The sequence below is a fragment of the Streptomyces sp. NPDC021012 genome, from assembly GCF_044333355.1.
Taxonomy (GTDB): domain Bacteria; phylum Actinomycetota; class Actinomycetes; order Streptomycetales; family Streptomycetaceae; genus Streptomyces.
The window spans coordinates 645,751-863,804 of record NZ_JBIRQU010000001.1 but is presented as its reverse complement, the minus strand read 5'-3'; the positions used below and the strand labels follow the sequence as shown (position 1 = coordinate 863,804).

General features: G+C 72.9%; 199 protein-coding genes and 1 riboswitch. Of the genes, 126 read left to right on the top strand and 73 right to left on the bottom strand.

All coding sequences use genetic code 11. From position 1 onward, the window contains the following. Positions 1 to 420: 420 nt before the first annotated feature. From infA to truA, 7 genes are all read left to right on the top strand, one after another. Positions 421 to 642, top strand: coding sequence for a translation initiation factor IF-1 (gene infA, locus ACH4TP_RS03945; RefSeq protein ID WP_003956442.1), 222 nt, complete (start codon positions 421 to 423; stop codon positions 640 to 642). Positions 643 to 705: 63 nt separating this feature from the next. Then, positions 706 to 819, top strand: coding sequence for a 50S ribosomal protein L36 (gene rpmJ, locus ACH4TP_RS03940; protein ID WP_003956441.1), 114 nt, complete (start codon positions 706 to 708; stop codon positions 817 to 819). Positions 820 to 1,008: 189 nt separating this feature from the next. Further along, positions 1,009 to 1,389, top strand: coding sequence for a 30S ribosomal protein S13 (gene rpsM, locus ACH4TP_RS03935; RefSeq protein WP_351192692.1), 381 nt, complete (start codon positions 1,009 to 1,011; stop codon positions 1,387 to 1,389). A gap of 66 nt (positions 1,390 to 1,455) precedes the next feature. Beyond that, positions 1,456 to 1,860, top strand: a complete 405-nt coding sequence (rpsK, locus tag ACH4TP_RS03930; protein ID WP_003956432.1) for a 30S ribosomal protein S11 — start codon at positions 1,456 to 1,458, stop codon at positions 1,858 to 1,860. 131 nt (positions 1,861 to 1,991) lie between these two features. Further along, positions 1,992 to 3,014: a DNA-directed RNA polymerase subunit alpha gene (locus ACH4TP_RS03925; protein ID WP_004946635.1), complete on the top strand. Its 1,023-nt coding sequence runs from the start codon at positions 1,992 to 1,994 to the stop codon at positions 3,012 to 3,014. Between the two features lie 163 nt (positions 3,015 to 3,177). Then, positions 3,178 to 3,648 carry a 50S ribosomal protein L17 gene (rplQ, locus tag ACH4TP_RS03920; RefSeq protein ID WP_031012120.1) on the top strand — a complete coding sequence of 157 codons (471 nt, stop codon included), beginning with the start codon at positions 3,178 to 3,180 and terminating at the stop codon, positions 3,646 to 3,648. An 82-nt stretch (positions 3,649 to 3,730) separates the two neighbouring features. After that, complete coding sequence (truA, locus tag ACH4TP_RS03915; protein WP_388844084.1) at positions 3,731 to 4,585, top strand: tRNA pseudouridine(38-40) synthase TruA; 855 nt, start codon at positions 3,731 to 3,733, stop codon at positions 4,583 to 4,585. Here truA and ACH4TP_RS03910 read toward each other — a convergent pair. Further along, entirely contained in the window at positions 4,559 to 5,548 is a 990-nt protein-coding gene (locus tag ACH4TP_RS03910) for a hypothetical protein (protein WP_398435550.1), read from the bottom strand. The genes truA and ACH4TP_RS03910 overlap by 27 nt on opposite strands. 56 nt (positions 5,549 to 5,604) lie before the next feature. Here ACH4TP_RS03910 and ACH4TP_RS03905 point away from each other — a divergent pair, with 56 nt between their 5' ends. The 4 genes from ACH4TP_RS03905 to glmM all read left to right on the top strand — a co-directional run bounded on the left by ACH4TP_RS03905 (position 5,605) and on the right by glmM (position 10,080). Beyond that, positions 5,605 to 7,227 carry an ABC-F family ATP-binding cassette domain-containing protein gene (locus ACH4TP_RS03905; protein WP_398184177.1) on the top strand — a complete coding sequence of 541 codons (1,623 nt, stop codon included), beginning with the start codon at positions 5,605 to 5,607 and terminating at the stop codon, positions 7,225 to 7,227. Between the two features lie 378 nt (positions 7,228 to 7,605). Next, positions 7,606 to 8,049 (top strand): 50S ribosomal protein L13, encoded by a 444-nt coding sequence (rplM, locus tag ACH4TP_RS03900; protein WP_041130788.1) that lies wholly within the window; start codon positions 7,606 to 7,608, stop codon positions 8,047 to 8,049. Between the two features lie 44 nt (positions 8,050 to 8,093). Continuing rightward, positions 8,094 to 8,606: a 30S ribosomal protein S9 gene (gene rpsI, locus ACH4TP_RS03895; RefSeq protein ID WP_030750225.1), complete on the top strand. Its 513-nt coding sequence runs from the start codon at positions 8,094 to 8,096 to the stop codon at positions 8,604 to 8,606. Between the two features lie 115 nt (positions 8,607 to 8,721). Then, positions 8,722 to 10,080: a phosphoglucosamine mutase gene (gene glmM / locus ACH4TP_RS03890; protein WP_398184181.1), complete on the top strand. Its 1,359-nt coding sequence runs from the start codon at positions 8,722 to 8,724 to the stop codon at positions 10,078 to 10,080. Between the two features lie 94 nt (positions 10,081 to 10,174). Here glmM and ACH4TP_RS03885 read toward each other — a convergent pair whose 3' ends face one another. Together ACH4TP_RS03885 and coaA are read right to left on the bottom strand one after the other, a co-directional pair. Then, positions 10,175 to 11,125: a DUF389 domain-containing protein gene (locus tag ACH4TP_RS03885; protein ID WP_398184184.1), complete on the bottom strand. Its 951-nt coding sequence runs from the start codon at positions 11,123 to 11,125 to the stop codon at positions 10,175 to 10,177. An 18-nt stretch (positions 11,126 to 11,143) separates the two neighbouring features. Further along, a complete protein-coding gene (gene coaA, locus ACH4TP_RS03880; protein ID WP_389220840.1) occupies positions 11,144 to 12,196 on the bottom strand; it encodes a type I pantothenate kinase in 1,053 nt (350 codons plus the stop codon). Positions 12,197 to 12,346: 150 nt separating this feature from the next. Between coaA and glmS the strand changes: the two genes are divergently transcribed. From glmS to ACH4TP_RS03840, 8 genes are all read left to right on the top strand, one after another. Beyond that, positions 12,347 to 14,194 carry a glutamine--fructose-6-phosphate transaminase (isomerizing) gene (gene glmS / locus ACH4TP_RS03875; RefSeq protein ID WP_398435547.1) on the top strand — a complete coding sequence of 616 codons (1,848 nt, stop codon included), beginning with the start codon at positions 12,347 to 12,349 and terminating at the stop codon, positions 14,192 to 14,194. Between the two features lie 7 nt (positions 14,195 to 14,201). Next, positions 14,202 to 14,570, top strand: a complete 369-nt coding sequence (locus tag ACH4TP_RS03870) for a holo-ACP synthase (RefSeq protein ID WP_389220834.1) — start codon at positions 14,202 to 14,204, stop codon at positions 14,568 to 14,570. Between the two features lie 402 nt (positions 14,571 to 14,972). Continuing rightward, positions 14,973 to 16,427 carry an NAD(P)H-hydrate dehydratase gene (locus ACH4TP_RS03865; RefSeq protein ID WP_398435545.1) on the top strand — a complete coding sequence of 485 codons (1,455 nt, stop codon included), beginning with the start codon at positions 14,973 to 14,975 and terminating at the stop codon, positions 16,425 to 16,427. Positions 16,428 to 16,518: 91 nt separating this feature from the next. Continuing rightward, the gene (locus ACH4TP_RS03860) at positions 16,519 to 17,448 is read left to right on the top strand and encodes a L,D-transpeptidase (RefSeq protein ID WP_398435543.1); all 930 of its coding nucleotides are present in this window, start codon (positions 16,519 to 16,521) and stop codon (positions 17,446 to 17,448) included. A 20-nt stretch (positions 17,449 to 17,468) separates the two neighbouring features. Next, positions 17,469 to 18,617 carry an alanine racemase gene (alr, locus tag ACH4TP_RS03855; protein ID WP_398184195.1) on the top strand — a complete coding sequence of 383 codons (1,149 nt, stop codon included), beginning with the start codon at positions 17,469 to 17,471 and terminating at the stop codon, positions 18,615 to 18,617. 6 nt (positions 18,618 to 18,623) lie between these two features. Then, positions 18,624 to 19,790 carry an alpha/beta fold hydrolase gene (locus tag ACH4TP_RS03850; protein ID WP_398435541.1) on the top strand — a complete coding sequence of 389 codons (1,167 nt, stop codon included), beginning with the start codon at positions 18,624 to 18,626 and terminating at the stop codon, positions 19,788 to 19,790. Positions 19,791 to 19,800: 10 nt separating this feature from the next. Then, entirely contained in the window at positions 19,801 to 20,301 is a 501-nt protein-coding gene (gene tsaE, locus ACH4TP_RS03845; protein WP_389220820.1) for a tRNA (adenosine(37)-N6)-threonylcarbamoyltransferase complex ATPase subunit type 1 TsaE, read from the top strand. A 110-nt stretch (positions 20,302 to 20,411) separates the two neighbouring features. Further along, positions 20,412 to 20,567 carry a hypothetical protein gene (locus ACH4TP_RS03840; protein WP_398184202.1) on the top strand — a complete coding sequence of 52 codons (156 nt, stop codon included), beginning with the start codon at positions 20,412 to 20,414 and terminating at the stop codon, positions 20,565 to 20,567. A 32-nt stretch (positions 20,568 to 20,599) separates the two neighbouring features. On the opposite strand, the gene ACH4TP_RS03835 is transcribed toward ACH4TP_RS03840, so the two are convergent. Continuing rightward, positions 20,600 to 21,142: a hypothetical protein gene (locus ACH4TP_RS03835; RefSeq protein WP_389221574.1), complete on the bottom strand. Its 543-nt coding sequence runs from the start codon at positions 21,140 to 21,142 to the stop codon at positions 20,600 to 20,602. 120 nt (positions 21,143 to 21,262) lie between these two features. On the opposite strand from ACH4TP_RS03835, the gene tsaB reads away from it, so the two are divergent. The 8 genes from tsaB (at position 21,263) to ACH4TP_RS03795 (ending at position 27,093) form a co-directional block, all read left to right on the top strand. Further along, positions 21,263 to 21,922, top strand: a complete 660-nt coding sequence (gene tsaB / locus ACH4TP_RS03830) for a tRNA (adenosine(37)-N6)-threonylcarbamoyltransferase complex dimerization subunit type 1 TsaB (protein WP_389220814.1) — start codon at positions 21,263 to 21,265, stop codon at positions 21,920 to 21,922. A gap of 20 nt (positions 21,923 to 21,942) precedes the next feature. After that, positions 21,943 to 22,407 carry a ribosomal protein S18-alanine N-acetyltransferase gene (gene rimI, locus ACH4TP_RS03825; protein ID WP_389221572.1) on the top strand — a complete coding sequence of 155 codons (465 nt, stop codon included), beginning with the start codon at positions 21,943 to 21,945 and terminating at the stop codon, positions 22,405 to 22,407. After that, positions 22,407 to 23,513 (top strand): tRNA (adenosine(37)-N6)-threonylcarbamoyltransferase complex transferase subunit TsaD, encoded by a 1,107-nt coding sequence (gene tsaD / locus ACH4TP_RS03820; protein ID WP_389220811.1) that lies wholly within the window; start codon positions 22,407 to 22,409, stop codon positions 23,511 to 23,513. Before rimI ends, tsaD begins: the two co-directional genes overlap by 1 nt. 11 nt (positions 23,514 to 23,524) lie before the next feature. Continuing rightward, complete coding sequence (locus ACH4TP_RS03815) at positions 23,525 to 23,764, top strand: hypothetical protein (protein WP_398435782.1); 240 nt, start codon at positions 23,525 to 23,527, stop codon at positions 23,762 to 23,764. A 57-nt stretch (positions 23,765 to 23,821) separates the two neighbouring features. Then, on the top strand, positions 23,822 to 24,670 hold the full coding sequence (locus tag ACH4TP_RS03810; RefSeq protein WP_398184207.1) for a polysaccharide deacetylase family protein: 849 nt from the start codon (positions 23,822 to 23,824) through the stop codon (positions 24,668 to 24,670). Between the two features lie 99 nt (positions 24,671 to 24,769). Beyond that, positions 24,770 to 25,135, top strand: coding sequence for a YciI family protein (locus ACH4TP_RS03805; protein ID WP_376591534.1), 366 nt, complete (start codon positions 24,770 to 24,772; stop codon positions 25,133 to 25,135). A gap of 67 nt (positions 25,136 to 25,202) precedes the next feature. Beyond that, on the top strand, positions 25,203 to 26,417 hold the full coding sequence (locus ACH4TP_RS03800) for an RNA polymerase sigma factor (protein ID WP_398184348.1): 1,215 nt from the start codon (positions 25,203 to 25,205) through the stop codon (positions 26,415 to 26,417). Between the two features lie 10 nt (positions 26,418 to 26,427). Then, a complete protein-coding gene (locus ACH4TP_RS03795; protein ID WP_398435538.1) occupies positions 26,428 to 27,093 on the top strand; it encodes a hypothetical protein in 666 nt (221 codons plus the stop codon). Here the strand turns inward: ACH4TP_RS03795 and ACH4TP_RS03790 are convergent. After that, positions 27,032 to 28,222: an SAM-dependent methyltransferase gene (locus ACH4TP_RS03790; protein WP_398435536.1), complete on the bottom strand. Its 1,191-nt coding sequence runs from the start codon at positions 28,220 to 28,222 to the stop codon at positions 27,032 to 27,034. The two genes, ACH4TP_RS03795 and ACH4TP_RS03790, sit on opposite strands and share 62 nt — an antisense overlap. A 100-nt stretch (positions 28,223 to 28,322) precedes the next feature. Between ACH4TP_RS03790 and ACH4TP_RS03785 the strand changes: the two genes are divergently transcribed. The 4 genes from ACH4TP_RS03785 to groL all read left to right on the top strand — a co-directional run bounded on the left by ACH4TP_RS03785 (position 28,323) and on the right by groL (position 31,776). Next, positions 28,323 to 29,267: a polysaccharide deacetylase family protein gene (locus ACH4TP_RS03785; RefSeq protein ID WP_398435535.1), complete on the top strand. Its 945-nt coding sequence runs from the start codon at positions 28,323 to 28,325 to the stop codon at positions 29,265 to 29,267. Then, positions 29,264 to 29,581 (top strand): hypothetical protein, encoded by a 318-nt coding sequence (locus ACH4TP_RS03780; RefSeq protein ID WP_389220797.1) that lies wholly within the window; start codon positions 29,264 to 29,266, stop codon positions 29,579 to 29,581. The genes ACH4TP_RS03785 and ACH4TP_RS03780 overlap by 4 nt, the downstream gene beginning before the upstream one ends. A gap of 146 nt (positions 29,582 to 29,727) precedes the next feature. After that, entirely contained in the window at positions 29,728 to 30,036 is a 309-nt protein-coding gene (gene groES / locus ACH4TP_RS03775; RefSeq protein WP_017239619.1) for a co-chaperone GroES, read from the top strand. 111 nt (positions 30,037 to 30,147) lie between these two features. Further along, complete coding sequence (gene groL / locus ACH4TP_RS03770; RefSeq protein ID WP_398435533.1) at positions 30,148 to 31,776, top strand: chaperonin GroEL; 1,629 nt, start codon at positions 30,148 to 30,150, stop codon at positions 31,774 to 31,776. 67 nt (positions 31,777 to 31,843) lie between these two features. Here groL and ACH4TP_RS03765 read toward each other — a convergent pair whose 3' ends face one another. After that, entirely contained in the window at positions 31,844 to 32,542 is a 699-nt protein-coding gene (locus tag ACH4TP_RS03765) for an ester cyclase (protein ID WP_389220791.1), read from the bottom strand. A 46-nt stretch (positions 32,543 to 32,588) separates the two neighbouring features. On the opposite strand from ACH4TP_RS03765, the gene ACH4TP_RS03760 reads away from it, so the two are divergent. Further along, positions 32,589 to 36,134, top strand: coding sequence for a hypothetical protein (locus ACH4TP_RS03760; RefSeq protein WP_398435530.1), 3,546 nt, complete (start codon positions 32,589 to 32,591; stop codon positions 36,132 to 36,134). Here ACH4TP_RS03760 and ACH4TP_RS03755 read toward each other — a convergent pair. The 5 genes from ACH4TP_RS03755 to ACH4TP_RS03735 all read right to left on the bottom strand — a co-directional run bounded on the left by ACH4TP_RS03755 (position 36,071) and on the right by ACH4TP_RS03735 (position 41,381). Beyond that, positions 36,071 to 37,090 carry a hydroxyacid dehydrogenase gene (locus ACH4TP_RS03755; RefSeq protein WP_389221564.1) on the bottom strand — a complete coding sequence of 340 codons (1,020 nt, stop codon included), beginning with the start codon at positions 37,088 to 37,090 and terminating at the stop codon, positions 36,071 to 36,073. The genes ACH4TP_RS03760 and ACH4TP_RS03755 overlap by 64 nt on opposite strands. Before the next feature lie 18 nt (positions 37,091 to 37,108). After that, the gene (locus ACH4TP_RS03750) at positions 37,109 to 37,963 is read right to left on the bottom strand and encodes a carbohydrate ABC transporter permease (protein WP_398435528.1); all 855 of its coding nucleotides are present in this window, start codon (positions 37,961 to 37,963) and stop codon (positions 37,109 to 37,111) included. Further along, complete coding sequence (locus tag ACH4TP_RS03745) at positions 37,960 to 38,868, bottom strand: carbohydrate ABC transporter permease (protein ID WP_398435526.1); 909 nt, start codon at positions 38,866 to 38,868, stop codon at positions 37,960 to 37,962. The genes ACH4TP_RS03750 and ACH4TP_RS03745 overlap by 4 nt, the downstream gene beginning before the upstream one ends. Before the next feature lie 4 nt (positions 38,869 to 38,872). Further along, positions 38,873 to 40,189: an ABC transporter substrate-binding protein gene (locus ACH4TP_RS03740; RefSeq protein WP_398435524.1), complete on the bottom strand. Its 1,317-nt coding sequence runs from the start codon at positions 40,187 to 40,189 to the stop codon at positions 38,873 to 38,875. Between the two features lie 100 nt (positions 40,190 to 40,289). Then, positions 40,290 to 41,381, bottom strand: coding sequence for a LacI family DNA-binding transcriptional regulator (locus tag ACH4TP_RS03735; protein ID WP_398435522.1), 1,092 nt, complete (start codon positions 41,379 to 41,381; stop codon positions 40,290 to 40,292). Positions 41,382 to 41,595: 214 nt separating this feature from the next. Between ACH4TP_RS03735 and ACH4TP_RS03730 the strand changes: the two genes are divergently transcribed. Beyond that, positions 41,596 to 43,410, top strand: a complete 1,815-nt coding sequence (locus tag ACH4TP_RS03730) for a DUF2264 domain-containing protein (protein ID WP_398435779.1) — start codon at positions 41,596 to 41,598, stop codon at positions 43,408 to 43,410. A gap of 49 nt (positions 43,411 to 43,459) precedes the next feature. Here the strand turns inward: ACH4TP_RS03730 and ACH4TP_RS03725 are convergent, their stop codons facing one another. Next, positions 43,460 to 44,233, bottom strand: coding sequence for an SDR family NAD(P)-dependent oxidoreductase (locus ACH4TP_RS03725; protein ID WP_389220773.1), 774 nt, complete (start codon positions 44,231 to 44,233; stop codon positions 43,460 to 43,462). Positions 44,234 to 44,318: 85 nt separating this feature from the next. Further along, complete coding sequence (locus ACH4TP_RS03720) at positions 44,319 to 44,993, bottom strand: MOSC domain-containing protein (protein ID WP_398435520.1); 675 nt, start codon at positions 44,991 to 44,993, stop codon at positions 44,319 to 44,321. A gap of 80 nt (positions 44,994 to 45,073) precedes the next feature. Between ACH4TP_RS03720 and ACH4TP_RS03715 the strand changes: the two genes are divergently transcribed. Beyond that, entirely contained in the window at positions 45,074 to 45,967 is an 894-nt protein-coding gene (locus ACH4TP_RS03715; RefSeq protein WP_389220767.1) for a LysR family transcriptional regulator, read from the top strand. Positions 45,968 to 46,111: 144 nt separating this feature from the next. Here ACH4TP_RS03715 and ACH4TP_RS03710 read toward each other — a convergent pair whose 3' ends face one another. Next, entirely contained in the window at positions 46,112 to 46,495 is a 384-nt protein-coding gene (locus ACH4TP_RS03710; RefSeq protein WP_389220764.1) for a WhiB family transcriptional regulator, read from the bottom strand. Positions 46,496 to 46,926: 431 nt separating this feature from the next. Here ACH4TP_RS03710 and ACH4TP_RS03705 point away from each other — a divergent pair, with 431 nt between their 5' ends. From ACH4TP_RS03705 to ACH4TP_RS03690, 4 genes are all read left to right on the top strand, one after another. Next, positions 46,927 to 47,538: a response regulator transcription factor gene (locus ACH4TP_RS03705; protein ID WP_003948568.1), complete on the top strand. Its 612-nt coding sequence runs from the start codon at positions 46,927 to 46,929 to the stop codon at positions 47,536 to 47,538. Positions 47,539 to 47,781: 243 nt separating this feature from the next. Further along, complete coding sequence (locus ACH4TP_RS03700) at positions 47,782 to 48,384, top strand: sigma-70 family RNA polymerase sigma factor (RefSeq protein ID WP_030211429.1); 603 nt, start codon at positions 47,782 to 47,784, stop codon at positions 48,382 to 48,384. A 140-nt stretch (positions 48,385 to 48,524) separates the two neighbouring features. Beyond that, positions 48,525 to 50,027: an IMP dehydrogenase gene (gene guaB / locus ACH4TP_RS03695; protein WP_389220761.1), complete on the top strand. Its 1,503-nt coding sequence runs from the start codon at positions 48,525 to 48,527 to the stop codon at positions 50,025 to 50,027. 105 nt (positions 50,028 to 50,132) lie between these two features. After that, on the top strand, positions 50,133 to 51,257 hold the full coding sequence (locus tag ACH4TP_RS03690; protein WP_388844152.1) for a GuaB3 family IMP dehydrogenase-related protein: 1,125 nt from the start codon (positions 50,133 to 50,135) through the stop codon (positions 51,255 to 51,257). 64 nt (positions 51,258 to 51,321) lie between these two features. On the opposite strand, the gene ACH4TP_RS03685 is transcribed toward ACH4TP_RS03690, so the two are convergent. From ACH4TP_RS03685 to ACH4TP_RS03675, 3 genes are all read right to left on the bottom strand, one after another. Then, entirely contained in the window at positions 51,322 to 51,813 is a 492-nt protein-coding gene (locus ACH4TP_RS03685) for a hypothetical protein (protein ID WP_389220759.1), read from the bottom strand. A gap of 48 nt (positions 51,814 to 51,861) precedes the next feature. Beyond that, complete coding sequence (locus ACH4TP_RS03680; RefSeq protein ID WP_398184244.1) at positions 51,862 to 52,128, bottom strand: hypothetical protein; 267 nt, start codon at positions 52,126 to 52,128, stop codon at positions 51,862 to 51,864. A gap of 108 nt (positions 52,129 to 52,236) precedes the next feature. Continuing rightward, complete coding sequence (locus ACH4TP_RS03675; protein WP_398184247.1) at positions 52,237 to 53,478, bottom strand: nucleotide sugar dehydrogenase; 1,242 nt, start codon at positions 53,476 to 53,478, stop codon at positions 52,237 to 52,239. Between the two features lie 299 nt (positions 53,479 to 53,777). On the opposite strand from ACH4TP_RS03675, the gene ACH4TP_RS03670 reads away from it, so the two are divergent. The 6 genes from ACH4TP_RS03670 to ACH4TP_RS03645 all read left to right on the top strand — a co-directional run bounded on the left by ACH4TP_RS03670 (position 53,778) and on the right by ACH4TP_RS03645 (position 66,834). Then, positions 53,778 to 55,484 carry a glycerol-3-phosphate dehydrogenase/oxidase gene (locus tag ACH4TP_RS03670; protein WP_398184250.1) on the top strand — a complete coding sequence of 569 codons (1,707 nt, stop codon included), beginning with the start codon at positions 53,778 to 53,780 and terminating at the stop codon, positions 55,482 to 55,484. A 187-nt stretch (positions 55,485 to 55,671) separates the two neighbouring features. Continuing rightward, positions 55,672 to 58,059, top strand: a complete 2,388-nt coding sequence (locus ACH4TP_RS03665; protein WP_398435517.1) for a serine/threonine-protein kinase — start codon at positions 55,672 to 55,674, stop codon at positions 58,057 to 58,059. A 108-nt stretch (positions 58,060 to 58,167) separates the two neighbouring features. Next, positions 58,168 to 61,230, top strand: coding sequence for a protein kinase (locus tag ACH4TP_RS03660; protein WP_398435515.1), 3,063 nt, complete (start codon positions 58,168 to 58,170; stop codon positions 61,228 to 61,230). A gap of 166 nt (positions 61,231 to 61,396) precedes the next feature. Continuing rightward, entirely contained in the window at positions 61,397 to 63,094 is a 1,698-nt protein-coding gene (locus tag ACH4TP_RS03655) for a serine/threonine-protein kinase (protein ID WP_398435513.1), read from the top strand. Between the two features lie 200 nt (positions 63,095 to 63,294). Further along, positions 63,295 to 64,968, top strand: a complete 1,674-nt coding sequence (locus ACH4TP_RS03650; RefSeq protein ID WP_398184262.1) for a succinic semialdehyde dehydrogenase — start codon at positions 63,295 to 63,297, stop codon at positions 64,966 to 64,968. 39 nt (positions 64,969 to 65,007) lie between these two features. Next, positions 65,008 to 66,834 (top strand): GMC oxidoreductase, encoded by a 1,827-nt coding sequence (locus ACH4TP_RS03645; RefSeq protein WP_398435512.1) that lies wholly within the window; start codon positions 65,008 to 65,010, stop codon positions 66,832 to 66,834. Between the two features lie 763 nt (positions 66,835 to 67,597). Here ACH4TP_RS03645 and ACH4TP_RS03640 read toward each other — a convergent pair. Next, entirely contained in the window at positions 67,598 to 67,888 is a 291-nt protein-coding gene (locus ACH4TP_RS03640) for a chorismate mutase (RefSeq protein ID WP_389220734.1), read from the bottom strand. A gap of 373 nt (positions 67,889 to 68,261) precedes the next feature. On the opposite strand from ACH4TP_RS03640, the gene guaA reads away from it, so the two are divergent. From guaA to ACH4TP_RS03620, 4 genes are all read left to right on the top strand, one after another. Continuing rightward, positions 68,262 to 69,854: a glutamine-hydrolyzing GMP synthase gene (gene guaA, locus ACH4TP_RS03635; protein WP_041130833.1), complete on the top strand. Its 1,593-nt coding sequence runs from the start codon at positions 68,262 to 68,264 to the stop codon at positions 69,852 to 69,854. Between the two features lie 111 nt (positions 69,855 to 69,965). Continuing rightward, a complete protein-coding gene (locus ACH4TP_RS03630; RefSeq protein ID WP_389220731.1) occupies positions 69,966 to 70,754 on the top strand; it encodes a class II aldolase/adducin family protein in 789 nt (262 codons plus the stop codon). A 194-nt stretch (positions 70,755 to 70,948) separates the two neighbouring features. Continuing rightward, positions 70,949 to 72,181: a hypothetical protein gene (locus ACH4TP_RS03625; RefSeq protein ID WP_398435510.1), complete on the top strand. Its 1,233-nt coding sequence runs from the start codon at positions 70,949 to 70,951 to the stop codon at positions 72,179 to 72,181. A gap of 219 nt (positions 72,182 to 72,400) precedes the next feature. Further along, positions 72,401 to 72,979, top strand: coding sequence for a DoxX family protein (locus tag ACH4TP_RS03620; protein ID WP_398435778.1), 579 nt, complete (start codon positions 72,401 to 72,403; stop codon positions 72,977 to 72,979). Positions 72,980 to 73,135: 156 nt separating this feature from the next. Here the strand turns inward: ACH4TP_RS03620 and ACH4TP_RS03615 are convergent, their stop codons facing one another. After that, a complete protein-coding gene (locus ACH4TP_RS03615) occupies positions 73,136 to 74,476 on the bottom strand; it encodes a PspC domain-containing protein (RefSeq protein WP_398435508.1) in 1,341 nt (446 codons plus the stop codon). Positions 74,477 to 74,632: 156 nt separating this feature from the next. Between ACH4TP_RS03615 and ACH4TP_RS03610 the strand changes: the two genes are divergently transcribed. Next, positions 74,633 to 75,895, top strand: coding sequence for a PspC domain-containing protein (locus ACH4TP_RS03610; protein WP_389220722.1), 1,263 nt, complete (start codon positions 74,633 to 74,635; stop codon positions 75,893 to 75,895). Beyond that, positions 75,892 to 76,608, top strand: a complete 717-nt coding sequence (locus tag ACH4TP_RS03605) for a LuxR C-terminal-related transcriptional regulator (RefSeq protein ID WP_389220719.1) — start codon at positions 75,892 to 75,894, stop codon at positions 76,606 to 76,608. The genes ACH4TP_RS03610 and ACH4TP_RS03605 overlap by 4 nt, the downstream gene beginning before the upstream one ends. A 72-nt stretch (positions 76,609 to 76,680) precedes the next feature. Here ACH4TP_RS03605 and ACH4TP_RS03600 read toward each other — a convergent pair whose 3' ends face one another. Next, the gene (locus tag ACH4TP_RS03600; protein ID WP_389220717.1) at positions 76,681 to 77,796 is read right to left on the bottom strand and encodes an NlpC/P60 family protein; all 1,116 of its coding nucleotides are present in this window, start codon (positions 77,794 to 77,796) and stop codon (positions 76,681 to 76,683) included. A gap of 342 nt (positions 77,797 to 78,138) precedes the next feature. On the opposite strand from ACH4TP_RS03600, the gene ACH4TP_RS03595 reads away from it, so the two are divergent. Both ACH4TP_RS03595 and pcrA read left to right on the top strand, forming a co-directional pair. After that, complete coding sequence (locus tag ACH4TP_RS03595) at positions 78,139 to 78,492, top strand: hypothetical protein (protein WP_389220714.1); 354 nt, start codon at positions 78,139 to 78,141, stop codon at positions 78,490 to 78,492. Positions 78,493 to 78,560: 68 nt separating this feature from the next. Next, entirely contained in the window at positions 78,561 to 81,017 is a 2,457-nt protein-coding gene (gene pcrA / locus ACH4TP_RS03590; protein ID WP_389220711.1) for a DNA helicase PcrA, read from the top strand. Positions 81,018 to 81,105: 88 nt separating this feature from the next. Here pcrA and ACH4TP_RS03585 read toward each other — a convergent pair whose 3' ends face one another. Together ACH4TP_RS03585 and ACH4TP_RS03580 are read right to left on the bottom strand one after the other, a co-directional pair. Then, the gene (locus ACH4TP_RS03585) at positions 81,106 to 82,680 is read right to left on the bottom strand and encodes a M23 family metallopeptidase (RefSeq protein WP_398435506.1); all 1,575 of its coding nucleotides are present in this window, start codon (positions 82,678 to 82,680) and stop codon (positions 81,106 to 81,108) included. A 223-nt stretch (positions 82,681 to 82,903) separates the two neighbouring features. Then, entirely contained in the window at positions 82,904 to 83,764 is an 861-nt protein-coding gene (locus ACH4TP_RS03580) for a lipase family alpha/beta hydrolase (protein WP_398435504.1), read from the bottom strand. Between the two features lie 302 nt (positions 83,765 to 84,066). On the opposite strand from ACH4TP_RS03580, the gene ACH4TP_RS03575 reads away from it, so the two are divergent. Further along, complete coding sequence (locus ACH4TP_RS03575; protein WP_389220703.1) at positions 84,067 to 84,474, top strand: cobalamin B12-binding domain-containing protein; 408 nt, start codon at positions 84,067 to 84,069, stop codon at positions 84,472 to 84,474. A gap of 56 nt (positions 84,475 to 84,530) precedes the next feature. Here ACH4TP_RS03575 and ACH4TP_RS03570 read toward each other — a convergent pair whose 3' ends face one another. After that, the gene (locus tag ACH4TP_RS03570) at positions 84,531 to 86,282 is read right to left on the bottom strand and encodes a DUF5691 domain-containing protein (RefSeq protein ID WP_398435501.1); all 1,752 of its coding nucleotides are present in this window, start codon (positions 86,280 to 86,282) and stop codon (positions 84,531 to 84,533) included. 53 nt (positions 86,283 to 86,335) lie between these two features. Beyond that, a complete protein-coding gene (locus ACH4TP_RS03565) occupies positions 86,336 to 87,676 on the bottom strand; it encodes an SWIM zinc finger family protein (protein ID WP_398435499.1) in 1,341 nt (446 codons plus the stop codon). Between the two features lie 158 nt (positions 87,677 to 87,834). Here ACH4TP_RS03565 and ACH4TP_RS03560 point away from each other — a divergent pair, with 158 nt between their 5' ends. The 6 genes from ACH4TP_RS03560 (at position 87,835) to sucD (ending at position 95,782) form a co-directional block, all read left to right on the top strand. Beyond that, the gene (locus ACH4TP_RS03560) at positions 87,835 to 88,248 is read left to right on the top strand and encodes a hypothetical protein (protein ID WP_398184297.1); all 414 of its coding nucleotides are present in this window, start codon (positions 87,835 to 87,837) and stop codon (positions 88,246 to 88,248) included. A gap of 167 nt (positions 88,249 to 88,415) precedes the next feature. Continuing rightward, the gene (locus ACH4TP_RS03555; RefSeq protein WP_398435498.1) at positions 88,416 to 89,573 is read left to right on the top strand and encodes an AAA family ATPase; all 1,158 of its coding nucleotides are present in this window, start codon (positions 88,416 to 88,418) and stop codon (positions 89,571 to 89,573) included. Continuing rightward, positions 89,570 to 92,086, top strand: a complete 2,517-nt coding sequence (locus ACH4TP_RS03550) for a DUF5682 family protein (RefSeq protein ID WP_398435496.1) — start codon at positions 89,570 to 89,572, stop codon at positions 92,084 to 92,086. The genes ACH4TP_RS03555 and ACH4TP_RS03550 overlap by 4 nt, the downstream gene beginning before the upstream one ends. Then, entirely contained in the window at positions 92,083 to 93,297 is a 1,215-nt protein-coding gene (locus ACH4TP_RS03545; RefSeq protein ID WP_398435494.1) for a VWA domain-containing protein, read from the top strand. Before ACH4TP_RS03550 ends, ACH4TP_RS03545 begins: the two co-directional genes overlap by 4 nt. Before the next feature lie 400 nt (positions 93,298 to 93,697). Beyond that, positions 93,698 to 94,876, top strand: coding sequence for an ADP-forming succinate--CoA ligase subunit beta (sucC, locus tag ACH4TP_RS03540; protein WP_389220685.1), 1,179 nt, complete (start codon positions 93,698 to 93,700; stop codon positions 94,874 to 94,876). Between the two features lie 21 nt (positions 94,877 to 94,897). Beyond that, positions 94,898 to 95,782: a succinate--CoA ligase subunit alpha gene (gene sucD, locus ACH4TP_RS03535; RefSeq protein WP_389220682.1), complete on the top strand. Its 885-nt coding sequence runs from the start codon at positions 94,898 to 94,900 to the stop codon at positions 95,780 to 95,782. A gap of 145 nt (positions 95,783 to 95,927) precedes the next feature. Here sucD and ACH4TP_RS03530 read toward each other — a convergent pair whose 3' ends face one another. After that, entirely contained in the window at positions 95,928 to 97,445 is a 1,518-nt protein-coding gene (locus tag ACH4TP_RS03530) for a helix-turn-helix domain-containing protein (protein WP_398435492.1), read from the bottom strand. A 119-nt stretch (positions 97,446 to 97,564) separates the two neighbouring features. Between ACH4TP_RS03530 and ACH4TP_RS03525 the strand changes: the two genes are divergently transcribed. Continuing rightward, complete coding sequence (locus ACH4TP_RS03525; RefSeq protein WP_398435490.1) at positions 97,565 to 99,178, top strand: DUF6350 family protein; 1,614 nt, start codon at positions 97,565 to 97,567, stop codon at positions 99,176 to 99,178. A 10-nt stretch (positions 99,179 to 99,188) separates the two neighbouring features. Here the strand turns inward: ACH4TP_RS03525 and ACH4TP_RS03520 are convergent, their stop codons facing one another. Then, complete coding sequence (locus ACH4TP_RS03520; protein ID WP_389220674.1) at positions 99,189 to 99,932, bottom strand: hypothetical protein; 744 nt, start codon at positions 99,930 to 99,932, stop codon at positions 99,189 to 99,191. A 220-nt stretch (positions 99,933 to 100,152) separates the two neighbouring features. Between ACH4TP_RS03520 and purN the strand changes: the two genes are divergently transcribed. From purN to ACH4TP_RS03505, 3 genes are all read left to right on the top strand, one after another. After that, entirely contained in the window at positions 100,153 to 100,782 is a 630-nt protein-coding gene (gene purN / locus ACH4TP_RS03515) for a phosphoribosylglycinamide formyltransferase (protein WP_389220672.1), read from the top strand. Further along, positions 100,757 to 102,322, top strand: a complete 1,566-nt coding sequence (gene purH, locus ACH4TP_RS03510) for a bifunctional phosphoribosylaminoimidazolecarboxamide formyltransferase/IMP cyclohydrolase (RefSeq protein WP_398435488.1) — start codon at positions 100,757 to 100,759, stop codon at positions 102,320 to 102,322. Before purN ends, purH begins: the two co-directional genes overlap by 26 nt. Positions 102,323 to 102,467: 145 nt before the next feature. Further along, positions 102,468 to 103,901, top strand: coding sequence for a DUF2079 domain-containing protein (locus ACH4TP_RS03505; protein ID WP_398435486.1), 1,434 nt, complete (start codon positions 102,468 to 102,470; stop codon positions 103,899 to 103,901). A 98-nt stretch (positions 103,902 to 103,999) separates the two neighbouring features. Here ACH4TP_RS03505 and ACH4TP_RS03500 read toward each other — a convergent pair whose 3' ends face one another. Further along, on the bottom strand, positions 104,000 to 104,743 hold the full coding sequence (locus tag ACH4TP_RS03500; protein ID WP_389220663.1) for an RDD family protein: 744 nt from the start codon (positions 104,741 to 104,743) through the stop codon (positions 104,000 to 104,002). A gap of 237 nt (positions 104,744 to 104,980) precedes the next feature. On the opposite strand from ACH4TP_RS03500, the gene ACH4TP_RS03495 reads away from it, so the two are divergent. From ACH4TP_RS03495 to ACH4TP_RS03470, 6 genes are all read left to right on the top strand, one after another. Then, positions 104,981 to 105,841: a bifunctional methylenetetrahydrofolate dehydrogenase/methenyltetrahydrofolate cyclohydrolase gene (locus ACH4TP_RS03495; RefSeq protein ID WP_389220660.1), complete on the top strand. Its 861-nt coding sequence runs from the start codon at positions 104,981 to 104,983 to the stop codon at positions 105,839 to 105,841. 1 nt (position 105,842) lies between these two features. Continuing rightward, the gene (locus ACH4TP_RS03490; RefSeq protein WP_398187198.1) at positions 105,843 to 106,280 is read left to right on the top strand and encodes a DUF3017 domain-containing protein; all 438 of its coding nucleotides are present in this window, start codon (positions 105,843 to 105,845) and stop codon (positions 106,278 to 106,280) included. A gap of 340 nt (positions 106,281 to 106,620) precedes the next feature. Beyond that, entirely contained in the window at positions 106,621 to 107,610 is a 990-nt protein-coding gene (locus tag ACH4TP_RS03485) for a malate dehydrogenase (protein WP_398435482.1), read from the top strand. A gap of 170 nt (positions 107,611 to 107,780) precedes the next feature. Beyond that, entirely contained in the window at positions 107,781 to 109,613 is a 1,833-nt protein-coding gene (locus ACH4TP_RS03480) for a hypothetical protein (RefSeq protein ID WP_398187194.1), read from the top strand. Continuing rightward, a complete protein-coding gene (locus ACH4TP_RS03475) occupies positions 109,606 to 109,971 on the top strand; it encodes a hypothetical protein (RefSeq protein ID WP_389220651.1) in 366 nt (121 codons plus the stop codon). Before ACH4TP_RS03480 ends, ACH4TP_RS03475 begins: the two co-directional genes overlap by 8 nt. A gap of 214 nt (positions 109,972 to 110,185) precedes the next feature. After that, positions 110,186 to 110,935, top strand: a complete 750-nt coding sequence (locus ACH4TP_RS03470; protein ID WP_398435480.1) for a hypothetical protein — start codon at positions 110,186 to 110,188, stop codon at positions 110,933 to 110,935. Positions 110,936 to 111,464: 529 nt separating this feature from the next. Here ACH4TP_RS03470 and ACH4TP_RS03465 read toward each other — a convergent pair. Further along, positions 111,465 to 112,202, bottom strand: coding sequence for an isocitrate lyase/phosphoenolpyruvate mutase family protein (locus ACH4TP_RS03465; RefSeq protein ID WP_398435479.1), 738 nt, complete (start codon positions 112,200 to 112,202; stop codon positions 111,465 to 111,467). After that, positions 112,199 to 112,702 carry a carboxymuconolactone decarboxylase family protein gene (locus ACH4TP_RS03460; RefSeq protein ID WP_398435477.1) on the bottom strand — a complete coding sequence of 168 codons (504 nt, stop codon included), beginning with the start codon at positions 112,700 to 112,702 and terminating at the stop codon, positions 112,199 to 112,201. The genes ACH4TP_RS03465 and ACH4TP_RS03460 overlap by 4 nt, the downstream gene beginning before the upstream one ends. A gap of 46 nt (positions 112,703 to 112,748) precedes the next feature. Between ACH4TP_RS03460 and ACH4TP_RS03455 the strand changes: the two genes are divergently transcribed. Continuing rightward, complete coding sequence (locus ACH4TP_RS03455; protein WP_398435475.1) at positions 112,749 to 114,167, top strand: PLP-dependent aminotransferase family protein; 1,419 nt, start codon at positions 112,749 to 112,751, stop codon at positions 114,165 to 114,167. On the opposite strand, the gene ACH4TP_RS03450 is transcribed toward ACH4TP_RS03455, so the two are convergent. Further along, positions 114,164 to 114,997: a hypothetical protein gene (locus tag ACH4TP_RS03450; RefSeq protein ID WP_389221558.1), complete on the bottom strand. Its 834-nt coding sequence runs from the start codon at positions 114,995 to 114,997 to the stop codon at positions 114,164 to 114,166. The two genes, ACH4TP_RS03455 and ACH4TP_RS03450, sit on opposite strands and share 4 nt — an antisense overlap. Positions 114,998 to 115,087: 90 nt before the next feature. Between ACH4TP_RS03450 and ACH4TP_RS03445 the strand changes: the two genes are divergently transcribed. Together ACH4TP_RS03445 and ACH4TP_RS03440 are read left to right on the top strand one after the other, a co-directional pair. Further along, the gene (locus tag ACH4TP_RS03445) at positions 115,088 to 115,396 is read left to right on the top strand and encodes a hypothetical protein (protein WP_389220636.1); all 309 of its coding nucleotides are present in this window, start codon (positions 115,088 to 115,090) and stop codon (positions 115,394 to 115,396) included. Positions 115,397 to 115,414: 18 nt separating this feature from the next. Next, on the top strand, positions 115,415 to 116,599 hold the full coding sequence (locus ACH4TP_RS03440) for a glutathionylspermidine synthase family protein (RefSeq protein WP_398187180.1): 1,185 nt from the start codon (positions 115,415 to 115,417) through the stop codon (positions 116,597 to 116,599). A gap of 3 nt (positions 116,600 to 116,602) precedes the next feature. Here the strand turns inward: ACH4TP_RS03440 and ACH4TP_RS03435 are convergent, their stop codons facing one another. Both ACH4TP_RS03435 and rocD read right to left on the bottom strand, forming a co-directional pair. Then, positions 116,603 to 117,298 (bottom strand): polysaccharide deacetylase family protein, encoded by a 696-nt coding sequence (locus ACH4TP_RS03435; protein WP_398435472.1) that lies wholly within the window; start codon positions 117,296 to 117,298, stop codon positions 116,603 to 116,605. A 91-nt stretch (positions 117,299 to 117,389) separates the two neighbouring features. Continuing rightward, positions 117,390 to 118,595, bottom strand: coding sequence for an ornithine--oxo-acid transaminase (gene rocD, locus ACH4TP_RS03430; protein WP_398187174.1), 1,206 nt, complete (start codon positions 118,593 to 118,595; stop codon positions 117,390 to 117,392). A 115-nt stretch (positions 118,596 to 118,710) separates the two neighbouring features. After that, positions 118,711 to 118,801, top strand: a riboswitch (ZMP/ZTP riboswitch). Between the two features lie 61 nt (positions 118,802 to 118,862). Between rocD and glyA the strand changes: the two genes are divergently transcribed. The 3 genes from glyA to ACH4TP_RS03415 all read left to right on the top strand — a co-directional run bounded on the left by glyA (position 118,863) and on the right by ACH4TP_RS03415 (position 121,889). Continuing rightward, on the top strand, positions 118,863 to 120,131 hold the full coding sequence (gene glyA / locus ACH4TP_RS03425; protein WP_398435470.1) for a serine hydroxymethyltransferase: 1,269 nt from the start codon (positions 118,863 to 118,865) through the stop codon (positions 120,129 to 120,131). A 62-nt stretch (positions 120,132 to 120,193) separates the two neighbouring features. Beyond that, positions 120,194 to 121,207: a tryptophan--tRNA ligase gene (trpS, locus tag ACH4TP_RS03420; RefSeq protein WP_389220622.1), complete on the top strand. Its 1,014-nt coding sequence runs from the start codon at positions 120,194 to 120,196 to the stop codon at positions 121,205 to 121,207. Positions 121,208 to 121,298: 91 nt separating this feature from the next. Beyond that, positions 121,299 to 121,889: a 2'-5' RNA ligase family protein gene (locus ACH4TP_RS03415; protein WP_389220619.1), complete on the top strand. Its 591-nt coding sequence runs from the start codon at positions 121,299 to 121,301 to the stop codon at positions 121,887 to 121,889. Positions 121,890 to 121,903: 14 nt separating this feature from the next. On the opposite strand, the gene ACH4TP_RS03410 is transcribed toward ACH4TP_RS03415, so the two are convergent. Together ACH4TP_RS03410 and ACH4TP_RS03405 are read right to left on the bottom strand one after the other, a co-directional pair. Continuing rightward, positions 121,904 to 122,659, bottom strand: a complete 756-nt coding sequence (locus tag ACH4TP_RS03410; RefSeq protein ID WP_389220616.1) for a decaprenylphospho-beta-D-erythro-pentofuranosid-2-ulose 2-reductase — start codon at positions 122,657 to 122,659, stop codon at positions 121,904 to 121,906. A gap of 11 nt (positions 122,660 to 122,670) precedes the next feature. Beyond that, on the bottom strand, positions 122,671 to 124,047 hold the full coding sequence (locus ACH4TP_RS03405; protein ID WP_398187162.1) for an FAD-binding protein: 1,377 nt from the start codon (positions 124,045 to 124,047) through the stop codon (positions 122,671 to 122,673). Between the two features lie 169 nt (positions 124,048 to 124,216). Between ACH4TP_RS03405 and ACH4TP_RS03400 the strand changes: the two genes are divergently transcribed. The 3 genes from ACH4TP_RS03400 (at position 124,217) to ACH4TP_RS03390 (ending at position 126,666) form a co-directional block, all read left to right on the top strand. Continuing rightward, entirely contained in the window at positions 124,217 to 124,783 is a 567-nt protein-coding gene (locus ACH4TP_RS03400; protein WP_398187159.1) for a phosphatase PAP2 family protein, read from the top strand. After that, positions 124,780 to 125,727 (top strand): decaprenyl-phosphate phosphoribosyltransferase, encoded by a 948-nt coding sequence (locus tag ACH4TP_RS03395; protein WP_389220607.1) that lies wholly within the window; start codon positions 124,780 to 124,782, stop codon positions 125,725 to 125,727. The genes ACH4TP_RS03400 and ACH4TP_RS03395 overlap by 4 nt, the downstream gene beginning before the upstream one ends. A 63-nt stretch (positions 125,728 to 125,790) precedes the next feature. After that, positions 125,791 to 126,666 (top strand): YihY/virulence factor BrkB family protein, encoded by an 876-nt coding sequence (locus ACH4TP_RS03390; protein ID WP_389220603.1) that lies wholly within the window; start codon positions 125,791 to 125,793, stop codon positions 126,664 to 126,666. Here ACH4TP_RS03390 and ACH4TP_RS03385 read toward each other — a convergent pair. Beyond that, a complete protein-coding gene (locus ACH4TP_RS03385) occupies positions 126,623 to 127,936 on the bottom strand; it encodes a D-alanyl-D-alanine carboxypeptidase family protein (RefSeq protein ID WP_398435466.1) in 1,314 nt (437 codons plus the stop codon). The two genes, ACH4TP_RS03390 and ACH4TP_RS03385, sit on opposite strands and share 44 nt — an antisense overlap. Positions 127,937 to 128,038: 102 nt before the next feature. Between ACH4TP_RS03385 and ACH4TP_RS03380 the strand changes: the two genes are divergently transcribed. Further along, the gene (locus tag ACH4TP_RS03380) at positions 128,039 to 128,281 is read left to right on the top strand and encodes a hypothetical protein (RefSeq protein WP_398187150.1); all 243 of its coding nucleotides are present in this window, start codon (positions 128,039 to 128,041) and stop codon (positions 128,279 to 128,281) included. Between the two features lie 52 nt (positions 128,282 to 128,333). On the opposite strand, the gene ACH4TP_RS03375 is transcribed toward ACH4TP_RS03380, so the two are convergent. After that, positions 128,334 to 128,570 carry an SCO4848 family membrane protein gene (locus ACH4TP_RS03375; protein WP_398435463.1) on the bottom strand — a complete coding sequence of 79 codons (237 nt, stop codon included), beginning with the start codon at positions 128,568 to 128,570 and terminating at the stop codon, positions 128,334 to 128,336. Positions 128,571 to 128,680: 110 nt separating this feature from the next. Between ACH4TP_RS03375 and ACH4TP_RS03370 the strand changes: the two genes are divergently transcribed. After that, positions 128,681 to 129,901, top strand: a complete 1,221-nt coding sequence (locus ACH4TP_RS03370) for a metallophosphoesterase (RefSeq protein WP_398435461.1) — start codon at positions 128,681 to 128,683, stop codon at positions 129,899 to 129,901. A gap of 193 nt (positions 129,902 to 130,094) precedes the next feature. Next, positions 130,095 to 131,648, top strand: a complete 1,554-nt coding sequence (locus ACH4TP_RS03365; protein WP_398187141.1) for an ABC transporter substrate-binding protein — start codon at positions 130,095 to 130,097, stop codon at positions 131,646 to 131,648. An 18-nt stretch (positions 131,649 to 131,666) separates the two neighbouring features. Here ACH4TP_RS03365 and ACH4TP_RS03360 read toward each other — a convergent pair whose 3' ends face one another. Genes ACH4TP_RS03360 through ACH4TP_RS03350 form a run of 3 tightly spaced genes read right to left on the bottom strand, consistent with a single transcriptional unit; the run spans position 131,667 to position 133,295 of the window. Continuing rightward, positions 131,667 to 132,410 (bottom strand): TetR/AcrR family transcriptional regulator, encoded by a 744-nt coding sequence (locus ACH4TP_RS03360; RefSeq protein ID WP_389220588.1) that lies wholly within the window; start codon positions 132,408 to 132,410, stop codon positions 131,667 to 131,669. Positions 132,411 to 132,420: 10 nt separating this feature from the next. After that, a complete protein-coding gene (locus ACH4TP_RS03355) occupies positions 132,421 to 132,828 on the bottom strand; it encodes a thiol-disulfide oxidoreductase DCC family protein (protein ID WP_398435459.1) in 408 nt (135 codons plus the stop codon). Between the two features lie 35 nt (positions 132,829 to 132,863). Continuing rightward, the gene (locus tag ACH4TP_RS03350; protein WP_389220583.1) at positions 132,864 to 133,295 is read right to left on the bottom strand and encodes a hypothetical protein; all 432 of its coding nucleotides are present in this window, start codon (positions 133,293 to 133,295) and stop codon (positions 132,864 to 132,866) included. A gap of 135 nt (positions 133,296 to 133,430) precedes the next feature. Here ACH4TP_RS03350 and ACH4TP_RS03345 point away from each other — a divergent pair, with 135 nt between their 5' ends. Further along, entirely contained in the window at positions 133,431 to 134,228 is a 798-nt protein-coding gene (locus ACH4TP_RS03345; RefSeq protein WP_398435457.1) for an alpha/beta fold hydrolase, read from the top strand. Here ACH4TP_RS03345 and ACH4TP_RS03340 read toward each other — a convergent pair. Both ACH4TP_RS03340 and ACH4TP_RS03335 read right to left on the bottom strand, forming a co-directional pair. Further along, complete coding sequence (locus tag ACH4TP_RS03340; protein WP_398435456.1) at positions 134,203 to 136,707, bottom strand: DUF4132 domain-containing protein; 2,505 nt, start codon at positions 136,705 to 136,707, stop codon at positions 134,203 to 134,205. The two genes, ACH4TP_RS03345 and ACH4TP_RS03340, sit on opposite strands and share 26 nt — an antisense overlap. Positions 136,708 to 136,739: 32 nt before the next feature. Beyond that, positions 136,740 to 137,963 (bottom strand): MFS transporter, encoded by a 1,224-nt coding sequence (locus ACH4TP_RS03335; protein WP_398187129.1) that lies wholly within the window; start codon positions 137,961 to 137,963, stop codon positions 136,740 to 136,742. Between the two features lie 85 nt (positions 137,964 to 138,048). Here ACH4TP_RS03335 and ACH4TP_RS03330 point away from each other — a divergent pair, with 85 nt between their 5' ends. From ACH4TP_RS03330 to ACH4TP_RS03320, 3 genes are read left to right on the top strand one after another with little or no spacing between them, the layout of a single operon-like run. Continuing rightward, positions 138,049 to 138,582, top strand: coding sequence for a MarR family winged helix-turn-helix transcriptional regulator (locus ACH4TP_RS03330; RefSeq protein ID WP_389220572.1), 534 nt, complete (start codon positions 138,049 to 138,051; stop codon positions 138,580 to 138,582). Between the two features lie 48 nt (positions 138,583 to 138,630). Beyond that, positions 138,631 to 138,927, top strand: coding sequence for a hypothetical protein (locus ACH4TP_RS03325; protein WP_398187125.1), 297 nt, complete (start codon positions 138,631 to 138,633; stop codon positions 138,925 to 138,927). Between the two features lie 2 nt (positions 138,928 to 138,929). After that, positions 138,930 to 141,374, top strand: a complete 2,445-nt coding sequence (locus ACH4TP_RS03320; protein WP_398435453.1) for a DUF4132 domain-containing protein — start codon at positions 138,930 to 138,932, stop codon at positions 141,372 to 141,374. A gap of 3 nt (positions 141,375 to 141,377) precedes the next feature. Here ACH4TP_RS03320 and ACH4TP_RS03315 read toward each other — a convergent pair whose 3' ends face one another. From ACH4TP_RS03315 to ACH4TP_RS03290, 6 genes are all read right to left on the bottom strand, one after another. Then, the gene (locus tag ACH4TP_RS03315; RefSeq protein ID WP_398435451.1) at positions 141,378 to 141,845 is read right to left on the bottom strand and encodes a hypothetical protein; all 468 of its coding nucleotides are present in this window, start codon (positions 141,843 to 141,845) and stop codon (positions 141,378 to 141,380) included. An 84-nt stretch (positions 141,846 to 141,929) separates the two neighbouring features. Next, positions 141,930 to 142,688 carry a succinate dehydrogenase iron-sulfur subunit gene (locus ACH4TP_RS03310; protein ID WP_030318427.1) on the bottom strand — a complete coding sequence of 253 codons (759 nt, stop codon included), beginning with the start codon at positions 142,686 to 142,688 and terminating at the stop codon, positions 141,930 to 141,932. Beyond that, complete coding sequence (gene sdhA / locus ACH4TP_RS03305; RefSeq protein ID WP_389220560.1) at positions 142,688 to 144,442, bottom strand: succinate dehydrogenase flavoprotein subunit; 1,755 nt, start codon at positions 144,440 to 144,442, stop codon at positions 142,688 to 142,690. The genes ACH4TP_RS03310 and sdhA overlap by 1 nt, the downstream gene beginning before the upstream one ends. Positions 144,443 to 144,467: 25 nt before the next feature. Further along, positions 144,468 to 144,944: a succinate dehydrogenase hydrophobic membrane anchor subunit gene (locus ACH4TP_RS03300; RefSeq protein ID WP_086830972.1), complete on the bottom strand. Its 477-nt coding sequence runs from the start codon at positions 144,942 to 144,944 to the stop codon at positions 144,468 to 144,470. A gap of 8 nt (positions 144,945 to 144,952) precedes the next feature. Continuing rightward, entirely contained in the window at positions 144,953 to 145,333 is a 381-nt protein-coding gene (gene sdhC / locus ACH4TP_RS03295) for a succinate dehydrogenase, cytochrome b556 subunit (RefSeq protein WP_015035721.1), read from the bottom strand. 192 nt (positions 145,334 to 145,525) lie between these two features. Next, positions 145,526 to 146,119, bottom strand: a complete 594-nt coding sequence (locus ACH4TP_RS03290) for a 2-oxo-4-hydroxy-4-carboxy-5-ureidoimidazoline decarboxylase (protein WP_398435447.1) — start codon at positions 146,117 to 146,119, stop codon at positions 145,526 to 145,528. A gap of 158 nt (positions 146,120 to 146,277) precedes the next feature. Here ACH4TP_RS03290 and ACH4TP_RS03285 point away from each other — a divergent pair, with 158 nt between their 5' ends. From ACH4TP_RS03285 to ACH4TP_RS03270, 4 genes are all read left to right on the top strand, one after another. Continuing rightward, entirely contained in the window at positions 146,278 to 147,903 is a 1,626-nt protein-coding gene (locus ACH4TP_RS03285) for a glycoside hydrolase family 20 protein (RefSeq protein WP_398187108.1), read from the top strand. 46 nt (positions 147,904 to 147,949) lie between these two features. Then, positions 147,950 to 148,180: a FitA-like ribbon-helix-helix domain-containing protein gene (locus ACH4TP_RS03280; RefSeq protein WP_389220551.1), complete on the top strand. Its 231-nt coding sequence runs from the start codon at positions 147,950 to 147,952 to the stop codon at positions 148,178 to 148,180. Further along, entirely contained in the window at positions 148,177 to 148,599 is a 423-nt protein-coding gene (locus tag ACH4TP_RS03275; RefSeq protein WP_398435446.1) for a type II toxin-antitoxin system VapC family toxin, read from the top strand. Before ACH4TP_RS03280 ends, ACH4TP_RS03275 begins: the two co-directional genes overlap by 4 nt. A 128-nt stretch (positions 148,600 to 148,727) precedes the next feature. Then, positions 148,728 to 149,288, top strand: coding sequence for a hypothetical protein (locus ACH4TP_RS03270; protein ID WP_398187103.1), 561 nt, complete (start codon positions 148,728 to 148,730; stop codon positions 149,286 to 149,288). A 19-nt stretch (positions 149,289 to 149,307) separates the two neighbouring features. Here the strand turns inward: ACH4TP_RS03270 and ACH4TP_RS03265 are convergent, their stop codons facing one another. Then, positions 149,308 to 150,045, bottom strand: coding sequence for a Clp protease N-terminal domain-containing protein (locus tag ACH4TP_RS03265; protein ID WP_389220542.1), 738 nt, complete (start codon positions 150,043 to 150,045; stop codon positions 149,308 to 149,310). A gap of 450 nt (positions 150,046 to 150,495) precedes the next feature. On the opposite strand from ACH4TP_RS03265, the gene ACH4TP_RS03260 reads away from it, so the two are divergent. Further along, a complete protein-coding gene (locus ACH4TP_RS03260; RefSeq protein ID WP_398187098.1) occupies positions 150,496 to 151,173 on the top strand; it encodes an RNA polymerase sigma factor in 678 nt (225 codons plus the stop codon). After that, positions 151,173 to 152,330 carry a hypothetical protein gene (locus ACH4TP_RS03255; RefSeq protein WP_398435443.1) on the top strand — a complete coding sequence of 386 codons (1,158 nt, stop codon included), beginning with the start codon at positions 151,173 to 151,175 and terminating at the stop codon, positions 152,328 to 152,330. Before ACH4TP_RS03260 ends, ACH4TP_RS03255 begins: the two co-directional genes overlap by 1 nt. Before the next feature lie 166 nt (positions 152,331 to 152,496). Here ACH4TP_RS03255 and ACH4TP_RS03250 read toward each other — a convergent pair whose 3' ends face one another. Further along, positions 152,497 to 153,330, bottom strand: a complete 834-nt coding sequence (locus ACH4TP_RS03250; RefSeq protein WP_398435776.1) for a L,D-transpeptidase family protein — start codon at positions 153,328 to 153,330, stop codon at positions 152,497 to 152,499. A gap of 157 nt (positions 153,331 to 153,487) precedes the next feature. Between ACH4TP_RS03250 and ACH4TP_RS03245 the strand changes: the two genes are divergently transcribed. From ACH4TP_RS03245 to ACH4TP_RS03235, 3 genes are read left to right on the top strand one after another with little or no spacing between them, the layout of a single operon-like run. Beyond that, positions 153,488 to 155,068: a methylmalonyl-CoA mutase gene (locus tag ACH4TP_RS03245; protein ID WP_398435441.1), complete on the top strand. Its 1,581-nt coding sequence runs from the start codon at positions 153,488 to 153,490 to the stop codon at positions 155,066 to 155,068. Between the two features lie 60 nt (positions 155,069 to 155,128). Next, positions 155,129 to 155,782, top strand: coding sequence for a leucine efflux protein LeuE (gene leuE, locus ACH4TP_RS03240; protein ID WP_398435440.1), 654 nt, complete (start codon positions 155,129 to 155,131; stop codon positions 155,780 to 155,782). Between the two features lie 37 nt (positions 155,783 to 155,819). Continuing rightward, on the top strand, positions 155,820 to 156,641 hold the full coding sequence (locus ACH4TP_RS03235) for a MerR family transcriptional regulator (RefSeq protein ID WP_398435439.1): 822 nt from the start codon (positions 155,820 to 155,822) through the stop codon (positions 156,639 to 156,641). A 66-nt stretch (positions 156,642 to 156,707) separates the two neighbouring features. On the opposite strand, the gene ACH4TP_RS03230 is transcribed toward ACH4TP_RS03235, so the two are convergent. Next, positions 156,708 to 158,030, bottom strand: coding sequence for a polysialyltransferase family glycosyltransferase (locus ACH4TP_RS03230; RefSeq protein WP_389220521.1), 1,323 nt, complete (start codon positions 158,028 to 158,030; stop codon positions 156,708 to 156,710). Then, a complete protein-coding gene (locus ACH4TP_RS03225; RefSeq protein ID WP_389220518.1) occupies positions 158,027 to 159,046 on the bottom strand; it encodes a glycosyltransferase family 2 protein in 1,020 nt (339 codons plus the stop codon). Before ACH4TP_RS03225 ends, ACH4TP_RS03230 begins: the two co-directional genes overlap by 4 nt. A 220-nt stretch (positions 159,047 to 159,266) precedes the next feature. On the opposite strand from ACH4TP_RS03225, the gene ACH4TP_RS03220 reads away from it, so the two are divergent. The 11 genes from ACH4TP_RS03220 to ACH4TP_RS03170 all read left to right on the top strand — a co-directional run bounded on the left by ACH4TP_RS03220 (position 159,267) and on the right by ACH4TP_RS03170 (position 172,510). Beyond that, the gene (locus ACH4TP_RS03220) at positions 159,267 to 160,556 is read left to right on the top strand and encodes a DUF6716 putative glycosyltransferase (protein WP_398187081.1); all 1,290 of its coding nucleotides are present in this window, start codon (positions 159,267 to 159,269) and stop codon (positions 160,554 to 160,556) included. Then, on the top strand, positions 160,556 to 161,833 hold the full coding sequence (locus tag ACH4TP_RS03215; protein ID WP_398435436.1) for a cytidylyltransferase domain-containing protein: 1,278 nt from the start codon (positions 160,556 to 160,558) through the stop codon (positions 161,831 to 161,833). The genes ACH4TP_RS03220 and ACH4TP_RS03215 overlap by 1 nt, the downstream gene beginning before the upstream one ends. 11 nt (positions 161,834 to 161,844) lie before the next feature. Then, positions 161,845 to 162,738 (top strand): N-acetylneuraminate synthase family protein, encoded by an 894-nt coding sequence (locus ACH4TP_RS03210; RefSeq protein WP_398435434.1) that lies wholly within the window; start codon positions 161,845 to 161,847, stop codon positions 162,736 to 162,738. Further along, entirely contained in the window at positions 162,735 to 163,829 is a 1,095-nt protein-coding gene (locus tag ACH4TP_RS03205) for a hypothetical protein (RefSeq protein ID WP_398435432.1), read from the top strand. Before ACH4TP_RS03210 ends, ACH4TP_RS03205 begins: the two co-directional genes overlap by 4 nt. Positions 163,830 to 163,945: 116 nt before the next feature. Beyond that, positions 163,946 to 165,166, top strand: coding sequence for an amidohydrolase (locus tag ACH4TP_RS03200; protein ID WP_389220504.1), 1,221 nt, complete (start codon positions 163,946 to 163,948; stop codon positions 165,164 to 165,166). A gap of 336 nt (positions 165,167 to 165,502) precedes the next feature. Next, positions 165,503 to 166,561: a BMP family protein gene (locus ACH4TP_RS03195; RefSeq protein WP_398187069.1), complete on the top strand. Its 1,059-nt coding sequence runs from the start codon at positions 165,503 to 165,505 to the stop codon at positions 166,559 to 166,561. 116 nt (positions 166,562 to 166,677) lie between these two features. After that, the gene (locus ACH4TP_RS03190) at positions 166,678 to 168,387 is read left to right on the top strand and encodes an ABC transporter ATP-binding protein (RefSeq protein WP_389220498.1); all 1,710 of its coding nucleotides are present in this window, start codon (positions 166,678 to 166,680) and stop codon (positions 168,385 to 168,387) included. Beyond that, complete coding sequence (locus ACH4TP_RS03185) at positions 168,384 to 169,499, top strand: ABC transporter permease (protein ID WP_389220495.1); 1,116 nt, start codon at positions 168,384 to 168,386, stop codon at positions 169,497 to 169,499. The genes ACH4TP_RS03190 and ACH4TP_RS03185 overlap by 4 nt, the downstream gene beginning before the upstream one ends. Beyond that, entirely contained in the window at positions 169,496 to 170,758 is a 1,263-nt protein-coding gene (locus ACH4TP_RS03180; protein ID WP_389220493.1) for an ABC transporter permease, read from the top strand. The genes ACH4TP_RS03185 and ACH4TP_RS03180 overlap by 4 nt, the downstream gene beginning before the upstream one ends. Next, positions 170,755 to 171,150, top strand: a complete 396-nt coding sequence (locus tag ACH4TP_RS03175) for a cytidine deaminase (RefSeq protein WP_389220490.1) — start codon at positions 170,755 to 170,757, stop codon at positions 171,148 to 171,150. Before ACH4TP_RS03180 ends, ACH4TP_RS03175 begins: the two co-directional genes overlap by 4 nt. An 82-nt stretch (positions 171,151 to 171,232) precedes the next feature. Further along, positions 171,233 to 172,510, top strand: coding sequence for a thymidine phosphorylase (locus tag ACH4TP_RS03170; protein ID WP_389220487.1), 1,278 nt, complete (start codon positions 171,233 to 171,235; stop codon positions 172,508 to 172,510). A 30-nt stretch (positions 172,511 to 172,540) separates the two neighbouring features. Here ACH4TP_RS03170 and ACH4TP_RS03165 read toward each other — a convergent pair whose 3' ends face one another. Next, positions 172,541 to 173,188 carry an HAD family hydrolase gene (locus ACH4TP_RS03165; protein ID WP_398187062.1) on the bottom strand — a complete coding sequence of 216 codons (648 nt, stop codon included), beginning with the start codon at positions 173,186 to 173,188 and terminating at the stop codon, positions 172,541 to 172,543. A 238-nt stretch (positions 173,189 to 173,426) separates the two neighbouring features. On the opposite strand from ACH4TP_RS03165, the gene ACH4TP_RS03160 reads away from it, so the two are divergent. Further along, a complete protein-coding gene (locus ACH4TP_RS03160; protein WP_398435431.1) occupies positions 173,427 to 173,678 on the top strand; it encodes an STAS domain-containing protein in 252 nt (83 codons plus the stop codon). On the opposite strand, the gene ACH4TP_RS03155 is transcribed toward ACH4TP_RS03160, so the two are convergent. From ACH4TP_RS03155 to ACH4TP_RS03145, 3 genes are all read right to left on the bottom strand, one after another. Continuing rightward, complete coding sequence (locus ACH4TP_RS03155) at positions 173,667 to 174,638, bottom strand: sigma-70 family RNA polymerase sigma factor (protein ID WP_398187058.1); 972 nt, start codon at positions 174,636 to 174,638, stop codon at positions 173,667 to 173,669. The genes ACH4TP_RS03160 and ACH4TP_RS03155 overlap by 12 nt on opposite strands. Before the next feature lie 82 nt (positions 174,639 to 174,720). After that, positions 174,721 to 175,428: a L,D-transpeptidase family protein gene (locus ACH4TP_RS03150; protein ID WP_398435430.1), complete on the bottom strand. Its 708-nt coding sequence runs from the start codon at positions 175,426 to 175,428 to the stop codon at positions 174,721 to 174,723. Between the two features lie 82 nt (positions 175,429 to 175,510). Next, positions 175,511 to 176,770 (bottom strand): MFS transporter, encoded by a 1,260-nt coding sequence (locus ACH4TP_RS03145; protein WP_398435428.1) that lies wholly within the window; start codon positions 176,768 to 176,770, stop codon positions 175,511 to 175,513. A gap of 62 nt (positions 176,771 to 176,832) precedes the next feature. On the opposite strand from ACH4TP_RS03145, the gene ACH4TP_RS03140 reads away from it, so the two are divergent. Continuing rightward, positions 176,833 to 177,804 carry a LysR family transcriptional regulator gene (locus ACH4TP_RS03140; protein WP_389220470.1) on the top strand — a complete coding sequence of 324 codons (972 nt, stop codon included), beginning with the start codon at positions 176,833 to 176,835 and terminating at the stop codon, positions 177,802 to 177,804. Here ACH4TP_RS03140 and ACH4TP_RS03135 read toward each other — a convergent pair. Beyond that, positions 177,790 to 178,578 (bottom strand): alpha/beta hydrolase, encoded by a 789-nt coding sequence (locus tag ACH4TP_RS03135; protein WP_398187048.1) that lies wholly within the window; start codon positions 178,576 to 178,578, stop codon positions 177,790 to 177,792. The genes ACH4TP_RS03140 and ACH4TP_RS03135 overlap by 15 nt on opposite strands. Before the next feature lie 89 nt (positions 178,579 to 178,667). Further along, entirely contained in the window at positions 178,668 to 179,444 is a 777-nt protein-coding gene (locus ACH4TP_RS03130) for a GNAT family N-acetyltransferase (protein ID WP_398435426.1), read from the bottom strand. A gap of 92 nt (positions 179,445 to 179,536) precedes the next feature. On the opposite strand from ACH4TP_RS03130, the gene ACH4TP_RS03125 reads away from it, so the two are divergent. Together ACH4TP_RS03125 and ACH4TP_RS03120 are read left to right on the top strand one after the other, a co-directional pair. Beyond that, the gene (locus tag ACH4TP_RS03125; RefSeq protein WP_389220461.1) at positions 179,537 to 180,691 is read left to right on the top strand and encodes an adenosine deaminase; all 1,155 of its coding nucleotides are present in this window, start codon (positions 179,537 to 179,539) and stop codon (positions 180,689 to 180,691) included. 194 nt (positions 180,692 to 180,885) lie between these two features. Next, complete coding sequence (locus ACH4TP_RS03120; protein ID WP_389220458.1) at positions 180,886 to 181,251, top strand: hypothetical protein; 366 nt, start codon at positions 180,886 to 180,888, stop codon at positions 181,249 to 181,251. A 77-nt stretch (positions 181,252 to 181,328) separates the two neighbouring features. On the opposite strand, the gene ACH4TP_RS03115 is transcribed toward ACH4TP_RS03120, so the two are convergent. From ACH4TP_RS03115 to afsQ1, 5 genes are all read right to left on the bottom strand, one after another. Further along, positions 181,329 to 181,529, bottom strand: a complete 201-nt coding sequence (locus tag ACH4TP_RS03115; protein WP_398435425.1) for a PspC domain-containing protein — start codon at positions 181,527 to 181,529, stop codon at positions 181,329 to 181,331. A gap of 90 nt (positions 181,530 to 181,619) precedes the next feature. Continuing rightward, complete coding sequence (locus ACH4TP_RS03110) at positions 181,620 to 182,204, bottom strand: VanZ family protein (RefSeq protein WP_398435424.1); 585 nt, start codon at positions 182,202 to 182,204, stop codon at positions 181,620 to 181,622. A 410-nt stretch (positions 182,205 to 182,614) separates the two neighbouring features. After that, the gene (locus ACH4TP_RS03105) at positions 182,615 to 183,205 is read right to left on the bottom strand and encodes a hypothetical protein (RefSeq protein ID WP_398187034.1); all 591 of its coding nucleotides are present in this window, start codon (positions 183,203 to 183,205) and stop codon (positions 182,615 to 182,617) included. Continuing rightward, positions 183,202 to 184,734, bottom strand: coding sequence for an ATP-binding protein (locus ACH4TP_RS03100; protein WP_398187031.1), 1,533 nt, complete (start codon positions 184,732 to 184,734; stop codon positions 183,202 to 183,204). The genes ACH4TP_RS03105 and ACH4TP_RS03100 overlap by 4 nt, the downstream gene beginning before the upstream one ends. After that, on the bottom strand, positions 184,731 to 185,408 hold the full coding sequence (afsQ1, locus tag ACH4TP_RS03095; protein WP_017239746.1) for a two-component system response regulator AfsQ1: 678 nt from the start codon (positions 185,406 to 185,408) through the stop codon (positions 184,731 to 184,733). The genes ACH4TP_RS03100 and afsQ1 overlap by 4 nt, the downstream gene beginning before the upstream one ends. Before the next feature lie 181 nt (positions 185,409 to 185,589). Between afsQ1 and ACH4TP_RS03090 the strand changes: the two genes are divergently transcribed. Beyond that, a complete protein-coding gene (locus ACH4TP_RS03090) occupies positions 185,590 to 186,312 on the top strand; it encodes a SigE family RNA polymerase sigma factor (protein WP_398187028.1) in 723 nt (240 codons plus the stop codon). Between the two features lie 156 nt (positions 186,313 to 186,468). On the opposite strand, the gene ACH4TP_RS03085 is transcribed toward ACH4TP_RS03090, so the two are convergent. Further along, positions 186,469 to 187,158: an ATP-binding protein gene (locus ACH4TP_RS03085; RefSeq protein WP_398187025.1), complete on the bottom strand. Its 690-nt coding sequence runs from the start codon at positions 187,156 to 187,158 to the stop codon at positions 186,469 to 186,471. A 52-nt stretch (positions 187,159 to 187,210) separates the two neighbouring features. Here ACH4TP_RS03085 and ACH4TP_RS03080 point away from each other — a divergent pair, with 52 nt between their 5' ends. Then, positions 187,211 to 187,609 (top strand): hypothetical protein, encoded by a 399-nt coding sequence (locus tag ACH4TP_RS03080; protein ID WP_389220439.1) that lies wholly within the window; start codon positions 187,211 to 187,213, stop codon positions 187,607 to 187,609. Here the strand turns inward: ACH4TP_RS03080 and ACH4TP_RS03075 are convergent. Beyond that, positions 187,542 to 188,999, bottom strand: a complete 1,458-nt coding sequence (locus ACH4TP_RS03075) for an MDR family MFS transporter (protein WP_398435774.1) — start codon at positions 188,997 to 188,999, stop codon at positions 187,542 to 187,544. The genes ACH4TP_RS03080 and ACH4TP_RS03075 overlap by 68 nt on opposite strands. A gap of 234 nt (positions 189,000 to 189,233) precedes the next feature. Between ACH4TP_RS03075 and ACH4TP_RS03070 the strand changes: the two genes are divergently transcribed. After that, on the top strand, positions 189,234 to 189,965 hold the full coding sequence (locus ACH4TP_RS03070) for a TetR/AcrR family transcriptional regulator (RefSeq protein ID WP_398435423.1): 732 nt from the start codon (positions 189,234 to 189,236) through the stop codon (positions 189,963 to 189,965). 51 nt (positions 189,966 to 190,016) lie between these two features. Here the strand turns inward: ACH4TP_RS03070 and ACH4TP_RS03065 are convergent, their stop codons facing one another. The 3 genes from ACH4TP_RS03065 to deoC are packed head-to-tail and all read right to left on the bottom strand — an operon-like array spanning position 190,017 to position 193,301. Then, entirely contained in the window at positions 190,017 to 190,907 is an 891-nt protein-coding gene (locus ACH4TP_RS03065) for an aldehyde dehydrogenase family protein (protein WP_389220427.1), read from the bottom strand. Then, positions 190,900 to 192,336: an aldehyde dehydrogenase family protein gene (locus ACH4TP_RS03060; protein WP_398435422.1), complete on the bottom strand. Its 1,437-nt coding sequence runs from the start codon at positions 192,334 to 192,336 to the stop codon at positions 190,900 to 190,902. Before ACH4TP_RS03060 ends, ACH4TP_RS03065 begins: the two co-directional genes overlap by 8 nt. Before the next feature lie 5 nt (positions 192,337 to 192,341). Next, positions 192,342 to 193,301: a deoxyribose-phosphate aldolase gene (deoC, locus tag ACH4TP_RS03055; RefSeq protein ID WP_361396271.1), complete on the bottom strand. Its 960-nt coding sequence runs from the start codon at positions 193,299 to 193,301 to the stop codon at positions 192,342 to 192,344. Between the two features lie 251 nt (positions 193,302 to 193,552). On the opposite strand from deoC, the gene ACH4TP_RS03050 reads away from it, so the two are divergent. From ACH4TP_RS03050 to ACH4TP_RS02995, 12 genes are all read left to right on the top strand, one after another. Then, on the top strand, positions 193,553 to 194,815 hold the full coding sequence (locus tag ACH4TP_RS03050) for a hypothetical protein (RefSeq protein ID WP_398435420.1): 1,263 nt from the start codon (positions 193,553 to 193,555) through the stop codon (positions 194,813 to 194,815). 136 nt (positions 194,816 to 194,951) lie between these two features. Continuing rightward, on the top strand, positions 194,952 to 195,575 hold the full coding sequence (locus ACH4TP_RS03045; RefSeq protein WP_398435418.1) for a class F sortase: 624 nt from the start codon (positions 194,952 to 194,954) through the stop codon (positions 195,573 to 195,575). 34 nt (positions 195,576 to 195,609) lie between these two features. Next, on the top strand, positions 195,610 to 196,281 hold the full coding sequence (locus tag ACH4TP_RS03040; protein ID WP_389220414.1) for a PH domain-containing protein: 672 nt from the start codon (positions 195,610 to 195,612) through the stop codon (positions 196,279 to 196,281). Positions 196,282 to 196,439: 158 nt separating this feature from the next. Next, positions 196,440 to 196,811: a DUF1508 domain-containing protein gene (locus tag ACH4TP_RS03035; protein ID WP_398435416.1), complete on the top strand. Its 372-nt coding sequence runs from the start codon at positions 196,440 to 196,442 to the stop codon at positions 196,809 to 196,811. 158 nt (positions 196,812 to 196,969) lie between these two features. Further along, positions 196,970 to 197,977 (top strand): phosphate ABC transporter permease subunit PstC, encoded by a 1,008-nt coding sequence (gene pstC / locus ACH4TP_RS03030; RefSeq protein ID WP_398435414.1) that lies wholly within the window; start codon positions 196,970 to 196,972, stop codon positions 197,975 to 197,977. Between the two features lie 13 nt (positions 197,978 to 197,990). Then, positions 197,991 to 199,178: a phosphate ABC transporter permease PstA gene (gene pstA, locus ACH4TP_RS03025; protein WP_398435412.1), complete on the top strand. Its 1,188-nt coding sequence runs from the start codon at positions 197,991 to 197,993 to the stop codon at positions 199,176 to 199,178. Then, entirely contained in the window at positions 199,175 to 200,974 is a 1,800-nt protein-coding gene (gene pstS, locus ACH4TP_RS03020) for a phosphate ABC transporter substrate-binding protein PstS (protein WP_398435410.1), read from the top strand. The genes pstA and pstS overlap by 4 nt, the downstream gene beginning before the upstream one ends. Beyond that, positions 200,971 to 203,502, top strand: a complete 2,532-nt coding sequence (locus ACH4TP_RS03015; RefSeq protein ID WP_398435409.1) for a hypothetical protein — start codon at positions 200,971 to 200,973, stop codon at positions 203,500 to 203,502. The genes pstS and ACH4TP_RS03015 overlap by 4 nt, the downstream gene beginning before the upstream one ends. 131 nt (positions 203,503 to 203,633) lie before the next feature. Beyond that, on the top strand, positions 203,634 to 204,608 hold the full coding sequence (locus ACH4TP_RS03010) for a hypothetical protein (RefSeq protein ID WP_398435407.1): 975 nt from the start codon (positions 203,634 to 203,636) through the stop codon (positions 204,606 to 204,608). 130 nt (positions 204,609 to 204,738) lie between these two features. Continuing rightward, entirely contained in the window at positions 204,739 to 205,977 is a 1,239-nt protein-coding gene (locus ACH4TP_RS03005) for a hypothetical protein (protein ID WP_398435405.1), read from the top strand. Further along, positions 205,974 to 206,849 carry a sortase gene (locus ACH4TP_RS03000; protein WP_398435403.1) on the top strand — a complete coding sequence of 292 codons (876 nt, stop codon included), beginning with the start codon at positions 205,974 to 205,976 and terminating at the stop codon, positions 206,847 to 206,849. The genes ACH4TP_RS03005 and ACH4TP_RS03000 overlap by 4 nt, the downstream gene beginning before the upstream one ends. 45 nt (positions 206,850 to 206,894) lie before the next feature. Beyond that, positions 206,895 to 207,707, top strand: a complete 813-nt coding sequence (locus ACH4TP_RS02995; RefSeq protein WP_398435772.1) for a phosphate ABC transporter ATP-binding protein — start codon at positions 206,895 to 206,897, stop codon at positions 207,705 to 207,707. Positions 207,708 to 207,713: 6 nt separating this feature from the next. Here ACH4TP_RS02995 and ACH4TP_RS02990 read toward each other — a convergent pair whose 3' ends face one another. The 4 genes from ACH4TP_RS02990 to ACH4TP_RS02975 form a co-directional block, all read right to left on the bottom strand. Next, positions 207,714 to 208,865, bottom strand: a complete 1,152-nt coding sequence (locus tag ACH4TP_RS02990; RefSeq protein ID WP_398435401.1) for a mannosyltransferase family protein — start codon at positions 208,863 to 208,865, stop codon at positions 207,714 to 207,716. A 132-nt stretch (positions 208,866 to 208,997) separates the two neighbouring features. Further along, a complete protein-coding gene (locus ACH4TP_RS02985; RefSeq protein ID WP_398186999.1) occupies positions 208,998 to 210,650 on the bottom strand; it encodes a phospho-sugar mutase in 1,653 nt (550 codons plus the stop codon). Between the two features lie 425 nt (positions 210,651 to 211,075). Further along, entirely contained in the window at positions 211,076 to 211,879 is an 804-nt protein-coding gene (locus ACH4TP_RS02980) for a purine-nucleoside phosphorylase (protein ID WP_398186996.1), read from the bottom strand. A 177-nt stretch (positions 211,880 to 212,056) separates the two neighbouring features. Next, positions 212,057 to 212,494 carry a gamma-glutamylcyclotransferase gene (locus ACH4TP_RS02975; protein WP_017239758.1) on the bottom strand — a complete coding sequence of 146 codons (438 nt, stop codon included), beginning with the start codon at positions 212,492 to 212,494 and terminating at the stop codon, positions 212,057 to 212,059. Between the two features lie 217 nt (positions 212,495 to 212,711). On the opposite strand from ACH4TP_RS02975, the gene ACH4TP_RS02970 reads away from it, so the two are divergent. Continuing rightward, positions 212,712 to 214,151 (top strand): NAD(P)H-quinone dehydrogenase, encoded by a 1,440-nt coding sequence (locus tag ACH4TP_RS02970; RefSeq protein ID WP_398186992.1) that lies wholly within the window; start codon positions 212,712 to 212,714, stop codon positions 214,149 to 214,151. A 225-nt stretch (positions 214,152 to 214,376) separates the two neighbouring features. Continuing rightward, positions 214,377 to 215,303, top strand: a complete 927-nt coding sequence (locus ACH4TP_RS02965) for a DeoR/GlpR family DNA-binding transcription regulator (RefSeq protein ID WP_389220398.1) — start codon at positions 214,377 to 214,379, stop codon at positions 215,301 to 215,303. An 89-nt stretch (positions 215,304 to 215,392) separates the two neighbouring features. Here ACH4TP_RS02965 and ACH4TP_RS02960 read toward each other — a convergent pair whose 3' ends face one another. Both ACH4TP_RS02960 and ACH4TP_RS02955 read right to left on the bottom strand, forming a co-directional pair. Then, entirely contained in the window at positions 215,393 to 215,938 is a 546-nt protein-coding gene (locus ACH4TP_RS02960; RefSeq protein WP_389220395.1) for a TetR/AcrR family transcriptional regulator, read from the bottom strand. A gap of 80 nt (positions 215,939 to 216,018) precedes the next feature. Next, positions 216,019 to 217,773 carry an acetyl/propionyl/methylcrotonyl-CoA carboxylase subunit alpha gene (locus ACH4TP_RS02955; protein WP_389220392.1) on the bottom strand — a complete coding sequence of 585 codons (1,755 nt, stop codon included), beginning with the start codon at positions 217,771 to 217,773 and terminating at the stop codon, positions 216,019 to 216,021. Positions 217,774 to 218,054: the final 281 nt, after the last annotated feature.

Genomic DNA, 218,054 nt, shown 5'->3' with positions numbered 1-218,054 from the left:
AGCCCGCCGCAGCGGCCCGGAGCCTGTGAGGCGCCCGGGGCGCCGGGCCCGCGAGGGCTGTGTCGGGGAGTGGGTCGGCGGCGCCGGACCCGCTGGCGTAGTGCGGGGTCCGGGGGGTCGGCCGTGCCGGGCTCTCGTCCGGCGGTCGGAGCCCGCCGCAGCGGCCCGGAGCCTGTGAGGCGCCCGGGGCGCCGGGCCCGCGAGGGCTGTGTCGGGGAGTGGGTCGGCGGCGCCGGACCCGCTGGTGTGGGGAGTTTTCTACGGCGTGGCGGCTTGCATAAGGATCAGTTCGGGTGGGCAGACTTCCCGATTCGTCTTTTCCTGGGGCCTGACGTAGACTGATGCGTCGGCTCTCGTGTACCCGTGTGCCTGCATACGGCGGCGAGAGTCGATCAAGGTAGCCGATTCGAAAGGCGAAGCGTGGCCAAGAAGCAAGGTGCCATCGAGATCGAGGGCACCGTGATCGAGTCCCTCCCGAACGCCATGTTCAAGGTGGAGCTCCAGAACGGTCACAAGGTCCTCGCGCACATCTCCGGCAAGATGCGGATGCACTACATCCGAATCCTCCCGGACGACCGGGTCGTCGTGGAGCTCTCTCCGTACGACCTGACGCGTGGCCGGATCGTCTACCGGTACAAGTAGATCTTGCCCGCACCCCGCCTCCGCGCGCGGGTGGTGGCACTGACCCGGAGAACCTCACATCCCATGAAGGTCAAGCCGAGCGTCAAGAAGATCTGCGACAAGTGCAAGGTGATCCGCCGTCACGGCCGGGTCATGGTCATCTGCGACAACCTGCGCCACAAGCAGCGCCAGGGCTGACGCACGCCGACCGACCTGCATTTCGCAGTTCTTCGCGCGACGCATAGCAATACGTACATACGCAGAGCCCGTCCGGCCGTGTCCCACGGCTGACGGCACCTCCGGCGGGGGCCGGGGACCCGACCTGTACCTCATACGGCAGCCGGGGCCGGCTCTGCAGCAGACCCCCGAGAACACAGGAGCCATTGAATGGCACGCGTTTCCGGTGTTGACATCCCGCGTGACAAGCGTGTGGTGGTCGCACTCACCTACGTCTTCGGTATCGGGCGCACCCGGTCCGAGGAGATCCTCGCCGCCACTGGCGTGAACGAGTCCACCCGTGTCCGCGACCTTGCCGAGGAAGACCTCGTCAAGATCCGCGAGTACGTGGACGCCAACCTCCAGACCGAGGGTGACCTCCGCCGCGAGATCGCCGCCGACATCCGCCGCAAGGTCGAGATCGGCTGCTACCAGGGCCTCCGCCACCGTCGTGGCCTGCCCGTCCGCGGTCAGCGCACCAGCACGAACGCTCGTACCCGCAAGGGCCCGCGTCGCGCCATCGCCGGCAAGAAGAAGCCGGGCAAGAAGTAGTCCTCAGCGGACGCTTGACCAAGCGGTCTTCGCTGTAGGACCGACCACCTCCCGTAGGAGAACGACATGCCCCCCAAGGGTCGTCAGGGCGCTGCCAAGAAGGTGCGCCGCAAGGAAAAGAAGAACGTCGCTCACGGCCACGCGCACATCAAGAGCACGTTCAACAACACGATCGTCTCGATCACGGACCCGTCCGGCAACGTGATCTCCTGGGCCTCCGCCGGCCACGTCGGCTTCAAGGGCTCGCGCAAGTCCACCCCCTTCGCCGCGCAGATGGCCGCCGAGTCGGCCGCCCGCCGCGCGCAGGAGCACGGCATGCGCAAGGTTGACGTCTTCGTCAAGGGTCCGGGCTCCGGCCGCGAGACCGCGATCCGCTCCCTCCAGGCCACGGGCCTCGAGGTCGGTTCGATCCAGGACGTCACCCCCACGCCGCACAACGGCTGCCGTCCCCCCAAGCGCCGCCGCGTCTGACGCACAGGCTGCTTGACCTGGACTTTCGGGCGGTGCGTCCCCTTTCGGGGGCGTACCGCCCGTACCCTTGCAGTACGCAGTACCTGTCGGGCGTCAAATAGTGGGCGTCCACGACTGAAGGAATCACAGACATGCTTATCGCTCAGCGTCCGTCGCTGACCGAAGAGGTCGTCGACGAGTTCCGCTCGCGGTTCGTGATCGAGCCGCTCGAGCCGGGCTTCGGCTACACCCTCGGCAACTCCCTCCGCCGTACCCTCCTCTCCTCGATCCCGGGTGCCGCTGTCACCAGCATCCGCATCGACGGTGTCCTGCACGAGTTCACCACCGTGCCGGGCGTCAAGGAGGACGTCACCGACCTCATCCTCAACATCAAGCAGCTGGTCGTCTCCTCGGAGCACGACGAGCCGGTCGTGATGTACCTGCGCAAGCAGGGCCCGGGTCTGGTCACCGCCGCCGACATCGCGCCCCCGGCCGGTGTCGAGGTCCACAACCCCGACCTCGTTCTGGCGACCCTGAACGCCAAGGGCAAGCTGGAGATGGAGCTGACCGTCGAGCGCGGTCGCGGCTACGTCTCCGCCGTCCAGAACAAGCAGGTCGGCCAGGAGATCGGCCGCATCCCGGTCGACTCCATCTACAGCCCCGTGCTGAAGGTCACCTACAAGGTCGAGGCGACCCGAGTCGAGCAGCGCACCGACTTCGACAAGCTCATCGTCGACGTCGAGACCAAGCAGGCCATGCGTCCGCGTGACGCCATGGCTTCGGCCGGTAAGACGCTCGTCGAGCTGTTCGGTCTCGCCCGCGAGCTGAACATCGACGCCGAGGGCATCGACATGGGCCCGTCCCCGACGGACGCCGCCCTCGCCGCCGACCTCGCGCTGCCGATCGAGGAGCTCGAGCTCACCGTTCGCTCGTACAACTGCCTCAAGCGCGAGGGCATCCACTCCGTGGGTGAGCTCGTCGCCCGCTCCGAGGCCGACCTGCTCGACATCCGCAACTTCGGTGCGAAGTCGATCGACGAGGTCAAGGCGAAGCTGGCCGGCATGGGCCTCGCGCTCAAGGACAGCCCGCCCGGATTCGACCCGACCGCCGCCGCTGACGCCTTCGGCGCCGACGACGACGCGGACGCGGGCTTCGTCGAGACCGAGCAGTACTAAGAGCTCGGGACCGACGGTCCAGATTTGGCTGCGGACCGGCTTCGGCTGGTCGCGCAGTTCCCCGCGCCCCTCACGGGGCGCGGGGTCTCCGACGGGTGACCGCCCGCTCGGACACTGACATCGGTACCTCACACGGCCGGTGCAGATCACAAGGAGAAACACCATGCCGCGTCCCGCGAAGGGTGCCCGCCTCGGCGGTTCCGCCGCGCACGAGAAGCTGCTGCTCGCCAACCTGGCGAAGTCGCTGTTCGAGCACGGCCGCATCACCACGACCGAGGCCAAGGCCCGTCGCCTGCGTCCGGTCGCCGAGCGCCTGATCACCAAGGCGAAGAAGGGCGACATCCACAACCGTCGCCTGGTGCTGCAGACGATCACCGACAAGGGCATCGTCCACACCCTCTTCACCGAGATCGCCCCGCGTTACTCGGAGCGTCCGGGTGGCTACACCCGCATCACCAAGATCGGCAACCGTCGTGGCGACAACGCCCCGATGGCCGTGATCGAGCTGGTCGAGGGCGAGATCGCCAAGAAGGCGACCGTTGCCGAGGCCGAGGCCGCCACCAAGCGCGCCGTCAAGGAGGCCGACGAGGCCGCCGCCGTCGAGGCGACCGAGGACGAGGCGAAGGACGCGTAAGCGTTTTTCGTACGTTTCTCGTGAGCGGGCCCGTACCCCCTGGGGTGCGGGCCCGCTCCCGTGTCTTTGAGAGGATCTTCGCGTGAGCGATGACGTGCAGGACGGGTTCGTACGGGTACGCCTTGACCTTTCGTACGACGGCAAGGACTTCTCCGGCTGGGCCAAGCAGGCCCAGGGGCAGCGGACCGTGCAGGGCGAGATCGAGGACGCCCTGCGGACCGTGACCCGGTCGAAGGAGACGTACGAGCTGACCGTCGCCGGCCGGACCGACGCCGGGGTGCACGCGCGCGGCCAGGTCGCCCATGTCGACCTGCCCGTGGAGCTGTGGGCCGAGCACCGGGACAAGCTGCTCAGGCGGCTCGCGGGGCGGCTCTCGCACGACGTGCGGGTGTGGAAGGTGGAGGAGGCCCCCGCGGGGTTCAACGCGCGGTTCTCCGCCGTCTGGCGCCGCTACGCCTACCGCGTCACCGACAACCCCGGTGGTGTCGACCCGCTGCTGCGCGGGCACGTGCTGTGGCACGACTGGGCCCTCGACATGGACGCCATGAACGAGGCCGCCACCGCGCTCGTCGGCGAGCACGACTTCGCCGCGTACTGCAAGAAGCGCGAGGGCGCCACCACCATCCGCACGCTCCAGGTGCTGCGCTGGGAGCGGCGCGAGGACGGGATCCTGGAGGCGACCGTGAAGGCGGACGCCTTCTGCCACAACATGGTCCGCTCGCTCGTCGGCGCCCTGCTCTTCGTCGGCGACGGCCACCGGCCGGTCGACTGGCCCGGCAAGGTCCTCGCCGCCGGTGTGCGGGACTCGGCCGTGCACGTCGTGCGGCCGCACGGCCTCACCCTCGAAGAGGTCGGCTACCCGGAGGACGCGCTGCTCGCCGCCCGCAGCAAGGAGGCCCGCAACAAGCGGTCACTCCCCGGCGGCGGCTGCTGCTGAGGCCTGGGAGCGGCCCCGGGCGTAGATCTGGTTGAAGGCGAAGGTGCCGAGGTCGTCGCTGGCCTGGAAGACCGGCTTGTCGGCCTTGGTGACCTTCCTGCCGTTGGCGAAGCCGGCCTGGGTGAAGTACGCGTACCGGCCGATCGCGTTCGAGCGGCGCAGGCAGACCGTGGCGTGGCAGAAGTCGCCCACGCCCCCGCCCACCAGGGGTGCGATGCCGCCGGTGGCCTGCTCCTTCGCCTTCTGGGCGGCCGCCTCGGAGGGGAAGACGGCGACGCCGACGGTGATCGCCACGCCGTCCTTCACGTAGGTCGCGCGGAGGACCCGCTCGCAGCCGTTCCGCTTCAGGACGCCGCCGAGGCCGCCCTGGGTGACGGCCGCGCAGTTCGTCGTCGCGGAGGTCGTGCCCTTCTTGTAGGGGCGGTTGTTCATGCTCAGCTTCTTGCCCGGGAAGAGGCCCTCGGCGCTGAGCGGGGCCTTGTCCTTCTTCGGGTCCGAGATGTAGTCCCTCGGGTTCGGCGGGGGCGGCGGCGCCACCGAGGAGAAGGTCGGCTCGGGGCTCGGCGTGCCGGTGGGGGAGATCGAGTCGGTGGGGACGGGGTTCTTGTTGGCCGCCTCGTTCTTCTTGTTGGTGCTCACGACGGCGGTCGCGACGATCGCGCCCACGGCCACCGTGGCCAGGACGCCGCCGCCGATCAGCAGGAGGCGCTTGCGGCGGCCCCGGGAGGCCGAGGCGTCGGCCAGGGCGGCCCAGTCGGGGGTGTCACCGCCGCCCTGGGCGCCGGGGAAGGGGTTCGGCTGAGCCGGCTGCTGGGGCTGCGGGTAGCCGTAGCCGGGCTGCTGCCCGTACCCCTGCTGCGGCGGCGGGTACCCGTAGCCCGGCTGCTGTCCGTACCCCTGCTGACCCTGCCCCTGCCCCTGCTGCGACGGCTCCTGCGGCCACTGCGGTCCCCCAAAGCTCATGCCGCGCATCCTAAACCGGTTGGGCCGGGCCCGAGCGGGCGGTGACAATGCATCCCATGGGACATGTCGAGGCCGCGCATCTGGAGTACTACCTTCCCGACGGGAGGGTCCTCCTCGGGGACGCCTCCTTCCGGGTCGGGGAGGGGGCCGTCGTCGCCCTCGTCGGCGCCAACGGCGCCGGCAAGACCACACTGCTCCGGATGATCGCCGGAGAGCTCCAGCCGCACGGCGGCACCGTCACGGTCAGCGGCGGGCTCGGCGTGATGCCGCAGTTCGTCGGCTCCGTACGGGACGAGTCCACCGTCCGTGACCTGCTGGTCTCGGTCGCCCAGCCCCGGATCCGGGAGGCCGCCAAGGCCGTCGACGAGGCCGAGCACCTGATCATGACGGTCGACGACGAGGCCGCGCAGATGAAGTACGCGCAGGCCCTCAGCGACTGGGCCGAGGTGCAGGGGTACGAGGCCGAGACCCTCTGGGACATCTGCACGATGGCCGCGCTGGGCGTCCCGTACGACAAGGCGCAGTTCCGTCAGGTCCGGACCCTCTCCGGCGGCGAGCAGAAGCGGCTCGTCCTGGAGTCGCTGCTGCGCGGGCCCGACGAGGTGCTGCTCCTCGACGAGCCGGACAACTACCTCGACGTGCCCGGCAAGCGGTGGCTGGAGGAGCGGCTGCGGGAGACCCGCAAGACCGTGCTCTTCATCTCCCACGACCGGGAGCTGCTCTCCCGGGGCGCGCAGAAGATCATCGCGGTGGAGCCCGGCCCGGCCGGCTCGGACGTCTGGGTGCACGGCGGCGGCTTCGACACCTTCCACGAGGCGCGGCGGGAGCGGTTCGCCCGCTTCGAGGAGCTGAAGCGGCGCTGGGACGAGAAGCACGCGCAGCTGAAGAAGCTGGTGGTCAACCTGCGGCAGGCGGCCGCGGTCAGCCACGAGATGGCCTCCCGGTACGCGGCGGCGCAGACCCGGCTGAAGAAGTTCGAGGAGGCGGGGCCGCCGCCGGAGCCGCCGCGCGAGCAGGACATCCGGATGCGGCTGCGCGGCGGGCGGACCGGGGTGCGGGCCGTGACCTGCGAGAACCTTGAGCTGACCGGCCTGATGAAGCCGTTCTCCCTTGAGATCTTCTACGGGGAGCGGGTCGCCGTCCTCGGCTCGAACGGCTCCGGGAAGTCGCACTTCCTGCGGCTGCTGGCGGGGGACCCGTCCGTCGCCCACACGGGCACGTGGAAGCTGGGCGCCCGGGTCGTGCCGGGGCACTTCGCGCAGACCCACGCCCACCCCGAGCTGGCCGGGCGGCCGCTCGTCGACATCCTGTGGACCGAGCACGCCAAGGACCGGGGCGCGGCGATGTCGGTGCTGCGGCGGTACGAGCTGGAGCGGCAGGGGGACCAGCCCTTCGACAAGCTGTCGGGCGGACAGCAGGCGCGCTTCCAGATCCTGCTCCTGGAGCTGGCCGGTACCACCGCGCTGCTCCTCGACGAGCCCACGGACAACCTGGACCTGGAGTCCGCCGAGGCCCTCCAGGAGGGCCTGGAGTCGTACGAGGGGACGGTGATGGCCGTCACCCACGACCGCTGGTTCGCGAAGAGCTTCGACCGGTACCTGGTCTTCGGGTCGGACGGGGTCGTACGGGAGACGAGCGAGCCCGTGTGGGACGAGCGGAGGGTCGAGCGGGCGCGGTGACCTCGGGCGGTCGGCGGGAGATCCGGCCCCGGGCCACGACCGGCGGACGGAGTCCGGCGCGGCCGGGCGAAGCCGGGGAGGCCCCCCCGGGGCCGAGCCGTGCGAGCGCGGCGTGGGGGAGAGGTCGAGCGGAGGGTCGAGCGGGCGCGGTGACCTGGGGGGTCGGCGCGTTTTGACCCGTCCGGGGTGGCGCGGGTACTGTTGCGGTTTGTTATGCGTATTGGCTTCGTCGTTCTCACGCGAGGGAGCCTGCGCAGGTTCCCTGGAGCAGTTACCAGTGGCTCGCATACGGGCGGTGTCCCGGCAGTGCAGGCCCCAGCTGCATGATCGCTTCAGGTGTGTCTGGACTCCATCCACTGAAGAAGCGAAGGCTACGAAGTGCGTACGTACAGCCCCAAGCCCGGCGATGTCACTCGCCAGTGGCACATCATCGACGCGCAGGACATCGTCCTGGGCCGTCTGGCGACCACGGCTGCGAACCTCCTGCGAGGCAAGCACAAGCCCGTCTACGCCCCGCACATGGACATGGGCGACTTCGTCATCATCATCAACGCTGACAAGGTCCACCTGTCCGGCAACAAGAAGACCCAGAAGATGGCCTACCGCCACTCTGGCTTCCCGGGTGGTCTGCGCTCCGTCCGTTACGACGAGCTGCTCGACAAGAACCCCGAGAAGGCCGTCGAGAAGGCCATCAAGGGCATGATCCCCAAGAACTCCCTGGGCCGTCAGATGCTCTCGAAGCTGAAGGTCTACGCGGGCGAGAACCACCCGCACGCTGCCCAGCAGCCGGTTCCGTTCGAGATCACCCAGGTCGCGCAGTAATTCCGGCCACACCCCCTAAGAACGAAAGAAATCTGAGGAGCATCGTGGCCGAGACCACCCCCGAGACCCCCGTCGACGAGTTCGAGGGCGTCGAGGAGTACACCACCGAGACCGAGATCGTCGAGGGTGACTACACCTCCGAGTCCCTCGCGTCCCGCTTCGGCGACCCGCAGCCGGCCGCCGGCCTGGGCCGTCGCAAGAACGCCATCGCCCGCGTCCGGATCGTTCCGGGCACCGGCAAGTGGAAGATCAACGGTCGCACCCTTGAGGACTACTTCCCCAACAAGGTGCACCAGCAGGAAGTCAACGAGCCCTTCAAGGTGCTCGAGCTCGACAACCGCTACGACGTCATCGCCCGCATCGCGGGTGGCGGTGTCTCCGGTCAGGCCGGCGCCCTGCGCCTCGGCGTGGCCCGTGCGCTGAACGAGGCGGACGTCGAGAACAACCGCCCGGCGCTGAAGAAGGCCGGCTTCCTCTCCCGTGACGACCGTGCGGTCGAGCGGAAGAAGGCCGGTCTCAAGAAGGCCCGCAAGGCTCCGCAGTACAGCAAGCGCTAATCACGCCTGCTCGCTGCTTTCGTACGCCCCGGCGGCACTGCCCGTGCCGTCGGGGCGTACGTTTTTTCATAACCTCTTTCTCTTTCGCTTGGGCACGTATTTTCGGAGGACAACTGTGGGACGACTCTTCGGCACGGACGGCGTACGAGGCGTCGCCAACGCGGACCTGACGGCGGAGCTGGCGCTCGGCCTGTCCGTCGCGGCCGCGCACGTGCTCGCCGAGGCGGGCACCTTCGAGGGCCACCGGCCGACCGCCGTGGTCGGACGTGACCCGCGCGCCTCCGGAGAGTTCCTCGAAGCGGCCGTCGTCGCGGGCCTCGCCAGCGCCGGCGTGGACGTGCTGCGCGTCGGCGTCCTGCCCACCCCGGCCGTCGCCCACCTCACCGGCGTCCTCGGCGCCGACCTCGGCGTGATGCTCTCCGCCAGCCACAACGCCATGCCCGACAACGGCATCAAGTTCTTCGCCCGCGGCGGCCACAAGCTCGCCGACGAGCTGGAGGACAAGATCGAGGCCGTGTACGAGGAGCACCGCACCGGCGCCCCCTGGGAGCGCCCGACCGGTGCCGGCGTCGGCCGCGTCCGCGACTACGACGAGGGCTTCGAGACGTACGTCTCCCACCTCCTGTCCGTCCTCCCCAACCGTCTCGACGGGCTGAAGATCGTCCTCGACGAGGCCCACGGCGCCGCCGCCCGCGTCTCGCCCGAGGCCTTCACCCGCGCCGGCGCCCAGGTCGTCACCATCGGCGCCGAGCCCGACGGCCTCAACATCAACGACGGCTGCGGCTCCACCCACCTCGACCTGCTGAAGGCCGCCGTCGTCGAGCACGGCGCCGACCTGGGCATCGCCCACGACGGCGACGCCGACCGCTGCCTCGCCGTGGACGCCTCCGGCGCCGAGGTCGACGGCGACCAGATCCTCGCCGTGCTCGCCCTCGCCATGCGCGAGGCCGGCGCCCTGCGCGGCGACACCGTCGTCGCGACCGTCATGTCCAACCTGGGCTTCAAGCTCGCCATGGAGCGCGAGGGCCTGAACCTCGTCCAGACCGCGGTCGGCGACCGCTACGTCCTGGAGTCCATGAAGGAGAACGGCTACGCCCTCGGCGGCGAGCAGTCCGGGCACGTCATCGTGCTCGACCACGCCACCACCGGCGACGGCACCCTCACCGGCCTCATGTTGGCCGCCCGCGTCGCCGCCACCGGCAAGTCGCTCGCGGACCTCGCCGGCGTCATGGAGCGGCTGCCGCAGATCCTCATCAACGTCAAGGACGTCGACAAGTCCCGGGTCACCACCTCGGGCGAGCTCGCCGCCGCCGTCACCGAGGCCGAGCGCGAGCTCGGCTCCACCGGCCGCGTCCTGCTGCGCCCCTCCGGCACCGAGCCGCTGGTCCGCGTCATGGTCGAGGCCGCCGACATCGAGCAGGCCCGCGCGGTCGCGCAGCGCCTCGCGGACGTCGTGAAGTCCGCCCTGGGCTAGCCTTTCCGAGGCACCGTCATGCACATGCGTGAGGGCCCGCCGCACCGGAGGTCCGGTGCGGCGGGCCCTCACGCATGCGGTGTCCCGGCCCGCGTCAGCCCCTGCGCAGCCGGCGCTTGAGGCGCCCGCGCTGGGTCCGCCACAGCCGCTGCTGCAGGGCCAGGGTCGCCGTACCCGCCAGCATGATCCCCAGCAGGTTGAGCAGCAGCTGCCCGATCGACCCTCCCATCTGCCCGAACTCGCCGTAGCTGAGCGCCACCGCCGCGTTCGCCGCCGCCGGGACCGTGGTCACCGAGATCGCCACCCCGACCAGGGCGCCCGACTTGGACGACGTCAGGGAGAGCGTGCCGGCCGCGCCCGCCAGCAGCGCCACCACGAACGAGAACGGGTCCGGCTGCCAGATGAAGCTGGTCTGCGGACGTTCCGCGTCCAGCATCGAGGCGCTGAACAGGCCCAGCCGGTCCATGAGCAGGCTGAACAGGGTCGTCGCCAGGATCGCCGACAGGAAGCCGAAGAGCAGCGCCGTCAGCGAGCGGGCCGCCAGCCTCGGCGCCCGCTGCACGATCGCCGTGCACACCCCGGCGAGCGGGCCGAACTCCGGGCCGACCGCCATGGCGCCCACGATCAGGATCGTGTTGTCCAGGACGACGCCGCAGGCCGCGATCATCGTCGCGAGCCCCATGAACGAGAGATAGGTGAAGGAGAGCGTCGACTCCTCGTGGGTCGCCTCCGCCAGCTGCTCCCAGATCACGGCGTCCGCGCCCTCGCCGGGGGCCTCCTCCTCGGCCGTGTCCGCCCGCGTGGACATCGACAGGTCGATGTTCTCCACCGCGATCGACCCGTCCCGGTCGATCTCCATGTTCCGCAGCCCGTGCAGCAGTTCGTCGGCCGACTCGCGCGCCATGTCGCACAGGACCAGGTCGCCGACGGGTTCCCTGGCCACGCCGGGCAGCACCACGAGGTGCGTGGTGCCGACCGTCGACTCGATCAGTTCGACCGCGGCCGCGGTGCGGTCCGCCGGGACGATCATCCGCAAATGCAGCATGGGCCGAGCTTACGGACATCAGAGCTTGCGGAGACTCAGCCTCTGCACCTTGTGGTCGGGGCCCTTGCGGACGACGAGGGTCGCCCGGCCGCGGGTCGGGGCCACGTTCTCCAGGAGGTTCACCTTGTTGATGGTCCGCCACATCGTGCGGGCGTAGTCGAAGGCCTCCTCCTCGGAGACCTGCGTCCAGCGCCGGAAGTACGAGGACGGGTCCTGGAAGGCGGTGTCGCGCAGCTTGCGGAAGCGGTTGAGGTACCAGCGCTCGATGTCCTCGGGGCGGGCGTCCACGTACACCGAGAAGTCGAAGTAGTCGGCGAGACCGACGCGGGTGCGGCCGTCCTTGCCGGGCAGCGCCGGCTGGAGGACGTTCAGGCCCTCCACGATGAGGATGTCCGGGCGGCGGACCACGAGCCGCTCGCCGGGCACCCGGTCGTAGATCAGGTGCGAGTAGACCGGGGCCGTGACCTCGTCCTTGCCTGCCTTGACGTCCGCGACGAAGCGGGTCAGGGCCCGGCGGTCGTACGACTCGGGGAAACCCTTCCGGGACATCAGGCCGCGCGCCTTCAGCTCCTCCATCGGGTAGAGGAAGGCGTCCGTCGTCACCAGCTCCACGCGCGGGTGCTCCGGCCAGCGGGCCAGGAGGGCCTGGAGGAGACGGGAGACCGTCGACTTGCCGACGGCCACCGAACCGGCGACCCCTATGACGAAGGGGGTGCCGCGCTGCTCGGCGCTCTCGCCGAGGAAGGTGTTCAGGGCGCCGCGCAGGCCGCTGGTGGCCTGCACGTACAGGTTGAGCAGCCGGGAGAGGGGGAGGTAGATGTCCCGGACCTCGTCGAGGTCGATGACGTCCCCGAGGCCGCGGAGCCGCTCGACCTCGTCGGCGGTCAGCGGGAGCGGGGTCTTGTCGCGCAGGGCGCTCCACTCGGCCCGGGTGAGGTCGACGTACGGGGTCGCCTCGGAGGGGCGGCGGGGGCCGGTCCCGTTCCGGGGGGTGCCCTGTCCGGCGCCCTCTCCGGTTCCGGCGCCGTCGCCGGGGGGTCCGTCGGGGCTTCGTGGCGGCGAAGTGATCACCCCGCCATTGTCGGGGGTCGGCGGGCCCGGTGGACCGTGGGGTCGGTCACGCGGCGGGGCAGTTGACGTGTACGGGGCGGATCGACGCGTCCCGCGCCGGGTGCGGTCCGGGTCCGGCCGGTACGGCGGGTTCCGCCGTACTCTGCCGTCATGTGCGGAATCGTGGGATACGTCGGCGGGCAGTCGGCGCTTGATGTGGTGGTCGCGGGCCTCAAGCGGCTCGAATACCGGGGCTACGACTCGGCCGGTGTCGCGGTGCTCGCCGACGGGGGGCTCGCCGCGGCCAAGAAGGCGGGCAAGCTCGTCAACCTGGAGAAGGAGCTCGTCGACCGGCCGCTGCCCGGCGGCTCCGTCGGCATCGGGCACACCCGCTGGGCCACCCACGGCGGCCCGACCGACGCCAACGCGCACCCGCACCTGGACAACGCCGGGCGCGTCGCCGTCGTCCACAACGGCATCATCGAGAACTTCGCCGCCCTCCGGGAGGAGCTCGCCGAGCGCGGCCACACGCTGCTCTCCGAGACCGACACCGAGGTCGTCGCCCACCTCCTCGCCGAGGAGTTCTCCTCCGTCGGCGACCTCGCCGAGGCCATGCGCCTGGTGTGCGGGCGGCTCGACGGGGCGTTCACGCTCGTCGCCGTCCACGCCGACCAGCCGGACGTCGTCGTCGGCGCCCGCCGGAACTCGCCGCTCGTCGTCGGCGTGGGGGAGGGGGAGAACTTCCTCGCCTCCGACGTGTCCGCGTTCATCGCGCACACGCGGTCCGCGATCGAGCTCGGCCAGGACCAGGTCGTCGAGCTGACCCGGGACGGCGTCACCGTCACCGGCTTCGACGGGGCGCCCGCCGACGTACGGGCCTACCACGTCGACTGGGACGCCTCGGCCGCCGAGAAGGGCGGCTACGCCTCCTTCATGCTCAAGGAGATCGCCGAGCAGCCCAAGGCCGTCGCCGACACCCTCCTCGGGCGGATCGACGGGGCCGGCCGGCTCACCCTCGACGAGGTGCGCATCCCCGACGCCGTGCTCCGCGAGGCCGACAAGGTCGTCGTCGTGGCCTGCGGCACGGCCTTCCACGCCGGGCTCATCGCCAAGTACGCCATCGAGCACTGGACCCGCATCCCCTGCGAGGTCGAGCTCGCCAGCGAGTTCCGCTACCGCGACCCGATCCTGGACCGGCGCACCCTGGTCATCGCGATCTCCCAGTCCGGCGAGACCATGGACACGCTGATGGCGCTGCGGCACGCGCGGGAGCAGGGCGCGAAGGTGCTCGCGGTGTGCAACACGAACGGTTCGACGATCCCGAGGGAGTCGGACGCGGTGCTGTACACGCACGCCGGGCCCGAGGTCGCCGTCGCCTCCACGAAGGCCTTCCTCACGCAGCTCGTCGCCTGCTACCTGCTCGCCCTCTACCTCGGCCAGGTGCGCGGCACCCAGTGGGGCGACGAGGTCCACGCCGTCGTCCGCGACCTCGCCCGGATCGGCGACGACGTCGAACGGGTCCTGGAGACCATGGAGCCCGTACGGGCCCTGGCCCGCTCCCTCGCCGACAAGGACACGGTCCTCTTCCTCGGGCGGCACGTCGGCCACCCGGTGGCCCTGGAGGGCGCGCTCAAGCTCAAGGAACTCGCGTACATGCACGCCGAGGGCTTCGCGGCCGGCGAGCTCAAGCACGGGCCGATCGCGCTCGTCGAGGAGGGCCTGCCGGTCGTCGTGGTCGTGCCCTCGCCGCGCGGGCGGTCCGTCCTCCACGACAAGATCGTCTCCAACATCCAGGAGATCCGGGCGCGGGGCGCCAGGACGATCGTGATCGCCGAGGAGGGCGACGAGGCCGTCGTCCCGTACGCCGACCACCTCGTCCGCATCCCCGCGACGCCTACGCTGCTCCAGCCGCTGGTCGCCACGGTGCCGCTCCAGGTCTTCGCCTGCGAGCTCGCCACCGCGCGGGGCAACGAGGTCGACCAGCCGCGCAACCTGGCCAAATCCGTGACCGTGGAGTGAGTGGGAAATGATCATTGGGGTGGGGATCGACGTGGCCGAGATCGACCGGTTCGCCGCGTCGATCGAGCGGACACCGGGGCTGCTCCAGCGCCTCTTCGTCGAGCGCGAGCTGCTCCTCCCGAGCGGCGAGCGTCGCGGGCCCGCCTCGCTCGCCGTCCGCTTCGCCGCGAAGGAAGCCGTCGCCAAGGCCCTCGGCGCCCCCGGCGGCCTCCACTGGACCGACGCCGAGGTCTACGTCGAAGGCACCGGCCAGCCCCGCCTCCGCGTCCGCGGCACCGTGGCCTCCCGCGCCGCCGAACTGGGCGTCAAGCACTGGCACGTGTCGCTCAGCCATGACGCGGGGGTGGCGTCGGCGGTGGTGATCGCGGAGGGCTAGCGCGCCCGGCCCCACCCCGTTGTGGGCAATCGTTCCGCTGCGGGGGTCCCCCCTGGACGAAGTCCTTGGGGGAGGAACGGCTGGGCACAACGGACCCGCGCCCTGCCGGCGCCAGAGGCTTCCGAGCCTGAACCCGCACCCGCAGGTACGACGCACTCGTGGTGCGGGTTCAGGCGCGGAACGCGGAGGCGCCGCTAAGGGCGCCGTCCCGTGTGCCCACCCTCCCCCAAGCTCTCGGCTTCGCTCGAGCAGGGGGGACCCCCCTCGCCCCAGCGGGACGATTGCCCACACGGGCAGCGGGTGCGGCCCCACACGGGGCGGGGGCGGCCCCGCACGGGCGGGGCCGAAGCCCCGGGCGGGGCGCGATGGTGGGGGTGCGGTGGGCGCGGCAGACTGGCGGGCATGCGTAGCGCTTATCGGGTGGAGACCGTGCGGGCCGCTGAGGCCGCACTCCTGGGCAGGCTTCCGGAAGGGGCCCTCATGCAGAGGGCCGCCGCCGGGCTCGCGGCTGCCTGTTGTTCGCTGCTGGGGAAGGGGCGGGTGTACGGGGCCAGGGTGGTGCTGCTGGTCGGGAGCGGGGACAACGGGGGTGACGCCCTGTACGCGGGGGCGAGGCTCGCTCGGCGGGGGGCCGGGGTCACGGCGGTGCTGCTCGGGAAGAGGGCGCACGAGGGCGGGCTCGCCGCGCTGCGGGCGGCGGGGGGACGGGTGGCCGAGGAGCCGTTCGCGCCGCTCGCCGCCGCCGATCTCGTGCTCGACGGCATCACCGGGATCGGAGGGCGCGGGGGCCTGCGCCCCGACGCCGTGCCCGTCGCCCGCGCCGCGCGCGGCTCCGGGGCCGTCGTCGTCGCCGTCGACCTGCCGAGCGGCGTCGACGCCGACACCGGGGAGGTCCACGGAGAGGTGCTGCCCGCCGACGCGACGATCACCTTCGGCGCGTACAAGCCGGGGCTCCTCGTCGACCCGGCCCGTGAGTACGCCGGGGCGCTGCGGCTCGTCGACATCGGGCTCGGGCCCCTGCTCCCCGGCGTGCCGGACCTCGAGGCCCTCCAGCACGAGGACCTGGCGTGGCTGCTGCCCGTACCGGGCGCCGAGAGCGACAAGTACCGGCGCGGGGTCGTCGGCCTCGTCGCCGGGTCCGCCCGCTACCCGGGCGCCGCCGTCCTCGCCGTGGCGGGCGCGCTGCGCGGCGGCGCGGGGGCCGTGCGGTACGTCGGGCCCGCCGGGGACGCGGTGCTCGCCGCCCACCCCGAGACCCTCGTCCACTCCGGCCGGCCCGAGAAGGCCGGGCGCGTCCAGGCCTGGGTCGTCGGTCCCGGCCTCGGCGAAGGGCCGGGGGCCGGGGTCGCGGTCTCCGAGGTCCTCGCCACCGACGTCCCCGTCCTCGTCGACGCCGACGGGCTCCGGGGCCTGGACGCCTCGGCCGTACGGGGGCGCGGCGCCCCCACCCTCCTCACCCCGCATGCCGGCGAGGCGGCGGCGCTGCTCGGCGTCGCCCGGGAGGAGGTCGAGGCGGGGCGGCTCGCGGCCGTCCGCGAACTGGCGGGCCGCTTCGGGGCGACCGTGCTGCTGAAGGGCTCGACGACGCTCGTGTGCGGGGCGGGCGGGGGCGGTCCCGTACGGGTCAACCCGACCGGGACCTCCTGGCTCGCCACGGCCGGCAGCGGCGACGTCCTCTCCGGCCTCGCCGGCTCCCTCCTCGCGGCCGGCCTCCCCGCCCTCGACGCGGCCTCCTGCGCCGCCTACCTCCACGGGCTCGCCGCACGGCGGGCGTCGGAGGGCGGCGCGCCGGTGACGGCGACGGAGGTGGCGGAATCCCTGCGGGGGGCCTGGCGGGACGTGGCGGCGGGCTCGTAGCCCGCGCGCGCCCCCCACACGGGCGAACCCCGTTGGGCCGGCCGTGGGTTCCCGCGCGCCCGTGGCGCGGGGGGCGGATTGGGTGGGTGGGGTGACCAGTTGGAGAAGTCGTACCGCGCCGTTGTTGTTCGCCCTCGCCGCCTCGCTCGCGCTCGGGCCCACCGCCCTCGCCGCCGCTCCGGGCATTTCGGCCACCCCGAAGGCCCGGCCCGCCGCCGCCCCGGCCGCCCTCAAGGCACCGTCTGTCGAAGCGCCGTCCGCCGAGGACCCGCTCGTGCCCGGCGTCGACGGCGGCGACCGGGCCGAGTATCCGATGGACACGCCCGACCAGGTGCTGCCGCCCTTGCAGGAGGACGTGGGCGGGGTGCCCGTGCCCGAGCCCGAGGAGGAGGTCGACGAGCTCGTCGAGTACCTGCCGAGGAGCGCCGTCGGGGCCGCCTGCACCGCCAAGGCGAGCATCCACCAGCGGCGGGTGGAGAAGCTGCTCGGGCTGCGCGTCGACGGGAAGCAGTCCGCCGCCGACTGCCGGGCCATCCGCGCCTTCCAGGTGAAGGAGAAGATCAAGCCGGCCGTCGGCTACGCCGGACCCGTCACCTGGGCCCGCGCCGAACTGCTCGCCGCCCGGAAGAACCTGGACCCCGGCCGCCGCTGCCCCGTGAAGAAGTACGCCGTCGCCTGCGTCGACCTCGACCGCCAGCTCATGTGGGTACGGAAGGGGACGAAGGTGACGTACCAGGTCGTCAACGTGCGGACCGGGCGGCCCGGATACGCCACCCGCACCGGCTGGCACACCGTCTACTGGCGGCACAAGGACCACTGGTCGACCATCTACGACACCCCCATGCCGTACGCCCAGTTCTTCAGCGGCGGCCAGGCCTTCCACGCCGTCTACGGGCAGCTCGCCACGCCCGGCGGAAGCCGTGGCTGCGTCAATCTCAGCTACGCGGACGCGGGGAAACTCTGGAACGTCCTCCGTAAGGGTGACCGGGTCTACATCTGGGGAAAGCGGCCCGGCAGCTGACACCTGAGAGACTGGGCGCGATGACTGAGACACCTCCGCCCACCAGAGCCCGCGCCGAGATCGACCTCGGCGCGCTGCGTGCGAACGTCCGCACGCTGCGCGCCCGCGTCGCCCCCCACGTCCGGATCATGGCCGTGGTCAAGGCCGACGCGTACGGACACGGCGCCCTGCGCTGCGCCCGCGCCGCCCTGGACGCGGGCGCGGACTGGCTCGGCACGGCCACCCCGCACGAGGCGCTGGCCCTGCGCGCCGCCGGGATCACGGACGTGCCCGTCATGTGCTGGCTGTGGACCCCCGGCGACCCCTGGGACCGGGGCATCGAGGCCGGTCTCGACATGTCCGTGAGCGGGATGTGGGCCCTGGACGAGGTCGTCGAGGCCGCCAGGGCCGTCGGGAGGACCGCCCGCATCCAGCTCAAGGCCGACACCGGTCTCGGGCGCAACGGCTGCCAGCCCGCCGACTGGCCCGAGCTCGTCGGGGCCGCCCTGAAGGCGGAGGTCGACGGACTCGTCAAGGTGACCGGCCTCTGGTCGCACTTCGCCTGCGCCGACGAGCCGCACCACCCGTCCATCGCCGCCCAGCTCGACGTCTTCCGCTCGATGCTGGACCACGCCGAGCAGGCGGGCGTCCGGCCCGAGGTCCGGCACATCGCCAACTCCCCGGCCACCCTCACCCTGCCCGAGACCCACTTCGACCTGGTCCGGCCCGGCATCGCGATGTACGGCGTCTCGCCCAGCCCCGAGCTCGGCACCTCCGCCGAGCTGGGCCTGCGGCCCGTCATGTCGCTCAAGGCGCGCGTCGCGCTGGTCAAGCACGTCCCCGGCGGGCACGGGGTGAGCTACGGACACCACTACGTGACCGAGGGGGACACCACCCTCGGGCTCGTCCCGCTCGGGTACGCCGACGGCATCCCCCGGCACGCCTCCGGGCGCGGGCCCGTCCTCGTCGGCGACCGGGTCCGCACGGTCGCCGGGCGCGTCGCCATGGACCAGTTCGTGGTCGACCTCGGCGGGGACACGCCCGAGCCCGGCACCGAGGCCGTGCTCTTCGGCCCCGGCGACGGGGGCGAGCCGACCGCCGAGGACTGGGCGGTGGCCGCCGACACCATCGCGTACGAGATCGTGACCCGGATCGGGGCGCGCGTCCCGCGCGTCTACCTGGGGGAGTAGCCCGCGATGGCGGAGTCGGGTGGCAGCAGCTGGCGGCGGGCCGGGTTCGCCGGTGCCGCGATAGGCGTCCTGGCGGCCGGAGCGGCCGCCGGGGTCGCCGTCGAGCGGCTCACCGTCGGCCGTTCCGTACGGCAGAAGGCGCGGCTCGCCCTGGACGCGGCCGGTCCGTACGGCGGTCTGCGCGGCACCCCCGGACGGGTCCTCGCCGACGACGGGACCGTTCTGTACTACGAGGTGGACGAGGTCGAGGCGGACGCCTCCTCGGCCGGGCGCCGCCGTCGGCTCTTCGGGCGCAAGCAGCCCGCCCCCGTCACCGTCGTCTTCAGCCACGGCTACTGCCTCAACCAGGACTCCTGGCACTTCCAGCGGGCCGCCCTGCGCGGGCTCGTCCGCACCGTCCACTGGGACCAGCGCAGCCACGGCCGCTCCGGCGGCGGGGCCTCCCAGGGCGGGCCCGACGGCACGCCCGTCTCCATCGACCTCCTCGGCCGCGACCTCAAGGCCGTCCTCGACGCGGCCGCGCCCGAGGGGCCGCTCGTCCTCGTGGGGCACTCCATGGGCGGCATGACGGTGATGGCGCTCGCCGAGCAGTACCCGGAGCTGGTCCGCGACCGGGTCGTCGGCATCGCCCTCGTCGGCACCTCGGCGGGGAAGCTCGGGGAGGTCACGTACGGGCTGCCGCTCGCCGGCGTCAACGCCGTCCGGCGGGTCCTGCCGGGCGTCCTGCGGGCCCTCGGCTCCCAGGCGGAGCTGGTCGAGCGCGGGCGCCGGGCCACCGCCGACCTCTTCGCCGGGCTGATCAAGAAGTACTCGTTCGCCTCGAAGGACGTGGACCCGGCCGTCGCCCGCTTCGCGGAGCGGATGATCGAGTCGACCCCGATCGACGTGGTCGCCGCCTTCTACCCGGCCTTCGCCGAGCACGACAAGGAAGCCGCCCTCGCCGCCTTCCGCGAGCTCCCGGTGCTCGCGCTCGCCGGGGACAACGACCTGGTCACCCCCAGCTCGCACACCGAGGCCATCGCCGCCCTGCTGCCGGACGCGGAGCTGGTCATCGTCCCGGACGCGGGCCATCTGGTGATGCTGGAGCACCCGGAGGCGGTCACCGACCGGCTGGCCGACCTCCTGGTGCGGGCCGGTGCCGTCCCGGCCGGGGAGACCTTCCGCACGCGCTAGGTTTGCCCGTATGGAAGCAGCACATCCGCCCGTCTCCGGTGCCACCCTCTCCGTCGACTCCCCGCAGCAGATGCAGGAGCTCGGCCGCCGGCTCGCGAAGATCCTCCGTCCCGGTGACCTCGTCATGCTCACCGGCGAGCTCGGCGCCGGGAAGACGACCCTGACCCGCGGCCTCGGCGAGGGGCTCGGCGTGCGGGGGGCCGTCACCTCCCCGACCTTCGTCATCGCCCGCGTCCACCCGTCCCTGGTCGGCGGTCCGGCCCTGGTCCACGTCGACGCGTACCGCCTCGGCGGCGGGCTCGACGAGATGGAGGACCTCGACCTGGACGTCTCGCTGCCCGAGTCCGTGGTCGTCGTCGAATGGGGTGACGGCAAGGTCGAGGAGCTGACCGACGACCGGCTGCACCTGCTCATCCACCGGGTGACCGGCGACACCGACGACGACCGGCGGACGGTCGTGCTGCGCGGGATCGGCGCGCGCTGGGCCGACGAGGACCTCGCGCTGGTCTGAACGCACGTACGTTCCGACAACGTGTCGGGAAGGTGTTGCGGGGGCCGCACGAGCCGTGGTCACATGGATGCACGAGCTGGTTAGGTGCACCTAACCTACGGGAGGCAGGCATGGCGACGCCGGAACGCGCGGAACCCACCCAGGACCACGTCTCGATGAGCGAGCTGCTCGCGTCCTGCGCGGCCGCCCGCGCCCTCTCGACCCCGCCACCGACGGAGCCCGAGGAACCCGAAGCAGGGGAACCGGTGCGGGACGAAGCGGCCTAGGGCCTGTCCGACCCCGATCCGCCGGACGGGCCCTAGGGGACGACGACGACCTTCGCGCCGATCACCGCGAACGTCCACAGCGCGTCGCCGTCGGCCCGCTTCATCCGGATGCCGCCGGTCTTCCGGGCCGGGTCCGGGGACGGCGTCGAGCCGTCGACCGCCGCGCTGAAGCCGATCGCCACGTCCTGGGCCGTCGCGAAGCGGACCACGTGCTCGATCTGCACCCCGTCCGAACCGCGCACCGAGCCCGAGCGCGAGGTCACCGCGTAGGCGCCCGGCAGCGGGTCGACCGTGGACGCCCACACCTTGAACGTACGGGTCGCCTTGTTCCTGCCGTCCACGATCCACACCCGGCGGTCGCCCAGCGCGTACACCACGCGCTCGCCGGTGCCCGAGTCCGCGGGGACGGCCAGGGGATCCGCGGCCGGCTTCTTCGGGCCGCCGCTCGGCGCGGCCGAGGGGGCGGCCGTGCCCGTCGCCCGCGGCTTCACCGACAGGTCGGCGGGCGCGTTGGCCGAGGCCTGGTAGGCGAGGAAGCAGACCGCGGCGACGGCCGCCGCCGTGAGCCCGGCCACGAATCCCGAGCTGCTCCGTGCCACCGTGCCCACCTTTCGTACGAACGTATCGAAGGGTGACGGTAGCAGCCGCCCGCCCGAGGTTCGGGGCAGCGTGCCCGGGAGCCGTAGGCTGTTCGCGTGCTGTTGCTCGCCATGGATACCGCCACCCCCGCCGTCACCGTCGCCCTCCACGACGGCGAGGCCGTCGTCGCCTCGTCGAGTCAGGTCGACGCCCGCCGCCACGGGGAGCTGCTGCTGCCCGCCGTCGACCGGGTCCTCGCCGAGGCCGGACTGAAACTCGACGCGGTCACCGGGATCGTCGTCGGCGTCGGCCCCGGCCCGTACACCGGGCTCCGGGTCGGCCTCGTCACGGCCGCGGCCTTCGCGTCCGCGCTCGGCGGCGTGCCCGTGCACGGCCTGTGCACCCTCGACGGCCTCGCGTACGCCTCCGGGATCGACGGGCCCTTCGCCGTCGCCACGGACGCGCGCCGCAAGGAGGTCTACTGGGCGCGGTACGAGGACTCCCGCACCCGCGTGACCGACGCGGCCGTCGACCGGCCCGCCGACATCGCCGGGTCCCTCGCCGGCCTTCCGGTGGTCGGCGCGGGCGCGCTCCTCTACCCGGAGGCCTTCCCGGACGCCCGCGGGCCCGAGCACCAGTCGGCCGCCGCGCTCGCCGCCCTGGCCGCGGAGAAGCTCACGGCCGGCGGGGAGGGCTTCCTCGACCCGCTGCCGATGTACCTGCGCCGCCCCGACGCGCAGGTGCCGAAGAACTACAAGGTGGTCACGCCCAAGTGAGCGGCGTGGAACTGCGCGAGATGCGCTGGTGGGACATCGAGCCGGTGCTCGCACTCGAAGCCGAGCTGTTCCCCGAGGACGCCTGGTCGGCGGGGATGTTCTGGTCGGAGCTGGCGCACGCCAGGGGCCCGGAGGCCACCCGCCACTACGTCGTCGCGGAGGACCCGGCCGACGGCCGTCTCGTCGGGTACGCGGGGCTCGCCGCCGCCGGCGGACTCGGCGACGTGCAGACGATCGCCGTCTCCCGCGACCAGTGGGGCACGGGCCTCGGCGCCCGGCTCCTCACCGACCTGCTGAAGGAGGCCACCGCCTTCGAGTGCGAGGAGGTCCTCCTCGAAGTGCGCGTGGACAACACCCGGGCCCAGAAGCTCTACGAGCGCTTCGGCTTCGAGCCCATCGGGTTCCGGCGCGGCTACTACCAGCCGGGCAATGTCGACGCGCTCGTGATGCGACTGATCGTTCAAGGAACTGGGACTGAGATCTGATGGCTGCTGACGAACCGCTGGTACTCGGCATCGAGACCTCCTGCGACGAGACCGGCGTCGGCATCGTCCACGGGACCACCCTCCTCGCCGACGCCGTCGCCTCCAGCGTCGACACCCACGCCCGCTTCGGCGGCGTCGTCCCCGAGATCGCCTCCCGCGCCCACCTGGAGGCCATGGTCCCGACGATCGAGCGCGCCCTGAAGACGGCCGGCGTCTCCCCGAAGGACCTGGACGGCATCGCCGTCACCGCCGGACCCGGCCTCGCGGGCGCGCTGCTCGTCGGCGTCTCCGCCGCCAAGGCGTACGCCTACGCCCTCGGCAAGCCGCTCTACGGCGTCAACCACCTGGCCTCGCACATCTGCGTCGACCAGCTGGAGCACGGCAAGCTGCCCGAGCCGACGATGGCCCTGCTGGTCTCCGGCGGCCACTCCTCGCTGCTGCTCTCCACCGACATCACCTCCGACGTGCGGCCGATGGGCGCCACCATCGACGACGCGGCCGGCGAGGCCTTCGACAAGATCGCCCGCGTCCTCGACCTGGGCTTCCCCGGCGGACCGGTCATCGACCGGCTCGCCAAGGAGGGCGACCCGGCGGCGATCGCCTTCCCGCGCGGCCTGAGCGGCGCCAAGGACCCCGCGTACGACTTCTCCTTCTCCGGCCTCAAGACCGCCGTGGCCCGCTGGATCGAGGCCAAGCGGGCGGCCGGCGAGGACGTGCCCGTGCGGGACGTCGCCGCGTCCTTCCAGGAGGCGGTCGTCGACGTGCTCACCCGCAAGGCCGTCCGGGCCTGCAAGGACGAGGGCGTCGACCACCTGATGATCGGCGGCGGCGTCGCCGCGAACTCGCGGCTGCGGGCCCTCGCCGAGGAGCGCTGCGAGCGCGCCGGGATCCGGCTGCGGGTGCCGCGTCCGGGCCTGTGCACGGACAACGGCGCGATGGTCGCGGCCCTCGGCTCCGAGATGGTCGCCCGGGGCAGGGCGGCCTCGGACCTGGAGCTGTCGGCGGACTCCTCGCTGCCGGTGACGGACCCGCACGTGCCCGGCGCGTCGCACGCCCACGACCACGACCACGTGCACGAGGTCAGCAAGGAGAACCTGTACTCGTGAGGCTCACGCTCATGTGGGAGGCCAGGGCCGCCCGGGGCCGGGGCGCCGAGCTCGTGGAGTGGGCGCGGGCGCGGGTCCTCGCCCGCGAGCCGCTGCGCCGGGAGCTCTTCCGGGCCCCGCAGGACCGGGTCCTCGTCCTCACCTGGTGGGAGGCGGAGACCTTCGACGCCGAGCTGCCCGAGCTGCCGGAGCCGGACGCGGAGCTGATCACCCGTCCGGTCCACCGCTGGCGCTTCGAATCGGTCGAGTGAGCGATGACGCGTCAGGAATAGAGCAACCTTTCGAGCGTTTCGGGCATCCCACAGCGCGTGAAGAAGACGATCGCGCTGTGGGCGGCCCTGACCACCGTCGCCCTCCTGGTGACCGGCTGCACGGTGGACGAGCCCGCCGCCGCCCAGCCCCCCGCCCCGGCGGCTTCCCCGACCACCACGCCCACGGCCGGGGACGAGGCGCCCGAGGCCCCCGGAGCCGCCACGGCCGCCGCGTACCGGAAGTGGGGCCTCAAGCCCTTCCCCGCCCCGCCCGCCCCGCCCGCGGTCAAGCCGGTGGTCCGCCGGGCCGGCGGACCGGTGCCCGTCGTCAGCGAGATACCCACCCGCGAGAAGATCGTCTTCCTCACGATCGACGACGGCGCCGAGAAGGACCCGGAGTTCGTCCGGATGATGAAGGACCTCAAGGTCCCCTTCACGATGTTCCTCACGGACGCGGCCATCCGCGCCGACTACGCGTACTTCGAGCCCCTGATCGCCCAGGGCAACGGCCTCGCCAACCACACCCTCACCCACCCCAACCTCCGCACCCTCGGCCCGGAGGCCCAGCGCCGCGAGATATGCGGCCAGCAGACGAAGCTCAAGCAGCGGTACGGCACCACCCCGCGCCTCTTCCGCCCGCCGTACGGCAACTGGAACGAGGCCACGCGCACGGCGGTGGGGGAGTGCGGGCTCGACGCGATCGTCCTGTGGCGCGAGTCCATGCAGATCAAGAACATGCAGTACCAGCGCGGCGACCGGAAGCTGCACCCCGGCGACATCGTCCTGGCCCACTTCCGGGGCCCGTCCGAGCTCAAGGGCCGGACGATGACCGAGATGACGGCGACGATGCTGCGGAAGATCCAGGAGCAGGGCTTCACGGTGGCCCGCCTGGAGGACTACCTCTAGAAAGTCTTCGCGGCGCGGTGTCGATGCGGACGGATCCCGTTCGACGTATGTGTGGACGGCGGGGAACGGCCCCGCCCACCGCACCACCGAGGAGTCGTCATGCCCCGCTACCTGTCCCTCGTGCGCATCGAGGAGAACACCATCGACATGGAGAGCGCCGACCCCGGCTTCGAGCAGCGGATGGGCGCGCTCTTCGAGGAGATCACCAAGGCCGGCGCCATGGTGGACACGGCCGGGCTCAAGCCGACCGCCGAGGCCACCCGGATCACCTGGTCGGACGGGAAGCTGTCCTTCACCGACGGCCCGTTCACCGAGACCAAGGAGGTCGTCGGCGGCTACGCGATGCTCCAGTGCAAGGACATGGCCGAGGCCGTGGAGTGGGGGAAGCGGTTCCTGGCCGTCCACCCGCCGCACTGGAAGGTCGGCCTGGAGGTCCGCGAGGTCGAGGAGATGCCGGAGGGCTGACCCGCGCCGTGCTCTCATACGAGCTGTGACGGTGTCGGTGGAGAGCACGCTGGAGACGGTCTTCCGGATGGAGTCGGCGCGGATCATCGCCACGGTGGCGAGGATCGTCCGGGACGTCGGCATCGCGGAGGAGCTCGCCCAGGACGCGCTGGTCGCGGCCCTGGAGCAGTGGCCGCGGTCGGGCGTCCCGGAGAGCCCGGGAGCCTGGCTGACGGCCGCCGCGAAGCACCGCGCCGTCGACCTCGTACGGCGGCGCGAGACGTACGCGCGGAAGCTGGCCGAGGTCGGCAGGACGCTCTCGGAGGAGTCGTACGACCCCGAGCCCTCCGGCCCCGGCGACATCGACGACGACGTCCTCCGGCTCGTCTTCACCACCTGCCACCCCGTGCTCTCCGCCGACGCGCGCGCGGCGCTCACGCTGCGGCTCGTCGGCGGGCTGCGGACGGACGAGATCGCCCGCGCCTTCCTCGTGCCGGAGGCGACGGTCGCGGCGCGGATCACCCGGGCCAAGCGGACGCTCGCGAAGGCGGGCGTGGAGTTCGAGGTGCCGTACGGGGAGGACCGGGCCGCCCGGCTCGGCTCCGTCCTGGAGGTCGTCTACCTGATCTTCAACGAGGGGTACGCGGCCACCGCCGGCGACGACCTGCTGCGGCCCGGCCTGTGCGAGGACGCGCTGAGGCTCGCCCGGGGCCTGGCCGCCCTCATGCCGGGGGAGAGCGAGGCGCACGGCCTCGCCGCCCTGCTGGAACTCCAGGCCTCCCGCGTCCCCGTCCGCACCGGCCCCGACGGGCGGCCGGTGCTCCTCGCCGACCAGAACAGGAGCCGCTGGAACCGGCTGCTGATCCGGCGCGGCTTCGCCGCCCTGGAACGCGCCGGGGACGGCCGCTCCTACGGCCCCTACGCCCTCCAGGCCGCGATCGCCGCCTGCCACGCGCGGGCCGCCTCGTACGAGGCCACCGACTGGCCGACCATCGCCGCGTTGTACGCCCGGCTCGGCACCCTGGCCCCGTCCCCGGTGGTCGAACTGAACCGCGCGGTCGCGGTGTCGATGACCGAGGGCCCCGGGGCCGCCCTCCGCATCGTCGACGCCCTCGCCGCCGAACCGGCCCTGGCGCGCTACCACCTGCTCCCGAGCGTCCGGGGCGACCTCCTCGCCCGCCTCGGCCGACTGGCGGAGGCCCGCGCGGAGTTCGAGCGCGCGGCCGCGCTCACCCGGAACGAGAGCGAGCGGGAACTGCTGCGGGAACGGGCCAGCGAACTCGGGCCGGAGGCGGGGACTTAGGGTTTTCGGCATGTCCCCGCGCACCCCGCTCCCTCCGCCGCCCCCGCCCGCCGACCTCCGGAGCTGGCCCGACCGGGAGGCGCTGCTCGCCGACCGGGCGCTGGCGCTCGGCGAACTCGGCAGGAGGCTGCTCGGCGTCGGGCGGCTCACGCTGTTCCTGGTCTGGTTCCTCCTGCTCCAACTGGGCTGGGGGCTCATCGGCGTGCTGCTCATCGCGCTCGGCGCGCCGCTCCCCGACCCGATGACGACGATGCTCGGAATCGTCCCGGCGGCCCTCGGCATCGGGATCTTCGTCCCGGCCGTGTGGCTGACCGTCCGCAGCCTGCGGCGCGACCGGACCGTCCGCGACCGCCTCGTCCAGTGGGCGGCCCTCGACAGGCACGGCCCGACCGACGCCCGGCTGCTCGCCCCCGGCCTCAGCGTCGCCTGGCTGCTGCTGTCCTTCGCGATGTGCGCGGTCGGCCTCTGGATGGGCTTCGCGGTCCCGGCGGGCGTCAGCCGCGACGACGGTTACGGCCTGGTCGCCTACGGCATGGGCGTCGCCCTGATCCTCTGGGTCACGGGCCTCACCGGCCTGGCCAAGGCCGTCGGCCACTACCGCTTCGCGGTGCGGCTCACCGGCCCCCGCCGACCGGCCGGCCGATCAGCATCGTCGGGGCGCCCGCGACCCGAGTGAGCAGGACCGTCGCGGAGTTGGGGCCCTTCGGCTTCACCTTGCGGCGGATCTCCTCGGGTTCGACCGCCGAGCCGCGCTTCTTCACGGTGAGGACGCCGACCTCGCGCTCCCGCAGCAGGGCCTTCAACTTCTTGAGGTTGAAGGGGAGTTCGTCGGTGATCTCGTAGGCGGAGGCGTACGGGGTCTCGCGCGGCTCGTCCGCCGTGACGTACGCGATCGTCTCGTCGATCAGGCCGCCGTTCAGCTCCTCCGCGACCTCGGCGACGAGGTGCGCGCGGATGACGGCGCCGTCCGGCTCGTACAGGTAGCGGCCGACCGGGCGGACCGCCGGGTCCGGCAGCCCCCGGCCCGTCAGGGTGGTCCCGGAGGGGAGCAGGGTGGCCCGGCGGGCGCCCGGCTCCGTGCCGAACCAGAGCACGGCCTCCTTCACGTCCCCGCCGTCCGAGATCCACTCGGCCTCGGCCTCCTCGGGCACCGCCTCGTGCGGGATGCCCGGGGCGATCTTGAGCGCGGCGCGCGGGGCCTTGCGGGCCGCCTCGATCGCCCAGGACAGCGGCGGGGAGTACGCCTCGGGGTCGAAGATCCTGCCCCGGCCGCCGCGCCGCGCCGGGTCGACGAAGACCGCGTCGTACGGGCTCGTGTCGATCTCGGCGACGTCGGCGCAGCGGACCTCGATCAGGTCGGCGAGGCCGAGCGCCTCGGCGTTGGCCCGGACCGTCTCGGCGGTCAGCGGGTCGCGGTCGACGGCGAGGACGGAGATCCCGGCGCGGGCCAGCGCGATCGCGTCGCCGCCGATCCCGGAGCAGAGGTCCGCGACGCTCCGGACGCCCAGCGCCTTCATCCGGGCCGCCCGGTAGGCGCCGACCGAGGCGCGGGTCGACTGCTCGACGCCGTGGGGCGTGAAGTACATCCGGTACGCGTCCTCCGCGCCGAACTTCGCCACCGCCCGCTGCCGCAGCCGCGCCTGCCCGAGGGCCGCGCTGACGAGCTCGGCGGGATGGTCGCGGCGCAGCCGGGAGGCGACCGCCAGCTCCTGGGCGGGGTCGTAGTCGCGCAGGGCGGCGAGGAGCGTCTGCCCCTCGGGGCCGAGCAGGGCGGCGAAGGAGTCGAGGTCGTTCACCCGTCCCATTCTGGGCCCTGGAGGCCAGTGGGCCGGCCGGGGGACGGTGGGGGCGGTACGGCGGTGTCGCGGCCCGGATGGGGCTCTCGCGCTGACAGGATGCGGCGCCATGCAGCTCGTACGACAAAAGGACCAGATGATGACACAAGGCGCGCACCGCTCCCGCCGGACGCTCGGGGCGGCGCTCGCCGTCGCCGCCCTCGCCTCCGCCGCCACGGCCTGCTCCGGCAGTGCCGAACCGAAGCGCGCCGAGCCCGTCCCCGCGGCCGGCCAGCAGGCCCAGGGCGCGGCCGGCGCCCTCACCGCGTACGTCGAGAAGGTCCGCGCGCAGCGGGCCGCCCGCGTGCTCGCCGCCAAGAAGTGGGGCCTCGCCAAGCCCCCGCTCGAAGCGCCCGCCCCGCCCGCCGTCAAGCCGAAGATCACCACCCGGAAGGGCTTCGAGACGGACGGCGAGGGCCTGCCGCCCGTCTTCACCACCGTGCCGACCAAGCAGAAGGTCGTCTTCCTGACGATCGACGACGGCGCGGAGAAGGACCCCCGGCTGCTGAAGATGATGACGGAGCTGCGGATCCCGTACACCGCCTTCCTCAGCAACTACCTCGTCAAGGACGACTACGGCTACTTCGCGAGGATGCAGAAGTCCGAGGAGTCCGGCGTCGCCCTCCAGAACCACACCCTCAACCACCGCTACCTGCCCGGCCTGTCGTACGGCGAGCAGAAGCGCGAGATCTGCGGGATGCAGGACGTCATCGAGAAGCGCTTCGGCAAGCGGCCCCCGCTCTTCCGCCCGCCGTACGGCAACTACAACGAGGACACCCTGGTCGCGGCCAAGTCCTGCGGCGTCAAGGCGGTTCCGCTCTGGGCCGCCGAGGCCTTCCCCGACCACATGGAGTGGCGCGAGTGGGACCGGGACCTGCACCCCGGCGACATCGTGCTCACCCATTTCCGGGGCAAGGAGGACTGGAAGGGCACGATGCCGGACATGATCCGACGGGTGATGAACGTGATCACGTCGAAGGGGTACGCGGTGGCGAAGCTCGAGGACTACGTGTGAGGACGCGGGGGCGGCGATGGGCCGCCGTGCTCGTGGTGACCGGCGCGCTCCTCACCCTCCCCGCCTGCACCTCCTCGGTCGACCCGGCCGACCCGATCGACCCGATCGAGCGGCTCGGCCGGAAGGCGGCGGAGCGGGTGGGGCCCCGGCCCAGCCCGGCCGAGACCGTACGGACCGTCCGGGCGGCGGTGGACGCGAAGCGCTGCGAAGAGCCCCCCGTACTGCGGACGGCCACGCGTCCGGCCACGCGTACAGGCACGCGCACCGTCACGCCACGGAGCGAGGAATTGGCACTCCGCTTGACCGAGTGCTAATCGCGGTCATAGTCTCGGCTCTGGCACTCCCCACCGGAGAGTGCCAACACAGCGACGGGCAGGTCCGGCACCCGCGACGACGGATCCACCTGGTCGCCACCTCAGACAGTTAACCCCGTGAGATCTCCGAAGGGGGAGGTCGGATCGTGACGACCACCAGCTCCAAGGTTGCCATCAAGCCGCTCGAGGACCGCATCGTGGTCCAGCCGCTCGACGCCGAGCAGACCACCGCCTCTGGCCTGGTCATTCCGGACACCGCCAAGGAGAAGCCCCAGGAGGGCGTCGTCCTGGCCGTTGGCCCGGGCCGCTTCGAGAACGGCGAGCGTCTGCCGCTCGACGTCAAGACCGGCGACATCGTGCTGTACAGCAAGTACGGCGGCACCGAGGTGAAGTACAACGGCGAGGAGTACCTCGTCCTCTCGGCTCGCGACGTGCTCGCGATCGTCGAGAAGTAATTCGCCGAAGTATCTGAAGCAGATGCTTTGAGCTGCGCCCCTTGACCCCGCACCGGGCGTCCGGGGGCGCAGTTCGTTCCACCTTGAATCCGAGAGGGCTGAACCGCTCCCATGGCGAAGATCCTGAAGTTCGACGAGGACGCCCGTCGCGCCCTTGAGCGCGGCGTCAACAAGCTTGCCGACACGGTGAAGGTGACGATCGGCCCCAAGGGCCGCAACGTCGTCATCGACAAGAAGTTCGGCGCCCCCACCATCACCAACGACGGTGTCACGATCGCCCGCGAGGTCGAGATCGAGGACCCGTACGAGAACCTCGGCGCCCAGCTCGTGAAGGAGGTGGCGACCAAGACCAACGACATCGCGGGTGACGGCACCACCACCGCCACCGTGCTCGCCCAGGCCCTGGTCCGCGAGGGTCTGCGCAACGTCGCCGCCGGCGCCTCCCCGGCCGCCCTGAAGAAGGGCATCGACGCCGCCGTCAAGGCCGTCTCCGAGGAGCTCCTCGCCACCGCCCGCCCGATCGAGGACAAGTCCGACATCGCCGCCGTCGCCGCGCTCTCCGCGCAGGACCAGCAGGTCGGCGAGCTCATCGCCGAGGCGATGGACAAGGTCGGCAAGGACGGTGTCATCACCGTCGAGGAGTCCAACACCTTCGGCCTGGAGCTCGACTTCACCGAGGGCATGGCCTTCGACAAGGGCTACCTGTCCCCGTACATGGTGACCGACCAGGAGCGCATGGAGGCCGTCCTCGACGACCCGTACATCCTGATCCACCAGGGCAAGATCTCCTCGATCCAGGACCTGCTGCCCATCCTGGAGAAGGTCATCCAGGCCGGCGCCAGCAAGCCGCTCCTGATCATCGCCGAGGACGTCGAGGGCGAGGCCCTCTCCACCCTCGTCGTCAACAAGATCCGTGGCACCTTCAACGCCGTCGCCGTCAAGGCCCCCGGCTTCGGTGACCGCCGCAAGGCGATGCTCGGCGACATGGCGACGCTCACCGGCGCCACCGTCATCGCCGAGGAGGTCGGCCTCAAGCTCGACCAGGCCGGTCTGGACGTGCTCGGCACCGCCCGCCGCGTCACCATCACCAAGGACGACACCACGATCGTCGACGGTGGCGGCAACTCGGAGGACGTGCAGGGCCGCGTCAACCAGATCAAGGCCGAGATCGAGTCCACGGACTCCGACTGGGACCGCGAGAAGCTCCAGGAGCGCCTCGCGAAGCTCGCCGGCGGCGTGTGCGTCATCAAGGTCGGCGCCGCGACCGAGGTCGAGCTCAAGGAGAAGAAGCACCGTCTGGAGGACGCCATCTCCGCGACCCGCGCCGCGGTCGAGGAGGGCATCGTCTCCGGTGGTGGCTCCGCGCTCGTCCACGCCGTCAAGGTCCTCGAGGGCAACCTCGACAAGACCGGCGACGAGGCCACCGGTGTCGCGGTCGTCCGCCGCGCCGCCGTCGAGCCGCTGCGCTGGATCGCCGAGAACGCCGGCCTCGAGGGCTACGTCATCACCTCCAAGGTCGCCGAGCTCGACAAGGGCCAGGGCTTCAACGCCGCGACCGGCGAGTACGGCGACCTGGTCAAGGCCGGCGTCATCGACCCGGTGAAGGTGACGCGCTCCGCCCTGGAGAACGCCGCCTCGATCGCCTCCCTCCTCCTCACCACCGAGACCCTCGTGGTGGAGAAGAAGGAAGAGGAGCCGGCGGACCACGGCCACGGCCACGGTCACGGCCACTCCCACTGAGGCAGCTGACTGACAGCTGAGGCCCGGTGCTCCCGTCGCGGGAGCACCGGGCCTCACTGCTCCGCCCCTACTCCTCCACCGCCCCGAGCTGCTCCATCAGCCCGAGCATGTCGTACTGCCACCACCCCTCCACGGCCTTCCCGTCCTCCCGGAAGCGGTGGACGACCATCCCGGTCATGCTCACCTCCATCCCGGTCGGCTGGATCCCCATGAAGTCGCCGACCTGCGTCCCCTTCCACGTCCAGCGCGTGCAGACCCGGTCCCCGTCCGCGATCTGGTCGTCGACCGTGAACGTGAAGTCGAACGCCGCCCGCCACATCTCGGACTCGCGCCGCAGCGCGTCCATCCCGACCGTGTCCGTCGGATTGTTCGGATCGTGGTCGTGATACCCCTCGGCGAACACCTCGTCGAGCGGCGGCAGCTCCCCGGGCATCGCCACCAGCTCGAAGAACCGCCGGGAGGCCGCCTTGTACATCTGCTCGTCCCGCACCACGTCCAGATCGGTGAAGGTCGGCATCTCGTCACAGAGCGCGACCATCTCCCGGAAGATCCGGTCCGTCTCGGGAAGCTGCGAGTTCCGCATGGCCACGTCGTACGAGGGGAACTCGACGATCTCCACGACGTGCGAGGCATCCGACCGGTCCTTGCCGACGATGCTGTGCGTCGCGGTCCGCTTGCCCTTGGTCTGCTCGACCCACCGGTCCATGAGCCGGTTCAGGTCCTCGACCCGGCTCGTCTTGCAGTCGATGATTTGTACGAAGGTCATGACGCCTCCCGGCCCAGGTAGGACCTTTCCAGTCTAGGTTGAGTGCATGGAGTGGGCAGGGGAGAAGCGTCCGGTCACCGTCGACAACAGCGCGGGCACCGTTGTGATCGGAGACGGGAACCGCGTGGTGGCCGGGGCCCCGCCGGCGGTCCGCTCGGCGTACTGGGAACAGGTGCGCCGCATCGCCCCCGCCGAACTCGTCGGACGTGAGGAGGAGTTGGCCGAGCTCGCCGACTTCTGCCGCACCGGGGCCGGGTACGTGTGGTGGCGGGCGGACGCCTGGGCGGGCAAATCCGCGCTGATGGCATGGCTCGCCCTCGCCCCGCCCCCGGGCGTACGGATCGTCCCCTTCTTCATCACCGCCCGCCTCGGCGCGCAGAACGACGCCGTCGCGTACGTGGACGTCGTCCTCGAACAGCTCGCGGAGTTGGCCGGCGAGGGGCTGCCCGCCCTGCTCACCGCCGCGACCAGGGAGGCCCACCTGCTGCGCCTCTACCGCACGGCCGCCCGCGCCTGCGCCGCCCGGGGCGAACGGCTCGTGCTCCTCGTCGACGGCCTCGACGAGGACCGGGGCGTGACGACCGGGCCCGACGCCCACTCGATCGCCGCCCTCCTCCCGTACGACCTCCCGGTCATCGTCGCCGGCCGCCTCAACCCGCCCCTCCCCGCCGACGTCCCCGGGGACCACCCCCTCCGGGACCCCTCCATCGTCCGGATCCTCACCCCCTCGCCGAAGGCCCGCGCGATCCGCGTCGAGGCCGAACGCGAACTGAAGCACTTCCTGACCGGCGGCGGCCTCCCGTACGACCTCCTCGCCCTCGTCACCGCCTCGGGCGGCGGCCTGACGGCGGACGACCTCGCGGAACTCACCGGCGACGTCCCCTACCGGGTCAGGGATGTTCTCCGCACGGGGCCGGGGCGGACGTTCGCGGTACGGGGAGAGGCTTATCTGCTCGCCCACGAGGAACTGGCGTCCGGCGCACGGGAGATGCTGGGCCGCCGGGAGCTGGACCGGTGGCGGGCGGTGCTGCACTCCTGGGCGGAGGAGTGGCGCGGGCGGGGGTGGCCGGACGGCACTCCGGACTACCTGCTGCACGGTTACGTGGCGATGCTGCGGGAGGCGGGGGACGTCGAGCGGATGCTCGCCTGCGCGCTCGACGAACGGCGGCACGAGCGGCTCCTGACGGAGACGGGCGGCATCGGCGGGGCCCTGGCGGAGGTCCGTGCGGCGGGCGAGGCGGTGCTCGAAGGAGGGGAGCGGGACGGACTGGTCGCGACGATGCTGCGGCTCGGGTTCCGGCGGAGCGAACTGACGCGGCGCAACGGTGATGTCCCGGTCGAGCTCGCGGCCTCCTGGGCGGCCGCCGGGCAGGTGGACCGCGCCGTGGCCATGGTGCGGGGGGAGCACCGTACGGCCACGGTCGGCGGGCTGTGCGTGGTCGCGGAACGGCTGCTGGGCTGTGGCCGGAGGGAAGAGGCCGAGGCGCTGGTGGCCGAGGCCGAAGGGTTCGTCCTGCGCGAAGCGAGCCGGCGGGAACGTGACGACATGACCGGGTCCCTGGCACCTCTGCTCCTCGCGACCGGCGCGCTCGACCGGGCGGAACACCTCATCCGCGCCGTCGAGGACACAGACGATCGGAGCCGACTGCTGCTCGCCCTGCTCGACGCGCTCTGCGCTGCGGGGAAGTACGAGCGAGCGGTTGGGCACGCCCGAGGGGAACAGGACGACGACCTGCGGGTGCGGGCCGTGGACCGGGTGTGCCGGGCGCTGCTCGCCGCGGGCCGGGCCGACGAGGCCGAAGGCATGCTGCGGGGCGTCGCCGGGGACGACGAGGAGCTGGGCCTGGCCCTCCTCGTCGACGGCTCCCGGGCGCTCCGCGAGGCCGGTCACGAGGAGCGTGGCGTGGCGCTGCTCGACGAGGCCCTGCGGGCACTCGATGCCGCCGGGGGCCCACGGTCCGCTCCACATGAAGCGGTCCGCGCCCTGATCGCCACCGGCGAGTTCGCGTACCTGGAGCAGGGGGTGGGCGCGTTGCGCCCAGGGGTGGGGGACGAGTACTGGGCGGACGAGCTGGCCGCCGCCGGGGCCTGGGATCTAGCGCGCGCGGCCGTCGTCGACGCCTCGGAGTCGGCCCGGTCCTTCGTTCTGCTTACGGTCGTCGACGGACTGCGCGAGGCCGGACGCCTGGACGAGGCGGAGGAGGTGATGGCGGAGATCCAGCCGAACCTCGCGGAGCGGTCGCGCAAGGATCTCGCGATGGCCTTCGTGCAGGCGGGCCGCCTTGACCGGGCCTGGGCGCTGATCGACGGTTTCGACGGTGCGTGGCGGGACGAACCAGTGAGGGAGTACGCGCGGGCGCTGTGCGAGGCGGGCCGCCAGGACGGGGCGACGGTCCTGGCGGAGGGCGGCGGCCGGACGGGGGCCTTCGCCGCCCTCGGGATCGCGGACGCCCTTCTCGACGCGGGGGACCGCACGACCGCGCTCGACCTGCTCGCCTCGGCGGAGCGCGTGCTGCGGACACCGGCACCGGAGACCCTGGCCGACCCCGTCGTTGCGGTGGCACAGGCGCTGGCCGGTGTCCCAGGGCACGAGGACACGGCTCGCGCCCTGCTCGACGCGGCGGAGCGCCGTGGCGCGGACGAGGGTTCCTGGTGGTTCGTTCAAGCGCTGGTGGCGACCGGGCAGACGGAGCGCGCGGAGGGGGTGGTGTGGAGCCGGGGGCCGTTGGAGCGGCCCTACTTGCTGCGCGGAGCTCTGCAGGCCCTGCTTCGCGCGGGTGATCACGGAGCCGTGGTGGCGCTGTTCGAGCGCGCTGGGAGCGGAGACGAGTACGAAACGGCCCTTCTCCTCCCCGACGCGGTAGGCGGTCTGGCGAGTGCCGGTGCGCTGGAGCCGGCCGTGCGCCTGGTGCCCGCAGAGCCCTCGCCGGACATGAGTGAGCTGTGCGCCCTGGTGGCAGAGGGGATGGCGCGGGCGGGGCGTACGGAGGAGGCGGTCGAGTGGCTCGGCCGGGCGATGGAGGTCCGCCCGTCGTTTCCCACGAGCGGGATGCCCGCCGTCGCGCGTGCCCAGCTCGCACTGGGGCGGCGTGAGGAGGCCGTACGGCTCGTGGAGTGGGTGCGGTCTGCGGTAGACCCGCGCTATGTGGCGACCTGGGCGGACGACATCGCCCGTGCCCTCGTTCTCCTCGGCGCGTACGAGGAGGCGGTCGCCTACGCGGGCGAGGTGGCGCCTCCGAACGCGGCAGATCTACTGCTCTCCGTGGCGCGGGACCTCGTGGCGGCGGGGGAGCACGGGCGGGCCGCGACGGTCCTCGCCGGTCTGCACCCGCTCGGTCATCGGTGTGCCTTCGCCTACGCGGAGCTCGCCCGCGCCCATCCCGACCCCGGGCGGGCCCGCTGGTTCGCCGCACTCGCACTGCACCTGGGGAACTGGGCCGCCGTTCTGGACACCGCCCTGCACGCCGACCCCGGCGCCGTTCCGCTGGTCGTCGCCGAGGCGGAACGGCTGCTGGACGGCCTGGAGGATCAGGCCGACCGCGTCAGGTCCGACGCCCGTACCTCCTCCGCGAACGCCTCCCCCCTCCCGTAGCGCGCCACCTCCTCCAGTGCCTGGTCCGCCATGCGGTGGAGTTCGTTGCCGAGGGAGCCGGCGACGTGGGGGGTGAGGAGGACGTTGGGGAGGGTCCACAGGGGGGAGTCGGGGGGCGGGAGTTCGGGGTCGGTCACGTCGAGGATGGCGTGGAGGCGGCCGCTCACCAGGTGGGGGAGGAGGGCTTCCTCGTCGACGAGGGAGCCGCGCGCGGTGTTGATCAGGGTGGTGCCGTCCGGCATCGCGGCGAGCTGGGGGGCGCCGATCATGCCGTGGGTGGAGGGGAGTTGGGGGGCGTGGACGGAGATGACGCTGCTGCGGGCGCAGAGGGAGTCGAGGTCGACGAGTTCCGTGCCGGGCGGTGGGGTCGTCACGTACGGGTCGTACAGGAGGATCTCGAAGTCGAAGGGGCGGAGGAGTTCGACGACCCGGCGGCCGATGCGGGAGGCGCCGATGATGCCGATGGTGCGGCGGTAGTTGCCCCAGGGGGCGGACTCGGTGAGCCAGGCGTCGTCGGTGCGGGTGTCCGCGTAGCGCTGGGCGGAACGCAGGACCCGCTTTCCGGCGAAGAGGATCGCGGCGAGGGTGTATTCGGCGACGGGCAGCGCGTTGGCCCCGGCGGCCGAGGTGACGCGGAGGCCGCGTTGCCAGCAGGCGTCGGTGATGTGGTGTTTGACGGAGCCGGCGGCGTGGACGACGGCGCGGAGGCGGGGGGCGCGGGCCAGGACGTCGGCGGTGAGCGGGGTCGCTCCCCAGCAGGTCAGGAGGATCTCGGCCTCGGCGAGCGCGGCGGCGGTCCGGGGGTCGGGGGCCGTGAGGTCGTGGGCGACCAGGTGGGGGTCGGTGCGGGCGAGTTCGGCGAGGCGGGTGCGGTGGGCCTCCGTGAGGAGGCGGTCGGCCACCCCGGGGCCCATCGCCAGCAGGAGGTTCGGGCGGTTGTCAGTGGTCGGGTGCATCGTGGACACGGGCCTTCCTCACTTGACGCTGCCGGCCGTCAGACCGGCCTTCCAGTGGCGCTGGAGGGAGACGAAGGCGACGACGAGGGGGACGACGGCGAGCAGTGATCCGGTGACGACGAGGGGGTAGAAGTCGGGTTCGGCGTGGGCGTTGCTGTTCCACGCGTACAGGCCGAGGCTCAGCGGGTAGAGCTTCTGGTCCGAGAGCATCACCAGGGGGAGGAAGAAGTTGTTCCAGACGGCGGTGAACTGGAAGAGGAAGACGGTCACGAAGCCGGGCATGACCATGCGCAGGCCGATGGACCAGAAGACGCGCATCTCACCGGCCCCGTCGATACGGGCGGCCTCCAGGGCCTCGTCGGGGATGTAGCCGGCGCAGAAGACGCGGGAGAGGTAGACGCCGAAGGGGTTGACGAGGACGGGGACCAGGACGGCCCAGTAGGTGTTGACGATCCCGATCTCGCTGGCCAGGAGGTACATCGGCAGGGCGAGCGCGGTGGTGGGGACGAGCACGCCCAGGAGGACGAGGCCGAAGAGCTTCTCCTTGCCGCGGAAGTCGTAGACGTGGAAGGCGTATCCGGCGGCGACGCTGATGAGGGAGCAGGCGAGGGCGCCGACTCCCGCGTAGAGGAGGCTGTTGGCGTACCAGTGGAAGTAGACGCCGTCGTTGTACGCGGCGAGCCGGGAGAGGTTGCCGCCGAGGTCGAAGCCCTCGAAGGAGAAGGCGTCTCCGGCGAGGAGGCCGCCGGCGTCCTTGGTGGCGGCGGTGAGCAGCCAGACCAGGGGGAAGAGCATGTAGACGACGGCGAGGACGAGGGCGCCGTTGACGGCCGCCTTCGAGAGCCATCGGTTCGGGGTGCGGGGCCGGCTCATGCGGTCTTCTCCTTCCGTGCCTCGTCCGGCTTCCGGCGGCCCGTCAGCCTGGTCACCGCGAAGGAGAGCAGCGCCGCCGTCAGGGCGAGGAGTACGGAGGCCGCGGCGGCGAGTCCGTAGTCGTTGCGGTCGAAGGCCGCGGTGTAGGCGTACATGTTCGGCGTCCAGGTGGAGGTGACGGCGGAGCCGGTGCCCTTGTTGAGGATGAGCGGCTCGGTGAAGAGCTGGAGGGAGCCGATGACCGTGAAGAGGCCGACCATCGCGAGGGAGGCCCTGACGAGCGGGACCTTGACGGCGAAGGCGATGCGCCAGGCGCCGGCGCCGTCGACGGTGGCCGCTTCGAGGACGGAGCGGTCGATGGCCTGGAGGGCGGCGTAGAAGATGACCATGTTGTAGCCGAGCCACTCCCACAGGGCGATGTTGACGACGGACGGCAGGGTGCCCTCGGGGGAGAAGAAGTCGAAGCCGATGCCTCCGGCGTCCATGGCCCGCACGACCGGGCTGAGCTGGGGCGTGTAGAGGTAGACCCAGATCAGGGCGGCGATGATGCCGGGGACGGCGTGCGGCAGGAAGAGCGCGAGCTGGAAGAAGCGGCGGGCGCGGGCGAGCGCCGAGTCGAGCAGGAGGGCGAGGCCGAGGGCTCCGGCGAGCAGCAGCGGGATGTAGAGCAGGCAGTATCCGAGCAGGACGCCGAAGCCTTCGAGGAAGGCCCGGTCACCCAGCGCCGCGGTGTAGTTGGCGAGGCCGGTGAAGACGGTCTCGGTGCCGCCGAAGCCCAGTCCGGACTGCTTCTCGGTGAAGAGGCTGAGCCAGACCGCGTATCCGATCGGCACCACCATCACCGCGGTGAACAGGACGAGGAAGGGGGTCAGCAGGAGCGCCGCGGCGCGGGTGCGGGCCTTCATCCGGTCAGCCCTCGACCTTCAGGCCGCGCTTGGTGAGTTCGGCGACGGTGGCGTCGTGGCCGGCCTTGACGGCGTCGGCGATGGACGGGCCGCCCTGGGCGAGCTTGCCGAAGGCGTCCTTGATCGCGGTGTTGGTGGTGCCGGAGGTCGGGCCCCAGGACCAGTTGGGGTTGATGGAGGCGCCGGCGGCCTCGAAGAGGGCGTAGACGTCCTGGCCGCCGTAGAAGCTCGCGTCGAAGGCCTTCTTGGCGACGGGGCGCAGGTCGGCGTCGGCCGGGAAGGCGCTGGAGGTGCCGGAGGCGATCCGGGACTTGACGCCCTCCTCGGTGGTGGACATCCACTCGGCGAAGGAGACGGCCGCGGCCTTCTGCCTGCTGTCCTTGGTCACGGCGAAGGAGGTGCCGCCGAGCATGCCGCTGGCGGGCTTGCCGTCCCAGGTGGGGATGGGGGCGACGGCCCACTTGCCGCCCATCTCGGGGACGTTGCCCTTGAGGACGCCAGCGCCCCAGGAGGCGCCGAGGTAGCCGACGGTGGTGCCGTTCTTGAGGGAGCCGACCCACTCGGGGCTGAAGGAGGCGTCCTTGTGGACGAGGTCGGCGTCGAGGAGGCCCTGCCAGTAGGCGGTGACCCTGGTGGTGGCCGGGTCGGTGGTGTTGATCTTCCAGGTGTCGTTCTCGGCCTTGAACCACTGGGCGCCGGCCTGCCAGACCTGGGCCTCGAAGGTGGCCGGGTCGTCGGGGAAGAAGGTGGCGATGCGGGCCTTGGCGTCGGCCTTCTTGACCTGCTCGGCGGCCTTCTTGAACTCGTCCCAGGTGGCGGGGACCTGGATCTTGTACTTGGCGAAGAGGTCCTTGCGGTAGAAGAAGGCCTGCGGGGCGGCGTCGAAGGGGACGGCCCAGGACTTCCCGCCGAGGGTGGTGAGTTCGACGGACTGCGGGAGGAGCTTGGCGCGGTCGGCCTCGGTGAATTGGTCGCCGATGTCCTGGAGGGCGCCGGAGCTCACGAACTCGGGGAGCGCGGCGTACTCGATGGAGACCAGGTCGGGGGCGTTGCCCGCCTTCACGGCGTTGGAGATCTTGGCGTAGCCGCCGGCGTTGCCGGAGGGGATCTCCTCGAACTTCACCTGGATGTCCTTGTGGGAGGCGTTGAAGGCGTCCACGACGTCCTTGGAGCCCTTGGCCCAGCCCCAGAAGGTGATGGTCACGGGCCCGGACGGCTTGCTGGCGGTGTCGTCACCGCCGCCGCCGCAGGCCGTGAGGACGGCCAGGGCGGTGGCGGTGCCGGCTATGACGCGGGACGTTCTGCTCCAGGTACGGGTCACGGCACGGCTCCTGAGGGCGGGGCGGCTGGGGTTGTGGCCGTGATCCTGTGACCGTTCATGACCGAAGTCAAGAGCGAAAGATTGATTGATCGAAAAAAGATCAGATCGAAGGTGTGGGCTGGGCGCCGCACGAGTCCCGCACCCGCAGCCACGGCAGCAGGCTCAGATGGCGCCGCGCCGCCTCCTCGTCGGAGGCCTCCGCGAGCCGCTCCACCAGGAGTTCCGTGGCGTGCCGGCCCACCTGGCGCTTCGGCGGGGCGACCGCCGTCAGCGGGGTGTCGGCGAGGGCGGCGACCTCGTCGTCGTACGCGATCAGGGCCAGGTCCTGCGGCACCCGTACGCCCAGCTCGGCCAGGCGCTGCACGATCTCGATCGCGTCCACGTCGTTGTGGACCAGGGCCGCGCTCGCCAGGCCCGAGCCGACGGCCTCGTGCAGCGCCCGCACCGCCCGCTCGAAGCCCTCCGGATCCGCCTCGGCCGGTACGGAGTCGATGACCGGGCGCGGCTCCTTCAGGCCGAGCGTCCCCAGCGCCTCGGCGTAGCCCGCGCGCACCGCGAAGGCGGTCGGGGAGTCCCGGCGGGCCACGAGGAGAGGTGTCGCGTGGCCGAGCGAGAGCAGGTGGCGCAGGGCGAGCAGCACGCCGTGGGCGTGGTCGGAGGCGACCCGGTCCAGGCCGTCGAGCGGGCTGCCGGGCTCGGCGCGGCGCTCCAGGAGGACGGCCGGCACGGGCAGTTCGGCCAGCCAGTCGCCGTACGCGAGCCGGTCCTCGGGCAGTCCGCGCCAGCCGGGCGCGACGAGGACGCCCTCGGCGCCCGCCGCGAGGAGGCCCTCGACGCGGGCCCGGTCCTCCTCCGGCCGGTAGTCGGAGATCCGCAGCACGAGCCGCGCCCCGGCGCGGGCCGCCGCCTCGTGCGCCCCCCGGATGACCTCGGCGAAGTAGTACGTGGCGGAGGGCACGAGCAGGCCGAGGACCAGGCCCTCGCCGGAGCGCCCGGCGGCCCCGCGCCGGGGCCAGGAGACCTGGCCGTGCACCCGGTCGAGCAGGCCCTGGGCGGCCAGGGCCTCGACGTCCCGGCGGGCGGTGACGGGGGAGACCCCGAGGCGTTCGGCCAGTTCGGAGACGCGGGCGGTGCCGCGCTCGCGCACCAGGGCCAGCAGTCGGTCGTGTCGTTCGGCAGCACTCTCGCGCACGGCGCGGTTCCCCCTCGCGGTGGTGGTGGTCCCCTGAGCCTAGCTCCAGAGATGATCGAATGACAGAACTTTCGATCATTCGATCCGATTCTCTTGACGTCCGCTCGAAGTCTGTCCAGGATTCCCGGCGACCCGGGATTCCCGAGGACCCAGGACTCCCGGCGATCCAGGACTCCCGGCGACGCAGACGCCGTGACAGGCCCCAGGGAGCATGATGCCCACGCCGCCCGAGAACCGTGAGCTCAGCCCGTACACCGGCTGGACCCGTGCCCACTGGGAGGCCGCGGCCGACCGGCTCCTCCTGGACGTCCGCCCCTTCGCCTCACCCGGCGGCGGTCTCATCGACCTCCCCGGGCCCCGCCCCAGCTGGTCCGGCCCCCGCTCCGACGGCCTGGAGGGCTGGGCCCGCACCTTCCTCCTCGCCGCCCTCCGCGTCGCCGGCGCCCACGGCGAGGACCCGGACGGCCACCTCGACCGGTACGCCGGTGGCCTCGCGGCCGGGACGGAGAAACCGGGACGGCACGACGACCCCGACTCCTGGCCCCTGATGGCCGACACCCGCCAGGCGATCGTCGAATCCGCCTCCGTCGCCCTCGGCCTCCGCCTCACCCGCCCCTGGCTCTGGGACCGCCTCGACGACCGCACCCGGCAGCGGGCCGCCGACTGGCTCCTGCCCGCCCTCGCGCCCTCCCCGGTCGACAACAACTGGTGGCTCTTCGGCCTCACCGTCGCCGGCTTCCTCCAGGACGCCGGCATCGAGACCGACCGCGCCGCCGCCACGATCGACCGCTCCCTCGCCCGGATCGAGGACTGGTACCTCGGCGACGGCTGGTACAGCGACGGCGACAACCGGGCCTTCGACCACTACAACGCCTGGGCCCTGCACTTCTACCCCGTCCTCCACGCCCACCTCGCCGGCGACGGGGACCTCCTCGACCGGTACGGCCCCCGGCTCCGCGCCCACCTCGACGCGTACGTCCACCTCTTCGACGCGAACGGCGCCCCCGTCCCGTACGGGCGCTCCCTGACCTACCGCTTCGCCGCGGCCGCCGCCCCCTGGCTCGGCACCCTCACCGGCCACACCCCGCTCAGCCCCGGCGCCACCCGCCGCCTCGCCTCCGGGACCCTGCGGTACTTCCTCGACCGCGGCGCCACCGACGAGCGCGGGCTCCTCGGCCTCGGCTGGCACGGCCCGTACCCGCCGCTCGTCCAGGAGTACTCGGGCCCCGGCTCCCCCTACTGGGCGTCCAAGGGCTTCCTCGGCCTCCTCCTGCCCGCCGGCCACCCCGCCTGGACCGACCCCGAGGAACCCCTGCCCGCCGAACGCGCCGACACGGTCCTCCCCCTCGCCCCCGCCGGGCTGCTCGTCCAGACCACCGCCGCCGACGGGCTCGTACGCCTCCACAACCACGGCAGCAACCACGTCCACAGCGCGCCCGGCGAGGAGGACGACCCCGGCTACGCCCGCCACGCCTACTCCACCCGAACGGGACCCAGTACGGGGACGGCGGCGTCCGACAACCACTTCGCCCTGATCGTCGACGGCCGGGCGACCCCCCGGGGTCCCGCCGTCCCGGCCGGCACCGGCCCCGACCGGGCCGCCTCCGTCCACCAGCCTCTGCCCGGCGTCCGGGTCCTCTCCACGACCCTCGTCCACGGCCGCGCCGAACTCCGCGCCCACCTCGTCCTCGGCGCCCCCGAGGGGACCCCCGTACGACAGACCGGCTGGGCCGTCACCCCCGAAGGACCGCACGCCCAGCTCCACCCGGTCCACGGCTACCGCCCCGGGACCGGGGAACTCCCCACCGGGGAGACCCTTCAGGGTCCCGGCAGCCGCACCCTGGCCGTGCACGGCACCACGCACGGCCCCGCCGCGCTCTTCGTGGCCCTCGCGTCCCTCACGGCCGAGCCCGACCCCGCACCCGTCTCGACGCTCGCGCACGTCCGCGTCGACGGGCGCCTGCTGACGGTGACCTGGCGGGACGGCACCACGGCGCACCTCGACCCGAGCAGCCCCGAGGAGCCCTGAGGTCCTGAGGTCCTGAGGTCCTGAGGAGGGCTTACTCCGGGATCAGGGCCTACTCCGGCCCGTACTTGCGACCCGCCTTGGAGGAGACCCCGCCCAGCAGGCCGCGCGGCGCCAGCTTCACCACCCCCATGAGGGCCTTGTAGCGGGGGTCCGGGATCGACAGGGTCTTCCCCCGCTTGAGGTCGGTGAGCGCCGCCGTCACCAGCTTGTCCGCGTCGAGCCACATCCAGCCCGGGATGTTGTCCGTGCCCATCCCGGCCCGCTCGTGGAACTCGGTCCGCACGAAGCCGGGGCAGAGCGCCATCAGCCGCACCCCGCTGCCCGCGAGGTCCCGGGCCGCGCCCTGGGTGAACTGCACGACCCAGGCCTTCGAGGCGCCGTACGTGCCGCGGGGCACGAAGGCCGCGACCGAGGCGACGTTCACCACGGCGCCCCGGTGGCGGCCCTTCATCGCGGCGGCGGCCGCCGAGGTCAGCCGCAGCACCGCCTCGCAGTGCACCGTCAGCATCTTCAGCTCGTCGGCCATGGAGACGTCGAGGAAACGGCCCTTGTTGGCGAAGCCCGCGTTGTTCACGAGTATGTCCACCGGCCGCTTCGGGTCCGAGAGCCGGGCCTCGACGGCGGCGATGCCCTCCTCCTCGGAGAGGTCCGCCGCGAGGACCTCGGCCTCGACCCCGTGCCGGTCGTGCAGCTCGGTCGCCTGCTCCCGCAGCCGCTTCACGTCCCTGGCCACGAGCACGACGTCGTGGCCGTCCGCCGCCAGTCTCCGTGCGAAGGCGGCCCCGATGCCCGCGGTGGCGCCCGTAATCAGTGCAGTCGTCATACGGGCAACCTAGTGCCTGCCCTTCGGATCGGGCCGGGCTCGCGGGGCCCGATCCGAGAGGCAGGCCTGGTGCCCCGTCCCGTGGCTACGCCTGGGCGTACTTCTCCTTGTACCGGCGGGCGAGCGCGAGGAGTCCGGACTCCATCCACTCGGCGGCGGCCAACATGGCGGGCAGCTGGTCGCGTTCGGTGGTCGCGGCGCGGTGCAGGCGCGCCACGGTGATGTCGTGGTCCGGCCGGTGCAGCACGGTGATCGGGTCGCCGGCCCGCACCTCGCCCGGCACGATCACCCGCAGCAGCGCGCCGGGACCGGCCTCGGACTGCGTGAACCGCTTCACCCAGCCCTTCTCCTCGACGAAGCCCGCGAAGGTGCGGCACGGGATGCGGCCGCCGGTCACCTCCAGGACCACCTCCCCGCCGATCCGCCACCGCTCCCCGATCAGGGCGCCGTTCACGTCGAGGCCCAGGGTGGTGAGGTTCTCGCCGAAGGAGCCGTTGGCCAGTTCGCGGCCGAGCTCCCGCTCCCACAGGTCCATGTCCTCGCGGGCGAAGGCGTACGCCGCCCGGTCGTCGCCGCCGTGGAAGCGCAGGTCGCAGACCGTGTCCCCGGCGACCCCGCTGGCCCCGACACCGGGCGCCCCCGGCGCCTCGATCCGTACGGGCCCCTCCACCGGGCGCTTGTCGATGCCCGTCATCCCCGAGGCGGCGTCCGTGTACTCCACGGCCCTGGCTCGGCCCACATTCACGCTCAGCAAGGTCATGCGGGCACTGTACGGGCGACCATCTCAAAGGCGCTCGCGAGAATAGGCGACTTCACCCAAGAGTCGCTTATGCTGGACGCATGATCGAGGCCCGCCACCTCCGCGTCCTGCGCGCCGTCGCCGCCACCGGCTCGTTCTCGGCCGCCGCGCGCGAACTCGGCTGCACCCAGCCCGCCGTCAGCCAGCAGATGAAGGCGCTCGAAACCTCCGCCGGCACGCCGCTGCTGATCCGTACGGGACGCGAGATGCGCCTCACCCAGGCCGGCGAGGTCCTGGTGCGCCACGCCTCCGGCATCCTCGCCGGGCTCACCGCCGCCGAGGAGGAGGTCGCCGCCATCGCCGGGCTCCGGGCGGGCCGCGTCCGGCTGGTCTCCTTCCCGAGCGGCAGCTCCACGCTCGTGCCCACCGCGCTCGCCGCGCTGCGGGCCGCGCACCCCGGCACCCGCGTCTCCCTCGTCGAGGCCGAACCGCCGCGCTCGATCGAGATGCTCCGCGAGGGCGACTGCGACATCGCGCTCGCGTTCCGGTACGGGGCCGGGCAGGCCGAATGGGACGACCTGGTGGTCCGCCCGCTGCTCGCCGACCGGCTCGTCGGCCTGGTTCCCGAGGGGCACCGGCTCGCCGGGGCCGGGTCGGTCGGCATCGCGGAGCTGGCGGACGAGTCCTGGATCGCGGGCTGCCCGCGCTGCCGCCGCCAGCTCGTGGACGTCTGCGAGGAGGCGGGCTTCACGCCCCGCATCGACTTCGCCACCGACGACTACCCGGCCGTGGTGGGCCTGGTCGGCGCCGGTCTGGGCGTCGCCGTCCTGCCGGAGCTGGCGATCGAGTCCGTACGGCCCAAGGGCGCGCGGACCGTGGCCGTGGAGCCGGCCGTGGAGCGGGAGATCGTGGCCCTGACGCTGCCGGACCTCGCGCAGGTCCCGGCCGTGGCCGCCACGCTCGACGAACTGATCCGGGCCGCCGCGCGGAGCTGAACCGCACCGCCACGCGCGCGCGTAGGGGCGACGCACGGCGCGGGGCCGTACGGGTGATGTTCGGTCAGACGGCGCTCAGGAGGTGCCCAGTCGGCGCTCGCCGCACTGAGGACCGTACTGGAACCGCGCTGAAGAAACGTTCCTTCACATACGTTCCCCGATGGCTGTCATGGATGTCATCGACGTCATGGATGTCGTGGACGCGGCGGACGCGACCGGCGCGGCGGCCGGTGGCGTCGTGATCAGGCGATTGCGCGCACGTCCCATGAGCTCTTCGCGTTCGTCCTCGGTGAGGCCGCCCCAAACACCGTAGGGCTCCCGCACGGCGAGTGCGTGTGCCGCGCACTCCGCGCGCACCGGGCACCGCATGCAGACCTCTTTCGCCGAGTTCTCGCGCGCACTCCGTGCCGCGCCGCGCTCTCCCTCGGGGTGGAAGAACAGGGAGCTGTCGACTCCGCGGCAGGCCGCGAGGAGTTGCCAGTCCCACAGATCGGCGTTGGGTCCGGGAAGGCGGGAGAAATCTGCCATTGCGCTTGTCCCCTTGAAACCGTGTCGAACGGATAGGTGGGCGGGTGGATGGCTGATGGCCGGGGCTCCTCGGGCCCCGACAGGTCCGGGCGATACACCTACTGTCGAAGTAGATGTAAATATGACTCATTGCGAATCTAGCCACAGACACTGCGAAAAGGGAAGAAATCCCGCTAAATGGGGCATAGCTTTTGATGTTGGGGCGAACGACCCGCGACACTCTCCTCCGCGCACGACTCCTCACGTAGAGTGCCGAAGACGCCGTCCGACCCGTAACTCTTTCGAGTGACCGTCGTTGAGAGTGCAGAGGCGGTTGAAGGAAGAAGCGATCGGGCACATGTCCGAGAGCGTCAACCGCACAGGTGACGATACGTACAGCCCTGGAGGCTCAAGGTGACGCGCAACAGCTGCGAGAGCCGCGGAGGTCAGGCATGACATCCGTCCTCGTCTGCGACGACTCCCCGCTTGCCCGAGAGGCGCTCCGCCGCGCGGTCGCGACCGTGCCCGGCGTCGAGCGCGTGACCACCGCGGCCAACGGCGAGGAAGTCCTCCGCCGCTGGGGCGCGGACCGCTCGGACCTGATTCTGATGGACGTGCGCATGCCCGGCCTGGGCGGCGTGGAGACCGTCCGCCGGCTGCTCTCCGCGGACCCCGGCGCCCGCATCATCATGCTCACGGTCGCCGAGGACCTCGACGGCGTCGCCCTCGCGGTAGCCGCGGGCGCCCGCGGCTACCTGCACAAGGACGCCTCGCGCGCCGAGCTGCGGGCCACGGTCACGCAGGCGCTCGCCGACCCGACCTGGCGACTCGCCCCGCGCCGCCTCCGTTCGGCCGAGATGGGCGCCGCGCCCACCCTCACCGCGCGCGAGATCCAGGTCCTCGAAGGCATGAGCCACGGCCGGTCCAACGCGGAGATCGGGCGCGAGCTCTTCCTCTCCGAGGACACGGTCAAGACCCACGCCCGGCGCCTCTTCAAGAAGCTGGGCGCCTCCGACCGGGCCCACGCCGTCGCGCTCGGATTCCGCTGGGGCCTGGTCCGCTGAATCGCAGGTCACCTGCGGTCTCCCCGTCCGCGCCCGCGTCCGTCGTGGGGTGGACGGGGCGGGCTTGTGTCACTTCCCCGCGGAATGCCGCATCCTTGAGATGTGGAGTTCCTCGGGGACGAGTCGATCGAGCGGGAGGGGAGGGCGCGGGAGATGAGTACCGGCGCACCTGCTCATAACGCTTCGGTGCACAACTACGGACGCGGTGCCGCGAACCGAGAGGCGTCGGGGCACCATGGAGCGATGCGCGACGACGAGACCGTGGGTTCCCCCATGCCTGCCGGGCAGGGGGAGATCGGCGCGCTCGTGCACCGCGCGGTCGACGGCGACGCGCAGGCCACCCACGACCTGCTCGCGCGCGTCCACCCGCTCGCCCTGCGGTACTGCCGCACCCGCCTCAACCGGCTGCCCGGCGACGCCCGGCACTTCGTCGAGGACCTCGCCCAGGAGGTCTGCGTCGCCGTCCTGATGGCGCTGCCGCGCTACAAGGACACGGGCAGGCCCTTCGAGGCCTTCGTCTTCGCCATCGCCGGACACAAGGTCGCCGACCTCCAGCGGGCCGCCATGCGGCACCCGGGGTCCACCGCCGTGCCCTCCGACGAGATGCCCGAGCGGCCCGACGACTCCCTCGGCCCCGAGGAGCGGGCCCTGCTCAGCGACGACGCCGAGTGGGCCAAGAAGCTGCTCGCCAACCTCCCGGAGAACCAGCGCGAACTGCTGGTGCTGCGGGTCGCGGTCGGACTGACCGCCGAGGAGACCGGCCAGATGCTCGGCATGTCCCCGGGCGCCGTCCGGGTCGCCCAGCACCGCGCCCTCAGCCGGCTCCGCGCACTGGCCGAGCAGTAAGCCTTGCCGGGCTCGGTCATCCCTTTCGTACACGTGCGAACGTCCAAAGCTGCCCGCTGATCTTGATCGTGGAATGAGACACGGCTCAAGGCCGTTAGCATGGACATCCCGCACCGATCAAGGCCATTTGGGAAGGTGTCATGACTGCCAACGTCGACGGAGTGCCCGAAAAATTCGCGACACTCGGGCTGACCTACGACGACGTGCTGCTGCTGCCGGGCGCGTCCGACATGGCGCCCGACCAGATCGACACCGCCTCGTACATCTCGAAGAACGTGCGGGTGAACATCCCGCTGCTCTCCGCCGCGATGGACAAGGTCACCGAGTCCCGCATGGCGATCGCCATGGCGCGACAGGGTGGTGTCGGTGTGCTGCACCGCAACCTCTCGATCGCCGACCAGGCGAACCAGGTCGACCTCGTGAAGCGCTCCGAGTCCGGCATGGTCTCGGACCCGATCACGGTCCACCCGGACGCGACGCTCGCCGAGGCCGACGCGATCTGCGCCAAGTTCCGCATCAGCGGCGTCCCGGTCACCGACCCGGCCGGCAAGCTGCTCGGCATCGTCACCAACCGCGACATGGCCTTCGAGTCGGACCGCAGCCGCCAGGTGCGCGAGGTCATGACCCCGATGCCGCTCGTCACCGGCAAGGTCGGCATCTCCGGCGTGGACGCCATGGAGCTGCTGCGCCGCCACAAGATCGAGAAGCTGCCGCTGGTCGACGACGCGGGCATCCTCAAGGGCCTCATCACGGTCAAGGACTTCGTCAAGGCCGAGAAGTACCCGAACGCCGCCAAGGACAAGGAAGGCCGGCTCCTCGTCGGCGCCGCCGTCGGTGTCGCCGGTGACGCGTTCGAGCGCGCCCAGGCCCTGATCGAGGCGGGCGTCGACTTCATCGTCGTCGACACCGCGCACGGCCACTCCCGCCTGGTCGGCGACATGGTCGCCAAGATCAAGTCGAACTCCTCGGTCGACGTCATCGGCGGAAACGTCGCCACCCGCGACGGCGCCCAGGCGCTGATCGACGCCGGCGTCGACGGCATCAAGGTCGGCGTCGGCCCCGGCTCCATCTGCACCACCCGCGTGGTCGCCGGCATCGGCGTCCCGCAGGTCACCGCGATCTACGAGGCCTCCCTCGCCGCCAAGGCGGCCGGCGTCCCGGTCATCGGCGACGGCGGTCTGCAGTACTCCGGCGACATCGCGAAGGCCCTCGTCGCCGGCGCCGACACGGTGATGCTCGGCTCGCTGCTCGCGGGCTGCGAGGAGTCCCCGGGCGAGCTGCTCTTCATCAACGGCAAGCAGTTCAAGTCGTACCGCGGCATGGGCTCGCTCGGCGCCATGCAGTCCCGCGGCGAGCAGCGCTCCTTCTCCAAGGACCGCTACTTCCAGGAGGGCGTCGCCTCCGACGAGAAGCTCGTCCCCGAGGGCATCGAGGGCCAGGTGCCCTACCGCGGCCCGCTCTCGGCCGTCGTCCACCAGCTGGTGGGCGGTCTGCGCCAGTCGATGTTCTACGTCGGCGGGCGCACGGTGCCGGAGCTCCAGGCGAACGGCCGCTTCGTCCGGATCACCTCGGCGGGCCTCAAGGAGAGCCACCCGCACGACATCCAGATGACGGTCGAGGCGCCGAACTACAGCAGGAAGTAACAGCGCGCGACGGAAGGGGCGGTTCCGGCATGTGGCCGGAGCCGCCCCTTCGGCGCGTGTCGGGGATACTGGTAGGCGCAGACATAGAGGGAAAGGCCACACATCGTGACTGAGATCGAGATCGGGCGCGGCAAGCGCGGCCGCAGGGCGTACGCGTTCGACGACATCGCCGTCGTCCCGAGCCGGCGCACCCGGGACCCGAAGGAGGTCTCGATCGCCTGGCAGATCGACGCCTACCGCTTCGAGCTGCCGTTCCTGGCCGCCCCGATGGACTCGGTCGTCTCGCCGCAGACCGCCATCCGCATCGGCGAGCTGGGCGGCCTCGGCGTCCTGAACCTCGAGGGCCTCTGGACCCGGTACGAGGACCCGCAGCCGCTCCTCGACGAGATCGCCGAGCTGGACGAGGAGACCGCGACCCGCCGTCTGCAGGAGATCTACGCCGCCCCGATCAAGGAGGAGCTGATCGGGCAGCGCATCAAGGAGGTGCGCGACTCCGGTGTCGTCACCGCCGCCGCGCTCTCCCCGCAGCGCACCGCGCAGTTCTCCAAGGCCGTCGTCGACGCCGGCGTGGACATCTTCGTCATCCGCGGCACGACCGTCTCCGCCGAGCACGTCTCCGGCGCGGCCGAGCCGCTGAACCTGAAGCAGTTCATCTACGAGCTGGACGTCCCGGTCATCGTCGGCGGCTGCGCCACGTACACCGCGGCCCTGCACCTGATGCGCACCGGCGCGGCGGGCGTCCTCGTCGGCTTCGGCGGCGGCGCCGCGCACACCACCCGCAACGTCCTCGGCATCCAGGTCCCGATGGCGACCGCGGTCGCCGACGTGGCCGCGGCCCGCCGCGACTACATGGACGAGTCCGGCGGCCGGTACGTGCACGTCATCGCCGACGGCGGCGTGGGCTGGTCCGGCGACCTCCCCAAGGCCATCGCCTGCGGCGCCGACGCCGTCATGATGGGCTCCCCGCTGGCCCGCGCCACGGACGCCCCCGGCAAGGGCCACCACTGGGGCATGGAGGCCGTCCACGAGGACGTCCCGCGCGGCAAGCTGGTCGACCTGGGCATCGTCGGCACCACCGAGGAGATCCTCGCCGGCCCGTCGCACATCCCGGACGGCTCCATGAACTTCTTCGGCGCCCTGCGCCGCGCCATGGCCACCACGGGCTACAGCGAGCTCAAGGAGTTCCAGCGCGTCGAGGTCACGGTCGCGGACGCGCAGCACAAGCGCTGACCTTCCGTACGTACGCCGAGGGGCCCCGCACCGGGTGGTGCGGGGCCCCTCCGCGTACGCACTGCTACGGGGTGGCCTTCTTGGCGCCGGAGAACGCGGCGAAGGCGGCGAGGGCGAAGAACAGGAAGGTGAGCGGGTCCAGGTCTTCCTTCCACGCGGACGCGAGCACGTCGAAGTGCTGGAAGAAGAGCTCGGTGGCGGAGACGTGCAGCTCCTTGCCGCCGATGATCGCGAGGGCGATCAGCTGGCCGAGGTACACCGCGCCGAGCGAGAACACGGCGCTGACCACGGGGAGGGCCGGGTTGCGGCCGCCGGCCTTGCCGGCCGCGAAGCCGGTGAGGAAGCCGACGCCCACGGCGGCCCAGCCGATCTCCCGCTCGATGCCACCGGCGATGCCGCCGTAGGCGCCCGCGGCGACGAGAGCCGCGACCAGGGCGGCCACCAGACCGAGGGCCACGTTGTCACGGGCGGGGGCCGGTGGCGGGGCCATCGGGTACTGCTGGGGCGCGGCGCCGTCGGCGAACGGGTTGCCGGGCGGCGGAACGGACTGAGACATGTGGTGGTCCCCCCAGGGAACAGAGAAGTGCGGTCGGCGTGAACGGCGTCAGCCGAGGAGCGCCGCGATCAGCGGCGCGAGGATCATCCCGAACCCGAGCAGGGCCAGTACCCCGCCGACCACGCGGAAGCCGGTGGCGGTGAGGATCCGGCCGTGCGGGCCCAGGTGGCCTGCGGCCTGGGCGCGCAGGTCGAGGTTGCGCAGGTGCCACCGTTCCAGCCGCACGGCGGAGTCCCTCACGTTGAGCGCGACCCAGAGGCCGCAGACCCCTGAGGTCAGGAAGAACGTGAGGAGCAGGAGGATGACGGCGAACATGACGGGGCCCCCGGGACGGTGCGCGCGCGTGGAGCGGTGCGCGCTGAGGTCCCGGAGGCTAGCACCGGTACATGACAACGGCCCAGGGAATTCCGGCGGGGGCCGCCCTCAGAGGCGGTGGGCCGCTCCGGCGGGGGTCGCGCCCCGGGTGTCGAGGAGGAGCTGGGCCTTCACCGAGAGGCCCTGGAGGTCGTAGGTGCGGTGGTGCTGGAGGAGGAGCGTGAGGTCGGCGTGGGCGGCGGCCTCGTAGAGGGAGTCGGCGCGGGGGACGGGGAGGTCGCGGACGCGCCAGTCGGGGACGTGGGGGTCGTGGTAGCTGACGGCCGCGCCCAGGTCCATGAGGCGGCGGGCGATCTCGTCGGCGGGGGAGCCCTGCCGGTCGGGGAGGTCGGGCTTGTAGGTGATGCCGAGGAGGAGGATCCGGGCGCCGCGGGCCGACTTGCCGTGCTCGTTGAGGAGGGTGGCGGCGCGCTGGACGACGTACTGCGGCATCCGCTCGTTGACCTGGCCGGCGAGTTCGACGAGGCGGAGCGGCCGGTGGGCGCCGACGGTGTCGACGGGGACGCCGTGGCCGCCGACGCCGGGGCCGGGGCGGAAGGCCTGGAAGCCGAAGGGCTTGGTCTCGGCGCAGCGGATGACGTCCCACAGGTCGACGCCGAGTTCGTGGCAGAGGACCGCCATCTCGTTGACGAGGGCGATGTTGACGTGCCGGAAGTTGGTCTCCAGGAGCTTGACCGTCTCCGCCTCGCGGGGGCCACGCGCGCGTACCACCTTGTCGGTGAGCCGGCCGTAGAAGGCGGCCGCGGACTCGGTGCAGGCCGGGGTGAGGCCGCCGATGACCTTGGGGGTGCCGGTGTAGCCGTGGGTGCGGCTGCCGGGGTCGAGGCGGCCGGGGGAGTACGCGAGGTGGAAGTCGCGCCCCGCGCGCAGGCCGGAGCCCGTCTCCAGGACCTCGCGGAGGAGGCCCTCGGTGGTGCCCGGGGGGACCGGGGTCTCCAGGACGACGGTGGTGTGGGGGCGCAGCCGGGCGGCGAGCGCGCGGGCGGCGTCGGTGACGGCGGTGAGGTCGAGGGCCCGGTCGGGGCCGAGGGGGGCCGGGGCGCAGAGGACGGCGGTGCGGACCCGGCCGAGCTCGGCGGGGTTGGTGGTCGGCCGGAAGCCCCCCGCGAGCATCCGGCGGATCTCGGGGGCGGTGAGGGAGCCGTCGACGGGGGAGCGTCCGGCGGCGAGTTCGGCGACGGGGCGGGGGTCGGTGTCGTAGCCGACGGTGTCGATGCCTGCGGCGGTGGCGGCCTGGGCCAGGGGGAGTCCGTGGTGGCCGAGGCCGATGACGGCGAGATCAGCGGGCATGTGGGGGTGGGCCGTCCTTCCCGGTAGCCGAGGGGAACGCGACGCGCAAGCCCGGTGGACAGAACGGGTCGAGCGCAATGTCAGACTAGGCGTAAATATGACCGATATCCGGCATTGTGGAGCCGAAGGTCGCCGAGTGTTATCCACAGGTCGGCGGTGAGGCGGTGGCTGAACTCGCGGGGGCGGGCCAGAATCGAGCTGTGAGCCGGACCACACGGGCCCGGTTCGCGGCTCGTGTACGGACGGACCGCGTGCGTGCGCGCATGCGGTACCGACGGGGGACGACGGGAGGCAGCAGCGTGAGGACAGCGACACTGGGACCCGCCGAGCGCTCCGAGGCGCTCGCGGCCATGGCCGAACGAGAGCTGGACGTGCTGGTCGTCGGCGCCGGAGTGGTCGGCGCCGGAACCGCCCTCGACGCCGTCACGAGAGGCCTCTCCACCGGCATCGTGGAGGCCCGCGACTGGGCCTCGGGCACCTCCAGCAGGTCCAGCAAGCTCATCCACGGCGGCCTGCGCTACCTGGAGATGCTGGACTTCGCCCTCGTGCGGGAGGCGCTCAAGGAGCGCGGACTCCTCCTGGAGCGGCTCGCACCCCACCTGGTGAAGCCGGTTCCCTTCCTCTACCCCCTCCAGCACAAGGGCTGGGAGCGGTTCTACGCCGGCTCCGGGGTCGCGCTGTACGACGCGATGTCCCTCTCCTCGGGACACGGCCGCGGACTCCCCGTCCACCGGCACCTCTCCCGCAAGGGCGCCCTGCGCGTCGCGCCCTGCCTGCGGAAGGACGCCCTCGTCGGCGCCCTCCAGTACTACGACGCCCAGATGGACGACGCCCGCTTCGTCACCACCCTCGTGCGCACGGCCGCCTCCTACGGCGCCAGGGCCGCCAGCCGCGCCCGCGTCACCGGCTTCCTCCGCGAGGGCGAGCGGGTCGTCGGCGCGCGCGTCCAGGACGTCGAGGCCGGCGCCGCCTACGAGATCAGGGCCAAGCAGATCGTCAACGCCACCGGCGTGTGGACCGACGACACCCAGGCCCTCATCGGGGAGCGCGGCCAGTTCCACGTCCGCGCCTCCAAGGGCATCCACCTCGTCGTGCCCAAGGACCGCATCCACTCGACCACCGGCCTCATCCTGCGCACCGAGAAGTCCGTCCTGTTCGTCATCCCCTGGGGCCGCCACTGGATCGTCGGCACCACCGACACCGACTGGGACCTCGACAAGGCCCACCCCGCCGCCTCCAGCGCCGACATCGACTACCTCCTGGAGCACGTGAACACCGTGCTCGCCACCCCCCTCACCCGCGACGACGTCCAGGGCGTCTACGCGGGCCTGCGCCCCCTCCTCGCCGGCGAGTCGGACGCCACCAGCAAGCTCTCCCGTGAGCACACCGTCGCCCACCCGGTCCCCGGCCTCGTGGTCGTCGCCGGAGGCAAGTACACGACGTACCGCGTGATGGCGAAGGACGCCGTCGACGAGGCGGTGCACGGACTCGATCAGCGTGTCGCCCCCTGCGTCACCGAGGACACCCCGCTCCTCGGCGCCGAGGGCTACCGCGCCCTGTGGAACGCGCGGGCCAGGATCGCCGCGAGAACCGGCCTGCACGTCGTCCGGATCGAGCATCTCCTCAACCGCTACGGCTCCCTGACGGAGGAGATCCTCGACCTGATCGCGACCGACCCCGGGCTCGGCGAACCGCTCGCGGCGGCCGACGACTACCTGCGCGCCGAGATCGTCTACGCCGCCTCCCACGAGGGCGCGCGCCACCTCGACGACGTCCTCACCAGACGGACCAGGATCTCCATCGAGACCTTCGACCGGGGCACGCTCAGCGCCCGCGAGTGCGCGGAACTGATGGCGCCGGTCCTCGGCTGGGACGACCGCCAGATCGAGAAGGAGGTCGAGCACTACGAGAAGCGGGTGGAGGCGGAGCGCGAGTCGCAGCGGCAGCCCGACGACCTGACGGCGGACGCCGCGCGCCTGGGAGCGCCCGACATCGTGCCCATCTGACGGGACGTCCGGGGGCCGTGTCCGGCGGGAACCTCGGGGGCGCCCGGAGGCGTCGTATCCCGGAGTGCGGACCCGGGGGCGGCACCCGTCCCGAGGTGAGGGACAATGGCCTCTCTTCCAGGGCGGGTTACCGCATCACGCGGGAAGCGGCAGACGCGGCGAAGATCAGGGATCGCAGAGGGGACGCATGTCGGAGGCGGAGCAGTCGCGGGACAAGGCGAGGGACCCCAGGCGGGACGCCGCCGCGGGGGCCGCGACCGACGGCGACCGAGGAGCGGTTCCGGCCGCGCGTGAGGCAGCGCGAGACACCAAGGACGCGCAGGTCGACCAGGGTGCGCAGGGCCCGGAGGACGGGCGCGAGCCGGGGCGGGACGTCGAGGACGCGAAGCCCGCGGAGGCCGTGACGTCCGCGGCTGACGCCGCGGGCCCGATGGACTCTGCGGACCCGGTGGACCCGGTCGACTCGGAGGTCGCTTCGGGTGTGAAGGGCTCTCAGGACGCGGCGGCCGGACGGGCGGCGGGTCCGGGCGGGGCCGGGACCGAGGGCGGCGGAGCCGTCGTGGCCGGGCGGCTGCGCGGGACCGAGCCGTCGACCGGGCGGGCCGGTTTCGGCGCCGGGGACGGCGACGGCGAGAGCGACCGCCGGACGGGCACCGGAACCGCGCGAGGCGCCGACCGGTTCCGCAAGGAGCCGGCCGGGGAAGGACGCCTGCTCGCGGGCCGCTACCGGCTCGGCGTGGTCCTCGGGCGCGGCGGCATGGGCACCGTGTGGCGCGCCGTCGACGAGACCCTCGGCCGCACCGTCGCCGTCAAGGAGCTCCGCTTCCCCAGCAGCATCGACGAGGAAGAGAAGCGACGCCTCATCACCCGGACCCTGCGCGAGGCGAAGGCCATCGCCCGGATCCGCAACAACGGCGCCGTGACCGTCTACGACGTCGTCGACGAGGACGACCGCCCGTGGATCGTCATGGAGCTCATCGAGGGCAAGTCCCTCGCTGACGCCGTGCGCGAGGACGGCACGCTCACGCCCCGGCGCGCCGCCGAGGTCGGCCTCGCCATCCTCGACGTGCTGCGCTCGGCGCACCGCGAGGGCATCCTGCACCGCGACGTGAAGCCGTCCAACGTGCTGATCGCCGACGACGGCCGGGTCGTCCTCACCGACTTCGGCATCGCCCAGGTGGAGGGCGACCCCTCGATCACCTCCACCGGCATGCTCGTCGGCGCCCCCTCGTACATCTCCCCGGAGCGCGCCCGCGGCCACAAGCCCGGCCCGGCCGCCGACATGTGGTCGCTCGGCGGCCTCATCTACGCGGCGGTCGAGGGCAGCCCGCCGTACGACAAGGGCTCCGCCATCGCCACCCTCACGGCCGTGATGACCGAGCCGGTCGACCCGCCGAAGAACGCCGGCCCCGAGCTGGAGAAGGTCATCTACGGCCTCCTCGCCAAGGACCCGGCGCAGCGGCTCGACGACGCCGGCGCCCGGGTGCTGCTGCGGGCCGTGCTCGACGCGCCCGAGCCGGCGCCCGCCGTCTCGTCCGAGGCCACCACCGTCATACCGCTGCCGCCGCGCCCCGAGCGGACCCCCGTCACCCCCGCGGGCGACAAGGGGGCCGACGCGGCCGCCGAGCGGATGCGGGGCGCGCTGAACTCCGTACGGAACGCGGCGGCCTCGGCGGCGTCCTCCGCGAAGGCCGGGCCGACGCCGGCGCCGAGGCTGGCCACCGAGCCGCTGCGGGGCGGCGGCAAGCCGGCCCCGGCCCGCGCGCCGCTGACCGACGTCGTGCCGCGCCGCACCCTGGTGATCATCGCCGCGGTCGCCGTCCTCGCCGTGCTCGGGACGATCCTCGCGGTCTCCCTCGGCGGCGGGGGCGACGAGGGCAACCAGGGCAAGGGCGACGGGGGCACCACGGCCACGGCCGGCGCCTCGGCCGGAGGCGCGGACGGTTCCGGCGGGGCCCAGGGCCAGTCCTCGGGCGGCCCCGGCCAGCAGGGCGGCGTGCAGCCCGGCGACAGCGGCGGCACGGGGTCGGCGGGCGCCAACGGCACGACCGGGTCCACGGACGGGCAGAACGGCACCACGCCCTCCACCAAGCCCATCGGCGACGCCGGCAAGCAGCTGCCCGCCGGCTACACCGTCGTCACCAACGGCCCGCTGCACTTCTCGATGGCGATGCCCGCGTCCTTCAAGCAGCGCTCGATCCCGGGATACTCGCTCGGCGCGATCTTCAACGAGAGCGGCGGCTTCCCGCGCGTCCAGGTCGACTACAACGGCAGCCCGAAGGACGACGCGGCGAACGCCTGGGAGCTGGCCAGGTACGGCGTGGCCGCCAGCAGCCAGGACTACAAGCACATCGGCATACGGTCGGTCTCGTACAAGGGCTACCCGACCGTCGCCGACTGGGAGTTCGAGCGCACCCAGAAGGGCATCCGCGTCCACGTGCTCAACCGCGGCTTCAAGGTGGACGCCACCCACGGCTACTCCATCATGGTCAGCTGCGCGGCGGACGAGTGGAACGGCGCGGAGTGCAAGACGCTGCGGGAGACGGCGTTCGCCACGTTCAGCCCCAAGGACTGACCGGCGCCACGTATCGTGAGGACCGCGGACCGAACGCAGCCGAAAAGAACCGTCAACTGCACGGTGCCGGACCGGAACTGACGTAATCGCGTGCGCGGGGGAGGCGTCGTGGACGACTACGCGGGAAGGGTGCTCGCCGACCGCTACCGCCTGCCGCTGCCACCGGCGGACGCCGACGCGTACGAACCGGTGGAGACGCGCGCGTTCGACACGTACAGCGGGCAGGAGGTCCTGATCCGCCAGGTGCCGCTGCCGGAGTTCGTCGACGCCGAGGTGCTCGACGGGCGGGGCGGCCCCGCCGGCCCCTACGGCGGTGCGGGCCCGGCCACCCGCCGCCCGGCCGAGCCCGTCGTGCGCCGGGCGATCGAGGCGGCCCAGGCCGCCGCGCAGATCCCCGACCACCCCTTACTCGACCAGGTCTTCGACGTCTTCGCGGAGGCCGGTTCGCTGTGGATAGTGAGCGAGCGCGTGGCGGCCAGACCGCTGGCCGCGCTCCTCGCCGAGCGGCCCCTCAACCCGTACCGCGCGGCCGAGATAGGCGCCGACGTCCTCACCGCCCTGCGCGCGCTCCACGCCCACGGCTGGGTCCACCGGAACATCACCTCCCGGACCGTGCTCGTCTGCGACGACGGCCGCGTCGTCCTCACCGGCCTCGCGGCGGGCGCCGCCGAGGAGGCCCTCTGCGGCTACGCACCGATCCCGGAACCGTCCGACGAGTTCGCGCCGACGGCCGGGGAGGCGGAGGCGTACGAACCCGGGGTGTACGAGGCGGAGGCGTACGAGGGCGAGGCGTACGGATCCGGGGTGTACGCGGGCGAGGCGTACGGCGGGTCGGAGGCGCACGAGGCTGAGACGTACGAACCCGAGGTGTACGGGGCGGGGACGTACGAGACGGCGACGTACGAACCCGGGGCGTACGAACCCGGGGCGTACGAACCCGGGGCGTACGAGACCGGGGCGTACGAGGCCGAGACGCACGAGTACGGGGTCGGGGCTCATGAGGGCGGCGAGGTGTACGTGCCCGAGCCGTACGTGCCCGAGCCGTACGCTCCTGAGCCGGCGTCCGCATGGCACGCGCCGACCGAGGAGCCGGCCGAGGACGAGCCGCCCGTGGCGGAGTCCGGTGTCCTCGGCCCCTACGGCAGCGGCCCCTACGGCGGCGCCGACCCCTCTGCGCGGCCCGCGGAGACGCAGCCGCCGGCCGTGCCGCCCACCGCCGACGTGCGGGCCGCGCGGGCCGGGGCCATCGCCGCGTACCGGGCCGGTGCGCGGGCCGCCGCCCGGCTCGGCGAGACGGGGCAGCTCCCCGTCCAGCGCCCCGCGCCGCCGGAGACGCCCGGACCGCCCCCGCCCCCGCCGACGACGCCGGCGTCCGGCGCGCCCGAACCGCAGTGGTGGGCGCAGGTGGCGGACGACGAGGACGACGAGAACGACGGCGACGAGCCGTACGGCGGCGGCCCGCAGGCAGGCCCGCCGCGCGTGATGCTGGCCGGCAGCTGGAGCGACGGCCCGCACGCCTCGCGGGACGGCTCCGGGCCGATTCCGGCCGGTGGCGGTTCCGTACTGCCGGGTTCGGGCCGCCCGGCGCTGCCCGCCGGTTACACGGCGGCGACCCCCGAACCCGCGCGGCTCCCCGCGCCCTCCGGCCCCCGCGAGGAGGCGCCGGTCCCGATCCCGGCCGAGGCGTACCGCGGTCCGACCACGCGGCTGGCCGCCGAGCGGGCCCGCCAGACCCGGATCGCGGTCGTCGGCGCCGTGACCGAGCGCTGGGCGCCCGAGCAGGCCGGTCCCGTGCACGAGAACTGGCGCCTCGCCCCGCCCATCGGCCCCGCGACCGACCTGTGGGCGCTCGGCGCGCTCCTCTACCGGGCCGTCCAGGGCCATGCCCCGTACCCCGAGGACAACGCGGCCGAGCTCGTCCAGCTGGTCTGCGCCGAGCCGCCCGCCTTCGCCGAGGAGTGCGGGCCCCTGCGCCCGGTCGTGGAGTCGCTGCTGCGTCAGGACCCGACCGAGCGGCCCGACTTCGAGGAGCTGCGCGGCTGGCTGCGCTCCCTCGTCCGCTCGGCGCCGGAGCCCGAGGCCGGGCTCGGAGCCGTACCGCCGCCGCCCTTCGACGAGGCGCGGCTGCCGATCGTGCGCCGGCGCGGCGAGCTGGTGCGCCGGTGGCGCGGGCGCGCGGGCCGCCACCGCCACAAGCACGCCGAGGACGCGCGTCCGGAGGCCCTGCACGAGGACCCGCGGGGCTTCGAGCACGGACCCGAGCAGGACGTCGGCCTCGGCCACGACGACCAGTACGGCCACGCGCGCGTACAGCCCGATTACCGCGAGGAGTTCCGCGAGGAGTTCCGGGAGGCGCCGCGGGAAGAGGCCCGGGCCGGCTTCCAGGAGGCGTTCCACGAGGACTTCGACGAGGAGATCCCGCAGCGCGCCCCCCGCGCCCCCCGCTCCTCCGCCCGTACGTCGTCCTCCCTGGGCCGTACGCTCCTGGTCCTCGTCCTCCTGCTGCTCGCGGGAGCCGTCGCGTACGCCGTCCTGTTCATGCCCGGCGACGGCGAGCAGCCCCGTACGCCGACCGCGACCGGTCCGTCCACGAGCGGGAAGCCGACCACGCGGCCGCCCGCAGAACAGACCGCCCGACCGACCTCGAAGCCGACCTCGAAGCCGTCCGGGAAGCCGGCCACCACCCCGCCCCCGGCGGACCCTTCGGCCCCTGCGCTCGCCGCCGGGTACGTCCTGCGGCAGGACCCGGAGGGCTTCCGGATCGGGGTCCCGGAGGGATGGCGGCGCAGCCCGATCAACGACGCGGGCCAAGTGCGCTACACCGGCGGCGGCTTCACCGTGATCGTCGTCCCCGGCCGGGACGGCGTCCAGGAGAACGGCTCCGACCCGCTGGAGTACCAGAACACCAAGGAGCGCGAGTTGGAGCCGTACCGGTCGTCCAGCTGGTCGGTGGCGGAGAGGACGCGCCGGGTGGACATCGGCCGGACGCCGACGGCCGAGGGGTCCTACACCTGGCTGGACAGCACGGGCCGCGAGGTGTTCGTGCGCAATCTCGCGCTGATCGACGGCGGCCGGTACCACGTCGTCCAGGTCATCGGCCCGGAGAGCGAGCGGGACAAGGTGTCGGAGATCTACGAGCAGGCCACGAAGGCGTTCCGCCCGGGACGGTGAGATCCGGGACGGCGATATCCGGGACGGTGAGGGCGGTGGGATCCAGGATGCTGATACGAAGGTCCCACCGGCCCCCGGTCACAGTGCTGTTCCTATGACCGCCCCGAGGTTCCGCCCTCCGTACCCCCCTCCGTAACCTGGCATCAGAAGGAACGGGCGGGGGCAAGTGGAACATTCACAGAGCACAGGGCCGGGACTGCTGCTCGCCGGTCGCTACCGGCTGGGCGAGTCCATCGGACGCGGCGGCATGGGGAAGGTCTGGCGCGCGCACGACGAGGTGCTGCACCGCGTGGTGGCGGTGAAGGAGCTGACGGCGGGCCGGTTCGTGGCGGAGGCCGACCGTCTCGTGCTGCACGCCCGTACGCAGAAGGAGGCGCGGGCCGCCGCGCGGATCACGCACCCGGGCGTGGTGACCGTCCACGACGTCCTGGAGCACGACAACCGGCCGTGGATCGTGATGCAGTACGTCGACGGGCCCTCGCTCGCCGACGCCGCCAAGGAGGCCGGCACGATCGAGCCCCGCGAGGCGGCCAGGATCGGGCTGCACGTCGTCGGCGCGCTGCGCGCCGCGCACGCGGCCGGGGTGCTGCACCGCGACGTCAAGCCGGGCAACGTGCTGCTCGCGCGCGACGGGCGCGTCCTCATCACCGACTTCGGGATCGCGGCGATCGAGGGGGACTCGACGATCACCCGGACGGGCGAGATCGTCGGCTCCATCGACTATCTGGCGCCCGAGCGGGTACAGGGCGGCGACCCGGGGCCCGCCTCCGACCTCTGGTCCCTCGGCGCGACGCTGTACACGGCGGTGGAGGGCACCTCGCCGTTCCGCCGCACCTCCCCGATCAGCACCATGCAGGCCGTGGTGACCGAGGAGCCGCCGCACCCGGAGAAGGCGGGGCCGCTGGCCTCCGTCATCGTGGCCCTGCTGCGCAAGGACCCGGCGCAGCGGCCGCGCGCGGACGAGGCCGAGCGGATGCTGCTCGACGCGATGGAGGGGCGCACGCCGGCGGCGGCCCAGGCGTACGTGCCGACCCAGCGCGTGGCCAGGGAGGAGCTGGACGCGGCGGCCGACGAGGCCCGCGCGGCGGACGGTACGGGTACGGAGGTCCTGGCGGGCGGGCCGCCGAAGGCCACCGCGCAGTGGCCCCAGCCGGCTCAGCAGCCCCAGCCGTCCCCCGTACCCCCTCAGGCTGCCCCGTCGCACCCCACCCTCGCCCCCGCCTCCCCGCCCCCGTCCCCCCGTGGCCGCTGGCGTTCCGCCGTGCTCGCCGCGCTGCTCGCCGGGGTCGTCGCGGGCGGCGCCGTCTTCGCCGCCATGAACTACGCGGGCGGCGACCGCGACCCCCGTGGCGACGGCGGACGGACCACGGCGCCGACCGCCCCCGCCACCGAGAAGGACGCCGGGGACGGCATTCCGGCCGGCTGGCACCGGGTCCAGGACCCGAAGGGCTTCAGCCTCCTCGTACCGGACGGCTGGAAGCGGCAGACCGAGGGCGACCAGGTCGACTACACCCCGGACAACGGCCGCCACCGCATCCGGATCAGCATCGACAAGAGCCCCGACTTCGAGAACCCGTACATGCACGCCATCGACCTGGAACGCCAGCTGGGCAAGCGCATGGACTACAACCGGGTCAAGCTCGACCAGACCACCTACCGCGACCAGGTCCGCTCCTGCCTGTGGGAGTTCACCTGGACCGAGAAGAAGACCTTCCCCGGGCCGCGGCATGCGATCGACCAGATGTACTACGAGGACGACGGCACCGAGTACGCCCTCTACATGTCCTCGCCGGAGTCCAGCTGGGAGACCACCCGGGAGCAGTTCGACATCGTCCTCCAGCACTGGCGGGCGCCGGAGGCCTGAGGGGCTCGGGCGCAGCAGGTCCGAGGACCTCGGGCGCCGGAGGTACGAGGGCCGGAGAAAACTCCGCGCCTGGCCTCCGGCTACCGTAAGCCCCTGATCAGGGCTTATGTGCCAGTGATCGCTGGCGCGATGTGTGTAGAGGGTGAAAACGCGTTACCGACGGGTACCCAAAGACCGGAACGCGGCCTACGCTCGGCGTCATGACGGACTCGCAGGCCCCCGCCGCCCCCACGGTTCCCGCCGACGCCGACACCGCCGCCGAGACGGCCCGACCGGCCGCCCCCGCCGGCGCGACCAACCCGGTCGCGCCCGCGCCGGCCGGTGCGCGGACCGCCGCCGACGTCGTGACGCCCGAGCTGGTGGCCCGGCTCACGCGGGGCGTCGTCGGCTCCGGCCGTACCGCCAACCACACCCCCTTCACCGGGGAGAAGCTGGCGGACCTGCCCGAGTCCACCCCCGAGGACGTCGCCGAGGCCTTCACGCGCGCGCGTGCCGCCCAGTCCGCCTGGGCCGCCACCCCGGTCAAGGTCCGCGCCGCCGTCCTCCTGCGCTTCCACGACCTCGTCCTCCAGCGGCAGGCCGAGGTCCTCGACCTCATCCAGCTGGAGACCGGCAAGGCCCGCCTGCACGCCCACGAGGAGGTCCAGGCGGTGGCCGTCGCCGCCCGCCACTACGGCCGCAAGGCCGCCTCCTACCTGCGCGCCAAGCGCCACACCGGCGTCGTGCCGACCCTCACCAAGGTCACCGAGCTGCGCCAGCCGCGCGGCGTCATCGGCCAGATCGCGCCCTGGAACTACCCGCTGGAGCTCTCCGTCGGCGACGCGCTCCCCGCCTTCGTCTCGGGCAACGCCGTCGTCATGAAGCCCGACACGGAGACCGCGCTCACCGCGCTCTGGGCCCGTGACCTGCTCATCGAGGCCGGACTGCCCGCCGGGGTCTTCCAGGTCGTCCTCGGCGAGGGCCCGGTCGTCGGCCCCGAGGTCGTCAAGCACGGCGACTACATCTCCTTCACCGGCTCCACCAACACCGGCCGCCAGGTCGCCCGGGGCGCCGCCGACCGGCTCGTCGGCGTCACCCTCGAACTCGGCGGCAAGAACGCGATGCTCGTCCTCCGGGACGCCGACGTCGAGAAGGCCGCCGCCGGAGCCGTCCGCGCCTGCTTCTCCTCCGCCGGCCAGCTCTGCATCTCCATCGAGCGGCTGTACGTCCACGAGTCGATCGCCGACGCCTTCCTGGAGCGCTTCACCGCCCGCACCAAGGCCATGCGGCTCGGCAAGTCCCTCGCGTACGGGGCGGACATGGGCTCCCTCGTCGGCGAACGGCAGCTGGAGGCCGTCACCCGGCACGTCGAGGAGGCCGTCGCCAAGGGCGCCACGCTCCTCGCCGGCGGCGTCGCCCGCCCCGACATCGGCCCCCTCTTCTACGAGCCGACCATCCTCGACGGCGTCGAGGCCCCGATGGCCGTCTGCGCCGAGGAGACCTTCGGCCCGGTCGTCTCCGTCTACCGCTTCACGGACGAGGACGAGGTCGTCGAGCTCGCCAACGCCACCCCGTACGGCCTCAACTCCTCCGTCTGGACGAAGGACTCGCGCCGCGGCCACGCCGTCGCGGCCCGGCTGCGCACCGGCACCGTCAACATCAACGAGGGGTACGCGCCCGCGTACGGCAGCGTGCAGTCCCCGATGGGCGGCATGAAGGACTCCGGTCTCGGCCGCCGCCACGGCTCCGAGGGCATCCTCAAGTACACCGAGGCCCAGACCGTCGCCCAGCAGCGGCTGATCCCGCTCGCGCCCTCCTTCGGGATGGACGACGAGAAGTACGCCGCGTTCATGAGCGTGTCCCTGAAGGCGATGAAGGCCCTGCGCCTGCGCTGACGCTCCGCCCCACCCGCCCCTTTTCGCACGAGGAGAGCCATGACCGCGGTACCCCCTACCCAAAATCAGGAGCAGGCGGACGACGCCGCGTACGACTACGACGTCCTCGTCGTCGGTTCGGGCTTCGGCGGCTCGGTCACCGCCCTCCGCCTCACCGAGAAGGGGTACCGGGTCGGCGTCCTGGAGGCCGGGCGCCGCTTCACCCGCGCGACCCTGCCGAAGAACTCCTGGGACGTGAAGAACTTCCTGTGGGCGCCCGCCCTCGGCCTGTACGGCCTCCAGCGCATCCACCTGCTCGGCAACGTCATGGTCCTCGCGGGCGCCGGCGTGGGCGGCGGCTCCCTCAACTACGCCAACACCCTCTACGTACCGCCCAAGCCCTTCTTCGACGACCCGCAGTGGAAGGACATCACGGACTGGCAGGACGAGCTGGCGCCGTACTACGACCAGGCGAAGCGGATGCTGGGCGTCCGCCTCAACCCGACGATGACCCCCTCCGACGTGCACCTGAAGTCCGCCGCGCAGGCCATGGGCATCGGCGACACCTTCCACATGGCCCCCGTCGGCGTCTTCTTCGGGGACGGACTCGACGCCGTCGACGGGGACGGGGTCGGCACGGCGAAGGCGAAGCCCGGCGGCGAGGTCGCCGACCCGTACTTCGGCGGCGCGGGCCCGGCCCGGCGCGCCTGCACCGAGTGCGGCGAGTGCATGACCGGCTGCCGCCACGGCGCCAAGAACACCCTCAACGAGAACTACCTCTACCTCGCCGAGAAGGCGGGCGCCACCGTCCACCCCATGACCACCGTCGTCACCGTCACCGAGGACTCGCGGGGCGGCTTCGCGGTGAAGACCCTGCCCACCGACAACCGCAGGAAGGGCAAGGGCCGGACCTTCACGGCCCGCCGCGTGGTGATCGCGGCCGGCACGTACGGCACGCAGACCCTGCTGCACCGGATGAAGGACAGCGGACTGCTGCCCCGGATCTCGAACCGGCTCGGCGAACTCACCCGCACCAACTCCGAGGGCCTCGTCGGCGCCCAGACCACCGACCGCCGCTACCGCAAGCGGCACGGCAAGGAGAAGGCCGACTTCACCAGGGGCGTCGCCATCACCTCGTCCGTCCACCCGGACGAGAACACCCACATCGAGCCGGTCCGCTACGGCAAGGGCTCCAACTCGATGGGCAGCCTCACCGTCCTCCAGGTCCCCTACGGGGTCCACCGGGTGCGCAACTGGTTCCTCGGCCTGCTCAAGCACCCCGCCCTCGCCGTCCGCTCGCTCTCCAACTGGCACTGGTCCGAGCGCACCATCATCGGCCTGGTCATGCAGTCCCTCGACAACTCCCTGACGACCTACCGCAAGCCCGGCGGCCTCGGAAAGGGCCTGCTCACCGCCCGCCAGGGACACGGCGCGCCCAACCCGGTCCAGATCCCGGAGGCCACCCGGGCCGCCACCCTCCTCGCCGAGGAGATCAACGGCTTCGCGGGCTCCAACGTCGGCGAGCTCATGGGCACCCCGCTCACCGCGCACTTCCTGGGCGGCTGCCCGATCGGCACCGACGGCGAGACCGGTGTCATCGACCCGTACCACCGGCTCTTCGGCCACCCCGGGATCTCCGTCGTCGACGGCGCGGCCGTCTCCGCCAACCTCGGCGTCAACCCGTCCCTGACGATCACGGCCCAGGCGGAGCGCGCCATGTCCTTCTGGCCGAACAAGGGCGAGGAGGACCCGCGCCCGCGGCAGGGTGAGGCCTACGTACGGCTCTCGGCGATCGAGCCGAAGTCCCCCGCCGTCCCGTCCGAGGCCTTCGGCGCCCTGCGGCTGCCGTTCCTGGGGATCCCGGCGGTCCCGCCGAAGAAGGACTGATCCACCGGCCCGATTCCCGCCGGCTCAGCAGAAAGGGCGCTGCACCCCCCTCCGAGTGCAGCGCCCTTCCGGCTTTGGTGTTGCTGCATAGATGACCTCCGGTCCGCGCGATTGGTTGTAGCGGTTGCGCAGGATCTTCGTGTGACGCGCGTCACGTCCTGTGGAGGGTGTGAGAGCGCAGGGAAAAGGGCCCCGCGCTCGCGATTCCGGTCGCGGCGCGGGGCCCTCGGGGTCGGCACCGGTGTCAGGGCAGCGGCGGTGCCGAGCGGGGCGGCGCCGGGGGGTTGCGCCGCGGGGGAGGGGAGGGGATCAGGAGGACGGGAGGAAAGGGGATCGGGAGGATCGGGAGGTCGGCCGGTTGCGGCCGGCCCCGGGCGTCCCCGGGACCGACCGCCCTTTCTGGGTGACCGGACCGCTGTCCCCTGCTGTCCGGTCACACGCGCTGGTGCGAGGTCCCACGACGCACCGGAGAGGTGCGCCACACGCCCCAGCGAAGCCACGCGTGGTTTCAATCGGGCCCGCCCCTGGCTGGCACGGACACCCGGACCAACGAAGCCCGCCCGGAGCCGGTCACGCGCCGTACGGGTGAGACCACTCCCGAACTCGGGTACGGGAACACACCCGGATGCGTCCGCTGGGCGGGGCCTTCGGACGGGGGCCTCGGGCGCGGCCCTGGCGTGACGCGCGGCCGTCAGGCGTGGCCTTCGGGGGCGGCCTCCGCGCAGGGTCCTCGGGCGCGGCCCTGGCGCGTGGCGCGCCGTCGTCAGATGCGGCCCCGGCACAGCTCCAGCATCGTCATCGCGAGCGCGGTGCCCGGCTTGCCCAGCGCGTCCCGGTAGTGGCCGAGGACCTCCATCTCGCGGGTCAGGTTCACCCGGCGGCCGCCGGAGGAGATCCGGGCCTCCTGGATGACGGCCGAGACGGCCATCCGTTCCTGGATGAGACCGATGATCCGGTCGTCGAGGGCGTCGATGCGCTCACGGGCGCCGCCGATCAGCGTCGCCGCCTCGTCGGTGCGGGCGCCGGTCTGCTCGGTGATGGTCTTGGCGGTCATGTCGGGGGCTCCTTGTGGTGTCGGGTCCTGGAGCCCCGGGGCGACATCGCCCGGAGACAAGCAGAACGCCCCGGGCCTTGTCGGCCCGGGGCGCCTGGGAAGTCGCTTGTCAGTTGCTCAAGCAGCACGACCATGGCAGCCGGTGGGCCGGTTGCCATAGGTAAAGACGAAGGTCGAGTACTTGCGCATGGCGACAGTATGGACCCCTTCGCGCACCCCGGGACAACCCGGGTTCGGATGGTGAGACGAAAAGCGACAGCGCCGCGCCGGTAGAATCGACAAATAGCCCCCCTTTCGAGGGACCCCAAGGAACCCCTGAGGAGCCCCCGGGGAACCCCGAGGGAACCTCTCCTACCGCCGGAAGGCCGCCGTAGTGTCATCAGCGACTCCCGCTGCCGCGCCCGACGTCTCCAACCCGGACGTAGTCCTCGTTGTCGACTTCGGCGCCCAGTACGCCCAGCTCATCGCCCGTCGCGTCCGTGAGGCGCGGGTCTACAGCGAGATCGTCCCGTCCACCATGCCGGTGGCCGAGATGCTGGCCAAGAACCCCAAGGCGATCATCCTCTCCGGCGGCCCGTCCTCCGTGTACGCCGAGGGCGCCCCGCGCCTCGACCGCGAGATCTTCGAGGCGGGCGTCCCCGTCTTCGGCATGTGCTACGGCTTCCAGCTGATGGCGACGACCCTCGGTGGCACCGTCGACAACACGGGCGCCCGCGAGTACGGCCGGACCCCGCTGCACGTCTCCAAGGCCGGCTCCACCCTCTTCGAGGGCACCCCGGTCGAGCAGTCGGTGTGGATGTCGCACGGCGACGCCTGCTCCGCCGCCCCCGAGGGCTTCACCGTCACCGCCTCCACGGACGTCGTGCCGGTCGCCGCCTTCGAGAACGACGAGAAGAAGCTGTACGGCGTCCAGTACCACCCCGAGGTGCTGCACTCCACGCACGGCCAGCAGATCCTCGAGCACTTCCTCTACCGCGGCGCCGGCATCCAGCCGAGCTGGACCACGGGCAACGTGATCGAGGAGCAGGTCGCCGCGATCCGCGCCCAGGTCGGCGACAAGCGCGCCATCTGCGGTCTGTCCGGCGGCGTCGACTCCGCCGTGGCCGCGGCCCTCGTCCAGAAGGCCATCGGCGACCAGCTCACCTGCGTCTACGTCGACCACGGCCTGATGCGCAAGGGCGAGACCCAGCAGGTCGAGAAGGACTTCGTCGCCGCGACCGGCGCCCGCCTGGTCGTCGTCGACGCGGAGAAGCGCTTCCTCGACGCCCTCGCCGGCGTCTCCGACCCGGAGACCAAGCGCAAGATCATCGGCCGCGAGTTCATCCGCGTCTTCGAGCAGGCGCAGCTGGAGATCCTCCAGGAGGAGGGCCCCGAGGTCGCGTTCCTCGTCCAGGGCACGCTCTACCCGGACATCGTGGAGTCCGGCGGCGGCACCGGCACGGCCAACATCAAGTCCCACCACAACGTGGGCGGCCTCCCCGACGACATCGAGTTCGAGCTCGTCGAGCCGCTGCGCCAGCTGTTCAAGGACGAGGTCCGGATGGTCGGCCAGGAGCTCGGCCTGCCCGAGGAGATCGTCCAGCGCCAGCCGTTCCCCGGCCCCGGCCTCGGCATCCGCATCGTCGGCGAGGTCACCAAGGAGCGCCTGGACCTGCTGCGCGAGGCCGACGCCATCGCCCGCGAGGAGCTCACCGCGGCCGGCCTCGACCGCGAGATCTGGCAGTGCCCGGTCGTCCTGCTCGCCGACGTCCGCTCCGTGGGCGTCCAGGGCGACGGCCGCACCTACGGTCACCCGATCGTGCTGCGCCCCGTCTCCTCCGAGGACGCCATGACGGCGGACTGGTCGCGCCTGCCCTACGAGGTGCTCGCCAAGATCTCGACCCGCATCACCAACGAGGTCGCCGACGTCAACCGTGTCGTCCTCGACGTCACGAGCAAGCCGCCGGGCACCATCGAGTGGGAGTAATCGCTCCCGCATGCCGTTGAAGCCGTCGTCCCGGACCTCCGGGGCGGCGGCTTCGTCGTGTTCACGTCGGGACTCTGGTGACTTGACCGGCCGGGCGTTACCTTCCGGCGCATGAGCGTGATACCGGACCCCGTCCCCGTCGAACGGCTCCACTTCGCCATGCCGCCCGTCCACGCGACGGCCGAGGAGGAACGCGCCCACCGCAAGCAGCGGCTCGCGGGCGCGCTCCGGATCTTCGGGCGGCTCGGGTACGAGGAGGGCGTCTCGGGCCACATCACCGCCCGCGACCCGGAGCTTCCCGACTGCTTCTGGGTGAACCCCTTCGGGGCGCCGTTCGAGGAGGTCACCGCGAGCGACCTCATCCTGGTCAACGGCGAGGGACAGGTCCTCCGGGGCGGCCACCACGTCAACCAGGCGGCCTTCACCGTCCACGCCCAGGTCCACCGGGCCCGGCCCGACGCCGTCGCCGTCGCCCACACCCACTCCGTCCACGGGCGGGCCCTCGCCGCGCTCGGCGAACTCCTCGACCCGATCACCCAGGAGGCCTGCGCCTTCTACCAGGACCACGCCCTGTACGACGCCTACACCGGCGTCACCGTGGACGCCGAGGAAGGCCGCCGGATCGCCATCGCCCTCGGCACCTTCAAGGCCATCGTGCTCCGCAACCACGGGCTGCTCACCGTCGGCACCTCCGTCGACGCGGCCGCCTGGTGGTTCATCGCCCTGGAACGCTCCGCCCAGGTGCAACTGGCCGCGCGCGCCGCCGGCAAGCCCGTGCTCATCGACCACCGCGACGCGGTCGCCACCCGGGAACAGCTCGGCAGCGACCTCGTCGCCTGGATCAACTACCAGCCCCTGTGGCGCAGGATCAGCCGAACGGACCCCGAACTCCTGTCGTAACACCATCGCTTCACCCTTCTGTACGTCAATGAGATGGCTCGGCAATCACTCTCCGGCGGGGCGCACGCGGCAGGCGCGGGAGCCGCCGGTACGGCACAATTCCGTGCAATCAACGGCTTGTTGGCCCTTCGGGGCGCTCCGGTCCGCATCGACGCGGGCCGTGAAGTGAGCTCGTGAGCTCGGGAGTGGGCACCGTGGCGGTTCAAGAGGCGAGACAGTACGGCGAGCACGCGACGGCCTGCGCCGGCTGCGCCCACTGCGGGCAGGCCGGGCACCGGCGGGCCGTCGCCGCCTTCCTCGCCCGGCGCGACGAACTCGCCGCCGGGCACGGCGTCCCCGCGGCCGTCGCCCACTCGCCGGTCGCCGCCCGCCAGTGGGTCTCCGACGAGCTCGCCCAGTCCGCCCGCGCGGTGACCGCGCGCGGCCGGGAGGCCGGGCTCGCCTGGCTCGACCGGGTACGGCGCGGAGGCCTCGGCGCGGTCTGGGGTGCCGTCCTCGCCCTCCTCCTCGGCCAGGCCCTCACCGCCGTCGACGGCGGCTGGACCGGCGCCCGCACGGCCGGCCTCTGCACCGCCCTGCTCCTCGCCGTCCTGCTCAGCGCCGCCGCCCACGCCCACCGGGCCCGCGGCGGTCTCCTCGCCCCGCTGATCGGCGAGGACAACCGGCTCTCCACCACCCGCGCCGTCGCCGCCGGCTGGCTGCTGTTCCTCGGATACACCCTCCTCTTCCTGGCCTTCCGGTCGCCGGGCGCGACCGCCTTCGCCCTGTCCCGCGGCGCGGGTCTCCTCACCGTCCTCGCCCTCGTCGCCTCCGTCACCGTCACCTCCCGTCTCGTCGTCGCCCTCGGGATCGCGGCCGGCCGCCTCCAGAAGGTGCGCGCCGACCGCCCGCGCGCCGCCGACCTGGTCTGCGACGACAGCGGCCGGGCCGCCCTCGTCGACGTCCAGTACCTCCTGGTCTCCGGCGCCGTCCTGGCCCTGGCCGCCGTCGGCCTGGCCCGCGACCCCGGTCGGCTCCCCGAGGTGCCCTGGTCCCTCGTGCTGCTCGTCGGCGTCTCGGCCGCCTGGCACCTCGCCGCCAAGTGCACCGAGGGCGTCCGCCCCGCGATCCACTCCGTGGTCCGCTCCCGGGAGGCCGGCGACCTCGACGCCCCGATCCGCACGGGAGACGACATCGAGATCCGCGGCCGCGGCTTCGTCCCGCCCGGCGCGGGTGCCCCCGACCCCATGACCCGTCTGGTCGTCCGCATCGGCCCCGTCCACGCCCACGTGCCGCTGGTCCCCGTCCCGGGCGGCTTCGCCAACCCCACCGACACGGCCCTCACCGTCCCTCTCCCCGTGGACGTCGAACCGGGCCGGGTGGAGGTCTCGGTCGTCACCGCGGCCGGCGTGGAGACCAACCGCGTCGTGATCGACGTCACGGACTGAACGTCCGCCCCCCTTCCCACACCCCCGTACCGGGTGCGAGGAGAATCGTCCCCGCGAACAGTCGTACGGGGCGTGGAGAGGTGACCGACGATGACGGGACAGACGGACCGACCGCACGACACGGACGGGCCCGGCAGCCCCAGCGGCCTGCCCGGCTGGGGTGGGACCGGCGGCCCCAGCGGCCTGTCCGGCTCCGGTGGGACCGGTGACTCGGGCGGCCTGTCCGGCTTCGGAGGCCCGGGCGGCACCGGTGACCTGCGCGGTACCGGTGACCTGCGCGACACCGGCGGGACCAGCGGCTCCGGGCGTTCCGTCGGGCGGCAGGCGGCCTTCGATCGGTGGAGGGCTGCCGCCTCCCGCTACGCACTCCTTCCGCTGAGGCTCTTCCTCGGGGTCACCTTCGTCTACGCCGGACTCGACAAGCTCACCGACTCCGTCTTCCTCGCCGACACGGGCACCGGCTCGATCGGCGAGATGATGCGCGGTGTCCGCGACAGCTCCGCGATCCCCGCCCTCGTCGACCTCGCCCTCCACAACCCGACGGGCTTCGGCTACGCCATCGCCTTCGGTGAGCTCGCCGTCGGGCTCGGGACCCTCTTCGGCCTCTTCGCCCGGTCGGCGGCGCTCGGCGGCGTGCTGATCTCTCTGAGTCTCTGGCTGACCGTGAGCTGGCAGGCGCAGCCGTACTACCTCGGCAACGACCTGCCCTATCTGATGTCCTGGCTCCCGCTGCTGCTGGCCGGGGCCCCGGTGCTCTCGCTGGACCGGCTCCTCGCCGAACGGCGCCGTATTCGATAGGCGACCCAGGTCGCGAGGGCGGCGGTGCCCAGACCAGCGGAGAGCACGGGGATCGCCGCGTACCACGGGGCCGTCCAGGCCCCGGCGGCGTCGCCCGCGTAGGCGCCGGCCAGGACGAGGGCGGTCAGGCCGACGAGCAGTCGGCCGGGGCGGAACTCATGAAGCAGCACGGATGACCTCCACCTGTCCGAGTCCGACCTCCAGTGAGAGGTCCAGGGTGCCCGCCGGGGTGGTCCCGGCAGGCGGGGCGAGCGTCTGGGTCACGTCACGGTCCGGCGCGATGTCGATGTCGCCGGCGGGCGCGCCCGGCAGTTGCAGATCGCCCAGGCCCACCTGGGCGTGCAGCTTCACCACCGCGCTCTTCGGGACGATCACCTTGAGCTGCCCGGCGCCGACCCCGGCGCGCGTGGTCACCGTCGTGCCGGCCGGGAGCGGAAGCCCGGACAGGTCGAGGGTGCCGACGCCGGTGCCCAGCTCGTAGTCCGGCTGCACGGCGGCGACCGAAGCGGGCCGCCATGTCTCGCGGATCCATTCCGTACTGATCCGGTCGGGCAGTGCCGAGGACAGTGCGAGCAGGCCCGCCGTGACCACGGCCAGGAAGACCGTGCCGAACCCGGTCCGTCCGAGGAAACTGCTGACGACGAGGCCCACGCCGAACACCGCGAGTGCGGCGGCCAGCCCGATCTGCAGGCTGCTGCCCAGCGGGTGGGTGTCCCACGTCAGGCCCGTGCCGAGACCGCCCGCGAGCAGGGCGAGCAGGAACACGAGCCCGCCTATGGAGTACGGGCTCCGGCGGACGGAGGGCGTCGGCCGCCCGGGCGCCTCCGGTCCGGGACCCCACTGGCTGCCCGGCTTCGGCACCTCGCCGTTGACCTTGCCGTCCTCGTCGAGGATTCCGTGCGGCCCCCACATGTAGCCGATGGCCAGCTTGCCCGTGGAGCCGTCCTTGACGATCGGGTCCCTCCACCAGGAGGGGGACTCGAAGATCGGCGGGGCCTTGGTCTCGGGCGGTGCCTCGGCGACCGCGAGGGCCGCCGGGGTGTCCGGTCTTCCCTCGGTCTCGCCGCCGACCCGCCGCCGCTGCGACCACACGGCCGCCCCGCCCACCGCGAGCGTCAGCGTCAGCGTGAATCCGAGCAGCTGCCCGCTGTGCATCGTCGACAGGAAGATCCCGCAGCCGATCAGCGCCATCAGCAGGGCCGCCAGGGAGGCCCCGGACACCCGGCCCGTCAGCAGTCTGCGGCCCTCGCTCTCCTCCTCGCCCGCGAGCGGGATCAGCAGCCACGCGAAGCCGTAGAACAGCAGCCCCAGGCCGCCCGTCACCGCCAGCACGCCGATCACCACCCGGAATATCACCGGGTCGAGGTCGAAGTGCCGCCCGAGACCTCCGCAGACGCCACCCACGACGTTGCTTCCGCGCGAGCGCCGGAGCGGCGGGGCGGTATCGGCCTCCGCCGGCGGCGGGGCCTCGTGCTGCGAAGGCATCGAACTCGTCATGTCTCCATGGTGACGGCCCGTGACGCCCCGCGGCACCGGGGCCGACCCTGGCCCGACCCTGATATTCGCGGGGCCACCGTCCCCGAGTCCGTACCAGGGACGATCTCAGGGCCGCCCCTGATGTCCGGGGCGGGCCGGACGTGTGACGATCGGTGCATGTCCGCAACCGCTCGTGTCACCGAGACCGACGAACCACCCGTGCGCAGGCTCTACCGGAGCGCCGACGGGCGGTGGCTCGGCGGTGTGGCGCGCGGCCTCGCGGGGCATCTGGGTCTGCCGGTCGTCTGGGTGCGGGCGCTCTTCGTGGTGCTGTCGTTCTCGAACGGCCTGGGCATCGTGCTCTACGCGGTCTTCTGGATCGTCGTCCCGCTCGGTGTCGGTGGCAGGTCCGCCCCGCGCTCCCTCTTCGAGGAGACCCCGGACGGGCGGCGCAGACTGCGCAAGCCCGACAGCGGCCAGGTCGTCGCCCTGATCGCGCTCGGCATCGGCATCGCGGCCCTCGTCGGGAACATCAGCGTCGACAACGAGACCGGGCGCTACATATGGCCCCTCCTCCTGATCGCCGTCGGTGTCGTCCTCGTCTGGAGACAGGTGGACAACGCCCGCCGGGCCAGCTGGACCGACGCCGGCCGCCACAGACGGGCGCTCCAGATCGTCCGCGGTCTCGTCGGTGTCGGGCTCGTCGGCACCGGCCTCGCGGTCTTCGTGGTGGTCCGCGGCTCCGTCGCCCAGCTGGGCACGGCGCTCACCGCCGCCGTCGCGGTCCTCACCGGCATAGCCCTGCTCGCGGGTCCGTGGCTGGTCCGGATGTCGCAGGACCTCACCGAGGAGCGGACCATGCGCATCCGCGCGCAGGAGCGCGCGGAGGTCGCGGCCCACGTCCACGACTCCGTGCTGCACACCCTCACGCTGATCCAGCGCAACGCCGACGACGCCGGCGAGGTGCGCCGCCTGGCCCGCGCGCAGGAGCGCGAGCTGCGGAACTGGCTCTACAAGCCCGAGGGCACCGGCCGGGACGAGGAGCCCGAGACGCTCGCGGAGGCGGTGAAGAGGGCCGCGGCCGAGGTGGAGGACAAGCACGGTGTCCCGCTGGAGGTGGTCGTCGTCGGCGACTGCCCCCTCGACGAGAAGCTGACCGCGCAGATGCAGGCCGCGCGCGAGGCGATGGTCAACGCCGCCAAGTACGGTGGCGAGGGCGGGGCCGTGCAGGTGTACGCCGAGGTGGAGGGCCGCATGGTGTTCGTCTCGGTGCGGGACCGGGGGCCGGGCTTCGACCTGGACGCGGTGCCGGAGGACCGGATGGGCGTACGAGAATCGATCATCGGCCGTATGCAGCGGAACGGCGGTACGGCCCGGCTGCGGTCACCGCAGGGTGGGGGCACCGAAGTGGAGCTCGAGATGGAGAGGGCGGACGGATGAGCGACGAGACCGGAGCGGCGACCGGAGCCGATGCGGGGGCGCCGGGCACGGAGCGCCGGGTGCGGGTGGTGCTCGTCGACGACCACCGGATGTTCCGCACCGGGGTCCAGGCCGAGATCGGCCGGACCGAGGTCACCGGTGTCGAGGTGGTCGGCGAGGCCGCCGATGTCGACCAGGCGGTCACGGTCATCACCGCGACCCGCCCCGAGGTCGTCCTCCTCGACGTGCACCTGCCGGGCGGCGGCGGGGTCGAGGTGCTGCGGCGCTGCGCGAGCCTGATGGGCGCGTCCGAGGACCCGGTGCGTTTCCTGGCCCTGTCGGTCTCGGACGCGGCCGAGGACGTCATCGGGGTGATCCGGGGCGGAGCCCGCGGCTATGTGACCAAGACGATCACCGGCACGGACCTGGTCGACTCGATCTTCCGGGTCCAGGAGGGCGACGCCGTCTTCTCGCCGCGTCTCGCCGGTTTCGTCCTGGACGCCTTCGCCTCGACGGACGCGCCGCCGGTGGACGAGGACCTGGACCGGCTCACCCAGCGGGAGCGGGAGGTGCTGCGGCTGATCGCCCGGGGGTACGCGTACAAGGAGATCGCCAAGCAGCTCTACATCTCGGTGAAGACGGTCGAGTCGCACGTCTCGGCGGTGCTGCGGAAGCTCCAGCTCTCCAACCGCCACGAGCTGACGCGCTGGGCCACCGCCCGCCGCCTGGTCTGAGCGGAGCCGCGCGGAGCCGGGCCGAGTCGGGCCGAGCCGGGCCGGGCCGAGCCGGGCGGAGCCGAGTGGGGCTCAGTCGACTCGGGTTGCTCCGGCGAAGGGCATTTCGTCGATGGGGGCGATGCGTACCGGGGCGCCGGGGCGGGGGGCGTGGATCATCTGGCCGCCGCCGATGTAGAGCCCGACGTGGCTGATCCCGGAGTAGAAGAAGACGAGGTCGCCGGGGGCGAGCTGGGAGCGGGAGACGCGTCGGCCGGCGTTGATCTGGGTGTACGTGGTGCGGGGCAGGGAGACGCCGGCCGCGCGCCAGGCCGCCTGGGTGAGGCCGGAGCAGTCGTACGCGGAGGGGCCCGTCGCCCCCCAGACGTACGGCTTGCCGAGCTGGGCGCGGGCGAAGGCGATGGCTTCGGCGGCCCGGCCGGCCGGGACGGTGACCGGTTCGCGCTCGCCGCCCGAGGAGCGGTCGGCCCGGACGGGGGCGGAGCCTTCGGACGTGCCCGGGGCGTTCGGCGCGTCGGTCCGCGTCGAGGGGCCGGAGCCGTCCCGGGCCGCGGCGGCCGCCTCGTAGCGTGCGCGTTCCTCCGCGGTCAGCCGGGCGAGCAGCGTCCTGGCCTCCGCCAGCTTGGTGACGACGGCCGTCTTCTGCCTGCGCAGCTCGGCCTCGTGTCCGCGCAGTGCGGTGAGCGTCCCCGCCGACTCGCCGCGCAGCTGCCGGATCGCGGCGAGCTCGCGCCGTACGGCCGTGATGGCGGCGGCCTGCCGTTCCCCGGCCTTCTCGGCGAGCGCGGCCCGCTCCAGGTACTGGTCGGGGTTGGAGGTGAGGGCGAGCTGCACGGCGGGGTCGAGTCCTCCGGAGCGGTACTGGGCGGCGGCCATGGCCCCGAGGCCGTCACGGGCGGCGTTGAGCCGCTCGGTCCTGCGGGCGGCCTCGTCGCGCAGCCGGTCGAAGGCGGCGCGTGCCTCGTCGGCCTTCTCCTTCGCCCCGTTGTACCGCTCGGTCGCGACCTCGGCCTCCTCGTAGAGCCGGTCGACCTTCGCCTTGACCTGGGCGGTGGTGGGCCGGGGGTCCGCGTGTCCGGAGCCTTCGAAGAGCGTCGCCGTCGCCGCCGAGGCGAGGGCGAGGGTGGCGGCGGTGCGGACCGCGGAGGTGCCGAGGGGGGACTGTTTGGACTTCCGGTGAGCTGCCACGAGGGCGGGTCACATCCTCTTCCCTGGGGGACGGTGACCGCCGGGCCGGCGGCGGGCCGCACAGGGGAGACGGACCGCCGCCGGTTTTCTCGGCGGGGGTGACCGACGGCCGCCGGATCGCCGACGGGGGTGGGGAGCCGGTCACCTGGTGGAGGACGCTAAACCTGGGGTCACGGCCGGACGGGGAGTTGACCGCTATTGGCGACAGTTGACGTGTCGGGGATCGGAACCGTTCGCCCGGAGTGAGGGGTCGGGGACATTCCGTCGGCCGCCCGACCGAACCGCCGGAAGGAGTGGACCCGGCCGGAAAGCGGTGGTAGGGCCCCGGTTAGGCTCCGCCCCATGGACGTACTCATCAATGTCTTCGTCGCCCTGCACATCATCGGTATCGCCTCCCTCCTCGGCGGCTTCCTCACCCAGATGAAGGCGATGGGCGCCGGTACGGCCCGCTTCGTCCCCGCGATGCTGCACGGCGCGCTGACCATGCTGGTCACGGGCGTCGCGCTCGTCGGCCTCAACCAGGCCGACGACCACACCGTGAACAACCTCAAGGTCGGCATCAAGCTGGCGATCCTCGTCGTGATCCTGGGCCTCGTCTACGTCAAGCGGGACGAGGAGAAGGTCGACAAGGGCCTCTTCGGCGCCGTCGGCGGCCTGACCATGGCGAACATCTTCATCGCGACCCTCTGGGTGTGAGGGCTTCCACAGAGACCGTCCCGAAGGCGGGCCCGGATGTCGGTGGGGCGTCCTAGACTCGTGAGGCGATGAGCAGCCTCTTTGACGACAGCTTCCTGGCCGGCCTCCAGAACCACGCCGAGGAGCCCCCGCCCCCGCCCGAGGACCCCGCGGACGAGGAGTACGGCTCCCCGGCTGCGGAGGAGGTCCCGCACGACCTCTTCGGGGAGCACTTCGACGCGCCCCCGCCCGCCCGGGAGACGCACTACCGCGACGGCCACCCCCGGCCCGTCGTGGACCCCGCCGCGCTCCTGGAAGGGCTGAACGAACAGCAGCGCGCCGCCGTCGTCCACACCGGCACCCCGCTGCTCATCGTCGCCGGCGCCGGCTCCGGCAAGACCCGGGTGCTCACCCACCGCATCGCCCACCTCCTTGGCACGCGGCACGTCCACCCCGGCCAGATACTGGCGATCACCTTCACCAACAAGGCCGCCGGCGAGATGAAGGAGCGCGTCGAGCAGCTCGTCGGACCGCGCGCGAGCGCGATGTGGGTCATGACCTTCCACAGCGCGTGCGTCCGCATCCTGCGCCGCGAGTCGAAGCGCCTCGGCTTCACCTCCTCCTTCTCGATCTACGACGCCGCCGACTCCAAGCGGCTGATGTCCCTGGTCTGCCGCGACCTGGACCTCGACCCGAAGAAGTTCCCGCCGAAGGCGTTCAGCGCCAAGATCTCGAACCTCAAGAACGAGCTGATCGACGAGGAGACCTTCGCCGACCAGGCCGCCGACGGCTTCGAGAAGACGCTCGCCGAGGCGTACCGGATGTACCAGGCGCGGCTGCGCGAGGCCAACGCCCTGGACTTCGACGACATCATCATGACGACGGTCCACCTGCTCCAGGCGTTCCCGGACGTCGCCGAGCACTACCGCCGCCGCTTCCGGCACGTCCTCGTCGACGAGTACCAGGACACCAACCACGCGCAGTACACCCTCGTGCGGGAGCTCGTCGGCACCGGCTACGAGGACCTCGGCCCGGCCGAGCTGTGCGTCGTCGGCGACGCCGACCAGTCGATCTACGCCTTCCGCGGCGCCACCATCCGCAACATCCTCCAGTTCGAGGAGGACTACCCGGACGCGACGACGATCCTCCTGGAGCAGAACTACCGCTCCACCCAGACGATCCTGTCCGCCGCCAACGCCGTCATCGAGCGCAACGAGTCCCGCCGCCCCAAGAACCTGTGGACGAACGCGGGCGCGGGAGCGCAGATCACCGGCTACGTCGCCGACACCGAGCACGACGAGGCCCAGTTCGTCGCCGACGAGATCGACCGGCTCACCGACGCGGGCGACGCCAAGGCGGGGGACGTCGCCGTCTTCTACCGGACCAACGCCCAGTCCCGCGTCTTCGAAGAGGTGTTCATCCGCGTCGGACTGCCCTACAAGGTCGTCGGCGGCGTGCGCTTCTACGAGCGCAAGGAGGTCCGGGACGTCCTGGCGTACCTGCGCGTCCTCGCCAACCCCGAGGACAACGTCCCGCTGCGCCGCATCCTCAACGTCCCCAAGCGGGGCATCGGCGAGCGCGCCGAGGCGATGATCGACGCCCTCTCCCTGCGCGAGAGGATCACCTTCCCGCAGGCCCTCAAGCGGGTCGACGAGGCGTACGGCATGGCCGCGCGCTCGGCGAACGCGGTGAAGCGGTTCAACGCGCTCATGGACGAGCTGCGCACCGTCGTCGAGTCCGGCGCCGGTCCCGCCGTCGTCCTGGAAGCGGTCCTGGAGCGGACGGGCTATCTGGCCGAGCTCCAGGCCTCGACGGACCCGCAGGACGAGACCCGGATCGAGAACCTCCAGGAACTCGCCGCCGTCGCCCTGGAGTTCGAGCAGGAGCGCGGCGAGGAGCCCGCGACCCTCGCCGAGTTCCTGGAGAAGGTCGCGCTCGTCGCCGACTCCGACCAGATCCCGGACGAGGACGAGGAGGGCCGGGGCGTCATCACCCTGATGACCCTGCACACCGCCAAGGGCCTGGAGTTCCCGGTGGTGTTCCTCACCGGCATGGAGGACGGCGTCTTCCCGCACATGCGCGCCCTCGGGCAGACGAAGGAGCTGGAGGAGGAGCGGCGCCTCGCGTACGTCGGCATCACGCGCGCGCGTGAGCGGCTCTACCTCACCCGCTCGTCGATGCGCAGCGCCTGGGGCCAGCCCTCGTACAACCCGGCCTCGCGCTTCCTGGAGGAGATCCCGCCCGCGTACCTGGAGTGGAAGCGGACCGGTCCGATGGTCAAGCCCGCCGGGCCGACCTCGGGGATCACCTCCTCGCTGTCCTCCTCCCGCGCGCGCTCCGGCCCCTCCGGCTTCGCCACCCGGCGCGCCGGCGACAAGCCGGTGATCTCCCTCCAGGTCGGCGACCGGGTCACGCACGACCAGTTCGGCCTCGGTACGGTCGTGTCGGTGACCGGAGCGGGCTCGGACGCCCAGGCGACCATCGACTTCGGCGACGACAAGCCGAAGCGGCTGCTGCTGCGGTACGCGCCGGTCGAGAAGCTGTAAGCGAGACGGTTGGTACGCGAAGGGCCCCGGCAGTGGATGCCGGGGCCCTTCGCGTACGGGTACGGGCTCGTACGGGTACGGGGAAAGCTCAGCTGGTCGGGTCGAGGCCGTGGCTGCGCAGCCAGGCCAGCGGGTCGATCGCGGAGCCGGCGTTCGGCCGGACCTCGAAGTGGAGGTGCGGGCCGGTGGAGTTGCCGGAGTTGCCGGAGTAGGCGATGACGTCGCCGGCCTTGACGTGGCCCGAGCGGATCTTGGTGCTGCTCAGGTGGCAGTACCAGGTCTCGGTGCCGTTGGGGGAGGTCACGATCGCCATGTTGCCGTAGGCGCTGTTCCACTGCGTGCGGACGGTGCCGTCGGTCGCGGCCATGACGGGGGTGCCGTACTGCACGGGGAAGTCGATGCCCGTGTGCACCGACATCCAGTTGACGCCCGCCTGGCCGAAGCGCGCGCTGAGCTGGTGGAGCGTCACCGGCAGCACGTACTTGGGGCGCAGCGCCTCCTTGCGGGCCGCTTCCTCCTCGCGCTTCTTCTTGTCGGCCGCCTGGCGGGCCCGGAGGTCGATGCGCTCCTGGGTGCGGCTGGCGCGGTCGCCGAAGTCGCGGGCGTCGGCGTTGAGCGCGGCGAGCTGGGTGTCGAACGCGTGGTTGGCGGCGACCTGCTTGACCGAGGCCGGGTCGGCGGCGGCGAGCGAGGTGGTGTTGCCGTCCTTCTGCCCGCTGTCGGTGGTCCCGGTCAGTCCGCCGACGGAGGCGGCGGCGATGCCGGCGACGCCCATGACGCAGGCGGAGGGGACGGCGACGGTCAGCAGCGCGGACCGCTTGGCGGGGGTGCGGCGACGGCCGCGGCTGCCGCCGGAGGAGCGGCGCACGGGGCGGCCGGCGACGGGCGGTTCGGTGCGGAGCTCGACGGCCGGACGGTCGTACGTGCCGTCCTCGCCGTCCTCGTCGAGGGCTTCCGGAGTCCCGGCCTCCGCCAGGTCGTAGGCCTCGTCGGAGCCTTCGTAGGCGTCGTCGGAATCGTCGTAGGCCTCGTGGACCTCGTCGGAGGCGTGTCCGTCGTGTCCTTCGTGCCCCTCGTGTTCCCCGGGGACGTACTCGAAGGCGAACTCGGCGGTGTGCTCGGCCTGCGCGGCATGCGGGGTGTACTGCTGCGGGACGACCGGCTCGGGCTCCGGGGCCGCGTGGTTCCACGCGGTCGCGTCGAAGGCGCCGGTCTCGGTCGCGAAGGCGGGGGCGGCCCACTGGCCGGTGGCGTCGTAGGCCTCGTAGCCGTAGGTGCCCTGGGCGGCGTAGGCGCCGGCGTGGGCGGTCTCGTACTGGCCGGTGTGCTGGGCCTCGGTCCAGGCGGAGGCGTCCCACTGGCCGGTGGTGTCGTACTGCGCCGCGGCGGTCCCGTACGCGCCGGTGGCCTCGTAGGAGGAGGTGGCGGCGGTGTTCCACTGGCCCGTGGTGTCCCACTGGCCGGTCGTGTCGTACTGCCCGGTGGTGTCGTACTGCCCCGTCGTCGCGTACGTGCCGGTGGCGGCGTACTGGCCGAGGTCCCACTGGCCGCTGTGGTCGGCCTGGCCGCCGGCGTAGGCGCCGAACAGCGGGTCGATGGCGAAACTGCCGGTGGTGTGGGCGCCGTCTCCGACGTACCCGGCGTGGGGGTGCTGGTCGTTCACCAACGTCTCTCTCGCCTCGGCAGCAGGACCAGTCCGGGGCGGGCCCGTGAAGGGGTGTCCCGGGGGTAAGCAGTGGCGCGACTGTACCCGGCGGTACGCGGGGCGGACAATCTTCGGAGGGGTTTGGGCCCGTAGGAAAAGGGCAATCGACCGTGTTTTGCCAGGTCGGGTGGAGAGCTTTGGCCTTGTGTTCGATGAACGTTCGAAGAACGGTGTCGTGCGCTCAGGCGACGGAGGTGGCGCCGGACCCCTCGTCCCGCCTCCCGGAGACGGCCGGACCGCCGGCGTCGAGGGCCTCCCGGACCCCGGCGGCCACCGTCGGGTGCACGGGCAGCGCGAGATGGCCGATGCCGCTCACCCGCACGTTGTGCACGAGCAGGTCGGGGTGGTCGAGACGGGCGGTCTCCACCGGCACCATCACCTGGTCCAGATCGCTCCAGAAGCTCACGAACCGGGTCCGGCAGCCGGGCGCGGGCCCGGCGAGCTCCCGCAGGACCTCCGAACCCGGCCGCATCTGCCGCACCAGCGGATGCGCGTCGGCGAGCGGGGCCACCGTGGTGCCCGCGTGCGGGGTGCCCAGCGTCACGAGGGTCCGCACCCGGCTGTCGCCGCCCAGTCGCTGCACGTAGTAGCGGGCGATGAGGCCGCCCAGGCTGTGCCCGACGACGTCGACCTCGGCGTGTCCGGTGCGGGCGCGGATCTCGTCCACCCGGCGGCCGAGCAGTTCGGCGGCGGCCCGCAGGTCGCAGGTGAGCGGGGAGTAGTTGAGCGACTCGACGTGGTCACGGCCGTGCCGGACGAGGGAGCGGCGCAGCAGGACGAAGACCGAACGGTTGTCGACGAAGCCGTGCAGGAGGACGACGGGGCGGCTTCCCGCGGCGATCGTGGCGGGGGCGCCGGAGGTGTCGGGGGAGGGCTCGTCGGGTGTCGCGGTGGGCGTCGTGCCGGGCTTCTCGGTGGGCTTCGCGGTGGTGGAGAGCCGCTCGGCGACGATCCCGGACGGGTAGAGGACGAGATGGCCGGTGAGGATCGCGACTTCCAGCGCGGTGGCCTTCATCAGGGCGGTGACCTTGGCGAGCTCCATGGCCGGCCTCCCGAACGGCACGCGGGGCCGGACGGTACGCCGGTCCGCCGCGCCCCCGTGCCGCACGGACGGCGGCACGGGGGCGCGGCGGGCCTCGTCGCGGCTCCCTTCGCGACCGGCCCCGCTCGCGGCTGGTGGGCCCAGGAGGAGGGCCCGGAAGCGGGGACGGCGCAGAGCGAACATGTCCCACGTGTGATTTCCCCCTCGCTCGCCACCGCGAAACGGCCGGGTGCGGGATGCTGGAGATAACGTTCGTTCACCTCCCCGGCAATGAAGCGCGGGGGTCGCATGTGGAGGCAGTGATGGGTGTGAGCGGTCCGATCCGGGTGGTCGTCGCCAAGCCGGGTCTCGACGGTCACGATCGCGGGGCCAAGGTGATCGCGCGAGCGCTCCGCGACGCCGGCATGGAGGTCATCTACACCGGGCTCCACCAGACGCCCGAACAGATCGTCGACACCGCGATCCAGGAGGACGCCGACGCCATCGGCCTCTCGATCCTCTCGGGAGCGCACAACACGCTGTTCGCGAAGGTCCTGGAGCTCCTCAAGGACCGCGACGCGGAGGACATCAAGGTCTTCGGCGGCGGCATCATCCCCGAAGCGGACATCGCCCCGCTGAAGGAGAAGGGCGTCGCGGAGATCTTCACGCCGGGCGCGACGACCGCGTCCATCGTCGACTGGGTGAACGCGAACATCCGCGTCGCGGCGTAGTCCGCCGCGCACCTCGCTCGTCAGGGCCTTCCCGCACGGGAAGGCCCTGACGTGTCTCATGGGGCGGTCCCCCGCGGCGGTGTGAGTTCCGCGCGCATCGCCGCGCGGAGCCGGAGCGTGGAGACCAGGCGCTGGAAGGCCTCCGCCCAGTAGTCGCCCGCGCCCGGCGCGCTGTCCTCCGCCTCGTCGGGACGGGCCGTCAGGGACTCCAGCTGCCGGGCCGCCTCGGGGGCGAGGCAGCGCTCCGCCAGGCCCATCACCCCGCTGAAGCTCCACGGGTAACTGCCCGCCTCCCGCGCGATGTCGAGGGCGTCGATCACCGCCGCGCCGAGCGGCTCCGCCCACGGCACGGCGCAGACGCCGAGCAGCTGGAACGCCTCCGAGAGCCCGTGCGCCGCGACGAACGAGGCCACCCAGCGCGCCCGTTCCTCCACGGACAGCGTCGAGAGGAGCTGGGCGCGCTCGGCCAGGGACGAGGTGCCCGGGCCCGTCGCGGGCGGGACCGCCGGCGAACCGAGCAGCGCGCGCGACCAGTCCGGGTCCCGCTGGCGCACGGCGGCCCGGCACCAGGCCGCATGCAGCTCGGCCTGCCAGTCGTCGGCCACCGGCAGCGCCACGATCTCCTCCGGGGTGCGGCCCCCGAACCTCGTCGGCCAGAAGGGCAGCGGCGCCGCCTCGACGAGCTGCCCCAGCCACCAGGAACGCTCGCCCCGGCCCGCCGGGGGCGTCGCCACCAGGCCGTCCCGCTGCATCGCCGCGTCGCACTCGTGCGGGGCCTCGACGGCGATCGTCGGCGTCGGGGCCGTACGGTCCAGACCGACGCAGGTCGCGGCCCGGCCCGCCATCCGGCCCGCGAGGGCGGAGGCCGGCAGGGCGGAGAGCAGCTCGGCGGCGGTGGCCCGGACGTTCCGGCTGCGGTCGCCCAGGGCCTCTTCGAGGAACTCCTCGTCGGCGTCGGAGAGCCCGGTGCGCAGCGAGTCCAGGAACATCAGCCGGTCCTCCGCCCGCTCGGCGGACCAGGTCGACGCGAGCAGCGCGAGACCGGCGGCCGGGTCCTCGGTCCGTACGGCGGCGAGCAGGGCGACCCGCTCGGCGAACAGGCCCTCGTCCCACAGGGCGCGGACCCCCTCCGCGTCCCCCGGGGACGGGAGCCCGCCGGCCGCGCCCGTGCCCCGGAGGGCGAACTTCCACTCGGGGTTGAGCCGGGCCAGCCACAGACCGCGCGGGCCGGCCAGGCGGAGCGCCTGGGGCCGCAGGTCGGTGCGGGCCCTGGCCGCGTCGAGCAGCGCCGGCAGGGTGGCCGGCGCCGCCTTGTAGCCCTGCTGGTTGGCGAGGGCCAGCCACTGGGGGAGCAGCTCGGCCAGATCGGGGGCGGCCCCGCGCCGTCCGGCGGGCGAGGGCGCGGCCCGGTCGGCGAGCAGCTGGTCGAGGCGGAGCCGGGCGGCCTCGGGCAGCGGGGCGCGCGGGTCCTCCGGAGCGGGCTCCGGCAGGGGCGCGGCGGGCCCCGGCCGCAGCCCCGCCCTGCGTCGTACGGTGTGCAGCGCGGCGGCGTCGAGCAGCGCGCCCGGCACGTCCCGGGGCGCCACGGAGCCCGCGAGCCCGGCGGGGGGCCGCCGGTCCGTCCCGAGCAGCGCCGCACTGACGAGCTCCTCCCAGGCGCGGGCGGAACCGTCGTCGTCGAGCCCCGTCGCCGGCGGCGGGGCAGGGGCCGGGGGCGTGGCCGCAGTGGTCGCGGTTGTGGTCGTACGGCTCGCGTCGGGGTCGGTCGTGGTCTCCGCCGTCGGGGCGGACGCGGTGCTCGGGTCCATCGGGCTCCTCCGGTGGGTCGGTGCGCGGTGACCGGGCGTCATGCGCGTCTGCGTCATAGGAGGGGGACCGTCTCGCCCGGGGTCTCCGGCGACCAGGCGGCGAGCGGGCTGAACCCCCGGTGCCCGCACTCCCCGAACACGGTCACCGGGGCGCCGCCGGACACGGCGAGCAGCCGCCAGAGGCCGGACCGGGACTGGGCGGCGGGCGTCAGGGGCACCGCCTCGCGGCCGTCGGCGTCGGCGAGCTGCCAGCCGTACTCCCCGCGCGCCGGTACGACCCCGCTCAGCGTCACCGGCCAGGAGTCCAGCCACGGGTCCTCGCCCAGCGCGCGGCCGTACGCGTCGAGCGCCGCGCCGACCGGTCCGCCCGCCGGCGGGGCGACGGGGCCCGGGACCGGGACGAAGTGCTCGCCCGGCTCCGCCCGCACCTGGCCGGCGCCGGTGTGCGGGGTCAGTTCGCCGTCGAGCAGCGCGCCCACGGGCAGCGCGAGCCGGGGCGCTCTGCCCGCCGCGCCGTAGGAGAGCAGGAGCGCGGTGCGGCCGGTCGTCGTGCCGTGCAGCCAGATCCGACGGGTGGTCAGCCGGGCGTCGGGGGCGTCGTACTGGGCGAGGACCAGCCAGTGGTCGCGCACCGGGACGCCGTCGGCCGGGGCGGTGAGGCCCACCCGGGTCCGTACCGTCGTCGCGAACGGGGCGGGCAGCCGGTCCGCCGCCAGCCACGCCCGGTCCAGGAGGTGGGTCAGCGCGCACTCCTCCAGGAGCCGCACGGGCCAGCCCGGCCCCGAGCCCGGTATCGCCCCCAGCTCCCGGACCCGCCCGGCGAGCCCCGGCGCCTGGGCGTCGACCATGCGGGCCGCCGTCTCCTCCCACAGCCCGTACCCCGCCTGCCCGGCCGCCGCCAGGCCGCCGCGCAGCAGGTCCGCGAGCCGCTGCTCCAACTCCTGGGCGCCCGCGGTGATCCGGGCCGCCCTGCGCTCGGCCCTGCGGCGCGCCGCCTCGGGGTCCGCCACCGCGCCCGGGCCCCCGGTCTCCCCGCCGGTGCCCTCGGTCCGGCCGCGCCGCGCCGCGAGCCACCGCGCGGCCCAGTCGGGGGCGGGGGAGTCCTCGGCGGCGATCCCGTCCGCCGCGCGGAGCAGCAGCAGGCCCAGCGCGTGCTCGCAGGGGAGCTTCCGACCGGGGCAGCCGCAGGAGTACGCCGGGGCCGTGGTGTCGACGACCGTCCGGTACGGCGCGCTGCCGCCGCCCTTGCACAGCCCCCAGACCGCGCCGTCGCCACACCCCGTCTCCGACCACGGCCCGGCCGTGCCGAGCCCGCTCCCCGCTCTGCGCGACGCTTCGTCAGGAGCCAGTGCCAGCACCTGTTCAGCCGTCCAGCGCACCCCCATGGCATTCATGTCCTCGACGGTAGAGGCCGCCACTGACAACGCTCCTGATCTGGCGGTTCCCTGAGGAGGTGGGAGGCGGAGGCGGGTGATGAGCGATTTGACTTTACTCGTTCTTTACGATTCTCTGCGGCGACCGACGAACCGCACCACGCCGCCCAGGGGACCCCATGAAGCGCACCGTCCGCACCGCCGTCTCGGCCCTCGCCGTCACCGGCCTCGCCCTCGGCCTCGGGGCCTGCGCCGAGGCCACGGAGAAGGCCGTCGACCAGGTCGACAAGTCCGTGACCGAGACCTACGAGGTCACGTACGAGGTCAGCGGCAAGGGCGTCGAGTCGATCGACTTCCACGCCGGCGGCGGCACCGCGATGGAGCCGAAGATCGAGTCGGAGAAGAAGCCCGCCACGCCGTGGAAGAAGACGGTGACGCTGAAGGGCATCATGCCGCCGGCCGTCATGCCCGTCTCCCTCGACCCCGCCGACCTCACCTGCAAGGTCGTCTACCAGGGCAAGGTCATCAAGGAGGCCAAGGGCGAGCAGGCGATGGCGGGTGGCTGCGTCGCCGTCTCCCCTGTCGTCGGCTGACGCCCTCTCGCCGGTCGTGTGCTGACGTCCTCTCGCCGGGCGTGGGTTGACGCCCACCCACCCCTCAGTACCCTCCCAACCGGCCCTGACCAGCGGAGACATCCGATTGTCAGTGCCGTGGTGCACGGTGGATCGCACAGCAGGTCGAACGATCTGGAGGGGGACCCATGCCCGTGCCCGAAACCATCGCGAAGCCCGGTCCCGGTGTCGAGACGGACGCCGGAACGGGCGGGCCGCAGACCGCCACCGAGGCCCTGCGGCCGCACGCCGAGCACGCCTTCGCCCATGAACTGGCGGCCCTCGCCGCCGCCGACGACCGGCCCCGGCCCGCCCGCTGGCGCCTCTCGCCCTGGGCCGTCGCCACCTACCTCTTCGGCGGCACGCTCCCCGACGGGACCGTCGTCACGCCCAAGTACGTCGGGCCGCGCCGCATCGTCGAAGTCGCCGTCACCACGCTCGCCACCGACCGGGCGCTGCTCCTGCTCGGCGTCCCCGGCACCGCCAAGACCTGGGTCTCCGAGCACCTCGCCGCCGCCGTCAGCGGCGACTCCACCCTCCTCGTCCAGGGCACCGCCGGCACCCCCGAGGAAGCCATCCGGTACGGCTGGAACTACGCCCGGCTCCTCGCCCACGGCCCCAGCCGGGACGCCCTCGTCCCCAGCCCCGTGATGCGCGCGATGTCCCGGGGCATGACCGCCCGCGTCGAAGAACTCACCCGCATCCCCGCCGACGTGCAGGACACGCTCATCACGGTCCTGTCCGAGAAGACCCTGCCCGTCCCCGAGCTGGGAGAAGAGGTGCAGGCCGTCCCCGGCTTCAACCTGATCGCCACCGCCAACGACCGCGACCGGGGCGTCAACGAGCTCTCCAGCGCCCTGCGCCGCCGGTTCAACACCGTCGTGCTCCCGCTGCCCGCGACCCCCGACGACGAGGTCGACATCGTCGCCCGCCGCGTCGAGCAGCTCGGACGCTCCCTGCGGCTGCCCGCCCTGCCCGACGGCGCCGACGAGATCCGCCGGGTCGTCACCGTCTTCCGCGAGCTGCGGGACGGCGTCACCGCCGACGGCCGGACGAGGATCAAGTCCCCTTCCGGGACGCTCTCCACCGCCGAGGCCATCTCCGTCGTCACCGGCGGCCTCGCCCTCGCCGCCCACTTCGGCGACGGCGTCCTGCGCCCCGCCGACATCGCCGCCGGCATCCTCGGCGCGGTCGTCCGCGACCCGGCGGCCGACCGGGTCGTCTGGCAGGAGTACCTGGAGACGGTCGTGCGGGAGCGGGACGGCTGGAAGGACTTCTACCGCGCCTGCCGCGAGGTGAGCGCATGACGGCCCCGGGCGCGGCTCCCGCGCCGGGTACGGCTCCCGCGCCGGGTACGGCTCCCGCGCCGGCCGCCCCGACGGCCGCCGCACCGGCCGCCCCGACGGCCCCCGCACCGGCCGCCCCGACGGCCGCGGCGACGGCGCCGGGCCGCGTACCAGAAGCCGGGCCCGCGGGTGCGTCTGCCGTAGCCGGGCCCGGCGCGCCGTGCGGTGGGCCGTTGTTGCTCGGGGTGCGGCACCACGGGCCGGGGTCCGCGCGGGGGGTGCGGGCGGCGTTGGAGGCGAGGCGGCCCGCCGCGGTGCTCGTCGAGGGGCCGGCCGAGGCGGACGCGCTCGTGGCGCTCGCCGGCGACCCGGACATGCGGCCGCCGGTCGCGCTGCTCGCCCATGCCGTGGACGACCCCGGGCGGGCCGCGTTCTGGCCGATGGCCGAGTTCTCGCCCGAGTGGGTGGCGATCCGCTGGGCCCTCGACCGGGGCGCGGCCGTCCGCTTCATCGACCTGCCCGCCGCCCACACCCTCGCCGCCGCCGACCCCACCTGGCGCGACGAGGACGACGAAGCCGCCGGGAGCGGCCCGCGGATCGACCCCGTCGCCGAACTCGCCGGGGCCGCCGGGTACGAGGACCCCGAGCGCTGGTGGGAGGACGTCGTCGAGCTCCCCGGCCCGGGCGACCCCACCGCCCCCTTCGAGGCCCTCGCCGAGGCCATGGGCGCCCTGCGCGAGACGTACGGGCACGGCGGCCACCCGCGCGACCTGGTCCGCGAGGCGTACATGCGGCTCCAGCTGCGCGCCGCCCGCAAGGAGTTCGGGGACTCCGTCGCCGTCGTCTGCGGAGCCTGGCACGTGCCCGCGCTCACCCGCCGCACCACCGTCACCGCCGACCGGGCCCTCCTCAAGGGCCTGCCCAAGGTGAAGACCGAGCTGACCTGGGTCCCCTGGACCCACCGCAGGCTCGCCCGCCGCTCCGGCTACGGCGCCGGGATCGACGCGCCCGGCTGGTACGGGCACCTCTTCGCCGCCCCCGACCGACCCGTCGAGCGCTGGATGACCAAGGTCGCAGGGCTCCTCAGGGCCGAGGACCACCCCGTCTCCTCCGCCCACGTCATCGAGGCCGTCCGGCTCGCCGAGACCCTCGCCGCCCTGCGCGGCCGCCCGCTCCCCGGCCTCGACGAGACGACCGACGCCGTCCGCGCCGTCCTCTGCGAGGGCTCCGACCTGCCGCTCGACCTCGTTCGCGACCGCCTCGTCGTCGGCGACGTCCTCGGCGAGGTCCCGGCCGGCGCCCCCGCCGTACCCCTCCAGCGCGATCTGACCCGCCGCCAGCGCACCCTGCGCCTCAAGCCCGAGGCCCAGGAGCGCGAACTCGACCTCGACCTCCGCAAGGACACCGACGGTGAGCGCAGCCGTCTGCTGCACCGGCTGCGCCTCCTCGGCGTCCGCTGGGGCGAACCGGCCGCCGGGCGCGCCGGCACCGGGACGTTCCGCGAGACCTGGCGGCTGCGCTGGGAGCCCGAGCTGCACGTCCGGGTCGCCGAGGCCGGCGTCTGGGGCACCACCGTCGAGGCCGCAGCCACCGCCAAGGCCGAGTCCCTGGCACTCGCCGCGACCGCCCTCGCCGACGTCACCGACCTCGCCGAGCAGTGCCTCCTCGCCGGGCTCGCCGACGCGCTGCCCGTCGTCATGCGGGCGCTCGCCGACCGGGCCGCGCTCGACACCGACGTCGCGCACCTCGCCCAGGCCCTCCCGGCCCTGGCCCGCTCCCTGCGCTACGGCGACGTCCGCGGCACCGGCACGGCCGCCCTCGGCGAGGTCGCCGCCGGGCTCGCCGAGCGGATCTGCGTCGGCCTGCCCCCCGCCTGCGCCGGACTCGACACCGACGCCGCCGCCCTGATGCGGGACCGTCTCGACGCCGTCCACACGTCGATCGGCCTCCTCCAGGACCTTCCCGGGACGAGCCCCGCCACGGACGCCGGGGCTGGAGGCCCGGCCGCCGCCCCCCGCCCCGGTCTCGCGGACCGCTGGGCCGGGGTGCTGCGGCGGCTCGTCGAGCGGGACCGGGCGCACGGAGTGGTGCGGGGGAGGGCGGCCCGGTTGCTGCTCGACGAGGGGAGGGTCGGGGACGGGGAGGCGGCCGTGTTCATGAGCCGGGCGCTGTCGCCCGGGACGCCGCCGGCCGACGCGGCCGCGTGGATCGACGGTTTCGTGGGCGGGGCCTCCGGGGGAGGGCTGCTGCTCGTGCACGACGAGCGGCTGCTCGGGCTGGTCGACGCGTGGTTGACCGGGGTGCCGGACGGGGCCTTCGCGGATGTGCTGCCGCTGCTGCGCCGCACCTTCTCCTCGTACGAGACGGGCGTGCGCCGCAGCATCGGGGAGCTGGTCGCCCGGGGGCCGCGCTCCCGGGGTGCGGGGACCTCAGGGCCCGCCGTGCCCGGGTTCGCGACCGGGCTCGACCTCGCGCGGGCGGACGCCGTGCTGCCCCTGCTCCACCTCATCCTCGGCAAGGAGGCCTCCGTATGAGCACGAGCACGAGCACGAGCACGAGCACGAGCACGAGCACGAGCACGAGCACGAGTACGAGTACGAGCACGCCCCCCGGCGGCGACGAGCGGCTGCGGCGCTGGCGGCTGGTGCTGGGCGGCGGGGACGCCGAAGGCACCGGCCGGGCGCTCACCGGCACCGACGCCGCCATGGACGGCGCCCTCACCGCGCTCTACGACACCGCGCCCCACGACGGCAGGGGCCGCGGCGCCGGGCTCGGGGCCTCCGCGCCCTCCGTGGCCCGCTGGCTCGGCGACATCCGCACGTACTTCCCGAGCTCCGTCGTCCAGGTCATGCAGCGCGACGCGATCGACCGGCTCGGGCTCGCCACCCTCCTCCTGGAGCCGGAGACGCTGGAGGCCGTCGAGGCCGACGTCCACCTCGTCGGCACCCTGCTCTCGCTCGGAAAGGCCATGCCCGAGAGGACCCGGGAGACGGCGCGCCTGGTGGTGCGCAAGGTCACCGACGAGCTGGAGCGGCGGCTCGCGAGCCGTACCCGCGCCACCCTCGGCGGCGCGCTCGACCGCTCCGCCCGGATCAGCCGCCCCCGCCACCGCGACATCGACTGGGACCGCACGATCCGCGCCAACCTCAAGCACTACCTGCCCGAGCACGGCACGGTCGTCCCCGAGCGGCTCGTCGGCCACGGGCGCGCCTCCCGGGCGGTCCGGAAGGAGGTGGTGCTCTGCGTCGACCAGTCCGGCTCGATGGCGGCCTCCGTCGTCCACGCCGCCGTCTTCGGCGCGGTGCTCGCCTCCCTCCGGTCGCTCGCCACCCGCCTCGTCGTCTTCGACACCTCCGTCGTCGACCTGACCGAGCGGCTCGACGACCCGGTCGACGTCCTCTTCGGCACCCGGCTCGGCGGCGGCACCGACATCAACCGCGCCCTCGCCTACTGCCAGTCGAGGATCACCCGGCCCGCCGACACCGTGGTCGTGCTCATCAGCGATCTGTACGAGGGAGGCATCCGCGACGAGATGCTGAAGCGGGTCGCGGCGATGAAGGCGTCCGGGGCGCAGTTCGTGAGCCTGCTCTCGCTCTCCGACGAGGGCGCCCCCGCCTACGACCGGGAGCACGCCGCCGCGCTCGCCGCGCTCGGCGTCCCCGCCTTCGCCTGCACCCCCGACCTCTTCCCGGAGATCATGGCGGCCGCCCTGGAGAAGCGGCCCCTGCCGATACCGGAGGGGTGAGGCGGCCGGTGCGGAATCCGTCGTCCCGGGACCACCCGCACGGGTGCCCGCGGCCCGACTGAGGCTCATATCACACTGGTGGCGGAACGTCCCCCACCCGGACGCCCGGCGCGTCGTGAGGGCCCCGGAGGCCAGTCCCCGCCTGCCGCGAGGGCAGGTCGGCCCCACCCCGCCACCCCTACGGAACGCCCCCCGGCTCCTACGGTCTGTGACCCGTATCACCGCTCTGTTGGGATCTGCGATTTAGGGACCCACGGCCCACGGGGATAACCTGCGAGACGGACATGCCGCGTCCACGGACTCCGTGCACGCCTCCCTTGTGACAGCGCAGTCACGTTGCCCTCCGCGGCACGCCCACGCAGACAACGAACCGCGATCATCAGAAAAGGGACGGACGCGCGTGGACCTGTTCGAGTACCAGGCGAGGGACCTCTTCGCCAAGCACGGTGTACCGGTGCTGGCCGGTGAAGTCATCGACACGCCTGAGGCGGCGCGCGAGGCCACCGAGCGTCTTGGCGGCAAGTCGGTCGTCAAGGCGCAGGTGAAGGTCGGTGGCCGCGGCAAGGCCGGCGGCGTCAAGCTGGCCGCCACCCCGGACGAGGCCGTCGCCCGCGCGACGGACATCCTCGGGATGGACATCAAGGGCCACACGGTCCACAAGGTGATGATCGCGGAGACCGCTCCGGAGATCGTCGAGGAGTACTACGTCTCGTACCTCCTCGACCGCACCAACCGCACCTTCCTCGCCATGGCGTCCGTCGCCGGTGGCATGGACATCGAGGAGGTCGCCGCGACGACCCCCGAGAAGCTCGCGAAGGTGCCGGTCGACTCCAACACCGGTGTCGACATCGAGAAGGCCCGCGAGATCGTGGCCCAGGCGAAGTTCCCGGCCGACGTGGCCGAGAAGGTCGCCGAGGTCCTCGTGACCCTGTGGAAGACCTTCGTCGCCGAGGACGCGCTCCTCGTCGAGGTCAACCCGCTGGCCAAGGTCGCCTCCGGTGACATCCTCGCCCTCGACGGCAAGGTGTCCCTCGACGAGAACGCCGACTTCCGTCAGCCCGAGCACGAGGCGCTCGAGGACAAGGCCGCAGCCAACCCGCTCGAGGCTGCCGCCAAGGCCAAGGGCCTCAACTACGTCAAGCTCGACGGCGAGGTCGGCATCATCGGCAACGGCGCCGGCCTGGTCATGTCGACCCTGGACGTCGTCGCGTACGCCGGTGAGAACCACGGCGGCGTGAAGCCGGCCAACTTCCTCGACATCGGCGGCGGCGCCTCCGCCGAGGTCATGGCGAACGGCCTGGAGATCATCCTGGGCGACCCGGACGTCAAGTCCGTGTTCGTCAACGTCTTCGGTGGCATCACCGCCTGTGACGAGGTCGCCAACGGCATCGTCCAGGCCCTGGAGCTCCTCGCCTCCAAGGGCGAAGAGGTCACCAAGCCGCTGGTCGTGCGCCTCGACGGCAACAACGCGGAGCTGGGTCGCAAGATCCTGTCGGACGCCAACCACCCGCTCGTGCAGCGCGTGGACACCATGGACGGCGCGGCCGACAAGGCCGCCGAGCTCGCGGCTGCGAAGTAAGGGACAGGGGAAACCACAGCCATGGCTATCTTCCTCAACAAGGACAGCAAGGTCATCGTCCAGGGCATGACCGGTGCCACGGGCATGAAGCACACCAAGCTCATGCTGGGTGACGGCACCAACATCGTCGGCGGCGTGAACCCGCGCAAGGCCGGCACGTCCGTCGACTTCGACGGCACCGAGATCCCCGTCTTCGGCACGGTCGCCGAGGCCATGGAGAAGACCGGCGCCAACGTCTCGGTCCTCTTCGTGCCGCCGGCCTTCGCGAAGGCCGCCGTCGTCGAGGCGATCGACGCGGAGATCCCCCTCGCCGTCGTCATCACCGAGGGCATCGCCGTCCACGACTCCGCCGCGTTCTACGCGTACGCCGTGGAGAAGGGCAACAAGACCCGCCTCATCGGCCCGAACTGCCCCGGTCTCATCACCCCGGGCCAGTCCAACGCCGGCATCATCCCGGGCGACATCACGAAGCCGGGCCGCATCGGCCTGGTCTCGAAGTCCGGCACGCTGACGTACCAGATGATGTACGAGCTCCGTGACATCGGCTTCTCGTCCGCCGTCGGCATCGGTGGCGACCCGGTCATCGGCACCACGCACATCGACGCCCTCGCGGCGTTCGAGGCGGACCCCGACACCGACCTGATCGTCATGATCGGCGAGATCGGCGGCGACGCCGAGGAGCGCGCGGCCGACTTCATCAAGGCCAACGTCACCAAGCCGGTCGTCGGCTACGTCGCGGGCTTCACCGCGCCCGAGGGCAAGACCATGGGCCACGCCGGCGCCATCGTCTCCGGCTCCTCCGGCACCGCCCAGGCGAAGAAGGAGGCCCTGGAGGCCGCCGGCGTCAAGGTCGGCAAGACGCCGACCGAGACCGCCAAGCTCGCTCGCGCGATCCTCGCGGGCTGAAAAGGCTGAAAGGCCTGAGAAGGCCGAACGGGCTGTGCGCACAGCAGCCTGACTGGCAGTACGTGAGTGGGCCCCGCCCCTCCCGGGAGACCGGGCGGGGGCGGGGCCCACTTCGCGTGTCCGTACGTCCGCGTGTCCGTACGCGTCACTCGACCGCCGGGACCAGCCGCTCCGGGCCCGGGTTGGGCTCCGAGCGCAGCTTGTCGCGGAGCCGCACGTCCTCCGGGCCGAGCTTCTGCGGGCCGCCGCGCACGGGCACCCCGTCGACGGTCTCGCCGGGGGCGTTCACCGGGATGTAGCGGGTCGGCGCGGTCGCCACCGTGAAACCGGTGACCGCGATGAGGATCGCCGTCACCCCGAGCACCGCCCGCGTCCACCTCCGCACCCGGCGCTCGCTGCCCGTCCGGACCGCGCGGGCGGCCGGCAGGGTCGCCGTCGGAGCCTCCGCGACCAGCGCGCTCAGACGCCGGTGCAGGGCCTCCGGCTCGGCGAGCTCCGGGACCCGCTCCGCGATGGCCGTACGGGCGTGCAGCAGCCGGTTCGCGGCGGCGGGGGTGCTCGCCTCCGTCTCGGCCGCCATTTCCGGCAGGTCCAGGCCGAGCCCGTCGTACAGCAGGACGGTCCGGCGGTACGCCGGCGGCAGGTCGAGCAGCGCGCCGAGCAGCGCCCGCCGGTTCGCCTCCGTCGGCGGGGCGTCGGGGTGCTTGTGGGCGCGGCGCAGCCGGTGCCAGGGGGAGAGGGCGTACTCGTACGCCGCCGCCCGCACCCAGCCCACCGGGTCCGCGTCCACCGCCACCTCGGGCCAGCGCTGCCAGGCGTGGTGGAAGGCGTGCTCGACGGCCTCCCGGGACAGCCCGCGGCGGCCGGTGAGCAGGTACGTCTGGTGGACGAGGGCGGGCGCGGCGTACGCGTACAGCGCGTCGAAGGCCTCCTCGGGCGTGAGGCCCGGTCCGGCCGGGGCCGGTTCCGCGGGGGCCTCGGCCGCCGCCGGTTTCAGCCGCTCCGGCGGCTTCGCGGCCCCTTTCCGCGCGGGCCCGTGACCGATGGCCGGCACCGGGGCCGGTGCCCGCGGCGGCTTCGCGGCCCGCTTCACGGCGGCCCTGGGCCGCACGCTGCCCGCCACGGAGGCCCCCGACACGGGAGCGCCCGACCCACCGGACGGCCTCGCCGCCGCGGCCGACTGGCCCTGACCCGGTGCCGCCGCTCCTGCCTGCCCCTGCGCGGCCGGGGCCGCTGTCGCCGACTGGGCCTGCGCGGCCGAGGCCGCCGGCAGGGCCGAGGGGTGCGCCTGTGAGGGTCGGGCCTGGGCCGCCGCTTCCGGTCGGGCCTGCCCCTGCGCCTCCGGTGCCGGTGGCCGGGCCTGGACCTGCGGCTGTCCGGCCGGTTGTGCCTGGGCCTCCGCCCGCGCGGGCGCGGACGGCTCCGGGGTCGTCGGGAGCAGGGCCTCGGCGCCCTCCGCGCTGAGCAGGCGGGCGTAGGCCTCGCGTTTGCGGCCGCGTGGGGCCGAGCGGCCGGTCTCCCAGGCTCTGACCGTGGCCCTCGTGACGCCCAGGGCCTCGGCGACCTGCTCCTCGCTGAGGGCGAGGGACTCACGCAACCTGCGCCGCTCCTTCGGGGTCGGCAGGGTGGCGGAGGGGGCGGAATCCGCGGTGCTCCGGCTCATCGGCGTCGACCTCCCGCAGAGCTGCTCTGGGCGGAAAAGTACATAAACGTATATTGAGCGACACAACGGAGGTTTGCCTGTTACGCGGGAAAAGCGCGTGTCGTTGGGAGCATGGCCCCGTGACCCATGTGACCGAGCACCCCCTGGTCCAGGGCGGCCGTTCCGCCGCGCTCGCCACGGCCTGCGTCCGGGGCGGGGTCGCCGCCGGACTCGGTCTCGGCGCCCTCGCGGTCCTGGTGGTCGCGGCCTGGATCAGCTCCCCGTACTCCGACGGCGGTCCCGTCGGCGCCCTGCACGTCGCCGCCGGGATCTGGCTGCTCGCGCACGGCGTGGACCTGGTCCGCACGGACACCCTGTCCGGCCTGCCCGCGCCCCTCGGCATCGTCCCGATGCTCCTCACCGCCCTGCCCGTCTGGCTCGTCCACCGGGCCGCCCGCGACACCCTCGACCCGGGCGACGACGGGGGCCGGCCGCGCCCCTCCCCGGGCGGCGCCGTCGCCGCCGTCGCCGGGGGATACCTGCTGGTCGCGGCCGCCGTCGTGGTCTACAGCGAGAGCGGCCCGCTGCCCGCCGACCTGATCACGGCCGGACTGTGGCTGCCCGCCGTCGTGACCGGCGCGGCGGGCGCGGGCGCCTGGACGGCGCTCGGCCGCCCGCTCCCCGGGCGGCAGACCGCCACCGCCCTGCGCGCCGCGGGGCTCGGACTCGTCACCCTGCTCGGCGGCGGCGCGGTGGCCGCGGCGGTCTCCCTCGCCTGGCACGCGGGCCGCGCGCAGGCCTCGTTCGAAGGCCTCGCGGGGGAGTGGTCCGGTCGGGTGACGGTCCTGCTGCTCGTCCTGGCGCTGCTGCCGAACACGGCCGTCTGGGGAGCGGCGTACGGCCTCGGGCCCGGCTTCACCCTCGGTACGGGTGCGCTCGCGACCCCGCTGGGCCTCGTCGGCGACCCGGCCGTGCCGCCCTTCCCGCTGCTCGCCGCGCTGCCCGCCGAGGGGCGCGGCACCTGGGTCCACTGGGTGACCGCCGCGGTCCCGCTGGCCGCCGCCCTGGTCCTGGGCCGCCGCGTGGGCCGCGCGGCGCGGACCTGGGCGGCCCGGGAGGCGGTCCTGACGGCGCTCGGCGCGGCCGGGGGGTACGGGGCGGCCGTCGCCGTCCTCGCGGGCGCGGCGGGCGGCCCGCTCGGCACCGGCCGGCTCTCGGCGTTCGGCCCGGTGTGGTGGCAGGCGGGCGCGGCGGCGGTGCTGTGGGGGGCCTGCGCGGGGGTGCCGGTGGCGCTGGGGGTACGGGCCTGGGGCCGCAGGGTCCCGCGCTCCGAGAGGCCCCGGACCGCACCGCCGCACGCGCCGAACCCCCTGGTGGTGTTCGGGGCGGCCGTGAGCGCGGCGTTCGGGGCCGTCGGGGCGGTGATCGGGGTCCCCGCCGCGGCCCCTCCGGGCGGCACGGAGGGCGACGGGCGGACGGCCGTCGCACCCGAAGCCGCGCCCGAAGCCGCGCAAGCCGCACCAGCCCCAGGGGCCTCAGCGGTTCCGGAGGCCGCCGCCGGTCAGAGCCCCGGCAGCCCCCCGTACAGCGGCCCGCACACGAGCCCGCACGCCGATCCGTACACCGGCCCGGTCGCCGACCCCTTCGGCGATTCCTTCAGCGATCCCTTCGGCGACCCCGGGTACGAGCCGTACGACTACCTCCCGGCGGCCTGGGAACCCGCCCCGCCGCCACCGCCACCCCCCGTCGAATGACGCGGGCCGACTACTCCCGCACCCCGAAGCCCGCGCGCAGCGGCTTCGGCAGGAGGTCGTTGCAGGCCAGCTCGCCCGCGTGGGTCAGGGCGTCGTCGCGGCACTCGTAGAAGTCGCGGTAGACGACCTGCATGGTGAAGCCGACCGCGACGATCATCAGGGCCAGGCACGACGCGACGAGACCGCTGATCGCCGCCGTCCGCATCGAGCGGACCGGGGCGATCGCGGGGGACGCCCCCGCCGGCCGGCCCTCGGAGGAGGCCGCCGGGGACGGGGACGGGGACGGAGCGGGGGCCTTGGGCTGTGACGTCGGCGACACTTCCCCCGCCGCCTTCGGCTTGGCGCGCAGCGAGCTGATCGCCCAGTAGAGGCCCAGGGCGCCGAGCAGCAGCGCCAGTTCCGGGATCTCGAAGATCGCGAAGAAGAAGCCCCACATGCCCGAGAGGATCGCGTACCGGGCCCGCCGCTGCGCCGGGTCCGTCGGGTCCCAGCGGAGCCCCGGTCCGCGCCCGTCCTGTCCGGGGCCGCCCTCGGGTCCGCCCTGACCGCCGCCCTGGCGCTCCGGCCCCCGGCCGAAGCCGTCCTGGGAGGGGCCCGGCTGGCGGGGGCTCCAGCGGCCGTCGGACGGTCCCGGGGAGCCGGACGCGTCGTCGTCCGAGCCCTCCGGCCGCCGCGGCTGCCACGGCTGGTCCGGCCGGCCCTCGGGCGGCGGCGCGAACGGGTTGTTGTCGTCCGTGGACTGGCGTTCCGGCATCTGCTGAACGTCTTCCCTCTGTCGTCGTGACCGCGGCCGCATCCACGGCCCCTGCTGGCGTCGGACCCTGACGCTACCGTCCGCCCCCGCCCCCGTCCCGTGGGGGCCGTCCCGTGTGCCGGTATCGTTGCTGACGGTCGAGCCATTCGTAGGGTTCCCCGTATCGAGGGGCACGATTCGTTCGTACGACCGTACAAACACCACGGAAAGAGTGACCCCAGTGGCTGCCGCCCGCCTCGTCGTCCTGGTCTCCGGGTCCGGTACCAATCTGCAGGCCCTCCTCGACGCCATCGCCGCCGACCCCGAGGGATACGGCGCCGAGATCGTCGCCGTCGGCGCCGACCGCGAGTCCATCGTCGGCCTGGAGCGCGCCGAGCGCGCCGGTCTGCCGACCTTCGTGTGCAAGGTGAAGGACCACGCGACCCGCGAGGAGTGGGACCGCGCGCTGACCGAGGCCACCGCCGCGTACGAGCCGGACCTCGTCGTCTCGGCCGGTTTCATGAAGATCGTCGGCAAGGAGTTCCTCGCCCGCTTCGGCGGCCGGGTCGTCAACACCCACCCGGCGCTCCTCCCCAGTTTTCCCGGTGCCCACGGGGTGCGTGACGCCCTCGCCTACGGCGCGAAGGTCACCGGATGCACCGTCCACTTCGTCGACGACGGTGTCGACACCGGCCCGATCATCGCCCAGGGCGTGGTCGAGGTGCGGGACGAGGACGATGAAGCCGCTCTCCACGAGCGCATCAAGGAAGTCGAGCGCTCGCTGCTCGTCGACGTCGTGGGGCGTCTCGCCCGGCACGGCTACCGCATTGAGGGACGAAAGGTTCATGTCGGTGAACACGGACACCGTTAAGCCCATCCGCCGCGCGCTGGTCAGCGTCTACGACAAGACGGGGCTCGAGGAGCTGGCCCGCGGTCTGCACGAGGCCGGTGTCGAGCTCGTCTCCACCGGCTCCACCGCCGGGAAGATCGCCGCCGCCGGGGTGCCCGTCACCAAGGTCGAGGAGCTGACCGGCTTCCCCGAGTGCCTGGACGGGCGCGTCAAGACGCTGCACCCGCGCGTGCACGCCGGCATCCTCGCCGACCTGCGCCTGGAGTCGCACCGCGCGCAGCTCGCCGAGCTGGGCGTGGAGCCCTTCGACCTGGTCGTCGTGAACCTGTACCCGTTCCGCGAGACGGTCGCCTCCGGCGCCACCCCGGACGAGTGCGTCGAGCAGATCGACATCGGCGGCCCGTCGATGGTCCGCGCCGCCGCCAAGAACCACCCGTCGGTCGCGATCGTCACCAGCCCCGAGCGGTACGCCGACGTGCTCGCCGCCGTCAAGGCCGGCGGCTTCGACCTGACCGCCCGCAAGCGGCTCGCCGCCGAGGCCTTCCAGCACACCGCCGCGTACGACGTGGCCGTGGCCTCCTGGTTCGCCGACGACTACGCGGCCGCCGACGACTCCGGCTTCCCGGACTTCCTGGGCGCCACGTACGAGCGCAAGAACGTCCTGCGCTACGGCGAGAACCCGCACCAGGGCGCCGCCCTCTACGTCGACGGCACCGGTGGCCTGGCCGAGGCGGAGCAGCTGCACGGCAAGGAGATGTCGTACAACAACTTCACGGACACCGACGCCGCGCGCCGGGCCGCGTACGACCACGCCGAGCCGGCCGTCGCGATCATCAAGCACGCCAACCCGTGCGGCATCGCGGTCGGCGCCGACGTCGCCGAGGCCCACCGCAAGGCGCACGCCTGCGACCCGCTGTCCGCGTTCGGCGGCGTCATCGCGGTCAACCGCCCGGTCTCGGTCGAGATGGCCGAGCAGGTCGCGGAGATCTTCACCGAGGTCATCGTCGCCCCCGGCTACGAGGACGGCGCGGTCGAGATCCTCGCCAAGAAGAAGAACATCCGCGTCCTGAAGGCCGAGGGCGCCCCGGCCAACCCGGTCGAGGTCAAGCCGATCGACGGCGGTGCCCTCCTCCAGGTCACCGACCGCCTCCAGGCCGAGGGCGACGACCCGGCCAACTGGACCCTCGCGACCGGCGAGGCCCTCTCCGCCGAGGAGCTCGCCGAGCTCGCCTTCGCCTGGAAGGCCTGCCGCGCGGTCAAGTCCAACGCGATCCTGCTCGCCAAGGACGGCGCCTCGGTCGGCGTCGGCATGGGCCAGGTCAACCGCGTCGACTCCGCGAAGCTCGCGGTCGAGCGCGCGGGCGAGGAGCGGGCGCGCGGCTCGTACGCCGCCTCCGACGCCTTCTTCCCCTTCCCCGACGGCCTGGAGATCCTCACCGCGGCCGGCGTGAAGGCGGTCGTCCAGCCCGGCGGCTCGGTCCGTGACGAGCTGGTCGTCGAGGCGGCGCAGAAGGCCGGCGTGACGATGTACTTCACGGGCACGCGCCACTTCTTCCACTGACGGTCGGCACCCCGTAGCGGCCCGTCGGCACCTCACCGGTGCCGGCGGGCCGCTCCCCTTCCCAGGTCCCGCGACACTCCGCCGAACGGGTGGACTCTGGTCTAATGGGTTGCTCTTTTGTCGGCCGCCGGTAGTGGGGGACGTGGTGTTGGACGTACTGAACAGGCCCGCTGCCCAGAGCACCGAAGCGGAGCCGTCCGACGCGCTGTCCCCGGCCCCCCTCCGCCCGTACCTGATCCTCGCGGGCGTCCTCTGCGGCCTGTACTTCCTGTACTCCTGGGTGCAGTACGCGTACTTCCGCACGCCCTCCTGGGACCTCGGGATCTTCGGGCAGTCGGTCCGGGCCTACGCCGAGTTCCGGGCGCCCGTCGTCGACATCAAGGGCCCCGGCTTCCCCATACTCGGCGACCACTTCAGCCCCGTCACCGCGCTCCTCGCGCCGCTCTACTGGATCTGGCCCTCGCCGGCCTCCCTGCTCCTCGGGCAGGCCGCGCTCTTCGCCGCCTCCGCCGTCGTCGTCGGCCGCACCACCCAGCAGGTCCTCGGCAGCCGCGCCGCCGGCATCGGCCTCACGATCGCGTACGGGCTGTCCTGGGGGCTCCAGGAGGCCGTCAAGTCCGACTTCCACGAGATCGCCTTCGCCGTCCCGCTGCTCGCGCTGACCTGCCGGGCGCTGCTCCTCGGGCGCTGGACGGCGGCCGCCGCCTGGTCCGCTCCGCTCGTCCTGGTCAAGGAGGACATGGGGCTGACCGTCGCCGTGGTCGGCGCGGTCCTCTTCCTGAAGGGGCAGAAGAAGCTGGGCGCGGCCCTGGCCGGCTTCGGCACGGCCGCCTTCGCGCTGACGGTCCTCGTCCTGATCCCGGCGGCGAGCAAGCTCGGCCAGTACGACTACTGGTCGAAGATCGAGAAGACCGGCACGGGCGCCGACACCTCCTTCGGGCAGGTCGTCGCCGGCGCCCTCGGCTCGGGCGAGCGGTGGGAGATGGTCTTCTACCTGTTCGCGATCGTCGGCTTCCTCGCGCTGCGCTCCCCGCTGGTCCTGCTGGTCCTGCCGACCCTGGGCTGGCGCTTCCTCTCCCAGGACCCCAACCACTGGGGGATGCACTGGCACTACAGCGCGGTCCTGATGCCGGTCGTCTTCCTGGCCCTCGTGGACGGCGTCCGCTCGGCCCGCACCTCGCCGCGCGCCTGGCTCGTCTCGTACGGGAAGGTCGTGATCCCGGTCGCGGTGGCCGTCTCCCTGACCCTCGCCGCGAACCTGCCGTTGCGGGAGCTGCTGAAGTCGGAGACGTACCGGACGGAGACCCGGACCACGGAGGCGCGGGCGGCGGTGGCCGCGGTGCCGGAGGGGGCGAGCGTCGAGGCGGACGTCCCGCTCCTCGCCCACCTCACGGCGGACCACCGGGTCTACTGGGTGGGCACGTCGAAGGGGGCCACCCCGGACTACCTCGCCTTCGACCTGCGCGGCTGGGGGCAGCAGGTGTCGGATCCGGCGCAGCTGGCCGCGCAGTTGCACCCGGAGGCGCGGTACGCGATCACGTACCGCTCGGACGGCTTCGCGGTCCTGAAGAGGCAGTGAGAGGCAGCAAGGGGCAGCAACGGCCGAGGGCCGCCCGGTGGTGAACCGGGCGGCCCTCGGAACGGCAGGACGTCTGCCGGAGCGGTACTTCTCGACGCTTACTTCTTGATGACGATCGTGCCGGCGGCGCGGTCGTGCCAGCCCTGCGTCTTGCCGGTGCTGTCGAAGAACGGCGACAGGTAGACCAGGAGCTGGCCGATGCCGCAGACGATCGCGCCGACCATCGGGATGATCCAGCGGATGAAGCCGCCGCCGAGACCCGGCTTGCCGCCCGTGTTCTCCTTGACGACGCGCAGGCCCAGGACCATCTTGCCGAGCGTGGCGCCGACGAAGGCGATCATCAGCCACTCGTAGAGCATGGTGGCGATGAACAGCAGGAACAGCACGCCGAAGAAGGCGGCGAGGATGCCGCCGGCGGCCTCGCCGGCCTGCTGCGCGGCCTTGTCCAGGCAGGCGCTGTACGCGTCGGACATCGGGTCCATGCCGCTGCAGTCGTCGATGCTGGAGGCCGAGCCGATGCCCACCGCGCCGGCGAGGCCGATGGCGACCAGGATCCAGTAGACGATGCCGATGGCGATGGAGTCGATCAGTCGCGCGGCGAACCGCAGACCCATCGAGGCGACCTGCACGGTGCCGAGACCGTGCACGTTGATGTAGCCGTTGTTCGCCTGGAGGGTGCCCGGCGCCTGCGGGTACGCGCCCGGCTGCTGCTGCGGGTAGCCGTAGCCCTGCTGCGGCGGGACGCCCTGCGGGGTCTGCTGCGGGTAGCCGTAACCGGGCTGGCCCTGCGGGGGCTGCTGGGGCTGCTGGCCGTACGGGTTGTTCGGGTCGCCGAAGCTCATGTGGGGCTTTCCTCCGTTGCGGGGACGACGCGGTCACGCGGAGGAAACATGGTTGTTCTGCGGTGCGCCCCCCGGCAGTGCCCGCGGCACTGTTCGGCCCCCATCGTCATAAGTGGCTCATAAGTTTGTCCAGCCGGAATGCAGATGTGTTGCAGGAAGGCAACGCGCCGCCGCCCGTTCGGGATCCGGAGACCGCCGGATTGGAACATGGGCGGGGTCATCCGGGAGGATGGCGGCATGAGCGCCCAGATTCTCGATGGCAAGGCCACCGCAGCCGCGATCAAGTCCGATCTGACCGTCCGTGTGGCGGCCCTCAAGGAGAAGGGCATCGCGCCCGGCCTCGGCACGGTCCTGGTCGGGGACGACCCGGCCAGCCAGAAGTACGTGGCCGGAAAGCACCGCGACTGCGCGGAGGTCGGCCTCGCCTCGATCCAGCGCACCCTGCCGGGCACCGCCACCCAGGAGGAGATCGAGGCGGTCGTACGGGAGCTCAACGAGGACCCGGCGTGCACCGGTTACATCGTCCAGCTGCCGCTGCCCAAGGGCATCGACGAGAACCGCATCCTGGAGCTGATGGACCCGGCCAAGGACGCGGACGGCCTGCACCCGACCAACCTCGGCCGGCTCGTCCTCAACGAGCCCGCCCCGCTGCCCTGCACGCCCAACGGCGTCATCACGCTGCTGCGCGCGCACGGCGTGGAGATCAACGGCGCCGAGGTCGTGGTCGTCGGACGCGGCGTCACCATCGGGCGCCCGATGCCGCTGCTGCTCACCCGCCGCTCCGAGAACGCCACCGTGACCCAGTGCCACACCGGCACCCGGGACCTCGCGGCCCACCTGCGGAACGCCGACATCATCGTCGCGGCCGCCGGTGTCCCCCACCTCATCAAGCCCGAGGACGTGAAGCCGGGCGCGGCCGTCCTCGACGTCGGCGTCTCGCGCAACGGCGAGGGCAAGATCGTCGGAGACGTCCACCCGGGCGTCGCCGAGGTGGCCGGCTGGATCTCCCCGAACCCCGGCGGCGTGGGCCCGATGACCCGTGCGCAGCTCCTCGTCAACGTCGTCGAGGCCGCCGAGCGCGCGGCCGCGGCGCTCTGACGTGACCTCCGGGACGCCGGGGGCACCGGGCCCGGACGAGGCGGCGGGCAGTCCGCGCAAGCGGCTCACCACCGACACCGCGCCCCCCGAGGGCGGCCGCCGGGCGGCCCCCGGCGACGCGCCGGCCCCCGCCCGCCAGTGGCCGCTGCTCACCGTCCTCGCGCTCGCCGGGCTCGGCCTGCTCGTGGTGGGCACGGACCTGTTCCAGGAGTCCTTCCGCGTGGGGGCGATCCTGGTCGGGGTCGCGCTCCTCGCGGGCGCGGCGATGCGCCGGGTGGTGCCGTCCGTCGGGATGCTGGCGGTCCGCTCCCGCTTCACGGACGTGATCACGTACGGGGTGATGGGCGGCCTGATCGTGCTGCTCGCGCTCATGGTGCAGCCGGGGCCCTGGCTGCGGATCCCGTTCCTGGAGGACGTACTCCACCTCACGGTGACGTAGGGACCCTCCTGCTCGTGCGGCGACGGCGCCCGCCCTCTCCCCCGTGGGAGGGCGGGCGCCGTCGTGATCAAGGGTCATGTACGTGCCAAGGCCGGTTCAAGGTCCGTCGGCGCGCTGTGGCACGGAGGTGACCATTCCGCCACCTCGGCCCCACGCCCCCGGGAACCTCCCCGGACGGGTGGCAGTGAGCCGGACCACAAGGGGGTGGCGATTCGCGGGGGCCCGGGTCGGATAGCCTGACCGCTGGATATCTCTTCATGTCGAGACACCGATCGATCAAGAGAGCTATCCCGCACCAGGGGCAGGGACCCCCACCGCCAGCTGTCTTACGGAGATCGCCATGACCCGCACTCCCGTGAATGTCACCGTGACCGGCGCGGCCGGCCAGATCGGCTACGCGCTGCTCTTCCGGATCGCCTCGGGCCACCTGCTCGGCGCGGACGTGCCGGTCAAGCTGCGCCTCCTCGAGATCCCGCAGGGCGTGAAGGCCGCCGAGGGCACCGCCATGGAGCTCGACGACTGCGCGTTCCCGCTGCTCAAGGGCATCGACATCTTCGACGACCCGAACAAGGGCTTCGAGGGCGCCAACATCGGCCTCCTCGTCGGCGCCCGTCCGCGCGGCCCGGGCATGGAGCGCGGCGACCTGCTCGCCGCCAACGGCGGCATCTTCAAGCCGCAGGGCCAGGCCATCGCCGCCCACGCCGCGGACGACATCAAGGTCCTCGTCGTCGGCAACCCGGCCAACACCAACGCCCTGATCGCCCAGGCCGCCGCCACGGGCGTCCCGGCCGAGCGCTTCACCGCGATGACCCGCCTGGACCACAACCGCGCCCTGACGCAGCTGGCCCAGAAGACCGGCTCCTCGGTCACGGACATCAAGCGCCTCACCATCTGGGGCAACCACTCCGCGACCCAGTACCCGGACATCTTCCACGCGGAGATCGCCGGCAAGAACGCCGCCGAGGTCGTCAACGACCAGGAGTGGCTGGCCGACACCTTCATCCCGACCGTCGCCAAGCGCGGCGCCGCGATCATCGACGCCCGTGGCGCCTCCTCCGCGGCCTCCGCCGCCAACGCCGCCATCGACCACGTGTACACCTGGGTCAACGGCACCGCCGAGGGCGACTGGACCTCCATGGGCGTCCCGTCCGACGGCTCCTACGGCGTCCCCGAGGGCCTCATCTCCTCCTTCCCCGTCACCTGCAAGGACGGCGCGTACGAGATCGTCCAGGGCCTGGAGATCAACGAGTTCTCCCGCGCCCGCATCGACGCCTCCGTGAAGGAGCTCTCCGAGGAGCGCGACGCCGTTCGCGAGCTCGGCCTCATCTGAAGCTGACCTCAGCTCCATGATCCCGGCGTCCCCGGGCCGTACGACCGACCGTGCGGCCCGGGGGCGCCGTTCTACGTGCCGACACGGAACCCCGACCTCCCCTATGCTGTCCCACCGGTTCCCGGCCAAGTGAGCCGAAACCACGGACAGTTCCACACATCGGGGGAGCTTTGGCCCAGTCGTTCGTACCCCAGCAGCCCGGTCACCCGCCGAGCACGCCGCCCGGTGGGCAGCCCGCCGCCGACCCGCGCCGTTTACCGGCCTCCAGCGAGGCGACCCGGCTGCTCTGCGCCGGCACGTACCTCGACGACGGATTCCGTGACGCGGTCATCGACGAGCTGTACGTCCACGAGGAGCGCTTCGCCGCCCCCTCCCTCGGCTTCGACGCGAGCCGCGTCCTCGCCCACGCGCTGCGCGCCCGCCGCGTCGAACTCGCCTGGGCCGCGGGCGTCCTGGCCCTCTGGATCGTCGCGATCCCCCTCACCAAGGGCCTGATCGTCCTCCTCCTCGGACCCTTCCTGCTGCTCGGCATCGCCCGCTGGGTGCGCGGAACGGCCGCCACCGCGGCCACCCCGGTCTACCGCCTCGTCCCCGCGTTCCTGCTGCGCTGGTACGGGCGGATCTCGCTCGTCCAGTCCGCGCTGTTCCTCTTCTTCCTCGCGATCGGCTCCGACGAGTCCGGCGGCTCCGGCTACGGATACGACGGATACGACGGGTACGGCGGGTCCGACTACGGCGACTCCGGGTCCGGGTTCGGAGGCTTCCTCGGCGGCGTCTCCACGGCGGGCGACGTCTTCTCCGCGGTCGGCTTCCTCGCCCAGGAGGCCCTGGGCGTCGGCAAGCTGGAAGTCTGGATCACCATCGTCGTACCGCTCCTCGTGGCCTGGGCGGTGGCCACCCAGCGCGGCCAGTTCGCCCGCGCGCTCACCCGGGAGCTGTCCCGCGAGCGCTTCCCCGACCAGCGCTCCGACCCGGCCGAGCAGGCCGAGGGCCCCCGCTTCCGCCGGCTGCGCGACCGGATCCGCGTCGAGCAGCACTCCCGGCTGGTCATGTACGGCGCCGAGGACCCGTTCTGCGGCGCCGGCACCCCGTACGAGCCCTGGTCGCTCTCCATCGAGCTGCGCCCCCGCAAGAACCTCGACGGCAAGGCGCCCGAACCGCTCGACAACAGCGCCGTCCTGCGGCACGTCGTCCCGCTCCTGGAGGCGCTCCGCGTGCCCTCCCCGCACGGCTCGCCGCAGCTCCAGGCCGCCGTACGGGACCGGCTGCGCGAGCTGGAGATCGACGAGGTCGTCTTCCTGCCCGTCGACGGACTGCCGGACCGCGCGACCGCCCCGTACACCCCCGAGGCCTTCGAGGCGCACCGCTCGGGCTCCATCGAGGAGGGCGGCGAGACCCGCCGCCACTTCCTCCGCATCCGGGTCGGCGGCTGGGGCGAGGAGATCGTCACCACCGTCTTCGTCCGCGTCCACACCCAGGGCGGCATGCTGATGCTGGAGGTCGCCCCGCACGTGCTGCGGCCCGTGAAGCCGCTCTACCGGTACGCCGACCGGATCGCCCACCGCTACCTGCGCAACCACCACTTCGGCAAGGCCGCCTGGGCGCTCGGCCGGCTCCCGCGCTCGGCCGGCGACTCCCTCGCCACGCTCTGGCGCGCGCTCGGCCACCTGTGGCGGGTGCTCACCGGCGGCCACGCCCACGCGCTGCCCGAGGGGCCGTGGACCTCCGTCCGCGTGCTCGGCTCCGACGACGAGGCCTCCCTCTTCCAGGAGATGGACGTCAGCCGCTACCTCAAGAGCATCCAGGACCGGGTCGCCAACGGCGTGACGGTCGCGCTCCGCGAAGCCGGTTACGAGACCGCCGAGTTCGAGCAGAAGATCATCCACGTCGCCGAGGGCGGCACGTTCATCGAGAACACCAAGGGGAACGTCACCGTCGGGAACCACAACACGGTGACCAGCAAGACCTTCACCACTTCGACGAGCGGAGGCGACCGTGGCTGACCAGCCGCACGGCATTCACGTCACCAACACCGGTGGCAACGTCACCATCGGCGACAACAACACCGTCACCAGCACCGTCAACGGCGCCCAGCCCGCCCGCGACCCCCAGCACGAGGAACTGCTCCAGGCCATCGTCCGGCTCCGCGCCGACCTGGCCGCCTTCGTGCCCTCCGAGCAGACGGCCGCCCTCGACGCCGAACTCTCCGACGCCGAGGACGAGATCGAGGGCACCGGCCGCGCGGGCGGCGGCCGCCTCGCCGCCCTGCGCCGCGCCCTCGCGGACGCGGGCGCGGTGACCGGGATGCTCGCCTCCGGCGTGGCCGTGGGGCAGGCCGTCGGCGCCCTCCTCGGAGGATGAGATGAGCGGGCCCCGCTGGAACGACGAGACGCAGAGCTGGGAGGCGGGGGAAGCGGGGCCGGCGACGCCGCCTCCGCCCCCGGTGCACGCCCCTGGGACGGGCGGTGGGGCCGTGACCCCTCCGTCCCCGCCTCCGCTGTACGTGCCCGAGACGGGCGGCGGGCCCGTGGCCCCTCCGTCTCCGGTGTACGCCCCTGAGGCGGGTGGCGGGCCCGTGGCCCCTCCGTCTCCGCCCCCGGTGTACGTCCCCGAGACGGGCGACTGGCAGTACCCCGCGGCGCCCGTCCCGGCGCCCCGGCCCCGCTCGCGGGCCGTGCTGGCGGCCGGGGTGGCGGTGGCCGTCCTCGCGGCCGGATCCGTGGGCGCGTGGGTGGTCTGGGGCGGCGGGAAGAACGGGAAGGACCCGGTGGCGGGCCCGCCGGCTTCCGTCTCGTCCACCCCGACGTCCGAGCCCCCGTCCTCCGAACCCCCCTCGGCCTCCCCGTCCGACACGTCGACCCCCATGGACGACATCCCCCCGCCCGGCTACCACGGGGTCGAGGACCCCCAGGGCTTCACGATCGCCGTCCCCGAGGGCTGGAACCGCACCGAGTCCGACCAGGGCGTCTTCTACAACGCGCCGGACGGCCTGAGCCTCGTCCAGGTCTTCGTCGTCAAGGAGGCGGGCCTGACGCCGTACGAGGCGCTGCGCGGCGCCTCCGAGGACGGCCGCGCCAACAAGCCCGGCTACGAGGAACTGAGCCTCGAACGCGTCACCGGCGAGCCCGGCGCCCCCGCGGACTCCGCCGAGCTCGTCTACGCCTACGACCGCGCCGGCGGCCGTCGCAAGGTCGTCGACCGCGCCTTCACCGGCCCGGACGGCACCCACTACGCCATCCTGGCGGCGGGCCCCGAGACGTCCTGGCCCAAACAACGCGAGATCCTCCGGGTGGCACTGGACTACTTCCACCCGGCCACCCCCTGACGAACACGGCCCCCCGTTGTGGACGCTGGTCCCGCCGGGACGGTGCCCACCCGCCGCCCCCCCCCCCCGTTGTGGGCAATCGTTCCGCTGGGGCGGTGCCCACCCTCAACGGCCCCCGTTGTGGGCAATCGTTCCGCTGGGGCGGTGCCCACCCTCAACGGCCCCCGTTGTGGGCAATCGTTCCGCAGGGCGGAACGGGTGGGCACAACGGACCCGCGCCCTGCCGGCGCCAGAGGCTTCCGAGCCCTGACCCGCACCCCGTGTGCGCCGTCACTGCTGGTGCGGGTCAGGGCTCGGAACGCGGAGGCGCCGCTAGAGGGCGCCGTCCCGTGTGCCCACCCGTCCCGCCCCAGCGGGACGATTGCCCACACGGGGGGGGGCGGGCCCCGCATGGGCGGCGGGTGCGGCCCCACACGGGGCGGGGGTGAAGCCCCGGGTGAAGTGCGCCGCCCCGCGCGGGTGCGGGCCCACGCGAGGCGGGGCGAAGCCCCGGGCGGGCGCGCCGGCGCGCAGGGCGCGGGCGCGGGGCTCAGAAGGCGGCGGTCCCCCGGAGGGTGGCCGCCAGGGTGGTGACGTCATGGAGCGCCCGCGTCAGCAGGCCGTCCCCGAAGGTGATGCGGGTCGCGCCGAGGCGGCCGAGGGAGGGGAAGGAGGGGCCGCCCGGGAGGGCGAGGGCGTTGACGGGGAGGGGGCCGAGGGCGGAGCGGAGGGCGGGGAGGTCGGTGGGAGGGGCGGCGATCGGGTAGACGCAGTCCGCGCCGGCCGAGGCGTAGAGCCTGGAGCGGGCGATCGCGTCGGCCAGGGGGTCGGCCGACCGGCGGATGTACACGTCCACGCGCGCGTTGACGAAGAGGGAGGGGCCGGCCGCGGCCCGTACCTCCGCCAGCCAGTCCGCATGGGCCCGGGGGTCCTTGAGGGCGCGGTCGGGGCCGCTGTCCTCCAGGTTGACGCCGACGGCGCCGGACTCCCGTACGCGCTCCACGAGTTCGGCGGGCGGGAGGCCGTAACCGCCTTCCAGGTCGGCCGTGACGGGGACGGAGACGGAGCGGACGATCCGCGCCACCGCGGCGAACATCTCCGACGGCGGCGTCGCCCCGTCCTCGTACCCGAGGGAGGCGGCGATCCCGGCGCTCGGGGTGGCGAGCGCCGGGAATCCGGCCGCCTCGAAGGCGCGGGCGCTCGCCGCGTCCCACGGGCCGGGGAGCACCAGCGGGGCGTCCGCCGGGAGGTCGTGGTGGAGGGCCCGCAGGGCCGCGGCGGCGCTCACGCGGAGCGGGGGGTGTAGTGGCCGGGCGTCATCCGGGTGGTGACGCCGATCCGGTTCCAGGCGTTGATCGTGACGATCGCGGCGATGACCCGGGCGAGCTCGGTCTCGTCGAAGTGCGCGGCGGCCCGCTCGTACACCTCGTCGGGGACGAAGCCGTCGGTGAGGACGGTGACGGCCTCGGTCAGCGCGAGCGCCGCGAGTTCCCGCTCGGTGTAGAAGTGCCGGGACTCCTCCCAGGCGGCCAGCTGCACGATCCGCTCGATGCTCTCGCCCTCCGCCAGCATGTCCTTGCTGTGCATGTCGACGCAGAAGGCGCAGCGGTTGATCTGCGAGGCCCGGAGCTTGATCAGGTGGTACAGGGTCGGGTCGATGTCCTTCGCGGCCGCCGTCTCCAGACGGATCATGGCCCGGTGGAACTCGGGGACGCGCTCGGCGAGGGGGAGGCGGGGCGCGTGCTCGTGCGCGTACACGGTCTGCTCGATCGGTTCCGTCGTCGTCATGCGTCCACCGTACGAAGCCGATGGCTCAGCGGTATGGTCCATTCTCATGGCGAACGACTGGGCCACTTTCGGGTCCGACCTCCACCTGGAACTCCACGGCCCGCGGCTGCGCGCGGGCCTCATGGACGCCCTGCGGGAGGCGGTCCGCAGCGGACGCCTGGAGGCCGGCACCCGGCTGCCGTCCTCCCGCCAGCTCGCCGCCGACCTCGGCATGGCCCGCAACACCGTCGCCGACGCGTACGCCGAACTGGTCGCCGAGGGCTGGCTCACCGCCCGGCAGGGCTCCGGGACCCGCGTCGCCCGCCGCGCCGCGCCCCGCCCGGCGGCGCCCCGGGCCCGGCCGGCCCCTCCGGCGGCCCCGGGCCGCGGCCGGCCCGCCGCGCCCGCGCACGACCTGAAGTCCGGCACCCCCGACCTCGCCTCCTTCCCCCGCGCCGACTGGCTCAAGGCCTACCGCCGGGCGTTCACCGACGCCCCCAACGAGGCCTTCGGGTACGGCGATCCGCACGGCAGGCCCGAACTGCGCGCCGCGCTCGCCGAGTACCTCGCCCGCGCCCGGGGCGTGCACGCCCGGCCCGAGCGGATCGTGGTCTGCGCGGGCTTCGTGCACGGCCTGACGCTGATCGGCCAGGTGCTGCGGGCCAGGGGCGTGCGGGACGTGGCCGTCGAGTCGTACGGGCTCGGGCTCCACGACGAGCTGCTCAGGAGGGCCGGGCTCGGCACGCCCGTCCTGGCCTTCGACGAACGCGGCACCAGGACCGAGGAGTTGGCCGGTCTCCACGGGTGCGGCGCCGTCCTCATGACCGCCGCCCACCAGTACCCGCTGGGCGGCGCCCTGCCCCCGGACCGGCGGGCGGCGGTCGTCGACTGGGCGCGGAGCTCCGGCGGCTTCGTCCTGGAGGACGACTACGACGGGGAGTTCCGCTACGACCGGCAGCCGGTGGGCGCGCTCCAGGGCCTCGACCCCGAGCGCGTCGTCTACTTCGGCACCGCGAGCAAGTCCCTCGCGCCCGGCCTCCGCCTCGCCTGGATGGTCCTGCCGGGGGAGCTGGCGGGGGAGGTCGCGGCGGCGAAGGGCGCCGTGGACTGGTCGTCGAGCGCGCCGGACCAGCTGGCGTTCGCGGAGTTCCTGCGCTCGGGGGCGTACGACCGGCACGTACGGGCGATGCGGCTGCGCTACCGGCGCCGCCGCGACCAGCTGGTGGCGGCGGTCGCCGCGCAGTCGCCGGAGACCCGGGTCAGCGGGATCGCGGCCGGCCTCCACGCCGTCCTCGCCCTCCCGCCCGGCACCGAACAGGCCACCCTGCGGGCCGCCGCCTGGCGCGGCCTCGACGTCCACGGCGTCAACCGGTTCCGCCGCCCCACGGTGCCCCCCACCCTCGACGGACTCGTCGTCGGCTACGCCACGCCCCCGGACAGCGGCTGGCAGGGCGCCCTCCAGGCACTGTGCGGGGTGCTCCCCTAGGACCTCACGGGGGCCACCGGCTCCGTCGCCGGGGCCTCGCCGAAGCGGGCCAGGGTCAGGGAGCCGGCCACCGCGAGGGCGAAGCCGGCGATCGCCAGCCAGCCGAGCCCGTCCCGGGTGCTGTCACCGAGCCAGGCCACCCCGACGATCGCCGGGCCGATCGTCTCGCCGAGCACCGCGCCCGCCGTCGCCGTGGTCACCGAGCCGCGCTGGAACGCCGAGGTCAGCAGCGTGAACGCGGCCCCGCCGCCGACGAGGAGCGCGTAGAGGGCGGGGTCGGTGAAGGAGATGCCGTCGAGGAGCCGGACCGCGACCTCCACCACCCCGAAGCCGATGCCCGCCCCGAGGCCGAGGACGAGCGCCCGGGACCGCGCCGGCAGCCCGCCTCCCGCGACGCCGAGCAGCAGGACCCCGAAGGAGATCCCGAGCAGCGCCCAGTCCAGCGCCTCGGAGGTGTCCCGGTGGCCCTCCTTGCCGGAGGCGAGCGCCAGCATCACGAGCCCCGCGCAGACCATGCCCACGGCCCCCCACTCCACCCGGCTCAGCCGCACCCGCAGCACCCGGGAGGCGATGACCGCCGTGACCGCCAGACTCGCGGCGAGGGCCGCGCCCACCACGTAGATGGGGAGCGTCCGCAGCGCCACGACCTGCAGGACGAAGCCCAGGCCGTCCGCCCCGAGGCCGGCGAGGTACCGCCACTGCCGCAGGGCCCGCCACATCAGCGCGAGGTCGACGCCACCGCCCGTTCCCGGCTCGGCGGCCCGCGCCGCCATCGCCTGGAGGACCGAGGCCGCGCCGAAGCAGACGGACGAGGCCAGCGCGCACAACATTCCAAGGAGCACGAGGCGACTCTAGGGCGTGAGGCCCGGAACCACCGGCCTACACTGTGCGGTCGCGACGGCGAAGGGGAGGCGACGGACATGCGCAGACTGAGGTCGAGCACGGTGGTGCTCGGCGGGATGGGTGTGCTCGCGGCGACGATCACCGCGTGCGGCGCGGAGCCGGACAAGCGCTGCGTGGACCCGCTGACCCGTGAGGAGCTGCCCAGCTACCGCTGCGAGAGCGGTGGCGGCGGAAGCGACGACGACAACGGCGGAAGTGGCACCCGCGGCTCGTACTACTACGGCGGAACCGTCCGCGACAAGCGCGTCAGCGGCGGCAGCTTCGACAGGACCGCCGTCGACACCGGCGGCTTCGGCTGCTCCCGCTCCGGTTCCGGCGGCGGCTGAGGCGGGCGGGCACGCACCATGGAACGGCACACCATCGACCCCCGGCCCGACTGGCAGCGGACCGTCGAGGAGCAGGGGCTCGTCTACCCCCTGACCCGCTACCCCGACGGCTCGCTGCGCCCGTACTGGGACGAGAGCGCGTACTACTCCTTCTCGCTGCCGGAGGTCGAGGCCCTGGAGGAGGTCGTCGAGGAGCTGCACGCGATGTGTCTGGCGGCGGCCGCGCACATCGTCGAGCAGGACCGTTTCGCCGAGCTCGGGATCACCGACCCGAAGCTGGCGGGCCTCGTCGCCGAGTCCTGGCGCCGGCGCGCCGAACTCCCCTCCCTGTACGGCCGCTTCGACCTGCGCTACGACGGCACCGGCCCGGCGAAGATGCTGGAGTACAACGCCGACACCCCGACCTCCCTCGTGGAGGCCGCGAGCCCGCAGTGGTTCTGGATGGAGGACCGCTTCCCCGGCGCCGACCAGTGGAACTCCCTCCACGAGCGGCTCGTCGACGCCTGGAAGCGCCAGGCCCACCTGCTCCCGCCCGGCCCCCTGCACTTCGCGCACTCGGACGGCGACGAGCTCGGCGAGGACCTGATGACGGTCGCGTACCTGCGCGAGACCGCCCAGCAGGCCGGGCTCGACACCGAGATGCTGTCCGTCGAGCGGATCGGCTGGGACCGGCTCTCGCGCCGCTTCGTGGACGACCGGCTCCGCTTCCTCCGCAGCTGCTTCAAGCTCTACCCGTGGGAGTGGCTGACCACCGACCGCTTCGGCCGGCACGTCCTGGACACCCTCGACAACGGCGGCGGCACCGGCACCACCTGCTGGATCGAGCCCGCCTGGAAGATGCTGCTCTCCAACAAGGCGCTCCTCGCGATCCTGTGGGAGCTCAACCCCGGCCACCCCAACCTCCTGCCCGCCTACCTCGACGGGCCCCGCGAACTCGCCGCCACCACGGGCTGGGTCGCCAAGCCGCTCCTCGGCCGCGAGGGCGCGGGCGTCACCCTGCACGAGGCCGGTACGGAGCCCTTCGTACGGGACGGGGAGGCCTGCTGCTACCAGGAGCTGGCCCCGCTGCCCGACTTCGACGGCAACCGGGTGGTGCTCGGCGCGTGGGTCGTCGAGGACGAGGCGGCGGGGCTCGGCATCCGGGAGTCGGCGGGGCTCGTCACCGACGAGTACGCCCGCTTCCTCCCGCACGTGATCCTGTAGCGGCTATTCGGGGACGTAGTCCCGCAGCGGCGCGGGCGTCAGCCCGGCGGCCTCCGCCGCGTCCAGGGCCCTCCGCAGGTCCTGCGTCACCGTCTCGTTGAAGTGCAGCAGGACGATGTCGCCGGCCTTCAGGGAGGGGGTCGGCGGGGTCCACTGGCCCCAGGTCGTCATGTCGTACGTCCAGGTCACCAGGGCCTTCGCCCCGCAGGCGCGGGCGGTGGTCCGGGTGGTCGCGTCGTACGTGCCGTACGGCGGGCGCAGCAGCCGCGGCCCGTCACCGAACTGCGCGAGGTGCTGGTCGCGGGCCCCGCACACCTCGGCCTTCTGCCCGGCGGCGTCGAGGGTGGTCAGGTCCGGGTGGTCGACGGTGTGGTTCTCGACGCGGGAGCGGCCCTGGTCGAGCAGGGTGTGGAAGTAGCCGGAGTCGTACGCGTAGGCACCGGGGAGCAGGAAGAGCGAGGCGGGCACCCGGCGGTCGAGCAGCAGCTTCGCGGCGGCCGGGTCGTGGTACCAGCCGTCGTCGATGGTGATGAAGACGACCGGGTCGGTGGTCTCCACGTGGGAGACCACCGGGACGGGCTCGGGCCAGGCCGCCTCCGGGGCGGCGTGCGCGGGTCCGGCGACCGCGCCGAGGAGCGCGAGCGGGACGAGGGCGGCGAGCGCGGCACGCAGGGCGTGACGCAGACGGAGTCTCGGCATGGCGGCATCATTGGCCTAGACCAAGTGCCGTGTCAATGCGCCGAGTTGACCTCCCGCCACCCTCTCGCCGCCCTCCCCCGAGCGGACCCCGTCAGTCCGACAGCACCCCCCTCAGCTGCTCGAGACCCCAGTCCAGGTCCTCCTTCGAGATGACCAGCGGCGGAGCGATCCGGATCGTCGACCCGTGGGTGTCCTTCACCAGGACCCCGCGCTCCATCAGCTTCTCCGAGATCTGCCGGCCCGTCCCCTTGGAGGGCACGATGTCGACGCCCGCCCACAGCCCGCGCCCGCGCACCGCCTCCACCGCGCCGCCGCCCACGAGGAGACCCAGCTCCGCGTGGAGGTGCTCGCCCAGCTCCGCCGCGCGCTCCTGGAACTCGCCGGTGCGCAGCATCGCGATCACCTCCAGGGCGACCGCGCAGGCCAGCGGGTTCCCGCCGAAGGTCGACCCGTGCTCGCCCGGCCGGAAGACCCCGAGCACGTCGCGGTCGGCCACCACCGCGGACACCGGCACCACGCCGCCGCCCAGCGCCTTCCCCAGGATGTACACGTCCGGCACGACGCCCTCGTGCTCGCATGCGAACGTCCGGCCCGTCCGGCCGAGCCCCGACTGGATCTCGTCCGCCATGAACAGCACGTTCTTCCGGCGGGTCAGCTCCCGCACCCCCGCCAGATAGCCGGCCGGCGGGACGAGGACCCCCGCCTCGCCCTGGATCGGTTCGAGCAGCACCGCCACCGTGTTCTCGGTGACCGCCGCCTCCAGCGCCGTCAGGTCCCCGTACGGCACGATCTCGAACCCCGGCGTGTACGGCCCGAAGTGGTCCCGCGCCTCGTGGTCCGTCGAGAAGCTCACGATCGTCGTCGTCCGGCCGTGGAAGTTGTTCGCCGCGACCACGATCTTCGCGTGCCCGTCCGGCACGCCCTTCACCTCGTACCCCCACTTCCGGGCGGTCTTCACGGCCGTCTCGACCGCCTCCGCCCCCGTGTTCATCGGGAGCACCGCCTCCTTGCCGCACAGCTCCGCGAGCTGCGTACAGAACTCGGCGAACCGGTCGTGGTGGAAGGCGCGCGAGGTCAGCGTCACCCGCTCCAGCTGCGCCTTCGCCGCGTCGATCAGACGCCGGTTGCCGTGCCCGAAGTTGAGCGCCGAGTACCCGGCGAGCATGTCGAGATAGCGGCGGCCCTCGACATCGGTCATCCACGCGCCGTCCGCCGAGGCGACGACGACCGGAAGGGGGTGGTAGTTGTGCGCGCTGTGCGCGTCCGCGGAAGCGATGGCGTCTTCTGTCCTCGACACGGGATCTCCGTTCGTCCTGCGGCTCAGGGGTGACCCAGGGGCTGTGGCCCCTTTCTTATCGTCGCTCGCATCCCGGACGGGGAAACCTCGGCGACGGCGCGCCCGCTAGTCTGGAGACACGCACGGCGACTGGCGTACGGGGAACCGACCCCGGGGGAGCCGTGCGCGCTCCACCACACGAGGTGCCGCTCGCCTGGGCATCACGGGCCCCTGGTCCCGTGCACACCTCAGTCCCGGGACCGTCCGCCGCACGCCCGGAGGAACGACATGACCACGTCCCCGCAGCACCCCGCGCTCACCGCGACCGACCCCGAGCTCGCCGCCCTCGTCGGCGCCGAGGAACGGCTCCAGGCCGAGACCCTCCGCCTCATCCCGAGCGAGAACTACGTCTCCGCCGCCGTCCTCGAAGCCTCCGGCACCGTCCTCCAGAACAAGTACAGCGAGGGCTACCCCGGCCGCCGCTACTACGAGGGCCAGCAGAACATCGACCGGGTCGAGACCCTCGCGATCGAGCGCGCCAAGGCCCTCTTCGGCGTCGACCACGCCAACGTCCAGCCGTACTCCGGCTCCCCCGCCAACCTCGCCGTCTACCTGGCCTTCGCGCAGCCCGGCGACACCGTCATGGGCATGGCCCTGCCGATGGGCGGCCACCTCACCCACGGCTGGGGCGTCTCCGCCACCGGCACCTGGTTCCGCGGCGTCCAGTACGGCGTACGCCAGGACGACGGCCTGATCGACTTCGACCAGGTCCGCGAGCTCGCCCTCAAGGAGCGCCCGAAGGTCATCTTCTGCGGCGGCACCGCGCTGCCCCGCACCATCGACTTCGCCGCCTTCGGCGAGATCGCCCGCGAGTCCGGCGCCGTCCTCGTCGCCGACGTCGCCCACATCGCCGGCCTCATCGCGGGCGGCGCCCACCCCTCCCCGGTCGGGCACGTCGACGTCATCTCCACCACCACCCACAAGACCCTCCGCGGCCCCCGCGGCGCCATGCTCATGTCCACCGAGGAGCACGCCAAGGCCCTCGACAAGGCCGTCTTCCCCGGCCTCCAGGGCGGCCCGCACAACCAGACCACCGCCGCCATCGCCGTCGCCCTCCGCGAGGCCTCCCAGCCCTCCTTCCGCGACTACGCCCACGCCGTCGTCGCCAACGCCAAGGCCCTCGCCGAGGCCCTCCTCGCCCGCGGCTTCGACCTGGTCTCCGGCGGCACCGACAACCACCTGATCCTGATCGACCTCACCCCCAAGCAGGTGCCGGGCAAGATCGCCGCGAAGGCCCTCGACCGGGCCGGGATCGTCGTCAACTACAACACCGTCCCCTACGACCCCCGGAAGCCCTTCGACCCCTCCGGCATCCGCATCGGCACCCCCTCCCTCACCTCCCGCGGCCTCACCACGGAGCACATGGACCAGGTCGCCGAGTGGATCGACCGCGCCGTCACCGCCGCCGGAACCGGCGACGAGGACACCCTCCGCGCCGTCCGCGCCGAGGTCGCCGACCTGATGGCGGCGTTCCCCGCCCCGGGCCTGCCGCTCTGAGTGTGGTCCTCGTCTCACAGCCTGCGATGGGTTGGGGTCCGGCACCTGAGAGAATGATGTGCATGGCCTCTGACAGTCCCCGTGTGCTCTCCGGAATCCAGCCCACCGCAGGCTCGTTCCACCTCGGCAACTACCTCGGCGCCGTCCGCCAGTGGGTCGCGCTGCAGGAGACCCACGACGCCTTCTACATGGTCGTCGACCTGCATGCGATCACGGTCCCGCAGGACCCCGCCGAGCTGCGCGCCAACACCCGGCTCGCCGCCGCCCAGCTCCTCGCCGCCGGGGTCGACCCCGAGCGCTGCACCCTCTTCATCCAGAGCCACGTCCCCGAGCACGCCCAGCTCGGCTGGGTCATGAACTGCCTCACCGGCTTCGGCGAGGCCTCCCGCATGACCCAGTTCAAGGACAAGTCCGCCAAGCAGGGAGCCGACCGCGCCACCGTCGGCCTCTTCACGTACCCGGTCCTCCAGGTCGCGGACATCCTGCTCTACCAGGCCAACGAGGTCCCGGTCGGCGAGGACCAGCGCCAGCACATCGAGCTGACCCGCGACCTCGCGGAGCGCTTCAACGGCCGCTTCGGCGAGACGTTCACGATCCCCAAGCCGTACATCCTCAAGGAGACGGGGAAGATCTACGACCTCCAGGACCCGACGATCAAGATGAGCAAGTCGTCGTCCACGCCGAAGGGCCTCATCAACCTCCTGGACGACCCGAAGGTCACCGCGAAGAAGGTCAAGAGCGCCGTCACCGACACCGACACGGTGATCCGCTTCGACCCGGAGAACAAGGCCGGCGTCTCCAACCTGCTCAGCATCATGTCCACGCTCACCTCCACCTCCGTCGAGGACCTGGAGAAGAGCTACGAGGGCAAGATGTACGGCGCGCTGAAGACGGACCTCGCCGAGGTCATGGTGGACTTCGTCACGCCGTTCCGGACCCGCACCCAGGAATACCTGGACGACCCGGAGACGCTGGACTCGGTCCTGGCCAAGGGAGCGGAGAAGGCCCGCGCCGTCGCCGCCGAGACGCTGGCGCAGACGTACGAGAGGATCGGCTTCCTGCCCGCCAAGCACTGAGACCGAGGACGCTGGCCGAAAGGGCGGTGCAGGCCGCACACTGGCGCTGCACCACCCGTACACATCTCGACGGACGACGGAGGAGAACGACGTGGGGACCGTAACGCTCGGCGTTTCGATCGCGGTCCCGGAGCCCTACGGCAGCCTGCTCCAGGAGCGGCGCGCCGGCTTCGGGGACCCGGCCGCGTACGGCATCCCCACGCACGTCACCCTGGTCCCGCCGACCGAGGTCGCCGAGGAGCGGCTGCCGGAGATCGAGGCGCACCTCGCGGCCGTCGCCGCCGGCCACCAGCCCTTCCCCGTGCGCCTCGAAGGCACCGGGACCTTCCGCCCGCTCTCCCCGGTCGTCTTCGTGAAGCTGGTGGAGGGCGTGCCCTGCTGCAACAACCTCCAGCAGCGCATCCGGGACGAGGAGGGCCCGCTCGCCCGCGAGCTGGCCTTCCCGTACCACCCGCACGTCACCGTGGCGCACGGCATCTCCGAGGAGGGGATGGACCGGGCGTTCGAGGAGCTCGCCGGGTACGAGGCGGCCTGGACCTGCCGCTCCTTCGCGCTGTACGAGCAGGGCCCGGACGGGGTCTGGCGCAAGCTGTACGACTACGAGTTCGGCAGCGGCCGCCCGATCTCCGCGGTCCCGGCACAGGGCGGCAGCCCGGTCGACACCCCGGCGCCCACCGCCTAGGCCCGTCCGGCGGGTCACACGGGAAGGCGCCGGAACAGCGGCCTCGGCACGTGCCGTACGGCCGCCATCACCATCCGCAGCGCCCCCGGCACCCACACCGTCTCCGAGCGCCGCCGCAGCCCCAGCTCGATCGCGCCCGCGACCGCCTCCGGGGTCGTCGCGAGCGGCGCCTCCGCCAGCCCGGCCGTCATCTTCGAGCGCACGAACCCGGGCCGTACGACCATGACGTGCACGCCCGTGCCGTGCAGCGCGTCCCCGAGGCCCTGCGCGAAGGCGTCGAGGCCCGCCTTCGACGAGCCGTAGATGAAGTTGGCGCGGCGGGCCCGCTCGCCCGCCACCGAGGACAGCACCACCAGCGAACCGTGCCCCTGTGCCTGGAGCGCGCCCGCGCACACCAGACCGGCCGAGACGGCGCCCGTGTAGTTGGTCTGCGCGACCCGGGCGGCGGCGACCGGATCGGACTCGTCGCGCGCCTGGTCGCCGAGGACCCCGAAGGCCAGCAGCACCATGTCGATGTCGCCCTCCGCGAAGACCTTCCCGAGCCGCTCCTCGTGCGACTCGGGGTCGAGCGCGTCGAAGGGCACGGTGCGCACCTCCGCGCCGAGCGCGCGCAGCGAGCCGGCGGCGGCCGCGAGCGCGGGGGAGGGGCGGCCGGCCAGCCAGACCGTGCGGGTGCGGCGGGCGATCAGGCGGCGGGCGGTGGCGAGCCCGATCTCGGAGGTGCCGCCGAGGACGAGCAGGGACTGCGGGGCACCGAAGGCGTCCTTCACGGGGGTACTCCTCAGAGGGCGAGACGGCGGGCGAGGTCCGAGGTGAGGACGGACCGGGGGTCGAGCGCGGCGCGCAGCGCCCGGAACTCGTCGAGCCGCGGGTACATGGCGGCCAGGACCTCCGGCCGGAGCCGGGAGTCCTTGGCGAGGTAGACCCGGCCGCCGGCGCCCGCGACCTCCTCGTCGAGGGCGTCGAGGAAGCGGCCGAGACCGGGGAGGCCGGTGGGCAGGTCGAGGGCGAGGGTCCAGCCGGGGAGCGGGAAGGACAGCCAGCCGGGGTCGCCCGCGCCGAACCGTTTCAGGACGGCGAGGAAGGACGGGCAGCCCCGGTCCGCGATCCGCCGCACGATCCGCCGGAGGGCGTCCTCCTGCCCGTACGGGACGACGAACTGGTACTGGACGAAGCCCGCGGGCCCGTAGATCCGGTTCCAGTGCGGTACCCCGTCGAGGGGGTGGAAGAAGGCCGGCAGCGACTGGAGGCGGCCGGTCGCGGTGCGGGGGGCCCTGCGGTACCAGAGCTCGTTGAAGAGCCCGACGGAGGTGCGGCCGAGCAGCCCGCCGGGGACGTACGGCGGCGGGGCGGGCAGCCGGCCCGGCCGGAAGGCGAGCGGATCGCGGCGGGCCGGATGGCGGCGGGGCAGCGCGTCGTACGGGACGTGGTCGCCGCGCGTCAGGACGGCGCGGCCGGTGGCGGCGCCCCGGGCGAGCAGGTCGATCCAGGCGACGGAGTAGCGGTAGCGGTGGTCGCCCTCGATCAGCCGGGCCATCAGAGCGTCGAGACCGGGCACGCGCTCGGTGTCCACGGACAGCAGGGAGGTCTCGACCGGCAGCAGCCGCAGGGTGGCGGAGAGGATCACCCCGGTCAGGCCCATGCCGCCGGTGGTCGCGTCGAAGAGCGGGGTCCCGGGCCGCACGGTCCTGATCCCGCCGTCGGCGGTGAGGAGTTCGAGCGCGGTCACGTGCCGGCCGAAGGAGCCCGCGACGTGGTGGTTCTTGCCGTGGATGTCGGCGCCGATCGCGCCGCCGACGGTCACGTACCGGGTGCCGGGGCTGACCGGGACGAACCAGCCGAGCGGCAGCAGCACCTCCATCAGCCGGTGCAGGCTGACGCCCGCCTCGCACACGACGAGCCCGGCGTCGGTGTCGACGGCCAGGATCCGGTCGAAGCCGGTCATGTCGAGGACGTCGCCGCCGGCGTTCTGCGCGGCGTCCCCGTAGGCCCGCCCGAGCCCCCGCGCGACGACCCCCCGGGGCCCGCAGCCCCGGACGGCCTCGACGACCTCGGCGTACCCGCGGGGCCGGTGCACGCGCGCGAGGGTGGGGGCGGTGCGGCCCCAGCCGGTGATCGCTTCGCAGTCGTCGTCCAGGACGCGGGTCTCGACAGCCATGGGCCGACCGTATAGCCGCATATGTCGCGTATGCCGGTATTGAAGAGCGGTTCGTCGAAATGGGTGATTAAAGGAGTGTCATGAAAGAGGCTCGGCTCCCTCGGCCACGGCCCGCGCCACAGTCGTGTCGACCGCCCGCACCACCCAGGCCCGACAGGGAGCACCACGGATGCGCAAGCCGGAACCATCCGCGACCCCCCGGGGCCGCGAACCCCGCTGGGTCGCGGCCGAGCGGCGGCTGCTCGCCTCCCTGCGCGCCTGCGGACACCGGCCCGCCGTGGCCGCCGCCACCCGGGGGCTCTCCCTCGGGGGCGAACACGGCGCGCTCTGGCTGGCCGCCGGACTCACCGCCGCCGCCCTCGACCGCCCGCGCCGGAGCGGCTGGCTGCGGGGCACGGCCCTGGTCGCGGGCGCGCACCTGGCGAGCATGGGCGTCAAACGGCTCGTACGGAGACCCCGCCCGGCCCCGGACGCGTACGAGCCCCTCGTCCGTACGGCAGGCCGGCACTCCTTCCCCAGCTCCCACGCCACCTCGGCCGCCGCCGCGGCCGTCGCCTTCCGCGCGCTGCACCCGGCCGCCGGCCGGCTCGCCGCCCCGCTGGCCGGCGCGATGTGCCTCTCCCGCCTGGTCGCGGGCGTCCACCACCCGAGCGACGTCGCCGCCGGCGCCCTCCTCGGCGCCGCCACGGCCGTCGCGGGCCGCCACCTCCTCACCCGTGGGGACGTCCCCTCGTGAGCGAGCGGACCGGGACCGCCGTCCTCGACGCGCCCGTCGCCGTACGGGACACGCGCGCGCATGCGCACCGCGGGTGGGCGCTCGGGCTCCTCAGGACCGCCCGGCCCCGGCAGTGGGTCAAGAACGTCCTCGTCCTCGCCGCGCCCGCCGCCGCCGGACGGCTCGGCTCCTGGCAGACCGGCGCCCGACTCGCGCTCGTCTTCGCCCTGTTCACGGCCGCCGCCTCCGCCGTCTACCTCCTCAACGACGCGCGCGACGCCGAGGCCGACCGCGCCCACCCGGTCAAACGCCGCCGCCCCGTCGCCTCGGGACAGGTCCCCGCCGCCCTCGCCACCGCCACCGGCGTCCTCCTCGCCCTCGGCTCCGCCGGCGCCGCCGCGCTCCTCTGCGGCCCCCTGACCGCCGCCCTGCTCGTCGCGTACCTCGGCATACAGGTCGCCTACTGCGTACGCCTCAAGCACGTCCTCGTCGTCGACCTCGCCGTCGTCGCCACCGGCTTCCTGATGCGGGCGATGATCGGCGGGGTGGCCCTCGGCATCCCGCTGTCCCGCTGGTTCCTCATCACGACCGGGTTCGGCGCACTGTTCATGGTCGCCGCCAAGCGCTACTCCGAAGCCGTCCAGATGGAGGGCGCCGAGGGCGCCACGCGCGCGCTGCTCACCCAGTACACGACGGGCTACCTGCGGTTCGTCTGGCAGCTCGCGGCCGGCACCGCCGTCCTCGGCTACTGCCTGTGGGCCCTGGAGGCGGGCCCGGCCGAGACCTCGCTACCCTGGCGCCAGCTCTCCGTGGCCGCCTTCGTCCTCGGCGTCCTGCGGTACGCGGTCTTCGCCGACCGCGGCACGGCGGGCGCCCCCGAGGACGTCGTCCTGCGCGACCGCCCGCTCGCCGTCATCGGCTTGGCGTGGGCCGCGCTGTACGGGATGTCGGTCGCGGGTCTGTGAGCCCCGCCGGGGGATTCTCGTACGGGTGACCCGACGGCGCGAGGAACGGACGGAACGTACGACATGGACTGGCTGACCAAACTCCCCGTCATCGGCCCGTGGGTCGCCCGCTTCATGCGGACCCACGCCTGGCACGCGTACGAGACCCTCGACGAGGCCCACTGGACCCGGCTCGCCGCCGCGATCACCTTCGTCTCCTTCATCGCCCTCTTCCCGCTGATCACGGTCGCCGCCGCGATCGGCGCCGCGCTCCTCACGCCGGATCAGCTCGACACGATCGAGAAGAAGATCAGCGACCAGGTGCCCGGCATCTCCGACCAGCTCGACATCGCCGGACTCGTCGCGAACGCCGGCACCATCGGACTCGTCGCCGGCGCCGTCCTGCTCGTCACCGGCATCAGCTGGATCGGCTCGATGCGGGAGTGCCTGCGCGCGGTCTGGGGCCTCGACGCCATCGAGGGCAACCCGATCCTCCTGAAGGGCAAGGACGGGCTGATCCTCCTCGGCCTCGGCGGCGTCGCGATCGCCTCGCTCGCCGCGTCCTGGCTCGGCTCCACCGCCGTCGGCTGGAGCGCCGACCGCCTCGGCATCTCCGGCGCGGGCGCGGGCGGCTACCTGCTCCAGGCCGCCGCCGTCCTCGTCGCCGTCGTCGCCGACTTCCTCATCCTGCTGTACGTACTGACCCTGCTGCCCGGCGTCGAACCCCGCCGCCGGGACCTCGTGATCGCGGCCCTGATGGGCGCCGTCGGCTTCGAACTGCTGAAACTGCTCCTCGGCGGCTACATGAAGGGGGTCGCGGCGAAGTCGATGTACGGGGCGTTCGGCGTCCCGGTCGCCCTGCTCCTCTGGATCAACTTCACCGCGAAACTGCTGCTGTTCTGCGCGGCGTGGACGGCTACGGAGTCCCGCCGTCGGAAGCCGACTCCGCCTTCGTCCTAGACTCCGACCCCGACTCGGGAAGGTCCCCGGGACGGCGACCCCGAGCCGCCGCCCCGGCCAGCGGCCAGCGCCGGTTGACCAGGAAGACGCCCGCGGCCAGGAGGACGAGGACACCGCCCGCGATCGCCAGCGCGATCCCGACCCCGCCGGACCTCTCGGCGACCGCCGCGTGGACCTGCCCCTCGGGGGCGTTCTTGCCGGGCGCCGGGGCCGTGCCCTCGTCGGGGGCGGTGGTCGCCGTGCGCTCCGAGCGGGGCGGCACCAGCTCGCCCACCGGCGTCACCTTCCCGGAGGCCGCGAAGCCCCAGTCGAGCAGCCGGGCGGCCTCCTTGTAGACCGCGTGCTGCTCCTTCGAGGAGGGGTTCATGACCGTGACGAGCAGGACCCTGCCGTTGCGCTCGGCGACCCCGGTGAAGGTGGCACCCGCGTGCGTGGTGTTGCCGTTCTTGACCCCGGCGATGCCCTGGTACGGGGCGACGCCGATGTCGCCGGTGAGCAGCCGGTTGGTGTTCTGGATCTCGAAGGTCTCGCGCTTCTTGCCCGGCTTGGCCTCCCCGGGGAAGGCGGCCCGGGGGGTGGCGGCGTACTCCCGGAAGTCCGCCTTCCGCATCCCGTTGCGGGCGATGAGCGTCAGGTCGTACGCGGAGGAGACCTGCCCCGGGGCGTCGTAGCCGTCCGGCGAGACGACGTTGGTGTCCAGGGCCTGGAGCTCGGCCGCGTGGTCGTTCATGTCCTTCACGGTCTGCCGGAGCCCGTTGTTCATGCTGGTCAGCACGTGCACGGCGTCGTTCCCGGACCGGAGGAACACCCCCAGCCACAGATCATGGACGCTGTAGCTCTGCTTCTCCTTGATCCCGACCAGACTCGACCCGACCCCCATCCCCGCCAGGTCCGCACTGGTCACCAGATGGTTCTGCGTCCTGGAGAACTTCGGCAGCAACGTATCCGCGAACAGCATCTTCAGCGTCGACGCCGGCGCCAGCCTCCAATGCGCGTTGTGCGCCGCCAGCACCTGCCCGCTCTCCGCGTCCGCCACGATCCACGACCGCCCCGACAACTCCTTCGGCAGCACCGGCGCCCCGGCCCCCAGCCGCACCTGCGTACCCGGCTTGCTGAGCAGCGCCCCGCCCACCGTCGACATCACCGCGGGAGGCTTGGGCTGCTTGTCCTTCCCGTCCTTCCCGTCCGCGTACGCCGCAGGCGCAGCGACGACAAGCGGCAGAAACACGGCAGCAGCGACCGCCCAAGCGGTCTTCTTCGAAGCAGACACGATCGAGAACGTACAGCCCCGCCCAACCGATCCGAACCCCGGCAGGCGGTTCAGCCACCTCCGTCCACCCGGAAGCGGGGGCTCCGCATGGAGGGTGTGCCCGTGAACGCGATCGTCGGCGACGGAGCCGAAGGCTACGCGGCCAACGCGCCGTACGGCCGGCTGGTGGCGACGTGCTCCGTGCGGTTCGGCCCGCGTCGGCTCTGGAGCGAAGCGGAGGCCGCGCACGCCTGGTGGCTGTCGCACGGCCGTCCCGGACCCGAGCGGTTCGGACCGGCCGTGACCGCGACGGGGGAGTCCGCGTGGCTGGACGATCCGGGTCGGCCCGTTCCCCTCACCGGCTGACCCGCGAGACCGTCCACCTGCGCGCCGTATCCCGTGGCGCGCGGGCAGGGCCTTACTTCTTGCCCGCGCGGACGCCGCGGAAGCCGATCACGCCGACGGCCGTGCCCAGGAGGAAGGAGGTGACGGCGAGGGCGAGGTGGACCCAGAAGTAAGCGGTCGGGTTTCCCGCGTCGTCGAAGGCGAGGCCGCTGCCGTCCTTCCACAAGTTCTTGGCGAAGGTCACCCAGATCACCCAGGACCAGGCGCCGAAGGCGAGCAGGAACCAGGAGGCGCGGCGGCTGAGCTTCATGGGGGGTCCTTCGGGGTGGGCGAGTTCTTTCAGCCAGTATCGAACCGTCCTTGCCGGGCCCCGCAGGCGGGCCTCGGTACGCTACCGCTGGAGTGAGGGGGTGCGGGGGCGTGGTCGTCTTTCTGCTGGTGCTGGTGGTGCTGCTCGGTGCGGTGCACTGGTACGTGTGGCGGCGCTTGGTGAGGGACGTCACGGAGGCGGGGAGCAGGGGGCGGCGGGTCGGTACGGCGGCCGTCGTGGCGCTGCCGGTGCTTTCGGTCGGGGCGCTGGTGTCCTCGCGGGTGGGGGCGCCCTTCGTGGTGCAGCAGGTGGTGGCGTGGCCGGGGTTCCTCTGGCTCGCGGTGCTCCTGTACCTGGTGCTGGCGCTGGCGGTCGGGGAGGCCGTGCGGCCGTTGCTGCGGGCCTGGGTGGCGCGGCGGGCGGTGGCGCCTGACCCCGTGCCCGTATCCGTGCCCGTGTCTGTGCCCGCTGTCGAAGAGCCCGCCGAGGCCGTCCCCGCCGAGGTCTCCCGGCGGCTGTTCGTCTCCCGGGTCGTCGCGGGTTCCGCGGCCGCCGTCGCGGTCGGGACCGTCGGGTACGGGACGTACGGGGTGCTGCGCGGGCCCCGGGTGAAGAGGGTCACCGTTCCGCTCGCGAAGATTCCGCGGGCCGCGCACGGGTACCGGATCGCCGTCGTGTCCGACATCCATCTCGGGCCGGTTCTGGGGCGCGCCCATACGCAGCGGATCGTGGACTCGATCAATGCCGCCCAGCCCGATCTGATCGCGGTGGTCGGTGATCTGGTCGACGGGACGGTGGAGAACCTCGGGCCGGCCGCCGAGCCGCTCGCGCGGCTCCGGGCGCGGCACGGTTCCTTCTTCGTGACCGGGAACCACGAGTACTTCTCGGGGGCGGACGCGTGGGTCGACCACGTGCGTGAGCTCGGGCTGCGGCCGCTGCGCAACGCGCGCGTGGAGATCCCGGCGGGCTTCGACCTCGCCGGGGTCGACGACGTGGCGGGGGAGAGCGAGGGGCAGGGGCCCGACTTCGGGCGGGCCCTCGGCGACCGGGACCGGGCCCGTGCCGCGGTGCTGCTCGCGCACCAGCCGATCGTGATCCACGACGCCGTACGGCACGGGGTGGACCTGCAGCTGTCCGGGCACACCCACGGCGGGCAGCTGTGGCCGGGGAACTACCTCGCCGAGCTGGCCAATCCGACCGTCGCCGGGCTCGAGCGGTACGGGGACACCCAGCTGTACGTCTCGCGGGGCGCGGGTGCCTGGGGGCCGCCGGTCCGGGTCGGGGCGCCGTCCGACATCACGATCGTCGAACTCGCCTCGAAACAGGCGTGATCGGACATTGTCACTCGCTGCGCAGAGGTCGATACGTGCTGCTCATCGACCTAAAGTCTCATATCCCGGACATATACCTGTCATGTGAAAGTTTTTCCTTTCCCTTGTGAAACCGGTGTGATGGGATGCGCTCATCGCGGCGTTTCCGGGGGCCGTCGCATCTGGGGTGGTATCAAAAAAAGGAAGCACGGCAATGCGGTCGACGGTCCGTCTGCGGATCCTCATCACTTGTGGAGTACTCGTGGCCGCCGGAGTCGGGGGCTGGCAACTGCTGCCCTCCGACGCGGCCCGGACGGACCCGATCACCATCGGCACGACCGACGAGGTGACGTCGCTCGACCCGGCCGGCGCGTACGACGCCGGTTCCTGGGCGATGTACAGCAACGTCTTCCAGTCGCTGCTGACGTTCAAGCCGGGCCTCACGCAGCCGGTTCCGGACGCCGCCGAGAGCTGCAAGTTCCTGGGCTCCGGGCTCACCGCGTACCAGTGCACGCTCCGCGACGACCTGACCTTCGCCAACGGGCGCAAGATCACCGCCGAGGACGTCAAGTACTCCTTCGAGCGGATGCTGCGCATCAAGTCGGACGTCGGCCCGCAGCCGCTCTTCCCGACGCTGAAGAACGTGTCGGCCGAGGGCCGTACCGTCACCTTCCACCTGAGCGGCCGTGACGCCACGTTCCCGCTGAAGGTGGCCACGGGCGCCGGCTCGATCGTGGACAGGAACCAGTACCCGGCCGGCAAGCTGCGGACCGGTTCCGCGGTCGACGGCTCGGGGCCGTACGTCCTCAAGGAGTACAAGGAGGGCGAGTCCGCGCTCCTGGAGCCCAACCCGAAGTACAAGGGCGCCATCACCAAGGCCGGTCACACGGTCCTCGTGAAGTACTACGGCCAGTCCGAGGAGCTCGCCACCGCCTGGAAGGCGAAGGAGGTCCAGGTCACGCACCGACAGCTCCCGCCGAACTTCCTCTCCTCGCTGGAGACCAGGGACGGGACCCGGATCACCGAGGCGGAGAGCGCCGAGATCCGCAACCTGAACTTCAACGTCCGGCCCGGCTCGCCCATGGCGAACAAGGCCGTACGGCAGGCCGTCGCCGCCGTCATCGACCGCCCGGCGATCACCGAGGGCGCCTACAAGGGCACGGTCGAGCCGCTCTACTCCCTCATCCCGCAGGGCTTCGTCGGCCACAGCACCGCCTTCTACGACGTCTACCCGGAGCCGGACGCGAAGAAGGCCAAGGCCCTCCTGCGGGAGGCCGGGATCCGGACGCCGGTGAAGTTCACGTACGGCTTCCGCAAGGACGCCACGTACGCCACCGAGGCCGCCGAGGTCAAGCGGCAGCTGGAGGAGACCGGCCTCTTCGAGGTCAAGCTCGTCGAGGCCGACTGGCAGAGCTTCCAGAAGGGGTACGCGAGGGGCGACTACGACGCCTACCCCGTCGGCTGGCTCCCCGACTTCCCCGACTCCGACAGCTTCACCGCGCCGCTCGTCGGCACCAAGAACACCCTGCACAACGGCTTCTCCAGCAAGAAGATCGACACCCTGATCGCCTCGACGCAGCAGTACGGCGACCGGGGCCGGGCGACGAGCGACTTCAGGGACATCCAGGACCAGGTCGCCGCCGAGGTCCCGCTGGTGCCGCTGTGGCAGAAGAAGGACTACGTCCTCTCCACGGAGGCGGTCACCGGCTCCCAGTACCTGACGGACGGCACGGGCATCTGGCGCCTGTGGGAGCTCAGCTGGATCTGAGGCCCCCTGCGGCTTCCCCTACGGCTTCGGGCTCGCCTTCTTCTTGGGCTTGCCCGAGGCCGCCATTCCGGCCGCCGTCGGCATGAAGTCGGAGAGCAGCTCGTGGGTCTCCTTGACCAGCGGGCGCAGGATCCGGAAGCGGGAGAGCGAGATCGCGCGGGCGGTGACCGGCGCGAGGCGCTCGACGAGGCGCCGGCTGTTCGCCGCGCCCTCCGAGCGGTCGTACACCCAGAACAGCACGAGGCCCATCTGCTGGAGCCACAGCAACTGCGGGAGGGCTTCCTTCAGTTCCGGGTCGACCTTGACCGAGGCGCCGGAGATGACCCGTCGGTGGACCTCGATCGCGGCCTCGCGCGGGCCCTCCGACTCGGGGGAGAAGGGGCTGAGCGGGCTGTCCGGGTCGGCGGCGTTCTTGAAGAACTGGGCCGCGAACTCGTGGTACGGCTCCGCGATGTCGAGCCAGCCGAGGTAGACGCCCCGGATGCGGGCGGTCAGGTCCTTCTCGTCGCCGGTCAGGATGGGCTCGACGGCCGCCTGGTGCTCCTCGGCGATCCGGTCGTAGAAGCCCTGGACCAGGTGTTCCTTGGAGGAGAAGTAGTAGTACGCGTTGCCGACGGAGACCCCGGCCTCCTGGGCGATGGCCCGCATCGTCGTCTTGTCGTAACCGCGCTCCTTGAACAGCCGGAGCGCGGTTTCGAGGATGAGCGTGCGGGTCTGCTCGCTCTTGGGGGCCTTCTTCTCTTCGGTCTTCTCTTCCGTCACGGAGTCGAGCCTAACCGGGCGGACCGGGCACTTCGCAGTGCCCGCCCTCGCAGGACCGGTCGTCGAGCCCCGGACCCTTGAGGGCCTCGCGCCACTTGGCGGCCGCGAGGACGGTGATCCGGGCGAAGGGCTGTCCCGCGGGGGTGGCCAGCCAGTGGGCCTTGGCCCGGTGGTCGGCCAGGGCCCAGAGGCAGACGATCCAGGCGGAGGTCTCGCGGTAGACCTGGCCCCGGTCCCCGACCACGGTGATCTCCCGCAGGGTGGAGGCGTGGTCGAGGTCCGGGAAGAGGCGCCGTGCCTGCTGCGAGCCGGCGGGCACGAGGTCGAGCGGGACGAGCTGCCGCTGGCGCAGCAGCCAGTGCCTGAGGTGCACGCAGAGCGGGCAGTCGGCGTCGTACAGCACGGTCAGGTGTCCCACGGGGGTCGTGGGGCGCGCCGGGGTCGACACGGTGGTCAGGCCTGCGGCGCGGGCGGGGCCCAGGGGCCCTGGGGCGTCTTGGTCCAGCCCTGCGGGCCGACCGGCGGGACCTGTTCGCGCTCCATGACCCCGCGGCGGCGGATCTTGTTGAGCACGTAGACGTTGCCGAGGTGCATCACTCCGAGGACGAGGAGGACCACTCCGAGCTTGACGGAGAGGGCCTCGAAGAGCGCCCGGGCGTCGAGGACGGCGGCGTCCTGGCTCAGGTAGAGGGCGACGAAGCCGAAGTTGACGAGGTAGAAGCCGACCACCAGGAGGTGGTTGACGGCGTCCGCGAGCTTCTCGTTCCCGTGCAGGACGTCGGACAGGAAGACCCTTCCGTTGCGGCTGAGCGTGCGGGCGACCCAGATGGTGAGGGCCACGCTGATCAGCAGGTAGGCGATGTACGCGACGACAGTGAGGTCCATGCCCCACCCTCCCTTGAACGCGTTCAAAAGCTGGCGGTCATGACTGTAGACCTCCTCTTGAACGTGTTCAAGTCCTGGGTGTGCGGTGTCCTTAAGGGGTGGCCCGGCCGTGCGTCCGCGCTTAGGGTCGGGCGGGTGACGCTCTCTCATGACCTGGCCGGTACCGGCCCCTCGACCGTCGTCCTGCTGCACTCCGGCGTCTGCGACCGCCGGATGTGGGACGGGCAGTTCGCCGCGCTGGCCGCGGCGGGACACCGGGTCGTCCGCTGCGACCTCCGCGGCTTCGGCGACAGCCCCCTTGACGCCCCGCACACCCACGCCGAGGACGTCCGCGCACTCCTCGACCACCTCGGAGCCGAGCGCGCCGCCGTCGTCGGCTCCTCCTTCGGCGGCCGCGTCGCCCTCGAACTCGCCGCCCTCCACCCCGGACGCGTCTCCGCGCTCGCCCTGCTCGCCTCCGGCATCCCCGGCATGGCGCCCAGCGCGGAACTGCGCGCCTGGGGCGCCCGCGAGGACGCCCTCCTCGAAGCGGGCGACCTCGACGCGGCCGTCGAGCTCAACGTCGACACCTGGCTCGGACCGGAGGCGGGCGAGGCCGCCCGCGCCCTCGTACGGGACGGGCAGCGGCGCGCCTTCGACCTCCAGCTCGCCGCCCCCGAGGAGAACCACCCCGTCGCCCCCGAGGTCACCCGCGAGGACCTCGCCGGGATCCGGGCCCCCGCCCTCGTCGCCTCCGGCGCCCACGACCTGGCCGACTTCCGGGCCGTCGCCGACGAGCTCGGCGGCCTCCTGCCCGCCGCCCGCCGGATCGACCTCGACTGGGCCGGCCACCTCCCCGCCCTGGAACGCCCGGACGAGACCGCCCGCCTGCTCGTCGAGTTCCTGGCGGAGGCCCAGATCTCCGCGCTCAGCCCCGGCGTATCTGCGCGGTGATCGTCGGGTCGGTGATCCGGTCGTCGGCGGCGAGCAGCAGCGCCTTCGACAGGATCACCGCGAGCGGCCCGCCGTCCTCCTCGAACGGCAGGAACACCTTCGCCCGGTCCCGCGCGCGGTCGGTCACGACGCACAGGTACGAGTCGTCCGGCTCCATCAGCACGTTCCCCGAGCCCAGATGGATCCGGTACGCGCGCAGCTCGCCCCGCACCCGCAGGAAGCGGTCCGTCAGCTCCACCCGGTCCGCGATCCGCGTCCGGGGCAGCAGCCGGGCCAGCGTCTCGCGCCGGATCACCGCCGACTCCGTCAGCGCGCCGAACGACCAGCTCTCCCAGTAGCCGTCGTACGCCCGGTCCTCCCCGCGGTCCCGCCAGTGCGGGTCCGCCCCGATCGACGCCACCCCCACGAACAGGTCGACGTCCCGCAGCGCCTCCGAGAGCACGAGGGCCGGTACGTCGGCCAGCGCGACGGCCTCCCAGGCGCCCCGCGGCCCCGCCGCCCCCGCTCTCCTCTCGAACCGCACCTGGTCCGTGGAGCACAGCCGGGCCACCCCGTCCCCGCGCGCCCCCTCGTCGACCAGCTCCACGAAGAACCGGGCCCGCCACCGCACCCCCTCGCCGGCCGGCAGCTCGCCCGGCACGGGCAGCTCCTTCACCAGCTCCGAGGACCAGCCGTCCGAGAAGTACCCCAGGTGGTTCCCCGTCCAGCCGCGCTCGGCCATCAGCGCCCGCGCCTGCCCGTACCGCAGGACGTGCCCCGCGAAGCGGTTGGAGTACGAGCCGGTCGCGAGCTCCGCCGGAGTCAGCGGGTACACCTCGCGGAAGACCTGCCTGAACGGCTGGCGCTCCTCCCGCTCCGCCATCGCCTCCCGCCACTCGGCGACCTCCTCGCCACCGGCCCGCAGCGGATGCCACAGCCGCAGCCGCGCGCCCGGACCGACCGGCCGCGCCGTCCCGTCCGCACCGGCCAGGGCCCAGCCGCCGCCGGTGCGCTCCGGGAGCCCCGCCGTCCACCGCTCCCCGTCGTCCTCCGTGCCGTCCTCCGTGACCTCCCACAGCAGCGCCCGGGCGACCGCCCCGGTCACCGGGTGGTCGGCGTAGTAACGCTGCCAGTCCTCCGCCGGCCAGACCGTCCCCGCCGCGAGGTGCTCCTCAAGGCGCGACCGCTCGGCGGCGACCAGCGCCTTGAGCTCCCTGAGCCCGGCCCTGACCTCCTTCAACTCCTCCGCGCGCGCCTCGCGGACCTCCTTCGGCGCCGCCTTCAGGAGCCTCCCCTCCGGGCCCCTGAACGACAGCGCGGCCGTGCCCGGCTCCCGTACCGCCAGCTCCGCCGTGTACGCCCCGAGCGGCACCTCCCGGATCCCGCGCCCGTCCAGACCGAGCGTCGCGATCCCGCGCTCCCTGAGCATCGACGGGGTCAGCCCGGCGCGGGCGGCGACCGCCTCCAGGGCCTTCGCGATCCCCTTGTTCACGGTGCGGTTCTTGACCTTCCTCGGCAGCCGCCCGAGCCACTGCGCGGCCTCCCCGGCCCGCGCCCCCTCGCAAGCGCCGAGCACGGCGACGGCCGTCGTGGCCAGGGGCTGGCTGCGGCAGAAACCGCCGGAACCCCCGAGCCCCGTCCCCGCGTTCAGCGCGACGGCCCCGACGAGCGGCACGGCCCAGTCGGCGTCGACGTCGAGCGCCGCCCACAACAGGCCCCGCACCAGGCAGGTGTTGGGGTCGCCCACGAGGCCCCAGAGGTTCATGGCGTACTCGCCGAGGTCGTCGACCCGGTGCTCGGCCTGTGCGGCGATCCCTTCGAGGAGGAGGCGTACGAGGTCCGTCCCCCGGTCGGTCGCCGCGAGCAGGGCCGCCGCCCGCCGGCGCCACGCCCGCGTCGCCCTGGGCCTGTCCAGGAGGGCGCAGTGCCCGAGGAAGGCCGCCGCGCCCGCCCCCGCGAGCAGCTCCCCGTGCGCGGCGCGCATGGCGGGGCCGTACTCGTCGAGGCCGTCGAGGAGGTGGCGGGGGAGTCCGCCGGGCGCGACCGGGGCCTCCCGGCGCAGCAGGGCGTCCACCCGGTCCCGTATCGCGGAGAACCCGGCGAACTCGCCGCTCCGGTACGCGCGCAGCGACTCGGCCGTCCGGCGCAGTGCCCGGACCCGGGCCCGGTCGAACTCCGGGGCCTGCTCGGCCGCCGCGAGGGCGAGCGGCACCAGGGTCAGGAAGGAGCCCCGCAGCTCGTACGGGGAGACCGCCGCGTCCTGCCCGGCGAGCCGCGCCAGGAGCCGGTCGGACTCCTCGGTGCTCCAGCCCAACTCCTGCCGGGACAGGTCGTCGAGGAGTTCCGACGTCTGCTCCGGCCTTCCGCCGCAGGCCCGCAGGTGCAGCGCGAGCGCCCACTCCCGGCGCCCCTCCGCCCCCAGGGGGCCGATCAACCCGCGCACCACCTCCGGGCCTTCCGCGAGCGCCTCGTTCAGTTCCCTGCCCGTGATCCCCACCATGCTCCCGACGGTAGAGGACCCCACTGACAGCCCTACCTGAACCGCCTCACCCCCGGCACGAGCGCCGTCCCCGCGCAGCACCCGCCCACCACCACCGCCGCGACGAGCAGCGGAACTCGGGGCCCCCACGTCGAGGCGGCGATCGGTGCCAGGGCGTACCCGAGGGGCATCGCGGCGAGCGAGAGCAGCCAGTCGTACGAGGTGACCCGGGCGAGCGCGTGCTCGGGCACCGCGCGCTGGACGGCGGTCTGCCACACGGGGGACAGGAAGCCGAGGCCCGCCTGCGCGAGCCCGTACGCCGCGATCGTCAGCCACGCGGGCGCGGCGAACGCGAGCAGGACCAGCGGCAGTGCGTACGTGGCGAGGCCGAGGTTCGCGGTCAGGACCGGCCGCCGGGGGCTGACCCGGTCGGCGAGCAGTGCCCCGAGGAGGAAGCCGACGGCGCCGACCTGGAGGAGGACGACCCAGGTGGTGCCGCCGCCGAGCCGGTCCACGGCGATCGCGGGCCCCAGGGTCGTCAGGACGGCGGCGGCGCCGTTCCAGGCGCTGTGGCCGACGAGGCTGGTCCAGTACCAGTCCCGGGAGCGGACCTCCTGCCAGCCCTCGGTGAGGTCGGCGCGGAGCGAACGGCGCGGGATCGGGACCCGCTTCACCCGTACGGCCGTCAGGAGCAGGGCGCTGACGGCGAAGGTGGCCGCGTCCAGGACGAACGCCCAGCCGGGGCCCACGGTCAGGACGAGGGTGCCGGCGAGCGCGGGGCCGGCGAGACGGCTGCCGCTCTGGGCGACGCTCATCGCCGCGTTGGCCCGGTGCAGCGCCTCCGGCTCCACCGTGCCCTTGATCAGGGGCGAGCCGGTCGGCATGGCGAAGGCGCCGGCCGCGCCGCCGAGGGCCTCGGCGACGGCGAGGACGGCGAGGCTGGGGGCGCCGCCGAGCAGCTGGACGCCGACGAGGAGCTGGGTGGCGCAGCGTATGAGGTCCGTGGTGAGCGCCACCGTACGGGCGTCGAAGCGGTCGCCGACGACGCCGCCCACGGGCAGCAGGAGCAGCTTGGGGACCATCGCGCAGCCCAGGACCAGGGCGAGCGCCGAGGTGGAGCCGGTGGCCTCCAGGACGGCCAGGGCGAGGGCGGCGGGGATGGCGGCGTCGCCGAGGAGGGAGAGGGCGCGGCCGGTGAAGAGGAGGCGGAAGGAGCGGGTGCGGAGGGGGTGGAGGACGGCCGGGGGCGCGGCGGGGCGCGCGGGGGCGGTGGGCATGGGACGCAGAGTATTTCGGTTCCGAATAATTCGTCAACGAAATACTTCTGATGAGAAGAACGGCACCCCGACGTACGATCTCCCCATGGGGCACCCCGAGGAGCAGCAGGAACCGCGCGACTGGACCGACGAGCACGTCGCCCGGTGGCAGCCCGTCCTGCCCCGCCTCGACCCGGTCGTCGAGGGCGCCGTCACCCGGATGAAGAAGCTCTCGGTCCATCTGCGCCGGGTCAGGGAGCAGTCCCTCGTCGACTTCGACCTGGAACGCCACGAGTTCGACACCCTCCACAAACTCGCGGGCCGCGGCGGCAGCGCTGCCCCCTCCGAGCTCGCCCAGGACCTCGACCTGGCCCCCGCCTCCGTCTCCGGCCGCCTCGACGCCCTGGAGAAGCGCGGCTTCGTCCGCCGCACCCCGTCCACGACCGACCGGCGCCGGGTCGTCGTCGAACTCACCGCCTCCGGCCGCGAGACCTGGCGCGGCGCGATGGACGTCCTCGGACACGAGGAGGAGCGGCTGCTCGGCATCCTCGACAAGGACGAACTGACGCAGCTCAACGACATGCTCCGGCGCGTCATGCTCCTCGCCGAGGAGGGCGTCTCCCAGCACTGGCACGCCTGACGCCCCCGCGACGGCCCGTTGTCAGAGGCCTCTCCTACGCTGCTCCGCATGGCAATGGTGACCTTCGTCGACGAGACGACGTCAGGAGCGCGGACCGAGGCCGGAGGCCTCTCCGTCGCCGAAGAACGCCTCGCGCTGCGCGAGCTGATCCGCCGCCGGGTCGAGCGGGAGACCACCCCGGAGACGGCCGAGCGGGAGTTCGCCCGCGCGGTCGAGGCCTTCGGACGGAACGGCTTCCTGGTCCTCGTGGGGGACCGCCAGGTCGAGGAGCTCGACGACGAGGTCGAGTTGGGCCCGGGCGTCGAGGTCACGTTCCTCAGGCTCGTCCCGCTGGTGGGGGGCTGACGATGAGCCAGGCTTCCCAGGGACTGGAAAGGGTGCGGGCGCTCATCGCCCGCGGAGAGACGACCGGACTCGCCGAGGAACTGCTGCAGCAGACGTCGGACTTCGGCTGGCCCGACGACTTCGGCCCGTGCTTCGCCGAGGTGCGGCAGCTGCCGCACGACGTGCGGCGGCGACTGGGCGAGATATGGACGGAGCGCCACCGGGCCGGCGCGTCCCAGGACTTCAAGGGGGCCGTCGGGACGTTGCTCCACCTGGTCGCCGATGCGCTGCCGGGCCGGCCCGATCCTGTCGAGGCACTCCGGCGCATGGACGAGCTGAGTTCCGCGTACGAGTACTACGCCGACCACGAACTGGTCACCCTCGCCCGCGGCGAGCTCGACGCCGGCCGCCCCCTGCCCGGCGGCTTCGTGGCCCTGCTGCGCCGCTGCCAGAAGACCGCGTACCTCGCGGACAGGACGCTCGGCAGGATCCTCGGCCGCGTCGACGACCCCGTCCTCAACCCCGGCGAGCCCTGGGCCGAACAGGCCATGGCCGAGGCGCCGCCCGGACTCCTCGCGCACCTGCTCACGGCCACCGGCGCCCGACCCACCGTCGCCTGGGACAAGGAGGCCCGCGCGCTCGCCGCCGCGGCCGAGAGCCCCGAGGCCCTGCGCGAGGCGGCCGTCCGCTGGCTCGGACTCGTCGGCGCGCCGCGCACCATCGAGCTGTACGTGCACGAGGGCTGGGCCGACCACAACAAGACCTACGACCCGTACAACGCCGACGCGCTCAAGGGCCTCGCCTGGCTGGTGTCCCTGCTGCCGCCCGACCCGGCCGCCGTACGGGCCCTCGGCCGGCTCGTCGAGACCTCCCTGCGCAAGGTCCCCGGCATCGGTCCGCACAGCCCCAAGGTCGCCAACGCGGCCGTGCTCGCCCTCGCCCGCACCGACCACGAGGCCGCCCTCGGCGAACTCGCCCGGCTCTCCGCCAAGGTCACCTACAAGGGCACCCTCAAGCAGCTCACCACGGCCCTCGACGCCAGGGCGGCCGCCCTCGGCGTCGGCCGAGAGGAGATCGAGGAGCTGGCCGTCCCCGCGTACGGGCTCGCCGAGGTCGGCCGCCGCGAGATCCGCCTCGGCGACGCCCACGGGCTCCTGGAGGTGCACGGCGCCAAGGCGAAGCTCACCTGGACCAACGCCAAGGGCAAGCAGATCGCGACCGTCCCCGCCGCCGTCCGCCGCGACCACGCCGAGGCCCTCAAGGAACTCAAGGCGTCCGCCAAGGACATCGAGAAGATGCTCGGCGCGCAGAGCGACCGCCTGGACCGCCAGTTCCTCGCCCGCCGCAGCTGGAACTTCCGGACCTGGCGCGAGCGGATCCTCGACCACCCCCTGGTCGGCACGCTCGCCCGCCGACTGGTCTGGGCCCTCGACGGCGAGACCCCGCTCCTCTTCGACGGCACCGACCTGCGCACCCTCGAAGGCGACCCGGTGTGCGTCTCGCCCACCGCGACCGTCACCCTCTGGCACCCCGTCGGCCGCCCCGCCGCCGAGATCCGGGCCGTCCGCGAGCGGCTCGAACGGCTCGGCGTCACCCAGCCGTTCAAGCAGGCCCACCGCGAGGTGTACCCGCTCACCGACGCCGAGCGGACCACCGCCAAGTACTCCAACCGCTTCGCCGGGCACGTCCTGCGCCAGCACCAGCTCAACGCCCTCGCCGCACAGCGAGGCTGGACGGCGAGGCTGCGGATGGCCGTGGACGACTCGTACCCGCCGCTGTACCGCGAACTCCCCGAGTGGGGACTGCGCGCCGAGTACTGGGTCGAGGGCGTCGGCGGCGACCAGGAGGGCGACCTGACCAGCTCCTACGCCTACGCCCAGGTCACCACCGACCAGGTCCGCTTCCACCGGATCGACGCCGGGCAGAACTGGGCGCACGCGGGCGGCGGCGCGTACACCGTCCGCTCCCAGCCGGTACCCCTGCGCGAGATCCCCGAGCAGGTGCTCTCCGAAGTCCTGCGGGACGTCGACCTGTTCGTCGGCGTCGCCAGCGTCGGCAACGACCCGACGTGGCAGGACGGCGGCCCGGGCGGCCGGCACCGCGACTACTGGCAGCGGTACGGCTTCGGCGAGCTCTCGCGCAGCGCCGAGACCCGCCGCGAGCTGCTCGCCCGCCTGGTGCCCCGGCTCGCCATCGCCGAACGCTGCGCGGTCGACGGCCGGTTCCTCGAGGTGCGGGGCGACCTCCACACGTACCGCATCCACCTCGGCTCGGGGAACGTGCTGATCGCGCCCTACGACCGGTACCTGTGCATCGTCCCGAAGCGGGCCTCCACGGCGGCGGACGCGGCCGGCCCGCTCCCGTACGAGGGCGACGGAATGCTCGCGATCATCCTCAGCAAGGCGATGCTCCTCGCCGACGACACGGCCGTCACCGACCCGACGATCCTCAGCCAGCTCGGATGCTGAGGCTCAGGCGCTGAGCGTCCGGGCGTAGTTGAGCTGCCCCATCACCCAGAAGAAGGTGTCGGGCGTGGTGGCCGGGACGAACGTGGAATGGTGCCGGCCACCGCTGCTCACCGTGACCTGGACATAGCCGGTGGTCCGCTTCTCCTTCATCAGCAGGAACAGCAGGCCGAGCAGGCAGAAGAGGGCGAAGACGACCGCGAGGACGATCGCCACGGTCGGGATGACCTCCTCGACCCGCGACATGTCCATCGCGTTCCACACCGCGCCCTTCAGGGGCATCGGACCGGCCGGCGTCAGGATCTGGTCACCGACCACGCTGATGTCGCCGAGGGTCAGCACCGGCACCGCACCGAACGCCGCCGCGTACTGCGGCGGCTGCGGGTACCCGTACCCGGGCGCCCCCGGCGCCCCGCCCTGCTGCCCCGGACCCCACTTGTACTCACCGTCCGCGTAAGGGTTCGGCTCGCTCATCGGTCCCCGTCTCTCTGTACATGGGAAAAGCCCGCTCCCGCACGCAGAAGCGTACAGAAGCGGGCTCTCCGGCCGTGCGGAGTGTCAGAAGCGACGCGTGATGAGCGCGCGCTTCACTTCCTGGATGGCCTTCGTGACCTCGATGCCACGCGGGCACGCGTCGGTGCAGTTGAAGGTCGTGCGGCAGCGCCACACGCCGTCCTTGTCGTTCAGGATCTCCAGGCGCTGCTCGCCCGCCTCGTCGCGCGAGTCGAAGATGAAGCGGTGCGCGTTGACGATCGCGGCCGGACCGAAGTACTGGCCGTCGTTCCAGAAGACCGGGCAGGACGAGGTGCACGCGGCGCACAGGATGCACTTGGTGGTGTCGTCGAAGCGCTCGCGGTCCTCGGCGGACTGCAGGCGCTCACGCGTCGGCTCGTTGCCCTTGGTGACCAGGAACGGCATGACGTCCCGGTACGCCTGGAAGAACGGCTCCATGTCGACCACGAGGTCCTTGAGGACCGTGAGGCCCTTGATGGCCTCGACCGTGATCGGCTTCTCCGGGTTGATGTCCTTGATCAGCGTCTTGCAGGCGAGCCTGTTCTTGCCGTTGATCCGCATCGCGTCGGAGCCGCAGATGCCGTGCGCGCAGGAGCGACGGAAGGTCAGCGTGCCGTCGACGTCCCACTTGATCTTGTGAAGGGCGTCGAGGACACGCTCCTTCGGGTCGATCTCGATCTGGAAGTCCTCCCAGACCGACGCGTCCGACACCTCGGGGTTGAAGCGGCGGATCCGCATCGTGACCGTGATGTACGGGGAGGCGGCGGACTCCGCCTCGACCTTGTCCAGTACGGGGGTAGCCATCAGTACTTACGCTCCATCGGCTGGTAGCGGGTCTGGACGACCGGCTTGTAGTCGAGACGGACGGTCTCGGAGCCGTCCTCGCCGACCTCGCGGTACGCCATGGTGTGGCGCATGAAGTTGACGTCGTCGCGGTTCGGGTAGTCCTCGCGGTAGTGACCGCCGCGGGACTCCTTGCGCGCCAGGGCCGAGACGGCCATGACCTCGGCCAGTTCGAGCAGGTTGCCCAGCTCGATGGCCTCCAGGAGGTCGGTGTTGAAACGCTTGCCCTTGTCCTGGATGGACACGTTCTCGTAGCGCTCGCGCAGCTCGGCGATCTTCTCGACGGCCGTCTTGATGGTCTGCTCCGTGCGGAACACCATCACGTTGGCGTCCATCGTCTCCTGGAGCTCGCGGCGCAGGTCGGCGACCCGCTCGCTGCCCGTGGAGTTGCGCAGCTTCTCGATCTGCGCGACGACGAAGGCCTCGGGCGCCTCGGGCAGCTCGACGAAGTCGTTCTTCGCGGAGTACTCGGCGGCGGCGATGCCGGAGCGCTTGCCGAAGACGTTGATGTCGAGGAGCGAGTTGGTGCCGAGACGGTTGGCGCCGTGCACGGAGACACAGGCGACCTCGCCGGCCGCGTACAGGCCCGGGACGACGGTGGTGTTGTCCGAGAGGACCTCACCCTCGACGTTGGTCGGGATGCCGCCCATGGCGTAGTGCGCGGTGGGCTGGATCGGGATCGGGTCCGTGTACGGCTCGATGCCGAGGTACGTACGGGCGAACTCGGTGATGTCCGGGAGCTTGGCGTCGAGCTGCTCCGGCGGGAGGTGCGTCAGGTCCAGGTAGACGTGGTCGCCCTCGGGACCGCAGCCGCGGCCCTCGCGGATCTCCGTGTAGATGGAGCGGGAGACGACGTCACGGGACGCGAGGTCCTTCATGACCGGCGCGTACTTCTCCATGAAGCGCTCGCCGTCCTTGTTGCGGAGGATGCCGCCCTCACCGCGGGCGCCCTCCGTCAGCAGGATGCCCATGCGCCAGATGCCCGTCGGGTGGAACTGGAAGAACTCCATGTCCTCCAGGGGCAGACCGCGGCGGTAGCAGGCGGCCTGGCCGTCACCGGTCAGGGTGTGGGCGTTGGAGGTCACCTTGAAGAACTTGCCGGTGCCGCCGGAGGCGTAGATGACGGCCTTGGCCTGGAAGATGTGGATCTCGCCGGTGGCCAGCTCGTACGCCACGACGCCCGCGGAGTGCTTCACACCGTCGACCTCGGTGATCAGCTGGTCCAGGACGTAGAACTCGTTGAAGAACTCCACGCCCTCCTTGACGCAGTTCTGGTACAGCGTCTGGAGGATCATGTGGCCGGTGCGGTCCGCGGCGTAGCAGGACCGGCGGACCGGGGCCTCGCCGTGGTTGCGGGAGTGACCGCCGAAGCGGCGCTGGTCGATCGTCCCGTTGGGCGTCCGGTTGAACGGCAGGCCCATCTTCTCCAGGTCGAGGACGGCGTCGATGGCCTCCTTCGCCAGGATCTCGGCGGCGTCCTGGTCGACCAGGTAGTCACCGCCCTTGACCGTGTCGAAGGTGTGCCACTCCCAGTTGTCCTCCTCCACGTTCGCCAGCGCGGCGGCCATGCCGCCCTGCGCGGCGCCCGTGTGGGAGCGGGTCGGGTACAGCTTCGTCAGCACGGCGGTGCGGCTGCGCTTCGTCGCCTCGATGGCGGCGCGCATGCCGGCGCCGCCGGCGCCGACGATGACGGTGTCGTACTTGTGGATCTTCATGACGTGGATTACCTCAGCCCCGTGCCTAGCGGATGTTCGGGTCGAAGGTGAAGATCACCAGCGTGCCCAGAAGGATGGTGAACACCGTGGCGGTGTACAGCAGGCCCTTGAGCCACAGGCGCGTGTTGGCCCGCTCCGCGTAGTCGTTGATGACCGTACGGAGGCCGTTGGCGCCGTGCAGCATGGCGAGCCAGAGCATCAGCAGGTCCCAGACCTGCCAGAACGGGGACGCCCAGCGGCCGGCCACGAAGGCGAAGCCGACCTTGGTGACGCCGCCGTCCAGGAAGAGCTGGATCAGCAGGTGGCCGAGGACCAGGACGACGAGGACCACGCCCGAGAGGCGCATGAAGAGCCACGCGGCCATCTCGAAGTTGCCGCGGGTCGCGCGCGGGGTCTTGCCCGTGCGCTTGCGGGGGGCCTCGATGTACGGCGCGGGGTTGTCCACGTCGTAGTGCGCGCCGCCCTCGACGGGGCCGATCGCGGTGGAGGTGTCAGCAGACATGAGTGGCGTCAGCTCCCGAACAGTTCACGTGCGGCGTGGCCGAGGACGGGGTACAGGGAGCCCGCCATCAGCACGACCCAGATGCCCACGACGGTCCAGAGCATCTGCTTCTGGTAGCGCGGGCCCTTGGACCAGAAGTCCACGGCGATGACCCGGAGGCCGTTCAGCGCGTGGAAGAGGATGGCGGCGACCAGGCCGTACTCCAGAAGAGCGACGATCGGCGTCTTGTAGGTCGCGACGACCTCGTCGTACGCCTCGGGGGAGACGCGGACGAGAGCGGTGTCCAGCACGTGTACGAACAGGAAGAAGAAGATGAGGACGCCGGTGACTCGATGAGCCACCCAGGACCACATTCCTTCCCGGCCGCGGTACAGCGTTCCAGCCGGCACGGAAAAACCCTCCGGGAGCGGGGATCGGGGCCGGCCGGCTTCTCTGTCGGTCTGGCCCGGCCGGGTACGGTCCACCGGCCCCGGTCATCGTAGCGACGACTCGTCGGTTCGCTCGCGCGGGGTCCGTCAGTGTGATCAAACAGGCACGGACGGGCTATCGCATGGGAGCAAAACGCCGTATTCCGGACGAATTTACGCCGTGGTGAGGCCGAAGGCGAGCCGGGCGCGGGCGAGGCGGCGGAGTTCGTCGGCGGCCACGACCCGTTCCTCCTCCGGTTCGTTGCCGAGACGTGACCGGATACCGGCCAGTAACCGGTCGAGGCGCTCGTCCTGCCGGACCCCGTCCAGGCTGATCACGAAGGCGTGCCCGAAGCGGCTCTCGTACGCGGCGTGCGCGGCGCGCAGGGCGGTGAGGGCCGCCGGCGGGGCGTCGGGGTGCGGGGCGGCGGCGGACTCGGCGGCGAGCGCCTCGTCCAGCTCGGCCCGCGACAGGTCGTAGGAGGCCTCGTCGGCGGCGGCGAGCAGCGCGTCGAGCGTCGGGTACGGGCGGTGCGCGCTCACCCGTTCGGCCCAGCGGCCGCTGGCGCAGCACTCCAGGAGGAGCGCCTCGGCGGCCCCGGGCGGCGCGGCGTTGAAGCGGACGAGCCCGGAGAGGTGCCGGGCGGCGCCCTGCTGGGCAGGTATGGCGGGGGTGTCCGTGGAGCCCGGGTTCCGGCAGGGGGCGTGGGTGTCGCTGCTCAGCGTGGGCTCCGGTACTCCGGGACGGGTGGGGTGGGCGTGACTCAACGTTATCGACGGGATGAGGGAAGTGTCCGACGGATGCACGAATTTCACCCGGAAGGGAGAGTTTCGGAACAAGTGATGGACGATCGGGTTCCGGCCTCCACGGAGGTCCCCGAGGTCCCCCGATTGGCCGGACGATCATCCGTACGGGAGGATTCCGAATGATGCGGTACTCCCTCCGGTGTTCCCTCCGGCACTCCACGCGGTACGCCCTGGCGACCGCGGTGGCACTGGCCACCGTGGCGGCCTGCTCGAACGGTTCTCCGTCAGGTCCGTCGTCCCCCTCCGGCACGTCCGCGAGCGCCACGCCCACGAGGATCCCGCCGCCCAGCCCGACGCCGACCCCGACACCCACGAAGAGCTACCCCCTCTCCTCCGCGCCGCGCACCGTCCCCTCCGTCCGCGCCCACGAGGCCGCCCGCGGCCCCGGCTGGAAGCCCGCGCCCACCGGCGGGGTCGTCCTCGCCGCGAACAGCGAGGGCCTCGCCGACGAGGGGCGGCTGCTCGCCGGGGAGCTCGGCATCCCGTACCGAGGCGCCGCCGCGGCCGGACCCGGGGACGTCGAACTGGCCCTGGGCGGGACGGGCGCCCCCGAGTCGTACACCCTGACGGTCACGGGCGGCCGCGTCCGGATCGCGGGACCCGACGAGGCCGGCGTCTTCTACGGCACCCGCACCCTCAAGCAGTCGGTGAAGGCCACCGGCGCGATGCCCGAGGGGACCGTCACCGACCGGCCCGCGAAGCCGCAGCGCGGACTGATGGTCGACATCGCCCGCAAGTACTTCACCGCCGCGTGGCTGGAGGACCGCATCCGCGAGATGGGCGACCTGAAGCTCAACCAGCTCGGGCTGCACTTCTCCGACGACCAGGGCTTCCGGATCGAGTCCGAGAGCCACCCCGAGGTGGTGTCGCGGGCGCACCTCACCAAGGCGGAGGTCCGCCGGATCCTCGCCCTCGCGGCGAGCCGCCACGTCACGGTGATCCCCGAGATCGACTCCCCGGGACACCTCGGCGCCGTCATCGCCGCGCACCCGGACCTCCAGCTGGTGAGCGCGAGCGGCCGGACCCCGCGCGGGACCGTCGACATCTCGAACCCGGACGCGGCGAAGATCGTCGACGAGCTGCTGCGCGAGTACACCCGGCTGTTCCCCGGGGCGTACTGGCACCTCGGCGGCGACGAGTACGTCGCGCTGATGTCCAGGAACCCCGAGGCGAGCTACCCGAAGCTGGCGCGGGCCGCGGTCGCGAAGTACGGGCCCTCCGGCCGCGTCCAGGACCTCGCCACCGGCTGGCTCAACGACCGCGCGGCCGTCGTCCGGCCCACCGGCAAGACCCTCAAGGCCTGGAACGACGGCTTCTTCACGGGCGGGGTGGTGGGCCCGGACAAGGACCTGGAGGTCGAGTACTGGACGGGCCGCGAGATCGGCGCGCGGCTGCCCGTCTCGTACCTGAGCGCGGGCCGGAAGGTGGTCAACCTCAACGACGACTACCTCTACTACATCCTGGGCGAGCCCAACCGCTTCCCGTACCCCACCGGCCGCCGCATCTACGAGCAGTGGACCCCGCGCGTCCTGCGCGGCTCCACCCCCGTGCCGGAGCGGTACGACCCCCAGATCCTCGGCGGCCGCCTCGCGGTCTGGTGCGACCTGTCCCGCGCCCAGACCCAGGCCCAGGTGGCGGCCGGCATCCGCCTGCCCCTCGCGGCCCTCGCGCAGAAGGTCTGGGACCCGGCGACACCGACGCTGACCTGGGAGCAGTTCAGGGCGTTGGCGGGGAAGGTGGCCTGAGGCGGAACTGCTAGCAGAGTGCTAGCGGTGCGACTAGTCTGGTCGCATGGCCACTCTCTACGTGCGAGACCTGTCCGAGGAAGCGCTGACCGAGCTGAAGATAAGGGCCGCCCGTAATCGGCAGTCCCTGCAGGCGTACGCGCGGACCCTGCTGGAACAGGAGGCCGCGACGCCGTCGCTGGAGGATGTGCTCGACCGGATCCAGGGCCGGGTCACGGCGCGGCTCGCCACCGAGGACGTGCTCGACGAGATCGACCGGGGAAGGCGGCGTGAGTGATCGTCGTCGATGCCGGTGCGCTGGTCATGCTGCTGTCCGACGCGGGACCGGTCGGCACGGCGCTGAGGGAGCGAGTGAGAGGGGAGCGTCTGCTCGCCCCCTACCTGGTGGACGTCGAGGTGACATCCGCGCTCCTGGGCCGACACCGCGGCGGCAAGCTGACCGACCGCGAGCTGGACGACGCCTGCACGGCGTTCGCCGAGCTCCCGATGCGCAGGTCGGAGCACCTGTTCCTGCTGCCGCGCGTACGCGAGCTGTACGCGAACCTCACCGCCTACGACGCGCTGTACGTCGCGCTCGCCGAGGGCTACGACGTACCGCTGGTGACGAGTGACGGCCGGATCGGGGACGGCGTGCGGGCGACCCGGGCCAAGTGCGTGGTCGAGGTGTTCAACGACAGGACCCACGGCGCGCCGTAGGGCTCTGCCCGACCTCTATGCAGCACGCCAGGGCCACTGGCATGATTCCGGCCGCGCAGTGACGAAAAAGCGCCCCCCGGCGCAGTAGTGGAAGTACTGCGTCCGCATCGGGTGGCGAGGAGGCGTCCATGACGTCGGTGAACGGCCGGAGCCTGCTGGAACTGATCGGCGGGGCCGACGAACGAGGGCTGGCCGCGGCCGGACTCGCCTGTCTGGACCGCTGCCTGCCGCTGCTCGCCCCCGACCGGGCCGACGCCCTGCGCCCCGTGTGGGCCGCCGTCGCGCGCGGCGACGGGGGCGCCTGGGGCGAGGCCGTCGCCAAGGCCCGCGTCGAACTGGACGTCGACGGTACGGAGGACGCCGAGGCCGTACGGGGGATGCTCGTGCGGGCCCCGGAGGACTGGACCGCCGAGGCCCTGCGCGCCTGGGCCTCGGACTGCTCCGTCGCGGCGCTCGCCCTGCACGGGCGGTACGACGCGGCCGGAGTGCCCGACGGGCTCGTCGAGCGCTGCCGGGCCGGGGACGCGGACGGCGCGGGCCCGCTGCTCGCCGGGGAGCTCCGCCGCCAGCAGGCCGTCCTCGAAACGGTCGCCCACGGCCCCACCGGACTGCGCCGGGCGCGTGAGCTCTCCGTCGAGGGCGGCCGAGTACTGCGCGCGGTCGTCTCCCGCCGGGCCCGCACCGCCTGAGGCGGGCGGGGCCCGGCCGTCAGGCCTCCGGGGTCTCGATGATGACCGAGGCGACCGCTTCGGCGATCTCGCGTTCCGCCGTGGCCTTGTCCAGGCCGAGCCCGCTCAGGAGGCCCTTGCCGTCCTCGTGCTCGAGGAGGGCGAGGAGGATGTGCTCGGTGCCGACGTAGTTGTGGCCGAGGCGGAGGGCCTCGCGGAACGTCAGCTCCAGGACCTTCTTCGAGTCCGCGTCGAAGGGGATCAGGGCGGGGATCTGCTCGGTCCGCGGCGGCAGGGTCGGGGTCACCGCGTCGCGTACCGCCTCTTCCGTCACGCCGTGCCCGGTCAGCCACTTCATGGCGAGCGAGTCGGGGTCGACGAGCAGGCCGAGGGCGAGGTGGGCGGGCAGGACCTGGTCGTTGGCGGCCGTACGGGCCTCCTCCTGCGAGGCGACGACGACCTTGCGCGCGCGCGGGGTGAAGCGGCTGAACCCGGAGTTCGGGTCCATGGTGGCGGCGTCCGGGTCCTTGGGGACGAAGCGCTTCTGGGCCGCCTGGCGGGTGACCCCCATGCTGCGTCCGATGTCGGTCCAGGAGGCGCCGGAGCGCCGGGCCTGGTCCACGAAGTGGCCGATGAGGTGGTCGGCGACGTCGCCGAGGTGGTCCGCCGCGATGACGGCGCCGGAGAGCTGTTCGAGGGCGTCCGGATGGACCTTCTTGATCGCTTCGATGAGTTCGTCGAGACGGACGGGGACATTCGGGCCGACTGGATTCGTCATGAGGCAACCTTAGGTTGACACCCCTCCACTGTCAACGGCCGGTTGACACTCGAAGGGCGTACTTCTCCCCGACGGGCGAGAGGTCGCGAGAAAGAGTGAGAGAAAGCGCGAGGAGGAGTGAGAAGGCGCGGGGCGCGAAAGGGGGGAAATGGGAGACGACCGGGGCCGCCACCCCCCACAGGAGAGGCCCCGGTCGTCGTCCGCGGAGCCGCAGCACGACTCCGTACTCCTAACAGCGCCAGTGGTGCGTTTTCTGTCACACCCTTCCGCACACCTGTCCGCGCACTCTCCCGGCCGCGCGGAGGTTGCAAGTTGCACAAAGACCCCGGACCGCGTGGACGTGACGCCGCGACACCACGTAGCGTGCAGGTGCGCGAGGCTGCGTGGCGGTCGTGACCAGCCGCGATGACGCGGGGCGCGACCACGTCACCGACGAACAGGGTTTGGGGAGTGCTGGGGGACGACGCGGAGCTGACGGCCGCGGTGCTCGCTGCGCAGGACGGGGACGAAGACGCCTTCCGTACTGTGTATCGCGCCGTGCACCCCCGGCTGCTCGGCTACATACGCACGCTGGTCGGCGACGGGGACGCCGAGGACGTCGCCTCCGAGGCCTGGCTCCAGATAGCCCGCGACCTCGACCGCTTCGACGGCGACGCGGACCGGTTCCGGGGCTGGGCGGCCCGCATCGCCCGCAACCGCGCCCTCGACCACGTCCGGATGCGCGGCCGCCGTCCCGCCACGGGCGGCGACGAGACCGAACTCGCCGACAAGCCCGCCGACTCCGACACGGCCGGCGAAGCCCTGGAGGCCCTCGCCACCGGCGACACCATGCACCTGATCGCCCAGCTCCCGCAGGACCAGGCCGAGGCCGTCGTCCTGCGCGTCGTCGTCGGCCTCGACGCCAAGAGCGCCGCCGACACCCTCGGCAAGCGCCCCGGCGCCGTGCGCACCGCCGCGCACCGGGGCCTCAAGAAGCTCGCCGAACTCCTCGGGGTCGACGGGCAGGACGGCGGCGCGGGAACCGTCGTCCCCCTGGACGGCGTCCCTCCGCAACGCGGTCGCGTGCCGGGGTCCGTGGCCCCCGGCGGTGTGACGCAATCACGTCCGCGTACGCAGAAGGACATGTGATGGCCGACGAGCGGTACCAGTGGCTCGATCAGGAGGCCGCGGAGCGGCTGCTCCGCGGCGAACCGGTCGAGGCCGTCGACGACCGCGCGCGCGTCCAGGCCGAGCGCCTCGCCGAGGCCCTCGGCACGGCCCGCGTCCCGGCCGTCCCGCCGTCCGCCCGCACGGAACTGCCCGGCGAGGCCGCGGCGCTCGCCGCCTTCCGCGCGGCCACCGCCGAGCGGGCCGCTGCCGCGTCCGCGCCCGCCGCTGCCGCCGTGCCCGCACCCGCCGGCCGTACCGCCGTCGCCGAGCTGGGCCGGGTGCGGCTCGCGCCCCTCGCCGCCCCGGCGCGCCGCTGGGGACGTTCCGTGCGGTACGGGCTGGCCGCCGCGGTCGCCGCCGTCACGGTCGGCGGCGTCGCCGTCGCCGCCGGTACGGGCGTGCTGCCGCTGGGCGACCCGGCGCCCGCCAGCTCCGTCACGGCCGCGCAGACGGCGGACCCGCAGCTCTCCGAGGAGCCCGGCATACGCCAGGACCCCGACGCGCCCCCGACGGAACCGGGCGGCGGCGACCCCACGCCCGGCTCGTCCCCCTCGGCCGACTCCTGGTCCACCGCCCCGACCCCCCGCACCCCGGACGGGCACGGCACGCTCACGACGGGCCCGGACACGCCGAGGCCCGGCAGGACCGGCGACGGCCGGGGCGACACGGACGGCGGCGGTTCGCAGGACGCCCGCGAGAAGGCCCTCCAGGCCTGCCGGTCCTATCGGACCGGGCAGCTCGACGCCGCCGGCCGGCGGCAGATCACGGACGTCCTGCGCGAGGGCGAGACCCTGCGCGGCTACTGCGACCGGATCCTCTCCGGCGACACCGGCACGTCCACGGAGAACGGCCAGAACGACTCCCCGGCCGGCGGCAAGGGCGGCAAGGGCGGCTCCGGGGACAGCTCCGACGGCGACGACGGCGACCACAAGGGCGGCTCGAACAGCACGTCCAACGGCACCTCCAACGGCACGTCGAACGGCACCTCCACCAGCGGCTCCGGAAGCGGCGACCAGGACGGCGGCGCCGTGAACCGGGCCGCGGGCGGCACCCCCGAGCCCGGCTTCCCGGCCGGAGTCACCCTCGCGCTGCCCGCCGGAATCACCGCCGAGGCACGTCTTCCGCTCGGGGTGTAACACTTCTCGGCCCGTCGGCGCAGTAAGAAGTGCCGACTGGTCATCGGCCGCGCAGAGAGCCGGGGTTCCCCCCGTACCTACGGCTCCGCGCACCCGGCGCGGGTGGGACACGTTCCCCCGGTCCCACCCGCGCCCCTTCTTCCTCCCGCCGAGGCTCCCTCCGCCCCTACCAGTGGACGACGACCTTGTCGCCGACCTTCACCTGGTCGAAGAGGGCGGAGAGCTTGGCCCGGTCCCGGACGTTGACGCAGCCGTGCGAGGCCCCGGCGTAGCCGCGGGCCGCGAAGTCCGCCGAGTAGTGCACGGCCTGGCCGCGGCTGAAGAACATCGCGTACGGCATGGGCGTGTGGTAGATCGTCGACGTCCAGTCCTTCGCCTTCCACTCGACCTTGAAGAGGCCCTCGCGGGTCGGCGTGTTCTCCGAGCCGAAGCGGACGTCCATCGACGAGACGACCTTGCCGTCGATCATCCAGGCGAGCGTCCGGCTCTCCTTGCTGATGCACAGCACCCGGCCGGTCATGCACCGCGGGTCCGGGGTGTCCAGCTTGTTGGTCGTCGCGGGCTTCAGCTCGTCGGCGGTCGGCTTCCGGGTCACGGAGAGCAGTGTCTGCCAGGTCTTCTCGTCGACCGAGCCCGTCTCCGGCAGCCCCCGGCGCGCCTGGAACTTCCTGACGGCGCCCGCCGTCATCGTCCCGTAGAAACCGGTGGGGGCCCGGTCGAAGAAGTCGAGCTGCCGCAGCCGCGCCTGGAGCTCGCGGACCTGCTCGTTCTCGTCCCCGTCGCCCATGAGGGGCTTCGGCGCGGGCGTCCCCGTCGAGGGCGTGGCGGTGGAGCCGGGGGCGGTGGAGGACGGCGACGGCGGCTTGGCGTCCGTGGTGGGCGTGGCGCTGGGCGCGGCCGAGCTCGGCGCGGGAGCCGTGCCCGTACCCGTGCCCGTGGGACCGGTGCCGGACGCGTCCGGCGTACAGCCGGCGGCGAGCGCCGCCGCCGCCGCTGCCAGGACCACTCTGCGTATGACGGACGAAGACCGCTTCATCGTTTCCCCCGAGGTGTGTCGTGTGTACGTAGGGATGCTTCCCGCGCGCGTGCGGTTGCGCACCTGAGGCACGGACCGCGCATCCTGTTCTGAGCGACCTGTCCAGAGGGAGGCACAACGCATGGCGCGCGAGTCGGAGTCGGGGCTGCCCATCGAGCCGGTGTACGGGCCGGACGTCCTGGACGGCTGGGATCCCGCCGAGAAACTGGGCGAGCCGGGCGCGTACCCCTTCACGCGCGGCGTGTACCCCTCGATGTACACCGGGCGGCCCTGGACCATGCGGCAGTACGCCGGCTTCGGCACCGCCGTGGAGTCCAACGCCCGCTACAAGGAGCTCATCGCCCACGGCACCATGGGCCTCTCGGTCGCCTTCGACCTGCCGACCCAGATGGGCCACGACTCCGACGCCCCGATCGCGCACGGCGAGGTCGGCAAGGTCGGCGTCGCCATCGACTCGATCGACGACATGCGGGTCCTGTTCGACGGGATCCCGCTGGACAAGGTCTCCACGTCGATGACGATCAACGCCCCCGGCGCGCTCCTCCTGCTCCTGTACCAGCTGGTCGGCGAGGAGCAGGGCGTCCCGGCGGAGAAGCTGACCGGCACGATCCAGAACGACGTGCTCAAGGAGTACATCGCGCGGGGCACGTACATCTTCCCGCCGAAGCCCTCGCTGCGGCTGATCGCCGACACCTTCAAGTACTGCGGGGCCGAGATCCCGAAGTGGAACACCATCTCGATCTCCGGCTACCACATGGCCGAGGCCGGTGCCTCGCCCGCGCAGGAGATCGCGTTCACCCTGGCCGACGGCATCGAGTACGTCCGCACGGCCGTCGCCGCCGGCATGGACGTCGACGACTTCGCGCCCCGGCTGTCCTTCTTCTTCGTGGCCCGCACGACGATCCTGGAGGAGGTCGCGAAGTTCCGGGCGGCCCGCCGGATCTGGGCGCGGGTGATGAAGGAGGAGTTCGGCGCGGAGAACCCCAAGTCGCAGATGCTCCGCTTCCACACCCAGACCGCCGGCGTGCAGCTCACCGCCCAGCAGCCCGAGGTCAACCTCGTCCGGGTCGCCGTCCAGGGCCTCGCGGCCGTCCTCGGCGGCACGCAGTCGCTGCACACCAACTCCTTCGACGAGGCCATCGCCCTGCCGACGGACAAGTCCGCCCGCCTCGCCCTGCGCACCCAGCAGGTCCTGGCGTACGAGACGGACGTGACCGCCACCGTCGACCCCTTCGCCGGCTCCTACGTCGTCGAGAAGATGACGGACGACGTCGAGGCCGCGGCCCTGGAGCTGATGGGCCGGGTCGAGGAGATGGGCGGCGCGGTCGCCGCGATCGAGCGGGGCTTCCAGAAGAACGAGATCGAGCGCTCGGCGTACCGGATCGCGCAGGAGACCGACAGCGGCGAGCGGGTCGTCGTCGGCGTCAACCGCTACGCGATCGACGTCGAGGAGCCCTACGAGCCGCTCCGTGTCGACCCCGCCATCGAGGCCCAGCAGGCCGAACGCCTCGCCCGCCTCCGCGCCGAACGCGACAAGGCGGCCGTGGACGCGGCCCTCGCCGCGCTGAGGAAGGCCGCCGAGGGCACGGACAATGTCCTCTACCCGATGAAGGCGGCGCTGAAGGCGCGGGCGACGGTGGGCGAGGTGTGCAACGCGCTGCGCGAGGTGTGGGGCACATACGTCCCGACCGACGCGTTCTGACCCATTCCACCTGTTGAAACTTAAAGCGGAGTGTCGTACCGGTGTGCGACACTCCGCTTCATGCTGGGTGTCACCGATCTGCCGACCTATCTCGCGGGCCTCGTCCTCATCATCCTGCTCCCGGGGCCGAACTCGCTGTACGTGCTGTCCGTCGCCGCCCGCAAGGGCACCCAGACCGGATACAAGGCCGCGGCCGGTGTGTTCACCGGCGACACGGTCCTGATGACCCTCGCCGCCCTCGGCGCGGCCTCGCTGCTCCAGACCACGCCGCTGCTCTTCATGATCGTGAAGTACGCGGGCGCCGGCTACCTGGCCTGGATGGCGTACGGGATGCTGCGCGCCGCCCGCGAGATGTGGCGCGCGCGGCACGAGACGGTGACCGACGAGCCCGCCCCGCAGGAGACCGGCTCCGTGGAGCACCCGTACCGCCGGGCGCTGATCATCAGCCTCTTCAACCCCAAGGCGATCCTCTTCCTGATCTCCTTCTTCGTGCAGTTCGTGGACCCCTCCTACGCCTACCCGGCGCTCTCCTTCCTGGTCCTCGGCACCCTGCTCCAGCTCGGCAGCTTCCTCTACCTGACGACCCTGATATTCAGCGGCACCCGCCTCGCCGCCGCCTTCCGCCGCCGCAAGCGCCTCTCGGCGGGCGCGACGACGGCGGCCGGCGCCCTCTTCCTCGGCTTCGCCGCCAAGCTCTCGCTGGCCAGCGCTTGACCCTCACACCGTGTGAGGCCGTTCCGTAGGGGTCGTCATGTTCACCATCGGAGACTTCGCCCGGCACGGGCGGGTGTCGGTCCGGATGCTGCGTCACTACGACGCCATCGGACTGCTGCGCCCGGCCCACGTCGACCCGTGCAGCGGGTACCGCTTCTACTCGGCGGACCAGCTCGCGCTGCTCAACCGTGTCATCGCGCTCAAGGACCTCGGCTTCACGCTCGAACAGGTGGGGGTGATCCTCCGGGAGGAGGTCGGCGCGGAGGAGCTGCGGGGGATGCTGAGGCTGCGCCAGGCCGAGCTGGAAGCGGCCCTGGAGGCGGCGCGGGCCCGGCTCGCCCAGGTCGGTGCGAGGCTCCGCGCCATCGAGAGCGAGGGACGCATGTCCACGCAGGACGTCGTCGTCAAGAAGGTTCCCGCCGTCCGGGTCGCCGAGCTGAGCGGGCTCGCCGCGAGCTTCGGGCCGCAGGACATCACGCCGGTCATCGGACCGCTGTACGAGGAGCTGTGCGGCCGCCTGGAGAGGGCGGGCGTCACCGGCTTCGGCCCGGCCGTCGCGTACTACGAGGACGCGGGCAGGGGGGACGGCTCGGTCGTCGTGCACGCGGCGACGACCGTGCCCGAGGGCACGGTCGCGGAGGGCGTCGAGGTGCACGTCCTGCCCGGCATCGAGGAGGCGGCCACCATCGTCCACCGCGGTTCGATGGACGAGGTCCTGCCGACCGCGCAGACGCTCGCCGCCTGGATCGACACCAACGGGTACCGGTCGGGCGGCTACGCCCGTGAGCTGTACCTGGAGTGCCCGGAGGACCCGGCAGGCTGGGTCGCCGAGATCCAGGAGCCGATCGTCCGCGCCTGATCCCCGTAGGCGCTGCGGGCCCGGGACCCCCGCACGGGTCCCGGGCCCGCCCTTTCGGAGGGTCCGCTACTTCTTCAGCGCCTTGCGCAGCCGCAGCGCGCGCCGCGCGAGGCGGCGGACCCCCGGGTGGCGGGGGATCGGCAGGCCGCCCGGCAGGCCCAGGACGGTGAGGCGGCGCCGGGTGAAGTGGTGCCGGGTGCGCTCGGCGAGCGGGCCCGAGAGGTGCCGTACCGCCGGTTCCCGCAGCTCCGGACGTATCTTCGGCTGCATCGCGAAGCCGACCGCCGCGACCAGGTCGTTCAGCTCCTCCGTACCGATCTCGCCGGCGTCGCCCTCCGTCAGGGGCTCCAGCGGCGGGACGACCGCGTCGACGACCGTGAGCGGGATCCGGTTGCTGTTCTGGAACGGGGTGAGCCGCTCCAGGAGGGCGCGCGTGCCGACCCGGGCGACCGGCACCCCGTAGAAGGTCGACGCCGTGAGCAGCGCCGTCGAGAAGCAGCCGACGACGAGCGCGGGCCGCAGCTCGCGGAAGAGCACCTCGGCGAGGACCGGCCGGTCCTCCACGGTCAGCTCGGCGCCGAGCTCCCGCGCCGCCTCCACGAGCGAGTGCGACCAGGCGTCCGGGGCCATCGGGTGCGGTTTGAAGACCAGCCGCCGGTGACCGCGGGCGACCGCGCCCCGGACCATCCGCAGGTGCAGCTCCTCCTCCTCGGCGGCCGTCAGCAGGTCCAGCGCGGCCAGGTACTGGCCGAGGAGCAGCGCGGGGCCCTCCCCGGCGGCTCCGGCGGCGGGGAGGGACAGCTCCTCGACGACCTTCGTGAAGGCCTCCGTCGGCACCGGCTCCGGCACCGCGCCGAACTCCGCGAGCAGCAGCGGCGTGAGCCCCGGGACGAGGTCCAGGTGGAGCAGCCGGCCCACGCGCCCGCCGACCAGCGGGTCGATCTTGTTGCGGGTCGGCCCGTAACTCATCAGACCGTCCGCGTACACCGTGATCGGCGCCTCGGGGAGCAGCTGGGCGATGGCGAGCGCGGGCGTCACCTGGATCGACTCCAGGGCGAGCTCGACGCGGTCGTCGCCGAGGTCCCAGAGCTTGCGCAGATGGCGCTGGAGCATCGGCAGGTCGCTCGCGCGCGGGGTCCAGCCGCCCGGGTGGAGCGGGGAGATCGTCTCGTTCCAGGACAGGACGGAGTCGAAGCGGCCGCGCACCCGCTCGAAGCCCTCGGCCTCGTCCAGGGCGGGCGTCGTCTCCGGCACGGCCGCGTTGTTGGTGACGAGGAGGACCCGGCGGTCGGCGGGGCCGAAGCAGCCGCTGTCGAGGGCGGCGGCGAGGGTCACGGCGCCGTAGAGGGTGGAGGCGCAGAAGATCTGGGTGGTCCGGCGGGCGCTCACGCGGCCACCTCCGCCGGCTTCGCGTCCGCGCCGGCGGCCGGTGCCGTCGGCGGGGGAGCGGGGCGGCGCCTGCGCAGCCGGCGCAGCATCGTCGCGCGGTCCCCGCCCATCGCGGGCAGGACCTCGTCGAGGACCTCCTGCGGCATCCGCCGCAGCGCGCCCGCGCTCATCGCCTTCAACTGACGCGCCACCTCGGGCTCGAACCGTTCGATCGAACCGATGTGATGGGAAATCACCGCGCAATACGTCCGGACGGCCTTCGGAAGAAGAAGAGCGGCATCCTCGTCCTTCGCCGTTTCCTCGATCACCTGATCGAAAGCGCGGATGAAATCCAATTGCCGGACATCGCCGATCTGCGTGAGGGAAGTGGCCACCCCGCGCCGGTAGAACACACCGAGTTCCCCGATTGCCGCGAACGATTCCGCCTCGCGGTGGAGTTTCCAGATCCAGGGGCGGTCCTCGGCCGTCCGGAGGCCGTGCGGGAAGTGCAGCAGACCCCGGTCCAGGAGCCGCCGGTGGTAGATCCCCGCCCAGGCGTACGGATAGTCGACCGAGGTCGTCCGGTGCGCCGGCAGGATCGCGTCCCGCGGGCGCAGCACCTCGCCGCGCCGGGGGACGGGCGCCCGCCGCACCGCGCGGTTGCGGCCGGTGACCGTGACGTGGTCGGTGCGCAGGAAGTCGCAGCGCAGCTCCTCGGCGGCGGCGACGAGGCGCCCGTAGTAGCCGGGAGCGAGCCAGTCGTCCCCGTCGAGGAAGGCGAGGTACTCGCCGCGGGCCGCGTCGAGGCCGGTGTTCCGGGCCGTGGCGAGGCCCTCGTTGCGCTCGTGCCGGATCAGGACGGCACCCGGGATCTCGCGCGCGGCCCGTTCGAGGAGCTCCGGGGTCCCGTCCGACGAGCAGTCGTCGACCAGCAGGAACTCGAAGTCCTCGCGGGCGTTGGCCCGCAGGCTCGTGAGGGTGTCGGGGGCGTATGTCTGCACGTTGAAGAACGGCACGACGACGGAGAGCTTGACCACGCGGCCGACGCTAGGCGCCGTCCCCGGCATTCCCACCGACCGCCGGGCAGCCTTTCGGTGAACACCAAGCGGCGGGCCGATTAACCGCCTTTCCCCACGGGGGGATTCAGCCTCCGCCTGTCCGGTAAACGACCCGCTTCAGCGGGCGGAGAGGCTCTGTTCACCGTTTGTTGCGGCCCAGTTGGGCCGGAAAGGGGAATGCCCTTCTAGCGTCCTCGACGTGCCAGCAAGTACCAGAGAAGCAGTACGGATCGCCGTACTCGCCGACTCCGACACCCGGTGGAAATGGGGCGCCCTCACCGCGCGCCGCATCACCACGGCGGACGCCGAACCCACCGGTTTCGTCCTGCGCGGACGGGCCACCCCCACCGCACGCCAGCTCGCCGAGACCGGGGTCTCCCGGGTCGCCCCGCGCGAGGTGACGGGCGCGGAGTTCCTGCGCGCGGTACGGGACGCGGAGGCGCGCGGCGAGGGATACGACGTCCTCGTGCTCGCGCTGGTCGGCGGCACCGTGCGCGCCGTCCTGCAGGGTCTGGCCGACCTCTCCCTCGACCGCCGCCCGGTGATCGTCACCGGCTACGTCGGCGTCGTGTACGAGAAGCTGACCGACGGCCTGCTGCTGCGCCACGGCGCCGACGTCGTCCTCGCCAACTCCCGCCACGACGCGGAGCGTTTCCGCGCCGTGTACGAGGGCGTGGGCGCCGGCGCCGACTCGGTCGTCGAGGCCGCGCTGCCCTTCCTCGGCGGCGCCCCGCACGCCCCCGAGGCCGGCCGCGACACCCTGGTCTTCGCCGCCCAGCCCTCCGTGCCCGCCACCCGGGCCGAACGGGCCTACGTGCTGAGGCGGTTGGTCGAGCACGCCCGCCTCCGCCCGGACCGCGAGGTGCTCCTCAAGCTCCGCTCCAAGCCGGGCGAGCACACCACGCACCTGGAGGAGTACCCCTTCCAGAAGCTGGTCCGCGAGCTCGACCCGCCCTCCAACTTCCGCCTCGTGTACGGGCACATGGGCGAGGTGCTCGACCGCACCGATCTCCTCGTCACCGTCTCCTCCACGGCCGCCCTCGAAGCGCTCCACCGCCGGATCCCCACCGCGATCCTCACCGACCTCGGGGTCCGCGAGGCGCTCGGCAACCACCACTTCGTCGGCTCCGGCCTGCTGACCTCCTTCGACCGGCTCGACAAGGGGGACGCGCCGGAGCCCGACGAGAGCTGGCTCGCCCGGCAGGGCGTCGCCTCCGACGGCTCGTACGGGGAGGCCTTCGACGCCGCCCGCGACCGGGTCGCCGAGCTCCTCGCGCTCCCCGCGCTGCCCCCGATCAGCCCCTACTACACCGCGGAGACGGCCCCCGGCTACCTGCCCGGGATCCTCGCCCGCCACCGCCTGGACGTCACCGCGCCCGAGCCCCGCGAGAGCGGGATGCGCCGGGTCGTCCGGGAGGCCGCGCGGGGCGCGTACCGCCACGGCGTCCAGCGCGTCGCCCCCGTCATCCGCCGCCTGGGAGAACTCTGATGAGCGCCACCGCCCCGCCCGCCGCGACCCCGGCCGCCGAGCCCGCCACCGCCGCGACCCCGGCCTCGGAGCCCGCCGCGACCCCCGTCGAGGGCCCCGCGCCCGTCGTCCTCGCCGTCGTCCCCGCCCGGGGAGGCTCCAAGGGCGTGCCCGCCAAGAACCTCGCTCCCGTGGCCGGTGTCCCGCTCGTCGCGCGGGCCGTCCGCGCCTGCCTCGGGGCCCGGCACGTCACCCACGTCGTGGTGTCCACCGACGACGAGGCCATCGCGGCGGCGGCCCGCGGCGCCGGGGCCGAGGCCGTCCGGCGGCCCGCCGGGATCGCGGGCGACACGGCCACCAGCGAGGCCGCGGTCCTGCACGCGATGGACGCCTTCGAGGCCGTCCACGGCCGCCCGGCCGACGTGGTCCTCCTCGTCCAGTGCACGAGCCCCTTCCTCACCTCCGCCGAGGTCGGGGAGACCGCCGGACGGATCACCTCGGGCGCCGCCGACACCGCCTTCACGGCCGCCCCGACCCACGGCTTCCTCTGGCGCGAGACCGCGACGGGCGCCGAGGGCGTCAACCACGACAAGGCGTACCGCCCGCGCCGCCAGGACCGGGAGCCCGAGTACCTGGAGACCGGCGCCGTCTACGCGATGGACGCGACCGGCTTCCGCACCCACGGGCACCGCTTCTTCGGCCGCACCGCGCTCGTCGTCACCGACCCGGCCCGGGTCCTGGAGATCGACGACCCGCACGACCTCGCCCGCGCCAGGGCCCTCGCGCCGCTCCTCGACGAGCCCGTCACGCCCGGCTTCGCCGACGTCGACGCCGTCGTCCTCGACTTCGACGGCACCCAGACCGACGACCGGGTCCACCTCGACGCCGAGGGCCGCGAGTTCGTCTCCGCGCACCGCGGCGACGGCCTCGGCATCGCGGCCCTGCGCCGCGCCGGACTGCCCGTCCTCATCCTCTCCACCGAGCAGAACGCCGTCGTCGCCGCCCGCGCCCGCAAGCTCAAGATCCCCGTCCTGCACGGCATCGACCGCAAGGACCGGGCCCTCAAGGAGTGGTGCGAGGCCGAGGGCATCGACCCGCAGCGCGTCCTCTACGCCGGCAACGACGTCAACGACCTGCCCTGCTTCCACCTCGTCGGCTGGCCCGTCGCGGTGAGCAGCGCCCACGACTCCGTACGGGCCGCCGCCCGCGCGGTCACCGTCACCCCGGGCGGCTCCGGGGCGATCCGCGAGATCGCCGCCTGGCTCCTCGGACCCGAGCTGAACACCCCCAACCCGTGAGGAACAGCACCATGAGCACCCGTCTGCGCACCCTCGGCGACAAGACCGCCGGCCCGGGCCGGCCCGTGTACATCACCGGCGAGATCGGCATCAACCACAACGGCGAGCTCGAGAACGCCTTCGCGCTCATCGACATCGCCGCCGAGGCCGGCTGCGACGCCGTCAAGTTCCAGAAGCGCACCCCGGAGATCTGCACCCCGCGCGACCAGTGGGACATCGAGCGCGACACCCCCTGGGGCCGGATGACCTACATCGACTACCGCCACCGCGTGGAGTTCGGCGAGGACGAGTACCGCGCCATCGACGAGCACTGCAAGAAGCGCGGCATCGACTGGTTCGCCTCCCCGTGGGACACCGAGGCCGTCGCCTTCCTGGAGAAGTTCGACGTCCCCGCCCACAAGGTCGCCTCCGCCTCCCTGACGGACGACGAGCTGCTCCGCGAGCTGCGCGCCACCGGCCGCACGGTCATCCTCTCCACCGGCATGTCGACGCCGAAGCAGATCCGCCACGCGGTCGAGGTCCTCGGCAGCGACAACATCCTGCTCTGCCACGCCACCTCCACCTACCCGGCCAAGGCCGAGGAGCTCAACCTCCGCGTCATCCAGACGCTCCAGGAGGAGTACCCGAACGTCCCGATCGGCTACTCCGGCCACGAGACCGGCCTCCAGACCACCCTGGCCGCCGTCGCCCTCGGCGCCACCTTCGTCGAGCGCCACATCACCCTCGACCGCGCCATGTGGGGCTCCGACCAGGCCGCCTCCGTCGAGCCGCAGGGCCTCCAGCGCCTGGTCCGCGACATCCGCACCATCGAGACCGCGCTCGGCGACGGCGTCAAGAAGGTGTACGAGTCGGAGCTCGGCCCGATGAAGAAGCTCCGCCGGGTCCAGGACGCCGTCGCCGCATGACCGGGCAGCTGGCGTTCGTCGAGAGCCCGGTCCAGCTGCTCAATGTCCTGGAGTGGGCGCACACGCAGAACCCCGGTGTCTCGGCCGTCTCCGCGACGGAGGCGGACGCCACCGCCCTCACGGTCGTGGTGCTCTCCCCGACCGACCCCATGTCGCGGGGCCAGCTGCGCCGGATGGCCCAGCTGGCCCGCGACCAGGGCCTCACCGTCCGCTGGCAGGAGGCCCGCGGCGGCCGGGGCGCGCTCGTCCGCACCCTGCGGGAGCTCGCCCGGCCGCTGCGCTCGGCGGAGCGGGTGATCATCGGCGACCCGTTCTCCCGGTACGTCCAGCTCCTCCTGACCCTCTTCGCCCCCCGGCACCTGACGGTCGTCGACGACGGCACCGCGACCATGGAGTTCGCCGCCCAGCTCGGCCGCGGCGAGCGCCTGGTCCGCTGGCACCGCAAGGGCAGCCTCGGCCCGCGCGAGCTGGTCCTCGCGCCGGTGACCACGCTCGCCCGCCGCAGGCTCGCCCCCGCCCGGGGCCGTACCGTCGAGATCTTCACCTCGCTGCCCGTGGAGGCCCCGCCGGGCGTCACGGTCACCGAGAACGCGTACGCCTGGACCCGGGACACCTTCGGCCCGCCGCTGCTCACCGGCGGCGCGGACCTGGTCGGCACCTCGCTCGTCGAGACGGGCGTCGTCGACGCCGACCACTACGCGCGCGTGGTGAGCGAGCTCGCCCGCGCCCACGGTGCCACCCGCTACTTCGCGCACCGCAGGGAGAGCGCCGAGAAGCTGCACCGGATAGCGGTCGACACGGGCCTCCAGGTGGTCCGGCCCGAGCTGCCCCTGGAGCTGATCGCCCGGCGCGGCCCCATCGGGCGCACGGTCGTCAGCTTCCCGTCCACGGTCGTGCACACCCTGCCGCTGGCCCTCGCCGGCACGGGGGTGAAGGTCGCGGTCATCGACATAGCGCCCGAGTGGCTGCGGGCCACCGCCTCACCGCGCGCCCAGGGCTTCCTGTCCGGGATCACGGGCACCGCGGCGCACGAGGTCGACCGGCTCACCGCCCGCGCGTCGCATCCGGCCGACCGGCTCGAATTCGGCTGAGCGTACCCACAGGGAGTGAGGTTCATGCGTGCGAAACCGAGATTCTTTCCCCTAAGGGGCTGAAATTCTCGTGATCAACGGGCAGTTGACCCTTCGACGGGCCTACCCTTCAAAGGGTGAACCAGTTGAAGTCCCGTGAGCCAGGCTCCGTCACCCTGCCCGGAACGCTGTCCGACTCCCTGCGCGCCGAACTCGTCGCGTTCCGCAGGGACTTGCACATGCACCCCGAGCTGGGGAACCAGGAGTTCCGTACGACCGCCGCGCTCAAGGCCCGCCTGGAGGCGGCCGGCCTCGCGCCGAAGGTCCTCCCGGCCGGCACGGGGCTCATCTGTGACATCGGCACCCGGGCGCCCGGCCGGGACGTACTGGCGATCCGCGCCGACATCGACGCGCTGCCCATCCCCGACGTCAAGACCGTCGCCTACCGCTCCACCGTGGCCAACCGCGCCCACGCCTGCGGACACGACGTCCACACCACCACCGTCCTCGGCGCCGGGCTCGTCCTCGCCGAGCTCGACCGCCGCGGCCTCCTGCCGAACGCCGTGCGGCTGATCTTCCAGCCCGCCGAGGAGGTCCTGCCCGGCGGCGCCGCCGAGCTCGTCGAGGCCGGGGTCCTGGACGGCGTCGGCCGGATCATCGCCGTCCACTGCGACCCCCGGGTCGACGCCGGGAAGATCGGGCTCCGGGTGGGCCCCATCACCTCCGCCTGCGACCGCCTGGAGGTCACCCTCGACGGCCCCGGCGGCCACACCGCCCGCCCGCACCTCACCACCGACCTCGTCACCGCCGTCGCCCGGGTCGCCACCGACGTCCCCGCCGTCCTCGCCCGCCGCGTCGACGCCCGCTCGGGCCTCTCGCTCACCTGGGGCCGCATCGAATCCGGCCACGCCCCGAACGTCATCCCGCAGCACGCCGCGCTCTCCGGCACCGTCCGCTGCCTCGACCTGCCGGCCTGGCGGGACGCGCCCGACCTGGTCCACGCGGCGATCGACGAGATCGCGACCCTGCACCGGGCCAAGTCGACCGTCACCTACGTCCGCGGCGTCCCCCCGGTCGTCAACGACCCGGTGATCACCGAACTGCTCCACGACGCCATGGCGGCCCGCCGCGGACCGCACGCGATCGAGGACACCGAGCAGAGCCTCGGCGGCGAGGACTTCTCCTGGTACCTGGAGCACGTTCCCGGCGCCATGGCCCGCCTCGGCGTCCGCACCCCCGGCGACGCCCGGATCCGCGACCTGCACGCCGGCGACTTCGACGTCGACGAGCGGTGCATCGAGACCGGGGTGGAGCTCTTCACGGCCGCGGCCCTGCTCGACGCCGCACCGGAGCGCTGACGACCACCCGCCGGGGCCGTGACGGGCAGTGATCATCGCCACCTCCCGGCGGTGATCAACGCCACGCCGAAAGCGTTGAAATCCGGCCGGACCGCGCACTCAGTCGTCCGGCCCAGGGCCCGGCGTGTCCCTGCCCAGGGCCTCCCCGATGCCCGGACCGGCCTGTATAACCGGCAGTGCCGGGCCGAACGCCCCCGGTCGCCTCGCCTGGCCGGTTCGCGACGATCCGATAACGACTCATGAACGGGTCTTTAACTGACATCTACGCGCGTTACGATCGCGGCGAAACCAGCGCCGGAAGAGGCGCTTTCGGTCAGTCTCGAAGGGACCCTCCTCTTGCGCCGGATCACCAGGATCACGACCGTGGGCATCGCCACCGCGGCGCTCGCGCTCTCCGCCACCGCCTGCGGCAAGTCCTCGAACGACACGAGCTCCAGCTCCACCTCCGGCTCCAAGGCCACCAAGGTCGCCATCGCGTACGACATCGGCGGCCGCGGCGACCAGTCCTTCAACGACGCCGCCTACGCGGGTCTGAAGAAGGCCGAGGACGAGCTCGGCGTCAAGGGTGCCGAGGCCGAGCCGTCGCAGGGCGAGAGCGACGCCGACAAGGTCGCGCGCCTCACCTCGCTGGCCCGCGCCGGGAACAACCCGGTCATCGGCGTCGGCTTCTCCTACGCCCCGGCCATCGCGAAGGTCGCCAAGTCCTTCCCGAAGACCACGTTCGGCCTCATCGACGACACCTCGGTGACCGCCCCGAACATCGCCAACCTGGTCTTCAACGAGGAGCAGGGCTCCTACCTGGCCGGCGTCGCCGCCGCCAAGACCTCGAAGACCGGCACCGTCGGCTTCATCGGCGGCGTCGAGGTCCCGCTGATCAAGAAGTTCGAGGCGGGCTTCACGCAGGGCGTCAAGGACACCAACCCCAAGGCGAAGGTCCTCACCCAGTACCTGACCCAGCCGCCGAACTTCGACGGCTTCTCCAAGCCCGACCTGGGCAAGGCCGCCGCGCAGGGCCAGATCGACAAGGGCGCCGACGTGATCTACGCCGCCGCCGGTCTCGCCGGTTCCGGCTCGATCGAGGCCGCCGCGACCGCCGGCAAGTGGGCCATCGGCGTCGACTCCGACCAGTACAACCAGGCGGGTCTGGCCAAGTACAAGGACCACATCCTGACCTCGGTCACCAAGAACGTCTCGGGCTCCGTCTTCAACCTGATCAAGTCGGTCAAGGACGGCAAGCCGGAGTCCGGCGAGGTCCGCTACGGCCTCGCCACGGACGGCGTCGGCCTGGCCGACTCCAACCCGGCGTACAAGAAGATGACCGACGTCATCGCCGCCGTGGACGCCGCGAAGAAGAACATCGTCGACGGCAAGATCACGGTCAAGACCGCTCCGTAAGGACACCAGGTCACGACCTGAGCCCGGGCCCGGCGTCCGGTGGCACCCCCACCGGACCCGGGCCCCGGCCCCATTCCCGTACGGGTTTTCACTTTTCGGCAGTGCTACGCGTGTAGATGTCTCCCTGGCACGATAACTTCACCCCGCCCTGCCCTCCCGCTCCCACTCCTTCCGGCCAAGGAGAGTGCGTCATCAACGCGTCCAGCCCCCCTGCCGTAGAACTGCACGGCATCACCAAGCGATTCCCCGGCGTCGTCGCCAACAAGGACATCGCCATCACGGTCCGCAAGGGCACCGTGCACGCCCTCATCGGCGAGAACGGTGCCGGCAAGTCGACCCTCATGAAGATCCTCTACGGCATGCAGAAGCCGGACGAGGGCACGATCGCCGTCGACGGCGAGCAGGTCACCTTCTCCAGCCCCGGTGACGCCATCGCGCGCGGCATCGGCATGGTGCACCAGCACTTCATGCTCGCCGACAACCTCACCGTCCTGGAGAACGTCGTCCTCGGCGGCGAGAAGCTCTACGGCATCGGCGCCAAGGCGCGGAAGAAGATCCAGGAGATCTCCGACGCGTACGGCCTCGGGGTCCGCCCCGACGCCCTCGTCGAGGACCTCGGCGTCGCCGACCGGCAGCGCGTGGAGATCCTCAAGGTCCTCTACCGCGGCGCCAAGATCCTCATCCTCGACGAGCCGACCGCCGTGCTCGTCCCGCAGGAGGTCGACGCGCTCTTCGACAACCTGCGCGAGCTCAAGTCCGAGGGCCTGACCGTCATCTTCATCTCGCACAAGCTGGGCGAGGTCCTGAAGGTCGCCGACGACATCACCGTCATCCGCCGGGGCACCACGGTCGGCACCGCCGACCCGAAGACCGCCACCACCAAGCAGCTCGCCGAGCTGATGGTCGGCAGCGAGCTGCCCTCGCCGGAGACCCGCGAGTCGACGGTCACGGACGTCCCGATGCTGAAGGTCGAGAACCTGACGCTCCTGGAGAGCGGCACCGGCGGCGCCCCGCTGACCACCGCCGCCCCGGCCGACCCGGCCGCCGCCGTCACCGTGCACGAGGAGGTCGCGGCCGGCCGCAAGCTCCTCGACGACATCTCGCTCACCATCCACAAGGGCGAGATCCTCGGCATCGCCGGTGTCGAGGGCAACGGCCAGACCGAGCTCATCGAGGCCCTCATGGGCATGGCGACCCCCGACGCGGGCGTCATCAGCCTCGACGGCGAGGACATCTCCAAGCTCCCCGTGCGCAAGCGCCGCGAGGGCGGCATCGGCTACATCCCCGAGGACCGCCACCGCCACGGCCTGCTCCTGGAGGCCCCCCTCTGGGAGAACCGGATCCTCGGCCACGTCACCGAGGCCCCCAACTCCAAGCGCGGCGTCCTCGACCCGAAGGCCGCCCGCAAGGACACCGAGCGGATCGTGCGCGAGTACGACGTCCGCACGCCCGGCATCGACGTCACCGCGGCCTCCCTCTCCGGCGGCAACCAGCAGAAGCTGATCGTCGGCCGCGAGATGAGCCACGACCCCAAGTTCCTGATCGCCGCCCACCCCACCCGCGGTGTGGACGTCGGCGCGCAGGCGCAGATCTGGGACGCGATCCGGGACGCCCGCCGCGAGGGCCTCGCGGTGCTGCTGATCTCCGCCGACCTCGACGAGCTGATCGGCCTCTCCGACACCCTCCGGGTCATGTACCGCGGCAAGCTCGTCGCGGACGCCGACCCCGCCACCATCACGCCCGAGCAGCTGGGCTCCGCCATGACCGGCGCGGCCACCGGCCACCTCGAAGGCACCGAGCAGTCCGAAGACGGTGACGCCCGATGATGAAATTCGACAAGGACAAGCTGATCATCGGGGCCGCCGGCCCGGTGCTCGCCCTGGTCACCTCCTTCGTGCTCACCGTGCTGGTGCTGGCCGCGACGGGCCTGGACCCGATCGAGCCGATCCGTCTGATGATCGAGAACGCCGGGTACTCCGACGTCCAGGTGCTGATCGTCAACCAGACCGGGATCTACTACCTGGCGGCCCTGGCCGTGGCCATCGGCTTCCGGATGAACCTCTTCAACATCGGCGTCGACGGCCAGTACCGTCTCGCCGCGATGGTCTCGGCGCTCGTCGGTGCGGCCGTCGATCTGCCGGGCCCGCTGCACATCCTGCTGATCGTGCTCGTCGCCATCGCGACCGGTGCCCTCTGGGCCGGCATCGCGGGCGTCCTGAAGACCACCCGCGGTGTCTCCGAGGTCGTCTCCACGATCATGCTCAACGCCATCACCACCTCCCTGGTGGCCTGGCTGATCCTGCCGAAGAACTTCGGCGTCCAGCCCGCCGGCTCCAACGACCTCACCACCGGGGAGATCCCCGAGTCCGGCTGGTTCCCCGGCATCGACATGGGCGAGGGCGGCCAGATCTACGGCTTCACCTTCGTCGCGCTCGCGCTCGGCGTCGTCTACTGGTTCGTCATCAACCGCACCCGCTTCGGCTTCGACCTGCGCGCCACCGGTGAGAGCGAGTCCGCGGCCCAGGCCAGCGGCGTCGACGCCAAGAAGATGATCCTCACCGCGATGCTGATCTCGGGCGGCCTCGCCGGTCTGTCCGGCATGCCGATCCTGCTCGGCGAGTCGCACACGTACAGCCTCGCCTTCCCGGTCGGCGTCGGCTTCACCGCCATCACCGTCGCCCTGCTCGGCCGCAACCACCCGGTCGGCATCCTCTTCTCGGCCCTCCTCTTCGCGTTCCTCGACAAGGCGTCCTCCAGCCTGGACATCGCGGGGTACCCGAAGGAGATCACCCAGATCATGCAGGGCATCATCGTGATCGCCGTGGTCGTCTCCTACGAGCTCGTCCGCCGTTACGGCCTCCGCCGCCAGCAGCAGAAGGTCGGCGAGCAGCTCGCCGCCGGCGGCGCCATCAAGACCGACAAGGAGGTGGCGGCATGAGCACCGGCACCGTTGCCAAGCCGAGCGCCGCGCCCCAGAAGGCCGGACGCCGCAAGCTGACCTGGCCCTGGATCCTGCTGATCGTCGCGGCCGGCCTCGTGCTCTTCTCGCTGGTCCGGGTCGTCTCCGGGGCCGACGACCTCACCTCCGTCGGCCAGATCTCCGGCGCGCTCCAGCTCGCCGTGCCGATCGCCATGGCCGGTCTCGGCGGCCTGTGGTCCGAGCGCGCGGGCGTCGTCAACATCGGCCTCGAAGGCATGATGGTCCTCGGCACCTGGTTCGGCGCCTGGGCCGGCTACCAGTGGGGCCCGTGGACGGGCGTCGTCGTCGGCATCCTCGGCGGCGCGGTCGGCGGCCTCCTGCACGCGATCATCACCGTCACGTTCAACGTGAACCACATCGTCTCCGGTGTGGCGATCAACATCCTCGCGGTCGGCTTCACCCAGTACCTGTCGAACTTCACCTTCGACAAGGCCGAGGGCGGCTCCTCCAAGCAGTCCCCGCGCATCGACCCGATCACCGACATCACCATCCCGGGGCTCTCGGACTGGCTGTCGGACCTCCACGGCAAGCACTGGTTCCTGATCTCGGACATCGCCGGCATCCTCGGCGGCCTGGTCACCAACCTGTCGCTGCTCACGATCGTGGCCGCCCTGCTCATCGTGGCCACCTGGTGGGTGCTGTGGCGCACGGCCTTCGGCCTGCGGCTGCGCTCCTGCGGCGAGAACCCGGTCGCGGCCGAGTCCCTCGGCGTCAACGTCTACAAGTACAAGTACATCGCCGTCGTCGTCTCCGGCGGTCTCGCCGGTCTCGGCGGCGCGTTCCTGGCGATCGTCTCCACCGGCATCTACCAGGAGGGCCAGACCGGCGGCCGCGGCTACATCGGTCTCGCCGCGATGATCTTCGGCAACTGGATGCCCGGCGGCATGGCCATGGGCGCCGGCCTCTTCGGCTTCACCGACAGCCTCAAGCTGCGCGGCGGCGCCGAGAACGTCCACGCGCTGCTGCTGCTCGTCGCGCTGCTCCTGGTGATCGCCGCCGCGTGGCAGCTGTACAAGAAGAAGTACGTCCCGGCGGTCGTCGCCGCGGTCTTCGCCGTCGGCTTCTTCCTCTGGTACGCGCTGACCGACCAGGTCCCGAGCCAGTTCGTCGACGCCGCCCCGTACATCACCACCCTGCTCGTGCTGGCCCTCTCGGCGCAGCGCCTGCGGATGCCCAAGGCGGACGGCCTGCCGTACCGGAAGGGCCAGGGCAAGTGACGACGGCGCCCGACTGGGAGGCCCTGCGGGTCGCGGCCCGCGAGGCGATGTCCCGCGCGTACGCCCCGTACTCCGGCTTCCCGGTCGGCGCGGCGGCCCTCGTGGACGACGGGCGGACGGTCTCCGGCTGCAACGTGGAGAACGCCTCCTACGGCCTGAGCCTGTGCGCCGAGTGCGGGCTCGTCTCGCAGCTCCAGGCGACCGGCGGCGGCCGGCTCACGCACTTCGTGTGCGTGGACGGCCGGGGCGAGTCCCTGGTCCCGTGCGGGCGCTGCCGGCAGCTCCTGTACGAGTTCGGGGGCCCCGAACTGGTCCTGGAGACGCCCGCCGGGTTCCTCACCCTGGCGGACATGCTTCCGCAGGCCTTCGGGCCCGACCACCTCGCCAAGTAGCACCTCGGAGCGACCCTTCCGGCACGATGGGAGGGTCGCTCCCCTTTCCTCCCCCCTCTATGCGCGTAGAAAGAGGCACACCATGGACGTCATCTCCGTCATCCGTACCAAGCGGGACAAGGGCGAGCTGAGCCCCGAGCAGATCGACTGGGTCATCGACGCGTACACCCGGGGCGTGGTCGCCGACGAGCAGATGTCCGCCCTGGCCATGGCCATCCTGCTGAACGGCATGAACCGCGCGGAGATCGCCCGCTGGACCGCCGCGATGATCGCGAGCGGCGAGCGCATGAACTTCGACTCGCTCTCCCGCCCGACCGCCGACAAGCACTCCACCGGCGGCGTCGGCGACAAGATCACCCTCCCGCTCGCCCCGCTCGTCGCCGCCTGCGGCGCGGCCGTGCCGCAGCTCTCCGGCCGCGGCCTCGGCCACACGGGCGGCACGCTCGACAAGCTGGAGTCCATCCCCGGCTGGCGCGCGCTGCTCTCCAACGAGGAGATGCTGCACGTCCTCGACACCACCGGCGCGGTCATCTGCGCGGCGGGCGACGGCCTGGCCCCGGCGGACAAGAAGCTCTACGCGCTCCGCGACGTCACCGGCACGGTCGAGGCGATCCCGCTGATCGCCTCCTCGATCATGTCGAAGAAGATCGCCGAGGGCACCGGCTCCCTGGTCCTGGACGTCAAGGTCGGCACCGGCGCCTTCATGAAGAACATCGAGGACGCGCGGGAGCTGGCGCGCACGATGGTGGGCCTCGGCACGGACAGCGGCGTCAAGACGGTCGCCCTCCTCACCGACATGTCCACCCCGCTCGGCCTCACCGCGGGCAACGCCCTGGAGGTCCGCGAGTCCGTCGAGGTCCTCGCGGGCGGCGGCCCGAAGGACGTCGTCGACCTGACGATCGCCCTCGCGGCCGAGATGCTCGACGCGGCCGGCATCAAGGACGCCGACCCGGCGAAGGCCCTCGCGGACGGCTCGGCGATGGACGTCTGGCGCCGCATGATCGCGGCCCAGGGCGGCGACCCGGACGCGACCCTCCCGGTCGCCCGCGAGCAGCACGTCGTCACCGCCCCCTCCTCCGGCGTCCTCACCCGCCTCGACGCCTACGACATCGGCATCGCCGCCTGGCGCCTGGGCGCGGGCCGCGCCCGCAAGGAGGACCCGGTGCAGGCGGGCGCCGGCGTCGAGCTCCACGCCAAGCCGGGCGACACGGTCACGGCGGGCCAGCCCCTGCTGACCCTCCACACGGACACCCCGGAGAAGTTCGACTACGCCCTCGGCTCCCTGGAGGGCGCCTGGGACATCGCGGCCCCGGGCACGGAGTTCACCCCGAACCCGATCGTCCTGGACCGCATCGCCTGACGTCCGGGCCCGCGAAGGGAGCCGGCAGGACTACGCCGGCTCCCCGAGCAGCCCCGGCAGCTCCCGCATGTGGTCGAAGACCACCGTCCGCGGGCCCATCAGCCGGTCCGCCCGCGTCAGGCCGCCGCAGTAACCGAAGGCACGCATGCCGGCCGCGCGGGCGGCCTGGACGCCGTACGGGCTGTCCTCGACGACCGCGCAGCGCTCCGGCGGGACGCCCATGGTGGCCGCCGCATGCAGGAACAGGTCCGGGGCGGGCTTGGCGCGGGCGACGTCGCGGGCGCTGAAGATCCGGCCCTCGAAGCGGGCGAGCAGCCCTGCCCGGCCCAGGTTCTTGCGGATGCTGCCGTGGCTGCCGTTGGAGGCGAGGCAGTACGGGACGGACAAGGCGTCCAGGACGTCGACCACGCCCTCCACGGCCGTCAGCTCCGCGTCCAGGGCGTCCTCGTACCGCTGCCTGAAGGGCGCCTGCCAGCCGGGTTCGAGGGGGCGGCCCCGCCGCTCCTCCACGATCGCGGTGAGCAGCTCGTGCGAGGAGCCGACGAAGAGGTCGGCCATCTCCGTCTCGGTGAACTCCGCCCCGAGCGACGCGAACACCTCCCGGTCCACCCGGCAGTAGATCCGCTCGCTGTCCACGAGCACGCCGTCACAATCGAAGATCACCAGCTCGACACTCATGCCCGGGAGCCTAGGGCCTGTCTGACCATTCCCGTCGGGTCCGGCCCGCCCGGCACGCACGCTCGCCGCACGGCCGAAACGCCCAAGTAGCTCTGCTAAGAGGGCGCCCCGGCCGCACGCCGATCGCACGCACCGGACGACCCGGCCTGATCCGACGCGAAGGGGCAGACAGGCCCTAGCGATGAGTTCCGGGCATGCCGACGGTCAGAGGGGCGTGGACACCAGTCAGCCCTTTGTCGTGACCCTGCCCGCCCACCCCACCCGGGAGGAGCTGGCCCGGCTCTGTGCCGAGCTCGCCGCCGCCCCGCCGGGCGAGGTCGTGTGCGAGGTCGGCGCCCTCGTGCGCGCCGATTTCGACGCCGTCGACGCCCTCGCCCGGCTGAAGCTCGCCGCCGGGCGGCAGGGGCACAGGATCCGGTTCGAGGGAGCGGGGCCCGAGCTGCGGACCCTGCTCCTGCTCACCGGTCTCGCCGAGACCCTAGGCCTCTAGCCGCGCCGGCAGCTCGAAGAGCGGGAACCAGCGCTCGGTGTCCAGGAAGAAGTCCATCCCGGCGATCTTGCCGTCCCGCAGCTCCAGGACGATCAGCGCCCACGGGCTGAAGCCGCCCGCCGGGTCCGGGTGGTACTGGGCGAAGGCCGGGGAGCCGTTCGCCACGGTCGGCACCAGCTTCGAGCCCGAGCAGGCCTCGCCGACGCCCAGCATCCAGCCCACGATGTTCTCGTGGCCCTGGAGCCACAGGTCGTACGGCGGCATGGACATCGTCGCGTCCTCGTGGAGGAGCGCGGTCAGCGCCTTCATGTCGTAGCCCTCGAAGGCGGTGACGTACCGCTCCAGGAGCGCCTGCTGGTCCTCGTCCAGCGGGTCCGCCGCGTCGGAGGCGGCCGGCGCCTGCTCGGCGATGGTCGCGCGGGCCCGCTGCAGGGCGCTGTTGACCGAGGCGACGGAGGTGCCGAGGAGCTCGGCGACCTCGCCGGCCTTCCAGGCGAGCACCTCGCGCAGGATGAGCACGGCCCGCTGCTTGGGCGGCAGGTGCTGGAGCGCGGCCACGAACGCGAGCCGCACGGACTCCCGGGACAGCGCCGTCTCCGCCGGGTCGCCCGCCGAGGGCATCACCCGCCCGTCCGGGATCGGCTCCAGCCAGGTGATCTCCGGCTGCTTCACGAGCTGCGCCTGCGCGACGGGCGTCGGCCCGGTCAGGTCCATGGGCCGTGCCCTCCTGTTCCCCGCGTTCAGCGCGTCCAGGCAGACGTTGGTGGCGATCCGGTACAGCCAGGACCGCAGCGAGGAGCGGCCCTCGAAGGAGTCCATGGCCTTCCAGGCGCGGACCATGGTGTCCTGCACCGCGTCCTCCGCCTCGAAGGAGGATCCGAGCATCCGGTAGCAGTAACCGGTGAGCTCCCTGCGGTACTTGTCGAGTTCTTCGGTCGTCGCGGTCGCTGTGCCACTCATCGGGTCCACATCCCACTCGCCCCTCACCGGCCCGTTCGGTGCCGGTGAGAGGGAAGCTACCGCAGGGCACTGACAGTGGGGCTCAGGTTCCCGGCTTGCGGCCGTAGACGAAGACGTCGTCCCCGTTCCGGAGCAGGTTCCAGTACGCCTTCGCGTCCGCGGGCCGCATGTTGACGCAGCCGCCGGAGCCCGGCGGGTTCCACATGGACTTGGTGGTCGAGTGGAAGGCCTGGCCGCCGTCGAAGAACTGCGAGTACGGCATGGAGACGTGGTAGAGCGTGGACCAGTGGTTGATGTTCCGCCAGTAGATCTTCTTGGAGCCGGTACGGGTCTCGGTGCCGTCCTTGCCGGTGCGGACCGGGACCGGGCCGTACTTCAGGCGCGCGCCGTCCTGGATCCAGCTGAGCTGGCGGGTCAGGTCGACGCAGGCGATGCGGCCGCGGTTGGTCGGGCAGGCGCCCGCGCGGTTGGGGTTGGTGCCGGCCGCCCTCTGCTGGATCATCGTGTTCATGGTGCGCCAGGTGACCGTCCCCGCGTACCCCATGGTCGGGGTGATGCCGTGCTTGGCCTGGAAGGCCTGGATGGCCTGACAGTCGCCGAGCGACTGGCGCCCGTCGACGGTCCGCCCGAGGAACTTCTCCACCTGCTTCTGGTACGGCCCCGTCGTCACGTTGCAGGACGCCGCCTGCGCCGGGGCCGTACCGAGCGCGATCGTCATCGGCACCACGAGCGAGGTGATGCCGGCGGCGATGCCCGCCCTCCTGCCTATCCGTTGCGTGATTCGCTTCATGATCGTCAACTCCCCCTAGAGTCCCTGTGTTTGAGGACGTACGGGGGAGTCTGACGGTTGCGGGGCGGGAGCGGGAGACCGCCTACGCCGCCGCGGGGTGCAGGCGCCGCGCCTGCATGCGCGCGCTGTGCGAGCCGTACAGGGTGACCGAGACGACCCCGAGGACCGCGACCAGGCCGATCAGGACCGTGCCCGCCCAGCCGCCGGCGTGGAAGGCGATCGCGCCGAGCGTGCCGCCCGCGCTGCTGCCCAGGTAGTACGCCGACTGGTAGAGGGCCGAGGCCTGCGCGCGGCCCGTCTTCGCCGTGCGGCTCACCGAGGAGGAGGCGACCGCGTGACCGGCGAAGAAACCGGCGGTGATCAGGACCAGGCCCGCGAGGACCGGGGCGAGGGAGTCCGAGAGGGAGAGCAGCAGGCCCGCCGCCGTCGTGGAGACCGCCAGGTAGAGCGCGCCGCGCCGGCCGAGGCGTCCGACGAGCTTGCCGGCCGCCGCCGAGGAGACCGTACCGACCAGGTAGACCAGGAAGATCGAGCCGATCACGCCCTGCGGCAGCGAGAACGGGGCCTCCACCAGGCGGTAGCCGATCACCGTGTACACGGCGCCGAACACGGTCATGAACAGCGCGCCGATCACGTACAGCCGCATCAGCAGCGGGTCCGCGAGGTGGCCGCGGACCGTCCGGGCGAGCGCCTTCGGGTTCAGCGTGCCGGGCGTGAAGTGCCGGGCCTTCGGGAGCAGCGCCCGGAAGGCGAGCGCGCACACCAGGGAGGTCAGGCCGACGGCGGCCAGACCCGCGCGCCAGCCCCACATCTGCGCCACCCAGCCGGTCACGATGCGGCCGCTCATGCCGCCGATCGAGTTGCCCGCGACGAACAGGCCGATCGCGGCGATCAGCGCCCGGGGCCGCACCTCCTCCGCGAGGTAGGCCATCGCGGAGGCCGGGAGGCCGGCGAGCGCGGCGCCCTGGACCGCGCGCAGCGCGATCAGGGAGTCCAGGTTCGGGGCGAGCGGCACCAGGAGCGCCACGGCGACCGCGACCGAGAGGGAGGCCGTCATCATCGCGCGCCGCCCGAAGCGCTCCGAGAGGGCGCTGAACGGCAGGACGCAGAGGGCGAGGGCGCCGGTCGCGGCGGAGACCGTCCAGGAGGCGGCGGAGGCGGTGGCGCCGAACTCGGCCGAGATGGCCGGGAGGAGGGCCTGCGTGGAGTAGAGGAGGGCGAAGGCGGCCAGTCCGGCGGCGAAGAGCGCGAGGCTCATCCGGCGGTAGCCGGGGGCACCGGGGGCGAGGCGGGTGTCGGCGGACGCGGTGGTGGCGGCCGCCTTGGTACTGGCGGAAGGCATGTCACGAACGTAGGCCGGTCCAGTTCATGCGTCCAATGCACGGAACTGCTGTAATCGTTCCCATGGTGCATGAGTACAGGTCACAGCCTCGCCTGTCACCGAACAGTAACGAAGAAGACATGGGACTGCTGCTCGCGCCGCGGCTCGCGTACTTCGCCGCCGTCGCCCGGCACGAGCACGTGACCCGCGCCGCGGCCGAGATGGGCGTGCCGCAGTCGACGCTCTCGCGGGCCATGGTCCGGCTCGAACAGGACCTCGGCGTGACCCTCTTCGCCCGGCGCGGCCGCACGGTCTCCCTCACCCCGGCCGGCCGGCGCTTCCTCACCGCCGCCGAGCGGGCCCTCGCCGAGGTGGAGCGGGCCGCCGACACCGTACGGGCCGACGCCGACCCGACGGCCGGGCGGGTCGCCTTCGGCTTCCTCCACACGATGGGCTCCGAGACCGTCCCCGGGCTCATCCGCGCCTTCCGCGTCGACCACCCCCGGATCCGCTTCACCCTCGTCCAGAACTACGGCGAGGCCATGATCGAGCGGCTGCGGGCCGGGGACCTCGACCTCTGCCTGACCTCCCCGGTGCCGGACGCCCCCGATCTGGTGGCCCGGCGCCTCGACGAGCAGCGGCTGCGGCTCGTCGTCCCGGACGACCACCGGCTCGCGGGCCGCAAGCGGGTGCGGCTCGCCGAGGCCGCGGAGGAGACCTTCGTGACCCTGGAGCCGGGGTACGGGCTCCGCCGCATCACCGACGACCTGTGCGCGGAGGCCGGCTTCAAGCCCCGGGTCGCCTTCGAGGGCGAGGAGGCCGAGACCCTGCGCGGCCTGGTCGCCGCCGGGCTCGGCGTCGCCCTGCTGCCTCCGCCCGCCGTCCCACGGCCCGGCGTCGTCGAGCTCACCGTCACCGCGCCGCGCGCGGTCCGCGAGATCGGCGTCGCCTGGCTGGACGGCCACCCGGACACGGCCCCGGTGGCCGCCTTCAAGAAGTTCCTGCTCAGCAGGCGCGGCCACCTGCTCCCGAAGGAGCCGTCACCGCTTGCGTGAGCCGTTCCTGGACTCCCCGAACCCCGCCGCCAGCGGCATCCGAAGCCCGAGCGGCGGGGGAGCGGCCATCGCGTCGGTCACGGGGCGGGCGACCGGCCGGGCGAAGAGGGTGCCGAGCACGAAGTCCGCGGCGAGGGCGCGGACCTCGGCCGCGTACTGGCGCAGCGCGTGACCGTCCGAGTGCACCTCGAAGCGGCAGGTGTCCCGGTTGGCCTTCTTCGCCCGCTCGGCGAACCGGAACGACAGCTCGGGATCCGTCCGCGCGTCGTTCGTGCCGTGCACCAGCAGCACCTTGCGCCCCACCAGCTGCCGCACCGGCTCCGGCTCGGCCGCCACGTCGTCCTCCGGCAGCCACGGGGCGAGCGCGAGCACCGCGCCGACCGCCGGATGCCCGGCCGCCCGCAGCGCCGCCCGCGCGCCCATCCCGTGCCCGACGAGGCAGAGGGGGACGTCGCCGTAGAGCCGTACCGCCTCCGCGACCGCCCAGGTGGTGTCCCTCATGAGGGCCGCGTCCGTCCCGTTCCAGCCGCGCGCCCGGTAGTGCACCACGTGCACGGCGAGCCCCTCGGACCGCCCCGCGCGCGCCAGCTCCCGGCCCAGCGGGATCATCGCCGCATGCGCCCGCGGGGAGGCCCGCCGGGCCGACTCCGGCTCGCCGTCCGGCAGGAGCAGCACCACGCCGCCCACCTCCGCCGCCGTCCGGGAAACTCCAACGGGGCGTCCGAGCCGGGGTCGCCGGGTTTCGGACGGTCCTACGAGTGCGTAGTGCGCCATAACAGAACAGTCTCAGAAGCGGAGGTGTACGACAGCCGTACGCGCGGTCTCTGTTACGTATCGCCGATCCGTGGCTCGAACAGCCGTGCTCAGGAAGGGCGGTGGAAGCGGGAGACCGAACTCACGGGGGTGAAACCCTTGCGGCGGTACCAGTGATGCGGCCAGTTCGTCGGGTCCGCGGTGAGGAAGCGGGTCGTGCAGCCCGCCGAGGCGGCCTCGTGCAGGGCCGTGTCCAGCACCTTCCCGGCGTAGCCCCGGCCGAGGTGGGCCTCCGCGGTGACCAGGTCCTCGACCTGCGCCACCCCCGTCGCCGGGTTCATGTACAGGTCGACCCAGGCGGCCACCTCGCCCTCCGGCGTGTACGCGGCGAAGAACCGCACGACGTCGGCCCCGCGCCGCCGCGCCAGCCGCCGCTCGACCAGATCGCGGATGTGCTCCGGCGGCGCCTCAGGGTCGAAGCGCGGCCAGGATGCGGTGACCGGGCCGCGCAGCTCGTCGAAGTCGACCTCGCGCGCCCCGCCGTGCTCCGGCACCGGCCCGGTGTGCGCCATGATCATCGTGGTCGCGTGCCGGAACCCGGCCCGCTCCATCGGCGCCAGGCACGCGGCGGCGACCGTCTCGTCGAGGACGTACGCGAAGCGGTACGGGAGATGGCTCTGCGCCTCGTCCGCGTACCCGGCCAGCGCCTCCGGGTCCACGGCCCCGTAGGCGAGCACGTGGTTGTTGCCCCGGGAGTGCCGGTAGGCGTCGTCGAGCACCGCCACGGCGTTGGGGAACTCGACCGTACGGGCCGCCTGTCGGCGGTGGAAGCCGGTCAGGAAGCGGTGGATGCGCGGGAGTTCGGCCGCGGGCGTGGGAGAGGTCATACGGGCAGGCTAGGCGGGGCCGTCCCCGCGCCGCCACGAGAAATCCTGCGCCACGACCGCCGTTCTACGCGCGTAGGGGCTAGAGTGCGGAAATGACGAGCCAGACCCCCAACGCCCCCACCGCGGACCAGATCCGCCGTGCCCCGAAGGTGCTGCTCCACGACCACCTCGACGGCGGACTGCGCCCCGGCACGATCATCGAACTCGCCCGGGAACAGGGCTACGAGCAGCTCCCCGAGACGGAGCCCGACAAGCTCGGCATCTGGTTCCGCGAAGCCGCCGACTCCGGCTCCCTGGAGCGCTACCTGGAGACCTTCGCGCACACCTGCGCCGTCATGCAGACCCGGGACGCCCTCTTCCGCGTCGCCGCCGAGTGCGCCGTCGACCTCGCCGAGGACGGCGTCGTCTACGCCGAGGTGCGCTACGCCCCCGAGCAGCACCTGGAGGGCGGCCTCACCCTCGAAGAGGTCGTGGAGGCCGTCAACGAGGGCTTCCGCGAGGGCGAGCGGCAGGCCAGGGCCAACGGCCACCGCATCCGGGTCGGCGCCCTGCTCACCGCCATGCGGCACGCCGCCCGCGCCCTGGAGATCGCCGAACTCGCCAACCGCTACCGCGACTCCGGCGTCGTCGGCTTCGACATCGCCGGCGCCGAGGCCGGCTACCCGCCCACCCGCCACCTCGACGCCTTCGAGTACCTCAAGCGGGAGAACAACCACTTCACGATCCACGCGGGCGAGGCCTTCGGGCTGCCCTCGATCTGGCAGGCGCTCCAGTGGTGCGGCGCCGACCGGCTCGGCCACGGCGTCCGGATCATCGACGACATCGAGGTCGCCGACGACGGCTCGGTCCGCCTGGGCCGTCTCGCGGCCTACGTCCGCGACAAGCGCATCCCGCTGGAGATGTGCCCCTCCTCCAACCTCCAGACCGGCGCCGCCGCCTCGTTCGCCGAGCACCCCATCGGGCTGCTCCGCAGGCTCCACTTCCGGGCCACGGTCAACACCGACAACCGCCTCATGAGCGGGACGAGCATGAGCCGTGAATTCGAGCTGCTGACCGAGGCATTCGATTACACGCTCGACGACATGCAGTGGTTCACGGTCAATGCGATGAAATCAGCGTTCATTCCTTTCGATGAACGACTCGCCATGATCAACGAGGTGATCAAGCCCGGATATGCCGAGCTGAAGTCCGAATGGCTGTTCCAGCAGACGGCCACGACCAGCGAGTCTTCCCGCACGGCGGGCTGAAGGGCGCCCCGCGGAGGGGGTGGGAGCGGCCGGGGCGGTACGACACCCGGCCGCTTTCCGGTGTTTGCGGAGGCGACGTTCACTGGTTAGCTTGCAGAGCCGCTCTGCATTCCCAGGTTGCCTGGTTCCACAGGATTTTCCCTCCTGGCTTTCCCGAAGCCCCGGATTCCCCAAGCCCCAAGGAAGATTTTCAGATGAAGCAGTCTGCCGCCAAGAAGCTCGGTGTCGCCGCTCTCGGTGCCGCGTTCGCCGTCACCGCCGCCGGCACGGCCTCCGCGGCGTCCTCCCTGCCGCTCGACGCCGACGCGCTGGGCACGGTGACCCAGGCCACCCCGCTGGGTGACGGCCTCACCACGCTCCCCGACGGCGCCACCGAGGCCCTCGGAGCCGGACAGGGCGCCCTCGGCCAGGGCCTCGGTCAGGGCGTGAAGACCCTCCCGGCCGCCGCCGGCCAGGCCACCCAGAACGCTCCGCTCGGTGCCGCGACCGGCGCCCTCGGCTCCACCCCGCTCGGCGGCCTCCTCGGCGGCCTGCCGCTGAACGGTCTGCCGCTCGGCTGACCCCCGCCGTACACCCCGAAGGGGCGCGCACCCGGAACTCCGGGTACGCGCCCCTTCGGCGTCCGTACGGGCTGCCGCTACCAGGCCGAGGCCGTGGTCTTCTCCGAGGGCAGGAAGACCCACAGGGCCAGGTAGATCAGGAACTGCGGTCCCGGCAGCAGGCACGAGACCAGGAAGATCAGACGCATCGTCCACGGGGTGGTGCCGAAGCGCCGGGCCAGCGCCGCGCACACTCCGCCGAGCACGCGTCCGTCACGGGGGCGGGTCAGTGCGGCCATGGTGGGCTCCTTCGGAGTCGGTCCGGGAGCCGCTCCTCCGGGCTCCCGATGACTCCATACTGCCGTCGTGAAGGGGGACGAAGCGTCCGACTACGGGGCGATCGGGACCCTGGAAATCTTCGGGGTCGCACCCTGAGGGCCGGAGGCCCGACGCCCCGCCTCCCCCCTGCGGCGCAGCCGGGTCCGGCCGGCCGGGACCACCAGGAGATGCGCGAGCGCGACGCCCGCCGTGTTGAGGAGGACGGAGTCCACGTCCACGACCTGCCCCGGCACCGCGGTCTGGAGCAGCTCCACGGCCAGCGACACGAGCGCGCCGGCGGCGGTCGTACGGATCAGGGAGGCCCACCCGGAGACGTGCAGCCGCCCGTCGGCCATCGGCAGCAGCACCCCGAGCGGGGCCAGGAGCAGCAGGCCCTCGCCGATCAGCCGGGCGGCCTCGGTGCCCCCGAGCGCGAGATCGGCCCGCAGGCCGTGCAGCGGGATCGTGTTCGGCGGGGTCACCCAGGCGACGTCCCGTGGGCGCAGGGTGAGCCACGCGACGAGCAGCAGATGCGCGACGAGGAGCACGAACCCCGCCACGCGGACGACCACGGCGGCCTGGCCGCCCGAACCTTGACGCTGCACGCCCCCCAAGACGCACCGCACAGCGGAATCGGTTCCGCACGCGCACGCCATCGGCTGCGCCTTTGCCGCCCCCCCGCCGTTGTGGGCTGCGCCCCGCCCCCGTTGTGGGCAATCGTTCCGCTGGGGCGGAACGGGTGGGCACAACGGAACGGCGCCCTTGCCGGCGCCAGAGGCTTACGCGCCTGAACCCGCACCCCGTGCACGGCGCACAACGTGGTGCGGGTCCAGGCCCGGAACGCGGAGGCGCCGCTAGAGGGCGCCGTCCCGTGTGCCCACCCGTCCCGCCCCAGCGGGACGATTGCCCACACGGGCAGGTGGCGGAGGGCACCGCCCCGCCGGGCGCGCGGCCCACACGGGCGGGGGGCGAAGCCCCAGGCGGGTGCGGGCACCACACGGGGCGGGGGCGAAGCCCCGGGCGGAGCGCGCCGTCCCGCGCGGGCGCGGGCCCCACACGGCGGGGCTCAGGACGGTGGGGTCGTCGGTGGGGTGGAGTCCGGGCGTTCGCGGAGGTCCGGGGTGCAGCGGTAGCGCTTCGGGGGGTACTTGCCGGGGCCGCCGAGGAGGACCGTGTGACCGCCCGCCCCCGCCGAGCTCTCCGCGAAGGTGCAGACGAGCTGGGAGAGCGCCGTCGGCGCGAGGTCCTCCGGCTGGCGGCTCAGCCGCAGCGTGCCCGAAGGATCGCCGGCGCGCCCGCCGCCGACCGTCAGCGGCCCGCGGACCTCGGTCGTGAAACCGGCCTGCCGCTCGGCGTCCGAGGGGTCGTCGAGCAGCTGGGCGAGGAGCCCCCCGGCCGTCCGCACCGGGTCGCCGCCCGCCTTCTCCTCCGGCAGCGGCGACCGGCGGTCCACCGCCTCCAGCTGCGAGCCGCAGACCAGGAACACCCGGACCGGCACGCCCTGCGCCGCCGTCTCCGCCGCACCGTCGTCGGTCACGCTGCACGGGACCCGGGACGGGGCCGCGCCCGCGTCGACCGGGACCGAGGTGGTCCGGATGCCGCAGCCGGCGAGCAGGGCGGTCAGCGCGACCGCCGGGACAAGGGCACGACGCCTCACGCTTCCTCCACCTCGCCCTGGCTGCTGCGGGTCTGCACCTCGCGGGTGATCCCCGAGGCGTCCAGCGGCAGCCGCAGCACGAACACCGCGCCGTCGACCGTTCCGTCCTCGCCGACCGAGTTCGACGCCGTGATCGAACCGCCGTGGATCAGCGCGTTCTCCATGGCGATCGACAGGCCGAGCCCGCTGCCGTCGGACCGCGGCCGGGAGGCGCTCGCCTTGTAGAAGCGGTCGAAGACGTGGGGGAGGACTTCCTCCGGGATGCCGGGGCCGTGGTCGCGGACCGCGATGACCAGCTCGTCCTCCTCGGTGCGCACCGAGACCCGCACCGGGGAGCCGCCGTGCTTGAGCGCGTTCCCGATCAGGTTCGCGAGGATCACGTCGAGGCGGCGCGGGTCGAGCGGCGCGACGATCCCGCGCTCCGCGTCGAGCTCCACCGCGTCGAGCCAGGCCCGCGCGTCGATGCACGCGGTGATCTGGTCCGCGATGTCCACGTCGTCGAGGACGAGCCGCGCGGTGCCCGCGTCGAAGCGGGTCACCTCCATCAGGTTCTCCACCAGGTCGTTGAGGCGCCGGGTCTCGCTCACCACGAGCGCCACCGCCGGGGCGATCATCGGGTCCAGGGAGTCCTGCTCGTCCTCCAGGACCTCGGTGACGGCCGTCAGGGCGGTCAGCGGGGTCCGCAGCTCGTGCGACATGTCGGCGACGAACCGCCGGGAGGACTCCTCCCGCGCGCTCATCTCCTCGACCTTCGTCTGCAGCGACTCGGCCGCGCTGTTGAACGTACGGGACAGGTCGGCCAGTTCGTCGGCGCCGGTGACCCGCAGCCGGGTGTCGAGCTTCCCCTCGCCGAGCTGCCGGGCCGCCTCGCCGAGCCGGTGCACCGGGCGCAGCACGGTCGTCGCCGCGACCTGCGCGAGCAGCACCGAGCCGGCCACGGCGAGCGCGGTGGCGATCCCCAACGACCAGCCGAGCGAGTTCAGATCGGCCTTCTCGGCCGCCAGCGACTTGAACATGTACCCGGCGGGCCCGCCGCCGTCGATCCGCGTCCCGCCGACCAGGTACGGCGTCCCGTTCCGCTCCGTACGCTGCCAGAACAGGTGGTACGGGTACGCGTTGGCGTCCGTCACCGGCCGCTTCGTGTCCACGGCCTCCCGCAGCGGGCGCGGCACGTCGGCCAGCGTGAAGTCGTCCGGGTCCGAGGCGCCCACGATCGGCTTGCCCGCGGCCCGCTCGCCGAGCAGCAGCACCTGGTACTGGGCGGCGCTGCCGCTCGCCATCTGCTCGGCCGTCCGCCGCAGGTCGTCCTGGGTGGGCCGGAGCGGCAGCGTCGCCGCCCGGTTCTGCATCTCCTGCCGGAAGTCGTTGAGCGCCCCGTCCTGGGTGCGCGTCAGCACCGCCTCGCGGTTCAGCCAGTACGCGATGCCGGAGGCGGCGACGGCCGCGGTGAGCGCGACGAGGGCGAAGACGACGACGAGCCGGAGCCGCAGGCTCGACAGCCGCAGCCGTGCGTAGATCCCCTTGCTCACGCAGGGACGTCCAGCCGGTAGCCGACCCCGCGGACGGTGCGGATCAGCGTCGGCGAGGACGGCACGTCCTCCACCTTGGCGCGCAGCCGCTGCACACAGGCGTCGACGAGCCGCGAGTCGCCCAGGTAGTCGTGCTCCCACACGAGCCGCAGCAACTGCTGCCGGGACAGCGCCTGTCCGGGCCGCCGGCTCAGCTCCAGGAGCAGCCGCAGCTCGGTCGGGGTGAGCTGGAGGTCCTCGCCGTTCTTGGTGACGGTCATCGCCGAACGGTCGATCACCAGCGAGCCGTACGTCGCCGAGTCCGTCGACTCGCGCTCCCCGCGCCGCAGCACGGCCCGGATGCGGGCGTCGAGCACCCGCCCCTGCACCGGCTTCACGACGTAGTCGTCGGCGCCGGACTCCAGGCCGACGACCACGTCGATGTCGTCACTGCGGGCGGTCAGCAGGATGATCGGCAGCTGGTCGGTCCGGCGGATGCGCCGGCAGACCTCGAAGCCGTCGATGCCGGGCAGCATGACGTCGAGCACGACCAGGTCCGGCCGCTGCTCGCGCAGCAGCTGGAGCCCGTCCTCGCCCGTCGCGGCGGTGGCCACCCGGTGGCCCTGCCGGGACAGGGAGAGTTCGAGGGCCGTGCGGATGGCGTCGTCGTCCTCGATCAGCAGCAGAAAAGGCACGTCGTCATTCTGGCCCATTCGGCCGTCCGAGATCGACCGCTCACGGACTCGCTATGGACTCGCTTCTGTCACCGTCCCCTGTGACACGGCTGTGACAGTCGACGGACAACGCCATGAAGTCCGGGGGGCAAGCTTCTTGGCACACGGACCGAAACACACTCCAACCGACGGGGGGCGCGAGATGAACGCACTGCACAGCACCACCTCAAGCGCAGTTGTCACGCGTCTCCACGACGTCGTGCGGAGCAACGAGAAGTCCGGCGGTGTGAACGGGCGGGGGTGCGTTCGGACTGTCGGGCGTCAGCGCAAGGCGCCGCACATGGTGGCCGTTGCTGACGGGGGAGCGGCGTACGGGGAGGTCACGGGGGAGCGCACGAGCTGCTCGGAAGCCGAGTTCACGGCTTACGTGCAGGAGCGTCGTGCCTCCCTGTACGCCACCGCCTACCACCTCACCGGTGACCGTTTCGAGGCCGAGGACCTGCTCCAGAGCGCGCTGTTCTCCACGTACCGCGCCTGGGACCGGATCAGCGACAAGGCGGCCGTGGGCGGCTACCTGCGTCGCACCATGACGAACCTGCACATCAGCGCCTGGCGCCGGCGCAAGCTCAACGAGTACCCGACCGAGGAGCTGCCGGAGACGGTCGGCGAGACGGACGCGATGCGGGGCACGGAGCTGCGCGCGGTCCTGTGGCAGGCCCTGGCCCGCCTGCCCGAGCTCCAGCGGACGATGCTGGTGCTGCGCTACTACGAGGGCCGGACCGATCCGGAGATCGCGGAGATCCTGGACATCAGTGTCGGCACGGTGAAGTCGAGCATCTGGCGCTCGCTGCGGCGACTGCGCGAGGACGAGGTGCTGAGCTTCGGCCGTGACGAGGAGGAGTCCTTCGGCGAGCTGGTGGCCTGAAGGTCGGGGGGAACGTGCCCGGAAGGGACCCACGGGGGACACGGGGGTCTTCGCCGGGACGGGGGAACACGGGGGAACCGTACGGGGGTACGGGGAAACGCGAAGCGGGTCGTACGAGTCCGGGGGGTCTCGTACGGCCCGCTTCGTGCGTGGTGGCTAGACCGGGGTGCGGTGGCGGCCCGCCGCCGCTGCCGCCAGGCGGCCCAGGGCCTCCGGTTTGGCGCAGGGGTGGGCGCCCAGGGAGGTCTGGCGGGCGACGATGGCGCGCTCGGCGCGCATCAGGCGCCAGCCGCGGCGCAGCAGGAACGGGACGGACTTGCGGCCCTCGCGGAGGTCGCGGAGGAGTCGGCGGCGGAACGTCGTCGAGGGGCGGCCGCGCAGGCACAGCGCGTCCGCGAGGACGTCGAGCTCGCGGCAGCGGGTGACGATCTCGGCCGCGAAGATGCCCTCCGCCACGAAGAGCGGGGTCCGCGCGATGTCGAGCGGCTCGCGGCCCACGCGGGAGCTGGTGGCGATGTCGTACACGGGGACGTCGGTCCGTCCCGTACGGCACAGCTCGACGATCGCGGCGACGGCGGCGTCCGCGTCCCAGGACCCCGGGGAGTCCCAGTCGATGTCCGTGGAGCCCTCGACGAGGGGCAGCGAGGGGTCGTCGGCCTCTTTGTAGAAGTCGTCGAGGCGCAGGACCGGAAGGCCGGCGACGGCGGCGAGGGACGACTTGCCGGAGCCGGAGGGGCCCGCGAGCAGGACGACCCGGGTCGGGATCGATGGGGAACTCACGGGACACCAGTGTGAGGCATTCCCCCGTCCAGGGGACCACCGAGGGAGGCCGTTGGTATCGAGCATCACACCTCGACTACTGTCGGTGCCCGCCCGCTCACCCCCTGGAAGGATCTTCATGGCGCGTCACGCAGAGCCCCGGACCCCCCGCCGAGGCGCCCTCCTCAAGGCCGGTCTCACCGTCACGGCGGCGGGCGCCGCGATGCTCGGCGCGGGGGCCGCCGCGCAGGCCGCCGCCCCGGTGCCGCTCCCCGTCGACTCGCTGACCAGGACGGACGCCGCCTCGGCCGGGGCGGGCGCGCTGGAGGGCGTCACGCACGGCGTGGGCCCGCTGACACGGCTCCAGCTCGACCCGCTGGCCAACACCGGGGTCGACCCGCTGGACAACGGGCTCGGCACCCAGGTCGCCGACTTCAAGCCGGTCGGCACGAACCTGGTCACCGACCACGTCACGAAGGGCGGGGCCGTGGCCGATCTGCCGCTCGCGGGGCCGCTGGCGAAGGGTCTGCTCCCGTAGCGTTCCGCAGGGGGACCTCGCGGACGAGCCAGGCCGCCGCGAACGCCAGGGCGGCGAGCACCGCCGTGCCGAGCAGCACCCCGTGCACCCCGTCGGTCACCGCCGCCCGCAGGCCCTCCCGTACCGGCTCCGGCAGTCGTGCGGCCTGGGCCGGGGTCAGGTTCGGGTCGGTCCCCGCGAGGCGCGCGGTGAAGACCGCGCCGAGGGCCGCGACGCCGAGGGAGCCGCCGAGGGTGCGGACGAGCGTGACGGTGCCGCTCGCCGCGCCCATGTCCCGGGGCGGGGCGCTGTACATCGTGATGAGCAGGGTCGACTGCATGAGGAAGCCCATGCCGGCGCCCAGGACCGCGGTGAGCGCGGACGCGACGGCCGTCGGGGTGTCCACGTCGAGCAGGAGCAGGGCGAGCGCGCCCGCGGTCATGGTCCCGCCGCCGAGGACGGGGTAGATCCGGTAGCGGCCGTTCCGGGCGATCAGCCGGCCCGTGACGAGCTGGACGGCGACCATGCCGAGCATGAGCGGCAGCAGGAGCAGTCCGCTCGCCGTGGACGTCCCGCCGCGGACGAACTGGAAGTACTGCGGCAGGTAGTTCATCGCGGCGAGCATGCCCGCGCCGACCAGGAGGCTCAGGATCTGCGCGAGGGTGAAGTTCCGGCTGTGGAACAGCCGGGGCGGGATCACCGGCTCCGCGGCGCGCCGCTCGGTCCTGACGAACAGGGCGAGCGCGGCGGCGGCGGTCGCGACCAGGGCGAGGATCCCGGGCGAGGTCCAGGCGTACCGCCTTCCGCCCCAGGTCGCGAGCAGGGTCAGGGCGAGGATTCCGGTGGTGAGGAGCAGCGCCCCGGCGATGTCCGCGCGGGCCCGGACGCGCGGGGTGCGGACGCGCAGCCCGAGGGAGACGAGCAGCAGCGCGGCGATGCCGACGGGCAGGTTGACGTAGAAGGCCCAGCGCCAGTTCAGGTGGTCGGTGAGCAGTCCGCCGAGGAGCGGGCCGCCGGCGAAGGCGGCCGGGAGCATCGCGCCGATGATCGCCTGGACCTTGGGGCTGTCCTGCGGGGAGACGGCGGTGCCGATCAGGGCGAAGGCGCCGACCATCAGGCCGCCGGCGCCGATGCCCTGGAGGGCGCGGAAGGCGATGAGCTGGTCCATGTTCCGGGCGAGGCCGGAGAGGCCGGAGCCGGCGAGGAAGACGGCGATGGCGGAGAGGTAGGCGCCCTTGCGTCCGTACAGGTCGCCGGCCTTGCCCCACAGGGGCGTGGTGACGGCGGCGGTGAGGAGGTAGGCGGTGACCACCCAGGACAGCCGGTCGAGGCCGCCGAGTTCGCCGGCGACGGTCGGGAGCGCGGTGCCGACGATCGTGCCGTCGAGGGCGCCGAGGACCATGCCGAGCATGAGCCCGAAGAGGCCCGGGTAGGGGAGCGGCTTTCGCTGGTCGGTCACGGTCAGGCTCCGTACGGCTTCTTGGCGCGGGTCGAGCCCTGGATGACGGCGAGGCGGAGCGGAGTGCTCATGGGTCCCCCTGGATCGCGCGGTTGTGTACGTTGTACACCGATGTGTGTACAACGTACACGTCGATGTGTACGGCGTCCACAAGGCATACGCTGTACGCGACACGAGGAGGCCGGAGTGGCGAAGAAGGACGAGACGGAGCGCGTCTCGCTGTGGGAGCGGCTCGATCGGCCCGCGGCGCCCAGGGCGTCCCTCACCCCGGGCCGGATCGCCGAGGTCGCGATCGGGATCGCGGACCGCGAGGGGTTCGCCGCCGTCACCATGCGGAAGGTCGCCGCCGAACTGGGCGTCGCGCCCATGGCCGCGTACCGGCACGTCGACGGCAAGGACGAGCTGTGGGCCCTCATGGTCGACCGGGTCTCGACCGAGATGGAGCCCCCGGCGGCCGGCGAGGGCTGGCGGGACACCCTGCGGACCCACGCGCACCGCACCCGCGAGGGGATGCTGCGCCACCCCTGGCTCGCCCAGCTGCCGACCCCGCTCTTCGCCCTCACCCCGAACCGGCTGGCGGCGGCCGAGAGGCAGCTGGCCTTGCTCGACGGCCTGGGCCTCGACGTCGACACGATGATGGCCGCGTTCCGCGCGGTCGGCGCGTATGTGCACGGGGCCGTGCAGGCGGAGGTCGCCGTCGCCCTGTACATGAAGGAGCAGGGCTGGGAGAACGCCGACGAGACCCGCCGGGGGCTCGCCCCGCAGATGACGTACCTGCTCGGCACCGGCCGCTACCCGACCTACCGGGCGTACGCGCTCGGCGCGGCCCGCAAGGACGACGCGGCGTGGCTGTTCGAGACGGGGCTCGACTGCGTCCTCGACGGGGTGGCCGGGCTGATCGAACGCTCCGGCGCATGACGGACGGCCCCCGGGAGCGGGTGCTCCCGGGGGCCGTCCGTCATGGGGGTCCTAGTACGAGGAGCCGCTCGCGCCCAGGCTGCCCGTCGGGTGCCAGACCGTCTTCGTCTCCAGGAACGCGGTCATGCGCTCCGTGCCCGGGGACTCGGCGAAGTCCTCGGTGCGGGGGCGCAGGACGCGCTTCAGGTTGTCCGCGGCCGCGATCTCCAGGTCACGGGCCAGATCGGCGTCCGCGCCCGTCAGGTCGATCGCGTTGACGTCCTGGTGGGCCGCCAGGTGCGGGCCCATCTCGGAGGCCTTGCCGGAGAGGATGTTGACCACGCCGCCGGGCAGGTCGGAGGTGGCCAGGACCTCGCCCAGGGAGAGGGCGGGGAGCGGGGACTTCTCCGAGGCGATGACCACGACCGTGTTGCCCGTCGCGATCGCCGGGGCGATCACCGAGACCAGACCCAGGAAGGACGACTCCTGGGGGGCGATCACCGTCACGACGCCCGTCGGCTCCGGGGTCGACAGGTTGAAGTACGGGCCCGCCACCGGGTTCGCGCCGCCCACGACCTGGGCGATCTTGTCGGTCCAGCCCGCGTACCAGACCCAGCGGTCGATCGCCGCGTCGACGACCGCGGCCGCCTTCGACTTCGACAGGCCCTCGGCCTCGCCGACCTCGCGGACGAACTGGTCCCGGCGGCCCTCCAGCATCTCGGCGACGCGGTAGAGGATCTGGCCGCGGTTGTACGCGGTCGCGCCCGCCCAGCCGCCGAAGGCCTTGCGGGCGGCGACGACCGCGTCACGCGCGTCCTTGCGGGAGGAGAGCGGCGCGTTCGCCAGCCACTTGCCCTTCGAGTCGCTCACCTCGTACACCCGGCCGCTCTCGGAGCGGGGGAACTTGCCCCCGACGTACAGCTTGTAGGTCTTGAAGACACTGAGGCGCGTCTGATCAGACATCGAGGTAGGCCTCCAGACCGTGGCGGCCGCCCTCGCGGCCGAAGCCCGACTCCTTGTAGCCGCCGAAGGGCGAGGTCGGGTCGAACTTGTTGAACGTGTTGGCCCAGACGACACCGGCCCGGAGCTTGTTGGCGACCGCGAGGATGCGGGAGCCCTTCTCCGTCCAGATGCCGGCCGACAGGCCGTACTGGCTGTTGTTGGCCTTCGCGACGGCCTCGTCGGGCGTACGGAAGGACAGCACCGACAGGACCGGGCCGAAGATCTCGTCGCGGGCGATGCGGTGCGCCTGCGTCACGTTCGTGAAAAGCGTCGGGGCGAACCAGTAACCGGCCGACGGGAGCTCGCACGCGGCGGTCCAGCGCTCGGCGCCCTCCGCCTCGCCCTGCTCCACGAGCGAGGTGATGCGGGCCAGCTGCTCCGAGGAGTTGATGGCGCCGATGTCGGTGTTCTTGTCGAGCGGGTCGCCCAGGCGGAGGGTGCTCAGGCGGCGCTTGAGGGAGTCGAGCAGCTCGTCCTGGATCGACTCCTGGACCAGGAGGCGCGAGCCCGCGCAGCAGACCTGGCCCTGGTTGAAGAAGATGCCGTTGACGATGCCCTCGACGGCCTGGTCGATGGGGGCGTCGTCGAAGACGATGTTGGCGCCCTTGCCGCCCAGCTCCAGGGTCACCTTCTTGTTTGTGCCGGCGACCGAGCGCGCGATGGCCTTGCCGACGGCGGTCGAACCGGTGAAGGCGACCTTGTTCACGTCCGGGTGCGCGACGAGGGCCGCGCCCGTCTCCCCGTACCCGGGAAGGATGTTGACGACGCCCTTCGGCAGACCCGCCTGGCGGCAGATGTCCGCGAAGAACAGCGCGGAGAGCGGGGTCGTCTCGGCCGGCTTCAGGACGACCGTGTTGCCGGTCGCGAGCGCCGGGGCGATCTTCCACGCCAGCATGAGCAGCGGGAAGTTCCACGGGATGACCTGGCCGGCCACGCCCAGCGGACGCGGGTTCGCGCCGTAGCCCGCGTGGTCGAGCTTGTCGGCCCAGCCCGCGTAGTAGAAGAAGTGCGCCGCGACCAGGGGGAGGTCCGCGTCGCGGGTCTCCTTGATCGGCTTGCCGTTGTCCAGGGTCTCCAGGACGGCCAGCTCGCGGCTGCGCTCCTGGATGATCCGGGCGATGCGGAAGAGGTACTTGGCGCGCTCGGAACCGGGCAGCGCCGACCACTTCTCGAAGGCCTTGCGGGCGGCCTTCACCGCGCGGTCGACGTCCTCGGCGCCCGCCTGGGCGATCTCGGAGAGGACCTCCTCGGAGGACGGGGAGACCGTCTTGAAGACCTTGCCGTCGGTGGCGTCGACGAACTCGCCGTCGATGAACAGGCCGTAGTTCGGCGCGATGTCGACGACCGAGCGCGACTCCGGCGCCGGCGCGTACTCGAATGCAGATGCCATGTTGATCAGTCCACCGTCACGTAATCGGGGCCGGAGTAACGGCCGGTCGCCAGCTTCTGGCGCTGCATCAGCAGGTCGTTGAGCAGGCTGGAAGCGCCGAAGCGGAACCAGTGGTTGTCCAGCCAGTCCTCGCCCACGGTCTCGTTGACGAGCACCAGGAACTTGATCGCTTCCTTGGTGTTGCGGATGCCGCCGGCCGGCTTCACGCCGATCTGCACGCCGGTCTGCGCGCGGAAGTCGCGCACGGCCTCCAGCATGAGGAGGGTGTTCGCCGGGGTGGCGTTGACCGCGACCTTGCCGGTCGAGGTCTTGATGAAGTCCGCGCCGGCCATCATGCCGAGCCAGGAGGCGCGGCGGATGTTGTCGTACGTGGAGAGCTCGCCGGTCTCGAAGATCACCTTGAGGCGGGCGCGGTCGCCGCACTCCGCCTTGATCGCGGCGATCTGCTCGAAGACCTCCAGGTACCGGCCGGCGAGGAAGGCGCCACGGTCGATGACCATGTCGATCTCGTCGGCGCCGGCGGCGATCGCGTCGGCGGTGTCCGCCAGCTTCACGGGGAGCGCGGCGCGCCCGGCCGGGAAGGCGGTGGCGACGGAGGCGACCTTGACGCCGGAGCCCGCGACGGCGGCCTTGGCGGTGGCCACCATGTCGGGGTAGACGCAGACGGCGGCCGTCTTCGGGGTCGTGCGGTCGGTCGGATCGGGGTTGACGGCCTTGGCGGCGAGCGCCCGGACCTTGCCCGGGGTGTCCGCGCCTTCGAGCGTCGTCAGGTCGATCATGGAGATGGCCAGGTCGATGGCGTACGCCTTGGCCGTGGTCTTGATCGAGCGGGTGCCGAGGGACGCGGCGCGCGCCTCCAGGCCGACGGCGTCGACGCCGGGCAGCCCGTGGAGGAAGCGGCGCAGCGCACTGTCGGACGCGGTCACGTCGGCGAATGCGGATGCTGCGGATGCAGTGGTGGGCATGGTCACCAGTCGAGCATATCTACGCGCGTAGCGACCTGTACAGGGGAGCCCCTTCATGGAGCCCGAGGTCACAGGGGGTCGGGCGGCGTGGTGACTCCCGTCACACGACCGTGACACGGAGCGGACGGCTCCCGCATACAAGATCAATAGATTCTTATCAGCAGCCAGCCAGACCTCACCGGACACAGTCGGACCGAGAAAAAGCGGCATGCGACTCTCCCATCCACCTGCCTGATTTCACAGGAGTCGTTATGCGCACCGCCCTTCGCACCGCCGTCGCCACCGCCCTCGTCGCGGGTGTCGCCCTCGCCACTCCGGCCCTCGCCGCCGGCGCGGCGTTCGCCGCCGACGGCCCGGTGGCCGTGAAGCCGGCCGACGCCGTCAAGACGGCCGATGCCGCGAAGCCGGTGAGCACGCCGAAGCCGGCGGAGAGCGCCAAGCCGGTGGAGACCGCGAAGCCGGTGGGGACCGACAAGCCGGTGGAGGCCGACCCCGCGAAGGGCACCCTGGTCCGGACCGAGACCCTGATCGGCGGCACGATCGCCAAGATCTACAAGGTCAAGGAGCAGAACTACCGCGCCGAGCTCTTCCACCAGGGCAACCCGGTCGGCGTCCTGGAGGCGGTCACCCGCTCCGTCGCCGGCAACGACAACGGCGAGTTCTTCGTCCTCAACCCGGACGGCACCACCTACAACTGGAACCGCAACTACGTCCCCGGGGCCACGCCGGGCGTCTACCGCCTCGCCGACGGCACGCTCCTGGAGCTCGCCAGGAAGGACGGCCGCTACGGCCTCCAGCTGATCGAGAACGGAAAGGGCCGCGGCTTCACCTACCTGAGCGGATCCCGCCAGGTCTGGACGTACGGCAAGGCCGTCGTCGTCCTGGAGCAGGACGGGGGCTTCGCCGCCTACATTCCGGGCTCCTCGAAGCAGGCCGCCCCGGAGCTCGTCCAGGGCGCGGGCCACACGCCCGCCCCGGGCCCCGTCGTCACCCTCGGCAAGTGCACCGTCCAGCAGGACGTCCCCTCGGTCTTCGCGCTGCTCACCGTGACCCTCACCAACGACCTGGAGAAGGGCCCGAAGGCCGTCCTCAAGGACGAGGCGGGCAAGGCCCTCGTCACCGTCGACCGCGCCCACCCGGCCGACCTGGGACAGGGCCTCACGATCAAGGGCGCGAACACCACCACCCCGCAGCTCGGCCAGCGCACCCAGGGCGGCGACACGCCGTTCACCTGGACCGCCTTCCCGAAGCTCCCCAAGGGCTGCGAGAAGGACGCCACGGCCACCCCGGCGCCGTCCGCCACCACCCCGGCCCCCGCGGGCAACACCGGCACCACCACCAACACCGGGCAGACCTCCGTCATCCCGAAGGGCGGCGTCGCGGCCGGCGCCGAGTTCGCCGCCGAGGGCGACTCCACCGCCCTGATCGCGGCCGGCGCGGGCGCGGCCTCCCTCGCCGCCGCGGGCCTCGGCTTCGTCGTCCTGCGCCGCCGGGCCGCCGCCGACCGCGTCTGACCACGGGCCCGGAGGGCCCCGTACCGCATCTCCCGCCCTTTGACCCGAGCCGGGAGCACGCCCCACCCCAGGCCGGTCGCCGCGTCCCGCGCGGCGGCCGGCCGCGCCCCTTCCCCAGCACGTCCGGAGCCCTCCCGTGAGCCGTCGTCCCGCCGCCCTTCTCCTCGTCGCCGTACTCGCCGCGCTCACCGGGTGCTCCGCCGGAGGGGAGCAGGGGGCCGCCACGCCGCCCGCACACATCTCGCGGGCCACCGCACCCGCGCCCGCGCCCGCGCCGGAGGCGGCCGTGCGGCCGATGGCCCGCTCGCTGCCCGTGCGGGTCCGGGTGCCCGCCGCAGGGGTCGACGCCCGGCCGATCCTGGACCTGGGCCTGAACGCCGACGGCACCGTCGAGGTGCCCTCCGTCGCCGAGGCCGACCGCATCGGGTGGTACGACAAGGGCGTCACGCCCGGCGAGACCGGCCCCGCCGTCCTCATCGGCCACTTCGACACCGCCCGCGGCCCGGCCGTCCTCAGGAACGTGTCCAAGGTCGGGGTCGGCGACGAGATCACCGTGACCCGCGCCGACGGCACGACCGCCGTCTTCCGGGTCCGGGAGCTGGAGCAGGTCGACAAGGACGCCTTCCCGACCGCCAAGGTGTACGGGAACACCAAGCGCCCCGAGCTGCGCCTCGTCACCTGCGGCGGGGAGCTGGTCGACGGCCACCGGCCCGACAACATCATCGTGTACGCGGATCTCGTGGCCGCGCGGGCCGCCTGAGCCGTCCCGGGACCGCTGAGGCACAATCGGCGGCATGACGACCCCCGAGCCGACCCCCGAGCCCAGCCACGAGCCGAGCCGCGAGTCGACCCCCGCACAGCCGTCCGCCGCCACCGTCTTCCGGTCGCCCCTCGGCATCGCGAGCGGGGTCTTCCTGCTGATCCTCGCGGCCCTGTTCGCCGGGGACGCGATGGTCCGCGGCGAGGGCCGCGCGCCCTGGCTCGCCCTCGCGGGCCTCGTCCTCGCCGTCCCGCTGATCGTCGCGTTCACGATCCGGCCCGCCGTGTACGCCGACGACGACCGGCTCCGGATCCGCAACCCCTTCCGGTCGATCACGCTGCCCTGGGCCGCGGTCGCCGACGTCCGCGCCGGCTACTCCAGCGAGGTCTTCACCCAGGAGGGCGCCAAGTACCAGCTGTGGGCGATCCCCGTCTCGCTGCGCCAGCGGAAGAAGGCCGCCCGCAACGCCGCCCGCGCCTCCCAGGACGATCCGCACGGCCGTACCTCCGTCACCGCCGACGTACGCGACAGCGCCGCCCGGATGGCGGCCGGCGACAAGACCGTCGCCGACCTGCGCGAGCTCGCCGAGCTGCGCGGCGGCACCCCGGGCGCGCAGGGCGAGCCGCAGGTGCGCTGGGCGTACGAGATCGTCGGCCCCGCCGTGGCCGGGCTGCTGCTCCTCGTAATCCTGCTCGCCACCGGCTGAGCCGTACGGGGGGCCGGGTCGCCGGGTCGTCGGGTCCTCGGGTCGGATGTCCGCGGGGCAACGGCCCGATGAAGTGTGCGACCGGCAAATGGTTTAGCGCCCAACCGTCACGGCCGTCTCAATAGATTGCCCCTGCCGAGACTGTGGGGGTGGGGGCGATGACCAAGGACACCGGTGTGTCCGGGACGCGTTGTCTGGTCGACATGGGGGCCGACGGACGGTACGGATGGCGACTCGTCGCCCAGAACGGAAGGGTCGTCGCGCGGTCGGGGGGCTGCTACGACGACCACGCCGGCTGCCGCGAGGCCTTCGCCGCGCTCTGCGCGGGGCACGCGGCCATGGCCGGCGGGGTGCAGCACACCGCCGGCGGCAACGGCTGGGTGTGGCTGCTCCGTGACGCCGAGGGACACACCGCCGCCCTCTCCGGCCGCTCCTACGAACGCCACTCCACCTGCCGCACCGCCTACGAGCGCTTCCGCGCCCTGATCGCCGCGGAGGGCCCCGCATGGGCCTCGACCGCCTTACGGTGAGGGGCCCGACGCCCGCCGAGGGCCTTGCGCCGGTGACCTCGTTCCGTTGACCCGGCTCGCCCTCGACCTCCTTTCCGTGAACGGAAGTTGCCCCGCGCACTCCCCTCGTTCACATCGCGTCGCGCACGAGTCCACCGGGCCGGACTTACGTCCTTCCCGTGACGACCGAGACCCTTGAGCAGCGGCCCGCGGACACACCGAGACGGCTCCACGCCGACCCCGGCCTGCCCGACCGGGTCTTCCGCACCGTCGCCCGCACCGGCGGCGGTCTCGTGCTGGCGGTCATGCTCCTGGTCGGCGGGTTCCTGCTGCACCGTGCCTGGCAGGCCCTCGACCGTGCCGGACCGTCCTTCCTCACCACCGAGAGCTGGGAGCCGGACGCGGGCCGCTTCGGCATCGCGGCCGTCCTCCTCGGCACCGTGCTGATCGCCCTGGTCGCGATCGTCGTCGCCGTCCCGCTCGCCACCGGCGCGGCGCTCTACATCTCGGAGTACGCCCCGCCCCGGCTGCGCCGCACCCTGATCTCCACCGTCGACCTGATGGCCGCCGTGCCGTCCGTCGTCTACGGCCTCTGGGGCGTCTTCTGGCTGGAGGAGTCGATCCTCCCGATCGCCCGCTGGATCGCCACGTACCTCGGCTGGATCCCGTTCCTCCGCGTCGACGGCGCCGACCCGGACGACCCGCTCGCCCCGCCGACCGTCTACACCTCGTCGACCTTCGTCGCCGGGCTCGTCGTCGCCATGATGGTCGCGCCGATCATCTGCTCGATCATGCGCGAGGTCTTCTCCCAGGCCCCGGCCGGCGAACGCGAGGGCGCCTACGCGCTCGGCGCGACCCGCTGGGGCATGATCCGCAGCGTCGTCCTGCCCTTCGGCAAGGGCGGCATGATCGGCGGCACCATGCTCGGCCTCGGCCGCGCCCTCGGCGAGACCATCGCCGTCTACATGGTCATCTCGCAGGTCTTCACCATCCAGTGGCACGTCCTGCAGACCGGCACCAGCTCGGTGTCCTCCCTCATCGCCCTGCGCTACGGCGAGGCCACCCCCTTCGGCATGTCCGCCCTCATGGCGGCCGGCTTCGCCCTCTTCGTCATGACCCTGATCGTCAACTTCGCCGCCTCGTCCATCGTCGCCCGCAGCCGCTCCGGCGCCACCAGCGACGCGTAACAGGGGGAACCCCATGACCATCGCCCCGGAGCGGCCGGCGCTGCGACCGCCCGCCGAGCAGGCCCCGCCGCCAGGACCCGAACGGCGGCGCGCCACCGGCACCCTGCGCGCCTCCGACGTGTACGCGGTGCTGGGCGCCGCGGCCGCCTCCCTCGCCCTCGCCTGGCTGCTCTTCGCCCGCCTGCTGCCCTTCAGCGGCGCCGTCGGCTTCGTCCTCGTCGCGTACGCCCTCTTCCTCGGGCTCTACGCCCTGCTCGTCTCCTTCGACGAGGACGGGCCCGCCGTCCGCGACCGGCTCGCCGGCGTCGTCGTGCGCACCCTGGGCCTCGTCCTGCTCGCCGTCCTCGTCTTCGTCGTCGCCTTCACCCTCTGGGAGGGCCGCAAGGCCCTCGTCCACCTGAACTTCTTCACCGAGGACATGGGCCTCGCCGGACCCCTCGAACCGCTCGACGTCGGCGGCATCCTGCACGCCGTCGTCGGCACCCTCGAACAGGTCGGCATCGCGCTCGCGCTGACCGTGCCCGCCGGAATCGTCTGCGCGGTCTTCCTCACCGAGGTGCCGGGACCGTTCGCGCGCCTGGTCCGTACGGTCGTCGAGGCCATGACCGCGCTGCCCTCGATCGTCGCGGGCCTGTTCGTCTACGCGACGGTCATCCTGGGCCTGGGCACGGAGCGCTCCGGCCTCGCCGCCTCGCTCGCGCTCTCCGTGATGATGCTGCCGATCATCATCCGCGCCGCCGACGTCGTCATCCGGCTCGTCCCCGGGACGCTGCGGGAGGCCTCGTACGCCATGGGGTCCTCGCGCTGGCGCACGGTCTGGCACGTCGTCCTGCCGACCGCCCGCTCCGGGCTGACCACGGCCGTCATCCTCGGTACCGCGCGCGGGGTGGGGGAGACCTCGCCGGTCCTCCTCACCGCCGGCTTCACCGCCGAGCTGAACGCCCTGCCGACCTCCGGCGCCCAGGTCTCCCTGCCGCTCGCCACCTTCGAGCTCGTCAAGTCGCCCGAACCGAACATGATCGCCCGCGGCTTCGGCACCGCCGCCGTCCTCATGCTGCTCGTCCTGCTCCTGTTCGTCCTCGCCCGGATCGCGGGCGGGCGCGGGCCCGGGCAGCTGACGAAGCGCCAGGAGCGGCGCAGGGCCGAGGCGTCCAGGCGCGATGCCGCCCGATCGTCCGCACCTTCCGGGAGTACGCCGTGAGACCCGTGTCCGCCACCCGCACCCTCCTGGGCCTCGCCGCCGTCCTGTGCGCGCTGCTCGCCCTCCTCGTCCGGCCGCCCGCCGCGCAGGCCGCCGGATACACGAAGATCACCGGCTCGGGCTCGACCTGGAGCTCCAACGCCGTCGAGCAGTGGCGCCGCAACATCGGCGCCAACGTCGGCCTCACGGTCAACTTCAACGCCAACGGCTCCTCGCAGGGCCGCGAGCAGTTCAAGAACGGCACCGTCGACTTCGCCGTCTCCGAGATCCCGTACGGCCTCAGGGACGGCAGCGCCACCGACGTCCCGCCCAGCCGCGGCTACGCCTACATGCCGATCGTCGCGGGCGGCACCTCCTTCATGTACAACCTGCGCATCGGCGGCCGCCAGGTCACCAACCTGCGCCTCTCCGGGCCCGTCCTCGCGAAGATCTTCACCGGGCGGCTGACCATGTGGAACGCGCCCGAGATCAAGGCCGACAACCCCGGCCTGACGCTCCCCGCCCGGCGCGTCGTCCCGGTCGTGCGCTCCGACGGCTCGGGCACCACCGCCCAGTTCACCACCTGGCTCGCCAAGGAGCACGGCGCCGTCTGGGACGACTACTGCCGCCGCGCCGGCCGCCAGACGCCCTGCGGGATGACCTCGTACTTCCCCGTCGTCCCCGGCACCACCACCGTCGCCAAGTCCGGCTCGCTCGGCGTCTCCGCGCACGTCCGGCAGCCGCAGGGCGAGGGCGCCATCACCTACGTCGAGTACTCGTACGCCGTCAACGCCCACTTCCCGGTCGTCAAGGTCCTCAACGCCGCCGGGTACTACGTCGAACCGACCGCCTCCAGCGTGGCCGTCGCCCTGCTGAAGGCCCGGATCAACGACGACCGGGGTTCGACCGACTACCTGACGCAGATCCTCGACGGCGTCTACCGCTCCACCGACAGGCGGAGCTACCCGCTCTCCAGCTACAGCTACATGATCGTCCCCACCAGCACCGCCGCCCCGCACACCACGGAGAAGGGCCGCTCGCTCGGCACCTTCGCCCGCTACTTCCTCTGCGAGGGCCAGCAGCAGGCCGAGGAGCTCGGCTACTCGCCGCTGCCGAGGAACCTCGTCCAGGCGGGCTTCGAGCAGGTCCGCCGGATACCCGGGGCGCCCACCGGCGCCGTCGACCTGTCCGACTGCCGCAACCCCACCTTCTCGGCGGACGGCACCAACACCCTCGCCAGGAACGCGCCGATGCCGAAGGACTGCGACAGGCGCGGCACGACCCAGTGCGCCGACGGCACGGGCGGCGCGCGCGGCACGAGCACGCAGGTGAACCAGGGCGGTTCGGCCTCCGGGTCGGCCAACGGGTCGGCGTCCGGCGGCGGTTCGGCGAACGGCTCCTCGAACGGTTCCGTCTCCTCAGGCGGTTCCGCCACGAGCGGTGGTACGGGCTCCGCCGCCGGCTCGGGCCCCGGTTCCGCCTCCGCCTCCGGTGCTTCCGCGTCCGGCGGAGGCGCGGGGGCCTCCGGCGCCGCGGCCGGGGGCGGCTCGGCCGTCGACCCCGACACCGGAGAGGTGCTCCCCGGCGGCGCGGCCGGAGGCGGTACGGGCCCGGGCGGCGCCCAGGGCACGGGCGGGGACCCCGGCGCCGCCGGGATCGCCGGCACCCCGGTCACCCTCGCCGCCGACACGGGCGGCGGGCTCCGCGGACTGCTCATGGCCCTGTCGGCCGTCCTGCTCCTCGCGACCGTCGTCGGTCCCCCGCTCGTCGGACGCGCCCTCGCCGCCCGCGCCCAGCGCACCGGGGGCACCCGATGAGCGCCCGGACCGGCGTACGCCGCAGGGCCGTCGGTGTCGGCGCCCTGCTCGCCGCCGTCCTGCTCGCCCTGCTCCCGCCGGTGCCGGGCCCCGAGGCGGCGGCCGCCGAGAGCGGGAGCTCGGCCGTCACCAAGCGCGGCTCCAAGGGGCCGTACGACGACTTCTCGGGGCTCGAAGTCACCGTCCACCAGACGAGGAACCTGCGCGCGCAGGGGCTGCGGATCACCTGGAAGGGCGGGAAGCCGACCCAGGGCTTCAACACCGACTACCTCCAGATCATGCAGTGCTGGGGCGACGACCCGGCCGGACCGAGGCGCGAGCAGTGCCAGTTCGGCGCCGGGGTCACCAGCGGCGGCAACTTCGGCACCCACATCGCCCGGCGGGAGCTCGTACCCGGCACCGACCCGCTGGAGAGGCAGTACGCCGAGCCGATCCCCGACCCGGACGTCCCCGGGCAGCTGACCAGCCCGTTCGTGCCCTTCACGCCCGTGTCGGGGCCGCCGACGAAGAAGGTCACCGACTGGACGTACTTCAGCGCGGGCGACACCAACGAGGAGTTCTTCGTCGCCACCCAGCCCGACGGCACCGGCGAGGCGGCCTTCAACCTCCAGACCACGCGGGAGGCCCCGCACCTCGGCTGCGGCGACCCGGTCGGCACCGGTACACAGGTGCGCGGCCGGGGCTGCTGGCTCGTCGTGGTGCCCCGGGGCTCCCACGAGCCCGACGGCTCGACCGGCAACAACCACCGGCCGAACACCTCCCCGTTCTCCACCACGAACTGGAACCAGCGGATCGTCTTCCCGCTCGACTTCCTGCCGGTCCGCGAGCCCTGCCCCACGGACAAGGCCGAGCGCCGCATGACCGGCTCCGAACTCGTCACCGACGCCGTCACGTCCTGGCAGTCGGCGCTCTGCGCCGACGGCACCAGCCGCTTCACCTTCACCCAGCGCGGCGAGGACCTGGCCCGCAGCGGCCTGCAGAACCCGACGGCCACCTCGCCCGGCCTCGCCTTCACCGTCCAACCGGTGGAGGGGACCGGCTTCGTGCACGCGCCCGTCGCCGTCGACGGACTCACCGTGGGTTTCTTCTGGGAGGCCGGCGGCATCGGACTCGTCGAGGACCTGAAGCTGAGCCCCCGCCTCCTCGCGAAGCTGCTCACCGCCTCGTACCCGTACGACGTCCGGTACCTCACCGACACCGCCCCCGTCCCCGACCACCTGAAGGGGAACCCGGAATCCGTCGTCCGCGACCCGGAATTCCTGGAACTGAATCCTGAATTCCAGCGCTCGCCGCAGGCTCCCCAGGTCTACCCCGGCGGGATCCTGCTCGCCGCCGACCGTTCCGACAGCGCCCGGATCGTCTGGAACTATCTGCGGTCCGACAAGGAGGCACGGGATTTCCTGGAGGGGAAGAAGGACCCCTGGGGAATGCGGGTAAACCCCTACTTCAAGGAGCTCGGACTCGCCGCGAACGGCGCCGACGAATTCATGAAGGCGGACCCCACGGAGACCGAACTCGTCTCGAACGACAAGACCATCAAGTACGGCATGATCGACCGCTCGCCCTACGCGCTCGACATGCACGACGCCGCCCGCTGGGTGCGGCGGGGCACCAACAACGCGAAGGACCAGGCCCAGTACGACCCCGTGACCAACGGGCCGAAGCTCGTCGGCCGGGACGTCCTGATCGGCCAGCGGCACGCCTACGGCATCACCGACACCGCCTCCGCGTCCCGCTACCAGCTCCAGATCGCCGCCCTGCGGAACGCCGACGGCGCCTACGTGCGGCCCACCACGACCTCCCTGCTCAAGGCGGTCGAGCAGTTCGGGGACTCCGCCGTGCCCGGCGTCCTCGCCTCCGACCCGGCCCGCGCCAGGAACGGCGCCTACCCGCTGACGACCGTCACCTACGCCGCCGCCTCCACCGCCCTCCCGGCCGACGCCCGCAGGGACTACGCGCGCGTGCTGCGGTACGCGGCCGGGCCCGGCCAGAAACAGGGCACCGCCCCCGGCGAACTGCCCTTCGGGTACGCCCCGCTGCCCGTGAAGCTGCGGGCCCAGGCCGCCGCCGCGGCCGACCGCCTGGAACGCGGGACCCCGGCCGGACCCGGCACCACCACCGGATCCACCGGCGGAACGGGCGCGGGGGAGGGGGCGGGGGCGGTGTCCGGGACGGACTCGGGCTCCGGTTCCAGCTCCGGCTCCGGCTCCGGTGGTGCGGGTTCCACCGGCTCCGGTGCGGGTGGGGCCACCGGATCCGGCGGCGGTACGGGCACGGCCTCGCCGTCCGCAGGGCCGGCACCGGCCTCCGGCGGAGGCGCGGGCGGCGGTTCTCCCGCCGGGCAGCTGACCGCCACCGGCAGCACCCCCTCCCAGGTCCTCGGCGTCATCCGCTGGGTCCTGCTCTCCGTCCTGGTCGCCGGCGGTCTCGCCGCCCTCGCCGGACCCGCTTTCCTCGGAATCGCGGGCCGTCGCCGGATTCCCCCGGATTCACCTAGGACAGGAATTCGTCACCTAAAGAGCGGCTGAACGTGGTGGCCGCCCCCGCGGCCCGTGCGGAATTGTTGTTCCCGGCCGGTCGACGGACCGGTCGGAAAAAGAATCCGGATTCTGCTTGTGCGTCCATTCCATGTCATCCGTTTTCGCGGAGGAGATCAGAAGTGAACGTCAAGTCCCGCGCTCGTATCGGTGCCGCCCTCGGTGTGGCCGCCCTCGGCCTCGGTGTCGCCCTCGCCCCCGCCGCGCAGGCCGACCCCAGCCCGGTCACCCAGTACCGCACGCTCGCCGGCGTCGGCTCCGACACGACCCAGGACGTCGTGAACGGCCTCGGCAACGTCGTCGTCAATGCCCTCGGCCAGAAGGTCATCGCCTCCTGGGACGCCACCGGCACCGCCACCATCAAGACCAAGGCGACCGGCTGCGTCATCAACCGCCCGAACGGCTCCTCGGCCGGCATCGACGCCCTGCGCAACGCCGTGGACACCAACTCCGGCTGCCTCGACTTCGCCCGCTCCTCGCGCGGCCCGGCCGACACCAGCACCACGGACCTGACCTGGATCCCCTTCGCCAAGGACGCGGTGTCCTGGGTGAAGCGCTCCGACAGCGCCCTGCCGTCCGACCTGACGGCCGCACAGCTGAAGGCGATCTACGAGTGCACCACGACGTCCCTCAACGGCGTCGCGCTCACCCCGATCCTGCCGCAGTCCAACTCCGGCACCCGCGCGTTCTTCCTCGCCTCCATCGGCGTGACCGCGCCCGGCGCCTGCGTCCAGCAGGGCGTCCAGGAGAACGACGGCACCGTCCTCGACACCGCCGGTGACATCGCCCCGTACTCCGTCGCCCAGTACACGGCGCAGGAGAAGGCCGTCGTCACCGACCGCCGCGGCGCCGCCGTCCTCGGCTCCGTCGGCACCGTCGCGCCCCGCAACGCCGACAAGACGCTCAACCTCGCCTTCCCCTTCACCCGTGACGTCTACAACGTCGTCCCGACCGCCAAGCTGACCAACTCGACGATCGCGTCGACCTTCGTCGGCTCCTCCTCCAAGGTCTGCGCCGCCGGCACCACCATCACCACCTACGGCTTCGGCACCCTCGGCACCGCCTGCGGCGCCACGGCCATCAAGGGCGAGCGCTGACCACCGCCCCCTCCTGACCGCACACCGGCCGGGCACCCCCGTGGTGCCCGGCCCCACGGCGTACCCCGCCCACCCCGGCCCGCTCCCCGTCATCCGCCTCTTCGCCATCCGCCCCGGAGGAACCCGCCCCATGAACCGGCTCGCACAGCTCAGATCACCCGTGGCCCTGCTCACGGCACTCGCCCTCCTCTGCGGCACCCTGGCGGTCGTCCTCGCCGTGTCCACGCCCGCCGGCGCCGCCACCCGGCACGGCACCTTCACCCTCACCCCCGCCTCGGGCCCGGTGTCCACGGGCCCGACGGCCGTCACCGCGGCCGCCGCCTGCCCGGCGCCCGCCGCGCCCGACAAGCCGTACGTCAAGGGTGTCCTCGCCCTCGTCAACCCCGGCGACCCGACGGCCTCCGCGCCCATTGCCGAGGTCGTCCCCGGCGGCCCGCTCGGCACCACCCCGGTGTCCGGCCCGCTCACCGGCACCGGCGCCGGCTACGCCACGCTCCAGGACCGGCTGCGCGAACTCGTGCCCTCCGGGCCCCTCGACGGCCGGTACGAGCTGCGGCTCTCCTGCGAGACGGCGGACGGCGAGGCGCGCGCCGAGTACTTCTCCCGGATGATCGAGGTCACCGGCGACAACTGGGCCGCCATCGACCAGCAGGCGACCAACCTGAGCGTCACCGCCGACAGTGCCAACCCGCCCGCCGGCCGCCCCTTCACGATCACCGCCGAGGTCCAGCCGGCCACCGCCGCCGGCACGGTCACCTTCCTCACGCTCGTCGACGACGAGGTCGTCGAGCTCGGCACGAAGGACCTGGTGGACGGCAAGGCGGCCATCGGCGCCACCATGCGCGACACGGTCAACGCCGAGTTCCCCGTCCTGGCGCAGTACACGCCCGCCGACCCGGCCGCGTACACCGCCTCGTCCCGGCTCTCCAGCTTCTACGCGGGCCCCGACGTCACGCCCACCCCGACCGGCACCACGACGCCGACCCCGACCGGCACCCCGAGCGGCACCGGCACCCCGACGTCCACGGAGAGCCCGACCGACGAGCCCACGGACGACCCGACCGACGACCCGACCGACGAGCCCGGCGACACGGCCACGCCCACCACGACCCCGACCGCTTCCACCGGCACCACCGGCACCACCGGTGACGGCTCCGGCGGCGACAGCGGTACGAGCGGTACGAGCAGTACGGGCGGAGGCACCACCGGCACCACCGGCACCACCGCCAACGGCGGCTCCGGCAGCCTCGCCGCCACCGGCACCGCCTCCGCCGCCTCCGCCGCGCTCGGCGCGCTCGCCCTCTGCCTCCTCGGCGCGGCCGCCGTGATCCAGACCCGCCGCACCCGCCGCAAGGCCCCGCGCCCGTGACCACCGCCCCGCCCCCCGCCGCCCCCCGTGCCGGGCTCGCCCTGGCCGGGGCGGCCCTGTGCGTCCTCGCCGCCCTGCTCATCGGCTTCGCGGCCAACCTCACGGTCGTCGGACACCTCCAGCACGCCCGCGACCAGTCCACCGCCTACGACGAGCTGCGCGAGCAACTCGCCCTCGGCACCGCGCCCGTGGGCCAGTCCACCTACGACGGGAAGCCGGTCGCCCTCGGCGCGCCCGTCGCGCTCCTGCGCATCCCCGCGCTCGGTCTGCGCGAGGTCGTCGCCGAGGGCACCACCTCCGGGGTCCTCATGTCGGGCCCCGGCCACCGCCGGGACACGGCGCTGCCCGGCCAGCCGGGCGCCAGCGTGATCATGGGTCGCCAGTGGGGCTACGGCAGCCCCTTCCTCGATGTCCACCGGCTCCCGCCCGGCGCCCGCGTCGAGGTGACGACCGGCCAGGGGAAGGCCGTGTACGAGGTGACGGCCGTCCGCCGCGCGGGCGACCCGCTGCCCGCCCCCCTCGGCCCGGGGGAGGGCCGGCTCACCCTGCTGACCGCGAGCGGCGGCGCGTACACACCCGAGGGCGTCGTCCGGGTCGACGCGAAGCTGCTCTCCGCCGCGCAGCCCAGCCCGCCCCGGCCGCTGAAGGCCGGCTGGATCACCGCCGCGGAGGAGCCGCTCGCCGGGGAGGCCGACGTCTGGCCCGGGATCTTCCTCGGCGTCCAGGGCCTGCTCGCCGCCGCCCTGCTCACCGTCGCCGCCCGGCGCCGCTGGGGCCGCCGGCAGACCTGGGTCACGGCCGTCCCGGTCCTCGTCGCCCTCGGCGTCGCCGTCTCGGGCCAGTTGACCCGTCTCCTCCCCAACCTCCTCTGACCGCAAGGGAGTCACCCCGTGACCGATCTCGCCGACACCGTCACCCTGCCGCCCGTACCGCCGGACGCCCCGGCCCCGTCCCGGGCGGCCGCGCTCGAAGCCGAGGCCGTCTCCGCCTGGTTCGGCGACCGGAAGGTCCTCGACCGGGTCTCGCTCGCCATGCCCGCCCGCGAGGTCACCGCCCTCATCGGCCCCTCCGGCTGCGGGAAGTCGACCTTCCTGCGCATCCTCAACCGGATGCACGAACTCACCGGCACCGCCTCCCTCGCCGGCCGGGTCCTCCTCGACGGCGCCGACATCTACGACCGGGGCCGCCGCATCACCCACGCCCGCCGCGAGATCGGCATGGTCTTCCAGAAGCCCAACCCGTTCCCCGCGATGTCCCTGTACGAGAACGTCCTCGCCGGCCTGAAGCTCGGCGGCATCCGGGCGGACAAGGCCACGAAGGACGGGCTCGTCGAGGAGTGCCTCACCAGGGCCGGGCTCTGGCGCGAGGTCAAGGACCGGCTGCGGCAGCCCGGCGGGGCGCTCTCCGGCGGCCAGCAGCAGCGGCTCTGCATCGCCCGCTCGCTCGCCGTCCGCCCCCGCGTCCTGCTCATGGACGAGCCCTGCTCGGCGCTCGACCCGACCTCCACCCGGCGCGTCGAGGAGACCATCGCCGAGCTGAAGGCCGAGGTCACCGTCGTGATCGTCACCCACAACATGCAGCAGGCGGCCCGCGTCTCCGACTCCTGCGCGTTCTTCCTCGCCGAGCAGGGGACCCCGGGCGTGATCGTCGAGCACGGCCCGACGGAGACGGTGTTCGGCTCGCCGAGCGACCCGCGCACCGCCGACTACGTCAACGGCCGCTTCGGCTGAGCCCGTTCACGGCGCGCCGCCCCACACGAGCAGCATGTGGCCGCCCAGCCACGCCGAGGACAGCGCCGCCCCCGCGAGGACGAGGGCGGCGACGTGCCGGCGGGCGCGGGCGATCCCCACGGCGAGCGGCAGCAGCAGCGGGAAGCCCGGCAGCAGGAAGCGGGCGCGGGGGAACCAGACCCCGTCGCTGCCGAGGACGACGAGCAGCAGCACCCCCGTGAACACGAGCAGCGGCGCCGGCTGCCGGTCCGCGAGACAGCACGCGTACAGCCCGGCGGACACCAGCAGCACCCCCGAGACGACGGCCAGGAAGAACGACGGGGCCGGGCTGTGGACCAGGTACCGCCGCAGCTCCCGCAGGGTCTCCGCGCCCCCGTCCCAGGCGTTCCCCCAGCGCCGCTGCACCTCGAAGTAGCCGTCCCAGCGCCCCCGTACGAGCGCGACCCACCCCACGTACCCGAGCCAGCCCAGCGGCGCCGTCAGGGCGGCGGCCAGGGCCCGCCGCTCGCCCCGGGCGACGGCGAGCAGCCCCGCCGCGCAGACCGCCGCCGCGACCGCGAGCCCGGTCGGCCGGGTCAGACCGGCGGCCACCGCGAGCCCCGCCGCCCACGCCCAGCGCCCGGCGAGCACCGCGTACAGGGCCCAGGCGGCGAACGCCGTGAACAGCGACTCCGTGTACCCCATCCACTGCACGGCGGCCACCGGCGAGGCGCCCCACAGGACGGCGAGGACCGTGCCGGTCCGCCGCCCGCGCAGCCGGTCGCCGACCGCGAACACCCCCCAGGCGGCGACCAGCGAGCCCACCACGGCGATACCGAGCGCGACCGAGGCGCGCGAGCCCGGCAGGACCGCCGACAGCGCCCGGACGAGCCCGGGGAAGAGCGGGAAGAAGGCGAGGTCCCGGGGGTAGGAGGGGCCGTCGGCGTATCCGTGGCCCGCGATGTCCAGGTACCAGAGCGAGTCCCACGAACGGGCCAGCAGCGGCCACAGGCCGTGCCCCTTCAGATGCGCCCAGCGGGCGAGCACCGCGAGCCCCAGGAGCCGCACCGCCAGGAATCCCAGCAGCGCCGGGGCCGCATGCCGCAGCGCGCCGCGCTCCGCGGCTGCGGGGGCGGACGTACGGGGGGCGGGCACGTACGGCACGGGGGTGACGGACACCGGGTCACCCTGGCGCGCGCCCCCGGCGCGCGGTCCGCGCCCTACGTCGCGTGTCGTACGGGGTTCACCCGTACGGGCGAGGGCCCGTACGGAATCGATTCCGTACGGGCCCCCGCGGCCGTGTCCGTCCGCCTACAGCCCGGCGGCCTCGGAAAGGTCCCGCTTGATCGCGGCGAGGATCTCGGCGCCCGTCGCGCGGGCCGTCGCCAGCTCGCTGGCGTCGCCGACCGGGACGACGACCTCCAGGTAGCACTTGAGCTTGGGCTCGGTGCCGGAGGGGCGGACGATCACCCGGGCCTTGTAGGCGCCCTCCAGGTGGTAGCGCAGGCCGTCCGTCGGCGGCAGCGACTCCGTGCCCTTCGTCAGGTCCTCGGCCGAGACGACCGTCAGACCCGCGAGCCGGACCGGGGGCCGCTCGCGCAGCGTGGCCATCGCGTTCGCGATGACCGACAGGTCCTCGACCCGCACCGACAGCTGGTCCGTGGCGTGCAGCCCGTGCGCCACCGCCAGGTCGTCGAGGAGGTCGGTGAGCGTCCGGCCCTGCTCCTTGAGCACCGAGGCCAGCTCGGTCACGAGCAGCGCCGCCGTGATGCCGTCCTTGTCGCGGACGCCCTCGGGGTCGACGCAGTAGCCGAGCGCCTCCTCGTAGCCGTACCGCAGGCCGTCGACGCGGGCGATCCACTTGAAGCCGGTCAGCGTCTCCTCGTACCCGACCCCGGCCGCCTCGGCGATCCGGCCGAGCAGCGAGGACGACACGATCGACTCGGCGAACACGCCGGTGGCGCCCTTGTGCACCAGGTGCGCGGCGAGCAGCGCGCCCACCTCGTCGCCGCGGAGCATCCGCCAGCCGCCCTCGGCCTCCGCGTCGGGCACGGCCACGGCGCAGCGGTCGGCGTCCGGGTCGTTCGCGATGACGATGTCGGGGTCCACGGCCCGCGCGGCCTCGAAGGCCAGGTCCATGGCGCCCGGCTCCTCCGGGTTCGGGAACGCGACCGTCGGGAACGCCGGGTCCGGGTCGGCCTGCTCCGCGACGAGCGCGGGCGGCGGGAAGCCGGCCCGCCCGAACGCGGCCGTCAGGACCTCCTTGCCGACGCCGTGCATGGCCGTGTAGACGGTCCGCGCGGTGCGGGGGGAGCCGGGGGTCAGGACGGCGTCCGTACGCTCCAGGTAGGCCGTCAGGACCTCGTCCCCGAGCGTCTCCCAGCCGTCCTCCGGGCGTGGCACGTCGTGCAGGGACCGCACGGCCTCGATCTCGGCGGCGATCTCCGCGTCGGCCGGCGGCACGATCTGCGAGCCGTCGCCCAGGTAGACCTTGTAGCCGTTGTCACGCGGCGGGTTGTGGCTCGCGGTCACCTCGACACCGGCGACGGCGCCCAGATGCCTTATGGCGTACGCCAGGACCGGCGTCGGCAGCGGGCGCGGGAGCACGGCCGCGCGCAGCCCCGCGCCCGTCATCACGGCGGCGGTGTCGCGGGCGAAGTCCGCCGACTTGTAGCGGGCGTCGTACCCGATGACGACGAGCCCGCCCTCCTGGCCCTTCGCCTTCAGGTACGCGGCCAGGCCCGCGGCGGCCCGGATCACGACCGAGCGGTTCATCCGCATCGGCCCGGCGCCCAGCTCACCGCGCAGCCCGGCGGTGCCGAACTGCAGCGTGCCGCTGAAACGGGCGGCGAGCTCGTCGGTGGCGTTGCGGTCGAGGAGCGCGGCGAGCTCGTCGCGGGTCTCCTGATCGGGATCCTCGGCGAGCCACGCCTGGGCCCGGGCGAGGAGGTCGTCCTGCGTCACGGTGGTGTGCCTTTCGGGTGTGCGGGCGGGGTGCGGGTGCGGGCCGGTGCGGGTGCTGGTGCCGGTCGGTGGTGCGGGTGCGGGTGCGGGTGCGGGTCGGTGGGTCGTGCGGGTGGCCGCTGCGCGGAGCCTTCCCCCACCCCGCCCCTTCCCGAAACCGGGGCTCCGCCCCGGACCCCGCGCCTCAAACGCTGGCGGCGCTGGATTTCCAGCCCGTCCGGCGTTTGCGGACACGCCCGGAGTGCGTACGGGGGTCCGGGGACTTGCCCCCGGTTTCGGGAAGGGGCGGGGTGGGGGAGAAGCCCCGCGCAGCGGCCCCGCACCGGCCGGCCGGACGCACCGGCGTCGCGCCCCGGCGGCCGCCCCAGCGCCCCGACGCCCGCCCGCGCCCCGGGGCCGCACGGCGCCAGGGGCGCGGAAAGAACTCAGATCCGGTCGAGGACCCGCGTCAGCAGCTCACCCATCCGCGCCGCCGAGTCGCGCCCCGCCTGGAGCACCTCCTCGTGGTTCAGCGGCTCGCCCGAGAGCCCCGCGGCCAGGTTGGTGACGAGGGAGATGCCGAGGACCTCGGCGCCGGCCTCGCGGGCGGCGATGGCCTCCAGGACGGTGGACATGCCGACGAGGTCGCCGCCGAGGACGCGGACCATGTTGATCTCGGCCGGGGTCTCGTAGTGCGGGCCGGGGAACTGGACGTACACGCCCTCCTCCAGCGTCTCGTCGACCTCCTTGCACAGCGCGCGCAGGCGCGGCGAGTACAGGTCGGTGAGGTCGACGAAGTTGGCGCCGACGATGGGGGAGGCGGCCGTGAGGTTGATGTGGTCGCTGATCAGGACCGGCTGGCCGGGGCGCATGCCCTCGCGGAGGCCGCCGCAGCCGTTGGTGAGGACGACGGTCTTGACGCCGGCGGCGACGGCGGTGCGGACGCCGTGGGCGACGGAGGCGACGCCCCGGCCCTCGTAGAAGTGGGTGCGGCCGAGGAAGACCAGCGCGCGCTTCTCGCCGATCTTGTACGAGCGGACCTTGCCGCCGTGGCCCTCGACGGCCGGCGGCGGGAAGCCGGGGAGCTCGGTCACCGGGAACTCGGCCTCGGGGGCGCCGAGGGCGTCGACGGCGGGGGCCCAGCCGGAGCCCATGACCAGGGCGACGTCGTGGTTCTCGACACCGGTCAGCTCGCGAAGGCGTGCGGCAGCGGCCTCGGCGGCCTCGTACGGGGTGGCAGTTGCGTTCACTGACTCTCTCGCCTCGGGGAGGGGGGTCCGAGGGGAGCCCCGGACGGATTTGTTACCCGCAGCAGCGTAGCCGGAGAATTCCTACGCGCGTAGATGACGATGCTGACGGACATGCGATCGTTGTCTTGTCGTTTCCGACGAACGGGCGGTTCCGGGCCCCCGGACGGACCGGCGGGGTCAGCAGGGGCGCTTGCGCAACTCCATCACGTAGTCGTGCGGCGCGCCCGCCGACTCGGCCGCGTCGGCGACCTCGCCGAGGTACCGCGCGGACGGCAGCCCGCCCTCGTACGCGTTGAGGACGTACACCCAGGCCGGCTCCTCGCCGTCCAGGGTGTGCACCCGCACCCGCATCCGCCGGTAGATGTCCAGGCCCACGCCCTCCCAGCGGTCCATGGAGTCCTCGTCCATCGGCGCGATGTCGTACAGCGCCACGAAGACCTGGGAGCGGGGGGCCTCCACGATGGTGGCCAGCGCCCCTTCCCAGCCCATCTGCTCGCCGCCGAAGGTCAGCCGCCAGCCGTTCAGCCAGCCGGTGCCGCGCAGCGGGGAGTGCGGTGCGCGGCGGCTCATCAGCCGCGCGTCGAGGTTGCCGGCGAAAGCGGCGTAGAGCGACATGGGACCGAGGGTACGGGAGGGGGCGGGGTGTCCGGCGAACGCCGAGGTGGCGGCCGCGAGGGGGCCGTACGGGGGGCGTCCGGGCCCCCGGCGCGAGGCAGTGCCCGGTGTGCGGGACAATGGGCTACGCACTTGAAGCGTGCGGGACAATGGCGTACGCACTGCATCCCAGCGGGGGGACCCCCCGGCAGAACGAGAGCGCGAGGCGTAGATCCCAGTGACCCGGATCGTGATCATCGGCGGCGGACCCGGCGGATACGAGGCGGCCCTCGTGGGCGCCCAGCTCGGCGCGGAGGTGACCGTCGTGGACTGCGACGGCCTCGGCGGCGCGTCCGTCCTGACCGACTGCGTCCCCTCGAAGACCCTGATCGCCACCGCCGAGGTGATGACCACCTTCGACTCCTCCTACGAGGAGCTGGGCATCATCGTCGCGGACGACACCCCGCACATCGAGCAGGCCGCCCGGGTCGTCGGCGTGGACCTCGGCAAGGTGAACCGACGGGTGAAGCGCCTCGCGCTCGCCCAGTCCCACGACATCACCGCCTCCGTGACCCGGGCCGGCGCCCGCGTCCTGCGCGGCCGCGGCCGGCTCTCCGGCCGGCAGGCGATGGACGGCTCCCGCCAGGTGGTCGTCACCGCCGCCGACGGCACCGAGGAGACGCTGACCGCCGACGCGGTGCTGATCGCGACCGGCGCCCACCCGCGCGAGGTGCCCGACGCCAAGCCGGACGGCGAGCGCATCCTGAACTGGACCCAGGTCTACGACCTCAAGGAGCTCCCGGAGGAGCTCATCGTGGTCGGCTCCGGCGTCACCGGCGCCGAGTTCGCCGGCGCCTACCAGGCGCTCGGCTCCCGGGTCACCCTGGTCTCCTCCCGCGACCGCGTCCTCCCCGGTGAGGACCCGGACGCCGCCGCCGTCCTGGAGGACGTCTTCCGGCGCCGCGGCATGAACGTCATGGCCCGCTCCCGCGCCGAGTCCGCCAAGCGGGTCGGCGACCGCGTCGAGGTCACCCTCGCGGACGGCCGCGTCATCTCCGGCACCCACTGCCTGATGGCCGTCGGCGCGATCCCGAACTCGGCGGGGATGGGCCTGGAGGAGGCCGGCGTCAAGCTGAAGGACTCCGGTCACATCTGGACCGACAAGGTCTCCCGTACGAGCGCCCCGGGCGTCTACGCGGCCGGTGACGTCACGGGCGTCTTCGCGCTCGCCTCGGTCGCCGCCATGCAGGGCCGGATCGCGATGTACCACTTCCTCGGCGACGCGGTGGCCCCGCTCAACCTCAAGACGGTCTCCTCGAACGTCTTCACCGACCCGGAGATCGCCACCGTCGGCTACACCCAGGCGGACGTGGACGCGGGCAAGATCGACGCCAAGGTCGTCAAGCTGCCGCTGCTGCGCAACCCCCGCGCGAAGATGCAGGGCATCCGGGACGGCTTCGTGAAGATCTTCTGCCGCCCGGGCACCGGCATCGTGGTCGGCGGCTGCGTCGTCGCGCCGAAGGCGAGCGAACTGATCCATCCGATCTCGATCGCGGTCGACAACAATCTGACGGTCGAACAGATCGCAAATGCTTTCACCGTGTACCCCTCCCTGTCGGGCTCGATCGCGGAAGTGGCACGGCAGTTGCACACCCGAAAGGCGACGGGCGAGGCCTGACGCCCCGCCCCGGCCCGCCTCCCGCCTGCGGGAACGGTTCGCCGACTCGGACAACCCCCGGCAAGGCGGGACATAGAACGATCAACGGCGGGGCCTCCCATACCACTTGGAGGCCCCGTCCGTGCGCATCTTCTGCAATTCGGCGCATAGTGCTGAAAACTATCGGCCGGTCACGTTACTGTCAGTTTCGTGTTCGCTGCAGAACGTCGCCAGTTGATCCTCGAAATGGTGCGAGCCAATGGGGCCGTGTCGCTCCGCGAGCTCGCCCGCGTCGTCCAGACCTCCGAAGTGACCGTACGGAGAGACGTACGGGCCCTGGAGGCAGAAGGACTCCTCGACCGCCGCCACGGCGGTGCGGTGTTGCCGGGCGGATTCACGCGAGAATCCGGCTTCCCGCAGAAATCCCATCTCGCCACAGCGGAGAAGACGGCCATCGCCGACGTCGCCGCGAGCCTCGTCGAAGAGGGCGAGGCCATCGTCGTCGGCGCCGGGACGACCACGCAGGAGCTGGCCCGCCGGCTCGCCCGCGTGCCCGGACTGACCGTCGTCACCAACTCCCTGCTCGTCGCCCAGGCCCTCGCCCACGCCAACCGGGTCGAGGTCGTCATGACCGGCGGCACCCTGCGCGGCTCCAACTACGCCCTCGTGGGCAGCGGGGCGGAGCAGTCGCTCCAGGGGCTCCGGGTCTCCCGGGCCTTCCTCTCCGGGAGCGGACTGACCGCCGAGCGCGGCCTGTCCACGTCCAACATGCTCTCCGCGAGCGTGGACCGGGCGCTCGTGCAGGCGGCGGCCGAGGTCGTGGTCCTGGCCGACCACACCAAGCTCGGCTCCGACACCATGTTCCAGACGGTGCCGACCGACGTCATCACCCGCCTGGTGACCGACGAGCCGCCGGCCCACGACGAGCGGGCCGCCACCGAGCTCCAGGCCCTCGCCGACCAGGGCGTCCAGATCGCCGTCGCCGGTACGGGCGCGGCCGCCGGCCCCTCCGGCGGCGAGCAGCTCCCCCCGGGCGCCCGGCCCCGCCGTGACATGCCGCTCCCCGTCCAGCGCGGGCGGATGGCGGCCGGTCAGTTCCGGGGCCCGGGCGGCGGCATGGCCGCGGAGACGCTGGAGCGCACGGCCCGGGTCGCGGACATGCGCCGCCGCTGACATCGGAAGAAGCCGGCAGAAGCCCGCAGAAGTCGGCCGCAGTACCCGAGGGACCCTCCCCCAGGGGTCCCACGCCGCTCCGTGCCGCGTCAGTCCTTCAGGCCCCGCAGCGTCAGCGCGAGCAGGCGGTCGGCCAACTCCGGGTCCTCCGGGCACTCTTCCGCCGCCAGCGCGATCGCGTTGGTGAGCTGCATCAGATCGCCGATCGACACGTCGGCGCGCACCTGCCCGGCCTCCTGGGCCCGTCCGAGCAGCCGCTCGCCCGCCGCGCGCAGCGGATCGCTGCACCGCGCCAGGGCCGAACTCCGGTCGTAGGAGGCGGACATCAGCGCGTGTGCCAGCCCCCGGTACTCGCCCGCGTGGGCGATCAGCGCCCGCAGCCACTCCACCAGCGCCGTGCAGGGCGCGTCCGCCCCGGACAGCTGCCGCGAGCGGTCGAGGAGTTCGGCCAGCGCCTCCTGGAAGACCGCGTTCAGCAGATCGGCCCGGGTGGGGAAGTGGCGGTAGAGGGTGCCGATCCCGACGCCCGCGCGGCGCGCGACCTCCTCCAGGGGAGCGTCCGCGCCCTGTTCCGCGAAGGCGGCGCGGGCCTCGACGAGCAGGCGCTCGTGGTTGCGTCGTGCGTCGGCGCGCATGGGATTACGGGCCCCTCCTGTCGGCGAAGGGCCCGCAGGCGGCTGCCTGCGGGCCCTTCGTCACCTACGTGGCTGCGACGTCAGTCCTTGATGTCGCAGATGGCGGCGCCGGACGTGACGGAGGCGCCGACCTCCGCGCTCAGGCCCTTGACGGTGCCGGAACGGTGGGCGTTGAGCGGCTGCTCCATCTTCATGGCCTCCAGGACGACGATCAGATCGCCCTCCTTGACCTCCTGGCCCTCCTCGACCGCGACCTTCACGATCGTGCCCTGCATCGGGGACGCGAGGGTGTCGCCCGAGGCGGTCGGGCCGGACTTCTTCGCCGCGCGGCGCTTCGGCTTCGCACCGGCCGCCAGGCCCGTGCGCGCCAGCGTCATGCCCAGCGAGGACGGCAGGGAGACCTCGAGGCGCTTGCCGCCGACCTCGACGACGATCGTCTCGCGACCCGACTCGTCCTCGTCCGCCTCGGCGCCGGCCGGGGCGAACGGCTTGATCTCGTTGACGAACTCCGTCTCGATCCAGCGCGTGTGGACCCGGAACGGGTCGGCGGTGAAGTCGGGGTCGACCACGACGGCCTGGTGGAACGGGATCGCCGTCGCCATGCCCTCGACCTTGAACTCCGCCAGCGCGCGGGCCGCCCGCTGGAGCGCCTGCTCGCGGGTGGCGCCGGTGATGATCAGCTTGGCCAGGAGCGAGTCCCAGGCCGGGCCGATCACGGAGCCGGACTCGACGCCCGCGTCGAGGCGGACACCGGGGCCGGTCGGCGGGTCGAAGAGGGTGACCGTGCCGGGGGCCGGCAGGAAGTTGCGGCCCGGGTCCTCGCCGTTGATCCGGAACTCGAAGGAGTGACCGCGGATCTCCGGGTCGCCGTAGCCGAGCTCCTCGCCGTCGGCGATGCGGAACATCTCGCGGACCAGGTCGAGGCCCGTGACCTCCTCGGTCACCGGGTGCTCGACCTGCAGACGCGTGTTGACCTCCAGGAAGGAGATCGTGCCGTCGGTGCCGACGAGGAACTCGACCGTGCCGGCGCCGACGTAGCCGGCCTCCTTCAGGATCGCCTTCGACGCCGCGTACAGCTCCGCGTTCTGCGCCTCCGTCAGGAACGGCGCCGGGGCCTCCTCGACCAGCTTCTGGTGGCGGCGCTGGAGCGAGCAGTCACGGGTGGAGACGACGACCACGTTGCCGTGCTGGTCGGCGAGGCACTGGGTCTCGACGTGGCGCGGCTTGTCCAGGTAGCGCTCGACGAAGCACTCGCCCCGGCCGAAGGCCGCGACGGCCTCGCGGACGGCGGAGTCGTACAGCTCCGGGACCTCTTCGAGGGTGCGGGCGACCTTCAGACCGCGACCGCCACCGCCGAAGGCGGCCTTGATGGCGATCGGCAGCCCGTGCTCCTGCGCGAAGGCCACGACCTCGTCGGCACCCGAGACCGGGTCCGGCGTGCCCGCGACGAGCGGGGCGCCGGCGCGCTGCGCGATGTGACGGGCGGCGACCTTGTCGCCCAGGTCCCGGATCGCCTGCGGCGGCGGGCCGATCCACGTCAGACCCGCGTCCAGGACGGCCTGCGCGAACTCCGCGTTCTCGGAGAGGAACCCGTATCCGGGGTGGATCGCGTCCGCGCCCGAGTCCTTGGCGGCCTGGAGCACCTTGGCCATGTCCAGGTAGCTGGTGGCCGGAGTGTCACCGCCCAGAGCGAACGCCTCGTCAGCCGCCCGGACGTGCAGGGCATCCCGATCCGGATCGGCGTACACGGCAACGCTGCCGATACCCGCGTCCCGGCACGCCCGGGCCACACGGACAGCGATTTCGCCACGGTTGGCGATGAGCACCTTGCGCACGATGGCTCCCTCCTTGAAACAAGCCGAGTTTAGGGACTGCCGACACGTTCGTTCGACCCGTCCCCACTAGTGAGCTTGCCCACACGGAGTGTGACGCCGGGCCTGCTCGGGTGGTGAATTCCCTTATCGCACCACGGTACGCAGGGTTCCATGACGGCACAGTAGCTCCCAGGTGTGGCGCAGGTCTCTGTTCTCGCGACCAGGGGCCATTCGGGTTTCTTTGTCCAATCCCTACGAATGACTCGATCATTCTTTGCGGTCGGACTCGAGCGGCCCTCGAG

Excerpts from the sequence above, each read along its gene's own strand:
- ACH4TP_RS03145 (WP_398435428.1), bottom strand. The coding sequence starts at position 176,770 with ATGCCTTCCGCCAGTACCAAGGCGGCCGCCACCACCGCGTCCGCCGAC.
- ACH4TP_RS03125 (WP_389220461.1), top strand. The coding sequence starts at position 179,537 with ATGACGAGCCAGACCCCCAACGCCCCCACCGCGGACCAGATCCGCCGT.
- ACH4TP_RS03570 (WP_398435501.1), bottom strand. The coding sequence starts at position 86,282 with ATGGACCCGAGCACCGCGTCCGCCCCGACGGCGGAGACCACGACCGAC.
- ACH4TP_RS02975 (WP_017239758.1), bottom strand. The coding sequence starts at position 212,494 with ATGTCGCTCTACGCCGCTTTCGCCGGCAACCTCGACGCGCGGCTGATG.
- ACH4TP_RS03170 (WP_389220487.1), top strand. The coding sequence starts at position 171,233 with ATGGACGTCATCTCCGTCATCCGTACCAAGCGGGACAAGGGCGAGCTG.
- glyA (WP_398435470.1), top strand. The coding sequence starts at position 118,863 with ATGACCACGTCCCCGCAGCACCCCGCGCTCACCGCGACCGACCCCGAG.
- ACH4TP_RS03750 (WP_398435528.1), bottom strand. The coding sequence starts at position 37,963 with ATGAGCCGGCCCCGCACCCCGAACCGATGGCTCTCGAAGGCGGCCGTC.
- ACH4TP_RS03720 (WP_398435520.1), bottom strand. The coding sequence starts at position 44,993 with ATGACCTTGCTGAGCGTGAATGTGGGCCGAGCCAGGGCCGTGGAGTAC.
- ACH4TP_RS03630 (WP_389220731.1), top strand. The coding sequence starts at position 69,966 with ATGAGCGTGATACCGGACCCCGTCCCCGTCGAACGGCTCCACTTCGCC.
- ACH4TP_RS03565 (WP_398435499.1), bottom strand. The coding sequence starts at position 87,676 with ATGAATGCCATGGGGGTGCGCTGGACGGCTGAACAGGTGCTGGCACTG.
- alr (WP_398184195.1), top strand. The coding sequence starts at position 17,469 with ATGACTGAGACACCTCCGCCCACCAGAGCCCGCGCCGAGATCGACCTC.
- ACH4TP_RS03605 (WP_389220719.1), top strand. The coding sequence starts at position 75,892 with ATGAGCGACGAGACCGGAGCGGCGACCGGAGCCGATGCGGGGGCGCCG.
- purH (WP_398435488.1), top strand. The coding sequence starts at position 100,757 with ATGTCGGTGAACACGGACACCGTTAAGCCCATCCGCCGCGCGCTGGTC.
- ACH4TP_RS03700 (WP_030211429.1), top strand. The coding sequence starts at position 47,782 with ATGCGCGACGACGAGACCGTGGGTTCCCCCATGCCTGCCGGGCAGGGG.
- ACH4TP_RS03615 (WP_398435508.1), bottom strand. The coding sequence starts at position 74,476 with ATGACGAGTTCGATGCCTTCGCAGCACGAGGCCCCGCCGCCGGCGGAG.
- ACH4TP_RS03320 (WP_398435453.1), top strand. The coding sequence starts at position 138,930 with ATGAGCCAGGCTTCCCAGGGACTGGAAAGGGTGCGGGCGCTCATCGCC.
- rpmJ (WP_003956441.1), top strand. The coding sequence starts at position 706 with ATGAAGGTCAAGCCGAGCGTCAAGAAGATCTGCGACAAGTGCAAGGTG.
- ACH4TP_RS03905 (WP_398184177.1), top strand. The coding sequence starts at position 5,605 with ATGGGACATGTCGAGGCCGCGCATCTGGAGTACTACCTTCCCGACGGG.
- ACH4TP_RS03685 (WP_389220759.1), bottom strand. The coding sequence starts at position 51,813 with ATGTCTCAGTCCGTTCCGCCGCCCGGCAACCCGTTCGCCGACGGCGCC.
- ACH4TP_RS03500 (WP_389220663.1), bottom strand. The coding sequence starts at position 104,743 with ATGAGCTTCGGCGACCCGAACAACCCGTACGGCCAGCAGCCCCAGCAG.
- ACH4TP_RS03150 (WP_398435430.1), bottom strand. The coding sequence starts at position 175,428 with ATGAAGCGAATCACGCAACGGATAGGCAGGAGGGCGGGCATCGCCGCC.
- ACH4TP_RS03645 (WP_398435512.1), top strand. The coding sequence starts at position 65,008 with ATGACCGCGGTACCCCCTACCCAAAATCAGGAGCAGGCGGACGACGCC.
- ACH4TP_RS03455 (WP_398435475.1), top strand. The coding sequence starts at position 112,749 with ATGGCGAACGACTGGGCCACTTTCGGGTCCGACCTCCACCTGGAACTC.
- tsaE (WP_389220820.1), top strand. The coding sequence starts at position 19,801 with ATGGAAGCAGCACATCCGCCCGTCTCCGGTGCCACCCTCTCCGTCGAC.
- ACH4TP_RS03610 (WP_389220722.1), top strand. The coding sequence starts at position 74,633 with ATGTCCGCAACCGCTCGTGTCACCGAGACCGACGAACCACCCGTGCGC.
- ACH4TP_RS03315 (WP_398435451.1), bottom strand. The coding sequence starts at position 141,845 with ATGAGCGAGCCGAACCCTTACGCGGACGGTGAGTACAAGTGGGGTCCG.
- ACH4TP_RS03075 (WP_398435774.1), bottom strand. The coding sequence starts at position 188,999 with ATGCTCGGCATGGTCCTCGGCGCCCTCGACGGCACGATCGTCGGCACC.
- ACH4TP_RS03785 (WP_398435535.1), top strand. The coding sequence starts at position 28,323 with ATGCAGCTCGTACGACAAAAGGACCAGATGATGACACAAGGCGCGCAC.
- ACH4TP_RS03140 (WP_389220470.1), top strand. The coding sequence starts at position 176,833 with ATGGTGCATGAGTACAGGTCACAGCCTCGCCTGTCACCGAACAGTAAC.
- ACH4TP_RS03805 (WP_376591534.1), top strand. The coding sequence starts at position 24,770 with ATGCCCCGCTACCTGTCCCTCGTGCGCATCGAGGAGAACACCATCGAC.
- ACH4TP_RS02965 (WP_389220398.1), top strand. The coding sequence starts at position 214,377 with ATGGTGCGAGCCAATGGGGCCGTGTCGCTCCGCGAGCTCGCCCGCGTC.
- ACH4TP_RS03680 (WP_398184244.1), bottom strand. The coding sequence starts at position 52,128 with ATGTTCGCCGTCATCCTCCTGCTCCTCACGTTCTTCCTGACCTCAGGG.
- rpsM (WP_351192692.1), top strand. The coding sequence starts at position 1,009 with ATGGCACGCGTTTCCGGTGTTGACATCCCGCGTGACAAGCGTGTGGTG.
- leuE (WP_398435440.1), top strand. The coding sequence starts at position 155,129 with ATGCTGGGTGTCACCGATCTGCCGACCTATCTCGCGGGCCTCGTCCTC.
- ACH4TP_RS03165 (WP_398187062.1), bottom strand. The coding sequence starts at position 173,188 with ATGAGTGTCGAGCTGGTGATCTTCGATTGTGACGGCGTGCTCGTGGAC.
- ACH4TP_RS03755 (WP_389221564.1), bottom strand. The coding sequence starts at position 37,090 with ATGCACCCGACCACTGACAACCGCCCGAACCTCCTGCTGGCGATGGGC.
- ACH4TP_RS03335 (WP_398187129.1), bottom strand. The coding sequence starts at position 137,963 with ATGCCCACCGCCCCCGCGCGCCCCGCCGCGCCCCCGGCCGTCCTCCAC.
- ACH4TP_RS03340 (WP_398435456.1), bottom strand. The coding sequence starts at position 136,707 with ATGGTGGGGATCACGGGCAGGGAACTGAACGAGGCGCTCGCGGAAGGC.
- trpS (WP_389220622.1), top strand. The coding sequence starts at position 120,194 with ATGGCCTCTGACAGTCCCCGTGTGCTCTCCGGAATCCAGCCCACCGCA.
- ACH4TP_RS03885 (WP_398184184.1), bottom strand. The coding sequence starts at position 11,125 with ATGCTGCATTTGCGGATGATCGTCCCGGCGGACCGCACCGCGGCCGCG.
- ACH4TP_RS03550 (WP_398435496.1), top strand. The coding sequence starts at position 89,570 with ATGACGGCCCCGGGCGCGGCTCCCGCGCCGGGTACGGCTCCCGCGCCG.
- ACH4TP_RS03265 (WP_389220542.1), bottom strand. The coding sequence starts at position 150,045 with ATGACGAATCCAGTCGGCCCGAATGTCCCCGTCCGTCTCGACGAACTC.
- ACH4TP_RS03130 (WP_398435426.1), bottom strand. The coding sequence starts at position 179,444 with ATGACCTCTCCCACGCCCGCGGCCGAACTCCCGCGCATCCACCGCTTC.
- ACH4TP_RS03135 (WP_398187048.1), bottom strand. The coding sequence starts at position 178,578 with ATGGCGCACTACGCACTCGTAGGACCGTCCGAAACCCGGCGACCCCGG.
- ACH4TP_RS03330 (WP_389220572.1), top strand. The coding sequence starts at position 138,049 with ATGGGGCACCCCGAGGAGCAGCAGGAACCGCGCGACTGGACCGACGAG.
- ACH4TP_RS03015 (WP_398435409.1), top strand. The coding sequence starts at position 200,971 with ATGAGCGCCCGGACCGGCGTACGCCGCAGGGCCGTCGGTGTCGGCGCC.
- ACH4TP_RS03790 (WP_398435536.1), bottom strand. The coding sequence starts at position 28,222 with ATGGGACGGGTGAACGACCTCGACTCCTTCGCCGCCCTGCTCGGCCCC.
- ACH4TP_RS03400 (WP_398187159.1), top strand. The coding sequence starts at position 124,217 with ATGCGCAAGCCGGAACCATCCGCGACCCCCCGGGGCCGCGAACCCCGC.
- ACH4TP_RS03575 (WP_389220703.1), top strand. The coding sequence starts at position 84,067 with ATGGGTGTGAGCGGTCCGATCCGGGTGGTCGTCGCCAAGCCGGGTCTC.
- ACH4TP_RS03285 (WP_398187108.1), top strand. The coding sequence starts at position 146,278 with ATGATGCGGTACTCCCTCCGGTGTTCCCTCCGGCACTCCACGCGGTAC.
- ACH4TP_RS03375 (WP_398435463.1), bottom strand. The coding sequence starts at position 128,570 with ATGAAGCTCAGCCGCCGCGCCTCCTGGTTCCTGCTCGCCTTCGGCGCC.
- ACH4TP_RS03205 (WP_398435432.1), top strand. The coding sequence starts at position 162,735 with ATGACCGGGCAGCTGGCGTTCGTCGAGAGCCCGGTCCAGCTGCTCAAT.
- pcrA (WP_389220711.1), top strand. The coding sequence starts at position 78,561 with ATGAGCAGCCTCTTTGACGACAGCTTCCTGGCCGGCCTCCAGAACCAC.
- ACH4TP_RS03245 (WP_398435441.1), top strand. The coding sequence starts at position 153,488 with ATGGCGCGCGAGTCGGAGTCGGGGCTGCCCATCGAGCCGGTGTACGGG.
- ACH4TP_RS03065 (WP_389220427.1), bottom strand. The coding sequence starts at position 190,907 with ATGTCTGATCAGACGCGCCTCAGTGTCTTCAAGACCTACAAGCTGTAC.
- ACH4TP_RS03050 (WP_398435420.1), top strand. The coding sequence starts at position 193,553 with ATGCGCACCGCCCTTCGCACCGCCGTCGCCACCGCCCTCGTCGCGGGT.
- ACH4TP_RS03180 (WP_389220493.1), top strand. The coding sequence starts at position 169,496 with ATGAGCACCGGCACCGTTGCCAAGCCGAGCGCCGCGCCCCAGAAGGCC.
- groL (WP_398435533.1), top strand. The coding sequence starts at position 30,148 with ATGGCGAAGATCCTGAAGTTCGACGAGGACGCCCGTCGCGCCCTTGAG.
- ACH4TP_RS03270 (WP_398187103.1), top strand. The coding sequence starts at position 148,728 with ATGACGTCGGTGAACGGCCGGAGCCTGCTGGAACTGATCGGCGGGGCC.
- rplQ (WP_031012120.1), top strand. The coding sequence starts at position 3,178 with ATGCCGCGTCCCGCGAAGGGTGCCCGCCTCGGCGGTTCCGCCGCGCAC.
- ACH4TP_RS03640 (WP_389220734.1), bottom strand. The coding sequence starts at position 67,888 with ATGACCGCCAAGACCATCACCGAGCAGACCGGCGCCCGCACCGACGAG.
- ACH4TP_RS03120 (WP_389220458.1), top strand. The coding sequence starts at position 180,886 with ATGAAGCAGTCTGCCGCCAAGAAGCTCGGTGTCGCCGCTCTCGGTGCC.
- ACH4TP_RS03440 (WP_398187180.1), top strand. The coding sequence starts at position 115,415 with ATGGAACGGCACACCATCGACCCCCGGCCCGACTGGCAGCGGACCGTC.
- ACH4TP_RS03350 (WP_389220583.1), bottom strand. The coding sequence starts at position 133,295 with ATGGACCTCACTGTCGTCGCGTACATCGCCTACCTGCTGATCAGCGTG.
- ACH4TP_RS03665 (WP_398435517.1), top strand. The coding sequence starts at position 55,672 with ATGTCGGAGGCGGAGCAGTCGCGGGACAAGGCGAGGGACCCCAGGCGG.
- ACH4TP_RS03215 (WP_398435436.1), top strand. The coding sequence starts at position 160,556 with ATGAGCGCCACCGCCCCGCCCGCCGCGACCCCGGCCGCCGAGCCCGCC.
- ACH4TP_RS03235 (WP_398435439.1), top strand. The coding sequence starts at position 155,820 with ATGTTCACCATCGGAGACTTCGCCCGGCACGGGCGGGTGTCGGTCCGG.
- ACH4TP_RS03325 (WP_398187125.1), top strand. The coding sequence starts at position 138,631 with ATGGCAATGGTGACCTTCGTCGACGAGACGACGTCAGGAGCGCGGACC.
- sdhA (WP_389220560.1), bottom strand. The coding sequence starts at position 144,442 with ATGAAGATCCACAAGTACGACACCGTCATCGTCGGCGCCGGCGGCGCC.
- ACH4TP_RS03675 (WP_398184247.1), bottom strand. The coding sequence starts at position 53,478 with ATGCCCGCTGATCTCGCCGTCATCGGCCTCGGCCACCACGGACTCCCC.
- ACH4TP_RS03595 (WP_389220714.1), top strand. The coding sequence starts at position 78,139 with ATGGACGTACTCATCAATGTCTTCGTCGCCCTGCACATCATCGGTATC.
- ACH4TP_RS03365 (WP_398187141.1), top strand. The coding sequence starts at position 130,095 with ATGCGGTCGACGGTCCGTCTGCGGATCCTCATCACTTGTGGAGTACTC.
- deoC (WP_361396271.1), bottom strand. The coding sequence starts at position 193,301 with ATGCCCACCACTGCATCCGCAGCATCCGCATTCGCCGACGTGACCGCG.
- sucD (WP_389220682.1), top strand. The coding sequence starts at position 94,898 with ATGGCTATCTTCCTCAACAAGGACAGCAAGGTCATCGTCCAGGGCATG.
- ACH4TP_RS03800 (WP_398184348.1), top strand. The coding sequence starts at position 25,203 with ATGGAGTCGGCGCGGATCATCGCCACGGTGGCGAGGATCGTCCGGGAC.
- ACH4TP_RS03555 (WP_398435498.1), top strand. The coding sequence starts at position 88,416 with ATGCCCGTGCCCGAAACCATCGCGAAGCCCGGTCCCGGTGTCGAGACG.
- ACH4TP_RS03435 (WP_398435472.1), bottom strand. The coding sequence starts at position 117,298 with ATGCCGAGACTCCGTCTGCGTCACGCCCTGCGTGCCGCGCTCGCCGCC.
- ACH4TP_RS03745 (WP_398435526.1), bottom strand. The coding sequence starts at position 38,868 with ATGAAGGCCCGCACCCGCGCCGCGGCGCTCCTGCTGACCCCCTTCCTC.
- ACH4TP_RS03035 (WP_398435416.1), top strand. The coding sequence starts at position 196,440 with ATGACCAAGGACACCGGTGTGTCCGGGACGCGTTGTCTGGTCGACATG.
- guaB (WP_389220761.1), top strand. The coding sequence starts at position 48,525 with ATGACTGCCAACGTCGACGGAGTGCCCGAAAAATTCGCGACACTCGGG.
- ACH4TP_RS03450 (WP_389221558.1), bottom strand. The coding sequence starts at position 114,997 with ATGTTGTGCGCGCTGGCCTCGTCCGTCTGCTTCGGCGCGGCCTCGGTC.
- ACH4TP_RS03710 (WP_389220764.1), bottom strand. The coding sequence starts at position 46,495 with ATGGCAGATTTCTCCCGCCTTCCCGGACCCAACGCCGATCTGTGGGAC.
- ACH4TP_RS03925 (WP_004946635.1), top strand. The coding sequence starts at position 1,992 with ATGCTTATCGCTCAGCGTCCGTCGCTGACCGAAGAGGTCGTCGACGAG.
- ACH4TP_RS03545 (WP_398435494.1), top strand. The coding sequence starts at position 92,083 with ATGAGCACGAGCACGAGCACGAGCACGAGCACGAGCACGAGCACGAGC.
- ACH4TP_RS03310 (WP_030318427.1), bottom strand. The coding sequence starts at position 142,688 with ATGGCTACCCCCGTACTGGACAAGGTCGAGGCGGAGTCCGCCGCCTCC.
- ACH4TP_RS03650 (WP_398184262.1), top strand. The coding sequence starts at position 63,295 with ATGACGGACTCGCAGGCCCCCGCCGCCCCCACGGTTCCCGCCGACGCC.
- ACH4TP_RS02960 (WP_389220395.1), bottom strand. The coding sequence starts at position 215,938 with ATGCGCGCCGACGCACGACGCAACCACGAGCGCCTGCTCGTCGAGGCC.
- ACH4TP_RS03460 (WP_398435477.1), bottom strand. The coding sequence starts at position 112,702 with ATGACGACGACGGAACCGATCGAGCAGACCGTGTACGCGCACGAGCAC.
- tsaD (WP_389220811.1), top strand. The coding sequence starts at position 22,407 with ATGGCTGCTGACGAACCGCTGGTACTCGGCATCGAGACCTCCTGCGAC.
- ACH4TP_RS03390 (WP_389220603.1), top strand. The coding sequence starts at position 125,791 with ATGGACTGGCTGACCAAACTCCCCGTCATCGGCCCGTGGGTCGCCCGC.
- ACH4TP_RS03445 (WP_389220636.1), top strand. The coding sequence starts at position 115,088 with ATGCGCAGACTGAGGTCGAGCACGGTGGTGCTCGGCGGGATGGGTGTG.
- ACH4TP_RS03495 (WP_389220660.1), top strand. The coding sequence starts at position 104,981 with ATGAGCGCCCAGATTCTCGATGGCAAGGCCACCGCAGCCGCGATCAAG.
- ACH4TP_RS03705 (WP_003948568.1), top strand. The coding sequence starts at position 46,927 with ATGACATCCGTCCTCGTCTGCGACGACTCCCCGCTTGCCCGAGAGGCG.
- ACH4TP_RS03520 (WP_389220674.1), bottom strand. The coding sequence starts at position 99,932 with ATGCCGGAACGCCAGTCCACGGACGACAACAACCCGTTCGCGCCGCCG.
- ACH4TP_RS03485 (WP_398435482.1), top strand. The coding sequence starts at position 106,621 with ATGACCCGCACTCCCGTGAATGTCACCGTGACCGGCGCGGCCGGCCAG.
- ACH4TP_RS03405 (WP_398187162.1), bottom strand. The coding sequence starts at position 124,047 with ATGGCTGTCGAGACCCGCGTCCTGGACGACGACTGCGAAGCGATCACC.
- ACH4TP_RS03090 (WP_398187028.1), top strand. The coding sequence starts at position 185,590 with ATGAACGCACTGCACAGCACCACCTCAAGCGCAGTTGTCACGCGTCTC.
- ACH4TP_RS03060 (WP_398435422.1), bottom strand. The coding sequence starts at position 192,336 with ATGGCATCTGCATTCGAGTACGCGCCGGCGCCGGAGTCGCGCTCGGTC.
- rimI (WP_389221572.1), top strand. The coding sequence starts at position 21,943 with ATGCGCTGGTGGGACATCGAGCCGGTGCTCGCACTCGAAGCCGAGCTG.
- ACH4TP_RS03865 (WP_398435545.1), top strand. The coding sequence starts at position 14,973 with ATGCGTAGCGCTTATCGGGTGGAGACCGTGCGGGCCGCTGAGGCCGCA.
- ACH4TP_RS03850 (WP_398435541.1), top strand. The coding sequence starts at position 18,624 with ATGGCGGAGTCGGGTGGCAGCAGCTGGCGGCGGGCCGGGTTCGCCGGT.
- ACH4TP_RS03190 (WP_389220498.1), top strand. The coding sequence starts at position 166,678 with ATGTCTCCCTGGCACGATAACTTCACCCCGCCCTGCCCTCCCGCTCCC.
- ACH4TP_RS03005 (WP_398435405.1), top strand. The coding sequence starts at position 204,739 with ATGAACCGGCTCGCACAGCTCAGATCACCCGTGGCCCTGCTCACGGCA.
- pstA (WP_398435412.1), top strand. The coding sequence starts at position 197,991 with ATGACCATCGCCCCGGAGCGGCCGGCGCTGCGACCGCCCGCCGAGCAG.
- ACH4TP_RS03210 (WP_398435434.1), top strand. The coding sequence starts at position 161,845 with ATGAGCACCCGTCTGCGCACCCTCGGCGACAAGACCGCCGGCCCGGGC.
- ACH4TP_RS03730 (WP_398435779.1), top strand. The coding sequence starts at position 41,596 with ATGCCCACGCCGCCCGAGAACCGTGAGCTCAGCCCGTACACCGGCTGG.
- ACH4TP_RS03765 (WP_389220791.1), bottom strand. The coding sequence starts at position 32,542 with ATGACCTTCGTACAAATCATCGACTGCAAGACGAGCCGGGTCGAGGAC.
- ACH4TP_RS03040 (WP_389220414.1), top strand. The coding sequence starts at position 195,610 with ATGACGACCCCCGAGCCGACCCCCGAGCCCAGCCACGAGCCGAGCCGC.
- ACH4TP_RS03185 (WP_389220495.1), top strand. The coding sequence starts at position 168,384 with ATGATGAAATTCGACAAGGACAAGCTGATCATCGGGGCCGCCGGCCCG.
- ACH4TP_RS03530 (WP_398435492.1), bottom strand. The coding sequence starts at position 97,445 with ATGAGCCGGAGCACCGCGGATTCCGCCCCCTCCGCCACCCTGCCGACC.
- ACH4TP_RS03080 (WP_389220439.1), top strand. The coding sequence starts at position 187,211 with ATGGCGCGTCACGCAGAGCCCCGGACCCCCCGCCGAGGCGCCCTCCTC.
- ACH4TP_RS03910 (WP_398435550.1), bottom strand. The coding sequence starts at position 5,548 with ATGAGCTTTGGGGGACCGCAGTGGCCGCAGGAGCCGTCGCAGCAGGGG.
- ACH4TP_RS03110 (WP_398435424.1), bottom strand. The coding sequence starts at position 182,204 with ATGGCGTGCGCGTGCGGAACCGATTCCGCTGTGCGGTGCGTCTTGGGG.
- ACH4TP_RS03580 (WP_398435504.1), bottom strand. The coding sequence starts at position 83,764 with ATGGAGCTCGCCAAGGTCACCGCCCTGATGAAGGCCACCGCGCTGGAA.
- rpsK (WP_003956432.1), top strand. The coding sequence starts at position 1,456 with ATGCCCCCCAAGGGTCGTCAGGGCGCTGCCAAGAAGGTGCGCCGCAAG.
- ACH4TP_RS03085 (WP_398187025.1), bottom strand. The coding sequence starts at position 187,158 with ATGCTCGATACCAACGGCCTCCCTCGGTGGTCCCCTGGACGGGGGAAT.
- glmS (WP_398435547.1), top strand. The coding sequence starts at position 12,347 with ATGTGCGGAATCGTGGGATACGTCGGCGGGCAGTCGGCGCTTGATGTG.
- ACH4TP_RS03155 (WP_398187058.1), bottom strand. The coding sequence starts at position 174,638 with ATGAGTGGCACAGCGACCGCGACGACCGAAGAACTCGACAAGTACCGC.
- ACH4TP_RS03870 (WP_389220834.1), top strand. The coding sequence starts at position 14,202 with ATGATCATTGGGGTGGGGATCGACGTGGCCGAGATCGACCGGTTCGCC.
- ACH4TP_RS03815 (WP_398435782.1), top strand. The coding sequence starts at position 23,525 with ATGTGGGAGGCCAGGGCCGCCCGGGGCCGGGGCGCCGAGCTCGTGGAG.
- ACH4TP_RS03715 (WP_389220767.1), top strand. The coding sequence starts at position 45,074 with ATGATCGAGGCCCGCCACCTCCGCGTCCTGCGCGCCGTCGCCGCCACC.
- ACH4TP_RS03300 (WP_086830972.1), bottom strand. The coding sequence starts at position 144,944 with ATGTCTGCTGACACCTCCACCGCGATCGGCCCCGTCGAGGGCGGCGCG.
- ACH4TP_RS03725 (WP_389220773.1), bottom strand. The coding sequence starts at position 44,233 with ATGACGACTGCACTGATTACGGGCGCCACCGCGGGCATCGGGGCCGCC.
- ACH4TP_RS03560 (WP_398184297.1), top strand. The coding sequence starts at position 87,835 with ATGAAGCGCACCGTCCGCACCGCCGTCTCGGCCCTCGCCGTCACCGGC.
- ACH4TP_RS03760 (WP_398435530.1), top strand. The coding sequence starts at position 32,589 with ATGGAGTGGGCAGGGGAGAAGCGTCCGGTCACCGTCGACAACAGCGCG.
- ACH4TP_RS03840 (WP_398184202.1), top strand. The coding sequence starts at position 20,412 with ATGGCGACGCCGGAACGCGCGGAACCCACCCAGGACCACGTCTCGATG.
- ACH4TP_RS03795 (WP_398435538.1), top strand. The coding sequence starts at position 26,428 with ATGTCCCCGCGCACCCCGCTCCCTCCGCCGCCCCCGCCCGCCGACCTC.
- ACH4TP_RS03255 (WP_398435443.1), top strand. The coding sequence starts at position 151,173 with ATGGCCGACGAGCGGTACCAGTGGCTCGATCAGGAGGCCGCGGAGCGG.
- ACH4TP_RS03115 (WP_398435425.1), bottom strand. The coding sequence starts at position 181,529 with ATGGCCGCACTGACCCGCCCCCGTGACGGACGCGTGCTCGGCGGAGTG.
- ACH4TP_RS03280 (WP_389220551.1), top strand. The coding sequence starts at position 147,950 with ATGGCCACTCTCTACGTGCGAGACCTGTCCGAGGAAGCGCTGACCGAG.